Annotated in this window: 172 protein-coding genes and 4 pseudogenes (1 of these 176 running past the window's edge); 100 read left to right on the plus strand and 76 right to left on the minus strand. The window is 62.9% G+C overall.

Annotated elements, in window-relative coordinates; translation table 11 throughout:
* The 3 genes from CXB49_RS06955 to CXB49_RS06965 form a co-directional block, all read left to right on the plus strand.
* Positions 1–1050, plus strand: partial view of a methyl-accepting chemotaxis protein gene (locus tag CXB49_RS06955; RefSeq protein WP_101707717.1) — the 3' portion only. Its footprint begins 558 nt before the window's first position; only the last 1050 of its 1608 coding nucleotides appear in the window; the start codon falls outside the window, past its left edge; its stop codon occupies positions 1048–1050.
* A gap of 80 nt (positions 1051–1130) precedes the next feature.
* A complete protein-coding gene (locus tag CXB49_RS06960) occupies positions 1131–1556 on the plus strand; it encodes a LexA family transcriptional regulator (RefSeq protein WP_101707718.1) in 426 nt (141 codons plus the stop codon).
* Positions 1553–2818 (plus strand): Y-family DNA polymerase, encoded by a 1266-nt coding sequence (locus CXB49_RS06965; RefSeq protein WP_101707719.1) that lies wholly within the window; start codon positions 1553–1555, stop codon positions 2816–2818. The genes CXB49_RS06960 and CXB49_RS06965 overlap by 4 nt, the downstream gene beginning before the upstream one ends.
* Before the next feature lie 25 nt (positions 2819–2843).
* On the opposite strand, the gene CXB49_RS06970 is transcribed toward CXB49_RS06965, so the two are convergent.
* The 5 genes from CXB49_RS06970 to CXB49_RS06990 form a co-directional block, all read right to left on the minus strand.
* The gene (locus CXB49_RS06970; protein WP_101707720.1) at positions 2844–3632 is read right to left on the minus strand and encodes an alpha/beta fold hydrolase; all 789 of its coding nucleotides are present in this window, start codon (positions 3630–3632) and stop codon (positions 2844–2846) included.
* Positions 3633–3858: 226 nt separating this feature from the next.
* A complete protein-coding gene (locus tag CXB49_RS06975; protein ID WP_101707721.1) occupies positions 3859–5091 on the minus strand; it encodes a hypothetical protein in 1233 nt (410 codons plus the stop codon).
* A gap of 129 nt (positions 5092–5220) precedes the next feature.
* On the minus strand, positions 5221–6015 hold the full coding sequence (gene nudC / locus CXB49_RS06980) for an NAD(+) diphosphatase (protein ID WP_101707722.1): 795 nt from the start codon (positions 6013–6015) through the stop codon (positions 5221–5223).
* Between the two features lie 26 nt (positions 6016–6041).
* Complete coding sequence (locus CXB49_RS06985) at positions 6042–7175, minus strand: YbdK family carboxylate-amine ligase (protein ID WP_101707723.1); 1134 nt, start codon at positions 7173–7175, stop codon at positions 6042–6044.
* A complete protein-coding gene (locus CXB49_RS06990) occupies positions 7168–8373 on the minus strand; it encodes a cation:proton antiporter (RefSeq protein ID WP_101707724.1) in 1206 nt (401 codons plus the stop codon). Before CXB49_RS06990 ends, CXB49_RS06985 begins: the two co-directional genes overlap by 8 nt.
* A gap of 94 nt (positions 8374–8467) precedes the next feature.
* Here CXB49_RS06990 and CXB49_RS06995 point away from each other — a divergent pair, with 94 nt between their 5' ends.
* Positions 8468–9277, plus strand: a complete 810-nt coding sequence (locus tag CXB49_RS06995) for a zinc-dependent peptidase (RefSeq protein WP_233492967.1) — start codon at positions 8468–8470, stop codon at positions 9275–9277.
* On the opposite strand, the gene CXB49_RS07000 is transcribed toward CXB49_RS06995, so the two are convergent.
* From CXB49_RS07000 to CXB49_RS07020, 5 genes are all read right to left on the minus strand, one after another.
* Positions 9268–10581, minus strand: a complete 1314-nt coding sequence (locus tag CXB49_RS07000) for an MFS transporter (protein WP_101707726.1) — start codon at positions 10579–10581, stop codon at positions 9268–9270. The genes CXB49_RS06995 and CXB49_RS07000 overlap by 10 nt on opposite strands.
* A gap of 129 nt (positions 10582–10710) precedes the next feature.
* Complete coding sequence (locus CXB49_RS07005) at positions 10711–11556, minus strand: carbohydrate ABC transporter permease (RefSeq protein ID WP_101707727.1); 846 nt, start codon at positions 11554–11556, stop codon at positions 10711–10713.
* An 8-nt stretch (positions 11557–11564) separates the two neighbouring features.
* Positions 11565–12434: a carbohydrate ABC transporter permease gene (locus CXB49_RS07010; protein WP_101707728.1), complete on the minus strand. Its 870-nt coding sequence runs from the start codon at positions 12432–12434 to the stop codon at positions 11565–11567.
* Between the two features lie 61 nt (positions 12435–12495).
* Positions 12496–13758, minus strand: a complete 1263-nt coding sequence (locus CXB49_RS07015) for an ABC transporter substrate-binding protein (protein ID WP_101707729.1) — start codon at positions 13756–13758, stop codon at positions 12496–12498.
* 30 nt (positions 13759–13788) lie between these two features.
* On the minus strand, positions 13789–14655 hold the full coding sequence (locus CXB49_RS07020) for a BadF/BadG/BcrA/BcrD ATPase family protein (protein WP_101707730.1): 867 nt from the start codon (positions 14653–14655) through the stop codon (positions 13789–13791).
* Positions 14656–14806: 151 nt separating this feature from the next.
* Here CXB49_RS07020 and CXB49_RS07025 point away from each other — a divergent pair, with 151 nt between their 5' ends.
* Both CXB49_RS07025 and CXB49_RS07030 read left to right on the plus strand, forming a co-directional pair.
* A complete protein-coding gene (locus tag CXB49_RS07025) occupies positions 14807–16018 on the plus strand; it encodes an ROK family transcriptional regulator (protein WP_101710638.1) in 1212 nt (403 codons plus the stop codon).
* A 40-nt stretch (positions 16019–16058) separates the two neighbouring features.
* Positions 16059–17744 (plus strand): glycoside hydrolase family 9 protein, encoded by a 1686-nt coding sequence (locus tag CXB49_RS07030; RefSeq protein WP_233492968.1) that lies wholly within the window; start codon positions 16059–16061, stop codon positions 17742–17744.
* Between the two features lie 14 nt (positions 17745–17758).
* Here CXB49_RS07030 and CXB49_RS07035 read toward each other — a convergent pair whose 3' ends face one another.
* From CXB49_RS07035 to CXB49_RS23270, 4 genes are read right to left on the minus strand one after another with little or no spacing between them, the layout of a single operon-like run.
* On the minus strand, positions 17759–18589 hold the full coding sequence (locus CXB49_RS07035; protein ID WP_158300647.1) for a hypothetical protein: 831 nt from the start codon (positions 18587–18589) through the stop codon (positions 17759–17761).
* A gap of 26 nt (positions 18590–18615) precedes the next feature.
* Positions 18616–22749 carry a hypothetical protein gene (locus CXB49_RS23260; RefSeq protein WP_158300648.1) on the minus strand — a complete coding sequence of 1378 codons (4134 nt, stop codon included), beginning with the start codon at positions 22747–22749 and terminating at the stop codon, positions 18616–18618.
* Positions 22750–22779: 30 nt separating this feature from the next.
* Complete coding sequence (locus CXB49_RS23265; protein WP_158300649.1) at positions 22780–23361, minus strand: hypothetical protein; 582 nt, start codon at positions 23359–23361, stop codon at positions 22780–22782.
* A 50-nt stretch (positions 23362–23411) separates the two neighbouring features.
* Positions 23412–24701 carry a hypothetical protein gene (locus tag CXB49_RS23270; RefSeq protein WP_158300650.1) on the minus strand — a complete coding sequence of 430 codons (1290 nt, stop codon included), beginning with the start codon at positions 24699–24701 and terminating at the stop codon, positions 23412–23414.
* 119 nt (positions 24702–24820) lie between these two features.
* On the opposite strand from CXB49_RS23270, the gene CXB49_RS07060 reads away from it, so the two are divergent.
* Complete coding sequence (locus tag CXB49_RS07060; protein ID WP_101706528.1) at positions 24821–25867, plus strand: IS630 family transposase; 1047 nt, start codon at positions 24821–24823, stop codon at positions 25865–25867.
* On the opposite strand, the gene CXB49_RS23275 is transcribed toward CXB49_RS07060, so the two are convergent.
* From CXB49_RS23275 to CXB49_RS07075, 3 genes are all read right to left on the minus strand, one after another.
* Positions 25855–26808, minus strand: a complete 954-nt coding sequence (locus CXB49_RS23275) for a hypothetical protein (protein WP_158300651.1) — start codon at positions 26806–26808, stop codon at positions 25855–25857. The genes CXB49_RS07060 and CXB49_RS23275 overlap by 13 nt on opposite strands.
* Before the next feature lie 57 nt (positions 26809–26865).
* Positions 26866–28929, minus strand: a complete 2064-nt coding sequence (locus CXB49_RS23280; protein ID WP_158300652.1) for a hypothetical protein — start codon at positions 28927–28929, stop codon at positions 26866–26868.
* A gap of 670 nt (positions 28930–29599) precedes the next feature.
* Positions 29600–30934, minus strand: a complete 1335-nt coding sequence (locus CXB49_RS07075) for a DEAD/DEAH box helicase (RefSeq protein WP_101707738.1) — start codon at positions 30932–30934, stop codon at positions 29600–29602.
* A gap of 450 nt (positions 30935–31384) precedes the next feature.
* Between CXB49_RS07075 and CXB49_RS07080 the strand changes: the two genes are divergently transcribed.
* Together CXB49_RS07080 and CXB49_RS07085 are read left to right on the plus strand one after the other, a co-directional pair.
* The gene (locus tag CXB49_RS07080; RefSeq protein ID WP_233492970.1) at positions 31385–32461 is read left to right on the plus strand and encodes an EAL domain-containing protein; all 1077 of its coding nucleotides are present in this window, start codon (positions 31385–31387) and stop codon (positions 32459–32461) included.
* 61 nt (positions 32462–32522) lie between these two features.
* The gene (locus CXB49_RS07085; protein WP_101707739.1) at positions 32523–33344 is read left to right on the plus strand and encodes a hypothetical protein; all 822 of its coding nucleotides are present in this window, start codon (positions 32523–32525) and stop codon (positions 33342–33344) included.
* A 19-nt stretch (positions 33345–33363) separates the two neighbouring features.
* Here CXB49_RS07085 and CXB49_RS07090 read toward each other — a convergent pair whose 3' ends face one another.
* Together CXB49_RS07090 and CXB49_RS23285 are read right to left on the minus strand one after the other, a co-directional pair.
* Positions 33364–34161 carry a response regulator gene (locus CXB49_RS07090; protein WP_233492971.1) on the minus strand — a complete coding sequence of 266 codons (798 nt, stop codon included), beginning with the start codon at positions 34159–34161 and terminating at the stop codon, positions 33364–33366.
* A gap of 47 nt (positions 34162–34208) precedes the next feature.
* Positions 34209–34418, minus strand: coding sequence for a hypothetical protein (locus CXB49_RS23285; RefSeq protein ID WP_158300653.1), 210 nt, complete (start codon positions 34416–34418; stop codon positions 34209–34211).
* On the opposite strand from CXB49_RS23285, the gene flgB reads away from it, so the two are divergent.
* From flgB to flgL, 11 genes are read left to right on the plus strand one after another with little or no spacing between them, the layout of a single operon-like run.
* Complete coding sequence (flgB, locus tag CXB49_RS07095; RefSeq protein WP_101710642.1) at positions 34417–34827, plus strand: flagellar basal body rod protein FlgB; 411 nt, start codon at positions 34417–34419, stop codon at positions 34825–34827. The two genes, CXB49_RS23285 and flgB, sit on opposite strands and share 2 nt — an antisense overlap.
* Before the next feature lie 3 nt (positions 34828–34830).
* Complete coding sequence (gene flgC / locus CXB49_RS07100) at positions 34831–35241, plus strand: flagellar basal body rod protein FlgC (RefSeq protein ID WP_101707740.1); 411 nt, start codon at positions 34831–34833, stop codon at positions 35239–35241.
* Between the two features lie 25 nt (positions 35242–35266).
* A complete protein-coding gene (locus tag CXB49_RS07105) occupies positions 35267–35980 on the plus strand; it encodes a flagellar hook assembly protein FlgD (RefSeq protein WP_101707741.1) in 714 nt (237 codons plus the stop codon).
* Positions 35981–36022: 42 nt separating this feature from the next.
* Positions 36023–37267, plus strand: coding sequence for a flagellar hook protein FlgE (flgE, locus tag CXB49_RS07110; RefSeq protein WP_101707742.1), 1245 nt, complete (start codon positions 36023–36025; stop codon positions 37265–37267).
* 22 nt (positions 37268–37289) lie between these two features.
* The gene (locus CXB49_RS07115; RefSeq protein WP_101707743.1) at positions 37290–38030 is read left to right on the plus strand and encodes a flagellar basal body rod protein FlgF; all 741 of its coding nucleotides are present in this window, start codon (positions 37290–37292) and stop codon (positions 38028–38030) included.
* 36 nt (positions 38031–38066) lie between these two features.
* On the plus strand, positions 38067–38849 hold the full coding sequence (gene flgG, locus CXB49_RS07120; protein WP_101707744.1) for a flagellar basal-body rod protein FlgG: 783 nt from the start codon (positions 38067–38069) through the stop codon (positions 38847–38849).
* Between the two features lie 55 nt (positions 38850–38904).
* Positions 38905–39588, plus strand: coding sequence for a flagellar basal body L-ring protein FlgH (locus tag CXB49_RS07125; protein ID WP_101707745.1), 684 nt, complete (start codon positions 38905–38907; stop codon positions 39586–39588).
* Between the two features lie 22 nt (positions 39589–39610).
* Positions 39611–40711, plus strand: a complete 1101-nt coding sequence (locus CXB49_RS07130; protein ID WP_101707746.1) for a flagellar basal body P-ring protein FlgI — start codon at positions 39611–39613, stop codon at positions 40709–40711.
* 43 nt (positions 40712–40754) lie between these two features.
* Positions 40755–41714: a flagellar assembly peptidoglycan hydrolase FlgJ gene (gene flgJ, locus CXB49_RS07135; protein WP_101707747.1), complete on the plus strand. Its 960-nt coding sequence runs from the start codon at positions 40755–40757 to the stop codon at positions 41712–41714.
* 48 nt (positions 41715–41762) lie between these two features.
* The gene (gene flgK / locus CXB49_RS07140) at positions 41763–43550 is read left to right on the plus strand and encodes a flagellar hook-associated protein FlgK (protein ID WP_101707748.1); all 1788 of its coding nucleotides are present in this window, start codon (positions 41763–41765) and stop codon (positions 43548–43550) included.
* Between the two features lie 30 nt (positions 43551–43580).
* A complete protein-coding gene (gene flgL / locus CXB49_RS07145) occupies positions 43581–44507 on the plus strand; it encodes a flagellar hook-associated protein FlgL (protein WP_101707749.1) in 927 nt (308 codons plus the stop codon).
* Positions 44508–44573: 66 nt separating this feature from the next.
* Here the strand turns inward: flgL and astE are convergent, their stop codons facing one another.
* Positions 44574–45566, minus strand: coding sequence for a succinylglutamate desuccinylase (astE, locus tag CXB49_RS07150; RefSeq protein WP_101707750.1), 993 nt, complete (start codon positions 45564–45566; stop codon positions 44574–44576).
* Positions 45567–45605: 39 nt separating this feature from the next.
* Positions 45606–45833: a hypothetical protein gene (locus CXB49_RS23290; protein ID WP_158300654.1), complete on the minus strand. Its 228-nt coding sequence runs from the start codon at positions 45831–45833 to the stop codon at positions 45606–45608.
* Positions 45834–46023: 190 nt separating this feature from the next.
* Here CXB49_RS23290 and speA point away from each other — a divergent pair, with 190 nt between their 5' ends.
* Positions 46024–47904 (plus strand): arginine decarboxylase, encoded by a 1881-nt coding sequence (gene speA / locus CXB49_RS07155; RefSeq protein WP_101707751.1) that lies wholly within the window; start codon positions 46024–46026, stop codon positions 47902–47904.
* Between the two features lie 48 nt (positions 47905–47952).
* Here the strand turns inward: speA and CXB49_RS07160 are convergent, their stop codons facing one another.
* The 3 genes from CXB49_RS07160 to CXB49_RS07170 all read right to left on the minus strand — a co-directional run bounded on the left by CXB49_RS07160 (position 47953) and on the right by CXB49_RS07170 (position 51557).
* Positions 47953–48477 carry a GNAT family N-acetyltransferase gene (locus tag CXB49_RS07160; protein WP_233492972.1) on the minus strand — a complete coding sequence of 175 codons (525 nt, stop codon included), beginning with the start codon at positions 48475–48477 and terminating at the stop codon, positions 47953–47955.
* Positions 48478–48593: 116 nt separating this feature from the next.
* Positions 48594–49994: an L-serine ammonia-lyase gene (locus CXB49_RS07165; protein ID WP_101707753.1), complete on the minus strand. Its 1401-nt coding sequence runs from the start codon at positions 49992–49994 to the stop codon at positions 48594–48596.
* 516 nt (positions 49995–50510) lie between these two features.
* Positions 50511–51557, minus strand: a complete 1047-nt coding sequence (locus tag CXB49_RS07170) for an IS630 family transposase (protein WP_101706528.1) — start codon at positions 51555–51557, stop codon at positions 50511–50513.
* Positions 51558–51706: 149 nt separating this feature from the next.
* Between CXB49_RS07170 and CXB49_RS07175 the strand changes: the two genes are divergently transcribed.
* The 3 genes from CXB49_RS07175 (at position 51707) to CXB49_RS07180 (ending at position 59210) form a co-directional block, all read left to right on the plus strand.
* Positions 51707–58153 carry a hemagglutinin repeat-containing protein gene (locus CXB49_RS07175; RefSeq protein ID WP_101707754.1) on the plus strand — a complete coding sequence of 2149 codons (6447 nt, stop codon included), beginning with the start codon at positions 51707–51709 and terminating at the stop codon, positions 58151–58153.
* Position 58154: 1 nt separating this feature from the next.
* On the plus strand, positions 58155–58640 hold the full coding sequence (locus tag CXB49_RS23295; RefSeq protein WP_158300655.1) for a hypothetical protein: 486 nt from the start codon (positions 58155–58157) through the stop codon (positions 58638–58640).
* A gap of 321 nt (positions 58641–58961) precedes the next feature.
* A complete protein-coding gene (locus CXB49_RS07180; protein ID WP_101707755.1) occupies positions 58962–59210 on the plus strand; it encodes a hypothetical protein in 249 nt (82 codons plus the stop codon).
* Between the two features lie 85 nt (positions 59211–59295).
* Here the strand turns inward: CXB49_RS07180 and CXB49_RS07185 are convergent, their stop codons facing one another.
* Positions 59296–59856 (minus strand): YqaA family protein, encoded by a 561-nt coding sequence (locus tag CXB49_RS07185; RefSeq protein WP_101707756.1) that lies wholly within the window; start codon positions 59854–59856, stop codon positions 59296–59298.
* Between CXB49_RS07185 and CXB49_RS07190 the strand changes: the two genes are divergently transcribed.
* The 3 genes from CXB49_RS07190 (at position 59855) to CXB49_RS07195 (ending at position 61087) form a co-directional block, all read left to right on the plus strand.
* Complete coding sequence (locus CXB49_RS07190) at positions 59855–60070, plus strand: hypothetical protein (RefSeq protein WP_101707757.1); 216 nt, start codon at positions 59855–59857, stop codon at positions 60068–60070. The genes CXB49_RS07185 and CXB49_RS07190 overlap by 2 nt on opposite strands.
* Before the next feature lie 178 nt (positions 60071–60248).
* On the plus strand, positions 60249–60422 hold the full coding sequence (locus tag CXB49_RS23300) for a hypothetical protein (RefSeq protein WP_158300656.1): 174 nt from the start codon (positions 60249–60251) through the stop codon (positions 60420–60422).
* Positions 60419–61087 (plus strand): hypothetical protein, encoded by a 669-nt coding sequence (locus CXB49_RS07195; protein WP_101707758.1) that lies wholly within the window; start codon positions 60419–60421, stop codon positions 61085–61087. The genes CXB49_RS23300 and CXB49_RS07195 overlap by 4 nt, the downstream gene beginning before the upstream one ends.
* Before the next feature lie 161 nt (positions 61088–61248).
* Here the strand turns inward: CXB49_RS07195 and CXB49_RS07200 are convergent, their stop codons facing one another.
* On the minus strand, positions 61249–62007 hold the full coding sequence (locus tag CXB49_RS07200) for a hypothetical protein (RefSeq protein WP_101707759.1): 759 nt from the start codon (positions 62005–62007) through the stop codon (positions 61249–61251).
* 321 nt (positions 62008–62328) lie between these two features.
* Between CXB49_RS07200 and aqpZ the strand changes: the two genes are divergently transcribed.
* Entirely contained in the window at positions 62329–63018 is a 690-nt protein-coding gene (aqpZ, locus tag CXB49_RS07205; RefSeq protein ID WP_101707760.1) for an aquaporin Z, read from the plus strand.
* 67 nt (positions 63019–63085) lie between these two features.
* On the opposite strand, the gene CXB49_RS07210 is transcribed toward aqpZ, so the two are convergent.
* Positions 63086–64123 (minus strand): LLM class flavin-dependent oxidoreductase, encoded by a 1038-nt coding sequence (locus CXB49_RS07210; protein ID WP_101707761.1) that lies wholly within the window; start codon positions 64121–64123, stop codon positions 63086–63088.
* Between the two features lie 190 nt (positions 64124–64313).
* On the opposite strand from CXB49_RS07210, the gene CXB49_RS07215 reads away from it, so the two are divergent.
* Positions 64314–64706 (plus strand): nuclear transport factor 2 family protein, encoded by a 393-nt coding sequence (locus tag CXB49_RS07215; RefSeq protein WP_101707762.1) that lies wholly within the window; start codon positions 64314–64316, stop codon positions 64704–64706.
* Positions 64707–64775: 69 nt separating this feature from the next.
* Here the strand turns inward: CXB49_RS07215 and CXB49_RS07220 are convergent, their stop codons facing one another.
* Together CXB49_RS07220 and CXB49_RS07225 are read right to left on the minus strand one after the other, a co-directional pair.
* Positions 64776–65441, minus strand: coding sequence for a 7-cyano-7-deazaguanine/7-aminomethyl-7-deazaguanine transporter (locus CXB49_RS07220; RefSeq protein ID WP_101707763.1), 666 nt, complete (start codon positions 65439–65441; stop codon positions 64776–64778).
* A 189-nt stretch (positions 65442–65630) separates the two neighbouring features.
* Positions 65631–66806, minus strand: a complete 1176-nt coding sequence (locus CXB49_RS07225) for a hypothetical protein (protein ID WP_101707764.1) — start codon at positions 66804–66806, stop codon at positions 65631–65633.
* 328 nt (positions 66807–67134) lie between these two features.
* Here CXB49_RS07225 and CXB49_RS07230 point away from each other — a divergent pair, with 328 nt between their 5' ends.
* The 5 genes from CXB49_RS07230 (at position 67135) to tauD (ending at position 72388) form a co-directional block, all read left to right on the plus strand.
* The gene (locus CXB49_RS07230; protein ID WP_101707765.1) at positions 67135–68751 is read left to right on the plus strand and encodes a methyl-accepting chemotaxis protein; all 1617 of its coding nucleotides are present in this window, start codon (positions 67135–67137) and stop codon (positions 68749–68751) included.
* 169 nt (positions 68752–68920) lie between these two features.
* A complete protein-coding gene (gene tauA, locus CXB49_RS07235) occupies positions 68921–69910 on the plus strand; it encodes a taurine ABC transporter substrate-binding protein (protein ID WP_101707766.1) in 990 nt (329 codons plus the stop codon).
* Positions 69911–69912: 2 nt separating this feature from the next.
* Positions 69913–70698, plus strand: a complete 786-nt coding sequence (gene tauB / locus CXB49_RS07240) for a taurine ABC transporter ATP-binding subunit (RefSeq protein ID WP_101707767.1) — start codon at positions 69913–69915, stop codon at positions 70696–70698.
* The gene (gene tauC / locus CXB49_RS07245; RefSeq protein WP_101707768.1) at positions 70695–71534 is read left to right on the plus strand and encodes a taurine ABC transporter permease TauC; all 840 of its coding nucleotides are present in this window, start codon (positions 70695–70697) and stop codon (positions 71532–71534) included. Before tauB ends, tauC begins: the two co-directional genes overlap by 4 nt.
* 20 nt (positions 71535–71554) lie before the next feature.
* Complete coding sequence (tauD, locus tag CXB49_RS07250; RefSeq protein WP_101707769.1) at positions 71555–72388, plus strand: taurine dioxygenase; 834 nt, start codon at positions 71555–71557, stop codon at positions 72386–72388.
* Positions 72389–72455: 67 nt separating this feature from the next.
* Here the strand turns inward: tauD and dbpA are convergent, their stop codons facing one another.
* Positions 72456–73838 carry an ATP-dependent RNA helicase DbpA gene (gene dbpA / locus CXB49_RS07255; RefSeq protein WP_101707770.1) on the minus strand — a complete coding sequence of 461 codons (1383 nt, stop codon included), beginning with the start codon at positions 73836–73838 and terminating at the stop codon, positions 72456–72458.
* A 162-nt stretch (positions 73839–74000) separates the two neighbouring features.
* Positions 74001–75629 (minus strand): methyl-accepting chemotaxis protein, encoded by a 1629-nt coding sequence (locus CXB49_RS07260; RefSeq protein ID WP_233492973.1) that lies wholly within the window; start codon positions 75627–75629, stop codon positions 74001–74003.
* Between the two features lie 263 nt (positions 75630–75892).
* On the opposite strand from CXB49_RS07260, the gene CXB49_RS07265 reads away from it, so the two are divergent.
* From CXB49_RS07265 to CXB49_RS07275, 4 genes are all read left to right on the plus strand, one after another.
* Positions 75893–77140, plus strand: coding sequence for a TIGR03862 family flavoprotein (locus tag CXB49_RS07265; RefSeq protein ID WP_233492974.1), 1248 nt, complete (start codon positions 75893–75895; stop codon positions 77138–77140).
* Positions 77141–77499: 359 nt separating this feature from the next.
* The gene (locus tag CXB49_RS07270) at positions 77500–77922 is read left to right on the plus strand and encodes a DUF1801 domain-containing protein (RefSeq protein WP_101707773.1); all 423 of its coding nucleotides are present in this window, start codon (positions 77500–77502) and stop codon (positions 77920–77922) included.
* A gap of 231 nt (positions 77923–78153) precedes the next feature.
* Positions 78154–78510, plus strand: a complete 357-nt coding sequence (locus CXB49_RS23305; protein WP_158300657.1) for a hypothetical protein — start codon at positions 78154–78156, stop codon at positions 78508–78510.
* Positions 78511–78557: 47 nt separating this feature from the next.
* Positions 78558–80303, plus strand: a complete 1746-nt coding sequence (locus tag CXB49_RS07275) for a methyl-accepting chemotaxis protein (protein ID WP_101707774.1) — start codon at positions 78558–78560, stop codon at positions 80301–80303.
* Positions 80304–80362: 59 nt separating this feature from the next.
* On the opposite strand, the gene CXB49_RS07280 is transcribed toward CXB49_RS07275, so the two are convergent.
* Both CXB49_RS07280 and CXB49_RS07285 read right to left on the minus strand, forming a co-directional pair.
* A complete protein-coding gene (locus CXB49_RS07280; protein ID WP_101707775.1) occupies positions 80363–81520 on the minus strand; it encodes an RHS repeat-associated core domain-containing protein in 1158 nt (385 codons plus the stop codon).
* Between the two features lie 319 nt (positions 81521–81839).
* Complete coding sequence (locus CXB49_RS07285) at positions 81840–83102, minus strand: DEAD/DEAH box helicase (protein WP_199406796.1); 1263 nt, start codon at positions 83100–83102, stop codon at positions 81840–81842.
* A 168-nt stretch (positions 83103–83270) separates the two neighbouring features.
* On the opposite strand from CXB49_RS07285, the gene hflX reads away from it, so the two are divergent.
* The 12 genes and pseudogenes from hflX to CXB49_RS07340 all read left to right on the plus strand — a co-directional run bounded on the left by hflX (position 83271) and on the right by CXB49_RS07340 (position 108970).
* Positions 83271–84659 (plus strand): GTPase HflX, encoded by a 1389-nt coding sequence (gene hflX / locus CXB49_RS07290; RefSeq protein WP_101707776.1) that lies wholly within the window; start codon positions 83271–83273, stop codon positions 84657–84659.
* A gap of 523 nt (positions 84660–85182) precedes the next feature.
* Positions 85183–85974, plus strand: a pseudogene (locus CXB49_RS07295) (ABC transporter transmembrane domain-containing protein); the annotation flags it as partial.
* Positions 85975–86018: 44 nt separating this feature from the next.
* Positions 86019–87065 (plus strand): IS630 family transposase, encoded by a 1047-nt coding sequence (locus CXB49_RS07300; RefSeq protein ID WP_101706528.1) that lies wholly within the window; start codon positions 86019–86021, stop codon positions 87063–87065.
* Between the two features lie 27 nt (positions 87066–87092).
* Positions 87093–88445 (plus strand): type I secretion system permease/ATPase, encoded by a 1353-nt coding sequence (locus CXB49_RS07305; protein WP_369826572.1) that lies wholly within the window; start codon positions 87093–87095, stop codon positions 88443–88445.
* 6 nt (positions 88446–88451) lie between these two features.
* Positions 88452–89873 (plus strand): HlyD family type I secretion periplasmic adaptor subunit, encoded by a 1422-nt coding sequence (locus CXB49_RS07310; protein WP_101707777.1) that lies wholly within the window; start codon positions 88452–88454, stop codon positions 89871–89873.
* Position 89874: 1 nt separating this feature from the next.
* The gene (locus CXB49_RS07315) at positions 89875–91086 is read left to right on the plus strand and encodes a glycosyltransferase family 4 protein (protein WP_101707778.1); all 1212 of its coding nucleotides are present in this window, start codon (positions 89875–89877) and stop codon (positions 91084–91086) included.
* Between the two features lie 80 nt (positions 91087–91166).
* Complete coding sequence (locus CXB49_RS07320) at positions 91167–91565, plus strand: hypothetical protein (RefSeq protein ID WP_158300658.1); 399 nt, start codon at positions 91167–91169, stop codon at positions 91563–91565.
* 100 nt (positions 91566–91665) lie between these two features.
* A complete protein-coding gene (locus CXB49_RS23310; protein ID WP_158300659.1) occupies positions 91666–92046 on the plus strand; it encodes a hypothetical protein in 381 nt (126 codons plus the stop codon).
* 226 nt (positions 92047–92272) lie between these two features.
* Positions 92273–97246, plus strand: a complete 4974-nt coding sequence (locus CXB49_RS24085) for a calcium-binding protein (protein WP_158300660.1) — start codon at positions 92273–92275, stop codon at positions 97244–97246.
* A gap of 318 nt (positions 97247–97564) precedes the next feature.
* On the plus strand, positions 97565–99250 hold the full coding sequence (locus CXB49_RS07330; RefSeq protein WP_199406797.1) for a ShlB/FhaC/HecB family hemolysin secretion/activation protein: 1686 nt from the start codon (positions 97565–97567) through the stop codon (positions 99248–99250).
* Between the two features lie 67 nt (positions 99251–99317).
* Complete coding sequence (locus CXB49_RS07335) at positions 99318–108677, plus strand: hemagglutinin repeat-containing protein (protein WP_101707781.1); 9360 nt, start codon at positions 99318–99320, stop codon at positions 108675–108677.
* Positions 108677–108970: a hypothetical protein gene (locus tag CXB49_RS07340; RefSeq protein ID WP_199406798.1), complete on the plus strand. Its 294-nt coding sequence runs from the start codon at positions 108677–108679 to the stop codon at positions 108968–108970. The genes CXB49_RS07335 and CXB49_RS07340 overlap by 1 nt, the downstream gene beginning before the upstream one ends.
* A 142-nt stretch (positions 108971–109112) precedes the next feature.
* On the opposite strand, the gene CXB49_RS07345 is transcribed toward CXB49_RS07340, so the two are convergent.
* Positions 109113–110045: a LysR family transcriptional regulator gene (locus tag CXB49_RS07345; RefSeq protein ID WP_101707782.1), complete on the minus strand. Its 933-nt coding sequence runs from the start codon at positions 110043–110045 to the stop codon at positions 109113–109115.
* Positions 110046–110147: 102 nt separating this feature from the next.
* Between CXB49_RS07345 and CXB49_RS07350 the strand changes: the two genes are divergently transcribed.
* From CXB49_RS07350 to CXB49_RS07360, 3 genes are all read left to right on the plus strand, one after another.
* Positions 110148–111350: an MFS transporter gene (locus tag CXB49_RS07350; RefSeq protein ID WP_101707783.1), complete on the plus strand. Its 1203-nt coding sequence runs from the start codon at positions 110148–110150 to the stop codon at positions 111348–111350.
* A gap of 79 nt (positions 111351–111429) precedes the next feature.
* Positions 111430–112236 (plus strand): 2,5-didehydrogluconate reductase DkgB, encoded by an 807-nt coding sequence (gene dkgB, locus CXB49_RS07355; RefSeq protein ID WP_101707784.1) that lies wholly within the window; start codon positions 111430–111432, stop codon positions 112234–112236.
* Positions 112237–112306: 70 nt separating this feature from the next.
* A complete protein-coding gene (locus CXB49_RS07360; RefSeq protein WP_101707785.1) occupies positions 112307–113422 on the plus strand; it encodes an alkene reductase in 1116 nt (371 codons plus the stop codon).
* A gap of 70 nt (positions 113423–113492) precedes the next feature.
* Here CXB49_RS07360 and CXB49_RS07365 read toward each other — a convergent pair whose 3' ends face one another.
* A complete protein-coding gene (locus CXB49_RS07365; RefSeq protein WP_101707786.1) occupies positions 113493–114110 on the minus strand; it encodes a LysE family translocator in 618 nt (205 codons plus the stop codon).
* Between the two features lie 126 nt (positions 114111–114236).
* On the opposite strand from CXB49_RS07365, the gene CXB49_RS07370 reads away from it, so the two are divergent.
* The gene (locus tag CXB49_RS07370) at positions 114237–114719 is read left to right on the plus strand and encodes an Lrp/AsnC family transcriptional regulator (protein WP_101707787.1); all 483 of its coding nucleotides are present in this window, start codon (positions 114237–114239) and stop codon (positions 114717–114719) included.
* Positions 114720–114825: 106 nt separating this feature from the next.
* Here the strand turns inward: CXB49_RS07370 and CXB49_RS07375 are convergent, their stop codons facing one another.
* The 11 genes from CXB49_RS07375 to sycN all read right to left on the minus strand — a co-directional run bounded on the left by CXB49_RS07375 (position 114826) and on the right by sycN (position 123936).
* Complete coding sequence (locus CXB49_RS07375) at positions 114826–115572, minus strand: lytic transglycosylase domain-containing protein (protein ID WP_199406799.1); 747 nt, start codon at positions 115570–115572, stop codon at positions 114826–114828.
* Positions 115556–116611, minus strand: coding sequence for an EscU/YscU/HrcU family type III secretion system export apparatus switch protein (locus CXB49_RS07380; protein WP_101707789.1), 1056 nt, complete (start codon positions 116609–116611; stop codon positions 115556–115558). Before CXB49_RS07380 ends, CXB49_RS07375 begins: the two co-directional genes overlap by 17 nt.
* The gene (gene sctT, locus CXB49_RS07385; protein WP_101707790.1) at positions 116608–117381 is read right to left on the minus strand and encodes a type III secretion system export apparatus subunit SctT; all 774 of its coding nucleotides are present in this window, start codon (positions 117379–117381) and stop codon (positions 116608–116610) included. Before sctT ends, CXB49_RS07380 begins: the two co-directional genes overlap by 4 nt.
* Position 117382: 1 nt before the next feature.
* Positions 117383–117652, minus strand: coding sequence for a type III secretion system export apparatus subunit SctS (gene sctS, locus CXB49_RS07390; protein ID WP_101707791.1), 270 nt, complete (start codon positions 117650–117652; stop codon positions 117383–117385).
* 14 nt (positions 117653–117666) lie between these two features.
* Positions 117667–118317 (minus strand): type III secretion system export apparatus subunit SctR, encoded by a 651-nt coding sequence (sctR, locus tag CXB49_RS07395; RefSeq protein WP_101707792.1) that lies wholly within the window; start codon positions 118315–118317, stop codon positions 117667–117669.
* An 82-nt stretch (positions 118318–118399) separates the two neighbouring features.
* Positions 118400–119362, minus strand: a complete 963-nt coding sequence (sctQ, locus tag CXB49_RS07400) for a type III secretion system cytoplasmic ring protein SctQ (protein ID WP_101707793.1) — start codon at positions 119360–119362, stop codon at positions 118400–118402.
* Entirely contained in the window at positions 119340–119819 is a 480-nt protein-coding gene (locus CXB49_RS23315; RefSeq protein WP_158300661.1) for a hypothetical protein, read from the minus strand. Before CXB49_RS23315 ends, sctQ begins: the two co-directional genes overlap by 23 nt.
* Positions 119816–120181, minus strand: a complete 366-nt coding sequence (locus tag CXB49_RS07410; protein WP_101707795.1) for a hypothetical protein — start codon at positions 120179–120181, stop codon at positions 119816–119818. The genes CXB49_RS23315 and CXB49_RS07410 overlap by 4 nt, the downstream gene beginning before the upstream one ends.
* Positions 120182–120183: 2 nt before the next feature.
* Positions 120184–121518 carry an EscN/YscN/HrcN family type III secretion system ATPase gene (locus tag CXB49_RS07415; RefSeq protein WP_101707796.1) on the minus strand — a complete coding sequence of 445 codons (1335 nt, stop codon included), beginning with the start codon at positions 121516–121518 and terminating at the stop codon, positions 120184–120186.
* 1 nt (position 121519) lies between these two features.
* Positions 121520–123571, minus strand: coding sequence for an EscV/YscV/HrcV family type III secretion system export apparatus protein (locus CXB49_RS07420; protein ID WP_101707797.1), 2052 nt, complete (start codon positions 123569–123571; stop codon positions 121520–121522).
* Complete coding sequence (sycN, locus tag CXB49_RS07425; RefSeq protein ID WP_101707798.1) at positions 123571–123936, minus strand: type III secretion chaperone SycN; 366 nt, start codon at positions 123934–123936, stop codon at positions 123571–123573. Before sycN ends, CXB49_RS07420 begins: the two co-directional genes overlap by 1 nt.
* Before the next feature lie 211 nt (positions 123937–124147).
* On the opposite strand from sycN, the gene CXB49_RS07430 reads away from it, so the two are divergent.
* Entirely contained in the window at positions 124148–126925 is a 2778-nt protein-coding gene (locus tag CXB49_RS07430) for a two component system sensor kinase (RefSeq protein WP_101707799.1), read from the plus strand.
* Between the two features lie 21 nt (positions 126926–126946).
* On the opposite strand, the gene CXB49_RS07435 is transcribed toward CXB49_RS07430, so the two are convergent.
* The gene (locus tag CXB49_RS07435) at positions 126947–127600 is read right to left on the minus strand and encodes a two component system response regulator (RefSeq protein ID WP_101707800.1); all 654 of its coding nucleotides are present in this window, start codon (positions 127598–127600) and stop codon (positions 126947–126949) included.
* A 236-nt stretch (positions 127601–127836) separates the two neighbouring features.
* Between CXB49_RS07435 and CXB49_RS07440 the strand changes: the two genes are divergently transcribed.
* The 11 genes and pseudogenes from CXB49_RS07440 (at position 127837) to CXB49_RS07520 (ending at position 152924) form a co-directional block, all read left to right on the plus strand.
* Positions 127837–128226: a hypothetical protein gene (locus CXB49_RS07440; RefSeq protein WP_158300662.1), complete on the plus strand. Its 390-nt coding sequence runs from the start codon at positions 127837–127839 to the stop codon at positions 128224–128226.
* The gene (locus tag CXB49_RS07445; protein ID WP_101707802.1) at positions 128223–129710 is read left to right on the plus strand and encodes an EscC/YscC/HrcC family type III secretion system outer membrane ring protein; all 1488 of its coding nucleotides are present in this window, start codon (positions 128223–128225) and stop codon (positions 129708–129710) included. Before CXB49_RS07440 ends, CXB49_RS07445 begins: the two co-directional genes overlap by 4 nt.
* A 12-nt stretch (positions 129711–129722) precedes the next feature.
* The gene (gene sctD / locus CXB49_RS07450) at positions 129723–130949 is read left to right on the plus strand and encodes a type III secretion system inner membrane ring subunit SctD (protein WP_101707803.1); all 1227 of its coding nucleotides are present in this window, start codon (positions 129723–129725) and stop codon (positions 130947–130949) included.
* Between the two features lie 21 nt (positions 130950–130970).
* Positions 130971–131192: an EscE/YscE/SsaE family type III secretion system needle protein co-chaperone gene (locus CXB49_RS07455; RefSeq protein WP_101707804.1), complete on the plus strand. Its 222-nt coding sequence runs from the start codon at positions 130971–130973 to the stop codon at positions 131190–131192.
* 53 nt (positions 131193–131245) lie between these two features.
* Positions 131246–132052: a type III secretion system stator protein SctL gene (gene sctL, locus CXB49_RS07460; RefSeq protein ID WP_158300663.1), complete on the plus strand. Its 807-nt coding sequence runs from the start codon at positions 131246–131248 to the stop codon at positions 132050–132052.
* 256 nt (positions 132053–132308) lie between these two features.
* A complete protein-coding gene (locus CXB49_RS23320) occupies positions 132309–139199 on the plus strand; it encodes a hypothetical protein (RefSeq protein ID WP_158300664.1) in 6891 nt (2296 codons plus the stop codon).
* A gap of 598 nt (positions 139200–139797) precedes the next feature.
* A complete protein-coding gene (locus CXB49_RS07500) occupies positions 139798–140844 on the plus strand; it encodes an IS630 family transposase (protein ID WP_101706528.1) in 1047 nt (348 codons plus the stop codon).
* 518 nt (positions 140845–141362) lie between these two features.
* Positions 141363–142358, plus strand: a pseudogene (locus CXB49_RS07505) (IS256 family transposase); the annotation flags it as partial.
* A gap of 128 nt (positions 142359–142486) precedes the next feature.
* Positions 142487–150793 carry a hypothetical protein gene (locus CXB49_RS07510; RefSeq protein ID WP_158300665.1) on the plus strand — a complete coding sequence of 2769 codons (8307 nt, stop codon included), beginning with the start codon at positions 142487–142489 and terminating at the stop codon, positions 150791–150793.
* Between the two features lie 428 nt (positions 150794–151221).
* Positions 151222–152343, plus strand: a complete 1122-nt coding sequence (locus CXB49_RS07515; RefSeq protein WP_233492976.1) for a lytic polysaccharide monooxygenase — start codon at positions 151222–151224, stop codon at positions 152341–152343.
* A 197-nt stretch (positions 152344–152540) separates the two neighbouring features.
* Positions 152541–152924, plus strand: coding sequence for a hypothetical protein (locus tag CXB49_RS07520; RefSeq protein WP_199406800.1), 384 nt, complete (start codon positions 152541–152543; stop codon positions 152922–152924).
* A gap of 86 nt (positions 152925–153010) precedes the next feature.
* Here CXB49_RS07520 and sctW read toward each other — a convergent pair whose 3' ends face one another.
* From sctW to CXB49_RS07555, 7 genes are all read right to left on the minus strand, one after another.
* Complete coding sequence (sctW, locus tag CXB49_RS07525) at positions 153011–154117, minus strand: type III secretion system gatekeeper subunit SctW (RefSeq protein WP_101707814.1); 1107 nt, start codon at positions 154115–154117, stop codon at positions 153011–153013.
* Positions 154118–154205: 88 nt separating this feature from the next.
* Complete coding sequence (locus tag CXB49_RS07530) at positions 154206–154793, minus strand: type III secretion system domain-containing protein (protein WP_101707815.1); 588 nt, start codon at positions 154791–154793, stop codon at positions 154206–154208.
* Positions 154790–155512, minus strand: a complete 723-nt coding sequence (gene sctJ, locus CXB49_RS07535; RefSeq protein ID WP_101707816.1) for a type III secretion system inner membrane ring lipoprotein SctJ — start codon at positions 155510–155512, stop codon at positions 154790–154792. Before sctJ ends, CXB49_RS07530 begins: the two co-directional genes overlap by 4 nt.
* Positions 155512–155850 (minus strand): type III secretion system inner rod subunit SctI, encoded by a 339-nt coding sequence (gene sctI, locus CXB49_RS07540; RefSeq protein ID WP_101707817.1) that lies wholly within the window; start codon positions 155848–155850, stop codon positions 155512–155514. The genes sctJ and sctI overlap by 1 nt, the downstream gene beginning before the upstream one ends.
* A gap of 22 nt (positions 155851–155872) precedes the next feature.
* Entirely contained in the window at positions 155873–156154 is a 282-nt protein-coding gene (locus CXB49_RS07545; RefSeq protein WP_101707818.1) for an EscG/YscG/SsaH family type III secretion system needle protein co-chaperone, read from the minus strand.
* Positions 156151–156366, minus strand: coding sequence for a type III secretion system needle filament subunit SctF (gene sctF / locus CXB49_RS07550; RefSeq protein ID WP_101707819.1), 216 nt, complete (start codon positions 156364–156366; stop codon positions 156151–156153). The genes CXB49_RS07545 and sctF overlap by 4 nt, the downstream gene beginning before the upstream one ends.
* Before the next feature lie 11 nt (positions 156367–156377).
* Positions 156378–157166 (minus strand): AraC family transcriptional regulator, encoded by a 789-nt coding sequence (locus CXB49_RS07555; protein WP_199406801.1) that lies wholly within the window; start codon positions 157164–157166, stop codon positions 156378–156380.
* A gap of 220 nt (positions 157167–157386) precedes the next feature.
* On the opposite strand from CXB49_RS07555, the gene CXB49_RS07560 reads away from it, so the two are divergent.
* The 17 genes from CXB49_RS07560 to CXB49_RS07640 all read left to right on the plus strand — a co-directional run bounded on the left by CXB49_RS07560 (position 157387) and on the right by CXB49_RS07640 (position 174439).
* Positions 157387–157941 (plus strand): secretion protein EspA, encoded by a 555-nt coding sequence (locus CXB49_RS07560; protein WP_101707821.1) that lies wholly within the window; start codon positions 157387–157389, stop codon positions 157939–157941.
* Between the two features lie 67 nt (positions 157942–158008).
* Positions 158009–158812: a secretion protein EspA gene (locus CXB49_RS07565; protein ID WP_101707822.1), complete on the plus strand. Its 804-nt coding sequence runs from the start codon at positions 158009–158011 to the stop codon at positions 158810–158812.
* Positions 158813–158881: 69 nt separating this feature from the next.
* A complete protein-coding gene (locus tag CXB49_RS07570; protein WP_101707823.1) occupies positions 158882–159247 on the plus strand; it encodes a hypothetical protein in 366 nt (121 codons plus the stop codon).
* Between the two features lie 30 nt (positions 159248–159277).
* The gene (locus CXB49_RS07575) at positions 159278–159841 is read left to right on the plus strand and encodes a secretion protein EspA (RefSeq protein ID WP_101707824.1); all 564 of its coding nucleotides are present in this window, start codon (positions 159278–159280) and stop codon (positions 159839–159841) included.
* 65 nt (positions 159842–159906) lie between these two features.
* Positions 159907–160392 (plus strand): SycD/LcrH family type III secretion system chaperone, encoded by a 486-nt coding sequence (locus tag CXB49_RS07580; RefSeq protein WP_101707825.1) that lies wholly within the window; start codon positions 159907–159909, stop codon positions 160390–160392.
* The gene (locus CXB49_RS07585) at positions 160308–161897 is read left to right on the plus strand and encodes a type III secretion system translocon protein (protein WP_233492979.1); all 1590 of its coding nucleotides are present in this window, start codon (positions 160308–160310) and stop codon (positions 161895–161897) included. The genes CXB49_RS07580 and CXB49_RS07585 overlap by 85 nt, the downstream gene beginning before the upstream one ends.
* A gap of 8 nt (positions 161898–161905) precedes the next feature.
* Positions 161906–162673 carry a hypothetical protein gene (locus CXB49_RS07590; protein ID WP_101707826.1) on the plus strand — a complete coding sequence of 256 codons (768 nt, stop codon included), beginning with the start codon at positions 161906–161908 and terminating at the stop codon, positions 162671–162673.
* Positions 162674–162730: 57 nt separating this feature from the next.
* The gene (locus CXB49_RS07595) at positions 162731–163330 is read left to right on the plus strand and encodes a hypothetical protein (protein WP_158300666.1); all 600 of its coding nucleotides are present in this window, start codon (positions 162731–162733) and stop codon (positions 163328–163330) included.
* Between the two features lie 61 nt (positions 163331–163391).
* Positions 163392–163820 carry a secretion protein gene (locus CXB49_RS07600; RefSeq protein ID WP_101707828.1) on the plus strand — a complete coding sequence of 143 codons (429 nt, stop codon included), beginning with the start codon at positions 163392–163394 and terminating at the stop codon, positions 163818–163820.
* Positions 163821–164073: 253 nt separating this feature from the next.
* Positions 164074–164544, plus strand: coding sequence for a chemotaxis protein CheW (locus tag CXB49_RS07605; RefSeq protein WP_101707829.1), 471 nt, complete (start codon positions 164074–164076; stop codon positions 164542–164544).
* Entirely contained in the window at positions 164541–166037 is a 1497-nt protein-coding gene (locus CXB49_RS07610; RefSeq protein WP_101707830.1) for a protein-glutamate O-methyltransferase CheR, read from the plus strand. The genes CXB49_RS07605 and CXB49_RS07610 overlap by 4 nt, the downstream gene beginning before the upstream one ends.
* Positions 166034–166576, plus strand: coding sequence for a chemotaxis protein CheW (locus CXB49_RS07615; protein WP_101707831.1), 543 nt, complete (start codon positions 166034–166036; stop codon positions 166574–166576). The genes CXB49_RS07610 and CXB49_RS07615 overlap by 4 nt, the downstream gene beginning before the upstream one ends.
* A gap of 42 nt (positions 166577–166618) precedes the next feature.
* The gene (locus CXB49_RS07620; protein ID WP_101707832.1) at positions 166619–168634 is read left to right on the plus strand and encodes a response regulator; all 2016 of its coding nucleotides are present in this window, start codon (positions 166619–166621) and stop codon (positions 168632–168634) included.
* The gene (gene cheB, locus CXB49_RS07625) at positions 168631–169671 is read left to right on the plus strand and encodes a chemotaxis-specific protein-glutamate methyltransferase CheB (protein ID WP_101707833.1); all 1041 of its coding nucleotides are present in this window, start codon (positions 168631–168633) and stop codon (positions 169669–169671) included. The genes CXB49_RS07620 and cheB overlap by 4 nt, the downstream gene beginning before the upstream one ends.
* Positions 169668–172562 (plus strand): response regulator, encoded by a 2895-nt coding sequence (locus CXB49_RS07630; protein WP_101707834.1) that lies wholly within the window; start codon positions 169668–169670, stop codon positions 172560–172562. The genes cheB and CXB49_RS07630 overlap by 4 nt, the downstream gene beginning before the upstream one ends.
* Entirely contained in the window at positions 172537–172923 is a 387-nt protein-coding gene (locus CXB49_RS07635) for a response regulator (RefSeq protein WP_101710648.1), read from the plus strand. Before CXB49_RS07630 ends, CXB49_RS07635 begins: the two co-directional genes overlap by 26 nt.
* Before the next feature lie 46 nt (positions 172924–172969).
* Positions 172970–174439, plus strand: a complete 1470-nt coding sequence (locus tag CXB49_RS07640; protein ID WP_101707835.1) for a CHASE3 domain-containing protein — start codon at positions 172970–172972, stop codon at positions 174437–174439.
* Positions 174440–174500: 61 nt separating this feature from the next.
* Here the strand turns inward: CXB49_RS07640 and CXB49_RS07645 are convergent, their stop codons facing one another.
* The 7 genes from CXB49_RS07645 to CXB49_RS07675 all read right to left on the minus strand — a co-directional run bounded on the left by CXB49_RS07645 (position 174501) and on the right by CXB49_RS07675 (position 200268).
* Positions 174501–177605 (minus strand): non-ribosomal peptide synthetase, encoded by a 3105-nt coding sequence (locus CXB49_RS07645; protein ID WP_101707836.1) that lies wholly within the window; start codon positions 177603–177605, stop codon positions 174501–174503.
* Positions 177606–177694: 89 nt separating this feature from the next.
* Positions 177695–180757 carry a condensation domain-containing protein gene (locus CXB49_RS07650; RefSeq protein ID WP_101707837.1) on the minus strand — a complete coding sequence of 1021 codons (3063 nt, stop codon included), beginning with the start codon at positions 180755–180757 and terminating at the stop codon, positions 177695–177697.
* A gap of 130 nt (positions 180758–180887) precedes the next feature.
* Positions 180888–182492: an MBL fold metallo-hydrolase gene (locus tag CXB49_RS07655; protein ID WP_158300668.1), complete on the minus strand. Its 1605-nt coding sequence runs from the start codon at positions 182490–182492 to the stop codon at positions 180888–180890.
* A complete protein-coding gene (locus CXB49_RS07660) occupies positions 182489–189187 on the minus strand; it encodes a non-ribosomal peptide synthetase (protein ID WP_101707839.1) in 6699 nt (2232 codons plus the stop codon). The genes CXB49_RS07655 and CXB49_RS07660 overlap by 4 nt, the downstream gene beginning before the upstream one ends.
* Before the next feature lie 47 nt (positions 189188–189234).
* Positions 189235–198783 (minus strand): non-ribosomal peptide synthetase, encoded by a 9549-nt coding sequence (locus CXB49_RS07665; RefSeq protein WP_101707840.1) that lies wholly within the window; start codon positions 198781–198783, stop codon positions 189235–189237.
* A 186-nt stretch (positions 198784–198969) separates the two neighbouring features.
* Entirely contained in the window at positions 198970–199194 is a 225-nt protein-coding gene (locus CXB49_RS07670; protein WP_101707841.1) for an MbtH family protein, read from the minus strand.
* 276 nt (positions 199195–199470) lie between these two features.
* Positions 199471–200268, minus strand: coding sequence for an AraC family transcriptional regulator (locus CXB49_RS07675; protein WP_101707842.1), 798 nt, complete (start codon positions 200266–200268; stop codon positions 199471–199473).
* A gap of 410 nt (positions 200269–200678) precedes the next feature.
* On the opposite strand from CXB49_RS07675, the gene CXB49_RS07680 reads away from it, so the two are divergent.
* The 6 genes from CXB49_RS07680 (at position 200679) to CXB49_RS07705 (ending at position 208067) form a co-directional block, all read left to right on the plus strand.
* Positions 200679–201605 (plus strand): 4-hydroxyproline epimerase, encoded by a 927-nt coding sequence (locus CXB49_RS07680; RefSeq protein WP_101707843.1) that lies wholly within the window; start codon positions 200679–200681, stop codon positions 201603–201605.
* Between the two features lie 59 nt (positions 201606–201664).
* Entirely contained in the window at positions 201665–202612 is a 948-nt protein-coding gene (locus tag CXB49_RS07685) for a dihydrodipicolinate synthase family protein (protein WP_101707844.1), read from the plus strand.
* A 61-nt stretch (positions 202613–202673) separates the two neighbouring features.
* Positions 202674–204245, plus strand: coding sequence for an aldehyde dehydrogenase (NADP(+)) (locus CXB49_RS07690; protein ID WP_101707845.1), 1572 nt, complete (start codon positions 202674–202676; stop codon positions 204243–204245).
* Between the two features lie 3 nt (positions 204246–204248).
* Positions 204249–205508: an FAD-binding oxidoreductase gene (locus CXB49_RS07695; protein ID WP_101707846.1), complete on the plus strand. Its 1260-nt coding sequence runs from the start codon at positions 204249–204251 to the stop codon at positions 205506–205508.
* Between the two features lie 100 nt (positions 205509–205608).
* Positions 205609–206757, plus strand: a complete 1149-nt coding sequence (locus CXB49_RS07700; RefSeq protein WP_101707847.1) for a branched-chain amino acid ABC transporter substrate-binding protein — start codon at positions 205609–205611, stop codon at positions 206755–206757.
* A gap of 263 nt (positions 206758–207020) precedes the next feature.
* A complete protein-coding gene (locus CXB49_RS07705; protein ID WP_101706528.1) occupies positions 207021–208067 on the plus strand; it encodes an IS630 family transposase in 1047 nt (348 codons plus the stop codon).
* Between the two features lie 203 nt (positions 208068–208270).
* Here the strand turns inward: CXB49_RS07705 and CXB49_RS07710 are convergent.
* Together CXB49_RS07710 and CXB49_RS24415 are read right to left on the minus strand one after the other, a co-directional pair.
* Positions 208271–208686: pseudogene (locus CXB49_RS07710) on the minus strand (DDE-type integrase/transposase/recombinase); the annotation flags it as partial.
* Positions 208687–208755: 69 nt separating this feature from the next.
* A pseudogene (locus tag CXB49_RS24415) lies at positions 208756–208905 on the minus strand (transposase); the annotation flags it as partial.
* A gap of 243 nt (positions 208906–209148) precedes the next feature.
* Here CXB49_RS24415 and CXB49_RS07715 point away from each other — a divergent pair.
* Positions 209149–209364, plus strand: coding sequence for a sigma factor-like helix-turn-helix DNA-binding protein (locus tag CXB49_RS07715; RefSeq protein ID WP_101707848.1), 216 nt, complete (start codon positions 209149–209151; stop codon positions 209362–209364).
* Positions 209365–209641: 277 nt separating this feature from the next.
* A complete protein-coding gene (locus tag CXB49_RS07720) occupies positions 209642–210499 on the plus strand; it encodes a methionyl-tRNA formyltransferase (RefSeq protein ID WP_101707849.1) in 858 nt (285 codons plus the stop codon).
* Positions 210500–210565: 66 nt separating this feature from the next.
* Here CXB49_RS07720 and CXB49_RS07725 read toward each other — a convergent pair whose 3' ends face one another.
* From CXB49_RS07725 to trxB, 4 genes are all read right to left on the minus strand, one after another.
* Positions 210566–211969: a PhoH family protein gene (locus CXB49_RS07725; RefSeq protein ID WP_101707850.1), complete on the minus strand. Its 1404-nt coding sequence runs from the start codon at positions 211967–211969 to the stop codon at positions 210566–210568.
* A 59-nt stretch (positions 211970–212028) separates the two neighbouring features.
* The gene (locus CXB49_RS07730) at positions 212029–212484 is read right to left on the minus strand and encodes a peroxiredoxin (protein WP_101707851.1); all 456 of its coding nucleotides are present in this window, start codon (positions 212482–212484) and stop codon (positions 212029–212031) included.
* A gap of 73 nt (positions 212485–212557) precedes the next feature.
* Positions 212558–213190 carry a Smr/MutS family protein gene (locus CXB49_RS07735; RefSeq protein WP_101707852.1) on the minus strand — a complete coding sequence of 211 codons (633 nt, stop codon included), beginning with the start codon at positions 213188–213190 and terminating at the stop codon, positions 212558–212560.
* Positions 213191–213208: 18 nt separating this feature from the next.
* Positions 213209–214162 carry a thioredoxin-disulfide reductase gene (gene trxB, locus CXB49_RS07740; RefSeq protein WP_101707853.1) on the minus strand — a complete coding sequence of 318 codons (954 nt, stop codon included), beginning with the start codon at positions 214160–214162 and terminating at the stop codon, positions 213209–213211.
* 123 nt (positions 214163–214285) lie between these two features.
* Between trxB and CXB49_RS07745 the strand changes: the two genes are divergently transcribed.
* The 4 genes from CXB49_RS07745 to CXB49_RS07760 all read left to right on the plus strand — a co-directional run bounded on the left by CXB49_RS07745 (position 214286) and on the right by CXB49_RS07760 (position 216886).
* On the plus strand, positions 214286–214471 hold the full coding sequence (locus tag CXB49_RS07745) for a putative motility protein (RefSeq protein ID WP_101707854.1): 186 nt from the start codon (positions 214286–214288) through the stop codon (positions 214469–214471).
* 203 nt (positions 214472–214674) lie between these two features.
* A complete protein-coding gene (locus tag CXB49_RS07750; RefSeq protein WP_101707855.1) occupies positions 214675–215202 on the plus strand; it encodes an ester cyclase in 528 nt (175 codons plus the stop codon).
* Positions 215199–215906 carry an SDR family NAD(P)-dependent oxidoreductase gene (locus tag CXB49_RS07755; protein ID WP_101707856.1) on the plus strand — a complete coding sequence of 236 codons (708 nt, stop codon included), beginning with the start codon at positions 215199–215201 and terminating at the stop codon, positions 215904–215906. Before CXB49_RS07750 ends, CXB49_RS07755 begins: the two co-directional genes overlap by 4 nt.
* 11 nt (positions 215907–215917) lie before the next feature.
* Positions 215918–216886 carry a polysaccharide deacetylase family protein gene (locus CXB49_RS07760; protein ID WP_101707857.1) on the plus strand — a complete coding sequence of 323 codons (969 nt, stop codon included), beginning with the start codon at positions 215918–215920 and terminating at the stop codon, positions 216884–216886.
* Here CXB49_RS07760 and ampH read toward each other — a convergent pair.
* The 4 genes from ampH to CXB49_RS07780 all read right to left on the minus strand — a co-directional run bounded on the left by ampH (position 216883) and on the right by CXB49_RS07780 (position 222005).
* Complete coding sequence (gene ampH / locus CXB49_RS07765) at positions 216883–218166, minus strand: D-alanyl-D-alanine-carboxypeptidase/endopeptidase AmpH (RefSeq protein WP_101707858.1); 1284 nt, start codon at positions 218164–218166, stop codon at positions 216883–216885. The genes CXB49_RS07760 and ampH overlap by 4 nt on opposite strands.
* A 259-nt stretch (positions 218167–218425) precedes the next feature.
* A complete protein-coding gene (locus tag CXB49_RS07770; protein ID WP_101707859.1) occupies positions 218426–218854 on the minus strand; it encodes a DUF4124 domain-containing protein in 429 nt (142 codons plus the stop codon).
* Positions 218855–218986: 132 nt separating this feature from the next.
* Positions 218987–219892: a LysR family transcriptional regulator gene (locus CXB49_RS07775; protein ID WP_101707860.1), complete on the minus strand. Its 906-nt coding sequence runs from the start codon at positions 219890–219892 to the stop codon at positions 218987–218989.
* A 331-nt stretch (positions 219893–220223) separates the two neighbouring features.
* Positions 220224–222005: an aminopeptidase P family protein gene (locus CXB49_RS07780; RefSeq protein WP_199406862.1), complete on the minus strand. Its 1782-nt coding sequence runs from the start codon at positions 222003–222005 to the stop codon at positions 220224–220226.
* 446 nt (positions 222006–222451) lie between these two features.
* On the opposite strand from CXB49_RS07780, the gene CXB49_RS24255 reads away from it, so the two are divergent.
* A complete protein-coding gene (locus tag CXB49_RS24255; protein ID WP_255409598.1) occupies positions 222452–222577 on the plus strand; it encodes a hypothetical protein in 126 nt (41 codons plus the stop codon).
* Between the two features lie 105 nt (positions 222578–222682).
* On the opposite strand, the gene CXB49_RS07785 is transcribed toward CXB49_RS24255, so the two are convergent.
* Positions 222683–223099, minus strand: coding sequence for a VOC family protein (locus CXB49_RS07785; RefSeq protein WP_101707862.1), 417 nt, complete (start codon positions 223097–223099; stop codon positions 222683–222685).
* Positions 223096–223707 (minus strand): flavodoxin family protein, encoded by a 612-nt coding sequence (locus CXB49_RS07790; protein WP_233492981.1) that lies wholly within the window; start codon positions 223705–223707, stop codon positions 223096–223098. The genes CXB49_RS07785 and CXB49_RS07790 overlap by 4 nt, the downstream gene beginning before the upstream one ends.
* A gap of 41 nt (positions 223708–223748) precedes the next feature.
* On the opposite strand from CXB49_RS07790, the gene soxR reads away from it, so the two are divergent.
* Entirely contained in the window at positions 223749–224201 is a 453-nt protein-coding gene (gene soxR, locus CXB49_RS07795) for a redox-sensitive transcriptional activator SoxR (RefSeq protein WP_101707863.1), read from the plus strand.
* 90 nt (positions 224202–224291) lie between these two features.
* On the opposite strand, the gene CXB49_RS07800 is transcribed toward soxR, so the two are convergent.
* The gene (locus CXB49_RS07800; RefSeq protein WP_101707864.1) at positions 224292–225470 is read right to left on the minus strand and encodes an acetyl-CoA C-acetyltransferase; all 1179 of its coding nucleotides are present in this window, start codon (positions 225468–225470) and stop codon (positions 224292–224294) included.
* A gap of 68 nt (positions 225471–225538) precedes the next feature.
* Positions 225539–227251 (minus strand): class I poly(R)-hydroxyalkanoic acid synthase, encoded by a 1713-nt coding sequence (locus CXB49_RS07805; protein WP_199406863.1) that lies wholly within the window; start codon positions 227249–227251, stop codon positions 225539–225541.
* Between the two features lie 334 nt (positions 227252–227585).
* Between CXB49_RS07805 and CXB49_RS07810 the strand changes: the two genes are divergently transcribed.
* Genes CXB49_RS07810 through CXB49_RS07820 form a run of 3 tightly spaced genes read left to right on the plus strand, consistent with a single transcriptional unit; the run spans position 227586 to position 229854 of the window.
* Positions 227586–228236 (plus strand): fumarylacetoacetate hydrolase family protein, encoded by a 651-nt coding sequence (locus CXB49_RS07810; protein WP_101707866.1) that lies wholly within the window; start codon positions 227586–227588, stop codon positions 228234–228236.
* Entirely contained in the window at positions 228236–228640 is a 405-nt protein-coding gene (locus CXB49_RS07815) for an RNA-binding S4 domain-containing protein (RefSeq protein WP_101707867.1), read from the plus strand. The genes CXB49_RS07810 and CXB49_RS07815 overlap by 1 nt, the downstream gene beginning before the upstream one ends.
* A gap of 53 nt (positions 228641–228693) precedes the next feature.
* The gene (locus CXB49_RS07820) at positions 228694–229854 is read left to right on the plus strand and encodes an MFS transporter (RefSeq protein WP_101707868.1); all 1161 of its coding nucleotides are present in this window, start codon (positions 228694–228696) and stop codon (positions 229852–229854) included.
* On the opposite strand, the gene CXB49_RS07825 is transcribed toward CXB49_RS07820, so the two are convergent.
* Entirely contained in the window at positions 229832–230605 is a 774-nt protein-coding gene (locus tag CXB49_RS07825) for a helix-turn-helix transcriptional regulator (RefSeq protein WP_101707869.1), read from the minus strand. The genes CXB49_RS07820 and CXB49_RS07825 overlap by 23 nt on opposite strands.
* Between the last annotated feature and the right edge of the window lie 81 nt (positions 230606–230686).

Below are 230686 nucleotides of genomic sequence, written 5' to 3' on the forward strand. Positions count from 1 at the left end.
TGCATAGGCGGCGCGGTGCTGGCGCTGGTGGTGGTGCTGGCCTGGCTGGTCGCGCGCTCGATCTACACGGTGATAGGCGGCGAGCCCAACCAGGCTTCGCGAACGGCGCGCGGCATCGCCGCCGGCGATCTGTCGCTGCGGGTGGTCAGCGAGCGCGACGACAGCCTGATGGGCGCGATCGCGGCGATGCAGGGCAGCCTGCGCGACATGATACAGCGGCTGCAGGGCGGGGCCGACGATCTGGGCCGGGCCGTCGGCGGCCTGAGCGGCCAGATCGAGCGGATCGACCATGTCGCGAAGGAGTCGCTGCAGGTGACGCGCGGCACATCGCACGAGATCGAGTCTATGGCGGCCAGCAGCAGCCAGGTGACGGCCTGCGCCGACGAAACCGAGAACAATTCGCTGCGCTCCTGCAAGCTGGCCAGCGAGGGCGAGAAGCTGGTGACGCAGGCCGCCGAGGAAATCCAGCTGGTTTCGGGCCAGATCGCCGACGCGTCGTCGCTGATCGGCAGCCTGGCGGGGCGCTCGCGCGAGATCGACGGCATCGCCTCGGAAATCAAGGAGATCGCCGAGCAGACCAATCTGCTGGCGCTGAACGCGGCGATAGAGGCGGCGCGGGCCGGCGAAACCGGGCGCGGCTTCGCGGTGGTGGCCGACGAGGTGCGCAAGCTGGCCGAGCGCAGCTCGAGCGCGACGCAGCGCATCACCGACATGGTGCAGCGGATACAGGTGGATACCGACTCGGTGGTGGACAGCATGAGCGAGGTGAAGCCGCTGGTGGCGCGCGGAGTGGATCGCGCGCGCGAGGCGGCGCTGGCGCTGCGCGAGATCAACCAGGGCGCGGAACACTCGCTGGATCAGATTCGCGCGATGGCGAAGGTGGCCACCGAGCAGGCGCAGGCCAGCCACAGCGTGGCGGCCAATGTGGCGTCGATCACGCGCATGGTCGACGAATCGCAGGCCTCGGTGTCGGTGGCGAACGGCGACGTGGCCGCGCTGGCCAAACTGGCGCAGCAACTGAAGGATTCGGTGTCGCGGTTCCGCCTGTAGCCATCGCCGGCTGTCGGATGGTGGTGGCGCGCGGCGCGGCTCTGCTGTATCTTGAATGTGTACATATTCAAGGTGCCGGCATGAGCGCATACCATCCCTTATCGATTCCGCCGCGAGGCGGCGTCCTGCCGCTGGCGGGCGGCACCGTCCGCGCCGGCTTTCCGTCGCCGGCCAGCGACCACATGGAAAGCGCCATCGACCTGCACGACTACCTGGTCGGCGATCCGCTGGCGACCTTCATGGTGAGGGTCAAGGGCGATTCGATGGAGGGGGCGGGCATCGACGACGGCGATCTGCTGGTGGTCGACAAGGGCCTGACCGCGCATCACGGCGACATCGTGGTGGCGGTGGTGGACGGAGAATTCACCGTCAAGCGCCTGCATCAGAAGCGCGGCTGCTGCGCGCTGATGCCTGAAAATCCGGCCTATCTGCCCATCGTGATGGAGGAGGGGCAGGAATTGCAGGTCTGGGGCGTGGTGACCGCCTGCGTGAAGAAATTCCGATGAAGACCTTCGCGCTGGTCGACGGCAATAATTTCTACGCCAGCTGCGAGCGCGTGTTCCGGCCCGACCTGGCCGACAAGCCCATCGTGGTGCTGAGCAACAACGACGGCTGCGTGGTGGCGGCCAGCGCCGAGGCCAAGGCGCTGCCCGGCATCCAGATGTTCGGCCCCTTCTTCGAGATCGCCGGGCTGTGCCGCCGGCACGGCGTCACGGTGTTTTCCAGCAATTACGCGCTGTACGGCGACATGAGCCGGCGGATGATGGCCATTCTGGCCGAGCACGCGCCGGGCCAGGAGGTCTATTCGATAGACGAGTGCTTTCTCGATCTGTCCGGCGTGGCGGAGCCGGAGGCGCTGGCGCGGCGGATGCGGGACAGCGTGCAGCGCCGCATCGGCATCCCGACCTGCGTCGGCATCGGGTCCAGCAAGACGCTGGCCAAGCTGGCCAACCACGTCGCCAAGCGGGTGCCGGGCTGGGACGACGGCGTGTTCGACTGGCGTCGGCTGGCCGAGGCGGACCGGGACGCGCTGATGGCCGGCCTGCCGGTGGGCAAGGTCTGGGGCGTCGGGCGTAAGCTGGCCGACCGCTTGCGGGAATGGCGGATAGACACGGCGCTGCAACTGAAAGAGGCCGATCCGCGACGGATACGGCAGGGTTTTGGCGTGACGCTGGAGCGCACCGTGGCCGAGTTGAACGGCGTCAGCTGCCTGGAACTGGACGAGGCGGCGCCGGAGCGGCAGCAAATCATTTCCAGCCGCTCCTTCGGCGAGAAGGCGTGCGACTTCAATGTGCTCGCCGCCGCGGTCAGCCACCATATCGCCACGGCAGGGGAGAAGCTGCGCGCGCAGCGCGGCGTGGCGCGGCTGATCGGCGTCGGCATCCGCACCAGCCCGTTCGGCTACGACGGCTACAACGGCTATACCGTGGTGCCGCTGCCCCAGCCCAGCGACGACGCGATGACGCTGACCCGCGCGGCGCTGGCCGGCCTGCGCGCGATCTACCGGCGCGGTCCCCGCTATCAGAAGGCCGGGGTGGTGTTGATGGAGATCTCGCCGCGGGAACGCCTGCAGGCCGATCTGTTCGGCCCGGCGCCCGACCCGCGCCGGCAGCGCCTGATGCGGACGATGGACGCCATCAACCAGACTTTCGGCCGCGGCTGCGTCAAGCTGGCTTCGGAGGCGCTGACGCCGGACTGGGAGATGCGGCAGGACGTGCGTTCGCCATGCTACACGACCCGGCTGGACCAGCTGCTCGAGATCGCCTGAGCGCGGAGCGCGCCGTTGTCCCGGTTCAGCCGCGCAGGTTTCGATTCAGGAATTCCAGCAGGGTATCGGTGACGAAGGCGGGATTCTCCTCGTTGCTGATATGCCCGGCATCGGGCACTTCGACAAACCGGCAGCCGAGGATGTCGGCCATCAGCCTGCCTTCGGACGGCGGCCGCGGCCGGTCCTGCTCGCCGGTCATCACCAGCGACGGGCACTGGATGCGCCGCAATCGCTCCAGCCTGTCCGGCCGGCCGAAGATCAGCCGGCCAAGCGGCAGCACGCTCTGCCGCAGCGTGCCGGCGGAAAGGGCGGCCAGGCGGTCGATCAGCCGCTGCAGCGTCAGCCGGGGCACTCGGGGCGAGTAGAACAGGGCGGCGATGCGTTCCTGCAGCGGCGGCGGTATCGCGCCGGCCTCCTCGACGATGTCCAGCATCTGAAAGTACCCGTCGCGGGTCTCGGGCGTTTCCGCGCCGACGAAGGTGTCGAGCAGGACCAGCGCGGCCACGCGTTCCGGATATTTCGCCGCCAGTTCCGCGCCCCACATGCCGCCGACGGACAGGCCGGCCACCGCGAAGCGCTTGATGCCCAGCCTGTCCATCAGCGCCATATGATCGTCGGCCAGCCGCTCCAGATCGGCATGGCCGTCGGCGAGCTGCGGCGACCGGCCGTGCCCCCACAGATCCGGAATGATGACGCGGTACCGTTGCGCCAGGGCCTGGACCTGAGGCTGCCACATCCGCCTGTCGAATAAATAGCTGTGGCCGAGCAGGACCGGAAAACCGGATCCCGTATCGACAAAATCCATCGTATTCATCGCGACTCCTTTACGGGCTGCCCGACGGCATGTCGACACGGGGTCGCCATCCCGTCGTTCCGCCCGGCTTCCTAATCGGCCGTCAAGCGTGCCATGCGGCGACGGCTGCCGTAGTCATCGACTTGGCATAATCGGATCATTCCTAGGGAACGGGTCGGCAGGCAGGAAAAAAGCCGGGAATGCCCGGCTTTTCGCACGCGGGGTCTGTTTGGGCCCCGGTTTCGGATCAGCGCTTGGCCGCGGCGGCGCGTTGCGACTTCACCAGCAGGAAGCGCGAGAAGGCGTCGATGCGGGAGGCGTTGCTGCCATCCTGGATGCCGGCGTCGCTCATCATGGTGTAGTAGGCGCCGGGCTGGAACAGGGCGGTGAACAAATAGCCGCTGCGCAGGTAATTGGTGTCCTTGCTGTTGCCGGCGCCGGTGGTGCCGTTCAGGCGGCCGGCATAGTGGCGGTCGCCCAGGCGCATCACGTCGAGAACGGTGTTGGCGATCGGCGCCAGCTGCGCGGCTTTCAGGCCGTAGCGTCCGCTTTGATACAGGCGGTACAGGCCGGCGCTGTCCAGGCTGCCGTGGCTGTTGTCCTCGCCGGAGGTGTCGGGCAGGGTGTAGCCCCAGTCATAGGCCGGGCGGCCGGCCTTGTCGGTGTAGCGGGTGAAGCCGGACTGGAGGAACCAGTCGAGGTTGGCCTGCAGGATCTGGTCGTAGCGTTTGACGCGGGCCGGATCGTCCTTCAGCAGCTCGTGCGCCTGGGCCAGGTTGAGGAAGCCGTAGCCGAACATCATCTGCTGGTTCCACGGCACCGGTTGGCCGGCTTTGTACGGCGCGTTGGCGGCGAAGTACAGGCGGTTGCCGTCGGTCAGCTTGATCAGCGATTTCAGGATGTGCTGGTCAACCGTCTTGTCGGCTTCGGAGAGATAGGTCTTGGCGCGTTGCAGATAGGTGGCGCCGAAGCGGAAGGGGTCGCCGCCGGCCACTTTCTGATTGTAAACCGCCGTGGTTTTCAAGATCTGGCGGGCGCAGCTGCCCAGATGGCCCACCGGGTCGCCCTGTTCGCCACCGGTCTGGATCGGGCTGACGTCCGGCTTGTTCGGCCATACCGGGTCGACGCGGCCGGTCCAGATCACGCGTTGGCCATTCGGGGCCGGCTGGATGTCATTGCGCTCCGACAGCAGCGCGTCGCAGAAGGACACCATCTTGTCCAGCAGCGGCTGGCTCGGCGCGATGTCGTAGACCAGGGCCATCGCTTTCAGGTTTTCGCCGCTGCGGCCTTGCGCCCATTCGTTGTCGACGTTGGAGGCGCCCGGCTGCAGCCCCTGCGCGAAATCGACGAAGGACTGGATTTCGTTTCGGGTGACCGGTCCGTCCAGGCTGTCCACGGTCATCGCGGCCGCCTGCGCGTTGGCGCAGGCGAGGGGCAGGCTCAGCATCAGGGTGAGGCGCAGCAGGGTCTTCGGTTTCATCGTCGGCTCTTTCATCCGGAAATAGACAGGGCGAGCAGCATCTTGCAATGCTTTTGCGCGCCTGAATATTCTATTTGAATTATTGGCGGCGCGGGCGATGGACTGCGCGCGACAGCGGCGCCGACAGGCTCAGATTTCTTGCTTGCGCATCCTGTCGCATACATGCCGGATCAAGTGATGGGCGATGGAGATGCCCGACGGCAGTTGCGGCAGCGCGTCGATATCGAACCAGCCGGCATCCTCGATTTCGCCGGCCTGCGGCGTGATCTCGCCGCCGTCGTATTCGGCGGTGAAGGCCAGCATCAGCGAGTGGGGGAAGGGCCAGGACTGCGAGAAGGCGTAGCGCAGGTTTTTCACCTTGATGCCCACCTCTTCCCAGGTCTCGCGATGCACGCACTCCTCCAGCGTCTCGCCGGGCTCGACGAAACCGGCCAGCGCGCTGTACATGCCGGGGGTGAAATGCGGGCTGCGCGCCAGCAGCAGTTGGCGGCCGCGGCTAACCAGCACCATCATCGCCGGCGAGATGCGCGGGTAGTAGACCTGGCCGCAACTGGGACAGTGCCGGCCCAGCTGGTCGCCGCCGACGATCAGCGGGGTGGCGCAATGGCCGCAGAAGCGGTGGCTGCGCAGAAACTGGCGCAGCTGGGCGGCGCGCGCCGCGGCCGGAATCTGCCCGGCCGGCAGCGTCGCCAGCGCCGGTCGCAGCGCCAGCCATTCGCCGTCCCGCGGGGGCTCGCCGACCAGTTCGGCGAGAAACAGATTGCGTTCTTCGTGGATGCCGAGAAAGCGCTGGCCGGTCAGCGCGCAGCCGGCCGGCGGCAAGGACGGCAACTCGCCGTCCAGCAGCCACAGCCGGCTGCCGTCGAAAACGCACCAGCGCGCGGGCAGTTCCGGCGCTGCTTGTTGCGGAAGTTCAAAAGGCATGATGCGACAGGCATGGTGGGAAGCGCTCAGTTTACGCCGACTCCCGCCGGCGCGTACATCCAGTGTTCGCTCTGGCGCCGCACCACCTCGTTGAGCGAGCCGCTCTGCTCGTGGATCTGGCGCAGCCAGCGGCTGTCGCTGTGGCATTTGAGCGCCCGCTGCCGCAGCGCGGCCAGCTGGCTCTGGCTGTTCAGCGCCTCGGCGTGCGGCTCCAGCGCGCGCAGCGTCTCCAGCAAGTCTTCCTGCAGGCCCTGCTGCTGATTCGAGCGGGCGTCGACCAGCACGCCGTCGAAGCCGAAGCGGCAGGCCTGGAAGCGGTTGTAGCTGTAGGTCAGATACGGTTCGGCGCTGATGTCGGACCATTCCTCGGCGAAGCAGCGCCGCGCCAGCATCTGGGCGTAGGCGGCCAGCAGCACCGGCGTCTCTATCGACAGCGGGGTGTCGCAGATGCGGATTTCCACGGTGCCGTATTCCGGCTTCGGACGGATGTCCCAGTAGAAGTCCTTCATGCTGGCGACGATGCGCAGCGACTCCATCCGCTCGAAATAACCGTTGAACGCCTGCCAGCTGTCCACCAGCGGCATGCAGCCGGACAGCGGGAAGGCGTTGACGCTGGTCAGCCGCGAAGTCTGGAACGAGGTGTCCACGCCCTGGTAGAACGGCGACGACGCCGACAGCGCGATGAAGTGGGGAATGTAGCGCGCCAGGTAGTGGGTGAGCCGCACGGCGGCGTCGCCGTCCGGACAGCCGATGTGGATGTGCTGGCCGTAGACGGTGAACTGCTTGGCCAGATAGCCGTACAGCTCCGATACCAGCTGGTAGCGCTCCTTCGGATAGATGCGCTGGTCGTCCCAGTGCTGAAACGGGTGGGCGCCGCCGCCGGCCAGACCCAGATTCAGCTTGTGCGCGCCGTCCACCAGCAGCTTGCGTATCGCCAGCAGCTCTTCCAGCATCGCGTTGACGTCGCTGTGGACAGCGGTGCCTATCTCTATCATGCCCTGGGTGATTTCCGGCTTGATGTCGAAGCCGTGCGGCTTGCGGTTGATCTGCAGCAGCAGGTCGTCGGAGCCGCGCGTCAGATTGTAGTCGCGGCGGTTCAATATCATCAGTTCCAGCTCCACGCCCAGGGTGAGCGGCTGGCTTTGGCTGAATTCAAGCATGGCTGGCTCCTGCGGTTTCGCCGGCCAGGCGCAGCGCCAGCCGGGTGAGGAAGGGGGCGGCGATCTCGTTGATCATAAGCGCGGCCATCAGCGCCGCGCTGAAGCTGGTGGCCGCCGTGCCCAGCGACACCATGCCCAGGCCCAGCAACAGCGCCGAGCCGCTGTTCAGCGGGCTGAGCGCCAGCCCGAGCAAGGCCCCCTGCTTGCGCGACAGGCCGTTGGCGCGCGCCGCCAGCCACCAGACCAGCATGCCGATGCCGCCGCGCAGCAGCAGGCACAGCAGCGCCAGCTGCCAGTGCGAGGCCAGCGCCTGCGGCGACAGATAGGCGCCGGCGGCGACGAAGAAGGCGACGGTGAACACATGGTTCAGCGACAGGATGCCCGGTTCGCTGACGGTATAGCCGTGGCGCAGCGTGCGGGTGCTCATGCCGGCGACCAGCAAGGCCAGCAGCGCCAACAGCGCCAGCATGTCGGCCAGGCCGACGACGAGGGCGATCAGGCCGAACAGCAGCACGCGCTGCGCCTCGCGCTGGTGGCCGCCCAGCCAGCGGTTCAGCAGGGTGGTGACGAGGCCGGCGGCCAGACCCAGGGCCACCGAGCCCAGGATCAGCCAGCCCGGCAGCAGAATGCCTTCCTCAACCGTGTGATTGGCCGACAGATGGCTGTAGGACAGCGCCAGCGCGAAACCTATCATCGCCAGCACGCTGGACAGCGCGGTGGCGGTCAGCAGCCGTTCGCTGACCTGGCCGTCGGCGCGCGATTCGCGGACGATCTCCAACACCACGATGGGCGAGGTGGCCATGCCGAGCGCCGCCAGCATCAGGCTGGCCGGCGCGCCGAAGCCGCTGCCGTTCAGCAGCGCGTACAGCGCGGCGAACACCAGCAGGCAGTAGAGCAGGGCGGTGGCCAGCAGTGTCTTCTCCACCCGCAGCCAGCGCAGGTCGACGCGGCGGCCTGCCTCGAACAGCGCGATGCCCAGCGCCAGCTGCACGAAGATCGAGGCCTCGTTCAGCAATTGCTGGTTCAGCAGATTGAGGCTGTAGGGGCCGATGATCAGGCCGGTGACGATGTAGCCGGTGATGGCGGGCAGGCGGGCGACGCGCACCGCGATCTGGCCGCCTATCACGCCCAGGGCCAGCAGAATGCCGAACGCCGCGAGCGGGTTCAGCATCAGCTCGTGCCAGATTGGAACGGTCATGCGTTTCTCCTGAAGGTTCGGGCGCGGTGGGCATTGAATTGCGCCGTGGCGCCCAAAGGTATCTATGACTGACGCGATTCAAGGCCAAGAGTTCATGCTGCTAGACTGGATGCGCCGCCTGGGCGGCAAGCGCGCGCCGCCCGCGCTGCTGGAAAAACTGCGGCGCGAGGCCGCCGTCATGCCATTGTTGCAAGGGCTGTCCGCCGACGAAAGCGGCCGCCTGGTTCAACTGGCCGGACGGCTGTTGCTGGACAAGGCCGTCACCGGCCTGGAGGGCATGGCGGTGGACGACGCCATGCGCTGCCGGCTGGCCCTGCAACTGGCGCTGCCGGGCATGAATCTGGGCCTGGCGGCCTACGGCAACTGGCGCGAGGCGGTGCTGTACCCGGCGCCGTTCGTCGTGCGCAGCCGCTGGCAGGACGGCATGGGCCTGACCCATGAGGGCGAGCAGGTGCTGATAGGCCAGGCGCATTACCAGGGGCCGCTGGTCTTGTCGTGGCCGGATGTCGAGGAGTCGCCGCTGTTGGACGGCTGGAACGTGGTGCTGCACGAGATCGCCCACCAGTTCGACATGCTGGACGGGCCGGCCAATGGCGCGCCGCCGTTGCACAAGGGCATGGACCGCAAGGTGTGGAGCCGGGCCTGGAGCCAGGCCTACCGGCAGTTCTGCCGCGAGGTGGATCGCGGCGTGGAGGGGTGGCTGGACCCGTATGCCAGCGAGAGTCCGGCCGAGTTCTTCGCGGTGCTCAGCGAGGCCTTTTTTGAAATCCCGCACCAGATGACGCGGGATTATCCGGAATTGTACCGCCAACTGACGCTGTTCTATCGGCAGGACCCGGCGCTCAGGCTGCCGCCGGTGGCGGAGGACGGCCTGTTGCCGCCCCCGCCGGCGCCTCAGCCCTGAGCCAGCAGCGCCTTTTCCCTTCTGTCCTGCAGCAGCAGCCAGCTGCCGACGCCGATGCCGATCAGGCATTGCAGCAGCAGATAGTAGGCCGGCGCCAGCGCGTCGTACTTCAGCCACCAGGACAGCAGCACCGGCGTCAGGCCGCCGGCGAAGGCGTAGGCGACATTGTAGGAGAACGACAGGCCGGAGAAGCGCACCGCCGCCGGAAAGGCGCGCACCATCACCAGCGGCACCGCGCCGACGATGCCGACGCAAAAGCCCAGCAGCGTGTACAGCGGATAGAGCTGGCTGCTGTCCACCGCCATCGTGGTGTAGAAGGTGTAGCTGGCGGCGCCGAGCAGCAGGCTGCCGCCGAGGAAGGTCAGGCCGCTGCCGATGCGGTCGGACAGCACGCCGGCTACCAGGCAGCCGCCGGTCAGCGCGACGATGGCCAGGCTGTTGGCGCGCAGCGAGTCCACCGGCAGGATGTTGAATTGCTTTTGCAGATAGGCCGGCGCCATCAGGATGGTCACGACGATGGCGATGGCCAGGAACCAGGTGGCGAACATCGACAGCGCCACGCCGGTCTTGTGTTTTTTCAACACCGTCTTCAGCGGCATTTCGTCGGCCAGCGCCTTGCGCGCCTTCAATTCGGCGAATACCGGCGTTTCGTGCAGCCATTGCCGCAACTGCATCGCCACCAGGCCGAACACGCCGCCGATCAGGAAGGGCAGCCGCCAGGCCCAGTCGGCGATCTGCTGCGCGCTGAAGGCCAGATTGATGGCGGTGGCGATCAGCGAGCCGAGCAGGATGCCGGCGGTCAGGCCGGAGGTGATCGCGCTGCAGGCGAGGCCGGTATGGCGCGCCGGCGCGTGCTCGGCGACGAAGACCCAGGCGCCCGGCACCTCGCCGCCTATCGCCGCACCCTGCAGGATGCGCAGCGCCAGCAACAGCAGCGGCGCGGCCATGCCGATGTCGGCGTAGGTCGGCAGCATGCCCATCGCCAGCGTCGGCAGCGCCATCAGCACGATGCTCAGCGTGAACATGCGCTTGCGGCCCATCAGGTCGCCGAAGTGGGCCATCACGACGCCGCCCAGCGGCCGCGCCAGATAGCCGGCGGCGAAAATGCCGAAAGTCTGCAGCTGGCTCAGCCAGTCCGGCATGGTCGGCGGAAAGAACAGCTTGCCCAGGGCTACGGCGAAGAAGACGAAGATGATGAAGTCGTAGAATTCCAGCGCGCCGCCCAGCGCGGCCAGCAGCAGGGTCTTGCAATCCTGGCGGTCGAGCGGGCGCGTGGCGTGCGGCGAGAGGGGGCGGTGGTTCATGGCGGGGGGCTTTCCTCTATTTGTGCTTGTTTTGTGCTTATGGTTATCGTCGGGCCGCATCGTTGCCGCGGCCCGCGCCAGCCAGATTAAATGAGCCGCCCGGTGTCTGACAATACGACTGGTTCCCGTCTACTTGACCGCCCCCTCCATGCCGCGCATGAAGAAGCGCTGGCACAAGGCGAACACCGCCAGCACCGGCAGTATCGTCAGCACCGCGCCGGCCGCCACCATGCGGGTCGAGGTGGCGAACGCGCCCTTCAGGTACAGCACCCCGACCGACAGCGGATAGAGCTCCGGCGTCTTCAGCACCACGCTGGGCCAGACATAGACGTTCCACGACCATACCAGCGTGAACACGCCCAGCGTGGCAAGGTAGGGGCGCGACAGCGGTAGGCAGACCCGCCAGAACAGCTGCCAGTCGCCGGCGCCGTCCATCCGCGCCGCGGCGACGATTTCGTCCGGAATCTCCTCGAAGGCGTGCTTCATCAAAAAGATGCCGAAGGCGCCGGCCAGCGACGGCAGCACCACGCCCAGCCGGTTGTCGTCCAGCCCCAGCGCGGCGATGGTGGCGTAATTGCTGATGAAGTTGATCTCGCTGGGCAAGAGCAGCGTGGCGATGACGGCGTAGAACACCGCCTGGCGGCCGGGAAAGCGCAGCTTGGCCAGCGGGAAGGCCGCCAGCGCCGACACCGCCAGCGTGCCCACCGTGGTCAGGCCGGAAATCCACAGCGAATTCCACAGGAAGCGGCCGACGGGAATGGCGTCCCATACCGCGATGAAGTGCCGCCAGCCGGCATCGCGCGGCCACAGCGGCGGCGGAAAGTCGAACACCTGCTCGCCGTCGCCGACGGCGATGCCCAGCGTCCACAGAAAGGGATAGCAACAGGCGAAGGACAGGATGGACAGCAGCAGGTAGTTCGGCAGCTGCCGCAGCAGCCGGCGCGGCGCGGCGCGTTTCAGGGCGATGGCGGTCATGGCGATCCTCAGCGGTGGTCGGCGCGCAGCAGCCGGAAATTCAGCCAGGCCAGCAGCAGGCAGGCGGCGTTCAAAACCAGGCCGGCGGCGCTGCCGCGGCCGAAGTCCAACTGGTTGAAGCCCTGGTGGAAGGCGTAGTAGAGCACGGTGTAGGTGGAATTCATCGGCGCGCCGCGGGTCATCACCAGCACCTCCTCGAACGACTTGAGCGCGTCCAGCGTCGAGATCAGGCTGCAGAACAATATGGTGGGCTTCAGCAGCGGCAGCGTGACGCGCCAGAAACGCTGCCAGCCGCCGGCGCCGTCCAGCCGCGCCGCCTCCTGGACCTCGGCCGGTATCGCCTGCAGGCCGGCCAGGTAGAGCACCATGTAGTAGCCGACGCCGCGCCAGTAGGTGACGAACATCACCGAGTACAGCGCCAGGTCTTCGTCGCTGAGAAAGCCGATGTCGCGTTCCGGTCCCAGCAGCCGCAGCCAGCGCAGCGCGCCGTTGATCACGCCGTAGTCGGCGTACATCCAGCTCCACATGATGCCGACCACCGACACCGTGGTGACCACCGGCAGGTAGAAGGCGGCGCGGAACAGCCGGATGCCGGGACGCTGTCGGTCCACCAGCGCCGCCAGCGCGATGCCGGACAGCTGGATGGCCGGCACCACCAGCAGGTAGCGCAGCGAGTTCAGCAGCGCTTGCGGGAAGACCGGGTCGTCCAGCAGGTAGCGGAAATTGTCCAGGCCCACCCAGCGCGGCGGCGACACCAGATCGTAGCGGGTGAAGGCGACATAGCCGCCGAACAACAGCGGCCAGAAGGTGAAGACCCCCATCAGCAGCAGCGCGGGGGAGAGGAAGAGCCAGGCATTGCGGGCCGACGATTTCATCATGGATATCCTGCGGGCGGCGCGATGGGAAGCCGCGCCCGCCGCGGCGGGCGCGCGGGCCGGACTATTTCAGCTGCCGGTTCCAGAAGGCGACGGCGTCGTCCAGCGCCTTTTGCGCGTCCTTGCGGCCGGTGACGGCCGCCTCGACGTTGTCGACCAGATTCTTCTTCAGATCGGCGACATTGGGCACGTCGGTCAGCACCAGGGTGCGGATATGGGTGGCCACCTTGGCGCCCTCGACGCGCGAGCTTTCGATGGCGCCGCCGGCCGAGGTCTTGACGAAATAGCTGTCGCCCAGCGCCTGGCGCGTCGACGGGAAGGTGGCGCCGGTGACCTTGGCGAAGGCCAGCTGCTGGCTGTCGCTGGTCAGGAACTTGGCGAATTTCACCGCCTCCTGCCGGGTCGCGGCCGGCAGGCCGCGCGATATCGCCCAGCTGAACAGATAGCCGCCCGGGGCGATGCCGGTCGGGCCCAGCGGCGCCGGCTGCACGACGGTGGCGGCATAGATGGCGCGCGCGTCGCTCTGCGTCTTCTGCGCCGATGTCGGCGCCGTTTCCATCATCGCCAGCCGGCCGCTGTTGTACAGCCGGATGCAGGCCTGGTAGTTGTCGTCGGCGAACAGATTGTCGCGGGCCAGCGCGCCGGCCTTGTAGGCGTCGGCGAACTTGCGGATCAGGGCGACATGGCGCGGGCCGTTGAACACCGCCTTGCCGTTCTGGACCAGCGGCAGGCCCTGGCCCAGCATGATGCCGTCTATCTGGCCCAATTGCGGCAACAGGCCGGCGACGCCGGTCTTGGCCTTGATGATCTTGGCCAGCTCGAGCTCGCGGTCCAGGCTGGCTATCGGCTGCTTCGGGTCCAACCCGGCTTTGCGGAACAGCCCGCCGTTGATCACCAGCACATTGATGTTGTTGTACCAGGGCAGGCCGTACAGCTTGCCGCCGAAGCTGAGATCGGCCAGCGCGTTGGGCAGGTAGCCGGCCTTGTCGGCGCCGAGCGTGGCGTCCAGCGGCTCCAGCGTGCCCTTCTGCGTGTACTTGAACAGCCGGGGCACGTCGTGGTTGACCAGGGCCGGCGGCCGCCCGGCGGCGATGGCGGCGTTCAGCTTGGTCTCGAAATTGTCGTTGAACACATCGACCCATTGCACTTCCACATTCGGATGCAGGGCCTCGTAGTGTTTCTTGACGCCGGCGAAATAGCCGTCGAAGGTCGGCCTCAGCGAATCGGTCCAGAATTCCAGCCGTATCTTGTCGGCGCTGGCCGGCGCGGCCAGGCCGCAGGCCAGTAGCGCGAGTCCTGCCAGCGCGGCGCGACGGGATGGTTTCATGTTCGTCTCCTCTTGCTCTTTATCGGGTCGTCAACGTTGCAGCAACAGCAGCGCGCCGGCGGCGGCGTCGCCCTGCGGCGGCGTCAGGCAGCGGCGGAAGCCCGGCGGCAGCCAGTCGTTCAGCGCGCGTCCCAGGCCGCCGCACAGCGCCACCGGCAAGTCGCCGTGCGGATCGAGCGCGCGGGCGATGGCCCAGGCGTCGTCGCCGGCCCGGCGCAGCAGCGCGTCGGCCTCCGGATCGGTGCGCGCGGCGGCGATCACCAGCGGCGCCAGCCGGGCGAAGCCAGCCGGATCCGCATTGCCGTTCCAGTGCATCATCGCCTGCCAGCCGCCGCCGACGAATTCCAGCACCGCCCGCGTCAGCGGGCCGTGCGGGCCGCGCCCGTCCAGCGCCATCTGGGCCAACTGGGCGGCGCGCTGGCCCAGCCAGGCGCCGCTGGCCTCGTCGCCGCTGGGATAGCCCCAGCCGCCGACTTCGCGGCGGCCGCCGTCCGGATACAGCGCCTCGCCTATGCTGCCGGTGCCTAGCGCGACGATGACGCCGGGGCGGCCGCCATGGGCGCCCAACAGCGTGGCGTAGCCGTCGGTGGCCAGCCGCAGCATGGCGAAGCCGGGCGCTTGCGCCTCGAATTGCGTGGCCCACTGCCGATTGTGCACTCCGGACAGGCCGAGGCCGAGCGCGCAGGCGCGGAGCTCGGGCTGGGCCAGGCCGGCGGCGTCGAAAGCCTGGGCGACGGTGGCCAGCACGACGCGCCAGGCATGCGCTATGCCCAGCGACAGCGCCGATCCCGGCCCCTCCGCCGCGGCCAGCGGGCGGCCGTCGGCGGCGACGACGCGAACGCGGGTGCCGCTGCCGCCGCCATCTACGCCGATCAAATACTGTATCGATGCATCCATGGTGTGCAGGGTGTCGAATCGACAAATAATGACATTTGAATTATTCGCAGTAAAGCATTCGTCATTTATTTCGTCAAGTTGATTTATTTAATCGTGTAAAAATGACAATATCCTGTTGTTTGTCGAGGCCGATGACGCCATACTGCCGGCCATGAAACTGTTCGCCGACAGGCCGGAGCCGCTGACGGTATCCGGCACCAATCTCGAACACGCGCGCTCGCACAATCGCCGCGCGGTGCTGGAGACCATCCGGCTCAATCGCCAGCTGACCCGCGCCGAACTGGCCAGGCTGACGGCGTTGACGCCGCAGACCGTGTCCAATATCGCCGCCGAGCTGCTGGACGCCGGCATGTTGCTGGCCGGCCCGCCGTTGCGCGAGGGCGGGCGCGGTCAGCCGGCGGTTCCGCTCAGCATCAATCCGGACGGCGCCTATTCGATAGGCGTGCAGCTGGGCCATCAGTCGTTGAGCGCCGTCGTGGTGGACCTGGCCGGCCGGGTGCGGGCGCGGACCGAGCGGGCGGTGCGGCGGCCGACGCCGGAGCAGGCGCTGCCATTGATCGCGGCAATGCTGGCCGAGATGCGCGGGGCCGCCGAGCTGGACTGGCGGCGCTTGCTGGGCGTGGGGCTGGTGATGCCGGGACCGTTCGGCGTCGAGGGCATGACCTCGGTCGGGCCGACCACGCTGCCGGGCTGGGAGGATGTCGACGGCGCCTGGCTGAGCCGCCAGCTCGGCCTGCCGGTATTGCTGGAAAAGGACGCCACCGCCGCGGCCATAGGCGAGCGCCTGTACGGCATGGCCAGCTCGCTGCGCAACTTCGCCTACCTGTTCATCGGCACCGGCCTGGGGGCCGGGCTGTTCCTCGATGGCCGCCTCTATGCCGGCGGCCGCCACAATGCCGGCGAGATCGGCCACATGATCGTGGTGCCCGGCGGCCGCGCCTGCGAATGCGGCAACCGCGGCTGCCTGGAGCGCTACGTGTCGCTGCGGGCCCTGCATGAAGAATTGGGGCTGGCCGACGGCGCGCTAGCCAGTCCGGATCCGCTGGCCGGACTGGCTATCGGGCCGGACGGCGAACGCTGGCTCGAGCGGGCCGCCGCGCCGCTGGCGCAGGCGGTCAACATCCTGGAATGCCTGCTGGACATCGAGGCGGTGGTGATAGGCGGCCTGTTGCCGTCGCACTGGCTGGACGCGCTGGTGGCGCGGCTGCATCCGTTGCCGGCGTCGACCCGGCGCGGAGACGGCGTGCGGCTGCGGATGGGCAGCGCCGGACGCGACGTGATGGCCCTGGGCGCGGCGGCGCTGCCGATTTTCGACGAGTTCAATCCGCAGTACGAGGTATTGCTGAAAAACGGCCGGAGCTGACGGGGCACCGGTTTCAAAACCTGGCGGCAAGGAGGGCGGGATGGCGTTGCGATTTCTGTTCAATCACCTGGGGTTCGAAACCGGCGCCGCCAAGCGCGCGCTGTTGCAGGGACCGGCCGGCGCGATGGTGGATGGAGTGGCGGTGCTGGACGCCGACGGACGGGTGGCGCTGAGAAGCCCGCTGCGCGCGCAGGGACCGGCCGAAGGCTGGGGCGACAGCCACTACTGGCTAGCCGATATCGGCGCCTTGAGCCGGCCCGGCGTCTATCAGCTGTGGCTGGAGGGCAGCGCGCCGCCGCTGGTGTCGGCGCCGTTCCCGGTGGCCGACGGCCTGTACGGCCCGGCGCTGTTGTCGGACCTGCTGTTCTATTTCAAATCGCAGCGCTGCAGCGGCCTGTACGACCTGGCCGACCGGCAAGCCGAGGAGGAGGGCGGCGGCGCGCGGCGCGACGTCCGCGGCGGCTGGTACGACGCCTCCGGCGACTGCTCCAAATACCTGAGCCACCTGTCCTACGCCAATCATCTGAACCCGCAGCAGACGCCGCTGCTGGCCTGGGGCCTGGTCCGCGCGCGCCAGACGCTGGCGCCGCAGCAAAAGTGGTTCGACGAGCGGCTGGTGGACGAGGCGCTGGTCGGCGCCGATTTCCTGCTGCGGATGCAGCACGAATCCGGTTTCTTCTACCAGACGCTGTTCGACGGCTGGAGCAAGGACGAAACCCGCCGCAGCCTGTGCGCCTATTCGACCCAGCAGGGCCTGCGCTCGGCGGCGTTCCAGGCCGGCTGGCGCCAGGGCGGCGGCATGGCGGTGGCGGCGCTGGCGGCGGCGTCCGGCCTGCCGCGCGACGGCGAGCATGAGCGCGGACTGTATCTGGCGGCGGCGCGGCAGGGCTTCGCCCACCTGCAGGAACATGGCCAGGACTATCTCCCCGATGGCCGGGAAAACCTGATCGACGATTATTGCGCGCTATTGGCCGCTTGCGAACTGTACGCCGCCAGCGGCGACAGCCATTACGCCGACGCGGCGGCGGAGCGCGTCGCCTGCCTGCTGGACCGCCAGCACGAGGACGGCTGGTTCTGGCTGGACAGCGAGCGCGGCCACAGCTACTGCCACGCGTCCGACGCCGGTCTGCCCTACCTCGCGCTGGCGCGCTACCTGGATACGCTGCCGGACGGTCCGTACGCGGCGGCGGTGGAGCGCGGCTGGCTTCGCGGCCTGAGCGGCGAGCTGGCGCGTACCGCGCGGCCGGGCAATCCCTTCGATTATCCGCGGCAATGGGTGCAACGGCCGGGCGAGGAGGCCGGGGCGCGCTTCTTCATGCCTCAGCGCAACGCCAGCGGCTATTGGTGGCAGGGCGAAAACGCGCGCCTGGCCTCGCTGGCCGCCGCGGCCTGGACCGGCGCCGCGCGCTGGCCCGAACAGGCGGCCGAACTGGGCGACTACGCGCAGTCGGCGCTGGACTGGATACTGGGACGCAATCCGTTCGACACCTGCATGTGGCAGGGACGAGGCCGCAACCATCCGCAGTACGAGCCCGGCTATTACAACGCGCCCGGCGGTGTCTGCAATGGCGTCACCGCCGCGCCCGGCCGCGACGACGGCATCGCCATGCTGGGGCCGGAAGAGACCGACATCAGCCAGTCGTGGCGCTGGAGCGAGCAATGGCTGCCGCACGGCGCCTGGCTGATGCTGGCGCTGGTGTTGAGGACGACGGCGGCCGGGCGCTAGCGAAGCCTGATGGTTCAATCAAAGCCTAGTATGCCGGCTAGCGTGCGTCTATAAGTGGGCGTGGTGCGGTACAGCATGGCGCTTGAATAGGCGGCGCGGCCGGGGCCGAATACCCTGATCGGCAAATAACCGATATGCGAGGTCATGCCTTGCCCTATGGTCAGCACCAGTTCTTGCCGAGTGAGCATGGAGGCTAGCTGGGGCGTCAGCGGTTTGCCTGCGGTGACGGTGCGGGTGGTGGTGGTGACGACAGGAAGGGCGAAGCTGGTGCGTGCAATTCCGGAAACTCCCTTGACCGCGATGGTAAGCACTGTGCTGAACAAGCCGGCAAGAGCGGAAATAATGCCCGCCACCGCCGCGATGGCGGCCAGCTGCTTTGATGCCCTGGGGAGAGTTCTCGATATTGCGCCGGAAAGTATGCCGAAAGCGCCGCTGACAATCCCGAAGAAACCGCTGACCAGGGTCAGCGAGGTGGCCGCCGCGGTCATTACTGTCGCTGCCGTCATGAAGGCGACAACCCCCGCGCCTAGCGTGAGTATGCCGATCACGACGGCGACGATGCCCAAACCTATGCTGACGCCAGCTGCAGGACTTAAGCTGCCGCGCGAGCCTGCCACATAGTGGTCAAACCAGCTCCTGTTGAAACCGTAATCAGAACGCTTCACATCGTCTTTATTGGTTTCGGTGGCGCGCAGCATAAGATACTGAGAGTTTCCGCCATCGAATATTTTCCCATCGACTGAAGAGATGTATAAGATCATGTTGAACATGCCCGGCGGCGAATAAATAGTTTCGCCCTGCATGCCGATAATCGGAGGGAAGGATCTTTTGATCGTATTCGACATATGAACCTCTAGGAGTGAAAAGTTAATCAAAGAGCCAGAGTCAGCATGCCTTCGACCAGAATCTGACCGCTGGGATTGCGGGTGTAGCGCTCAATGCTAAAATTGCTGGCATCCAATTGGCCGATGGTGGCCACTGGTGTTCCATCCGGCATGTTGAGGTAGAGTTTCGAGCTTACCGAGTGATCGGCGGCAAGCGTAAATGCGAGTTCCAGCCTGTCATCCACTTTGAAAAATATCATTTCGCCATCGAGAGATTTATCATCTGTTGATGAGTAATAAGTGGTTGAAATAGTTTCACTGCAGGAAAAGCGATTGATTGTACGCGTATTCGGTTGATCGAATATTCTGTTGATTGATGCGGCGAAGCCCGAGCCATCTTTGGTTTGAATCAAGCGCTCCTCCGCGTCATAGGAATAAAATTTCGCCTCCTTGCTTAAGGAAACCGGGGACTCGCTAGTGTTGGGAAGGGAAACACTGATATCATTGATGGCGACATTGTTCTTGTACTCATACAAAACGCATTTGAAGCCACCTTGCAGGCTGTGCATCAAGATCTGTTTTATATTTCCAGAATATTTGTCGTATGTGTAAGTTGTGGCTTTGGGGGCACCGTTTGGCACCGAACTGCGATGAATGATTTCCAAGCGGCCGCTTTTTTTGCTATATGCATAGCTGGCGGTGCAAACCAAGGGAGCGTGACGAAATTTCGAAGTGATGCTTCGCAAATTGCCAAGTGCATCGTAGTCATAGCTAATTTCTCTCAACTCATTGTTATATTCATCTCTTCCCAGATGGTCTTCGCCTGAGCAAACCCATTTTCTCAGCTGACTTTTCCCATCGTAATGGAATATTTCGCTGTGCTCGGGCTGGTCCGATAGCTGATAAGAAAAGCTCTTGATTCTATTCGCTTCATCCCATTCCCAGCGCAGGGCTGCAAGCTGGGCATTGGTTTTGCTTGGACGAGTTAAGGTATAGACGCAACCATTTTGTCTAGACTGTGCATCGTAGCTTATAGTTTTCTTTATTTCATGTCTGGTTTGATTGTCCAGCATGACTTGATAGGTAATCTCGTCCAGCTTAGAATAGGTATTATCTTCCTTTCCGCCACTTCTTGTATATTGTAGGGAGGCTCGTTCAATTCCCTCAATCGTCGCCGTGGCTTTGGCTAAATTACCTTGCTTATAGTCATATGATTCCAGGTATTGGGAATCTTTATTGCTAACTTTGGAAAGCTGGGTCTGGAAGATGGTTGTCAATATTCTGCCATCGATAGACCAAGAGTGGCTGATGTTGGAGTCATGAAAGGGTGTGGCCGTTTTTTCTGTTTTCACATGACCAAAGAAGTCGTAATCATAGCTAGAAGCTAAACTGGTGTTGGTCGTTGCTAAAAGCAGGTTGCCATCTTGGTTGTAAGCATAGGTATAGGTTTCAGCTTCTCCTTTTTCTTGAGTGTATATCGATTTGGTATGTAGTTTGTTTAGGTGGGAATAATAGGTGTAGGCTGTTTGTGGGGTGGTGTCATCTGCTCTGGCTTGATTTAAATCACTGCCAAGGTATTCGAATGTTTTTTGGCTGGCAGGCTGCAGCGCTGAGACCGAGGAGTCATAGGTGTATTTGGTTAAAACGCCTAGGCGATAGTCATATTTTTTCCTGAAAATGCTATCAAACTTGTTGATGAGAACCGTCTTATCATTAATTGTCGTTTCTTCTATTAGCTCGCCACCAGTTGGTGCATATCTTATTTTTTCTATTCCCCAAGTCGGGCCGCCATCCTTTTCTATAATCCTGCCATAATTATCATATCTGATTTTCTTAATATTGCCGATAGAGTCCTTTACATGAGCCGGTCTGTTCAAGCTGTCATAATAGATATATTCGGACCATAGTGGAGTATTGTTGTTGTCTTTCATGCAGAGTATCTTGCGAGTTACGGCATTTTCAATATCTATCTCTTCTCGCATCACCGTGTTTTCAGGCTGATTTTCAATACGTGTTACTTTATAGGGAATTTCTCTGGTGATCAGAGTTTTACTGTGTAGAAAGTCATCGTTCTTGATCGTTATGGATAGTAATTCACCATAAACATCATAATGGTATTCGGTCTTGCTATGGAGGAGTGGCAGGCTGGTCGATGCGACTGTCGCCGGATAGTCGAACTTCTCCTCGCTAGCGACTTGGCACAAAGCGTTATACTCTATTTTGGATAGCAACCTGGTTTGAGAGGAAGAGCCGGGTGTTGTGACATATTCTTCAATCATCAGACCAAGCTGATTAAATTTTCTTCGGAGAGCAATGCCATTCCATTGCCGGCTAGTCACGGCGTCTAAAGCATAAGAATAAGTTTCAGTGGCTGAGTGAGGGGTGCCGGCTCTAAGCTCTTTGCTTATCAAACGGCCTAAGGAGTCATACTGATAGTTAGTTTTGGCGCTATTCTCATCCACTTCATAGTCCAGCGCGCCGGTGAAAATATTGTTGGCCGTGACTTTTAAAATATTACCATCGCTATTGAATTCTTGGCAGATTACTGACGTAGTTGCTTCATTTATACGATAGCTATAATTTATGACTTTGCCATTTTCAGGTGGTCCATTTTCTGATTTAACATCCATGTATTCAATGCAGCTAGCAAGGCAGGCAAAGAAATCACCACTGCTATGATAGGAGAAGACTGTTTTAGAAAATTTCTGATCGTTGTCAATCGTCTTCAGTGTATTGTCAGTGTAAACTTTATTACTGATGTCTTTGACCAGTTTGATTTTTTTATTACTATTGGGCACGCTAAGTTCATGATAGGTGTAGCGCTGTACTTGCACGCGATTGAAATAATATTCGGCTAATGTGTTTTGAGGGGTATTGACGCTGGAAATACGCTCTTCTACCAGGTGTTTGGAAAAAATATCATCACCATTCATGCTTGGCTGTTCAAAGGTGCTGGATTTTTTCAAACCTTTTTCATCGATACTGTAAGTGATATTACCGTATCTGTCGTAGTGCGTTGTGGTGCTGGATCCCGTATAGATCGAACCATTTACATACTCGAATCTTGAAATGCTGGTGGGGTTAAAGGGAAGCCAAGTATTATCGTACTGATAGATGATCACACGGCAAAGACTGCTCAGTGGTTTGTCGGCATTATCTTCACCTTCCACCTCGATCAGTAACTGATGTGCTAAATTGTATTGCCGTTTGACGATTTTTACGTCATTTAGCTTGGTTTCGGTTTCATAGCCGGTAATCCGTGTTCTGCCGGTGTCGTGCAGCGTAATATTCGATGGGCTGAAAAAACTTCCGCTAGGGCTGGAGTATCCGGTGGTTCTGACGGTCTCGCTGTCTATTCTTTGGTCAACTGATTGAACCAAGTACAGGTTTGTACCCAGACTGTTTTGCGTTTGGTAGGTGATCCGGAGTTCTTCATTATATCGTTCCGGTGACGATACCAAGCTGATACGGCAGTATTCATTACTGTCTTTCAGATATTCGAACCGGTATCGTTGAAATTCCGTTTTTTCTTCCGTAAGACTAATACTGCTTAATTGATTTTCTTCATTAATTGTGCATTCGTCGATGAATTGTACGCCTGCTGAGTTTTTTCTTGTGATTTTTATTGATTTAGGATCGCTATAATCAAAAGAAACTAGACGTACAGTCGCATCCTCAATATAACTTAACAGGCCCGGGTTGGTATTGTTTACCCAGGTTAAATTAACCATTCGCCCGGTTGGCATTTGTACTCGCTCTAGCCGGCCTTTACTGTCCAGGTATTCTTCGATCCCATTTTTATATAATAAGCGATAGCTACGGTCGGAAAGGCGGTCAAGAGAAAATTCCATGGCCGCGTAGTTGCTAAGGCCAATATTGCTAATTGGGGAGTCTGATGTCGCACTGGTGGGTATAATCATGGTATAGCGCTTACCATCTGCCATGATCAAACATTTGGCTTCGACATCAATTTGAGTTAACGTCAATTCCCAGCCTATGCCGAAGCCGTAGTCCTTATTGCTCAATTGATTGAATCGTATTCCAATATCAAATAAAGGCCCTTGCAGGCGATTGGCGTTTACCGATCCAATTAAGACATTGTATGCAAAAAAACGAGTTCTCGGGTCAACCCCATTTGCTTGCCAGTTGATTTGATTCATCGGTGTGAAAAAACGATTCATTCTGATGCTCCATAATGTATATGTATCATCTTACTGTTTATTCGTTTCTGGAATAAGTTTTTTGATCTGTGGAAATTTTTTTGTAATTATCTGCGTAGGCCAGATCGTAATTCCATTTTTAAATCCAATGGTGTCTTGTAAGAGCAGAGTGATGTCTTCATCTGAGAAAAAAAGCAAAAATTCAAAACCGTTATAAGTGTCAGCACTGTCAAGTGAGTTGCTTGCCACCAAGGCATCTATGCTCTTATCTGAGCCAAATTGATAGCTACCCAAATTGGCTACGGCATCAATAGTCTTGTCAAATCCTTGGATTTTCAGCTGAGGAAATAGTGATAGAGTCTGCTGTTTTTTCTGAATCATGACTTCTTCTTGTAAATCCATCACGCAGCATTCCAATCCGGATATCAGCAGTGTGCTACTGGCTACCGTGCAAGACGCGTCAATATAATCAAATCCAAGCATTTTAAATTGCCGGAGTGACTGATTGACCCAAGCGTACCAATTGCTCATTGGTTGTCCTGCTGCGATAGGCGTGCTTCGAATGCCGGGGAAGTCCGGATTGTCCTTCGCTGGGGAGTTGAAATAAGCACCGCCGCTGAATACGAAGAGCATACCATCTTCATTGCCATCTTCTCTGGTACCGAAAACAGAGCAGATCGCGTCTACGGCACCGGTATGGGCACATTATTATTCTCAGGTAAAAACAAGTCGAATGGGTTGCTGGAGATGGCGCGGACATTGGCTTTTTCCCCTTTTAATACATCTTCCATGATAAAACTCTGATTTGGGGTGAATATAGCCATCTTTCCCTTTTGAACTGATTTGCTCGGATTTGAATAGACTGAGCGAATGCAAGTTTTGGACGCGACATTTTCTAAAGGCGCTATCGTCAAGTTGCCAAATAAAAATGGTGCTTCGGCACTGCCATCACTAGGAAAATGGAAGATGGAAAGCACTACGTCTTGAGTTCCATCAAATGGAAGAAAGCTGAATGGCTGATCAAGATAATATATATAAAAGTTGGCGACTTTTTCATCGCCGTACAAACCCTTGAAGCTGAAACTTGTTTGTTTGTCTGGATGTGTGCTGAGTGATAGTAAGCCGGTCACCATGGACTGACCACCGATAGACACAGTATTGCCACCATCGCAAAGGGCGAAATAGCCCTGAGTCGATGATATCTGGTCAATGGCGCTGGCAATCAGTTTGGCTGTCCAAAGCGTGCGCTTGGTCGATTGTTGCTTGAATGTGAGATCGATGCGCTTACCGGTGGAGATAATCTTCAGGCCGAGGAGAGGGTCGCTGTGGTGGGGGATCTGGTGTGGGTCGACTTGCAATGCTTCTTCCACCAGGCCGCAGAAGGCGTCCAATGTGAAAGTGGCGTCTGTGCTATTGATAATTTGATGGGCGTAGGAGGACCGATCCCGCATGACCAGGCCGCCAATTTTCAGGCTATCTTTGTTTTTCAGGGCATCGGCTGCGTCGTTATATGTTTTCCCTGCATCACCATTGAAATCGAATAGCCCGGGAAAAAAGAAATTGCTTAAGCCATTGTTATCATTTCCATGTAGGCTGATACTGGTTCTATCGGCCCAATTATCAGTTTCTGCTTTTAACTCATCATCCAGATAAAAGGTTTTGTAGTGCCGATACGCACCTGCTCTATAACTGGTCTTTCTTTTTTCGTATGTATCTTCATCTTCATTGCTTCCCACCTTGATGGCTTCAAATCCCAGATCAATCGAGCCTATGCCATGCTGAAAGCTGATCGCGCTTGCACAAGTTACCCCGTTGCTTGGGAATGTGTAGTTTTGCTGATATGAATCATTTATTTTCGGATCTAAATAAAAAGTTCTTTTGTTTGGGTTTTTAAAAGGAGCATGCACATTTTCTGTGCTGAGTACATAGCAATAAATCGATGTTTTTAATTTGTCGGCTTTTTTATATTCCAAAACATGACGTGAACCGAATCCATTTTGATATTCAATGCTGAACTGAAGAATATAGTCCAGTAATGCATAGCTACTATTAATTCGGCAGTAATAATCCGTACAGATTGTATACTTCCGGCATGGAAAAAATCGATGTGCGCAAGCTTGAACTGGCCGCCCGTGAGCAGCTGAGGCGTACCGCTATCCGGATGTACAAGCGAGGCCGGTCTCAAGCCAGTATTGCCGAAGAACTCGGGCTGCGCCGCCCCACCATTTCCGCCTGGGTGGTGCGTGAGGCAGCACTAGGTGCGCAGGGATTCAAAGAACAGAAGCGCGGTCGCGCCGAAGGCACCGGCCGTCGGCTGACCGAGGCGCAGGAAGCCCGGATCAAGCAGGACATCGTGGATCGCACGCCAGACCAGATGAAGCTGAGGTTTGCCCTGTGGAGTGCTCAGGCGGTCAAGGCTGTAATCAAGCAGATGTTTCTGATCGATCTGCCGATCCGTACTGTCCGTCTGTACTTGGCCCGCTGGGGCTTTACGCCGCAGCGCCCGCTCAAACGCGCTTATGAGCAGCGACCGGCAGCAGTCGAGAAATGGCTCAAGGAGGAATACCCGGCTATCGTCGCGCGTGCCAAAGCGGAAATGGCTGAAATCAGCTGGGGCGACGAATCGGCGGTGTCGAGTGTTGAGCACTTTCCGCGTGGCTACGCCCCAAAAGGCCAAACCCCAGTTCTGGTGTTATCCCAATCGAAAAGAGCGCGCATCAACTTGATTTCGGCCATTACCAACCAAGGCAAGATGCGCTTCATGCTGTACCGGGAGACCTTGACGGCCCGGGTGCTGATCAAGTTTCTGATGCGGCTGATCCGTGATGCTGGCGGCAAGAAGGTGTTCTTGATCCTCGACAACTTGCGCGTGCATCACAGCAAGCTGGTGCAAGCATGGTTGGAGGAGGAAGAGAACAAGAAGGCGATTGAGTTGTTCTTCCTGCCCAGCTACTCACCGGAACTGAACCCGGATGAATACTTGAACGGCGACCTGAAGGCCAGAATGAGCGCAGGTGAGCCGGTTCGATCAGACGGTCAACTTCAAGGGAAAGTGCTGTCCCATTTACGCTCATTGCAGAAGCAGCCGGCCAGAATCCGGTCGTACTTCCGGCATGAAAAAATCCGCTACGCGGCATGAGCTTTCTGTACGGTATTTGACTGCCGGATTAATAGCGTTTGAATGGCCTGATGATAACTATCCCAGCTGCCACCATCTTTTTTGATAAGCGCCTTGACTCTCTCCAAGAGCTTTTGATGCGTGGACTTGATGAACTTATCGGCATCATCTTCATTTGTTTTTATAAAGGCTGAGTGATTTTCTACCAGTGCTTTCGTCGTCAGCATCGAATGATAGGCGCTTAGCCTGTAATGACACATGTCTGCATAAATGGCCAGTGCCATCCATCCACAATTGTCGCCAATAATGCAGAAACTAAAATCATACGTTCCAATTTCGGTGAATAGTGATATGTATTCTTGAGTTAGCAATATGTGGTTTTTGATTCCTGGCACATCGGCCAGCTCTTTTTCAATTGTTAACCCTTTGTTAATAAAGGAATTGTATTTGTCTGCCAGATCATTTCTTTTTGAAATTATGAGCTCTAGATCATTTTTTGATATTTTTGCGTCAATGAGTTTAGTGATTCCTTCAAGCTGACTTTTTTGATCGCTAGTATTCATTACCTGAAATATTATCGATAACACGCCACCGGCTACCGGGCCAATAAAGGGGACCTCTGATGCGATTGCTATAGCCAGGGTTTCCCCCATGTTTTTTAGCAAGCCAATGCTGTCAAATTCTCCTTTCGAATTGATGACTTGACTGCCGGCTATGCCGCCAAAGCTCAGCAGGGTGGCGAAGGTATGGCCTATCCCCTTTAATTTCCCTGTGAAATATTTATTTTTAGGCAGCATGCTTATTTTTTGGGCAAATGAGGCTTTTATCTGAGGCAACGATGTCTCTACTGTTGAAGAGGGGACGCCTTGCTTTTTGGCGGTGTCAGCAATATTGTCAATAATTTTATTGAAATCGGTTTGAACCTGTTTTGCCACAATATCAAAATCAGGATCTGCTTTCATGATGGTATGCTTTCTCTAGCGAAGCGGGGCAGGTTACATTGGACAGATGGTTGTTGCTCAGTCTTTGATTGAGTCTTCGGCCATTTCCTTCAGATTTTCTTGTGCGTCGCCAATGCGCTTTTCCAATTCAATGATCTCTTCCGAGATATTGAGTGTTAAGACTTTGTAGTCAGGATAGTCCGAGCTTGAAGAGCTGGATGCGATGGCGGCATCATTCAAGGCTTGAAAGCTGCGGTTGAATTCCTTGATGTGTGTTTGAGAACTGACGATGTAATTGCTGGCACGATCAATCAGCTGGGAAAATATTCTTTTATTTTCAGCTAGGAAAATATTTGAAGACTGCCCAGAATTGTTGAAATTGCTGACTATTTTTATGAGTTCTTCTTTTATTGAAAAACCTTCTGCATTTGTGTTTGATATCTCGGCTATATCATCATGGTATTTTGTAATGATGTTGCCGATTTCTGAGCTTGATCCTGTCCCTGCCAGCATGCCTTCCAAGCTTATTATTTGTTGATTTGCTTTTAAAATAAGCGTATTTGATTTTTTTACCGATAGTTCTATTTTCTTACCAGTGCTATACAAGATGTAATTCACCTTGAAAGCTTTGGCAGCCTCTGAGCCTATATAATTCTTCAGAACATCTACATGATTTTCTAGCGAGGTGGGTTCTTGAAATATTTCTATCTCTGGCAGCAGTTGACTGGTTGGTGTGATCAGTCTTTTTATGAAGTTATATCCAGTTTTTATTTTTAGAGTGTCAATGAAGCTGCTCAGCCCTGCTTCTTTTTTGGCTTCTGCTGTTATCAGTCTTGTGGCATCGCTGTCAGCGGTGTTGATCTCGGTATCCAGATCGATTTCGATAGATTCATCATCTAAAGGGACTCGCTCGGCATCATTGTTGTTGAAGAATGATCCCCTTAGTCTGGGGAATTGCCTGTTTAATTTTTTGCAGCATGAATATCTGCGGATGAGGCACCATCCCATTACGCTTGCCGCTGTTACCAACACGCCTATAAATGCAAAACCTACCTTGGTTTTCCATTGAGCGTCGTCTGGCGTTGCTATTTTTTCTTTTGTGGTGATAATAGGATTATTAGGGTCTGGCTTTTCACTATTTTCGGCGGTTTTTATTTGATCCGGAATGCCTAGCGCGCCTCGATTGAGATATTCTCCAATAAAAATGGTGATGACGCTTTCCGGGCTGGCATCATTTTTCGTCAATGTGTTCAAGTCTTTATAAATGATTTTACGTTTTAGCCATGCCGGCTTCAGTTTTATCTTGCCGGAGCTATTGGTGAATATTCCATCTTTATAAAGCAAGTCTATAGGATCATGTCCAGTCTGAACGAATTGAACTTTGTATCCGCCATTTTCGGTCTCCCCTTGCGGAATTTCTCCAGTTTTCGGCGGAGTAATTTTAATTTTTGCCACGACTTGAAGTGGAGGCTTGATGGCTTGCTTGAGTTCGCTGTCGCCGGCGTCGTATACGTAGTATGTTTGATCGGCGCCTTGCAAGAGCGCATTGGGGAAGCGATTGATATAACTGGCTACCACAGCAAACGAGACAAGGCTTTTCAGCGTTTGTGCGGCTTTGTTACCTGTTTGATCCTTCTCATCAATTCCGAGTGTGTTGTTGATGTAGCTGATGATGAGATTGTTTACCTTGTCCCACTTCAGAATGGGCATGGTTTTTAACAAAACTTGATTGAAGGTGGTGGATATTTTGGTGGTGGGATCCGCCCAGACTTGCTTCAGATATTTGAGCGCCAACATGGTCTGTTCGAGCGCATCTTTGGGTATGGTGGACTTTTCGTATTTTCCGGTTTCTGTGTTGAAGTCCAGTTCCTTTACTGCGACAGGAAACAGATCGGCTTGCTGAGCAAAGATAAGATCCCAGTCTTTCTCCGCTTCATAATCGATATTGAGTGTTTCGTTTGTGTTCGGCTTTAACGCAAAGTTGCTTCGTGTTTCTAGATATTGCAAGTTTTTTGCTTGATACAGCGACTCATCATCCTCTTCTTCATTGCCAGCCGAGGAGGACGGGGATGAGGCATCAAGAATTTTCAGAGTCGCCGCGGATGCATTTTCAACAGGCCATGGGGCTTGGACATTAGGCATAGTGTTCTCCTTGCGATTTGGAGCGGCTAACAAAACCCTGATGTGGCTTCTCGCTGATTTTTTGTGGTGCCGGCCATGCCGGCATGCTGCCTCGAGTGCAACATCGTGCTCGCCGTGTTTAGTGCAAATTGATACTAATTTCTTAATAAAAACTTAACTGGCATCGCAATGGAAATTCGGGAATTTCTTATGCTCATCGACAGGGTCGGCGCAATGACGACCTGTCGCGCGTGCTTTTGCTGGCCATGCTGTGATGGATTAGTTGCGCATGGCTTGGAGGCGCGATGGCGTCTCCCCGCGGGCGGGGGCAGACGTTGTGACTGGCGTTCACCAGCCGCGGCCGGCCAATTGCCGCCGGGTGGCCTGCGGACATCTCCGCCTATGGATTGATCCGGCGAGGTGGATGGCGGCAGGCGGAGCTTGCGTAAGCGGAGAAAGGCGCAGCTGGGCGTGGACCGGCATGCCACAGAGGCTGCTGAGCCTATTGCGAGGGCCGGCGGATGCTGGACTGCATTGTGAATGGTTTATCGCCGTGCCCGGTTGGCGGGGCCTGGGCATTGCCGAATGGGAGGGAGGGCTCAGTGTCGGCGAGGGGCGTAAACAGGCTTAGGCGGGGACGAAAAAAAACGGCGGGGATATCCCGCCGTTTTTTTGTTTGGAACGACTGCGATTATTGCGCGCTGTTGCGCGGGCCGCGGTTGCCCTGGTAGCCGCCGCCTTCGCGGCGTTGGCCTTGATAGCCGCCTTCGCGACGGTTGTTGCCGTAGCCGCCGCGACTATTGCCGTTGCCATTGCCGCTGCCGTGGCGACGGTCGCCGTAGCCACCGCTCTTGCCGCCGGTGCGGCGCGGGCCCTTCGGCGGGCGACGGGTCGGTTCCATGCCTTCGATCACGCCTTCGGTGATCTGGCGCTTCAGGTATTGCTCGATGCGGCGTACCTTGTGGAATTCCTTGGCTTCGGCCAGCGTGATGGCGGTGCCATCGCGGCCGGCGCGGCCGGTACGGCCGATGCGGTGTACGTAATCTTCAGCCTGCTTCGGCAGGTCGAAGTTGACCACGTGGGTGATGGTCGGCACGTCGATGCCGCGGGCGGCGACGTCGGTGGCCACCAGAACCTTGATGCGGCCGCGGCGCAGATCGTTCAGCGTGCGGTTGCGCCAGCTTTGCGGCATGTCGCCGTGCAGGCAGGCGGCGGAGTAGCCCTGGTCGGACAGCTTGTCGGCCAGTTCTTCCGAGTAAGCCTTGGTCGCGGAGAAGATCACGCACTGGTCGAAGCCGGACTCCTTCAGGATGTGGTCCAGCAGGCGATGCTTGTGGTTCAGGTCGTCGGCGTACAGCAGGTGCTCTTCGATGGTGCCGCCGGAGCTTTCGCTGCGGGCGATCTCGATGCGCTGCGGATCGCGGGTCATCTTTTCAGCCATGCGGCCGACGATGCCGTCCAGCGTCGCGGAGAACAGCACGGTCTGACGGGTTTCCGGGGTAGCCTTGACGATGGCTTCGATATCGTCGATGAAGCCCATGTCCAGCATGCGGTCGGCTTCGTCCAGCACCAGCATTTCCAGGCGGGAGAAGTCGATGCGGCCGGAGCGCATGTGGTCCATCAGGCGGCCCGGGGTGGCCACGACCAGATCGATCGGGCGCGACAGCGCGCGGATCTGGTAGCCGAAGGAGGAACCGCCGACCAGGCAGGCGGTCTTCATCCAGCGCAGGTCCTTGCCGTATTCCAGCGCGTTTTTCTCAACTTGCTGCGCCAGCTCGCGGGTCGGGCACAGTACCAGCACGCGAGGACCGTTGCCGCGCAAGGTGGAGCGCTCGGACAGCTTGGTCAGCGCCGGCAGCAGGAAGGCTGCGGTCTTGCCGCTGCCGGTCTGGGCGGAAACCAGCAGGTCGCGGCCGGCGATGGCGGCAGGCACGGCTTCGGCTTGCACCGAGGTCGGGTTTTGGTAGCCGGCGGCTTCCAGCGCGCGCAGGATGGTCGGGGCGATGCCCAGATCGGAGAACGTCATGATGTCCTTTCAGGCCGGCTGTGGCCGGCGTCACTCTTAAAGCCAGGTTTCGTGGCGGTTATACGGCGCCTTTTGGCCGTAACTCATCGGCACTAACCTGGCAAGCGGCGAACAGCGGTCCAGTCGAATGAAAACGACGACATTGCATGGACGAAGCCTGAAAATGGTCAGGGACGATGAAGAACTCACTCGGGCGAGGCGTGGTTTGAATTTGCCCGGTGAAAATACAAGAGGCCGCACTATACGTTAATTTCCGGCCCGTGACAACAGTTTTATACAATCTGGACGCATAAGTATTTGATTGTTTGTAGCTTGGACAGCGGTGGTTTGCAAAATAACACGAGCCCGCCCAGGGCGGGCTGCGCCGGCTATCGCCGGCCGCTACACTGGAGCATGATGAGCCGCGCCGGCGGGGCCGCGCGGTGTGGCAATGGACGAAGCGGGCGTTCGATGACAAGCAAACTGACGCGGCGCTTGTCGCTGCATGCATTGCGGCGCAGGCCCGCCGCGGTGTATGCGGCGATGATGGCCGCGACCGGCCTGCCGGCCGCCGCGATGCTGCTGTTGCAATGCTGGTGGCTGTCGGATGGCGCGTCGTGGTGGCCAAGGAGCTGGCGCGAGGGGCTGCCGAGCGTCGAGGCGCTGTTGCTGGCCCTGCTGCTCGGCGCGATGCTGGCCGGCTGGCTGCTGCGCGGCGCCGGCGTCCGCAATGCCAGCGAATGGGAGATTCTGGAGGGCATACGCCTGCAGGAGTTCTTCGCCCATTATCAGCCCATCGTCACCGCCGGCGGCGGCGAGTGCGTCGGCGTCGAGGTGCTGGCGCGCTGGCGCCATCCGGTCCAGGGCAATGTCCGGGCCGATCTGTTCATTCCAATCGCGGTGGACGCCGGCCTGATCATGCCGTTGACGCGCTATCTGCTTCGACGTGTGGCAGACGAACTCAGGCAATTGGTGCTGCCGCCCGGTTTCATGGTCGGCATCAATATCGCCGGCGAGCATCTGGAGCGGCCCGAGCTGGAGGGCGATTGCTGCGAACTGCTGGAGGTGCTGGGCGAGAAGCGGGCGGTGCTGGTGCTGGAATTGTCCGAACGAACCCCGTTGCAGGAGACGCCCGGCGCGCTGGATAGGGCGCGCCGCCTGCGCGCGCGGGGCGTCAGGCTGGCGTTGGACGATTTCGGCGCCGGACACGCCGACAAGGCCTATCTGCAGCGCTGGGGCTTCGACTATCTGAAGGTGGAAAAGGGCTTCGTGTCGGCGCTGGGGCGGGAGACGCTGCGCGGCAACGTGCTGGACGGCCTGCTGCTGTCGTCCGGCCAGATCGGCGTCCGGGTGATCGTCAAGGGGGTGGAGACCCAGGGGCAGCAGAACTATCTGAACGCCAGGGGCTTCGAGCTGCTGCAGGGCTTTTATTTCGGCAAGCCGATGACGCTCAATCATTTCCGCCAGTGGCTGTACTCCGGGATCATCGAGGAGCGGCGCAACGCCGCCCAGCGACCACGCGCGCGCGGCAGCCGAACCGGCGATTGAGCCGCCCGGGGCCGAGGCTGTTACAATGCGGCCCTTTTTCGTTTTCCAAAGGATCACAGGAATGCAGTACGCCGTGCAGCGCTACGCCGCCACCCGACCGTGGGCCAAGCGGATCGGTCAACTTTACGTCCAGGCGGTTCAGCCGGCCGAGGCCAGGGCGCAGATGAAGGACGCGATCAAGCGCGAGCTGGAGCGGGCGGCGCAGGTGTTCGAGATTCCGCAATCGACCATCGTCTGCGAATTGGCGCTGGCCGAGGCCTGGGGGCATTTCGTGTGCCGGGGGCGGGTGGTGTCGCACTTGGACGACGCGCTGGCGCAGGCCTTGGCGCATACCCGGCAGCCGGCCAATCTGCCGGATGCGCTGAGCTTGCCGGCCGACGCCTTTTTCCTGCATGTGCCCGGCGAGGGCGGCGCCTTCGTCGTCCATCAGCCGGAGCGGCGCGCGCTGTTGCTGACGCTGGTGCGCATGGGCTTCGCGCCCGACGGCGTCAACTGGCTGCAGGCGGCCGACCAGGTGGAGTTGGCGCGGGTCGAGTATCCGGGCGAATTGGCGCCGCAGCTGGCGGCGGTCGGAGGCGATTGGCACGGCTTGCTGGCTGCGGTGCTCAACGGCCTGGCGATGATGACCCAGCCCAAGTTGTTGCTGAGCAGGGGGTGGGAGGCGTCGGCGCCGGCCGAGTGGGTGGCCGCCGCCGCGCATCCGAGCTGCGCCAAGACGCGGCAGAAGGCGCGCAGTCAGCTGCTGAAGGGCGGTTTCGGCGAGATCACCTTCTGCCGGGTGGACGAGTTGGCCGCCGGCGCGGCCTACGAGAGCCAGGGCTATTGGCGCCGTCAGGCGGGCGGCGGCGGGCACTCGCGCCTGGTGTGGGTGGCGCCGCGCTGAGTCGCGAACCAGCGGCGCGCTAGTATTCGTTGAGCAGCTGCCGGATCAGCTGGCGTATCTGGTCGACGTCGAAAGGCTTGCGGCAGCAGGCGGCGACGCCGGCGTCCTCCAGCTCGTCCTGGTTGGCGTGCTCGCTGTCGCTGGTGATCATCAGCACCGGCGTGTCCGGCTGCAGTCCGCTGGCGCGGATGTGGCGCGCCAGGTCCAGCCCGTCCATGCCCGGCATGTGGTAGTCGGTGATGATCAGCTTGAACGGCTCCTGCTCCAGATAAGGCAGCGCCGCCTCGCCGCTGGCCGCCTCGCAGAAATGCTCGAAGCCCAGCCGTTCCAGCACCTGGCGGATGTGGTGGCGCGAGGTGCTGCTGTCGTCGACGATGAGCACGCTCATCAGCGACATGTCGGCGTCCACTTCCGCGCCCAGGCTGGCGCCGTTGATCAGGCTCATCGCCGATTGCAGCGCCTGTTCCAGCTGGGGCGTGTCGAATGGCTTGGGCAGGATGGCCAGGCTGCCCGCCTGGCGGATGGCTTCCAGCCGTTCTGGATTGGTTTCGCTGGAAATCAGGATGAAGGGCAGGTCGTACAGATCCTCGCTGTCGCGCAGCGCCCGCACCAGTTCGCTGCCGGTCATGTCGGGCAGGTGGTAGGCGCTGATGATCAAGTTCGGGCGGCGTTCCCGCGCCTGCTCTATCAGCTCTCCGCCGCCGGGATGGACTTCTATCTGGGCCGCGCCCAGGTCCTGCAGCGCCTTGGTGATGATCTGCGCCTGCACCGGCGACGGCTCGGCCAGTGCAATCAGTAATTGGTCCAGGGCCAGCATTGCTCCACTCCCGTCTTCTTGACCTCATTGCATTATTGACGTTTTTTTCACGAAATGGCCGCCGCGGCAAGGAAAAAGCGCGAGAACGGCATCGGACGCGATGTTTGGCCGCGAGCGGCAAGTTTTGCCGCCCGCGCGCGGCGGCGTTCGCGGCCATTGGCGAAGTTTTTTCCGCTGTGCTTGAAAAACAACGATTTGCGAGGGTTTTTCGAGCTGGCACGCTTTGTGCTTATGTTGTCCGCCAAGGAGATGCCCATGTTAGACAAGATTGCCCACTACTTCGATTTCCAGCAGCGCGCGCTGAATCTTCAGGCCTATCGGGCCGAAGTGATCGGCAGCAATATCGCCAACGCTGAAACGCCTTATTACAAGGCGGTGGATTTCGATTTCAAGGCAGCCTTGCAGGCGCAGCAGGACAAGCAGGGCCGTCTGGCGATGACGGTGACCGATCCGCGCCACATGGACAAGGACGCCGGCGGCGCTTTGGGCGCGACGCCGTTGCAGTATCGTGGCGCGGTGCAGCCCAGCCTGGACGGCAACACGGTGGACATGGATGTGGAGCGCGGCGCTTTCGCCGACAACGCCCTGCAATACCAGACCACGCTGACCTTCTTGGGCAAGCGCATCAGCAGTCTGAATTCGGCGATTCAAGGTTCCGGGAGCTAATAAGTGTCTCTGTCGAATCTGTTCAATATTTCCGGCTCGGCGCTGTCGGCCCAGTCGATGCGGCTCAACGTGGTGGCCAGCAATATCGCCAACGCCGAGAGCGCCACCAGCTCCACCGGCCAGCCGTACAAGGGCCGCCACGTGGTGTTCACCGCGACGCCGGTGGACAACTCGCAGCCGCAGGTGGCCGGCGTGCGCGTCACCGCGGTGGTGGAAGACCAGACGCCGCCGCGGCTGAAGTACGAACCGGGCAATCCGCTGGCCGACGAGCGTGGCTATGTGACTATGCCCAATGTCAACGTGGTGGAAGAGATGGCCGACATGATCGCCGCCTCCCGCGCCTACCAGAACAACGTTGAAATGATGAACACCGCCAAGAGCCTGCTGCAAAAAACGCTGCAGCTCGGCCAGTAAACCAAACTAGTGGAGGACGACGGTCATGGCATCTGCTACCGCTTTCAATTACGGCAATCTGAACAATCAGCCCGTGCCCGGCGCGTCCAGCGTCCAGGCCCCCAACGGCTCGTCCTCCAGCTCCACGTCGGCCACCAGCGCCCAGACGCTGCAGAACAACTTTCTGACGCTGTTGACCGCGCAGCTGAACGCGCAGGATCCGCTGAATCCGATGGACAACAGCCAGATGACCAGCCAGATGGCGCAGATCAGCCAGGTGTCCGGCCTGCAGACGCTGAACCAGACCATGCAGCAACTGGTCAGCGCGCAGAACTCCACCCAGTCGCTGATGGCGTCGTCGATGATAGGCAAGAACGTGATGGTGGCCGGCAATTCGCTGCCGTCCCCGGCCGCGAACCAGACCACCCAGGCCGGCGTCGTGCTGAGCGGTCCGGCCGCCTCGATGCAGATCAATGTGCTGGACAAGAACAATAATGTGGTGGACTCCATCAGTCTGCCGAACCCCGGCGCCGGCCTGAACACCTTCAACTGGGATGGAACCGACGGCAATGGCAAGACGCTGCCGTCCGGCAACTACACTTTCCAGGTCAAGGTGACCCAGGCCAGCGCCGGCGGCAACACCACCGCCACCGCCTACAACACGCAGCAGGTGAAGGCGGTGAGCTGGGCCAGCGGCGTGCCGATGCTGGTCTTGCCGAACGGTTCGGTGCCGTTGTCCAGCGTAGCGCAGATGTCCTGATTCGCCCTGTCGTGAATCTAGCTTGAGTCAAGGAGTAGCAACATGGGTTTTCAACAGGGTTTGAGCGGTCTGAACGCCGCGTCCACGCAGCTGGACACCATAGGCAACAACATCGCCAACGCCAACACGGTCGGCTTCAAGAGCTCGCGCACCGAGTTCGCCGACATCTACGGCAACAGCCTGTACGGCATCACCGCCACGACGCCGGGCATCGGCGTGCAGGTGCAGGGCGTGACGCAGAACATGGGCGGCGGCAATCTGGAGACCACTGGACGCAGCCTTGACTTGGCGATCAACAACAGCGGCTTCTTCATGATGGGCCTGCCCAACGGCACCCAGGCCTACAGCCGCAACGGCCAGTTCCAGGTCAACAATCAGGGCTATATCGTCAGCACCTCCGGCAACTACCTGCAAGGCTGGACCGCCAACTCGTCCGGCAATATCTCGCAGGGGCCGGTCGGCAATCTGCAGCTGACCAACACCTCGGTGCCGCCGGTGGCCACCAGCAAGATGGGTCTGGCGGTGCAGCTGAACTCGACCTCGAAGCCGCCGGTCGACACGCCGATCAACAATCCGGCCGACGTCAACTCCTACACCTGGAGCAATAACCAGACGGTGTACGACAGCCTCGGCAATTCGCACCAGCTGACCTTCTACTATTCGGCCGGCGCCACCAGCTCCACCGGCAACACCTGGACGGTCAGCGCCTATGTCGACGGCAACGCGGTGTCGTCGCCGAATCCGAACAGTTTCACGATGAGCTTCAATACCAGCGGTGTGATGACCAGCCCGACTGCGCCGGTGCCGATCACCTTCACGCCGTCCCCGCTGACCGGCGGCGCGGTGCCGCAGACGATCAACGTCAATTTCGCCAACTCGACGCAGATCGCCCAGACCTCGGCCACGCTGACCACCACGCAGGACGGTTCGGCGCCCGGCACGCTGCAGGGCATCAATATTTCGAGCAACGGCCTGATCCAGGCCAGCTTCTCCAACAGCCAGACCAAGACCATAGGCCAGGTGGCGTTGGCCAACTTCGTCAATCCGCAGGGCCTGCAGGACATCGGCGGCAATCTGTGGATGCAGACCGGCAATTCCGGTGGCCCCACGATCAACCCGCCGGGCGCCGGCAATACCGGCACGCTGTCGTCGGGCCAGGTGGAGGACTCCAACGTCAACCTGACCAACGAACTGGTGAACATGATCACCGCGCAGCGCTACTATCAGGCGAACGCGCAGACCGTGAAGACCCAGGACACGTTGATCCAGACCCTGCTCAACATCTGATCTGCGACATAGAGACTGAAGCATGGATCGAGTGCTGTTTCTGGCGATGACCGGCGCCAAGCATGAAATGTGGCAGCAAGCCACCACCGCCAACAATCTGGCCAACGTCAACACCAACGGCTTCAAGGCCGACCTGGCCGCGTTCCGCGCCTTGCCGGTGGTGGGCGACGGCGCGCCGACGCGCACCTATGTGGTGGACAACACCATAGGCTTCGACGCCAGCCAGGGCAGCCTGCAGCACACCGGCAACCCGGCCGACTTCGCGCTGGGCTCGCCGGGCTTCTTCGCGGTGCAGGGCGCCGACGGCCAGGAAGGTTACACCCGCGACGGCGGCTATGTGCTGGACGCCAACGGCATGATGCGCACCCGCACCGGCCTGGTGATTCTCGGCGATGGCGGTCCGATCACGGTACCGGCCGGCTCCGCGGTGCAGTTGGGCAACGACGGCTCGGTGATGGCGGTGCCGCAGAACGGCAACGATCGCGCGCCGCAGCTGGTGGGGCAGATCAAGATGGTCAACCCCGGCCCCAAGGATGTGTACAAGGGCGAGGACCGGTTGTTCCACGTCAACGGCGGCGGCACGCTGCCGGCCAGCGCCGACGTCAAGCTGGTGCCGGAGACGCTGGAGTCGTCCAACGTCAACTCGGTGGACGCGCTGGTGCAGATGATTTCGCACGGCCGCCAGTACGAAATGAATATCAAGATGATGCAGACCTCGCAGCAGAACGACCAGCAGGCTGCGCAGTTGCTGTCGATGAACTGACGGCATCGCTGAAAGAACAGACAAGGTAGAACCGCCATGATGCGCGCACTGTATATCGCCAAGACCGGCATGGATGCCAGCCAGTTCCAACTGGATGTGGTGTCCAATAACTTGGCCAACGTCAACACCGTAGGCTTCAAGCGGGGCCGGGGCATCTTCGAGGACCTGTATTACCAGACGCTGCGTCAGCCGGGCGGCCAGCTGGCCAACGGCAACGCCAACCCGACCGGCCTGCAGCTGGGCACCGGCGCCGCCGCGGTGGCGACGACGCGGATCTTCGCCCAGGGCGTGCCGCAGCAGACCGGGCAGCCGCTGGACCTGGAAGTCAACGGCGAAGGCTTCTTCCGCGTGCTGCAGCCGGACGGCACCACCGCCTATACCCGCAACGGCGAATTCCAGCGCAACGCCAACGGCGACGTCGTCAACGCCGACGGCCTGCCGCTGAACCCGAACATCAACATCCCGGCCACCGCGCAACAGATCACCGTTTCCGCCGCCGGGGTGGTGCAGTACACGCTGGCCGGCGCCACGGCGCCGCAGACCGCCGGCACGATTCTGCTGACCACCTTCATCAATCCGCAGGGCCTGCAGAGTCTGGGCAGCAATCTGTACCTGCAGACCGCCGCCTCCGGCGACCCGCAGGACGGCAACGCGCAGACCGACAGCCGCGGCTCCATCCAGTCCGGCTTTCTGGAAACGTCCAACGTCAACGTCACCGAGGAGCTGGTCAATATGATCACCGCCCAGCGTTCGTTCGAGATGAACTCGCGCGCGGTGACCACCGCGGACCAGATGCTGCAAAAACTGAGCAATATGTAAGATGGCAAGATGGCGCGGTCGACGACCGCGCGGCTGTTTTGACGGGAGCATGGCAATGAAGATCCGATTGGCGATGATGGCGATGGCGGCGGCGCTGCTGGCCGGCTGCGCGGTGCAGGAGCCGCAGCTGGTGCAGGGGCCGACCACGGCGCGACCGCAGCCCAAGCCGGTGGGCCTGGCCGCCAACGGCTCGATCTTCCAGGCGGCCAGCTACCGGCCGATGTTCCAGGATGCGATGCCGGTGCAGGTCGGCGACACGCTGCAGATCACCATCCAGGAGAACTCTTCGACCTCGCAGTCGGAGCAGACCACCGACACCCGCACCTCGGCGCTGACGTCCAACATCACCGCCGGCGTCAAGATACCGTTCCTGCCCAGCGGGCTGGCCGGCGGCCTCGGCGGCACCAACTTCAACAGCTCGGGCTCGGCCAACAACACCGGCAAGGGCAACAACCAGGTGGCGACCAGCTTCATCAGCTCGATCACCGTCACCGTGATCGACGTGCTGGCCAATGGCAATCTGGTGGTCAGCGGCGAGAAGATGGTGCGCATCAACAGCGATACCGAATCGATACGGCTGTCCGGCGTGGTCAATCCGCGCGACGTGGCGCCCGATCGCAGCGTGTCCTCGCTGAAGCTGGCGGACGCGCGGGTCGAGCAGCAGACCAAGGGCAACAACCGGCTCTACAACGAGCCGGGCTGGCTGTCGAAATTCTTTATGTCGCTGCTGCCGATCTGATGGCGGCGGCGGGAGCCGTTTGATGAAAAAATGGATTGTGCTGGCCAGCCTGATGCTGGCCGCGGCATGGCCGGCATGGTCGGCGCAGCGCTTGAAGGACATCGCCAATATCGGCGGCGTCCGTCCCAACCAGTTGATAGGCTACGGCCTGGTGGTCGGCCTGGACGGCAGTGGCGACAAGGTCACCTCGTCGCCGTTCACCGGCCAGGCGATGATCAATATGTTGAATCAGCTTGGCGTGCAGGTGCCGCCGGGCACCAAGATCGACCCGAAGAACGTGGCGGCTGTGACGCTGACCGCGACGCTGCCGCCGTTCGCGAAGCGCGGCCAGATGCTGGATGTGACCACCTCGTCGTTCGGCGACGCCAAGAGCCTGCGCGGCGGCACGCTGCTGCTGTCGCCGCTGAAGGGCGCCGACGGCCAGATCTACGCGATGGCGCAGGGCAATGTGGTGGTCGGCGGCGCCGGCGCCTCGGCTGGCGGCAGCTCGACCCAGATCAACCAGCTGAGCGTCGGCCGCATTCCGGCCGGCGCCACCGTCGAGCGCGAGGTGCAGACCGCGCTCGGCGACGGCGAGTTCATCCATCTGGAGTTGCAGGAAGCCGACTTCACCACCGCCAATCGCGCGGTGCAGGCGATCAACCGGGTATTCGGCGCCGACACCGCGCGCGCGGTCGACGGCCGCCTGATCGAGGTGAGGGCGCCGTTCGACAGCAATCAACGGGTGCAATTCCTGTCGCGGATGGAAAATATTGCCGTCGATCCGGCAGATCTTTCCCCGCTGGTCATCATCAACGCCCGTACCGGCTCCATCGTGATGAATCAAGCGGTTACGCTGGGCGCCTGCGCGGTGTCGCACGGCAATCTGTCGGTGACGATCAACAACACGCCGCAGGTCAGTCAGCCCAATGCGCTGTCCGGCGGCAAGACCACGGTCACCAATCAGGCGGACATCACCATCAACAGCACCAGCGGCAAGGTGGTGGGGCTGAAGGGCGGCGCCAATCTGGCCCAGGTGGTCAACGCGCTGAACGCGTTGGGCGCGACGCCGCAGGATCTGATCTCGATTCTGCAGGCGATGAAGTCGGCCGGTTCGCTGAAGGCGGACCTGCAAATTATCTGATTCTTGGCATGCTTATTGCTTTAAGAGCGCCGAGGAGCAAGATATGATCGCAAAGTTTCAGGGTGTCGCGCCGCAGGATGCAATGAGCCATCAGCTGGCGATCGACCCCGTCAGCATGCAGAAATTGAAGGCCAAGGCCAACAAGGATCCGCAGTCCGCCGCGCGCGAGGCGGCCTCGCAGTTCGAGGCCTTGCTGATGAACACCATGCTGAAGGGCATGCGGGCGACCCATTTCGACGATTCGGAACAGTCCAACAGCATGGACACTTTCCAGGGCATGGCCGACCAGCAGCTGGTTCAGGGCCTGTGCGCCCGAGGCGGCGTCGGGTTGGGCGACATGATTTATCGCCAGATCGCGCGCCAGTCCGGTTTCACGCCGGACGACAGCCAGCTGCGCGCGCCGCTGCAAAGCCATGGTCCGGCGTTGTCGGCGCAGCCGATGGGCGGCCACCGCGTGCTGCAGGCCTACCAGGAAGCGCAGGCGGCGGCTTCCGGCGCGGCCGCGCAGGCGTCGGGCGCCGTCGCGTCGACCGGCGGCGGCAAATCGTTTGTCAACGGGCTGATGCCGCACGCGCGCGGCGCGGCCCAGGCGCTGGGCGTGGCGCCGGAATGCGTGGTGGCGCACGCGGCGCTGGAGAGCGGCTGGGGCAAGCGCACGATACGCAACGCCGACGGTTCGGACAGCCACAATCTGTTCGGCATCAAGGCCGGCGCCGACTGGCAGGGCAAGACCGCCACCGTGATGACGACAGAATACAGCGGCGGCGTGGCGCAGAAGCGGATGGAAACCTTCCGTTCCTACGACTCCTACGCCGACGCCTTTTCCGATTACGCCAAGGTGCTCAAGGGTTCGTCGCGCTATCGCAATGTGCTGAACCAGGGGCAGAACATGTACGGCTTCGCCCAGGGGTTGCAGAGCGGCGGCTATGCCACCGATCCGCGCTACGCGCGCAAGCTGGTGGACGTCGCGGCCAGCCTGGCGCAGCAAGTGGCCAGGTCCTGATCAAGTTTGGGCGCCAGCGGCCGATAACGGAGTGAGAGAGGGCAAATCATGTCAATCGTCGGAGCGGACATATTCGGTATCGGCCTGAGCGGTCTGAACGTCGCCCAGAATGCGTTGTCGGTGACCAGCAACAACATCGCCAACTCCAACACGCCGGGCTACAGCGCCCAGTACGTCACCCAGGCCGACCGCCAGCCGCAGAACGCCGGCTTCGGCTTCCTCGGCCAGGGGGTCGACGCGACCAATGTGCTGCGCAACTACAACCAGTTCCTGGTGGGGCAGCTGCAGAACGCGCAGACCAATAGCAGCTATTACACCACCCAGTTCCAGCAGCTGAATCAGATCAACAATATGATCGCCGACTCCACCCAGAGTCCGAGTCCGGCCATCCAGGATTTCTTCAGCGCGATGCAGACGCTGACGCAGCAGCCTGGCTCGCTGCCCAGCCGGCAGAACGTGTTGAGCATGGGGCAGGCGCTGGCCAGCAAGATCACGTCGATGAACTCGCAGCTGGTGCAGATGCAGCAGGGCGCCAACGGCCAGATCGCCACTTCGGTGAAGAGCATCAACGCGCTGGCCAGCCAGATCGCCTCGCTGAACCAGCAGATCGGCGCGCTGACCGGCGGCAATCCGAACACGCAGCAGCCGAACGGCCTGCTCGACCAGCGCGACCAGGCGGTGCTGCAGCTGAACCAGTTGGTCGGCACCTCGGTCAGCAAGCAGAGCGACGGCTCGTACACGGTCTATATCGGCAGCGGCCAGACCCTGGTGACCGGCAACACCGTCAACCAGCTGGCCACGCAGAGCGACCCGAGCAATCCGGCGAATCTGCAGGTGGGCTTCACCAATCCGAACAATACGCTGACCGTCCTGCCGGACTCGCTGCTCGGCAGCGGCCAATTGGGCGCGCTGCTGAATTTCCGCGACAACGCGCTGGTGCAGACGCAGAACCAGTTGGGCACGCTGGCGATCAATTTCTCGGCGGCGATGAATTACCAGAACCAGCTGGGCATGGATTACAACGGCCAGCCCGGCGCGCCGATCTTCCAGGATCTGTCGTCGTACGCCAGCAATCCGCAGTACGCCGCCGGCCAGTTCGCGATGGTGATGTCGGATCCGACCAAGCTCGCCACGGCGTCCAATCTGGTGCCGACCGGCGGCACCGGCGGCACCGGCGTGACGATGAGCGGCGTCTGGTCGTCGTTGCCCGGCACGTTCCAGACCGATATCAACAAGACCCCGCCGGTGCTGGATTCCGTCGCCCAGCATCCATCCACCGGCTTGACCGGCATGACCATCACCGCGTCGGCGACGACGCCGGTGACGATGACCGCGACCATCGCCGGCACCAACGGCGGCGGGCCGTACAATGTGGTGGTGGACCCGTCGCTGCCGAACAGCTACAAGCTGCAGACCACGGCGACGCCGCCGGTGGATGTCGGCATCGGCTTTCAGCTGTCCGGCGCGCCGGGCGCCAGTCAGACCTTCACCGTCGGCCCGGCGACGGTCGGCACGAAATCGCTGGGCGACGGCAACAATCTGCGCCAGCTGACTGCCCAGCAGAACATCGCCCTGGTCAATAATCAGTCGTATCAGACCTATTATTCGACTACGGTGGCGTCGGTGGGCAACCAGACCAATACTTCCAGCCTGCAGAACACGGCGGCGGCGAGCACCTTGCAGCAGGCGAGCACGGCCAACTCCAACGCGTCCGCCGTGAACCTGGACCTGGAGGCGGCGAACCTGATCAAGTATCAGCAGTCCTATCAGGCCTGCAGCAAGGTGATACAGATCGCGCAGTCCACCTTTTCCAACATTCTCAACATCATGTCCTGACGTGGATAGTCATTTTGAAGGAGAGCGGCGATGCGCATCAGTTCGTCAACTCTGTACCAGTCCGGCGTAAACAATATGTCGAATCTGCAGGCCCAGCTGCTGCAGGTCAACATGCAGATCGACAACCAGAAGCGGGTGGTCACGCCGGCCGACGATCCGGTGGCCGCCGCGCGCATCGAGTTGTTGAACACCTCGAGCGGGCAGAACAACCAGTACCAGAAGAATACCCAGGCGGTGTCGTCCTGGCTGTCCTTGTCGGACTCCACGCTCAGCAGCTCCGTCAATCTGATGAACGCGATGAAGAGCCAGGCGATCCAGGCCGGCGACGGCAGCCTGTCCCCGGTGCAGTTGCAGCAGATCCAGAAGACGGTCCAGGAAGGCATCAACGAGTTGGCCGGCTACGCCAACTCCACCGATGGCAACGGCAACTATCTGTTCAGCGGCAACGCGGTGACCACGGCGCCGTTCACCGTCAATCTGGCGGGCTCGCCGGCGGTGACTTACAACGGCGACAACGGCCAGCGCAGCGTCCAGGTCAGCTCTGCGCGCACGATGACGATCTCCGATCCGGGCAACGCGGTGTTCGGCACGCCGGGCGGCAGCGCGACCGGCGCCTTCGACTCGCTGGTCAATCTGTACAATCTGCTGGGGCAGAACCCGGTGCCGGCCAATTATTCCACCCAGCTGAACACCGTCATCAACCAGATCACCTCGGCCACTCAGCAGATGTCGGTCAGCCAGGCCTCGGTCGGCGCGCGCGAGCAGGAGAACGCCAATCTGCAGGGCATGAGCAGCAGCCTCAATCTGCAGTACAGCACCAGTATCGGCGACTTGCAGAACCTGGACATGGCCAAGGCGATCTCGGATTTCACGATGACGCAGACTTCGCTGCAATACACGCAGAAGACCTACGCCCAGGTGTCGCAGCTGTCGCTGTTCAACTACATCTCCAGTTGAGCGCCGCCGGCGCATGAGCAACGGGCCGCTGACGCGGCCCGTTTCGTTTTCCGGACGGAGAGGGCGTCAATCCAGCCGCGCCGGCTCCACCACGATGCCGGCGCGCAGGCCTGGCTTGACCGTCGGGTTAGGGAACAGGATGCGCTCGTCGCCGCCGCTGGCCACGTAGCGGACGTCGCCGTCGTCGGCGATCAGCATGCCGTCGGCCAGCAGGGTGAAGTTCTGCACATCGTCGGCCAGATGCAAGCGGAACGCCTCGCTGTGTTTGAGCAGATCGTATTTGGCGCGGAACAGCGGCAGGCCGTCCTCCCGCAGCGGGGCGATCTCGGCCCGCGGTTCGGCCAGCAGCCGGCGCAGCGCCCGGTCTATGCCGGCGAAGCGGGGCAGCTCGTTTTCGCCGAACGGCCGCGCCTTGCCCAGTTCCAGCGTGAAAGCATCCGCTTCGCAGTGGCGGCTGGTGTGGTAGCTGAAGGTATTGGCCGGCTGGCTGTGCAGCAGCACCGCCTCTATGCCGCACTGCTGCAGCCAGGCCAGTTGCTCGCGGTTGTGGGCGCGCTGGTGCAGATACGGGTAGATGGCGAACTTTTCGAAGGCCGAGCCGCGGATGGCGGTGTGCAGGTCGTAGTGCAGCCGGCGGCCGGCGGCCTCGGCGAAGAAGGCGGCGGCCAGCGTCTCCAGCTCGGCGGCGCGCCTGGCTTCCGGTAGTTGCGGTTCTCTGGCGTGCGCGCCGTTGAACAGGCGGTTCATGTCGTAGTGCTGGTAGCGCACGCCGGCGCGGATGGCGTCAGGATTGGCGAACATCACCAGCAGCCGGCAGCGCGGCGTCAGCCGGCCGGCGTCGATGTCGCCGAGTATCGCGTCGACGACCTCGATCGGCGCCGTCTCGTTGCCATGCACGCCGCAGGACAGCAACACCGAGTCGGCCTCGCCGCCGGGCGGGGCGATCTGCACGCAGCCGGGGGCCAGCCAGCGGGCGGAGAGGCCGCCGGGCAGCGTCCAGCAGGCGGAGGCGTCGTCGGCGGAGAGGGCGTGTTGCAGGAAGCGGCTGTGTGGCGTCATGGCGTGTGCGGTCGGGTTGCGCGATGCCTGATTGTAAACTCAGGCCGCCGCCGCAGTCATGCCGCGCGACGGCGGCCGGGTGTTGCGTATATGGCGAAAATGGCGGTCCGGTGGCGAAAATTCGCCGGCCGGATGAGGTGGCGGAATGTTGTCGCTTGTCATCGATGATGGCTTGTACGGTATGCAATCCATTGTTTTGACTGCCTGGAATTTTCGCGATGCGGACGACGACCGACGCGGCGAGGCGCCGCCGTCATCGAGCGCCATGGAACGACTACATTTTTTTACTTGTCAATCAGCGAGATGTTGTTACAATCCGCGCTCGTTTGCGCTGTGCAACAAACTACAATTCACTCTGTTTCGCTCCGACATCCCAGGCCCACATAAAAGCTGTAGAGCCCGAAAGCCGTGCACTAAGGAGCGGGGTTATCCATCATAAGTTCTGAGAGGAAAACTCATGGCTTGGTCTGTGGCTGATAGCCGGAGCCTGTACGGCATCCGGCATTGGGGGGCTGGTTATTTCGACGTCGGCGACAACGGCAATATCGTCGTGCGCCCGAATGTGCGTCAACGCAAGGATATCGATCTGTACCGCCTGGTGCACGATCTTGGCGGCAAGGGCCTGGACCTGCCGCTGCTGGTCCGTTTCCCGGACATTCTGCAGGACCGCGTCGCCCGCCTGTGCGGCGCCTTCGACAAGGCGATCGCCGAGCAGGGCTACGGCAACCGCTACACCGCCATCTACCCGATCAAGGTCAACCAGCAGGAGGCGGTGGTCAAGAGCATCATCGCCACGCCCGATGTGTCCATCGGTCTGGAAGCCGGCTCCAAGCCGGAATTGATGGCGGTGCTGGCGCTGGCGCCCAAGGGCTGCACCATCGTCTGCAACGGTTACAAGGACCGCGAATTCATCCGCCTCGCGCTGATGGGCGAGCGTCTGGGCCACCAGGTCTTCATCGTCATCGAGAAGGAATCCGAGGTCGAGCTGGTGATCGAGGAGTCCGGCAAGCTGGGCGTGCGTCCGAATATCGGCCTGCGCGTGCGGCTGTCGTCGCTGGCTTCCAGCAAGTGGTCCGACACCGGCGGCGAGAAGGGCAAGTTCGGCCTGTCCGCCGGCCAGCTGATTTCGGCCGTCGACAAGCTGACCGCGGCCGGCCTGGCCGATTGCGTGCGGCTGATGCACTTCCACATGGGCTCGCAGATCGCCAATATCGCCGACTACCGGCTGGGCTTCCGCGAGGCGATCCGCTACTTCGCCGAACTGCGTGCGCTGGGCCTGCCGGTCGACCACGTCGACGTCGGCGGCGGTCTGGGCGTCGACTACGACGGCACTCACTCGCGCAACGACAGCTCGATCAACTACGATATGGGCGAATACGCCCACGTGATCGTGTCGATGCTGTCCGAGTTCTGCGCCGAGAACGGCATCCCGCATCCGCGCATCCTGTCCGAATCCGGCCGCGCGATGACCGCCCACCACGCGGTGCTGCTGATGAACGTCACCGACGTCGAGCGGCTGCCGGACTCCGTGGCCCAGGTCGACGACGTGGAAGCGCTGTCGTTGCCGCTGCGCAAGCTGGTGGAGCTGGCCAACCTCAATGACGAGGAACTGGTCACCGAAATCTATTACCGCGCCAGCCACTGCGTGTCCGAAGTCAGCGAGATGTACGCCGAAGGCCGGCTGTCGCTGAAGGAAAAGGCGCTGGCCGAGGATCTGCACGCGACGCTGTGCCGCCGCCTGCACAATCAGCTGCAGGCCAGCCAGCGCTCGCAGCGCCAGGTCTACGACGAGCTGACCGACCGCTTGGCCGACAAGTACTTCTGCAACTTCTCGGTGTTCCAGAGCCTGCCGGACACCTGGGCCATCGACCAGGTGCTGCCCATCATGCCGGCGCACCGTCTGGCCGAGCAGCCGACCCGCCGCGCGGTGCTGCAGGATTTGACCTGCGACTCTGACGGCAAGCTGAAGCAGTACGTCGACCAGCAGAGCATCGAGTCCAGCATGTCGGTGCACGAGGTGAAGCAGGGCGACGAGTACCTGATCGCGGTGTTCCTGGTGGGCGCCTATCAGGAAATCCTCGGTGACATGCACAATCTGTTCGGCGACACCGACTCGGTCAATGTCTATGTCCGCGAGGGCGGCGAGCTGGAAATCTCCGGCATCGAGGAGCACGACACCATCGAGGACATGCTGCGCTACGTGCACCTGTCTCCGGAGGATCTGATCAACCGCTACGAGGCCAAGACCCGCGAATGCGATCTGTCGGCCGATGAGCGCAGCCAGTTCTTCGCCGAGTTCTGCCGCGGCCTGAAGCAGTCGTCCTATCTGGCCGTCTGATCGCCGTCCGCGTCGGAATGAGAAAACCGGGCCATGCGCCCGGTTTTTTTATTGGCTGTCGTCCGCTGGGACGAAGTAGAGGCTGGGGCCGTCTATGCCGGGCAGGTCCAGCGTGCGGTCGTAGCGCAGGCCCAATTTTTCCAGCACCCGGATCGAGCCGTGGTTGTCGGGCGCGGTGATGCCGACCACATACCCCAGCTCCAGCCGGTCCCGGCCGTGCTCCAGGCAGGCGGCGCCGGCCTCGCAGGCGTAGCCGCGGCCCCAGTGGCGCTCGAGGAAGGCGTAGCCGATGTCGGGATGAGGCAGGCTGTCGCGCTTGACCAGGCCGCAGATGCCGACCGGCGTGTCGTCGTCGCGCAGCGCCACCCGCAGCAGGCCGTGGCCGTGTTGCAGATAACTGGCCTGCGGGCCTTTTTCGATGTAGTTGAGGGCGCCGGCCAGGTCGCGGACCTCCTTGTCGCCGATATTGGCGATGAAGGCCGGTTCGTTCAGCAGTTCGAAGATGAAGGCGGCGTCGCCGCCGTCCAGCGGACGCAGCCGCAGTCGGGGCGTTTCTATTTCTAACGATTGCACGGGTTGTGGACTCGGTTGGTGGGGCCACCTCCAGTGTGCCAGCGGCGCGGTCCGGATGCCAGCGTAAAAAAACGGCGGCCGGGCAAGGCGCGGCCGCCGTTTTCAGCTTTGCGGGATCAGCATTCGACGATGTTGACCGGCACTTCGATCACATTGATCGCCAGGCCGCCGCGCGCGGTTTCCTTGTACTTGGTGCTCATGTCCATGCCGGTGTCGCGCATGGTCTTGATCACGCGGTCCAGCGAGACGAAGTGCTGGCCGTCGCCGCGCAGCGCCATCCGCACCGCGTTGATCGCCTTGACCGAAGCCATCGCGTTGCGCTCGATGCACGGCACCTGGACCAGGCCGCCGACCGGGTCGCAGGTCAGGCCCAGATTGTGCTCCATGCCGATCTCGGCGGCGTTCTCCACCTGTTCCGGCGTGCCGCCCATCACTTCGCACAGCGCGCCGGCGGCCATCGAGCAGGCCGAGCCGACCTCGCCCTGACAGCCGACTTCGGCGCCGGAGATCGACGCGTTCAGCTTGAACAGGATGCCGATGGCGCCGGCGGTCAGCAGGAAGCGGACGATGCCGTCCTCGCTGGCGCCGGGCACGAAGCGGGCGTAATAGTGCATCACCGCCGGGATGATGCCGGCGGCGCCGTTGGTCGGCGCGGTCACCACGCGGCCGCCGGCGGCGTTTTCCTCGTTGACGGCCAGCGCGTACAGATTGACCCAGTCCATCACCGTCAGCGGGTCGCGCATCGCGGCCTCCGGCGAGGCCAGCAGCTTGCGGTGCATGTCGGCGGCGCGGCGCTTGACCTTCATGCCGCCGGGCAGGATGCCCTCGCGTTCGCAGCCGCGCTTCACACAGGCCTGCATCACGTTCCAGATGTTCAGCAGGCCGGCGCGCACCTCTTCCTCGCTGCGCCAGGACAACTCGTTCTCCAGCATGATCTGGCTGATGCTCTTGCCGTGGCGCTGGCACAGCGCCAACAGCTCGGCGGCCGACTTGAACGGGTGCTTCAGCTCGGTGACGCCCGGCGGCACGAAGCCGGCGTCTATCGCCGCCTCGTCGACGACGAAGCCGCCGCCAACCGAGTAATAGGCGCGCTTGGACAGGCTCTCGCCGGCGGCGTCGAAGACCTCGAAGATCATGCCGTTGGGGTGGTAGGGCAGGGTCTTCTTCTTGTGCAGCACCAGGTGCTCGCCCTCGACGAAGTCGATCTCGCGCTTGCCCAGCAGCTTCAGTTTGCGCTGCTCGCGTATCGCCGCCAGCATGCCGTCCACGGCATCGGTGTCGACCAGATCCGGCTGTTCGCCCTGCAGGCCCAGCAGCACCGCCACATCGGTGCCGTGGCCTTTGCCGGTGGCGCCGAGCGAGCCGAACATCTCGGCGTGGACGCGGACGGCGGCGTCCAGCAGGCCGTCCTTCTCCAGGCGGGCGATGAATTGGCGGGCGGCGCGCATCGGACCCACGGTATGGGAGCTGGACGGGCCTATGCCGATCTTGAACAGGTCGAAAACACTGATTGCCATGGTAATGCTTCTCGTAAGGGAAAGTCCCGGCTTGAGCCGGGTTGTTGTCGGGCACCGCAACGCTGCGGTGTCGCTATCTCTTTTTAGATTGTATCGGCTGCCGGGCGAGGCCGCGCGGAAACGGTTCCGGGGCCGGGCGGGCGTCGTGGCGGACACACAGCCGGAAGGTAGGTTAACCCAGCGCGAAAGCCCGTGCCACCCTGTCAGGAAAGGGGTTTTGGATGGCATATGCCAGGCGGGCGGCGCGTTTCCGGCTTGACGGCGGCGGCCGCGCCGGAAGCCTTGCCGCAGGTGGCCGGCCGTGGTGTTGCGAGCGCCTTGGGGTTGTTTGTTAATAAATTGTAAATATCGAAATTAAATATCAGTTGGTGGTGGGGAATTTGGTTTTTACTGCCAATTCAGTTGGATAGGTATTTTTACTTAGAATGATTGAGCGTTGTAATTTGTTAAAATTCAGCGGTTTTTTGTTAACTTTATTTAACTATTAATCCGGCAGTCAAATACCGTACAGAAAGCTCATGCCGCGTAGCGGATTTTTTCATGCCGGAAGTACGACCGGATTCTGGCCGGCTGCTTCTGCAATGAGCGTAAATGGGACAGCACTTTCCCTTGAAGTTGACCGTCTGATCGAACCGGCTCACCTGCGCTCATTCTGGCCTTCAGGTCGCCGTTCAAGTATTCATCCGGGTTCAGTTCCGGTGAGTAGCTGGGCAGGAAGAACAACTCAATCGCCTTCTTGTTCTCTTCCTCCTCCAACCATGCTTGCACCAGCTTGCTGTGATGCACGCGCAAGTTGTCGAGGATCAAGAACACCTTCTTGCCGCCAGCATCACGGATCAGCCGCATCAGAAACTTGATCAGCACCCGGGCCGTCAAGGTCTCCCGGTACAGCATGAAGCGCATCTTGCCTTGGTTGGTAATGGCCGAAATCAAGTTGATGCGCGCTCTTTTCGATTGGGATAACACCAGAACTGGGGTTTGGCCTTTTGGGGCGTAGCCACGCGGAAAGTGCTCAACACTCGACACCGCCGATTCGTCGCCCCAGCTGATTTCAGCCATTTCCGCTTTGGCACGCGCGACGATAGCCGGGTATTCCTCCTTGAGCCATTTCTCGACTGCTGCCGGTCGCTGCTCATAAGCGCGTTTGAGCGGGCGCTGCGGCGTAAAGCCCCAGCGGGCCAAGTACAGACGGACAGTACGGATCGGCAGATCGATCAGAAACATCTGCTTGATTACAGCCTTGACCGCCTGAGCACTCCACAGGGCAAACCTCAGCTTCATCTGGTCTGGCGTGCGATCCACGATGTCCTGCTTGATCCGGGCTTCCTGCGCCTCGGTCAGCCGACGGCCGGTGCCTTCGGCGCGACCGCGCTTCTGTTCTTTGAATCCCTGCGCACCTAGTGCTGCCTCACGCACCACCCAGGCGGAAATGGTGGGGCGGCGCAGCCCGAGTTCTTCGGCAATACTGGCTTGAGACCGGCCTCGCTTGTACATCCGGATAGCGGTACGCCTCAGCTGCTCACGGGCGGCCAGTTCAAGCTTGCGCACATCGATTTTTTCCATGCCGGAAGTATACAATCTGTACGGATTATTACTGCCGGATTAATAATAGCCAAGTGATTGGTTCGCTCGACGCCACCGTCGCCACTAATCAGCATTTGAGTCTGCAGGCGCCAACCATTGTCAATGGCAAAGCTGCGAAGCAGTTGGACATGGGGCCGGTAGCGAATGCCGTATCGCAAGTCTCGGTGATGTTCGACCAGGCGATGGGGCAGGCGGTCACCACTGCCGGCCAGTCGGCAGCGAGCGTCACTGGTCAGGCGTTGGGCGGCAAGACCGTTGACAGTGCGAGTGGCCAGACCTTGCAAGGCCATATTGGCCGCAATGCCGAGGCGGAGCTGGCTAATCGCGTGCCGCTCTTTATCCCGGGGCAGGGGGGGCTCGGCAGCGTCTACCGGCCGGCGCCGGCCAATCAGCAGCTGACGCTGGCGGCCGGCGGCGCCAAGGCCGGCAATCCGGTGGCCGGCGGCTACGCCGTGCCGGACAACGGCATGTTCCACGCCAAGCCTGCGCCGCAGCAGCCGTATCTGGTGGAGACCAATCCGCAGTTCACCCAGTACAGCAATTTCGTTTCGTCCGATTACCTGCTGAAGCAGCTGAACTACGACCCGAGCAAGGTGGAGAAGCGGCTGGGCGACGGCTTCTACGAGCAGCAGCTGGTCAGCCGCGCCGTCACCGACATGACCGGCAAGCGCTTCCTGTCCGGCTACGGCGACGCGATGCAGCAGTACCAGCAGCTGATGAGCAACGGCGCGCAGTACGCCAAGCAATTCCAGCTGACGCCGGGCATGGCGCTGTCGGCCGAGCAGATGGCCAAGCTGACGTCCGACATGGTGTGGCTGGTGAAGCAGAACGTCGGCGGCCAGGATGTGCTGGTGCCCATGGTCTATCTGGCCAATGCCGATCAGAAGTCCCTGCGCGGCCAGGGCGCGGTGTTGGCCGGCAACAGCATGAGCCTGCTGGCCAGCGGCGACTTAATCAACAGCGGCACGCTGAAGTCGGACACCGCCTTGCTGGCGCAGGCCAACAACATCCGCATCGAGGGCGGCAAGGTGCAGGCCGGCGGCGATCTGGGCCTGTCCGCTAGGCAGGATCTGACCATCACCGACGACGCGCAGCACAGCCAGTCCGGCAGCAGCGTCAAGGCTGGCGGCGACATGCAACTGCAGGCCGGCAACGACCTGAAGCTGCAGGCGGTGGCCCTGGATGCGGGCGGCAGCGCCAGCCTGCAGGCCGGCCGCGATCTGGACATCGTCAGCCGCGAAACCCGTTATGCGCTGGGCGGCGACAATCGCTACGGCAGCTTCCAGTACCAGCAGGCGGACCATGTCGGCAGCCAGCTGAATATCGGCGGCAGCCTGACGCTGAGCGCCGGCAACGACCTGACCCTGTCCGGCAGCGGTGCCAAGGCCGGCGGCAGCGTGCTGGCCCTGGCCGGCAACAACCTGACGCTGGAATCGACGCTGGACAGCAGGCACGGCGCCGGCAACTGGTGGGGCGGCGGTTACGACACACTGAGCCAGAACCACAACGCCTCGCTGCTGCAGGGCGGCGGCGACGTGCTGTTGAAATCCGGCGGCGATCTGAGCCTGACTGGCTCGTCGGCGCAATCGACAGGCGGCAGTCTGGCCGCGCTGGCCGGCAAGCAGCTGACGGTGCAGAGCCAGGTCGATACCAAGCATGACAGCGGCTATGGCTGGAGCAACAGCTACAACTGGCAGACCGATGGCCTGACCATGGCCGGCTTGTCCGGCAAGGACGGCCTGCAGCTGAGTGCCGGCGGCGACGCCTTGCTGAACGGTGCCGGTCTGGCCAGCGGCGGCAAGCTGGCCCTGTCCGCAGGCAACGACATCAAGCTGGGCGCGGTGGCGACGGAAAGCCGCAACGACAATACCTGGGGCGAGCGCGTCCGCAACAACTACGACCTGACGCAGCACGGCACCTCGGTGCAGGGCGAGGGCGGGCTGATCCTGCAGGCGGGGCGCGACATCGAAACCCACGCCGCCGGCCTGCGCAGCGACGGCGAGGCCATGCTGGCCGCCGGCCGCGACATCAATCTGGGCACCGCGGCCAACCAGCACAGCGACTACAGCAAGACGGTGACCTCGTCCGGCGGCTTCCTGAAGCACAAGACCACGGTGGACATCAGCGCCCACCAGAGCGTGACCCAGGTGGGCACCAGTCTGTCGGCGGACAAGCTGACCGTCAGCGCCGGCCACGATCTCGGCATCGTGGGCAGCCAGGTGGCGGGCAGCGACGCGGTGCGTCTCGCGGCCGGCAACAACATCAACATCCTGGCGGGCACCAATACCAGCCAGAGCTTCCAGTACCACCACGAAAAAACCTCCGGCGTCTTCGGCACCGGCTGGGGCGGCTTCATGGTGGGCAGCAAGGAGCTGACCGACGCGCTGAACACCCAGGGCGCCATCCAGAGCCAGAGCAAGAGCCTGGTGGGCAGCCTGAACGGCGATCTGTCGGCGCAGGCCGGCGGCAATGTGTTGCTGCAGGGCAGCGGCTTGAGCGCCTTGACCGGCAATGTCGACATCGGCGCGAAGTCGGTGATGGTGCAGGACGGGCGCGACCTGACGGTGGTGGACCACAGCCATGTGGAAAAGCAGAGCGGCTTCTCCGTCAACGCGGTCAATACGTTGAAGGACACCTTCGACAACTTGAAGGACATCGCCAACACCCAACACGGTTTCGGCCTGCTGAAGGGCATAGGCACCGAACTGGCCGCCACTTCGATGTCCGGTAGCACGGTCGATATTTCCTACACCAAATCGGAGCAGGGCTATCAGCAACACACCCGCACCGTCAACAGCGTGGGCAGCGCCATCCTCGCCGGCGGCGACATCTCGCTGCAGGCCAGCGGCAAGCCGGTCGAGCAGGCCGGCGACATCACCGTGGTCGGCTCCCAGCTGAAGGCCGGCAGCAAGGTGGACCTGTTCGCCAATGGCAAGGTCGACATCCTGGCCGGCGTCAACGAACAGCAGAGCGACAGTAGCAGCTACAGCCATACCACGCGTCTGTCGTTGTACACGCCGCAAATCGGCGACGGGATCCGGGCGATGGAAGGCGGACCCAACCACAGCGGCACCTCGCTGACGCCTTACAACCAGTCGCGCCAGGACAGCCAGTCCGCCCAGAACGGCCAGCAGTTGAACGGCAGCCAGATTCAGGGCGACCAGATCCGCGTGGTGAGCCTGGGCGGGGACGTCAACGTTTCCGGCTCCGCGCTGCAGGCGGTGCACGACGTCGCCGTGGCCGCCAGCCAGGGCAGCGTCAACATCGGCGCGGCCACCGCCAACTACCAGTTCAACCAGGACAGCAAAGGCTTCACGCTGGGCAATGTCGGCGGCGGCAATCACAGCGCCACCATAGGCGTGCAGCATACCGAAGACACGGCCGCCGGCCATGGCAGCACGCAAAGCAGCGCGCTCAGCCAGATTGCCAGCCAACAGGGCAATGTCACGCTGAGCGCCGCCGACGCGATCAATGTCGCCGGCGCCCAGTTGCAGGCCGGGCAGGACCTGGCGCTGAGCGGCAAGGCGGTGCATATTCTGCCGGGCGTCGACCAAGACAGCCGCGTCGAAACCCATCACATGGATCAATGGGGCATTACCGCCACGGTCAGCAGCCCCATCCTGACGGCGGTGGACGCGGTGAGCAATATGGGCCAGGTCGCCGCCGGCGGCCAAAACGCCGACTCCCGCACCCGCGCGCTGGCGGCCGGCACCGCAGCGCTGGCGGCCTACAACGGCTACAAGGCGGTGCAGTCGGCGGCCAACGGCCAGCTGGTGTCCGGCAGCGTCACCATAGGCGCCAGCCATAGCGACAGCAAGCAGGAAACCCAGTCGCAGACGCATGCCGGCACCAGCCTGAGCGCCGGCCGCGATCTGGCGGTGCAGGCCAGCGGCGGCGGCAAGGATTCCAATATCGATGTGCTGGGCAGCCAGCTGCAAGCAGGCCGCAACGTCACGCTGCAGGCCGACAACCAAGTCAATCTGCTGTCTGCGCAGGACAGCAGCAGCCTGCATGGCGAAAGCAGCGGCAGCAGCTGGGGCGTCGGCATCGGCGGCTCCTTCGGGCAAAACGGCTTCAGCTTCGGCATCACCGCCAACGCCAGCCGCAACGCTGGCCATGAGGACGGCAATACGGTGGATCAGCGCGACACCACCGTCAACGCCGGCCAGACGCTGAGCCTGAAGTCCGGCGGCGACACCACGCTGAAGGGCGCAGAAGCGCGCGGCCAGGCCATCGTCGCGGACATCGGCGGCAAGCTGGATATCGAAAGCCTGCAAGACCAGCACCAGTACCACAGCCGCAATCAGAGCATGGGCGGCAGCGTCACCGTCGGCTATGGCTTCAGCGCCAGCGCCAACTACAGCCAGCAGAAGATGGACAACGACTATGCCAGCGTGCAGCGCCAGTCCGGCCTGAAAGCCGGCGACGGCGGCTACCAGGTGACGGTCAAGGGCAACACCAATCTGGCAGGTGGCGTCATCGCCAGCAGCGACAAGGCGGTGGCGGACGACAAGAACAGCTTGGGCACCGGCACGCTCACCGTCAGCGATGTGCGGAACCACGCCAATTCCTCAGGCAGCAGCATAGGCCTGGGCGTCAGCGGCAGCTGGGGCAGCGGTTCCGGCGACAAGTCCGGTGACAAGTCCGCCGCGAAAGAGCAGAACGCCGCCCCGACCGGTCCCGGCAGCGTGCAGATGCAGAAGTACGATAATGGCGGCAGCGTCATGCCGGCCGGCGTGATGGCCGCGCACGAAAGCGCGGACAGCACCACCGGCGCCGGCATCAGCGGCGGCAAGCTGACCATCGCCGACGGCGCGGCCCAGCAAGCGCTGACCGGCCAGAACGCGGAACAGGCCGCGGCGGCGGTCAACCGCAACGTCAGCAGCGACAAGGACGGCGCCAATGCGCTGAAGGACAAGTTCGACAAGCAGCAACTGCAAACCGCCTTCGCCGTGGTGCAGACACTGACGGACCAGGTGGGCACCTTCACCGCCAACAAGGCGGCGGAAGCCAAGGCGGCGAAAGACCTGGCGGACAAGGCCAATGCCGATCCCTCGTTGACGCAGGCGCAGAAGGACCAATTGCAGGTGCAGGCCACGGAGGCCGCCAAATGGGCGCCGGGCGGCGAATACAGCCAGATCCTCACCGCGGCCACCGCCGGCATAGGCGGCAATGTGGCCAACGGCCTGTCCGGCATGGCGCAGAACGCGGGCATCGCCTATCTGCAAGGGCTGGGGGCGCAGAAGGTCAAGGAGTTGTCGGATCAGCTGGAGAAAGACAACAAGCCGACGGCGGAAAGCGAAACCGTCCGCGCGGTACTGCACGCGGCTGTGGCTTGCGCCGGCGCGGAAGCCAGCGGCCAGAGTTGCGGGGCAGGTGCGGCCGGTGCTGCGGCTAGTGTAGCGCTGAACAATGCACTGGATACGCTGCAAAATACTAGTGCGGATGAGATGACTGCGGAGCAGAAACTGCAGCGCGAGAACTTGGTGAGCGGGTTGCTGACTGGTATCGCTGCAGGGACTGGAGGTGATAGTTCTGCCGCGACAATGGTAAATGCCGCTAAAATTGAGATGGAAAACAACCATCTGAAACCATCCCAAGCAAAGCAGTTCCTGACAGATTTGAAGCAGTGCCAAATCAATCATTGTGATGAGAAGGCCTATAAGAAGCTGATAGATCAATACAGGAAGGTCTCTGCAGCCAATTCGAATGCTATCTTGGCTTGTAAGGATCGGGCCTGTGTGGATCAGAAGATGGCCGAGATCAATGCAATTGATAAGCAGGTGATGCAGGGGCTTGGTGGTCTGGAAAAGTCAAAATTGACGCAGGTTGATTTGACTGGGATAGCGATTGGTAATCCTGATGTGGTGGTTGGGCCGAGTTATAATCCTGCAGATAAGCTAGCTACTGGTCTTTTTATACAAGATAAGGATCTGGCATTTGCCAAGATTGTGGCAAATGGATGGTTAACGCCCGAGGAGAAGAAAAGCTTAGATAAGTGGAATGCAGATACGTCATGGTCCGATGGTGCAGCACAAGCCTATTTTGGACACGTACCTTCTATGGCGGAAAAGGCATCATTCCTTATTTTGGCTACCTCGGAAAGCGGTACAGCTGCTGCGCAACTGGCTAAGAGTGGTGTGAAGTTGGTGGTGGATGGAGTTAAGTCAATTGGCACTGCCAAGAGTGGTTCTAAAGTTGATTTACCTCCACAAGAGTCTGTAGGTGTGTATTCGGTTTTGAGTAAAAAAGACGCATTTGATGGTAAAGATATATCTGATATATTGGATAGTGCAATGCAGCCATCTAGGCCTGGCTCCAAGCAAACCAGATTGCAGCAAGCATTGCAGAAAAAAATTGACAATCCAGAAAAGTCAAAGTATTTCTCTGGAATGGGGGCTGGGGTAGACCAAGGCATTGGCCTGCTAAATGAAATTTATAATTATCCAAATCCATTAGTAAAAGACGGTGTGAATCGAGCGGGGCAGTCTTATCGGGATATTATTAATCCATCGACAGGAAGAGGGGTCCGGTTGGTCGATGGTAAATTTGATACATTTGTTAATAAGGATTGATATGCAAAGTAAGAAATTTGAATTGAGCTTGCTAAGCTTGACTGGTAAGTCAATTGTAGAGGTTGAGCGGCAAATTTTGCAGGCCGATATTGATATGGAAGATGCTGACTGTCTTGCTGATGGACCTACTCAAATAATTTTCAGTGATGGCCAAATTTTATCAATATATGGAGATACTGAGTCTCAAGGAGTAATTGCAGCTTTTGAGGAAATGAAAATCTTTGGGCCTAGTTATGAAAAAATTATTCCAAATAGTAGTTTTTGGAAAGATAGACTAGGTGTGTCAATATCTGATCTTGCATTATGGTATTTTGTGGGTAATGGCTCTGAGGGGGGGGTAAATTTTGGGATTGAATTCGTTTTTGCAAATGGATTGAGTATGATTTTTGAGTATGTTGATAATGGATTTGTATGTGATTCTGTGCAAGTGGTTCCAGTGGTAGAGTTGAGTGCTGGGGTTGAAAGAATTCTTTTAAAGAATCCCTGAGATAAATTTCCCAGGATATGAATACGAAATGGCACGAAATGGGGGCCGCGAAATAGCGAAATAGGGGGGTAGGAGCCGAAATAGGGGGTGAGGAAATAGGGGGCAGATCACGATTAAATATTTTTTAGTCGAACAGATCGATATTCTTGGAAGACTTGTATTTACATGGTCGGCCAGGCTTGCCAGGCATGACGCGGCGCTGTAGTTGAAAGGAATATCATGTTCTGGAATTCGAATGCGCATGAAAACGTCGTGGCAGGGAGGCTCTAGCCTCGTGCAGGGGTTGGTCGGATGAGTAAACCATTAATGAAGGAAGCAGGGATGGAGCAGCCATTGAAGGCTTATCAGGTTGGCGACAACGATATCGTCGCCGCCGGTTCCCAGGAAGAGGCTTTGGCCGTGCTGGAGGGGCTGGCAGGCCAGACAGATCTGACTATCGGGAACGTTGCTCTGATTGCGGAGGATGAGTTGGATGTGCCCGTGGTGGACGAAGAAGGCAACGCCTATCCCACCATCCGCCAGATGCTGGCCGAGTTGAGCGAGCCGACCTATCTTTTTGGCTGGGACTGACGGCGAATACTGCTCTTATGAACCGTCTGGTTCATATCCGGGCAGGGGGGCAGATGGGGGGCAATACCAGCAGGGAGCTGCCTTCTCAAAACCACTGCCCCAAGCTCCGCCAAAAATCATCCGGCACCCACAGCAAGGCCGAGGTGATCGCGAGGTAGCGCAGGAATTTGCCGACCGCCATGTAGCAGGCGCTGGGCCACGGCGGGATGCGTAGCCAGCCTGCCAGCGCGCACAGCGGATCGCCGATGACAGGCAGCCAGGAGAGCAGCAGCAACGGCGCGCCGCGCCGGCGCATCCAGTGGACGTAGCGCGCGTTCAGCGATGGTTTGCCCGGGCGGGGAGGGCGGCTGGCTGGCTGGGCGTGCCGATGGCCGTGCGCGTGGCGGTGGCGACGGTAGCGCAGCAGCGCCAGTTTGGCGCCGTAGCCCATCCACCAGTTGATCATGCCGCCCAGGGTGTTGCCCAGCGTGGCGACGGCCAGTACCTGCCAGAACATGTCCGGCTTCAGCTTGATGTAGGCGAACACGGCCGGTTCGGATCCCAGCGGCAGCAGCGTGGCCGATACCAGGCTGATCATGAAAATGGCCGACAGCCCCACTTTCGGCAAGGCCAGCGTCGCGAGCAGCCAGTCCAGCATTCCTTCCATGGTATTGAGCCCGATGGTGTCGATGGCCGCCGATGATAGCATCGTCACGGCCCGGCATCGCCTGTTCGCGGCGGACGAAGGCCAGCCCGCCGCGTTGCGCCGACCCGTGTCGAAGAGGCCCTTGGTTATTCAAAGCGGCGTGTTCGCATTACGGGAAATCAGCTGTGGCGTATTACGCAAGCCGTTGATTACGCTGAAATGTCTAATGGATTGACAGGGTCGGGGCTGAGGGGTAATTTGGAGGCACTCTCAAAGCACAGCTGCGTCCGCCCAGTTTAGGCGGCAGGTTTACGCCTTCATCATCACGAGGCGCGTGTTCGCGTCATTGTGGTCCAGGAGGCGTCGGGTATCCGCAGGAGCCCGGGTGTCCATGTGACTTTGAGGAGGCCGCCATGGCCATCGTCGATCGTATTGTCGAAGCGCGTCCCGCTTCCCATCATTTCCCCTTTCCCGAAACGTGCCCGGAGCCATTGCCAGGCATGCGACATCGCCGCGCGCTGCCGCATCCCGTTTCCCCCGCCATCGGCGCGCAGGCGGCCAGACCGTGCTGGAAGGTCCGGCGATGAACCATCACATCGATCTGGACGTCAACGCGCCGTTGCGCCTTGAATACGCCAAGGACCTGCCGCTGCGCGTGATCCGCCGCCAGGAGGGTTTCTGGTTTGTCGCCGCCGAGCTGGCCGCCGCGCTGAAACAGGATGTCGACGCGCTGCTGCCAACGCAGGAGGCGCCGGCCGGGCGTTTGTTGCTGCTGGCCGGCGAAACCGAGCCGGCGCTGTGCCTGTCCGAGGGCGAGCTGGACGAGTTGGTGCGGCGGGTGAAGACACCCGGCGCGCGGCGGCTGCGGCGCTGGTGGCGGGAGGAGACGCGGCCGGTGCTGCTGCACGCCGGCGGCCCGGCCACCACGGCGGAGAGCCTGCATCTGGCGCTGGCCCTGGCGGCGGAGGCGGCGCAGCAGGTCAGCCGGGCGGTGATGGAGGCGGTGCTGCGCGGTCCCGGGCCGTGGCAGCATTCGCGCTGGGTGGTGGCGCTGGATTACGAGCGCCGCAATCGGCAGCGCTGGCCGCACGGCAAGCTGATCGGCCTGTCCAGCACCGTTGCCACGCTGGAGGGCCTTGCCGAACTGATCGCAGAGCCGGGCCGGATGCCGGTCAACAACGCCGATCTGGTCAAGCTGGCGGCGGCCTGTCATTTGCGGCTGGCCGAGCGGATGGGGCGGATTGCCGGTTAGCGCCGGTCGCCGGCGCAGGGCGCCCCCTCTCCCCAACCCCTCTCCCGCGAGGGGAGAGGGGCTTTGCTGCGGTGCCGCCTGGTGTTCAACAGGCGAAGTCCAGTGGCTTCGTTTGCCATGGGGGCGACGATAGGCGGAGCTTGTCGTGTGAGGCAGGGCTCTTACCTGACCAGGCACAGCGCCGTGCTGTGCGATAGCAGCCGCCGCACGATATCGTCGTAATGCACGAAATACCGCAGATATGCCACGCCGCCCGGACCCAGTTGTTTCAGCCAGATATTGGGGATGGAAAGCGCCAGCGGGCCGGATTCCGGCATGTCTGTCTGCCCCTGCAGCATCAGCGTATGGTTGCCGAATTCGTCGTAGCCGGATAGCAGCAGCCTGACGGGCGCGCCCGCTTCAACCGCGCCATCCGGTATCGAGGCGCTCAGGTCCTGGTCCGATATCGAGCGCAGGCTCACTTCCCATTTGAAGACGCAGTCGATTTTTTCGTAGACACCCTCGGTGTGCTGAAGCTCGGGCGCCGGCAGGCAGGCGGCGCGGAACAGGTTGATGTAGTACGGCAGTTCGATCACGCCGCCGCCGCATGCGCTGCTTGTCTTCACCTTGATCCGGTAATAGCCGGGTTCGTCGGGCAAGACAGGGGAAACCCATGTGCCCACGTAGTTGATCAGGCCGTAGGTGGCTTCCTTGATCGAGGTCTCCGCCATTGGATAGCCGTTGATCCATTGCGAGACCGGCATCCAGGCATGGCCTTGCTTCTGTTCCAGCCATACGTCGGCGTAGACGCCCGTCGCGCAAAAACCGGGCACGCCCCAGTGGATGGCCAGGACGGTTTCCGTGTTGAGTTCCCGCGTCTTGCCTTCGGCCATGATGCGGGTTTCTCCTATCCAGATGGGTTTCATGCCGGTGGTGCTCATGGTTCTCTGCTTGCTAGGTGCCGTGTGGATGGACATCCTGTCAGGTCGGGACGGTGCGCCATTTTGCCGATGCCGCACTATCAGACCAATCCGAGCACACGCAGCCCGCCGCCTGGCCGGAGCAGCCTGGACCAGCCATCGACCGGCTCCGGCGGCTTGTTCCGCCACGGCCCGAAGGGACGGTTCCAGGCCCGCCGGCATGATCGAGTTCACTTGCTATGGTTAAAAGGCTATCGATCGGGTATCCGATGCGCATCGGGCATGGCTGGCATGCCGGGACGCGGCGGACCTGGTTTTTTGAAACCTTGAAGAGGGGCGGCGATGAAATCCTATGGCGCGGAGTTTCTGGGCACTTTCTGGCTGGTGTTGGGCGGCTGCGGCAGCGCGGTGCTGGCGGCGGGGTTTCCCAATCTGGGCATCGGCTTCGCCGGCGTGGCGCTGGCTTTCGGCCTGACGGTGGTGACGATGGCCTACGCGATCGGCCATATCTCCGGCTGCCACCTGAATCCGGCGGTGTCTATCGGCCTGTGGGCCGGCGGGCGGTTTCCTGCCACGCAGCTGGGACCGTATATCGCGGCGCAGGTGCTGGGCGCCATCGCGGCGGCGGCGGTGCTGTATGTGATCGCCAGCGGCGCGATCGGCTTCGATGTGGCCAAGGGTTTCGCTTCCAACGGTTATGCCGAGCATTCGCCGGGCGGCTATTCGCTGTTGGCGGCCCTGGTGTGCGAGGTGGTGATGACGATGTTCTTCCTGCTGGTCATCATGGGCGCCACCGACAAGCGGGCGCCGGCGGGCTTCGCGCCGCTGGCGATAGGCCTGGCGCTGACGCTGATTCACCTGATCAGCATTCCGGTCACCAATACCTCGGTCAATCCGGCGCGCAGCACCGGGGTGGCCTTGTTTGTCGGCGACTGGGCGGTGCGGCAGCTGTGGCTGTTCTGGCTGGCGCCGATCGTCGGCGCGGTGCTGGGCGCGCGGGCGTATCGCCTGATCGCCGGCGAATCGGAATAAGTCGGTCTACAGAGAAAAAGCCGCGGCGCGTGCCGCGGCTTTTTCTTTGCCGGCGATGCCGGTGGCGTCAACCGGCGGAGGCGGCGGCCGACCGGTATTTTTTCAATTGCGGCAGGATGCCGGCGACGATGTCGCAGACGCGCAGCCGGTCGGCGAAGTCGTGGCAGTCTATCGACAGCATGATCTCGTCCACGCCGGTGCGGTCCAGCAGCGTCTGCAGGCCGGCCTTGACCGTTTCCGGGCCGCCGAACACCGCCGCGCCCAGCCAGTCGTTGCGGACGGAGAATTCCTCGCGCGGGTTCCACAGGCCGTCCATGCTGTCCACCGGCGGCGGCAGCGGGCGGCGGTCGCCGCGGATCAGGTTGAGGAATTTCTGGTATGGCGTGGTGGCCAGCCGCCGCGCCTCGTCGTCGCTGTCGGCGGCCAGCACCGGGATGCAGGCCATCGCGTACGGTTCGGACAGTTCGGCGGACGGCTGGAACAGGCGGCGGTACAGTTGCAGCGCCTCGTCCAGCTGGGCCGGGGCGAAATGGGCGGCGAAGGCGAAGGGCAGGCCCAGTTGCGCCGCCAGCTGCGCGCCGTACAGGCTGGAGCCCAGCAGCCACACCGGCACCCGTGTGTCTATGCCGGGAATGGCGCGGACCTGCTGGCCGGGCTGTTCCGGTCCCAGATAGCCGCGCAGTTCGGCCACTTGCTGCGGGAAGTCCTCGGCGGCGAAGCGGTCGCGGCGCAGCGCGCGGGAGGTCAGCGGATCGGTGCCGGGGGCGCGGCCCAGGCCCAGGTCTATGCGGCCGGGAAACAGCGTGGCCAGCGTGCCGAACTGTTCGGCCACCACCAGCGGCGGGTGGTTGGGCAGCATGATGCCGCCGGAGCCGACGCGTATGCTTTCGGTGTGGGCGGCCACGTGGGCGATCAGCACCGCGGTGGCGGAGCTGGCCACGCCCTGCATATTGTGGTGCTCGGCCACCCAGAAGCGGGTGTAGCCCAGCTGTTCGGCGTGGCGGGCCAGCGCGGCGCTGTTGCGCAGCGCCTGGGCGGCGTCGCCGCCGGCGACGATGGGGGCCAGGTCCAGAATGGAGAGGCGGGGAGAGGCGGAGGGCGTCATGCTGATGGTCCGTAAGCGGAATGCAGCCAGTATACGGCCGGGCGGGGCTGGCCTGAAGTAGGCACCGGCAGGTGGGATAGTTGCCTCGAGGTGCCTATGGCCGGCGCGGCCGCTATGATGCGGGCAGGGGCTTGCAATTGCGCGATGCGCCATCACTTGAGAACGATTGTTATTTGAGAGGTCACGCAGCATGGCTAGCAATCTGGACATCATCCGCGCCACTTACGAAGGAAAATCCGAGGACAACGGCCGCAATCTGCTGGCGGCGCTGGCGCCGGACGCGGAGTGGACGGAGGCGGCCGGTTTCCCGTACGCTGGCACCTATATCGGCCCGCAGGCCATCGTCGACAATGTGTTCAAGCGCCTGGGCGGCGAATGGGACGGCTACCGCGCGGCGGTGGACCGCTATTTCGTCGACGGCGACCATGTGGTGGCCCAGGGTTTCTATCACGGCACCTACCGGGCCACCGGCAAGGGCTTCACCGCCTCGTTCGCGCATGTCTACACGCTGCGGGACGGCAAGATCGTCAAGTTCGAACAGATCGTCGACAGCGCCAAGGTGTGGGAGGCGATGCGTCCCTGAATCGCCGGCGCGCAAGACAAAACGGCCGCTTCCGTCGGGAAGCGGCCGTTTTTTACGTCTGGCGGCGTATCACGCCGTCTGCGGCTGTTCGACGGCGCCGGCCTGCAGCAGCTTCTGCACGATCATCTTCAGCACCACGCCGTACATCGGCAGGAAGAACAGCATGCAGATCAGCACCTTGAAGCTGTAGTCGACCAGCGCGATCTCCACCCAGTTGGCGGCCATGAAGGCGTCGCTGCTCTTGTAGAAGGCGATGAAGAAGAAGGACAGCGTGTCGCTGATATTGCCGAAGAACATCGCGGCCGCCGGGGCGACCCACCAGGCCTTGAGCCGGCGCAGCCGGTTGAACACCTGCACGTCCAGAATCTGTCCCAGCGCATAGGCGGCGAAGCTGGCGGCGGCGATGCGGGCGACGAAGAGGTTGAAGTGCTGCAGCGACTGCGCGCCTTGCCAGGCGCCCTGGTAGAACAGCGTGGACACCAGGTAGGAGATCAGCAGCGCCGGGACCATGGCCGCCAGGATGATGCGGCGGGCCAGCGGCGCGCCGAAGATGCGCACGGTCAGGTCGGTGGCCAGGAAAATGAACGGGAAGGTGAACGCGCCCCAGGTGGTGTGGAAGCCGAACACGGTGATGGGCAGCTGCACCAGGTAGTTGCTGGAGGCGATGATGGCGATGTGGAACAAGGACAGCCACAGCAGCGCGGACAGGCGCTGCCGGTCGGTAAAGGCGAACATCCGGTTGAATCCTTTTTGCTGGATGGGGTGAGGGAACCCAGGAAAACGACCGGTCCGCCGCGTGGCGGACCGGTCTCGAAGCGGCCGCATGATACCGTTTTTTGGGCGGCGAGGGAAGGCCGCGGCGCGCGCAAGGCCTTGAATTCCTTGTCGCAACGGCCCGCCCGGCGAGGGCGGGCCGGACGGCGGCTATGGTTTGATGAACAGGATGCCCCAGATGAAGTCGTTGGGCGCGATGTCGGCCGGCAGCTGGACATTGCCTGTCGGCGAGGGCTTGGCGGCGAGTAGGTCGGTATAGACCTTGCCCGCCTGGTTGAAGCCGGCGGCGGCGTGGCAGGCGACGCACGAGGCCTGGTTGATCGGCACGCCGGCGGCGACGCGTTCGGTGAATGAGTTGCCGTTGATCAGCGGCGCGCCGCTGGCGCTGGTGTAGCTGATCTGCGAGGCCTTCAGGCAATAGTTGTCCCACACCTTGGCCAGGCCGTGCAGCTTGAACACGGCTTTCAGCGCCGGGGTCTTCGCACAGGCCGGGTACTGGGTGTTGGCGGTCTTGGCCGGCGACAGGTTGGCGGTGGCGGCCCCGTAGCTGTCATGGCAGCCCATCGTGTCGCAGCGGCCGGGGTTGTATTGATGCTCGAAAGTGGCCCAGACCCAGTTCGGGATTTCCTTGGAGCTGATGTGCAGGCCGGCCAGGCCGTAGACCACGCCCTGGGAGCGGGTGGTGTAGTAGGCGGTCATCGCCTGCTTCTCGCTCAGCTTGCGGCCGTTCTGTCCCAGCCAGGCCACCAGTGTCTTGATCGGCACCCAGTCGGCCTTGACCTCGATGGCGCTGGTCGGCAGCGATACCGGCTGGCCCTGCTGGGTCCGCTTCCAGGCGGCTTGCAGGCCGGAGGTGGTGTAGAGATTGTTCTGCACGATGTAGTCGAAGGACGGCCGGTTGCGCCGCACCTCCTCGGCGTAACAGGGGGCCTGGCCGTCGCTGGGGGAGGTGGGGAAGTTGCCGGCGGCCGGATTGTTCACCTTGTCGCAGCTGGTGCCGGGGGCGATGGCGTCGACGCGCAGCGCGTGCGGGGTCAGCAGCCGTTGCAGCAGGCCGGGGTGCAGGCGCTTGACCACCGGTTTGGAGCCGTCCGGCCAGACGGGCGGGTTGGTTTCGTAGATGTCTTCGTCCGAGGCCCAGGTTTCAAACCTGACCGCGCCGTTGCCGGTGGCGGAGACGACGTCGGCGAAGTGATCCCATACCAGTTGGTCGGAATTCTGGCCGTTCGGCAGCGTGCCGCCGGTGGCCGGCGCCGGCGAGGCGGCCTGCGCCGGGGGAAGGGCCGCGGCCAGCGCCGCGGCGCAAAGCAATATGCGCAATTGCATCGAATATTCTCCCTGTGTTGGTGAACAAGCATCCAGGCATCGACACACTTTTCATATGGCATCAGTGGTTGAAGATGCATTTCAAATACTAAGTGGGCATTAACGGGAGTCAAGGCGGCGCGAATCGTCTGGCTGGATCGGCGATCGCGGTTTAAAAAACAAGGGATGGCGCAAAAGCGCGGCAAGCCAATGGCGGCAAGGCGTTGCGCGTTTATGCAAACAGATTGGTTGTTTGTATGCGAATGCGGTCTATAAATATCCTAAGTAAATTCTCGTAAGCGCGAATGATGATGAATCGGCCGCGTGATGATTTATCGAGGAGTCGGACATGAGCATTACCAAGAGATTGCTGCTGACGACCGCATTGGCCTTGATCGCCATGCTGCTGATCGGCATCCAGGGCGTGTGGCAGCAGAAGCAGGCGGACGGGCGTTTCGATTATCTGAAGATCAATACCTTCCCCAGCATCCATACGCTGGACGACGCCAAGGAGGCGCTGGCCGACATGCGGCTGACGCTGGCGCGCAGCGTGGCCTTGTCCGATCCGGCGGCCAAGGCGGCCCAGCTGGCGTCGCTGGGCGATCTGGACAAGCGCTTCGACGCCGCGCTGGACAGGTACGAGAAAGAGCTGATTTCCAACGACGACGACCGCAAGCTGCTGGGCGTGGACCGCGACGGCATGAAGCTGTACCGCCAGCAACGCGAAAAATACATGCAACTGTCCGCCGCCGGCAGCGTGGCCGCGGCCGACAAGCTGATGACCGGCGACATGGCGGCCGAGGCCAAGACGCTGAACCAGGCCTTGATCGACCATATCGAGTTCAACTACAAGCTGGCCGATACGCTGAGCGTGGAAAACGCCGCCGCCTACGACGCGGCGCTGTGGCAGTCCATCTTGCTGATCACGCTAGTGGTGGCGGTGTGCGGCTGGCTCAGCGGCCAGCTGTTCCTGAACATCCGCAGCAGCCTGTCGCAGATGCTGAACACGATGCAGTCGGTGCGCACCTCGCTGGACTTTCGCCTGCGCGCGCCGGTGAGACGGATGGACGAGATAGGCAAGACGGCCTCCGCCTTCAACGAGCTGATGGGGCGGCTGCAGCAGAGCTTTCAGGAAATCCGCCACAGCGTCGGCGCGATGGAAGGCGCCATCGTCAGCATGGCGGACTCGTCCGGCAGCATCGCCGACAGCTCGGTGACGCAGAGCGAATCGGCGTCGGCGATGGCGGCGGCGGTGGAGCAGATGACGGTCAGCATCAACCATGTGGCCGACCGCGCCCGCGAGGCCAATCTGCAGGCGCGCGACGCCGGCGAGGTCGCCGACCGCGGCAGCGGCGTGGTGATGGGCACGGTGGACGGCATCAGCGCGGTGGCGGCGTCGGTCGGCGACGCGGCCGACCGCATCGGCAAACTGCGCGACGACAGCGTCACCATCGCCACCGTGCTGAGCGTGATCAAGGACATCGCCGACCAGACCAATCTCTTGGCCTTGAACGCGGCGATAGAGGCGGCGCGGGCCGGCGAGACGGGCCGCGGCTTCGCGGTGGTGGCCGACGAGGTGCGCAAGCTGGCCGAGCGCACCGCCAGCTCCACCACCGAGATTTCCGCGGTGATAGACAAGATGCAGCAGGGCACGCAGGCGGCCGTCAGCGGCATGCAGCAGGTGGTGGACCGCGTCAATCAGGAGGCGGAGCGGGCGCGCGGCGCCAGCGAGGCCATCCAGCAGATCAAGACCAGTTCCGAGCACGGCGTGATGCTGATAGGCGAGATTTCCGACAGCATCGTCGAGCAGGGCAGCGCCAGCAACATCATCGCGCAGAAGGTGGAGCAGATCGCGCAGATGGCCGAGGCCAATTCCAAAACCTCGTCCGACTCCGCCAGCTCCGCGCGCCAGCTGCGCGAGCAGGCCGGCCATATTCAGCAGACGGTGGCGCAGTACCAGGTCTGAACCATATAACAAGGAAGTTCGGGGAAGTTCGACAGGGCCGCGAGGCCCTGTTTTCATTGGTTTGCGTAAAAACGGATAAGCAAACCATGATTAATTGCTTAGCGGAGCCGGGGTGGCTTGCTAGATTGGCTTGGCGTTTGCAACCTGTTGACCCCCGTAGGATACCGCCATGGCAAAACCGTTCCCCTCGTTCAGCCTGCTTGTCGCCGCCGCCTTGTCGCTGGCGGCCGGCTTCGCCGCCGCGGCCGACGCCGTCACCGTCGGCTACCAGACCGGCATCGACCCCACCAAGATTCCGCAGGCCGACGGCGTCTACGAGAAGGCCACCGGCAGCCGCATCAACTGGCGCAAGTTCGACAGCGGCGCCGACCTGATCGCCGCGCTGGCTTCCGGCGACGTGGCCATCGGCAATATCGGCTCCAGCCCGCTGGCGGCGGCCGCCAGCCGCGGCCTGCCGATAGAGACCTTCCTGGTGGCCGACGAGATCGGCGCCGCCGAGGCGCTGGTGGCGCGAAACGGCAGCGGCATCGCCACGCCGCGGGACCTGGTGGGCAAGAAGGTGGCCGTGCCCTTCGTCTCCACCACCCATTACAGCCTGCTGGCGGCGCTGCGCCATTGGGGCGTGGATCCGGCCCGTGTGAAGATCCTCAATCTGCGGCCCGGCGAGATCGCGGCGGCCTGGCAGCGCGGCGACATCGACGCCGCCTATGTGTGGGACCCGGCGCTGGGCCGGATCAAAGGGGGCGGCAAGGTGCTGACAAGCTCGGCCGAGGTGGCCAAGTGGGGCGCGCCCACCTACGACATCTGGGTGGTGCGCAAGGACTTCGCCGCCGCCCACCCGGAATTCGTCGCCCGCTTCGCCAAGGTGTCGCTGGACGCCATCGCCGGCTATCTGGCCGATCCGCGGGCCTTCGCCGCCAATGCCGGCCATATCGCCAAGATCAGCCGGCTGACCGGCGCCGCCGCGCCGGACGTGGTGGCCGGCCTGAACGGCAACCGCTTCCTGAGCCGCGACGAGCAGACGGCGCTGTTGCAGTCGCCGTTCGTGGCGGCGGTGGGCAGGACCGCCGCCTTTCTGAAGGCGCAGGGCAAGGTGGAGGCGCTGCAGCCGGACTACGGCCCGTACGTGACCAATCGCTTCGTCAAGACGGCGAGGTAGCGATGGCCGCCCTGATTGCCGACCGGGTGTCGGTGCGTTATCCGGGCCAGGCGCGGCCGGCGCTGGCCGAGGTGTCGCTGGAGGTGGGGCCGGGCGAGCTGACGGTGGCGCTGGGGCCGTCCGGTTGCGGCAAGACCACCTTGCTCAATCTGTTCGCCGGTTTCCAGTTTCCCGATTCCGGCAGCGTGCGCTTTGGCGGTGCGCCGGTGGCCGGCCCTGGTGCGGAGCGCGCGGTGGTGTTCCAGCAGCATGCGCTGCTGCCGTGGCTGAGCGCCCGCGACAACGTCGCCTTCGGCCTGCGTTTGCGAGGCGTGGCGCGCGCGGCGCGCCGCGAGGCCGCCGACGAGGCGCTGCGGCGGGTGGACCTGGCCGACGCCGGCGCGCGCTATCCGTGGCAGCTGTCCGGCGGGCAGCGGCAGCGCGTCGGCATCGCCCGGGCGCTGGCGGTCCGTGCCGGCGCGTTGTTGCTGGACGAGCCGTTCGGCGCGCTGGACGCCTTCAGCCGCGAGCAGATGCAGCAGCTGCTGCTGAAGGTGTGGGCCGAGTCGGGCAGCAGCGTCTTCCTGATCACCCACGACATCGAGGAGGCGTTGTTCCTCGCCACCGAGCTGGTGTTGATGTCGCCGGGGCCGGGCCGCGTCGTCAAGACGCTGCGGCCGCCGTTCAGCCGCCGCTGGCGCGCCGGCGAAAGCGCGCGGGCGATCAAGTCCGATCCGGCCTTCATCGCGCTGAGAGAGCAAGTGCTGGCCGAGGTGTTCGCCCAGCGCCAGACGGAGGCCTGGTCATGAGCGGCGTCGAAACCACGGCGGAGCAGGAGCTGCTGTCCGTCTCCAGCCGGGAGGACGGGGCGCCGCGCAAGCTGCCCCGGCCGGGCGCCGGCGCGGCCAGTTTGGCGGCGATGCTGGCCGGCTGGTGGCTGCTGGCGCACAGCGGCTGGGTGCAGCCGCTATTCCTGCCGACGCCGGAAGCGGTGTGGGCCAAGCTGCTGACGGTGGCCGGCCAGGGCTTCATGGACGCCACGCTGTGGCAGCACCTGGCGGCCAGCCTGCAACGCATCGCGCTGGCGCTGGCCGCCGCGGTGGCGGTGGGCGTGCCGCTGGGCGCGTTGATGGGGCGCAGCGCGCTGGCACGAGGCTTGCTTGATCCAATGCTGGAGGCATACCGTCCGGTGCCGCCGCTCGCCTATCTGCCGCTGATCGTGATCTGGTTCGGCATCGGCGAGTTGTCCAAGGTGCTGCTGATCTTCCTGGCCATCCTGGCGCCGGTGGCGATCGCCGCCCGTCACGGCGTGGCCGGCGTCAGTCGCAGCCGGCTGCGCGCGGCCCAAAGCCTGGGCGCCGGCCGCGGACAGTTGTTGTGGCTGGTGGTGTTGCCGGAGGCGCTGCCGCAAATCCTGACCGGCATCCGCATCGGCTTGGGGGCCGGCTGGTCCACGCTGGTGGCGGCGGAGCTGGTGGCCGCCACCCGGGGCCTGGGCTTCATGGTGCAGTCGGCGGCGCAGTTCCTGGCCACCGACGTGGTGGTGCTGGGCATCCTGGTCATCGCCGCGGTGGCCTTCGCGCTGGAGTTGGGCCTGCGCGCGTTGCAGCGCCGGCTGGCGCCTTGGTACGGACAAGAAGACTAAATAATAAGGAGAAGACTCTGATGAGTTTGCAATTGACCCGCCTGAGCCCGGCGCTGGGCGCGGTGGTAGAGGGGATGGACCTGGCGCGGCCGCTGGAGGACGCCGAGCGGCGCGCGCTGAACGAGGCCTTGCTGCGCCACCAGGTGCTGTTTTTCCGCGGCCAGGACATCACGCCGCTGCAGCAGCGCAATTTCGCGGTGCGCTTCGGCGATCTGCACACCCACCCGATTTATCCGCAGCATCCGGACGCGCGCGAGATCGTGGTGCTGGACACCGACGCGGTGGACCTGCGGGACAACGCCATCTGGCACACCGACGTCACCTTCATCGAAACCCCGCCGCTGGGCGCGGTGCTGGCGGCGCGGCAGTTGCCGGAGCTGGGCGGCGACACGCTGTGGGCCAGCGGCATCGCCGCCTACGAGGCGCTGTCGGCCAGCCTGAAGGCCAGGCTGGAAGGCTTGAGCGCGGTCCATGATTTCGCCAAGTCCTTTCCGCTGGCGCGTTACGGCCTGACCGACGACGACCGCCGCCGCTGGGACGAGACGCGGCGCAAGCATCCGCCTGTCAGCCACCCGCTGGTGCGCATCCACCCGGAAAGCGGCCGCCGCGCGCTGTTCGTCAACGAGGGCTTCACCATCGCCATCAACGAACTGCCGGACGGCGAGGGCAACGCGCTGCTGCAGTTCCTGTTTGCTCACCAGTCGCGGCCGGAGTTTTCGGTGCGCTGGCGCTGGCAGGCCGGCGACGTGGCGTTCTGGGACAACCGCTGCACGATACACTACGCGGTGGACGACTACCGGCCGGCGCGGCGGGTGATGCACCGGGCGACGATACTGGGCGACCGGCCGTTCTAGGCTCGCCCGCGCGGCAAGCAAAAAGGCCATCCCCGGGGATGGCCTTTTTCTTCGACGGCGGCGCGGATCAGCCGATCAAGCGCATCTTGAACTGCTTGCCCTTGATCTTGCCCTGGGACAGCTTGGCCAGCGCTTGTTCGGCGATGGCGCGGTCCAGCGCGACGAAGCTGGCGAATTCGAAGATGTTGATCTTGCCGATCTGGCTGCCGACGAAGCCGGCTTCGCCGGTCAGCGCGCCCAGCAGGTCGCCCGGGCGCAGCTTCTCGCGCTTGCCGCCGGCGATCTCCAACGTCACCATCGGCGGCAGCAGCGGGCCGCCCGGCGCCGGAGTCAGTTCTTCCACGTCGGCCCAGGTCAGGTCCGCCTGCTGGTAGTTTTCGATCTGCACCAGGCGCTTGGCCTCGCTGTCGGTGGCCAGCGTCAGCGCCAGGCCGTGCTGCTCGCCGCGGCCGGTGCGGCCGATGCGGTGGATGTGCACCTCCGGATCGTGGGTGACGTCGACATTGATCACCAGATCCAGTTCCTTGATGTCCAGGCCGCGCGCCGCCACGTCGGTGGCCACCAGCACGGTGGCGCTCTTGTTGGCGAAGCGCAGCAGGATCTGGTCGCGCTCGCGCTGTTCCAGATCGCCGTGCAGCGTCAGCGCGTTGAAGCCCTGTTCCTGCAATTCGCGCACCAGTTCCTTGCAGCGCTCGCGGGTGTTGCAGAAGGCCAGCGCCGAGGTGGGGCGCAGGTGGCGCAGGATGCGGGTGACCGTCTCCAGCCTGGTTTCCGGCTTCACCTTGTAGAACCACTGCTCGATGTGGTCGGCGGTGTGCAGCGACTCCACCTTCACTTCGACCGGGTTTTTCAGGAACTGCCCGCTGGCCTTGCGGATGTCTTCCGGATAGGTGGCGGAGAACAGCAGCGTCTGGCGGTTTTTCGGGCAGGCGCGGACGATGCCGACGATCTCCTCGATGAAGCCCATGTCTATCATCCGGTCCGCCTCGTCCAGCACCAGCGTCTTCACGCCGGTCAGGTTCAGCGTCTCGCGGAACAGGTGGTCTTGCAGCCGGCCCGGCGTGCCGACGACGATGTGGGCGCCGTGCTCCAGCGAGCCGATCTGCGGACCCATCGGCGTGCCGCCGGTCAGCGTCACCACCTTGATATTGTCGATGGCGCGCGCCAGGCGGCGGATTTCCTGCGCCACCTGGTCGGCCAGCTCGCGCGTCGGGCACATCACCAGCGCCTGCACGCCGAACCAGCGCGGGTTGAGGCTGGCCAACAGGCCCAGTCCGAACGCAGCCGTCTTGCCGCTGCCGGTCTTGGCCTGGGCGATCAGGTCGCGGCCTTCCAGAATGGCGGGCAGGCTGGCGGCCTGGATGGCGGTCATCTGGTGGTAGCCCAGGCTGTCCAGGTTGGACAGCAGCGGGGCGGGCAGGGGCAGGGTGGAAAAAGCGGCTGGTTTCACAATGACTTGGCGCGGTTGGCTAAAGGCTGGGCAGTGTAACAGCAGTGAGGCTCGCGGCCAAATGCCCGGCGCATTTCGCGTGAAAAAAGCCCGGTGGAGCCGGGCGCTGTGGTCTTCCTCTCTAGTTTTAACAGATGCCGCCGTTTTTGCCGGCCCGCCCGCTCATACCCTGAAGCGAGACACCGAGTCGGTCAGCCGCCTGGCCAGCGCCTCCAGCTCGCCGGCGGCGCCGACGGTCTGCTGGATGTCCTGGTCGTTGGTGCGCGCCATCTCGGCGATGGCGTCTATGTTTTCGTTGACGGTCTGGCTGCTCAGCTTTTGCTGCTCGGTCACCTCGACGATCTGCCTGAGGCCGCTGCGCACCGCCGCCACCGAGCGGTTGGCCGCGTCCAGCACGCCGGCCACGCTGTCGGTGGAATGTCGGCTGGCCTCCAGCGACTGCAGGCCGGCGCTGACCGCCTGGCGCACCGCGTCGGTCTTGCCGTTCAGCGCGCCGGTGACGGCGTCGATCTCGCTGGCGGACTTGGCCGACTTCTCGGCCAGCTTGCGCACCTCGTCGGCCACCACGGCGAAGCCGCGGCCCTGCTCGCCGGCGCGCGCCGCCTCTATCGCGGCGTTCAACGCCAATAGATTGGTCTGCTCGGCGATTTCGCGCACCTGCTTGGTCATGTGGGTGATCACCGCGGTGGAACTGGCCAGCTCGTTTTCCGCCTGCGCCATCAGCTGCACCGCGCTTTCCGCCTGGCCCACCTCGCGCTGCAGCCGGTGCAGGCTCTGTCGTCCCTGTTCCGAGCGCTGCAGGCTTTCCTCGGCGCCGCTGCTGACGTGCTCGGCCTGGCCGGCGATTTCGCCGATATGGGCGGCCAGCTGGTCCACCGCCTCGGCCGCCGCCTGCGACTGGCTGTTCTGCCGGTGCGAGCTGGCGGCCAGTTGCCCGGCGCCGTCGGACAGGCGGCGCGAGGCCTGCGCCACCGCGTCGGCGCTGGCGCCCACCTGGCGCACCAGACCGGCCACCGTGCCCAGCATCCGGTTGAACAAGTGGGCGGTGGTGCCGATCTCGTCGCGGCTGCGTTCCGGCAGCCGGCGCGTCAGGTCGCCTTCGCCGCCGGCCAGCTCGGCCAGGCCCCGCGCCATGTCCTGCAGCGGCCGCGTGACGAAGCGGCGGATGAACAGATAGACCACCGCCAGCATCGGCAGCGAGGCGAACATCGCGAACAGGATGCTGCGGGTGCGGAAGGCCTCGACCGCCGCGTAGGGCTTCTCCAGAGAAATTCTCATGCTGACCGCGCCCAGCGGCGTCTTGTCCGCCACCTGGTGGCAGGCCAGGCAGTTCTTGCCCAGGTATTTGGTGGACGCCAGCGCCGGGTAGACCACGCGCAGATGCTCGCCCAGCTGCGGCGTGGACTCGATCGCGATGCGCGGCTTGCCGTCGCGCAGCGCGGCGCGCTCGGTCTCGTCGGCGGGGCCCGCCTTGTCGCCGGCGTTGCCGGGGCCGAACTGTCTGCTGACCGCGTCGCCGCGTATCACGCGCAGATCGCGTACCGCGGCCAGCTCGCGGATCTGGTCCAGGAACACGTCGCGCTGGCCGACGGTGCCGGTGATCATCATGCCGGTCAGGCCGGCCAGCGTCATTTCGTTCATGCTGTGCGCCAGGTCCTTGGCCTGCTCCACGGCGATGTCGCGGCTGGCCTGGGTCTCCCAGGCTATCAGTCCGCCCCAGGCCAGCACCAGACAGGTCCAGATCGCGCCGGTCAGCCGCAGCCAGATCGGCCAGTCGGAAAATTTTCTCATCATCGCTGCCGGGGCGGCGGCCCCGTCTCCTTTGTTGTCGTGTGTCCGCGCCGCGCGGACGCCGGAGAGGCGCCGCGCCGGCATGCCATGGGGATTCTAGTGGCGCGCGCGGACGCGCCATTGGCGCAGATCAAACAATCGGCGGATTGGCCTTGCCAGCGGCGGGCTATGCTGTGCTTGGGTTCGGCGCCGATTTCTGCAACAATCGCGCCCTTGCCGCCACGGCGATGGCGGAATCGGGACAGGAAATACAAGGAATGGGCATGAATGACGGAATGGGGCGCGGCGTCGCCATCATAGGCGGCGGACCGGCGGGCCTGATGGCGGCCGAGGTCTTGTCGCAGCGCGGCTACGCGGTGGACGTGTACGACGCGATGCCGTCCGTCGGCCGCAAATTCCTGCTGGCAGGCATAGGCGGGCTCAACATCACCCATTCCGAAGCTTATCCGGCCTTCGTCGGCCGCTACGGCGGGCGCGCGGAGCAGATCGACGCGCTGCTGAACGGTTTCGACGCCGACGCGCTGCGCGCCTGGGTGCACGACCTGGGCGTGGAGACCTTCGTCGGCAGCTCCGGCCGGGTCTTCCCGCGCGAGATGAAGGCGGCGCCGTTGCTGCGCGCCTGGCTGGGCCGGCTGCGCGCGGCCGGCGTGCGCATCCACGTGCGCCATCGCTGGCAGGGCTGGAATGCCGACGGCGCCCTGCGTTTCGACACGCCGGACGGCGAGCTGGCGGTGCGCGCCGACGCGACGCTGCTGGCGCTGGGCGGCGGCAGCTGGAAGAAGCTGGGATCGGACGGCCGCTGGCTGCCGTGGCTGGCCGAGCGCGGCGTCGCCACCGCGCCGCTGTCGCCGTCCAATTGCGGCTTCGACGCCGACTGGAGCGACTTCTTCGCCGACAAGTTCGCCGGCGAGCCGCTGAAATCGGTCGGGCTGTCCTTCCTGGGCGGCGACGGTCGCGAATTCAAGCGCGTCGGCGAATGCGTGATCACCAAAAACGGCATCGAGGGCAGTCTGATCTACGCCTGCTCGGCGCTGCTGCGCGACGAGATCGCCCGCGCCGGCGCCGCCACCTGCTATCTGGACCTGATCCCGGCCTGGGACGAGGCCCGGGTGTTGGCCGAAGTGGCGCACCCGCGCGGTTCGCGCTCGCTGTCCAGCCATCTGCAAAGCCGGCTGAACCTGAAGGGCGCGCGCGCCGGCATCCTTCGTGAGTGCCTGGACAAGGAGTCGTTCCAGAATCCGGCGGCGCTGGCCGCCGCGATCAAGCGGCTGCCGCTGACGCTGACCGCGCCGGGGCCCATCGACGAAGCGATCAGCACCGCCGGCGGCGTCGGTTTCGCCGCGCTGGATGCGCGGCAGATGCTCACCGCGCTGCCCGGCGTGTTCTGCGCCGGCGAGATGCTGGACTGGGAGGCGCCGACCGGCGGCTACCTGCTGACCGCCTGTTTCGCCAGCGGCCGCGCGGCGGGGCAGGGCATCGCCGACTGGCTGGCGCGGGGCGAATCCAGATAGTTTCGCCGGAGGACGGCGATCGGAGGTGACGGAAAATCCGGATGGTGTTTCTGGCCCATTCCGGATGCGATTCGCAAGCGGTTTTTCTTGCTTGCCATCGGTGAAACACCGCCAATCCTGTGGAGCGTGCTGCGCCAGCTTCCGCGTTTCCTTTCGCTGGGCCGATGGCGGCGCCTGCTGCTGAATACTTTTTCGGTTTGAATTCGCAGGGGTAGTGGCGGACACCGGCGTCCGAGACCCCCGGCATCAATGGCGATGACTGGCATCATCGATTGGCGACGTCCATTATCCAATGATGCAGAGGCATGGGTGCGACACAGGTCATCATGCCGCCGTTTGGGTTCTCCACGGGAGGGACGATGCAACAGCCTGATTCGACAGCGCCCGCGTCGGCGCGGATAGACGCGAGAATCGCCGAGCTGGGGGACTGGCGCGGCGAGGTGCTGGGCAGGATGCGCCGGCTGATTCGGGAGGCGGACCCGGACATCGTTGAGGAGTGGAAGTGGATGGGCACGCCGGTCTGGTCGCATGGCGGCATTGTCTGCACCGGCGAATCGTACCAGTCGGTGGTGAAGCTGACCTTTCTGAAGGGGGCCTCGCTGGACGATCCGGCCGGGCTGTTCAACGCCAGCCTGGACGGCAACGCCAGGCGCGCGATCGATATCCGCGACGGCGAGGAGGTGGACGCGGAGGCGTTCCAGGCCCTGGTCCGCGCCGCGATCGCGCTGAATCTGTCAGCTGGCAAGGCAAGGCCGAAGCGGGCGAAAACCGGCCAGGCTTGATCAGAGCGCAGGCCCGGTCACGGCTGGGGAGTGCCGACGTCCGAGACAAGGAGGCTGTCTTGTTCGGCAAAGGCTCGGCGGCGGTCCGTCCCGAATGCCCCGCCGGGAGGCGGGATCACGCCGATGGCCATGTGAGTGGCATGGTTTGTAATACTCGTATTAATACCTATAACAGTATCAAACCAGCCCCTGGAGGGCGTATCCCACGATTGGGCATGAGGTGGGCGGGGCATGATATCTGGCATCAAATTTTGCTTGGCCGCGGATGCGGGCCTGATGGCCGCGCTGTCGCGGCGCGCATTGCGCATCAATGGCTTCAAATCGCGCCGGGCGCCGGCGCTTCATGCCTGCCTCGCCGGTATGGCGAGGCGGACCTGTCTCTCGATCTATTTGTCTAAAGTTTCCACACAACGCAAGACGCGTTCCATCAAGGCCCCGGTGTCCATCGCCGGGAAAGGCGATGGCTGCGCGGAATCGATGCGGCGGCCAAGGCGCGTTTCCCCGACTCGCGCCGATGACGCCTTCCCCCCACGTCCGCTTGCCGGCCAGCCTCATCTAACGGCGGCCGGGCCGGCATCCCATTTTTGATCCCGCCGCAAGCCTGGCGGCGGACCGCATCGCAAGGAGACTCCTCGATGAACAACTTTCGCAGCAATCTCGCGATCAACGGCCTGTTGGTCCTGATCGCGCTGACCTTCATCGGCGTGGTGTACACCTTCATGTCGATGCGGCAGGCGGTTGACGCGATGAGCGACGCCAGCGACAACCGCTATCGCTCCTATCTGCTGGCCTCGGAATTGCGCCAGAGCTCGGACGATCTGACCCGGCTGGGGCGCACCTATGTCGTCACCGGCGATCCATCCTACGAGCAGCAGTACAACCGCGTGCTGGACATCCGCAACGGCAAGGCGCCGCGGCCCCAGGAGTACAACCGCATCTACTGGGATTTCGTCGCGGCGGGCCAGGACAAGCCGCGGCCCGATGGCGAGACGGTGCCGCTGCAGAGTCTGATGAAGCAGGCCGGCTTCACCGATGACGAGTTCGCCAAACTGAAGGAGGCGCAGGCCAATTCCGATGGCCTGGTCAATCTGGAGGTGAAGGCGATGAACGCGGTGAAGGGCAAGTTCGCCGACGCCCAGGGCAATTACACCGCCAGCGGACAGCCGGACATGGAGTTGGCCCGCAAACTGGTGCACAGCAAGGAATACCACCAGTACAAGGCCAAGATCATGAAGCCGATCGACGACTTCTTCGTCCTGCTGGACCAGCGCACCAATGCGGCGCTGCAGCAGGCGCGGGACAGGTTGTCCAATGCGCAGCTGATGTTCCTGGTCACCATCATCCTGTTGGTTGGTGAAATCCTGTTCCTGATCCTGCTGGGCCGGCGCCAACTGCATACCCAGCTGGGTGGTTCGGTGAACGAGATCGAGCAGGTGCTGCAGGAAATCGCCTCCGGCAATCTGACGGTGGCGGTGCCGAGCGCGCCGGAACACAGCGCGCTGGGCCAGATCGGCGTGATGAACCAGCGGCTGCGCCGGCTGATCGGCGAGGTCAACAACAACGCGGGCGAGCTGGTCAGCGCGATGGGTTCATTGCATCAGACCACCAACCGCATCAGTTCGGATGCCGAGCAGGTCAACCAGGCGATCAGTTCCAATGCCGCGACCATCGAACAGATCACCGTCAGCGTGACCCATGTCGCCGACACCACCTCCGACGCCAACGCCATCATCTCCCAGGCCAATGACAGCGCCGAGCGCAGCCGCCAGGCGATGCAGCAGGTATCGGCCGAGGTGGGCAAGCTGTCCCAGGCGATGGGAACGCTGGGCGAGACGCTGCACTCCCTTGGCAAGCATTCGGAGGAGATCAGCTCGATTGTCGGCGTGATCAAGGACATCGCCGACCAGACGAATCTGCTGGCGCTGAACGCCGCGATAGAGGCCGCGCGGGCGGGCGAGCAGGGCCGCGGCTTCGCCGTGGTGGCCGACGAGGTGCGCAAGCTGGCCGAGCGCACGGCCCAGGCCACGACCGAGATCACCACGATGACCCAGGGCATGCAGCAGCAGACCGCCGGCACCGTCAACAGCATGCAGCAGGCCCGCAGCACCGTCGATCAAAGCGTCAACCTGGCCCAGAGCACGGCCAGCGAGATCGAAAACATCGGCGGCTTGATGCAGCAGGTGGTGGCGACGTTCACGCAGATCACCCACGCCACGCGGGAGCAGTCCACCGCCGTCGGTAATATCGCTCACACCACCGAGAACATCAACGGCATGACCCGTTCCACGTCGGAAGTGGCCCAGGCCGCCAGCTCGACACTGGACGATCTGAACCAGCACGCCCTCAGGCTCAAGGAAGTGGTGGGACGCTTTCGCGTTTGACCGGGGCCGTCAGCCGCCGGCCTGGCCGCTGCCGTCTTGCTGCGGGACGGCGGTCTCCACTATGTGTCAGACTGCGGGGCGTAAGTGATGGGAATGGCATTGTCGATGCGAATGGTTCGATCTGCTTGGTTGAACGTGGCCAGCCGGGCGCGAAGAAGCCCGTTCATTTGCGGATAGTTATACCTGGACATGACGAACTGCTGATAGGCGGTGTTTCCAAGATAGTCGAACAGTTTCGGCGGCGTATGAGTCCTTACCGTGCCGAGATAGCCGACAACCTGACGTCCTGAATGAGCGCTGAGCTGCGCAGCGAAAGACGCTTCGCCGTCGATTTCATTACCGATATGGCAGCCGATGATCCGGACGCTCGTTATGGTGTCGTAATCCCTGTAATTTGCCAGAAGGGTATGGTGTAGCTGCAAGGCGTCGAGGTTGTAGTCGTTGATGGGCACGCGAGTCTGGCCGGCCGCGTTGGCGTCTGGCCCGGAGTGCGTTAATACGTCCAGATACCATGGTCGGTTCGGGACGCCGTTATAGGCGACGACCGAGTCCCTGAGTTCCCGGCTGCTGAAGCCCAGATAGGCGATATCATGGGAGGTGATGATCGATTGCATCGCCTCCCCATGCTCGCCCAGCGGAACGACCCTGGCCATCGCGACCGCGGCGCCTTGGGTCCCACGTCCGCTGAGTCCCACTGACCGGATCTTCGCCAGCCTTTGGCTCATCCCTGCCAGCGAGCTTATCCCTTTGCTCAGCAACTGATACCCGCTTGTGGCCATGCCGATGCCCAGCGATGGCAAGCCGGTGGCGAGAGATGCCCAAGCCAGTGTCGACGAGAGCTTCGGATCCGTATCTTCAAGCGTGCCGGACAATATCGCCATCACGCCGGAGGCGGTTTCTAGGGCGGCGAGGATGCAGCTTGCCACGCTCAGCGACTGGCTCAGCGTCAATGGTGCCAGCGCCAGTCCGATCGCGCCGGCGACGATGCTGATGATGCCATGGCTGCTTATATGTCCCGACGGATCGGCCCGGTTTATCGGGTCGCCAGCGCAATAGGCATAGGCATTGATGCCGCCGGCGCCGAACGGACTCATCGTGTCCGGACAGTGAAAGCGCTGCAGCGCCGGGCTGTACGCTCTATAGCCATTGCCCAAATGCATGGCGCCGCTCAACGGGTCTAGCCGTTCGCCATTGAAACCCAGCCCGCAGTCATTCATCGCCGTCCCGCCAGTGGGATATACAGGTTTTCAAGGTATCAGGGCGGTATCGGGAGAAAGGCGAGCGGGGGGCATTTTAAGCAAGGTCTGAACAAACCATCAGCCGGCATCGTGCTGGCTGATGGTTCAAAGCCCGGGCTCGCGGGGGATTTTCCCCCGGTTCAGGATGCCAGGCATGCGCCAGCCATCGGCTTGCCTGGGAGCAGCGATGCAAGCGTGTTTGCCGGTAGGGGAGCGCTGACCGCATCGCTTGCCTTGCCCATTGTTGAGACCGCTTTGTCGAATTTCAGGTGGACCGTGATGCAGGCCATCGCCGGTTCTAGTTTTCGTCGGCCTGCTGGCGGGCCGCGGCTTCGCGCAGCTTGTCCTTCTTGCTCTTGCGTTTGCCCTTGATGCCGCCGTTGCCATCCGGGTCCACCAGCGAGGCCGCCGGGATGGTGGCCTCGGTCGGTTCGAAGCCGGCGATGCGCTCGCGCGGCAGTTCCAGCCGCTGGCGTTTCTCTATCAGGCGGAAATGGGCGGCGCAGTCGGCGCTGACGAAGCTGATGGCCTCGCCGCTGGCGCCGGCGCGGCCGGTTCGGCCGATGCGGTGGGTGTAGTCCACCGGCGAGCGCGGCAGGTCGTAGTTCACCACCACCGGCAGCCGGGCGATGTCGATGCCGCGAGCCGCCACGTCGGTGGCCACCAGCACCCGCAAGCGGCCCGATTTCAGATCGGCCAGCACCTGACCGCGCTGGCTTTGGCTGCAATCGCCGTGCAGCGCTGCGGCCGCCACGCCGTTGCGCTGCAACTTGTCCGCCACCCGGTCGGCCGCTTGCCGGCTGGCGACGAAGACCAGCGCTCGGTCCCAGTCGCGGGTTTGCAGCAAGTGGCGCAGCAGCAGGGTGCGCTTGTCGACATCCACTTCGATGGCGCGCTGCAGGATGTCCGGTGCGGTGTCGGCGGTCTGTTCGATGTCTATCCGCGCCGGCTCGCTCAGCAGCGTCTCCGCCAGCGCCCGCACCGCCGGCGGGAAAGTGGCGGAAAACAGCAGGTTCTGCCGCGACGGCGGCAGACGGGCCATCACGCTGCCCAGCTCGTCGGCGAAGCCCAGGTCCAGCAGGCGGTCGGCCTCGTCCAGCACCAGGGTCTTGATCGACGACAGGCGCAGCGCGTTGTGGTCCAGCAGATCGAGCAGGCGTCCCGGCGTGGCCACCACGATGTCCGCGCCGCCGCGCAGCGCCATCATCTGCGGATTGATCGATACGCCGCCGAATACCACGGCCACTTTCAGCTTGCGCGGCAGCGCCTGGGACAGATCGCGCAGGATATCGCCAACCTGGGCCGCCAGCTCGCGGGTGGGCAGCAGGACCAGCGCCCGCGGCTGGCGCAGCATCGCGCGCGGGCTGGCCAGCCATTGCTGCAGCAACGGCAGGCAGAAGGCCGCGGTCTTGCCGGAGCCGGTCTGCGCGGTGGCCAGCACGTCGCCGCCTTGCAGGATGGCGGGGATGGCGGCGTTCTGAATGGCGGTGGGCTGGATATAGCCCTGCTCCAGGGCGGACTGGACCAGGTCGGGCTGAAGGCCCAGCGAAGTAAATGGCATGAATGACGACAACTATTGAATAAAAAGTAGGGGCCTGACGGCCAGAAGCGGCACGAGTATCGGCGGCGGCGGCCGTCCGGTCAAGGAAGACGCGCAACTTGCCAGCGGGAAACGGCGTTTGCGAGTACTATCTGGGCTCTGTCATCCAACAAGTAAAGCCATCCGTAGATGCAAACTGAAGTCAAAGAGAAGCCCCGCTACGCCATTGTGGCCTCGGTGCAGTTGCCGGAAGTCAGCGATGTCGAGTTCGAGGCCTCGCTCACCGAGCTGAGCGAGCTGGCCAAGACCCTGGGTTTCCAGGTGGTGCAGACCTTTGTGCAAAAGCGCAACAGCTTCGACCGCACCGCCTATATGGGCGTGGGCAAGCTGGAAGAAATCAGCATGTTCGTCAAACGCGGCATCCGCGGCGACGAGCTGGAAGACGACCCGCAGCAGATGGACGCCAGCGCCGTGGAAATCGACGCGTTGCTGGTGGACCACGAAATCTCGCCGTCGCAGGCGCGCAATCTGGAGCTGGCCGTCGGCTGCGAGGTGATGGACCGCACCATGGTCATCCTGGAGATCTTCCATCGCAACGCCCGCTCGCGCGCGGCGCGCGCCCAGGTGGAAATCGCCCGTCTCGGCTATATGGCGCCGCGCCTGCGTGAGGCGGCCAAGCTGGCCGGCCCGCAAGGCCGGCAGCGCAGCGGCATGGGCGGCCGCGGCGCCGGCGAATCGCATACCGAGCTGGACCGTCGCAAGGTGCGCGACCGCATCGCCGAGCTGCAGCGCGAAATCGTCGCGATGGAGCTGGAGCGCAAGACGCAGCGCGCGCGCCGCCTGGAGCGGCAGGGCATGGGCCTGGGTGGGGTATCGCTGGTGGGCTACACCAACGCCGGCAAGTCCACGCTGATGCGCGCGCTGACCGGCAGCGAGGTGCTGGTGGCCAACAAATTGTTCGCCACGCTGGACACCACGGTGCGGGTGCTGTACCCGGAAAGCGTGCCGCGCGTGCTGGTCAGCGACACCGTAGGCTTCATCAAGAACCTGCCCCACGGCCTGGTGGCCTCGTTCAAGTCCACGCTGGAAGAGGCGCTGGACGCCTCGTTGCTGCTGCATGCCATCGATGCCAGCGATCCGGGTTTCCTGCGCCAGCTGGAAGTGACCGACGAGGTGCTGAAGGAAATCGGCGCCGACGAGCTGCCGCGCATTCGCGTGTTCAACAAGATCGACCATGTCGGCGACGAAGCCGCGCAGGCCGTCTGGACGGCGGAATTACAACAACGCTACCCGGGCTGCGTGGTGATGAGCGCGCTTCGGCCGGATGATGTGTCCAGCCTGCACGCGGCCATCGTCTCTTTCTTCCAGCAGGATCTGGTGGAGGACGAGCTGCTGCTGCCGTGGTCGGCGCAACAGCTGCGCGGCGAAATCTACAGCCACTGCCAGGTGTTGGAAGAGCATGCCGACGAAGAAGGCAGCCGCTTCCGCGTCCGCGGCGAACCGGAAAAGCTGCGCAGCCTGCGCGAGCAGCTCAATCCCGGCTCGCAGGGCAGGGAGAAGGAGTACTGGGAGGTTTGACGACCCCCGACGCCTGTCGTAGAGCGGCAGCGCGTGTAAAAAGCCTTCCCGATTCGGGAAGGCTTTTTTTATTTTCCGGTAGTGTTTGGTCAAAATCGGGTCCATGGTGTTTTGCCATCCGGGTTATGAAATAATTTGGGACGATTCTTAATTTAATTGCAAAGGCGGATCTGTTGGCTTTATTCATTAAAGGAAATAATGACATAAGCCAATTTTGGAGGCAGTTTGATCATGGAGTCTGGATGAACATGTAAGAGCCAATTTTTACTGTCTCGGTAAAGCGATGGCTCTTGTGCGATCAGGAAATTCAAGGTCTCTCGCGCTTTGAGGAGGTTTGGCAGTAAGCGCAATATTCGGAGCATTATAATTAATTCTAGAGATTGGGTAATTGGTAGTGGTTGTATGTCTGGTCAGTCATTGATGGTTTTGCAACAAATGCCATCAATGTTGAATGATGAATTTTGACCGGTAAGTCATTTTATTAAAGGATGTGAGCATTCACATCTTGCTCGTGGTGTGTTTTATGAAAACCGCCATACCGACTGGGGCCGTAAACAGCCAACAAGACCATGGTCTGTTAGGTTTGGTGCTGTTGGCCCAGTTTCACGGCATCGCCGCGGATCCCGAGCAACTCTCCCACCAGTTTGGCTATTCCGCCGCATCGTTTTCCGAAACCGATCTCCTCCTCGCCGCCAGGCAGCTGGAACTGAAGGCCAGAATCGTCCTCCAGCCGCTGGATCGCCTCGGTCTGATGGCGCTGCCGGCGCTGGCATTGGCATCGAACGGCGAACACTTCATCGTCGCCCGCTGCGATGGCGACAAGGTCTTGATCCACGATCTGAAACAGGGCCGGCCGATGGTGCTGAGCCTGGACGAGTTGGCGGCGCGCTACGACGGCCGGCTGTTGGCGGTGGCTTCGCGCGCGTCGGCGGCCGGGGCGTTGGCCAAGTTCGATTTCACCTGGTTCGTGCCGGCCGTCGTCAAGTACCGCAAGCTGCTGCTGGAGGTGCTGGGCGTGTCCTTCGCGCTGCAGCTGTTCGCGCTGGTGACGCCGCTATTCTTCCAGGTGGTGATGGACAAGGTGCTGGTAAACCGCGCCTTCAACACGCTGGACGTGATCGCCGTCGGCCTGCTGGGCTTGTCGGTGTTCAACGTGATTCTGTCGGCGCTGCGCGGTCACGTGTTCGCCCACACCACCAGCCGCATCGACGTGGAGCTGGGCGCGAGGCTGTTCCGTCACCTGCTGGCGCTGCCGCTGGCCTATTACGAGGCGCGGCGGGTTGGCGACACGGTGGCGCGGGTGCGCGAGCTGGATATTAATCCGGCAGTAATAATCCGTACAGATTGTATACTTCCGGCATGGAAAAAATCGATGTGCGCAAGCTTGAACTGGCCGCCCGTGAGCAGCTGAGGCGTACCGCTATCCGGATGTACAAGCGAGGCCGGTCTCAAGCCAGTATTGCCGAAGAACTCGGGCTGCGCCGCCCCACCATTTCCGCCTGGGTGGTGCGTGAGGCAGCACTAGGTGCGCAGGGATTCAAAGAACAGAAGCGCGGTCGCGCCGAAGGCACCGGCCGTCGGCTGACCGAGGCGCAGGAAGCCCGGATCAAGCAGGACATCGTGGATCGCACGCCAGACCAGATGAAGCTGAGGTTTGCCCTGTGGAGTGCTCAGGCGGTCAAGGCTGTAATCAAGCAGATGTTTCTGATCGATCTGCCGATCCGTACTGTCCGTCTGTACTTGGCCCGCTGGGGCTTTACGCCGCAGCGCCCGCTCAAACGCGCTTATGAGCAGCGACCGGCAGCAGTCGAGAAATGGCTCAAGGAGGAATACCCGGCTATCGTCGCGCGTGCCAAAGCGGAAATGGCTGAAATCAGCTGGGGCGACGAATCGGCGGTGTCGAGTGTTGAGCACTTTCCGCGTGGCTACGCCCCAAAAGGCCAAACCCCAGTTCTGGTGTTATCCCAATCGAAAAGAGCGCGCATCAACTTGATTTCGGCCATTACCAACCAAGGCAAGATGCGCTTCATGCTGTACCGGGAGACCTTGACGGCCCGGGTGCTGATCAAGTTTCTGATGCGGCTGATCCGTGATGCTGGCGGCAAGAAGGTGTTCTTGATCCTCGACAACTTGCGCGTGCATCACAGCAAGCTGGTGCAAGCATGGTTGGAGGAGGAAGAGAACAAGAAGGCGATTGAGTTGTTCTTCCTGCCCAGCTACTCACCGGAACTGAACCCGGATGAATACTTGAACGGCGACCTGAAGGCCAGAATGAGCGCAGGTGAGCCGGTTCGATCAGACGGTCAACTTCAAGGGAAAGTGCTGTCCCATTTACGCTCATTGCAGAAGCAGCCGGCCAGAATCCGGTCGTACTTCCGGCATGAAAAAATCCGCTACGCGGCATGAGCTTTCTGTACGGTATTTGACTGCCGGATTAATAGCATCCGCAATTTCCTCACCGGCCAGGCGCTGACCACGGTGCTGGATCTGCTGTTCTCCTTCGTGTTCCTGGCGGTGATGTTCTATTACAGCGGCTGGCTGACGCTGATCGTGGTGATCTCGCTGCCGTGCTACGCCATCTGGTCGGCGCTGCTGACGCCGCTGCTGCGGCAGCGGCTGGACGAGAAGTTCGCCCGCGGCGCCGACAACCAGTCCTTCCTGGTCGAGGCGGTCGGCGGCATCGGCACCATCAAGGCGATGGCGGTGGAGCCGCAGATGACGCGGCGCTGGGACACCCAGCTGGCCGCCTATGTGGCCGCAGGCTTCCGCGTGACGCGGCTGGCCAATCTCGGCCAGAACGGCGTGCAGCTGATCCAGAAGCTGGTGACGGTGGCCACGCTGTGGCTGGGCGCCAAGCTGGCGATCGGCGGCGAGTTGTCGGTCGGCCAGCTGATCGCCTTCAATATGCTGGCCGGCCAGGTGGCGGCGCCTGTGGTGCGGCTGGCCCAGCTGTGGCAGGACTTCCAGCAAGTGGGCATCTCGGTGGAGCGGCTGGGCGACATCCTCAACACCCGCACCGAGCTGCCGGCCAGCCGCGCGGCGCTGCCGGCCATCCAGGGCAAAATCGAGTTCGACCAAGTGCGGTTCCGCTACCGTCCGGACGGCCCGGAGATCCTGCGCACGCTGAGCCTGGAGATTGGCGCCGGCGAGGTGGTGGGCATCGTTGGCCGCTCCGGTTCCGGCAAGAGCACGCTGAGCAAGCTGGTGCAGCGACTGTACGTGCCGGAAGCGGGACGGGTGCTGGTCGACGGCCACGACCTGGCGCTGGCCGATCCAGCCTGGCTCAGGCTCCAGATCGGCGTGGTGTTGCAGGAAAACCTGCTGTTCAACCGCAGCGTGCGCGAGAACATCGCGCTGTCCGACCCGGGCATGCCGCTGGAGGCGGTGATTCACGCCGCGCGGCAGGCCGGCGCCCACGACTTCATCATGGAGTTGGCCGAGGGCTACGACACCGTGGTTGGCGAGCATGGCGCCAGCCTGTCCGGCGGCCAGCGCCAGCGCCTCGCGATTGCCCGCGCGCTGGTCGGCAACCCGCGCATCCTGATCCTGGACGAGGCCACCAGCGCGCTGGACTACGAATCCGAGCGCGCGGTGATGCGCAATATGCGCGCCATCTGCCAGGGCCGCACCGTGTTGATCATCGCCCACCGGCTGTCCACCGTGCGCGGCGCCCATCGCATCATCGCGATGGACAAGGGCGTCATCGTCGAGGCCGGCAGCCATGCCGAGCTGCTGCAAAAAACGGGCGGCTACTACGCCCACCTCCACAGTCTGCAGCAAGGATAAGCCGCGATGAAACATCGGATCGAGGCATGGAACGCCTGCCTGCAACGCTACCGCCAGGCCTTCGCCGCGCACTGGGCCATCCGCCATCGGCTGGACCCCAAGCCGCGTCGCGAGGACGAGCTGGCCTTCCTGCCGGCCCACCTGGAATTGACCGACAGTCCGGTGTCGCCGCTGCCGCGTTGGAGCATGCGGGTCATCGTCGCGCTGTTCGGCTGCGCGCTGATGTGGGCGCTGATCGGCCAGCTGGACATCGTCGCCGTCGCCGGCGGCAAGACCGTCAGCGGCGGCCGCACCAAGATCATCCAGCCGCTGGAGCCGGGCGTGATCAAGGCCATCCACGTGCGCGACGGCCAGCAGGTCAGGGCCGGCCAGCTGTTGATCGAACTGGACGCCACCGCCGCCGGCGCCGACCAGCGCAAGGCCGGCGACGCGTGGGCCACCGCCCGGTTGGCCGCCGCCCGCTACCAGGCGCTGCTGACCGCGCTGGATGGCGGCAGGCTGCCGCAGCTGGAGACGCTGGAGGGGATCGATGAAGCCAGGCAACTGAGCGAGGAGACGCTGGCCGTCGGCCAGTGGCGCGCCTACCAGGCCAAGCGCGAGGCATTGCAGGCCACGTTGCGGCAGCGCGAGGCCGAACTGTCCACCACCCGCCAGCAGGTGATCAAACTGCAGGGCACGGTGCGGCTGGCGGAGGCGCGCGAGCACGACTACCAGGAATTGCTGGGCAAGAACTTCATCTCCAGGCACGCCTATCTGGACAAGCAACAGGCGCGCATCGAGCAGCAGGGTGATCTGGCCAGCCAGCAAAGCCGCATTCGGGAATTGGCCGCCGCCATCGCCAGCCAGCGCGAAGAGCTGCAAGCGTTGAGCGCCGACTTCCGCCGCGACGCGCTGGACAAGCTGCGCGAAGCGCGCGAACAGGCCACCCAGTCCGGCGAGGACGTGAAGAAGACTGACCGGCGCCAGGCCTTGACCCGGCTCGCCGCGCCGGTGTCCGGCAGCGTGCAGCAACTGGCCATCCACACTGTCGGCGGCGTGGTCACCGAGGCCCAGCCGCTGCTGGCGGTGGTGCCGGCCAACGAGACGTTGGAAGTGGAAGCGCAGATCGAGAACAAGGACATCGGCTTCGTCCGGCCGGGCCAGGTGGTGACGGTCAAGGTGGAAAGCTTCCCTTACACCCGCTACGGCTATCTGGACGGCGTGGTGGAAACGGTCAGCCACGACGCGCAGCAGGACGAGAAGCGCGGTCTGCTGTTCCCGGCGCGGATCCGGCTGAAGCAAAACCACCTGATGATAGACGGCGCCCGGGTCAATCTGAGCGCCGGCATGGCGGTCAGCGCCGAGATCAAGACTGGCCGGCGCCGGGTGATCGACTACTTCCTCAGTCCCTTGCAGGCACATGTCGGCGAAGGCCTGCGGGAGCGCTGAGATGAGAGTGCTGCTGATCCACCAGAACTTCCCCGGCCAGCTGTGCCACATCGCCAATGATCTGAAAGCCCGGCCTGGCGTCGAGCTGCTGGCGGTGGGGCGCGATACCGCGCCGGGCCTGCCGGGGGTAAGGCTGTTGCGCTATCGGCCACATCGCGGCCCGCATCCGACCACGCATCCGTATCTGATCAGCTACGAAGATGCGGTGCTGCACGGCCAGGCGGTACTGAGGGCGTTGCAGCCGCTGGCCGGCCGCGGCTACCGACCCGACGTGATCCTGGCGCATCCAGGCTGGGGAGAAACGCTGTTCCTGAAAGACCTGTTCCCCGGCGCGCGGTTGATTCACTACTGCGAATACTTCTACCACGGCCGCGGCGCCGATGCCGACTTCGACCCGGAATTCCTGCTGAGCCTGGATGGCGCGGCGCGGTTGCGGGCGCGCAACGCGCTGCACCTGCTGAACCTGGAAAACGCCGACGCCGGCATCTGCCCGACCCATTGGCAGCACAGCCTGCATCCGGCGGCCTATCGCGACAAGCTGCATGTCGCGCATGAGGGCATCCGCACCGAACTGTTGGGCCCGGACCCGAAGGCCGCGTTGACGCTGCCGAATGGTCGCACTGTGAGGGCTGGGCAGAAGATCGTCACCTACGTCGCGCGCAATCTGGAGCCTTACCGTGGCTTCCACGTCTTGATGCGGGCGTTGCCCGCGCTGCTGCGGGCCGAGCCGGACTGCCAGGTGGTGATCGTCGGCGGAGATGGCGTCAGCTACGGCAATGCGCCGACGGATGCCGCCAACTGGCGGGAGAAATTGCTGTGCGAGAACCCGATGGACCTGAATCGGGTGCACTTCCTGGGCAAGGTGCCGTACGAGGTCTATCGCAAGGTGCTGCAGGTGTCGGCGGCGCACGTCTACCTGAGCTATCCCTTTGTGTTGTCGTGGAGCTTGCTGGAGGCGCTGGCCAGCGGCTGCCGGATCGTGGCGTCGGACACGGCGCCGGTTCGGGAGGTGATGCGCGATGGGGTAAATGGGCATCTGGTGAGTTTCTTTGATGGGGAGGCTTGGGTGGAGCGGGTCAGGGGCGCGTTGCGGGACGACCGCCTGGCTATGCGAAAGCAGGCAAGGCTGACGGCTGAGCGTTTCAGCGTGCTTGGCGCACAAGCGACGTATCGGAGCTTATTGGGTGTTCCGGAATTGGCGATGGTTGAGTAAGAGGCAGTGTTTGATTTTGTTATCAGAAATATGAGGCAGCGCGGAACGCTTTCCAGATTTGGCCAATGAAGGAGATTGAAGTGAAGAAAGCAATGATTGCAATGCTTTTGATGAGCGCAATGGTTCTTGGCCTCCTTATTTACTTTCGGCAGGGTGTGGTGGCCTGCGAGATGGTTGGCGATGCGAAGCAGGTTCGGAAGGTGGATGGAAGTACGAAGATGAATATTGAAAATATTGTAAAAAAATACATATCGATTGGCGCGAGGCAGGAGCAGGTGGAGCAATATTTGAAGGCGTGCAAGTTTGAGCTATACCCGCAGCCGATTTTGGCTGATAAGAAGCAAGAAATTATGGTGGCTCACATTGTGAGAGGCTCAGTAAATTTTTTGGGATTTCATGATGAGATTCGAATTGTTGTTGAATTTGAGAATGGTGCTGTGAGTGGCGTTGAGGGATGGGTATTTTATCATGCCCTGTGATTTTTTGGAGAGGTATTCGGGGCGCTTGAATATCGGAGCGGCTGTGTGGAGGCTGGTGATGCGACAGTGGTGATGAGTATGAGACGAAAGGAGGTGGGGAGTGAGGAAGGTGCTGACTGCGATGGTTTTGAGTGTTTTTCTTCTCTTTCATGGCTGTGGGGTGGATGACGGAATTATTGGCGATGTCAAGCAGCTGAGAAAGGTGAATAGGCGTGCCTATGTCGACATTTCGGATATAGCAAGAAGGCATATAGTGATTGGTGGAAGAAAAGAAGCTGTTGAAAAATACTTAACGGACCGTAACTTTAAACTATATTATTTGCCGATTTCAGCTAATGAAAAGCAATCTATTGGTGCCGTTTATATTGTTAGGAGTTCGATGAATATTATTGGGTTTCATGATGAGATTCGAGTCACTGTTAATTTTGAGAATGATGTGGTTAGCAGCGTCGATGGAAGATTAATTTACCGTACATCATGATTTTTAGGCGGACTAGCCGGAGGGTGATATGGAAAGGATAGAGGTAAGATATGTTTTGCTAGGTCTTGGCTACTACCACAAGTATATTGTATATACAGATTCGAGTGGCAGGCAGTATGCTGCGCGAGGGGGGCCTCCTGCAGATCATAATGGCAATCACGGTTCTGGTGATTTTTCAGAGGCGCAAAGCAGGTCGTCTGGATCACCTTATGGAAATATAGAAACAGTGGTTGGGATTTATCAAAAGGGTTTCGTTGATTATGATGAGTATGGGATAGATTCAAAGGAAATTGTCAAGGAGGGAAAGGATCTTTCATCTGATTGGCAGAAAATTAAAGATGCGATGCGGGATATCGGCAAGGAGGGCCATCAGTACCGGCCGTTGGATCAGAACTCGAATACGGCCGTAGACGAAGCATTGCGGCGCTCCGGCCTTCCAGAGCCGACAAATGACAATATCGGCGAGGATTGGGCGCCCGGTTCTGGAAACAATTTGCCCGGCGGGGCGGACGACGAGGCCGATGGCATCGTCTCATCCGCATGGAAAAATCTTTCAAAGTTGATACGTGCCAATGAGTTTCCTGATTTCAGCAAGCCGGCTCAGACTATCTCGCCCATCATCATCGATCTCGACGGAGATGGTGTGGAGACGGTTTCCCGTGCAGAGGGCGCTTATTTCGATTTGGATGGCAACCGGTTTGCCGAGAGAACAGGCTGGGTCGGGGCCGGTGATGCCTTGCTGGTGCTGGATCGCAATGGCAATGGCCTGATCGACGATGGCGGCGAGCTGTTTGGAAGCGAAACGCTGCTGGCCAGTGGAGAGAAGGCGGATAACGGCTTCGGCGCGCTGATAGAGCTGGACGGCAACCAGGATGGAAGGCTGGATAGCCGGGACGAGGCCTGGTCCAACTTGAAACTGTGGCAAGACAAGGATGGCGATGGCATCAGCCGCGCGGATGAGTTGAAAACACTATCCGAGTCCGGGCTGGTTTCGATCGATCTGCAGTATGCCGAGCAAGACAAGACCGATGATGCCGGCAATCAGCACAGGCAGGCGAGCCAGACGCAGTGGCAGGATGGCCGTAGCACGGACGCCGTTGACGTATGGTTTGCCGTGAATCGCGCGGATTCCAGAAATATGGACGCCAAAGCCTTGTCGGAGGATTTATTGAGATTGCCGACCGCGCGCGGGTTTGGCGAGCTGCCGGATCTGCGTCAGGCGATGCGGGATGACGAGACGTTGCGCGGCTTGGTTGAGCAATATGTCACGGCGGAAACGCCGGAGGCTGCTAAAGCCGCGCTGTTGCCGCTGATCTATCGATGGGCGGGTGTGGAGGGTATCGACCCAGGCAGCAGGGACCCCGGAAAAGGGTACGGGCATGTGATGGACGCGCGTCAGCTGGTGACCTTGGAGAAGCTGGTCGGAGAAGGATATGTCGGCATCTGGTGCTGGGGAGAGCGTGACGCCAACCCGCATGGCGTGGCGGCCCCGCTGTTGAAGGCCGAGTTTGACAAGTTTGCCGGTTATGTCGAAGCCCAATTGCTGGCGCAGACCGAGTTCAAGTCGGTGATGGACAAGACATCCATCCGATACGATACGGAGCGGAAAAAAATCTGCATGGATTGGTCGGCGGTGAATGCATTCATCGTGGAGCGGGCCGCTCAAGGGGAGTTGAGGCAATTGGATCGCTTCAACGAGATGCTCAATCATCTGGGAAATTACAACCGCTCCTTTCGGGATTCCTATCGGGAAAGTTTGACGGCACTGATGCCCAGTTTGTCCAACGAGGCGAAGGAAGTGCTGCAGTACAAGGTGCTGCTTGGCGATGGCGCTGATGACACGCTTGACGGTGGGGGAGGCGACGACAGGATTCTGGGCGTCGGCGGTAATGATGTTCTCAATGGCGGCGCTGGAAATGATTTCTTGGAGGGAGGGGATGGCGACGATGTGCTCAATGGCGGTTCGGGGGCCGATACTTTGCGCGGCGGCATCGGCAACGACGCGTTGCTGGCGGACTGGTGGGAGGGGGGCAATGTCTTTGAGGGAGGTGCCGGCGAGGACACGATGGTTGGCAGTCATGCCAAGGATGCGTATGTGTTCAATCCTGGCGATGGGCAGGACCTGATTACCGATAATGTGCGGCATTACCGGCACCATGCCGACTGGGATGCAAGCTTCCGTGATGAACTGGTGTTCGGCGCCGGCATCGGGCCGGAAGATGTCAAGGCTGGTCGAGACGGCAACGACATGCTGTTCCAGGTCGGCAGCGGCGGCGACAGTGTGCGTGTGCGGGACTGGTTCGTCGACAAGGCGTTCTGGATCGAGCGACTGATCTTTGCCGACGGCACCGAGTGGCGTGCGCAGAGCGTGACCAATCAGGCGCAGCGCCCTGGCGATGACGACGATGCGTACGCCGTGGTTTACGGCGCGGCCGGCACCGATGTGCATGGCTTGGCCGGCGATGACACGATGACGGGCAATCATTTGGCCGACTCCCTGCATGGCGACGCGGGGGAGGACCTGTTGAATGGCGGGGATGGGGGCGACAGTCTGTTTGGCGGCGTGGGAATGGATACCCTCAACGGCGGTGATGGCGACGACCTGCTGGACGGTGGGGATGACGACGATGTGCTGAATGCAGGTTCTGGCACCAATACCTTGCGAGGCGGCGCCGGGGACGATCAGTTGAACAACAACCGGGGCGGCCATCATAACACCTTCGAAGGCGGCGCCGGCAACGACACGCTCAACGGTAGCGTCGAGAAGGATCGCTACCTGTTCTCTCTGGGCGACGGCCAGGACTTGATCGTCGACAACTGCGGCGATTATCGCCACCATGGCGATGAGGATGAGAACTTCCGCGACGAGCTGGTGTTCGGCACGGGCATTCGTCCGGACGATGTCGAGACCGTTTGTGACGGCAATGACATGGTGTTTCGGGTCGGAGGCGGCGACAGCGTGAGGGTGAGGGACTGGTTCGCCGACAAGGCGTTCTGGATCGAAAGGGTGGCCTTCGCAGATGGGATTGAATGGGATGCGAAAACGCTGACGGAGCGGGTTTCCGCGTGCACCGATGGCGATGATGACTATGCGGCGACACCGGGCGATGTCGCGCGGGATGTGCATGGCTTGGATGGCGACGATACGCTGAGCGGCGGCGGCCTGGCCGACTCGCTGTATGGCGACGCGGGACAGGACGTGTTGAGTGGCGGCGACGGCAACGATAGTCTGTTCGGCGGCGCTGGCAAGGACACGCTCACTGGCGGCAACGGGGATGATCTGCTGGACGGTGGCGATGGCGACGACGTGCTGAACGCCGGTTCCGGCGTCAACACCTTGCGCGGCGGGGCCGGCGATGATGAGTTGAACAATAACTGGGGCGGGCATCACAACAGCTTCGAAGGCGGCACTGGCAACGACACCGTCAACGGCAGCGTCGAGATGGACCGCTACTTGTTCAATTTGGGCGATGGTCAGGACCTGATCGTCGACAACTGCGGCGACTATCGCAACCATGGTGATTGGGACGAGAACTTCCGCGACGAACTGGTGTTCGGCGCTGGCATCGGTCCGGAAGACGTCAAGGCCAGCCGAGACGGCAACGACATGCTGTTCCAGCTTGATAGCGGCGGCGACAGCGTGCGAGTGAGGGACTGGTTTGCCGACAAGGCATTCTGGATCGAACGGCTGATCTTCGCCGATGGCTCGGAGCGGGATGCGCAGCGCCTGACCGATCAGGTGCTGCGTCCGGGCGATGGCGACGATGCCTACGCCGTGGTTTCCGGTGCGGCGGGGCGCGATGTGTATGGCCAGGACGGCAATGACACATTGACGGGAGGACGTCTGGCTGATTCGCTGTACGGCGACGTGGGACTGGACCTGCTGCATGGCGGGGATGGCAATGACAGCCTGTTCGGCGGCGCGGGCAAGGACACGCTTAATGGCGACAACGGCGATGACCTGCTGGATGGCGGCGACGGCGACGACGTGCTGAACGCCGGCTCCGGCGTCAACACCTTGCGCGGCGGAGCCGGCGACGATGAGTTGAACAATAACTGGGGTGGTCACCACAATACCTTCGAAGGCGGCGCTGGCAACGACACCGCCAACGGCAGTGTCGAGAAAGACCGCTACCTGTTCAATCTGGGCGATGGCCAAGACCTGATCGTCGACAACTGCGGCGATTATCGCAGTCATGGCGACTGGGACGAGAATTTCCGCGACGAGCTGGTATTCGGCGCCGGGATCGGTTCGGAAGACGTCAGGGCGGGTCGAGACGGCGACGACATGTTGTTCCAGGTTGGCAACGATGGCGACAGCGTACGGGTGAAAAACTGGTTCGCCGACAAGGCGTTCTGGCTTGAGCGGGTTCGTTTCGCCGATGGCTCGGAGTGGGAGGCTCAGAGCCTGACAGATCAGACGCAGCGTCCTGGCGATGGCGACGATGCCTATGCCGTGGTTCGCGGCGCGGCGGGGCGCGACGTGCATGGTCAGAACGGCAATGACACATTGAACGGCAACGGGCTGGCCGACTCGCTGCACGGCGATGCGGGGCAGGATCTGTTGAATGGCTGGGACGGCGACGACAGCCTGTTCGGCGGCGCGGATGAGGACACGCTGAACGGCGGCAACGGCGATGACTTGCTGGACGGCGGGGATGGCGACGATGTGCTGAACGCAGGCTCCGGCGTCAACACGCTGCGCGGCGGGGCCGGCGACGACGAGTTGAACAACAACTGGGGCGGGCATCACAACACCTTTGAAGGCGGAACCGGCAACGACACCATCAACGGCAGCGTCGAGAAGGACCGCTATCTGTTCGCCCTGGGCGACGGCCAGGACCGGATCGTCGACAACTGCGGCGACTATCGCAACCATGGCGACTGGGACGAGAACTTCCGCGACGAGCTGCTGATGGAGGTTGACGCCGACCGGCTGTTCTTCCGTCAGTCTGATGATCATCTCGAGATCAGCGTCATCGGTACCGAAGACAAGGTGACGGTGGAAAACTGGTTCCTGGACAAGGCTTATCAGATTGAGTGGTTTAAAACTTCCGACGGAAAAACTCTGATGTCCAGCCAAGTGCAGTCGCTGGTCGATGCGATGGCGGGATTTTCTCCGTCAAGTAGCGCGTCGGAAACCATGCCGGCCGAGTTTGACGCCGTGCAGGAGACGATTGTGTCGTCGAGTTGGCAGTAGTCTCGGCTTTGGTGGCTGTTTTCTCTTTGAGATGGCGGATGCCCTGAAGGTTGGCCGCTATTGCGGCCCGCCTGGGTTTCTAATCGATGTTCCTGATGAATGTATGTGGTCAGAGATTTTCTGGAGCCACGGTCCAGTACAGATCGCAGCCAGGGATTCAGTTTTTGTTTGTGGCGTTTGAGCCATCACCTGGTAGTTGGCATGGGAATGGTCTGAAAATTCATTTATTACTGAAATATTGGCAATTAACACATTGATAAGATGTTTGTTTGAGTTGAAAATGCTCAAAATATTCATTCATCAGTATGTTGATACATTTTGCACACCTTTTCTGTATATCGCGCGGCCTGCTTGCTGGCAGGATGCAGCTTTTCCATTTCAGTCTCCGCCGTTCCATTCGACGCGTCTCTGGCTGATCAGGAATTGCTTCGTCAGCAGGAGCGTGACCGGCTTCGGCAAGAGCAACAGCAGGCGGCCCCTGATGTCCGTCTGCCGCGCGATGTGTCTGTCCTTCCTGATTACCCTTCCGATGAGCGGCCTTGCTTTCCGATCCGACAATTGGTTTTGGAAGGTGAGTTGTCCGCCAGATTTCAGTGGGCGCTGGAAGCCGCGCAAAACGCCAAGCAGCGCTGCCTTGGGGCGAAGGGCGTCAATCTGGTCATGCAAAAGGTGCAGAACAGCCTGATCAGCCGGGGTTTTGTCACTTCCAGAGTATTTGTGCGGCCGCAAGATCTCGCATCCGGCACCCTGACCTTGACCATGGTTCCGGGGCGCATTCATTCGATCCGCTTCGCGGATCCGGTGCCTGCGCGCGCGCGCTGGTTCAATGCGATGCCGGCGCGACCTGGGGATGTGTTGAATCTGCGCGATATTGAGCAGGCGCTGGAGAACTTCAAGCGCGTGCCTGCGTTGGATGCCGATATTCAGATCGAGCCCGCGACGGAGGAGGGACAAAGCGATCTGGTGATCGCCTGGAAGGAAAGCAGGCCGGTGCGTTTGGGATTGAGCCTGGACGATGGCGGTTCCAAGGCCACTGGCCGGTATCAGGGAAATGTTTCGGTTTCCCTCGACAATTTACTGACGCTGGACGATCTATTCAGCCTGAGCCTGGGCAAGGATCTGTTCCAGGATCAGCCGCTGGGCTCCCGCAGCCGGGCCGTCAATTACTCCATTCCCTTCGGCTACTGGCAGTTGGGCGGCGCCTATAGCCACTACCGTTATTTTCAGCAGATCGCCGGCGCTAATGAAACCTATATCTATCGCGGTGATAGCGAGAACAGCCAGCTGTTTCTGTCGCGGGTGTTGTATCGCGACAATGCGCATAAGACCACCCTGAGCTTGCGGGGCTATCAGCGCAAATCGCGCAATTTTGTCGACGACACTGAAATCCAGATCCAGCACCGCCAGACGGCGGGTTGGGAGCTGGGTTTAAACCATCGGGCCTATCTTGGCCGCAATACGCTGGATGCCAGCCTCACCTGGCGGCATGGCACCGGCGCGCTCGGCGCATTGCCCGCCCCGGAAGAAGCCTCGGGAGACGGGAGTTCCCGGCCAAGCATTGTGCTGTCGGATATCAACCTGACCGTGCCATTCAAGCTGGGCAGCCAGAACGGCCGCTACAGCGCGCTGGTGCGTGGTCAGTGGAGCAAGGGACCGCTCGCCGCCCAGGATCGATTCGCGATTGGTGGACGCTATACCGTGCGGGGGTTCGACGGGGAGCTGAGCTTGTCGAGCGAGCGCGGTTGGTTGTGGCGCAATGAGTTGGCTTGGGCGCTGGGACACAGCGGCCAGGAAGGGTATCTGGGCCTGGATGCCGGCCGCGTTTACGGTCAAGGCGCAACTTATCTGCGAGGACGGCAACTGGCCGGGTGCGCGCTGGGTTTGCGGGGCGTCCTGATGCAGAACGTTTCCTATGAGCTGTTCACCGGCTGGCCGATTGTGAAACCCGCCGGTTTTGACACCGCCGCCGCCACGGCGGGCTTCAATCTGAATCTCCAGTTTTGATCTTTGAGAATCCGAGACCGACGGGGCGGATTGGCTCCGTCGGTCTCACCCCATTTGAGAGTGGCATATGAACCGTCTTTGTTATCGTCTGATTTTCAACCGAGCACGCGGCCTGATCATGGCTGTGGCCGAGATCGTCAAGCCGATGGGGACGGGGAAATGTAGGGCGGCAGGGGCGGCGGCGGCATCGTCCGGCAGGCTCGGTGTCACGCTGCGTGGCATCGTCTGGGCCAGTTGGTGCGCGCTGGCCGGACCGGTTTCGATGGCCGAGGGCATCGTCGCGGATCCCAATGCGGCGGCGGCCCAGCGTCCAGGCGTGATCAATACCGCCAATGGCTTGCCGCAGGTGAATATCCAGGCGCCTGGCGCCGCCGGCGTCTCGCGCAATCAGTACAGTCAGTTTGACGTCAACCGGGGCGGGGCGATTCTGAACAACAGCGCCACCAGCGTGCAGACCCAGCTGGGCGGCTGGATCCAGGGCAACCCCAACCTCAACGGCGCGGCAGCGCCGGCGCGGGTCATTCTCAATGAGGTCAATAGCGCCAATCCAAGCCAATTGCGCGGCTTTCTGGAGGTGGCCGGCGGGCGGGCCCAGGTCATTGTCGCCAACCCTGCGGGCATTGTCTGCGATGGCTGCGGCACCATCAATGCCGGCCGGATGACCTTGACCACCGGGCGGCCGGAGCTGAACCCGGACGGCAGTCTGGCCGGTTATCGAGTGGAACGCGGCACCATCCGCATCGAAGGTTCCGGCATGCAGGCCGGCAGTACCGAATACGCGGACCTGATGGCGCGCGCGGTGGAGGTGCAGGCCGGTATCTGGGCGCAAAACCTGGCAGTCAGCGCCGGGCGCAACCGCGTCAGCGCGGATCACCAAAGCATCCAGCCGCTTGCCGCGGCGGACGCCGTGGACAAGCCGGGCTTCGCGATAGACGTAGCCCAGCTGGGGGGCATGTACGCCGGCAAGATTCGCTTGCTGGCTACCGAAGCCGGCGTCGGCGTGCGCAGCAGCGGCCAAATGAACGGCCGCGAGCAGCTGGTGTTGGACAGTGCCGGCCGCTTGAGCCTGAGCGGCCGGCAAAACGGCGGAGAGATCCAATACCGTGCAGCCGGGGACATCGACCATGACGGCGCCAGCTACAGCCAGAGCCGGCTCAGTGTGAACGGCGAGGGTGCGTTGAGGCATGGCGGCACCTTGGCGGCCGCCGGGGACATGCAGGTCCAGGCCCAGCGGCTAGAGGCTGGCGGAGATTTTGCCGCCGGCAGCGACATGGATGGCCGTGTAGGCGCATTCGGTACGCTGAGCCTGAAAGCCGATCAGCGCTTGCAGCTGAGTGGCCACGCGTTGGCCGGTTCCGCGCTGACGCTTGGCGCCGCCGCCATCGATGCCGCCGATGCCAAGTTGCGCGCAGGCGATCGCATCGATTTGAGAGCCGACGACGGGGTGCGTCTCAGCCGGGCTGTCTTGAACACCGGTCGTTTGACCGTGCGGGCCGGTGGCGGACTGGACAGCGACGGCGCCACCGTGCAGGCGTCCCAATGGCAGGTCCAGGCCGGCGCGCTCAACAACCGGGGAGGTGTCTGGGAGCAGATCGGCCACGGCAGTGGCGCCTTCCTCATCGGCCGGCGGCTGGATAATCGCGAAGGCCGCATCGAGGCCGACAGCCTGGAATTGACGCTGGGCCAGCTTGATAACGGCGGCGGCAAGTTGCTGGCCTTGGGCCGGGCGGCGCAAGCCTGGACCGTGCAGGACGCGTTTAATAATCAGGGTGGCCAGCTGGGAAGCAATGGCAATCTGAGTCTGCAGGCCGGCAGTCTGGATAATGGCGATGGCGCCGTGCAAAGCGCCGGCATGCTAGCGTTGCAAGTGAAGGATGCCGCCCGCAATCACGGCGGCAAGCTATTGGCGGCGGATGCGTTGAAGCTGGTGGCCGGCAGCGTGGACAACGGCGCTGGCGGACGGATTGACGCGGGTCAAGGACTGGTGCTGACGACAAGCGGTTCGTTGGACAATCGGGCGGGACAGATGACCGGCGCCGGCATCGAGCTGCAAGCCGGGGACATGGACAATGCCAACGGTGTGATAGAGAGTCGGGCCGGCTTGGTTCTCAGCGTCCAAGGCGGGCTGGACAACCGTCATGGCAAATTGCTGAGCGAGCAGGCGCAGGCGGTCAAGGCCGGCAAGCTGGACAACGACGAAGGTGAGATCGGCAGTCGCGCGGCGCTTGAGTTGCAAGCCGGCGCGGCCAGCAATCAGCGCGGTCGCATCGTCAGCCTGGGTGACGGTGACATCCAGTTGGACACGTTGAACAACGCCAACGGCAAATTGCAGAGCGGTGGCGCTTTGTCCTTGCAGGCGCAGGGCAGTGTCGACAATCAGCAAGGCCGCATCAGCGCCCAGCGTGGCATGCGGCTGGATGGCGACACGCTGGATAATCAGCAAGGGACGCTGACGGCGGGAGAGCGCATCACAGTCCGTGCCGGCCAGATGGACAACCGGAACGGCGCCGTGCTCAGCCAGCAGGGGCTGACCCTGAATCTCGACACACTCGATAACCGCGACGGCCAAATTCAGACGGTGGGCCAACTGACGCTCGATGCCGGCGGCCTGCTTGATAACCGGGGCGGCAAGCTGGTGGCGGACCAGGGTCAGCGGCTGCGCGCAGGCGAATTGAACAATCAGCGCGGCCTGGTCAGCAGCGGCCAGGCCTTGAGCATGGACGGCGGCGCCTTGCATAACCAGCAAGGCAGGCTGCTCAGCCGCGGCAACGCGAGCTACCAACTGACGCAGCTGTCCAACCAGGACGGCGAGCTGCAGAGCGGCGGCGCCATCCAGCTGGGCATGACCGGCGCGCTGGACAATGGCCAGGGCAAGATCGTCGCCGACCAAGGCCTGAAGCTGCAGGCGGCCTCGGTCAACAACGCGAGTGGTCTGCTCAGCAGCCGCGACACGTTGGCGTTGACGGCCGGCGAGCTGAACAACCGCCACGGCAGTCTGCTGAGTCTGGGCGATGTCAGCTTGGGCCTGTCCAGCTTCGACAACCAGTATGGCCAGATCCAGACTGCGGGGGCGCTGGACGCGAAGCTGAGCGGCCAGATCGACAACCGCCAGGGCAAGTTGATCGCCGACCGCGACCAGCGTTTGCGCGCCAGCCTGCTGAACAATCAGGGCGGCGCGGTCAGCAGCGGCCAGGCCTTGAGCCTGAGCGCAGGCCAGTTGGGCAACCAGGGCGGCAGGATGGTGGGACAGGGCGGCCTCAGCTTGGATCTGCAGCAAGATTACATCTTCCGCGACGGGGACACGCTGGCCAGCCAGGGCTCGCTGAGCTTGCGCACCACCGGCACGCTGCGCAATGAAGGCCAGTGGACCAATGCCGGCAGCGTCAGCCTGCAAGCGGCCGGCTTCAGCAATGCCGGCGGCGCCAAGCTGGCCGCGCGAGATCGTCTGGAGATCAACAGCGCGGGCCAGGCGGTAAACCAGGGCAGGCTGGATGCGGACCAGTTGACCTTGAATGCGGGCGCGCTGGACAACACCGGCATGATCAGCGGCCGCGACGTCGCCGTGGGCGGCGGCGTCATCGACAATCACGGCGGCCAGGCCGTGCTGGCGGCCACCCACAGCCTGGCGCTGAACGCCGGCTCCCGCCTCAGCAACCGCGATAGCGGCTACATCTACAGCGGCGGCGCGCTGACGTTGAGCAGCGGCGATCTGATCGAAAACATTTCCACCACGATAGAGGCGGAGGGCGATGTTTCAATCCGCGCCGCCAGGCTCAACAACCAGCGAAGCCATGTCGACATCCAGCGCGCGGCGGAATCCAGCGCTTACAGCTGGAACAAGTCCAACTTTTACTGGCGGTCCTGGGGCGCTTACGGCACCGGCGATCTGAGCGCCACCACCCAGAACTTGCCGTTCAACGACGCCGCGGCGGCCAACAGCCGGTACGGCACCGTCCTGCAGGTGGATGCCGCCAACAAGAAGGCCCTGGTGCGTTTCCAGGGCGACAAGCAGCTGTGGGTCAATTACAACGCGATCAAGCAAAACGCCAACGGCAGCTACGACATGAGCTTCTACGAAGGCCGCGCGTGCGAAGGACGCGGCGAGGTTTGCCCTTATCAGCAAGTGGTATATCGGGAGTTTACCAACGCCGGATGGGGGATCGACCAATGGGATCCCAACCGTTACGTCAATCCGCTGGAATTGAACGATATCGAGGACTTGTACAATTTTCGCGAGCGTTCGGCCAATGGCACCCGCACGGTGGACCGGCTGATCTCCGCCGGCGCGGCGGCCACGCTCAGCGCCGGCGGACAGATGCGCATTTCCGTCAGCGGGCAGTTACTCAATGACGCCAGCCGAATCGCCGCCAACGGCAATCTGGCCATCAATGGCCTGGATAACGGCGGCGGCGACGCCCGCGTGGTCAACCGCGCTTACTCCATCAACGAGCGCCGGCAGGAAACCGGGGTGGACCACTATGATCGCCACGTCGGCCATCACTGGTATCGTTCCTATACCTTGGACAAGACCACGGCGCTGGAGACGCTGGATGCCACCATCGCCGGCCATCAAGGCGTCAGCGTCAGCGCGCCCAATATCGAGAACATCACGGTCGCACCGGCCCAGGTCAGCGTGGCCGAGGCGGCTCAGGCCGCCGCGCAAGCGGAGCGGGCCAGCGGGAACAGCGGACAGGCTGTGCTTGAGCCGGTGGTCATCGCGCAGCACGATGCGCAAGCGCATCCGCTCAGGGGCAGCGCCGCCCGGCCGGGCCTGCTGGACCGTTTGCCCAATAACCAGCTGTTCCAGCAGAATCCCAGCCCCCAGGCGCCGTATCTGATCGAAACCGACAGCCGCTTTACCGAGTACGGCAACTTCGTCAGCAGCGATTACATGCTGAAGCAGCTGAATTACGACCCGGCCGGCGTGCACAAGCGGCTGGGCGACGGCTATTACGAGCAAAAGCTGGTGCGCGACCAGATTCTGGCGCTGACAGGCCGCCCCTCGCTGCGCGGTGACGACGCCACCGAGCAGTTCAAGGCGCTGATGAACCAGGGCGTCTCTGTGGCCAAGGACTTCAGCCTCACCACCGGCGTGGCGTTGACGCCGGCGCAGATTGCCGCCCTGCAACAAGACATCGTCTGGATGGTCAGCGAAACCGTCAACACCGCCAGCGGCCCGCAAACCGTGCTGGTGCCCACGGTCTATCTGGCGCACAACACCGTCGGCCTCAGCGGCGACGGCGCGGTCATCGCCGGCAAGGACCTCAATCTTTCCGCCTCCAGCCTGAGCAACAGCGGCAAGCTGCGGGCCGATCAGAGCCTGATCGCCAAAGCCGACGTCATCCATAACACCGGCGGCCTGATCCAGGCCGATACCGTCAAGTTGCTGGCCGACAGCCTGACCCTGGGTACCGATCTGCAGAACGCCGGCCGCCAGGCTGCCGTCAGCGGACGCGACATCAGCCTGAGCGGGCAGGACATTACGTTGAGTGGCGCGAAAGTCAGCGCCAGCGAAACGGCCAGCCTGTCCGCGGCCAATAATCTGACCATCACCACCGCCCGCAGCAGCCGGGATGGCGGCGTGGACTTGATGGCCGGACGAATGGGCAACCGCGACAGCAAGCTGGGTGGCGCGGTCGGCGGCAGCGGCGTCGCGCATTACAGCGGCCACTGGGAGCAGGCGCTGGGCTCCAGCATCCAGTCGGACGGCAAGCTCACCTTGAGCGCGGGCAAGGATCTGGAACTGACAGGCTCCCGCGCCGAGGCGAGCGGGCAACTGCTGGCCAGCGCCGGCGGCAATCTGACGGTGAAGGCGGACAAAACCACAAACAGCGGCAATCTCACCGCCAACAGCTCAAGCTCCAGCGTCAACTCCACCCATCGCGCCGATACCTTGCATGCCGGTCAGTTGAGCGGCGGCGCCGGCGTGGTCGCCATCGCCGGCAAGGACCTGACCGTCCAGGGGGGCGTTATCGACAGCCGGCAAGGGCAGACGCTGTTGTCCGGCGAAAAGGTCGATATCGTGGAAACGATGCGCCACGCAGAGGACGACGACAGAGAGAACGGGAAGCGCAGCAGCCAGCGCATTCAGAGCAGCAGCGATCTGGCGCTGGGCAGCAGGGTAGGCGGAGAGCGGGGCGTGACCATCCAGGCGCGCGACAGCGACCTGACCGTGCGCGGCAGTGCCGTCGAAAGCGACAAGGGCGCGCTGACACTCAGCGCACGCCGCGACATCGACATCGGCGCCGCCAATGAGCGCGAGACCGAGCTGTTGCAAAGCAGCAGCACCCGCAAAGGCGTACTCAGCAGCACGCAAAAGCAGACCCGCGCCGAATCGGACAGCGTCACCGCCAAGGGCAGTAGCCTGTCCGGCGACAGCGTCAGCCTGCAGGCCGGACGCGATCTGAATGTGACGGGCAGCAGCGTGGCCGCCACCGGCGACGTCGATCTGACGGCAGGCCGCGACGTCAATATCGTCGCCGCGGAAAACACCCAGTACAGCCACCGCGACGAGAGCGTCAAGACATCCGGTCTGATGAGCAGCGGCGGCATAGGCTTCAGCATCGGCAGTCAGCGGCAACGCGACCAGGTGGCGGAAACCGGCGTCAGCCATACCGGTAGCACGGTAGGCAGCGTGCTGGGCAACGTCAACATCGACGCCGGGCGCAATACGCTGATCAAGGGTTCGGATCTGGTCGCCGGCGGCGACATCGATGTGCTGGCGCAGAACATCCTCATCGAGGACGTGGCCAATCGTTATCAGCGCGACGAAAAGCATGAAGCCAGCAAGAGCGGCCTCACCGTCGCCCTGTCCGGCGTGGTGGGCGCCGCGGCCAATACCGCGGTGCAGCAGGCGCAGGACGCCGGCAAGGCCTCCACCGGCCGTCTCGCCGCGCTGCAAGGCATCCAGGCCGGCCTCTCCGGCTATCAGGCTTACCAGGCCTACCAGCAGGAAGCGCAGAAGCCAGGCGAAGAGCAAAGCTTCGTCGGCATCAGCCTGTCGGTGGGCAGCCAGAAGAGCGAAGCCCACAGCCAGCGCCAGCAAAGCCAGAGCCAGGGCAGCCAGCTGACCGCCGGCGGCAGCCTCAGCCTGACCGCCACCGGCAGCGGCGCCAAGGACGCCCAGGGTCAGGCGCTGGACGGCGACATCGGCATTACCGGCGGCCGCCTGAAGGCCGGCAAGGACCTGACGCTGGACGCCGCGCGCGACCTGCTGTTGCAGGCCGGCCACAATGAAGACCGCCAGAGCGGCAGCAACAGCAGCGGCGGCTGGAACGCCGGGGTCAGCTTTGGCTTCGGCAGCAGCGGCGTAGGCTTGTCCATCTTCGCCAACGCCAATAGGGGCAAGGGCAAGGAGGAGGGCCAGGGCAGCCGCTGGAACGAAACCGTGCTCAGCGCCGGCGACACGCTGAATCTGCAAAGCGGACGCGACGCGAGCTTGATCGGCGCGCAGGCCAGCGGCAAGACCGTGGTGGCCGACATCGGCCGCAACCTGACGCTGCAAAGCCTGCAGGACCAAGACCACTACCACAGCCAGCAAAGCAGCGTATCCGCCGGCGGCAGCTTCACCTTCGGCAGCATGAGCGGCAGCGCCTCCATCAGCGGCAGCCGCCAGAAGGCGGACAGCGACTTCCAGAGCGTGCAGGAGCAGACCGGCCTCTACGCCGGCCAGGGGGGCTTCGACATCCAGGTGGGCAGCCACACCCAGCTGGACGGCGCGGTAATCGCCAGCACCGCCAAGGCGGACAAGAACCGGCTGGACACCGGCACGCTGGGCTTCAGCAACCAGCACAACCAGGCCGACTACAAGGTGGAAAGCCAGAGCTTCGGCTTCAGCAGCGGCGGCAACATCACCGACTCGGCCAAGGGCACGCTGATGGGTCAGGCCGCCAGCAGCGTGCTGGGCGGCGGCAACAGCAGTGGCCACGCCGAATCCACCACCTACGCCGCGATCAGCGACGGCACGATCCAGATTCGCGATCAGGACAAGCAACAGCAGGACCTGAAGGACCTGAGCCGCGACGCCGAGCACGCCGCCAACGGCCTGAGTCCGATCTTCGACAAGGAGAAGGAACTCAACCGCTTGCAGGAGGCGCAGCTGATCGGCCAGATCGGCGCCCAGGCCACCCAGATCGTCGCCACCCAGATGATGATGGAGGAAAACGAGAAGGTACGGCGCAACCCCGAATACGCCAACAGCGAAAAGTACAAGGAGCAGCAAGACAAGTGGGGCACAGGTAGCGACTTCCAGAAAGCGGCGCAAGCCGCCACCGCGGCGCTGCAAGGCCTGGCCGGCGGCAATGTGCAGGCCGCCCTCAGCGGCGCCGCCGCGCCCTACCTGGCCGGCGTGGTCAAGAACATGACCGACGGCAACAAGGAAGCCAATGTGATGGCGCACGCGCTGCTGGGGGCGACGCTGGCGCAGTTGAAGGGCGAGAGCGCGGCGGCGGGAGCGGTGGGGGCCGGCGCGGCGCCATTGGTGGCCGAGTACTTGCAAAAGACTTTGTACCCTGGCGTGGACAGTTTGAGCGAAGATCAGAAGCAGACCCTCTCCGCGCTGACCACGATGGCGGGCAGCCTGGCCGGTTCGCTGGCGGGCGGTGACAGCGCCGGGGCGTTGACGGGTGCGCAGGCCGCTAAGAATGAGGTGGAGAATAACTACCTTAAACCTGCTCAGATCAAGCAAAAGGCCGATGAACTGGCTCAGGCCAAGACTCCAGAGCAAAAAGCGGCAATTGAGGCCCGCTTTGATAAAATAGATCAACAGCAACGTAGGGAGTTGGTTGCTGAATTGATGGGTAATGAATTGGGTGTCATGACGCCAACTCGGGCAGAGCAGATACGAGATGGTCTCAAACAAATGCTGTCCGACCCAACTTGTACTGGCCAATGTCGTCAAGACGTTCGTGCCAGCATTAATGAGCTTGATGTTCAGCTTAGCAATTACAAAAATCAGCAAAGCTGGAATACATATGAGCAGCCAAAACTAGACTTGGCTGATGGGGTGGTCGCTGCTATTGGGCTTGCAGGGCCCTATGTATTAAAAGGTGTGTTGTCAAATAATAAATTTTTACTCAAAGAGTTGTCATTGCAAGGCATTAAGCATACCCCGAGTGATGTTGTGAAAATAGCTAGAGACTCCAGTGGAAGGATAGTTTTTCTGGAGAAGGGGAACTCGAAGGCAGGGCTGCAACATATTATAGAAGCACATGGAAGTCAGTTTGCTCAAGTTGGTGTTTCAGAGAAGCAAATTCCAAGCGTTGTAATAAAAGCGGTTTCTGAAGGAAAGTTGGTTGGTTATCAAGGGGCCGGCTTGGGAAGGCCGGTTTATGAAACTACAATAAATGGGGTGAAATATAATTTGGCTGTTACAGTTGGTAATAATGGCTACATAGTAGGGGCTAACTTAAGAGGGAAGGTTAAGTGATGCATATAAAGCTTATGGCGGATTATGAATGCTATCCCCTTTGGGATCTTTCGCCAGAAGGGGGGGGGGACATATCTCCGGGTGATTTGCCAATATCCAAAGGTCTTAAAGAAGATATTTGCAAGTGGGCAGCTAGATTTGATGCTACATTAAATAGGGATGATCCTGTTTTGTCTGGGTTTGACAGTAAAGAGGAAGAGGAACGTTTTTCGGTGGATGGAGAGAGGTTAGCTGTGCGTTTACGTTCAGAGCTAGGAGGTGAGTATGAGGTTTTTTATCAGGAAGTAAAATGAAGTTTATAGCGATTTTGGTTAATTTAAATAGGAAATAGGGGACAGACCAGAGCGAAAGACGTCAGGGCTTTGGCTCCAGCGGCGATGGCAACGTCGCTGACTCGCTCAAGTGAAAAGCCTTCCCAAGCGAGGAAGGCTTTGTTCATTTCGCGGCGGCGGCCCACCCCGCCGCGGCTCGCTCGGGATGTTTGCCGCCCAGCGCCTCGATCAGGTGGTCGATGAAGGACGCGATTCGCGACGACACCGCCGTGTTGCGGTAATAGACGGCCTGGACCGGCTGGCGCATGTCCAGGGTGTCGGGCGCGAGGATTTGCACCAGGCGGCCGGATTCGCGATCCTGCTCGGTCATAAAGTCCGACAGGCAGACGATACCGGCGCCGTCCAGCGCCAGCTGTCTCAGCGTTTCGCCGCTGGAGGTGCGCACCGCCGGTTCTATCCGGTAAGCCTCGCCGTCTGTGCCCAGCAGCGGCCAGACGTTCAGCGTCTCGGGCTGGTTGAAGCCCAGAAGCGCGTGTTTGGCCAATGCTTCGACATTTGCCGGCTGGCCGTGGGATGCCAGATAGGCCGGGCTGGCCAGGACGCGCAGCCGGCTGTGGCCGATCAGGCGGCTGTGCAGCGTCGAATCCTTCAGCTGGCCGATGCGGATCGCCACGTCGGTGCGCCGCTCCAGCAGGTCGATGATGCCCTCGTTGCTGTTCAGCTCCAGCTCCACCTGCGGATAGCGTTCGCGATAGCCGCGCACCAGCGGCACGATTACGTGCAGCATGAACGGCGTGGCGGCGTCCACCCGCAGTCGTCCGGACGGCTGTTCGCGCCGCGCCAGCATTTGTTCTTCCGCGCTGTCGACCGAATCGATGATGGCCCGCGCGCTGTGCAGGAAGGTCCGGCCTTCCTCGGTCAGCTCCAGCCGGCGCGTGGTCCGGCGCAGCAGCGTGGTTTTCAGCTTCTCCTCCAGCCGGGCCAGCGAGCGGCTGGTCGCCGATACGGTGAGGTCCAGCTGCTGGGCCGCGGCGGTGATGGAACCGGTGTCCACCACAGTGGCGAAGGCCTGCAGTTCGTCCAGCGTGATTTTCATTATTGAATTTTATTCAAAAGAGTTTCGTTTATAAGCTAGTTTTTTCGCAAAAGTAAAGCGGGCACACTGCGTCCATTCCTCACGGACCCATGGATGCCCATCATGCCACTCGCTTTACTCGCGCTGACGATCAGCGCCTTCGCCATCGGGACGACCGAGTTCGTCATCGTCGGCCTGATTCCGACGATCGCGGCCGATCTCCGGGTGGGCCTGCCTTCGGCCGGCCTGCTGGTCAGCCTCTACGCGCTCAGCGTCGCCGTCGGCGCGCCGCTGCTGACTGCGCTGACCGGCCGCGTGCCGCGCAAGACGCTGCTGGCCGCGCTGATGGCGCTGTTCACTGTCGGCAATCTCGTCGCCTGGCGCTCGCCCGGTTATGAATCGCTGATCGTCGCGCGCGTGCTCACCGGCCTCGCCCACGGCGTATTCTTCTCGGTCGGCACGGTCATCGCCACGACGCTGGTGCCGAAGGACAAGGCCGCCAGCGCGATCGCGACGATGTTCAGCGGGATGACGGTGGCCTTCGTCGCCGGCATTCCGCTCGGCACCTTCATCGGCCAGCATTTCGGCTGGCGCGCCACCTTCCTGGTCGTCGCGCTGTTCGGCCTCGTCGCTTTCGTCGGCGCGCTGGCCTTCGTGCCGCGCCGCCTGGCGCAGGCCGCGCCCGCGCCGCTGGCCCGGCAATTTAGCGTGCTGACGCAACCGCGCCTGCTGCTGGTCTACGCGATGACGGCGGTCGGCTACGGCGGCTCGCTGATCGCCTTCACCTATATGGCGCCGCTGCTGGAGCGCATCGCCGGTTTCACGCCGGCCCAGATCAGCCTGGTGCTGGTCGGCTACGGCGTGTCGGTCGCCTTCGGCAATGTCTGGGGCGGCAGGCTGGCGGACCGCGCCGGCCCGGTCAAGGCGTTGAAGCGGATCTTCCTGTTGCTGGCGCTGGTGCTGCTGGCGCTGACCTTCACCGTCCACATCGCCTGGCTGGCGGCGTTGACGATGCTGGCCTGGGGCGCGGTGGCCTTCGGCAACGTGCCGGGCCTGCAGGTCTATGTCGTCAAGCAGGCGGGGCATTTCGCGCCGGAGGCCGCCGACGTCGCGTCCGGCTTCAATATCGCCGCCTTCAATCTCGGCGTCGCCGGCGGCGCTTCGCTGGGCGGGCTGATCGTCGAGCGCGTCGGCCTGGTCCATACGCCGTGGATCGCCGCGGCGGTGACGCTGGGCGCCTTCGCGCTGACGGCGCTGAGCGGCGCGCTGGACCGGCGCGACGGCCTGCCGGCGCGCACGGCCGGGCCCGTCGAGCTGGCGCATTGAGCGCCTGTCCACGGTCTGTTTCCGGCGGTGGCGCCGCACGGCCGCCATCGACTTCCCATCTTTCCCACGGAGAACCCATATGAGCACCATCCCCGCTTTCGGCCTCGGCACTTTCCGCCTGCAAGGCCAGACCGTCATCGATTCGGTCCGCAACGGCCTCGAACTCGGCTACCGCGCGATAGACACCGCCCAGATCTACGGCAACGAGGCCGAGGTGGGCGAGGCGATCGCCGCGTCCGGCGTGCGCCGCGAAGAGCTGTTCCTGACGACGAAGATCTGGGTCGACAACCATGCGCCCGAAAAGCTGGCGCCCAGTCTGGAGGAAAGTCTGGCCAAGCTGCGCACCGACTATGTCGACCTGACGCTTATCCACTGGCCGGCCCCCGGCAAGGGCGTGTCCGTCGAGGCCTTGATGACGGCGCTGGCCAGCGCCAGGGAGCAGGGCCTGACGCGCCGGATCGGCATCTCCAATTTCAATATCGAGCTGACCCGGCAGGCGATCGCCGCGGTGGGCCGGGACGCGATCGCGACCAACCAGATCGAGTTGAGCCCTTATCTGCAGAACCGCAAGCTGGTCGACTTCCTGCGGGGCGAAGGCATACACGTCACCTCCTACATGACGCTGGCTTACGGCAAGGTGCTGGACGATCCGGCGATAGCCGAGATCGCGCGACGGCATCGGGCGACGCCGGCCCAGGTGGCGCTGGCATGGGCGTTGCGGCTGGGCTATTCGGTAATCCCGTCGTCGACCAAGCGGGAGAATCTGGCCGGCAACCTGCTGGCGCAGAGCCTGCGCCTGAGCGGCGAGGACATGGCCCAGATCGCCGCGCTGGAGCGCGACGGCCGCGAAGTGAACCCTGCCGGCCTGGCGCCGCAATGGGATTGAGCGCGCCGCGCCTCGATTTGAATGGACCCGTCCGCGGCCGGCAGGCCGCGGCGAAGACAGGACAAGCACGATGATGAAAGACCCTCTGTTCCAAGTACTGCGGCTCGGCGCGCTGACGCTGCCCAACCGCATCGTGATGCCGCCGATGACGCGTTCGCGCGCCAGCCAGCCCGGCGACGAGGCCAACGAGCTGATGGCGGCGTATTACGCGCAACGCGCCGGCGCCGGCCTGATCGTCGGCGAAGGCACTTATATCTCGCCGCTGGCCAAGGGCTATGCGTGGACGCCGGGCATCCACACGCCGGTGCAGGTGGCCGGGTGGCGCAAGACGACCGACGCCGTGCACGCGGCCGGCGGCCGCATCTTCGCCCAGCTCTGGCATGTCGGCCGGCTCAGCCACAGCAGCCTGCTGGGCGGCGAGCAACCGGTGTCGTCGTCGGCCATTCGGGCCGTCGGCGTCAATGTGTTCATCGCCGGCGAGGATGGCAGCACGCCGGGATTCGTCGAGGCTTCGGCGCCGCGCGCGCTGAGCGTCGCCGAGATCGGCGAGGTGGTGGAGCAATACCGCGCCGCCGCCCGCAACGCGATGGCCGCCGGCTTCGACGGCGTCGAATTGCACGGCGCCAACGGCTATCTGGTGAACCAGTTCATCGATTCGAACGCCAATGCCCGCACCGACGAGTACGGCGGTTCGCTGGAGAAGCGGCTGCGCTTCCTCGGCGAAGTCGCACAGGCCTTGATAGACGGTTGCGGCGACGCGTCGCGCGTCGGCATCCGCCTGGCGCCGCTGACCACGCTGAACGGCTGCGTCGACGACGATCCGGAAACCACCTACCTGGCGGCGGCCAGGCTGCTGGGCGAGCTCGGCGTCGGCTATCTGCACATCGCCGAGGCCGATTGGGACGATGCGCCGCTGATGCCGATGGCCTTCAAGCAGCGGCTGCGCGAGGTCTTCCCCGGCGTGCTGATCTACGCCGGCAAGTACACGGTGGAGCGGGCGCGCGACGCGATCGCCGCCGGCTGGGCCGATCTGATCGCCTTCGGCCGGCCCTTCGTCGCCAATCCGGACCTGCCGGAACGCTTGCGCACCGGAGCGCCGTTGGCGCAGCACGACCGCGCCACCTTGTTTGGCGGCGGCGCGCGCGGGCTGACCGACTATCCGGCCTTGGCCGACGCTTCGGCCTGAACGGGAAAGAGCCATCGTCGGATGGCTCTTTTTTTGCGGCTCCCGGCGCGCCGGCCGGGGCGACGGCCCGTCAGCCGAAGATCAGCCGGCCGGCCATCAGCACGAACACGCCGCCGAGCAGGCCTTTCTGCAGCCCCGCCATCTGGCGGCGGCCCTTCAGGCGGCGGGCGATGCCGCAGGCGGCGAAGGCATAGGCGGTGTCGAAGCACAGCCCGACGGCGACCAGGATGACCGCGAGCAGCGCGAACTGCGGCAGCACCGCGCCGTGTGCCGGCGACACGAATTGCGGCAGGAAGAGGGCGCAGAACATCAGCGCCTTCGGATTGAGCAGATTGGTCAGGAAGCCGCGCGCGACCGCCGCGCGGCCGGACTCGCTCACCTCGGGCGCGTTTTCCGGCGCAGGCTTGGCGCGCACCACCTTCCATGCCAGCCACAGCAGATAGCCGGCGCCTATCCAGCGCACCGCGTCGAACAGCACCGGGTGCGTGGCCATCAGGGCGGCGAGGCCCAGGCCGGACATCATCACGTGCAGGAACCGGGAAGCGGCGATGCCCAGCGCGGTCAACAGGCCGGTGCCGACGCCGCGGCTGGCCGAGGTGGCCATCACCAGCGCCATGTCGGGACCGGGCAGGATATAGACGGCGACCAGGGCGGCGAGATATAGCGACAGCACGGACAAGGACAGCATGGCGGACTCCTGCGCGGGATGAGCGATGCGGCTAGTGTGCGCCCGGCCAGGTGAAATTGCTTTGCTTTCTCTTGCGTTGCTGCGCTAGATTTGGAAAGACTATTTCCATTTGCGCGCGGGTAATAAATGAATCTTCCAAAATCAGCTATCGATGATGTAGATCTTGCCTTGATGGCCCTGCTGCAGAAGGATGGCAGGCTGTCCAATGCGAAGCTGGCCGAGCAGGTTGCGTTGAGCGAGACGCCGTGCTGGCGCCGGCTGAAGCGGCTGGAGGCCGATGGCTATATCGAGGGCTACCAGGCGGTGTTGAGCCGCAAGAAGCTGGGCTACGGGGTGCTCGCCTTCGTGCAGATTGGTTTCGGCAGCCATATCGGCGAGGCGCCGCTGCGCTTCGAGGAGATGGTGCGGGCGATTCCCGAGGTGCTGTCCTGCCACAATCTGACCGGCGAGTGCGACTACCTGCTGCAGGTGGTCGCCGAGGACCTGGAGTCGTTCGGCGTCTTCGTCCGCGACGTGTTGCGCGAGTTGCCCGGGGTGTCGTCCATCCGTTCCAGCCTGTCGCTGCGCGAAGTGAAGATGTCGGGCCGGCTGCCGGTGGGCGAGCGTTGAGCGAGGTTCCGGCCGCCGCGAGCGCCGGCCTTGATGGCGGGTTTGGAACAGTCTGGCAGGGCTTTCGCCATGCCCGATGATGCGGTGACAAGGCGGAGGGCGCGCCTTATTTCGATTCCGCTCGCCTATTGTCATTGGCTTCAGGTGGCGGAGAGGAAAATAACAAGCCGAACAGTTTCGCGGCCGCGTTGGCGGGCTTCCCTGTCTGAATCTTGCCGGGGCCGGCGTTGCGAATCGGCATCGACGGGTTGGATTGTTGCTCCGAATACGATGCCATGACTTTTTTTACATAGTTTTGTGTTTCCGGGTAAGGCGGGATTTTTCTGCCATGTTTTCGCACCGCGCCTTCGCCCGCGTTATACCCGGCGATGGCAAGCTCCAGGTCATTTTCGAAGTGGTTCAGCAGCCATTTCAAATAACTGGCGCCGGCGCGCAAATTATTCTCCGGGTCCATCAAGTCGGTATATCCAAAGCGCTTTCCGGTTTCCGGCATCACTTGCATCAGGCCCCGGGCGCCCTTCGACGAGACGGCTTGCGGCCGATAGCCGGATTCAACCTTGATGATCGCATGCAGAAGCTTGGGATCCAGGTCGAACTCATTGGATATCCTGTGGGCCAGCGGAAAATGCGCAGTCGCGCTGTCTTGAGGCATGGCCTTTGCCGTCGGGCCGGAGGCCGCCGGCGCGGCGTCGGGGGGCGGCGCCGATTCGGGATTGCGGGTCCAGACCAGGGGCGCGGATGGGGAGGAGGGCGCTTCGGCAGCTGGGGATGCCCAGGCATGCGGCGCAAGACAGGCCAGCAGGCAGCATGATCCGGCGCGGAGGATATGCTTTGTATCAATCATCTTCGTCATCGTCATAGTTCAGATTCATGGCCATGCGCAGGATCTGCGCCACGGGCTCGAACAGCTCGGCGGAGATATAGCCGCCGATCTTGGTTTTGGCGGCCAGCGCGCGCGCGACTCCGATGTTTTCCACCACCGGGATGCCGGCTTTCTCGGCGAGCTTGACGATATGCAGGGCCATGGCGTCGTGGCCGATCGCGGTCACTTGCGGCAGCGGCGTTTCGCCGGGTTCATATCGCAGACAAACCGCGATATGGGTGGGATTGCGGACCACCGCGGTGGATTTGGCCACATTGCCGGCCAGGCTGCCGCTTTGAATCTCGCGATGCGCTTCCTTGCGCTTTTGCTTGATTTCGGGGTTGCCTTCCGAGTTTTTGAATTCCTGCTTGATGTCTTCAAGCGACATCATCAGTTGCTTGGTCGTGTTGTAACGCTGGAAGGCGAAGTCGGCGATGCCGAAGATGATGTAGAAGCCGATCAGCGAAGCCCACATCCAGAACAGCAACTGGGTGCTGACGCGCATGCCGGTCGCGACGTCGCTCAGCGGCAGGAATTGAATGGACGGGCTGTATTGCCGCAGCAGGTAGAAGAAGATCAGCGACAATATCGTCACTTTGAACACGGATTTCATGAACTCGAACAGGCTGCGCATCGAGAACATCTGCTTGAGGTTGGCGACCGGGTTCAGCTTCTCCAGCGACGGCTTCAGCGCTTCCGTCGCCAGCAAGGGGCCGATCTGCGCGATGACCGCCGCAATGGTCATGACAATGACCAGCACGGCGATGCCGCCGAGAAAACGGATGGCCAGTTCGAGGAAGGCGCCGGTCAATTGATTGATGCCGAAGACGAGGTTCTGGTTGACGACGCTGATGGCGACTTCGACCATCGACTGCAGCGCTTGCAGCAGATGAGGGCCTTCGAAGCAGAAATACGCCAGCAATACGGCCAATTGCACCCCGCTGGTAATCTCGACGCTCTTGGCCACCTGCCCCTTGTTGCGGGCGTCGCGTATTTTCTTGGGGGTGGGTTTTTCGGTTTTCTCGCTCATCGCAACTGCCTCAGCAAGTCGTCGGCCAGTCGGGTGAAGTGCGCGCTGTAATCCAGCAGGCCATTGAAGGCGAAGCTCAGGCTGACGATCAGCATCAGCAGCGCGAACGCGCTCTTGATCGGCATGGACAGGAAAAACACGTTCAATTGCTGGGCCGAACGGTTCACCAGACCCAGCGCCATGTCCACCAGCAGGATGACCACGATGGCGGGCATGGAAAAACGCAGGCATAGCTCGTACATCAGCTGCCATTGCCGATAGAAAAACGACAGGGCCTCGGGCGAGTAGCGGATGGCGGCGCCGGGCGGCAGGGTGACGTAGGACTGGTAAATCGCCTCAAGCAATTCATTGAAGCCGCCGCTGATCAGAAACAGCACGCCGAATATCTGGGTGAACAGCAGGCCGAACAGCGAAGACTGCTGGCCCAGCAAGGGGTTCAGCACGCTGGCCATCGACGAGCCGCGCATGGTGTCTATCAGGAATCCGGCCATGTCCAGCACCCAGAACGGGATGGCCGCGCAGAAGCCTATCATCAGTCCGATGCACAACTCGCCGGCGGCAAGCAGGATGTAGCCCCAGGCGCCGGCGGCGGGCAGCGGCCACTGCGGGTAAACCGGCAGCAGCGGCAAGGCGATCATCAGCACCAGGGCGTTGCGGATCAGCGCGCCGCCCAGATTGGCGGTGCTGAACAGCGGCATCAGCAGAAAGACGCCCAGCGGGCGCAGCATGCACAGGCCGAGCACCGGCAGCCATTGCGTCCAGTAAGCCACGTCAGTCCCGCATTTGCGTGATTTGCTCGAACGCGAGTCCGGCGTAGTTGAGCAGCACATCGCCCATCCAGTGATAGGTCATGGCCAGCGTGACCGACACGGCGAGCAGCTTGACCAGGAACTGGATGGTCTGATCCTGTACCTGGGTCAGCGCCTGCACCAGGCTGACCAGCACGCCGACGAAGGAGGCGACGACGACGACCGGCAGGGACAGCAGCAGCACCAGCCACATCATCTGCGTGGCGAGTTGGGCGATCATGGCTTCGCTCATCTTGATCTCCCCGCTCAGGAAAAGGAAAGAACCAGCTGACCCAGCAGCTTTTCCCAGCCGTTCATCAGCACGAACACCAATAGCTTCAACGGCATGGAAATGGTCATCGGCGACACCATCATCATGCCCATGGCCAGCAGCACATTGGACACCACCAGGTCTATCGCGACGAAGGGCAGGAACAGCAGCAGGCCGATCTTGAACGCCTCGATCAGCTGGCTGACGGTGAAGGCCGGCATCAGCACCAGCAGGGAGTTGTCCGGAATCCGCTTCTGGTATTTCTCCGGCCAGATCTGATGGCCGATGTCGGCGAAGAAATGCACCTGCTCCGGCGTGGTATTGCGCTCCAGGAACGCGCGGTATGGCGTGAATACCCCGGACTCGACCTGCTGGATGAAGGCCGGGGATTCGATCTTGATCGGACGGGCGATCAGGTTGTCCTGAATTTCCAGGCCGATAGGCGCCATGATGAACAGGGTCAGGATCAAGGCCAGCCCGTACAGGGCGATATTGGGCGGAATCTGCTGGATGCCCAGCGCGTTGCGCAACAGCGCGAACACTACGGCCAGCTTGAGAAACGAGGTGCCCAGCACGACGAGGAGCGGCAGGATGGACAGCGCGAACAGCAGGACGATCAACTGCAGGGGTTGGTCTAGCAAGGACATGGGGAAAACCGGCTTAACATTGATTATCCGCATTATTCATTTGTGACGGCCGGTCTCCCATCGGGTGGAGACCTGAACCGTCTCAGCACAGCTGCTCGATCCGCACCGCCAGGCGCGAATCGATGTCTAGCAGTGTGCCGCGAGCGATGGGATAGCCGCCGGCTTTCAAGGTGACCAGGCCATCGCTGCTGACCGCGCTGGAGAGCAAGACTCCGGGCTGGAGATTGCCCAGCTGGTGCAGGGGGACTTCCATTCTGGCGACCTCCACCGTGACGGCGATCATGGTGTCGCCCAAGGCTTCTTCTTCGATCGGGTTGCGAGGGGGCGTGATATCCAGCCAGTCTTCAAAATCGTTCATCAGGGTCTCCACGGTGAAAGCGCCGGTTTCGCCATCCTGGATCAGGCTGGCGATCGGTTGTTTGTCGAATAATCCAAATTGCCCATCGGCGATGCGGAAGCTGTGGCGCAGCAAGAGCGCATCGCCGACGGCCAGTTTGCGAATGGCGGCCGCCTCTGCCATGCTCCAGCCCGCGATCAGGGAGATGCCCGTCATGATCGTTGCCGCTTCGTCCTCCTCCATCGGGTACGCGTGATCGGCAAGGCTGTCCAGCCAGGCGTCGGGCGCCTCCAGCGCCAACAGGTCAAGTTGTCGTTGGCCGCTCTGGATTCTCAGGCGCCAGCCCAGGCCGGCATCGGCCTGGCCAGGCGCCAGGTGCGCGGCCTGCGGCCAATGCAGGCCTAGCTCGGCCGGGCAGGAGCCCGCATCGGCCAGCGTCCAGGCGGCCAGCAGTTCACGCAAATCCGCCGGGGCCATCTCCCAGGACGGAAGCGCCAGCATCGGCTCCACCCATTGCAGCCACTGGGCCTCATCCAGCCATAGCCTGACCGCTTGGTCCTCCCAGCGGGCGGACAGGATCAATCCGGCGCCGGCCGCGCGGCGATTGAACGACAGCAGCAAGCTGCCGTCTGTCGAGTCCAGCCGCCGGCCAGGGCCGACCTTGCTCAACAACAGGCCGGTTTCCTTACTTAGCTGGGGAATTGGCATCGATCACCTCTATCAGGACGGGACGATCGAACTGCTGGCTCAGCATCGACTCCAGCTCGGAAGCGCTGCCGAAGGCGTGTCGGCATGCCTGCAATTCGTGCGAGCGCAGCTTGATCAGCAGCTCGACGCCATGGCACTCGGCTTCCAGCTCCAGACCGGCCAGCGGACCATTGGTCAGCCGCAGCCGCAAACTGTCCCATTGATTTGTCGAAGGTCGCAATGGCCGTGTCTGGCAGGATGCCGGCTGGCTCGCCATCGGGCGCGCGCCCTTGGCGGCGTGCGCGAAGCTTGTCCAGGCATCGGCCGTTGGGCGTTGATGCCTGGGGTCGGGCTGGGCTTGCGAGGCGGCGAATAGCGCGGCGAAACGCGTCTCTTCATGTTCGTCGGATGGGTCGTGGCGCGCGTCGCCATCCGCTTGATCGGTGTAGCGTCGCAGATGCGGGGGGAGAATGTTCATGTCGATTCCATCAATAGCTTGAGTTTTTCTTGATCCAGCAAAGCCTGGCGCAGCCGTTGCCGCTGCTCCGCCTTGCTCCTTTGCAGGTCGGCGCGCTGCCTGTCCGTCGTCGCCACTTGCTCGAGCAGGCATTGATCCAGGTGGTAGTAGTCGGCCAGCTGAGATTTGAACGATTGCCACTCGACCTGATCGAGGACTTGCTCGGCGGCGCCGCAGTTGCGCCATTGGCGCCAGAGCTGCTGCCGTTCTTGCAGCAGTTGCTGCTTATGGCGATGCAGATCGGCTTCGTGTTGTTCAAGCTTGGCGATGGCGGCCCGGATGCCGCGTTCTCGCCTTTGCTTGAGGGACAGCAGGGTGCTCAAGGTCAGTCGACTGTCTGCCATAGCTGTTCCAGTGTTTCTTCGTAGTCGTTCTTTTCGGTGACGGATTGGCAGAGAAACTGCCGGATCGCGTCTTTGCGCTCCAGCGCCTCGTCGGCTTCCGCATCCTGGCCCGGCTGATATTCGCCAACCCGGACCAATAGCTCGATCTCCTTGTACGCCGCCATCAGGCGGCGCAATTTTCCGGCTTGCCGGCGATGTTCGTCGCTGGTGATCTGCCCCATGATCCGGCTGACGCTGGCGCCGATGTCGATGGCCGGGTAGTGGTTGGCCTCGGCCAGCTTGCGCGACAACACGATGTGGCCGTCCAGGATGGAGCGGACCTCGTCGGCCACCGGTTCGTTCAGATTGTCGCCTTCGACCAGGACGGTGTAGATGCCGGTGATGCTGCCTGTTTCGGCCGGCCCGGCCCTCTCCAGCAGGCGGGGCAGGCGAGCGAAGAAGCTTGGCGGGTAACCGCCGGCGGCGGCGGGCTCCCCGGCGGCCAGGCCGATCTCGCGCGAGGCGCGGGCGAAGCGGGTCAAGGAGTCCATCATCAGCAATACATTTTGGCCCTGATCGCGGAAATGCTCGGCGATGGCGGTGGCGGTATAGGCGGCCTTCAGCCTTTCCAGCGCCGGACGGTCCGATGTCGACACCACCACCACCGAGCGGGCGCGCGCCTCGTCAGACAAGGTGTGTTCGAGGAACTCGCGCACCTCGCGTCCGCGCTCGCCGATCAGCGCCAGCACGATGACGTCGGCCAGGCTGCCGTCGCAAATCATGCCCAGCAGCGTGCTCTTGCCGCCGCCCGCCGCGGCGAAGATGCCGACGCGCTGCCCCATGCCGCAGGTCAGCAAGCCGTCGATGGCCCTGACGCCCAGCGGCAGCGGCGTGTCTATCAATTGCCGGGTCAGCGGATTGGGCGCGGGGCCGTCCAGGCTGCGCAGCGCGCTGTCGGCGGGAAATTCGTCGCCATCCAGCGGCCGGCCGAGTCCGTCGACCACCCGTCCCAGCAGGAAGTCGCCCAGACGCAGCTGGTGTGGGCTGCCGGAGGGCCTGACCCGGCTGCCGATGGTGACGCCCAGCGGTTCCTTGAGCGGGGACAGCAGCGCGTGGTCTCCGGTGACGGCGACCACCTCGGCTTCGATGCCGGAAGGCTCCAGCCGGCATAACTCCGCCAGGCTGGCGCCGGGCAGCGAGGCTTTCAGCAGGGTGGGGCCGATTTCCGTGACCCGGCCGAACAGCTCCATGCCGGGGCGTTGTCCTGGCGGGGCCGGAGCCAGCGCCAGCCGTTGCCGCAGCGTGTCTTCGATGAGACGGATGTCTGGAAGCCGCATCCTAATACTCCCCGATCAGGTCGATATTGCCGACCACCCGCAATTCCGCCTCTTCGCCGATTTCCTGAAATGACAGCACATGCAGGCCGAAGAATTCCCGTTCGATCACCTTGCGCAGGAAGCGCCGCACGTCGATCGCCGTGATCAGCACCTGATTGCGTTTTTCCACGTCGCCGACGGCCTCGCGAATGCAGTTCATGATGGCCTTGTTATGTTCCGGATCCAGCGCCGAGTACGAGCCGGCCGAAGTCTGTCGTATCGCTTCGCGCACCATGCCCTCGATGGTGTCGCCTATCATCCAGCCGCTGATCCAGGGTTGGCCTGCGCGGTAACGGGTGACGATGTGCCGGCGCAGGCCCATGCGGACATACTCCAACAGCATGACCGGGTCTTTTTCCCTGGGCGCCCACTCGATCAAAGCCTCGAACACGCTGCGCAGATCGCGGATGGACACGCCTTCCGCCACCAGGCGCTGCAACACGTCGGCGATGCGGCCGATGGGCAGTTGGCGTTGCACTTCCTTGATCAGTTCGGCGTATTTGGACTCCATCGCATCCATCAGGAAGCGGGTTTCCTGCACGCCGACGAATTCGGCGGCGTAGCGGTCGACGACGACCGACAGGCAGTGGACGATGCGGTCTTCATCCTGATGCAGCTGGATGCCGATGGCGGACAAGGCTTCTTTTTGCGCTGGGCTTTGCCATTGCAGGGTCAGATTGCCGAAGGGCAGCTTGTCGACTTGCTCGGATTGCGGCAAGGCGGGGGAGCCGATATCGGCCAGAAGCCATTTCTCCGGAAGCGAGACCGTCAACACGGGCTCCTGGTACAGCATGATTCGCAGGGTACCGGCGGCCAGCGTAGCGTCCTTTTGCAGCTGGATTTCCGGCAAGGGGATGCCCAGTTGCTCGAATTTGCCGTGGCGGAAGGCATCCAGCAACGTCGGCAGACGGCCGGAGCGGATGAGATCGGACGACAGGCGCATCATCAGCGGCGTGGCGCCGGGCGACATATTGGCCGCGTCGCTGCCGGCGTCGCCTCCCGATTCCGATGCGATCGAGCCTGCCATGTCTCCTCCGGGGGCGCGCTTGCGCTTCTTCACCCACCATGCGGCGGCGCTTGTCATCGCCGCGAGAATGATGAAGTAGATGGCCGGAAAGCCGGGAATCAGCGCGAAAACCAGCAACACCGACGCGGCCAGCATCAGGGCCTGCGGTTGTTTGCCGATCTGGTCCGTCAAGTCGCTGGCCAGGTTCAGCCGTTGCTCGCCCGGCACCCGGGTGACGATGGTGCCGGCGGTGATGGAGATCAGCAACGCCGGAATCTGGCCGATCAGGCCGTCGCCGATCGACAGGATGGCGTAGGTGGACAGGGCCGCGCTGGCGCTCATGCCGTGCATCATCACGCCGATGGCGGTGCCGCCCAGGATGTTCACCAGGATGATGATGATGCCGGCAATGGCATCGCCCTTGACGAATTTCATCGCGCCGTCCATCGCGCCGTACAACTGGCTTTCCTTCTGCACCAGGCCGCGCAGGCGGCGCGCCTCGCCGGCGTCGATGACCCCGGCGCGCATGTCGCCGTCTATGCTCATCTGCTTGCCGGGCATGGCGTCCAGCGAGAAGCGGGCGCTGACTTCCGCCACCCGTTCCGACCCCTTGGTGATGACGATGAATTGCACCACGGTGATGATCACGAACACGATCAGGCCCACCCCGAGGTTGCCGCCCACCGCGAAACTGCCGAAGGTGTAGACGATCTCCCCGGCATCGGCTTGCAGCAGGATCAGCCGGGTGGTGCTGATGGTTAGCGCCAGACGGTACAGCGTGGTGATCAGCAATACCGAGGGAAAGGCGGAAAATTCCAGCGGCTCCCGGATGTACAGCGACATCATCAGCAGGATGACGGCGATCATCAGATTGAGCGCGATCATGAAGTCCACCAGGCCGGTAGGCAGCGGAATGATCATCATGAACACGGCCACCAGCAACATGACCGCCAGGACGATGTCCTGCCGTCCGGCCGCCATCAGCAGGAAGGATTTGATCCGGTTCATCAGGCTTCTCCCGCCGTGGCTTCGAGCAGGCGCCGCATGGTTTGCACGCAGGCGAGCCAATGGTTGGTCTCACTGCCGGACGCGGGGGCGCAGCTCAATACCAGTTGTTCGCGCAGAATATAGGCCCGCAATGGCGTGCCCTGCGTTCTGGCAGGCTGGCAGGAGGCCAGCAAGCGTTTCAAGGCTTCGCCCTGATGCACGGGTTCGACGAGCCGGCCCAGCGACAGCAGGACCCGGCCGTCCAAGTATTCGATATATAGCCGGAATGGCGGCATGGAAAATTCCATCCGGGGTTCGACTCGAGGCGCGGGCAGTTCGGATAGTTGCAGAAACTGCTCCAGCCGCCGTGCGATTTGTAATTCCATCCGGTTTCTCTGAGGTGGTGGGTGAGAGGTCTGGCCGGGATGTCCAGCCACGGGCGCCTGGCGGCGGAGGCGCCAGCCTCGGGCTATGATCTAAAAATGCCCGGCTCGGCACTATCAGGTGAACACCTGAAGGAATCAGCGTGCCGAGTGACTTAACTTCACTAAGAGGGGGCTATTGCCCCCCTGCACCGGTTTTAGGGTTATTGGGATTATGAAGAAATTATGGGAAACCGCTCTGACTTGGCGTTTGGTCATCACGCTTGGCTGCGCCATCATCATTTTTTGGCTGTCTTCCGAGTGCATTGTTTTTTATTCGCGTTATACCAGCACGCAAAGCATTATCCGCAATGAGCTTTCATTGGAACTCAGCGCCTCTGTGAATGAGGAAAGCAGCCATTATCAACAGGCTGAGCGGCGTATTCATACGCTATCTAATTTATGGAGCTCGATGAGGGAGGGCGCGGACCTTGATGTCATGGTGGGACGGGTTGTATTTGTGCCCTTTCCCGGGGCGAAGCCTGATCCGCGGCAGCTGAAAAAAGCGATGCAGATGGTGGAGATATTCGGCGACGCCAATGAGAGCAGCAATGAAGCGACCTTCATCATGTTGCCGAAGCAAGGATTTGTTTTCTTCAATCCCAACTCTTTATCCGATGCTTATTTGAAAAGCCGGATGCGCATACTCAGTCAGCTGGTCGATACGCCTGGTGTACATGGTTTTCATTGGGGGCGGCCTTTTTGGGACATTAACAAGAAGTTATATGTTTCCGTCGCTGAGATACAGCCTGATACCGGCGTGATGATAGGCAAGAATGTTGAAGTCTGGCGGATGCCGATGCCCAATCATGAACTGAGCGACGACATCACTTTCGCGATGTTGGCTCATGATGGAGAGTGGTTGCCGGTGGCGACGACGGACAAGGCGATTCCTTTCGAAGAATTTCCCGCCACCCGCTTTCCCCCCTGCAATGACGACGCCTCGGTCCGGATCGATGATTTCTACTATGTATGCAAGCCCTTGAGGGGGCCGCCATGGAGCGTGATCGCCAGGTATCCGCAACGCGCGGTGGCAAGCAAATCGCTGGACTTGCTGCTGGGCACCCTGCCGTCAACCGCCGTGATGTTGTCGATGCTGCTGGTCATCATGTTTCTGGTGCTCAAGCTGCAGGTGGGCAGTCCCTTACAACGCATCATCGGGGTCATAGACCATTTCAAGTTGCTGGATCTGGATTACCGGCTGCCGGACAACCGCGAGGATGAGCTGGGCCGCATCGCCAAGGCCTACAACAAGCTGCTGGCCACGATCCGTTCCCATTATCGGACGCTGGAGGCCCGCGTGCACAAGCGCACGCAAGAGCTGGACGAAGCCAGGAAGATCGCGGAGCTGATGAGCCGGCGCAAGAGCGAGCATATCGCCAGCATCAGCCATGAAATACGCACGCCGTTGAACGGCGTGGTGGGCGCATTGAGCTTGTTGCAGCGCGGCACGATGACGTCGCAGCAAAGAGAGTTGGTCGATACCGCTCGTTTTTCAACAGATTATCTATTGGTCATCATCAATGACTTGCTGGATTTTTCGCATATCGAGGCAGGCCAGCTGGAGCTGACATATGAATCCGCATCCGTTTTGCAAATACTGGACCAGGTCATGTTGACCATCCATTTGCGAGCCCAGGAAAAGGGCTTGGCATTGAGTGCCCTGGTAACGGATGAAGTCCCGGCGGAAATATCGCTGGACCGCATGCGGGTGCAGCAGATTCTGATCAATTTGCTGGGAAACGCGGTCAAGTTCACCGAGCGTGGACATATTCGATTGTCGGCCGCGCGACGCGGCGGCATGTTGGCGATTGAGATAGAGGATACCGGTCCCGGCATAGCGGAAGACAAGCAGCTGGATATTTTCCGCCCGTTCATCCAGATCCGTACCCACGATGGCGGCAATGGCCTGGGGCTGACCATCGCCTCCCGGCTATCCAATTTGATGGGCGGGGAAATCCTGTTGCGGAGCGAAGTCGGGAAGGGGTCCCGTTTTACCTTGATGCTGCCGTTGAACAATCCGCTTGCCAAGCTGGAGAAATTCTCGGGCCCCATCATCGCGCCGGCGGTCTTGCATCCGCAGTTGCGCATCTGGGGAATGGATCCGCAAGAAGGGGAGCATTCGCGCCTGGAATCTCCGGCCTTGGCGTATTTGCCGGAACGCTTGTGGCGAAGCCTGAGGGCCATCACCCGCAATGAGGAACTGATTGAAGATGCCGCCGCGCCGCTTTCCCTGTGTCCTTGGTCGCTGAAGGTATTGCTGGTTGACGATGTCAGCATCAATCGCGATATCGTCAGCCGGATGTTGCTGGAGTTGGGCCATCAGGTGGAGACGGCGGCTTCCGGGCGGGAGGCGTTGGAGTATGGGGGGCAGGCCGTCTACGATCTGGTGTTGATGGATGTGCGGATGCCGGAGATGGATGGATATGAGACGACGCGGCGCTGGCGCGATTCGGATGCCGATGTGCTGGATGTCGAGGTCCCCATTATCGCGTTGACCGCCAATGCCATGTCCGGCGAGGGGGAGAGGGTGAAGGCGGCGGGAATGAATGGCTATTTGGCCAAGCCGCTGAGTTTGGATCAACTGATGAGGGCGATTGAGCTGGCGGTGTCCTTGCAACTGGCCCGTGGCGCCGAGTTGATGCCGAATGCGCAGTTGCAAAAGCCGATGCTCGATCTGGACGACGACGATCTTCAAGACAAGCTGAGCGTCACCTTGCGGTCGTTTGGCGAATCGATCGACAAGGCATGGACGGCAAGACAGACCCAGGAGCTATTGAGCGCGCTGCATGCATTGAAGGGATGCGTGGGTTTGGCTGGTGTGCAAGAGGTCTATCAGTGCTGCGAGCAGTTGGAAACGCGTGTCTTGCAGGGGATTTGGCCCAGTCGGCAGGATATGGCCAGCTTGCAGGCATTGCTGAAGTCCGAAGGGTATCGCTCAATGGGGCGATAACGTCCACAAGATGCGGCCAAATCAGTGTATGCCCAGACGAATGGCCCAGTTGGTCAACTCCACCGCGTTATGGGCGTCCAGCTTGCGCATCAGGTTCAGCCTGTGGGTTTCCACCGTCTTGATGGTGATTTTCAGGTTCTCCGCGATGTCCCGGTTGCGCATTCCCTCCGCGATCAGCTTCAGCACCTGATTTTCCCGCGTGGTCAGCCGGGTGGGTCCTTCCACGTTGCGGGTCTCTGTGACCTGCTCCAGATTGAGGGCGGGGTCGACGAAGGTGCGTCCATGGGTGGCGACCTGCAATGCCGCCAGCAAGGTTTGCTGCGGACTTTTCTTCAGCACGTAGGCGAGCGCCCCCGCTTCCAGCGCCGCTCGCGCCCTGTGCTCGGCGCTGTCCGCGGTGATCACGATGATGACCAGTTCCGGCCAGCGCTGCGTCAACTGGCGAATGACGTCGATGCCATCCATCCCCGGCAAGCCCAGATCCAATAACACCATATCCGGGCTCAATTGCTGACAGGCCGCGTAGGCTTGCAGGCCATCGCCTATTTCGCCGACCACATGATAGGCCGATGTGGCCGACAACAAGGTTTTGATGCCATTGCTCAGCAGCGAATGGTCTTCAATCAACAGCACCCGCCGTGAAGCGGCTTGGGAGTCTTGCCCAGCTGAAAACATCAATGTCTACCTGTATGACATGCTTGATTTATAGGAATTTTCTTATTTTTAGAGTATTGGCCTTTTATCGCGGCAGTCAAGCGGGCATGGGGCCCGTCACCAAAAGCGCAGTGACGCGAAATGGCGTGGCCGGCGTCCTTTTCGCCATATCCGGACAGGATTCAGGTCATCACCTGATAAATCTTCGCCAGCCTTTTTTGCACAATGTCAGCCTCCCTGAATGTGATCGAGGCTTGATGAAACTTCCCGACTCTTTGACCGCTTTGGAATGGGTGCTGGTGCGCCAGTCCCGCAGCGATCGCTGGCTGCTGGATCTGGCGGGAGCTTCCGCCTGGGCATGGTCCTATCCGCAAGGCATATCCCTGGCTGTCGAAATCGAATTGGCGGCGTTGGACGATGTCTGGCTGCAGCGCGTCTGCCTGTGGCTGGCGTCGATACGCGCCAATCTGGATGACAGCCTGCTGTCCGAGCGAGGCAAGCTTTACCTGGTCCGACGTCATGAGCACGTCCTCGGTACGGTCGAGTGGGAGGCGTCACTGAATCAGCAACTGGCCGTGGCCGCCTGGCTGACCAAGCATGCAGCCGAAGCGTCGTCAACCGCTTACGCGGCAGGGAGGCGGGCATGAGGGTCTCGAAATGGCTTGGCGCCGGTTTGGCCGTAACGGTTTGCACGCAGGCGTTGGCGGCCATCCCATGGCAGGGTGGCGCGCCGTTTTTTCTGTCCACCCGCGGCAGCAAGCTGGCGGACGTGTTGCGCGATCTGGGCGCCAATTACAGCGTGCCGGTGGTGGTGAGCAAGCAGGTGGACGAACCCTTTATCGGCGCGATTCGCAGCATGCCGCCGGAAAAGGCGCTGGACCAGCTGGCGCGCCTGCACAAGCTGGCATGGTATTACGACGGACAGGCCATCCATGTTTACAAGGCGCAGGAGGTCGGCAGCCAGCTGATCACCCCGGCCTATCTGCAGGTGCACACCCTGATCAGTCAGTTGCAGGGCAGCGGCATCCTGGATAGGCGTTATTGCCGGGTGCGAGCGGTGCCGGCCTCCAATGCGATGGAGGTGCATGGCGTGCCGGTCTGCCTCAGTCGGGTGGAGCAGCTGGCCAAGCGCATCGACGAGCAGAAGCTCAACCACGAACAGAACCAGGAAGTCATCCAGCTGTTTCCGCTGAAGTACGCCACCGCCGCCGACGGCAGTTACAGCTACCGGGGACAACAGGTGGCGGTGCCCGGCGTGGTGACCGCGCTGAAGGACATGGCCCAGGGCCGCACGCTGCCGCTGAAGGAAAACCAGGGCCAGCAACCGCCCACCGACCGCAGCCTGCCGATGTTTTCGGCGGACCCGCGTCAGAACGCGGTCATCGTGCGCGACCGCAAGATCAATATGCCGCTCTATGCCAGTCTGATCGAGCAGTTCGACCGCAAGCCGACGCTGATCGAGGTGTCGGTGATGATCATCGATGTCAATTCGGAAGATTTGAGCGCGCTGGGCATCGACTGGTCCGCGTCGGCCAGCATCGGCGGCAATGGCATCAGCTTCAACAGCGCCGGCCAGCAAAGCTCAGACAATTTCTCCACCGTGATTTCCAACACCGGCGGTTTCATGGTCCGGCTCAACGCGCTGCAGCAGAACGCCAAGGCGCAGATATTGTCCCGCCCATCGGTGGTGACGCTGGACAACACCCAGGCGGTGCTGGACCGCAACATCACGTTTTACACCAAGTTGCTGGCGGAAAAGGTGGCCAAGCTTGAGGCCATCTCCACCGGCTCTTTGCTGCGGGTCACGCCGCGATTGGTAGACGAGGGCGGCCAGCGCAATGTGATGCTGACCCTGGTGATCCAGGATGGACGGCAGGCCGGCTCGGTCAGCGAGCATGAGCCGTTGCCGCAGACGCTGAACTCGGAAGTGTCCACCCAGACCTTGTTGAAGGCCGGTCAGAGCCTGCTGTTGGGCGGCTTTGTCCAGGACGAGCATAGCGAGGGCGAGCGCAAGATTCCGCTGCTGGGCGACATCCCGCTGATCGGCAAACTGTTCCGCTCCACCCAGAAAAATAGCCGCAGCACCGTTCGCCTGTTCCTGCTCAAGGCCGAACCGGCGGCCCAGCCCTGAGGCGGAGACGATATGGAATGCTTGTTCAGATTGAAATGGCTCAACGGCCCGCTGGCGGGCCGGGAACTGGAACTGCCGGCGGGAGAGGTCCGTCTGGGCGGCGATGATCCGGATATCGCGCTGGCGCTGGAGCAGGGCGCCGCGACCGTGCTGAGCGTGACGGAGGAAGGCGTGACGATGGCGCCACCGGTCCCGGTCTGGGTCGATGGCCTGCCATGGGACGCCAGCCAGCCGTTGCCTATCGGCCGGGCGATAGACCTGGCCGGGCAAGGGCTGGCGCTGTCCGAGGCCGAGGGCGCGCTGGCGATGTTGCAACTGCCGCCGCGAAGGTCGGAGGAGGTCGTTGCGGCCCAGCCGCCTGATGCGCGTCCATGGCGGCTGGCAGGCGGCATCGTGCTGATCTGCGTCGCCCTGGCGGCAACTTTGTTGCTGTGGCCCAAGCCGGTCGATCCGCCGCCGTTCAATGCGCAGGCCTGGTTGGCGCGGGAGATGGCGGATTCGAGCCTGGCCGGCTTGAAGGCCGAACTCGACGAGCGTGGCGTGGTCCGGCTGAGCGGCTTGTGCGCCTCATCGCAAGCCATAGAGCGGCTGCGCGGACGGTTGCGCGAGCAAGGCCTGACTTTCCGAGACGAGAGCCTGGGCGCCGATACCCTGCGCCGGCAAGTGCGCCAAGTGTTGGAACTGAACGGTTACCGAGAAGTGGAAGTCAGCGCCGGCCCCGCGCCAGATCAAGTCGTCATCCATGGCGCCATCCAGGCCAACGCCGCCTGGTTGCGCGCCAGCGCGCAGTTGCGCGCGATGCCGGCGCTGAATGGCTGGCGCGTGGTCAACGACCGCGCCGAGCTGTTCGGCCGGCTGGTGGACACATTGCACCGCCAGCGTTTGCTGGAAGGATTGAGCATCGCCGTATCCGGCCATGAATTACTGATCAGCGGTCAGCTGGCGCCGGAACGCACCCGCGCGGTCGCGGCGGCTGCGGCGGCCTTCAATGCCGATGGCCCGCGGCTGAAAGCTCGTTTCCAGAACATCCCGGCCGCGGCGCCGGCGGCGAACATCCTGCCGGCCGCCATCGTCAGTGTCGGCGGCAACGCGAATTCCATCTACCTGGAACTGGCCAACGGCATGCGCCTGCAACAAGGCGGCACTCTGCCCAGCGGCTACCGGATTTACGCCTTGAGCCACACCGCGCTGACCCTGATGCAGGAACAGCGGCTGGTCTCCATTCCGCTTCATCTCTAGCTTATCGATAAGGAAAAACCGATGGCCCGTATCACCCACCTGGAAGACGCGCTGCGACGCGACGCGCATGGCGCGGTGCGCGATGCGCTGCTCGCCCGGCTGGAGGCCGGCGAGGTCCAATTGCAACGGCAACTGCGTCAGCCTAACAGCCAGCAACGGCAACAGGAGCTCGCCCTGCTGCAAGCCGCCTGCGCGCAGGCTGGCCGAGTCATCGCCATCCTGTGGCGCAGATATCACCCCTAACGATGCCTGCCGAAACGACGGCGACTACCCGCTTACCCAGAATTGGATGCCTCATGACTCCGCTTTCCCTCCCCATCACGAAACTGCCGGGCAATGCGCCGCTTGGGACCATCATTCCTGCCGAGGATATGGCCGGCTATGTCAAAGCGAGCGAGATTGTTGCGCAAGCGGAAGTGCAGGCGAGGCAGATACTCGAGGCTGCAGAGAGAGAGATAGAGCAGTTGTACGGAATGTATGAACAAATAAGCGAAGCCGCATGGCAAACGGGAATGGACAGAATCGAAGAAGAGGCTCCTGGGTTGCGGCAATTTGCCGTGGCGGAGGCTGTTGAATGGTTGATTGCCGAGCAGGAGTTGGAAAATAAAATCATTGAACGCTTGGAAGGGCAGTTGAGTGGAGTTTTAGTCCAGGTGTTCGAAGAATGGTATGGGAAACAAAGTGAACCGCAACTGCTTGCTAATATTTTGCGAGAGCGCATTAAGAAATTATCAGGCGATGAAGAGTGGATGCTGTATGTTTCTTCCGAGCAATATGATGAGCTTAGGCAGGCATTGATTTCATACCCCAGATTGCGAATTGAGCCTGATGCAAGCCTTGGATCAGGAAAAGTGTTGCTGCAGACACCATTGGCAATTTTATCTCTAAATTTAGATGAGCAATTCGATTGGGTTATGAGTCGTTTGTTATCTCACAGTCGTGAGGCATGGCGAAGACAGTTATCTGATAGCAATGATCCGCAGCAAGGCGTGCTCCCTCTTGTTCCTGAGGATTTTATAGAGGCACGTGGTGGGGATTTCATGAGCGCAGGTGTTGTTTTGGAAACTGTTGTTATTTCTGCGGCTGAGGCAATTCATGAGTAAAAGACGCCAAATTATAATATTACTCTTGCACAGTGTTTTTAAAAATGATCGCATAGATGTGTAAGGCGTAGCATTTTTCAAGAAGATTATTTGTTAGCCTTTCGCTAGAGTTCACGATGGTGGTGTGAGTTCGTCAGGGTAGGCTATCGGCAGAGAGTGATATTTGCCTAAGAAGCCCTGGAGAGTGAATTGAGGGGGTGAAAACTTACACCATCTTGACGAACACTATCCAAACCGAAATTTAGAGGTCATCAGTATGATCATTTCTTCCAAGCTGGCATCGCGCGTGCCTCAATATATTTCGAGCCACAGTCAGACTGAAACCCCCAAAACCTCTCTGGCTTACTATCCAGAACTCAAGCGTGAAACTGACAAGTTGCAAGAAGGCCTGTGGGATCAAGGCAGCGCAGCACTAATAAAGATGGTGGCAGGGAAACTGCATTCTGAACAGCAATCGCTATCCCGGCATTATGATAACAACGATGACATGCTGGAGGCGCTGGAGATCTATGACTGGCGGAGCAAAGGGCAAGATGCGCCTGCATATTTGCAGGAATTTGCCCAAAGGGTGATTCAGGAGGTGGAGCAGAATCCAGAGGCTTACCTTTCTGCTTTTTCTTGCTCCGAGAAAAAGGTGGAGATGTCTCCTGCTCCTCAAAATGGGCTGACCGCTGCAAGCATGTTGTCAGACATGGCTTGGAAGGTATTGGAAAAGGTTGTTGAAAAGCTTTTTATAGAGGCGATTCCCATACCGAATCTCCCTGAGCTCAAGGAGAGTTACGATGAGCTGTGCCACACTTACCAAGGAAATTACACTCCGCAACGAAAACTGGAAGAGCTTGGCGAGGCATTGGACCGGCTCGGCAAGCGGTTGGAGGGCAGCAAAGGTGTGGGAGCTGGGGCGCGCCGGCAGTTGAAAGCTTATCTGGATGCAGTGAGTCCTTGGTTGAAAAGCGTAAGTACGCAGTGGGCGTCATTGGAGCATAGCCTGTCGACAGTGAAGGATCAGCCCTCCGTGCTGGGCAAGGCGCTTGAGCTGATGACGACGGTGGAGCATCTATTGGCTGATCGACAGTTAACGCGAGTGTTGGATAAAGATTGGTTGGATGGGATGGCTCGGGGGTTGGGCTCAATGAGACATACCCTAGGTCAGGTATTGGTTTGGCAATCATTACCTTCAACATCTGGTTTGGATGCTTATCTTGGCATTTTGGCAGACAACCCGCTGCTGAAGGAATGGCTCGATCCGTCCTTGCTTCATTTGGGGCAAGCGCTGGCGCGCGTACAGCAGGTTACCCCTTATCCTGCAGATGGCACGCTTGTGGAGCGCTTGGGTTGGTTTGCCAAAACTCTGGGGCAGCCGGAGTTGAGGGAGTCATTGCGACCGCACCTGGATATGCTGCTGGGTAGTTCAGCCCACTCGGAGCAATTGCTTGCCGCCTTCCAGCTTGCCGATCAATTGAGCCGATGTCCGCCGGACAGTGGTCTCGGAGGGCAGGCGTTGTGGCTGCTGAGTGTCTTGGGCGAGAGTCCGGCGCTGCCCTGGATTCGGGATTTCCAGGGCGCGCTGGGGGCGGATTCGGGAACGATCACCTTATTGAATCACCTGTTGACGCTGAACCGGAATCCAGAATCCTGGGCATCATTGATGCTGGACCTTGGCAAAGCCGCCGCGCCCGGCTTGGGGGAGTGGGCGATCAATCAGGTCGCGGGTCGCTATTTGCCTGACCATGTCGCTCAGGAGTTTAAAAATTTCTATCGTGAAAGCTCTGCTTCCGAAAGCTGGGCCAGCATCAGCAAGCTTCAGCGCATAGCTAGTAGTCTTGTCGCAGCGGCCAAGCCTTATCTGGTTGGTATGTTGATGGAAGATCCGTTGGCGGCCGCCACTGTACAGTATGCGGAGGCCTTGCAAAACCACACTAGTTGGGAACAGACGTTGGAATGGTTCGTCGCCCACGATCAAACCCAGAACAAAGCCTTGCAGTCCGTTTACAGCCAATACCTGAATTCGAGGGTGATTTGGCAGGTCTATCAAGCTTTCAATAGTGGGAGCCGTGTAGAGGCCGAGGAAAAGTTGCAACTATTGGCGCGCCAACTTAAGGATTATCAGGTAGTACGGAATTACCCTCAGTTGGAAAAACTGATCGATTTGATTCCTTTGTTGCCGGATCTGAAAGAGGCGGCTGATCGCGTTGGCGTGCAGCCGGCGACCGACTCCTGGCTGACTTTGGGGGATCGGTGGTTGACTGCGCTGGGAGAAATCAATAGCGACAGTTCTCGAAGGGCATACGAGCAACTATCCCAGCACATGGCGAACTGGTTGGCTGATGCCGCCATGTCCGCTTTCGATTCATTGGCACAGCAGTCGTGGAGTTTTTTGCCCGTTACGGAGGCAGCAAGTACGGCATCGCGGGTTTCCACTCAAGCCACCCAGCCATCTAAGTTAGCCTCCAATTGGAAATTGGCTGGCGGCATCAGCCTGGAAGCTCTGGGCATGGCGGCTATTGGTTACGGGCTATGGAGCACCCGACAAGGAACGCAGGATTCGCCGAATGATTCGCAAGAAATGCTTGTGAAGTCCCCGGTGAATATTGTTAATGATGAAACTAGTTCGTTCATATCGCACGCGACTACATCGGTTATCGAGCCCGGAGCGTGGCAGCAGAAAGCGCCGCTCTTTCTAGGTATCGCTGCTATGGCCGCAGGCGGGGTGTTTATCTATAGTTGGGCGAGACAAGATCAGCAGCCACCATCAAAAATTAGCCCACCATCAAAAATCAGCGATGAGGAATTTAATCAGGAAACTGCCATCATTAATAAATTGAAAGTGGATAGCCCCATTGATATTTTTAACGCTGGAGTAACGGAAGAGAATCAGGCTGGCAATGAATTGGCGGTAGGTGAGCTTCGTAGGTTTTTTGCTGATGCGGTGACGGGAGAGGGTCAATTCGGAATTAAAAATCATGTCATATCTAAAAGAAGCTTGTCACAAGTGGAAGATCAGTCAGATGAAAATCCACCCGTGGAGAATCGAACCCTTCCCTATCTGATGTCGGTCGCATTAAATAGAAAGGAATTTGACCCTCGCATTCGTGATGAGTTTAATGGAATTATTCAAAAGGCTCTTGCTACACCAGAGGTCATGAATGCATTTAATCAGTCAGAGATGAATATTGTTCTGCTGGTCAAGAGTATTCAGCTTTTTCGCGCTTTCGTGGCGGAAAATGAACGTCAGCAAATAAAAAACGAATCTTCTCAGGCCGCTCAGGCCGCGCTGCAAAGTTTGTGGCAGTTGGCTGATGGGCTGCAGGACTCGCTTAGTAAATTCCATGTTTGGCAGTATAAGAAGGCTGAGCCTGTTGCGGGGCAGGTTGTTGCCAGTCAAGCTGAGCTTGCCGCTTTGAAAGAGCTGGATTTCACAAAGTACAATGATGACGTGGCAATCAAGCTTGCAGAGCTGTGGGATGCCAATGCCCCGTCGGCAGGGGAAGAAACTCCATCGGCAGTGACTAAAAATCAGTATTTGATAAATTTTCACCAGCGCTTGCAAGCGTTTATTAACTCGGAAATAGAAAAGCAGGGAACATCGATTTATTCGGTAGGGAGCGATAGTGAAGCTAGTATTGCCATAATTCTCGGAGTGATATCGGCGGCAGAGCAAGTATTGGAGCGATTGTCGCGGAGTTCAGATGCTGCTTATCTGAATCGTGTAGCTGGAATCCAGACGGCTCATGCTAACTTGAAATTAGCTTTCGAAGTTCCGGATATTGCCGACGATATCTACTTGGCGCAACGTCAAGCCTGGTTGAAAGGAGATCAATCCGAGGTTGGTTTTTTAAATGGAATTAATTCTGATAAAAAAACGCAGGGTTGGCGTAAAGCTATTGTGGAAGAGGAGCGCCAGTTTTGGGGTTTGATTGATAGTCATTCTTTGAGCCAAGGATTCAATAACCTGCCCACCGTATTTGAAGATGCATTCAAACAGCGAGTACGAGAGTTGGGGCAGGAGATTTATCGATTGGCTAGTGAGGGAAAGCAGGAGAACGAAGCTAATATTGAGCTTTTGCAGATGAAAAAGCTTCATCTAACTAACTTATTTGTTGAGGAGATGCAAAATTATGGAATCAATAAAAGACTGACTTCCTATGGTGATTTGCGAGGAAAGTATAAGGGTGATCAGATTGTTTTTGAAGCAAAAAAGGTAGCGATTGAATTGCTCATTCAGGAATATGGCGATGGAGATGAAAGCCTGGATGACGACGAAAAAATCATTGCCTTTTCTCAAGTTCTCAATGATGCTGCTGTTTCCAGTGAGGCGAAGTCTTATTTGCTGAAGGCTGCTGCCATAGCCAATGAAAAAATGAATAGCCTTGCTGCATCATCGAATTACACGCGCTGGTTAGCCAGAATGTCTGTTGATTTGGGTTCGAAAGATACGGATTACTTTAAACGATTTGCTGAAGTTAAGCCTGCTAATTATAAAGCAATGCATTCTTTCAAGAGAAGTGGGGATTCGGAGACGTGGGCGAGTTATTACAATCAATTTACGGATTATAAAAGCGATTCAATTGATTATGATGCTAGGCAGCTTTCTTACAGTGCATTAATTAGCGCTGGCTTGACGGATTATGATATCAGTCAGATGAGGCCGAAGCATATTGTTTACGGTGAATTGCATGTCTTTTTTAAGGCCGACTCTACAATTCTTAAAAAGTTAGAGAATGGAGAAAAGAGAGATAAGTCAAATAAATTTGAAACCATGCTTAATTCACCAACTAGCTCCACCGGCACAATTGGATTTATCCCATTGACAGATGGCCGAATTGTGGCAATTTCTGGCTTGGATTTTGATCTAAGTGCAAAAGTTTTCAGTACGGACGAAGTGAATGAAAGCCGCACTTTGCAGGAAATAAGAGATTCAAGAGTAAGAGATTCAAGAGGTAATATCAAAAAAGTGTTGCCTGAGCGCAATGTACCGGCCGAACTAGAGGGCAAGGCTCTGATTGATTCAGTTTTGCGTCCGATTTTGGGAGAAAAGGCCGATAAGGTGCTTATCAACTCTGAAAATAAAAAAGGCTACCCTATACTGCTTGGCCCTAAGCCAGAGGTTACGCCGGTTAGTTTGAGTAATGGGAAAACGACCATCTACCGGGATTATCCTCGTGATGGAAAAGAGATGCTTGGAGTTGCGGACGAAGTTGTAAAATCTAATTTGACTACGTGGGTGGGGGTGATCAAAGAGGCGTATAAAGATCGAAATTTCTGGACCTTCATTTTGGATTTGGTGCCGTTTTATACTGAGATCAGGGATTCCATTAATGATAAAGAACACAAGCTGGATGTCAGTAGCATAGTCTGGGATGCGGTAGGCATTGTCACCAGTGTCTTGCCGGCGATTGGCAGCATCGGCAAGCTAGGAAAGTCGGGGCAGGCCATTCTCAAACAGGCGATTTTGGAGAATTTAAGACAAAAACTTACCGGAAAAGCCTTGACCATCGGGGTGCTGAAGACATTGATGCAAAACCAAGAGTTTGGAAAACTTGGTTTGAAGGGGCTCGGCTATGTAGTTTACGCTGGCGCGGATGCTATTTCTCCTATTGATCCTAAGCTCTTGGCAGCACCTATCGCGCACAGTGTAAAAAAATTCCGGGATTTACTGCAAACGAATTTACAGAGAACGCCGACGAATAATCCGGCAAATTATGTGGAGCAAGCTAGACGACTCGCGCAGACTGAACTTGATAATCTGGGCAAAACCACCTCGCTGACGGTGGCTGGTCGCAAGTCTATGAACTTGCGTAGTAGCCAGCTCGTGCCGGGTGAGGTCATAGAAGAAACCCAAGCGTTGTATCAGCCTCTAGGACGAAAACAGCCGGTTGTGATGCGCGCAGGCAAGCGGGCGCCCTATAAACACGTTGATTTCTGCGCGCCAGGCGGAAATCGAAGCAAGCGAGAGACCGGTAGCAACTGCTTACCGCCACCGCCGCCACCGCCGCCGCCGCCGCAACCGCCGCAACCGCCGCAACCACCGCAACCACCGCAACCACCGCAACCACCGCAACCACCGCAACCACCGCAACCAGGGAGATTAATGCCCAAACCAGTGGTTCCAAGCACAAGTAACAAAGGAGGAGAAATTAATTATAGATATAAAAAGCCCATAGCTAACGGGATTTCATCTGAAAAAGTAAAAGAATTAGAAAGAGCGATCGATGAGAAAATGGTAGATCCCAGGAAGAGTGGACCAATATTTGATGAGTCCAATAAGTTCAATGAGGAGAAATATTGCGAGCAATTTAAAAATTATAGGCTGTGGGAGAGTGATGTAAAAAAGGGTGGGGAGAAATATCGGCAGTTTTTTGAAAGTTCTCGTGAGAAATTGGATGAAAGGGTGGGGACGTGGTATGGCCAAAGGTATAAAGAGGAAGTAATTAATCCAAATGCTAAGGCACCCTTCATAAAGGATGGGCAGGAAAATATGCTTCCAGGTAAGGGCTGGGATCTGGAGGTGATTGGAAGTGAGGTAAAGGAAACTGTTTATCAGTTCAGATACTCGGATGATGGGCAAGTTTTTGTTGTTGACGAAACGTACAAGGCGCGTGATACGACAAAAGCGGATATCACCGACGCAGCGAAAATAAAGAAAATTCTAAGCGATAAGGCTGATAAAACAGGAGGATTTCCTCTCCAGGTAAATGAAGTTATGGAAGCATTCATAAAAAAGCGTGGCGATGATGCGTTCAGCAAGTTGAACTATATAACTATATCAGGCATAGCTAATGATGCTACATCTGAAACCATGGCGCGCACTTTTGGGAAGGCAACGATACTGAATAGTATTAAAAATCCAATAATACTTAAGCCATCAGGTCCAACTAAAGATGCATTTTTTGCAATGCTAAGTACACCAAACTTACAGGCTCCTATACGTATGTTAGGTGATCATGGTTTAGGAAAGATAGTCGAAGAGATTCGTATCCAAGGTAAGGTGCAGATATCTCTTCCACTTCGCCCGAGGAATAAGAGAGAAGCTGGGTCTGAGAAAAATAATACCGTCTTTACCATTTCCTTGGTTCTTCGAAATAGGTCTCAATCAACTCAAGCAGAAAGCTCATCGCAAATGAGCACAAGCCAGGCAGCAGTCTGAGTTGGGTAAGCTGGGCCAGATTATGTTTTTACTTGGTTAATTGTATTGTTCTAAGAATGGTGAATGAGAATTAACCGAAATTCTACTTGATCTTGGAATCACCTGGACAGCGGTCATGCTCTATAAGGTGCATGGTCGCTGTTATTTTTCGTTTGGATGGCCGTAAATATCGAAGAATTAGGCTGGTTTCAGAAAGGACCAAGTCGAAGATTGGGTAAGTTCTTGAACGTGCAAGGTATTTTAAATTTCGATTTCCCAATAGGCATAAACCAGTCAGTGAAGAGATATCGCGTGTTTGCGTGCGGCCTCCAATGCCTTGCTGTGAATGGCATTCGCAATTTCGGCATCCAATCATTCTTGCCAATGACTTGGTCGATTACATCCAGGCGGGTGAGATTGTTGCGCAAGCTCAGGCGCAGGTGGAGCAAATCCGGGAGGCAGCCAAGAGCGAGATCGATCGGCGGTACGAAATGTAGACGAAATAAGCGAAGCTGCATGGCTGACAGGGCTGGAAGGCGTTGAGCGGCAGGCTCCAACCTTACGCAGCAGACGGTATTAATCCGGCAGTAATAATCCGTACAGATTGTATACTTCCGGCATGGAAAAAATCGATGTGCGCAAGCTTGAACTGGCCGCCCGTGAGCAGCTGAGGCGTACCGCTATCCGGATGTACAAGCGAGGCCGGTCTCAAGCCAGTATTGCCGAAGAACTCGGGCTGCGCCGCCCCACCATTTCCGCCTGGGTGGTGCGTGAGGCAGCACTAGGTGCGCAGGGATTCAAAGAACAGAAGCGCGGTCGCGCCGAAGGCACCGGCCGTCGGCTGACCGAGGCGCAGGAAGCCCGGATCAAGCAGGACATCGTGGATCGCACGCCAGACCAGATGAAGCTGAGGTTTGCCCTGTGGAGTGCTCAGGCGGTCAAGGCTGTAATCAAGCAGATGTTTCTGATCGATCTGCCGATCCGTACTGTCCGTCTGTACTTGGCCCGCTGGGGCTTTACGCCGCAGCGCCCGCTCAAACGCGCTTATGAGCAGCGACCGGCAGCAGTCGAGAAATGGCTCAAGGAGGAATACCCGGCTATCGTCGCGCGTGCCAAAGCGGAAATGGCTGAAATCAGCTGGGGCGACGAATCGGCGGTGTCGAGTGTTGAGCACTTTCCGCGTGGCTACGCCCCAAAAGGCCAAACCCCAGTTCTGGTGTTATCCCAATCGAAAAGAGCGCGCATCAACTTGATTTCGGCCATTACCAACCAAGGCAAGATGCGCTTCATGCTGTACCGGGAGACCTTGACGGCCCGGGTGCTGATCAAGTTTCTGATGCGGCTGATCCGTGATGCTGGCGGCAAGAAGGTGTTCTTGATCCTCGACAACTTGCGCGTGCATCACAGCAAGCTGGTGCAAGCATGGTTGGAGGAGGAAGAGAACAAGAAGGCGATTGAGTTGTTCTTCCTGCCCAGCTACTCACCGGAACTGAACCCGGATGAATACTTGAACGGCGACCTGAAGGCCAGAATGAGCGCAGGTGAGCCGGTTCGATCAGACGGTCAACTTCAAGGGAAAGTGCTGTCCCATTTACGCTCATTGCAGAAGCAGCCGGCCAGAATCCGGTCGTACTTCCGGCATGAAAAAATCCGCTACGCGGCATGAGCTTTCTGTACGGTATTTGACTGCCGGATTAATAGCCGGTGCGATTGAGTGGTTAATTAACGAGCAGGATTTAGAGTGCAAGATTATCGAGCGGCTAGAGGAGCAGTTGCGTAGTATTTTAATTCAGGTCTTTGAGGAATTGTATGGGTAACAAAATGCACCTCAGCTGCTTGCTAATCTTTTGCGAGAGCGGATCAGTAAATTGTCTGGTAGCGGAAAGTGGACGTTGTATGTATGTCCGGAACAATATCAGGAGATTAAGCAGGGGTTTATTGCTTACTCAGAGTTACGTGTTGAAGTTGACGCCAGTATTGAACTCGGAAAAGTACTGTTGAAAACGCCATTGGTAATTTTTTCTCTGAATGTAAGTGAGCAATTCGATTGAGTTATGGGTTGTTGGCTATCGTACAGCAGTGAAGTATGGCAAGGATTCCTTGATCTGAATGTGTTTGTATGTCCTTTACTCTCGTCAACGAGAGAGAATCTGCGGCGAGAACAATGACGCTTGCCCGTTTTCGAAGGGCGAGTTCGGTGAATTGCCTATCGAGGTACCACGCGACCGCCAGGGTACCTTTGAGCCGCAACTCATTCCCAAGCACCAGACCCGCTGGACCGGATTCGACGACAAAGTCATCTCGCTTTACGCCCGGGGGATGACTGTTCGGGAAATTCAGGCCCATCTGGAAGAAATGTATGGCACAGAGGTCTCACCCAGCCTGATCTCCTCCATCACGGATTCCGTCACCGAAGAGGTCAAAGCTTGGCAGGCTCGCCCTCTCGATTCGGTTTATCCAATCATCTACCTCGACTGCATCCACGTGAAGGTACGTGAGGGGGCTGTACGCGTAAAAGCCGTCTATCTCGCCATCGGCGTTACCCTGGCTGGAGAGAAGGAGGTGCTGGGGATGTGGCTGGCGCAGACGGAGGGAGCCAAGTTCTGGCTTCAGGTCGTGACCGAACTGCGTAACCGGGGCGTACAGGACATCTTTATCGCCTGCGTCGATGGCCTGAAGGGCTTCCCGGAGGCTATCGAGGCGGTCTTCCCGAAAGCAGCCGTGCAGTTGTGCATCGTACACATGGTGCGACACAGCCTGAACTACGTGTCGTGGAAGCGGCGTGCTGAAGTAGCCGCCGACCTGAAACGAATCTACCAATCGGCCACCCTCGACGAAGCTGAGCAGCGGCTAGGTGAGTTTGAGGCCAAGTGGGATGATGAGTATTTGCCGATTGGTCAGTCCTGGCGGCGCAACTGGGCTCGGTTAACGCCATTCTTCGACTACCCGCCGGAGATCAGGAAAGTGATCTACACCACCAATGCCATCGAGTCGGTGAATATGAGTCTGCGAAAGCTGACCAAGAATCGGGGCTCGTTCCCGAGTGATGAGGCGTTGCTGAAACTGTTCTATCTGGCGCTGAGGAACATCAGTCAGAAGTGGACCATGCCGATTCGGGATTGGAAGGCAGCGCTGACTCGCTTTACCATTCAGTTCGAGGAACGCATTCCACAGGCGTAACCCAAACCCCGTTTACACAAAAATTCGGACAGGCTTTTTTCGAAAGCTGACGGACGTTTCCGACAAAACGCCTATAGCTTCAGGGATATATTTATCGATATTTCTGTATCGTCGATAAAGGCACTGTCATGGCCATCAATTCCCTACGCAATTCTGACTCCCAACACCTTTCTGCTGCCAGTGCTTCCTCTACTGCTCCGGTAAATAACCGCCACAACAGCGCTACAGTCATGCCGGATTTTCCGCAGTGGTCTCTCGCCCGGCTGTGTGACTTCATTGAGAAGGCGGAAGGAGGTGACTGGACCCAGTCTGAAGCCAGCGGCATGCTGTTCAGCCGCATCTGTCGTCAGTCACCGGATGTGGCGGGATGGATAAAGGCCGAAACCGGCATAAGCTTCACCTTGCCGGATGATAAGGCGACAGGGGATCAGGCGGCCACGCTGGCCTCGATGGCGAAACCGCCAATGGCGCAGGAACAAATCACCGTTCTGGCGAAAGCCATGTTCCGTTTACTGGAGACGGGCAAGCCTTGTGACGACCGGATTGCAAGTGCCGACTTTGCGCGGATCGAGCAGCTGTCCGCCACCTTTCTTGCCGTCCAGGAGCATCTGCCGGTGTGGGAGGAGTTCGCTAACAAGGGCAAGAATCGCCAGTATCTGAACATAAGTGACAAGAGCATGACTGACCGTCTCGTTCAGATGGAAAGGGCCACGGCTGCCGGCGGCTACGAGATGTCCGTGACGAAAAAAGCCAAAGGAGCCCTGAATGCGCTCACCGGGATGCTGGCGAAGAAGACAGGCGGGCGGACTGACGAGCAGAAGAAGTGGACCTTGAATGTCATTCCGGCGTTGGAGAGATTGTCTATCGCGCTGAAGAATGCGGATGCCCAGCTGAAAGGCATTGTCGCTCATAAGATGAACCACGATGTTCCCCTGCCTGAAGCCCCGGAAGCCACGATCAAAGAGTTGTCAAAAGCCCTAAGGTGTATTGACTTTACTGAGCTCTTCCTGAGCCTGGCAGAAATCGATACCGGAAAGTGGACCAAGGAGACTGAGGCGTTACACAAAGGCCTGTCGAGCCACTACGATGAGCTTGAAAAAACGTGCAGGTCGGCGTTGGAAGACATGAAAGCAGAGCGGTTCGTATACGAAAAAGATACGCAGCCTAATCAAAGCAAGCTGCAGGAGGCCCAGAAGGCGCTGGACCATCTGGTGGACGAGGCGAACATTCCGCAGACGAGGGATATCGCTGCCGCTCTGGAGGAAATCTGCGGGAAGGCCAGAGAGCTGCTCCCTCGGTCCTTGGAGCACGAACGGGAACCGATGAAAAAGATAGCCGAGAGGCTGGTTGAGTTGACCAATTCGCTAAAGCAAGGGGACATACTCCTTTCTCAGGCTGGCGGGGTGCTGGAGGGGCTTTCTTCTATGTCGGAGGGAGTCAGGACAACGAGTATTCCATTGCAGCAAGACAAGGCCATCATGGCGAAGATGTTGGAGGATAACCTCAGCGCTCTCACCAAAGCGCAGGAAAAGCTGAAGGGAAAGGCGAAGAGCCTGAGAGAGTCTATGGAAGTCAGTCTCGAACACAAATCTTTCGGTCACGAGCTCTACCTTCAGATGGAAACGGACATCCGCCAGCAGATCATCCTGTTAAAGAATACCAAGGCGCTGCTGGTGGGCAATCCTTCCGTCTTTGAGCCGTTAGAAAAGTGGGTGGGTAAGCATCTGGGATCAGCAGATGACAAGATAACCGCAATGCTTTCAGCCATGGGTTTTCGAGGGAAACAAGTCTTGCGGGCTACAGCCTCCGGTCTTGTGCATGGTGGAAATAAGGTCCTGCGGAAAATTACTCCGGCATCCCCGGACAAGAAGGCGCATCAAGAGCGGGTACGGGAGGCTGTGCGCGCGGTGCGGGCGGATATGGAATTGGTAAAACGACAGGCCGCGAAGCTGGTGATGGCGACCGGAGAGGTGCTGGATCCGGGCAAACCAAAACCGCGGCAACACGATGACCGCCTCCTGGATTTGAGCCTAAAGAACGAACAGCTGACGAAAACGAAAGCTGGGCTGCGGGATGAAAAGCTGGCTGATCTACAAGCGCAGCGCAAGGAGCTGGATAAGGCGCTGAGCAAACTCGAAAAGACTCAGAAGGACGTGGGGGAAAAGCTGCTAGCCGAAGCGCTCCTTTTAACTGGGCCGGCGAACAGCAAGAAAAGTAAGGAACTCAATTCGTTAAACCAGCAGCTGGCAGACGTAGCGAAAGCGTGCAAGCAGGCACATCGGAAGATATCTGATTCGGTATCCCGTCTGGCAACGCCGCCGGGAACGGCAGGCTCCGCTGTGCCGGCAGCTTTCAACAACAGGTTCAAGGCGCTGCATTCAAACATACAGGCGGTAAAGGATACGCACAGCCATATCAATAAAGCCTGGGGGAAGATACAGGGGAGCGTGCCGTCACAAGAGCGTGAAGCGGCAAACAATGCTCTTGCTGAAATCAACCGTCTCATCCTGAGCGCATCCGACAAGCTGAAAGCAGTCGACCGTCAGAAGCTGAAAGCTGACTTGAGCGGTTTGCGGACCGCGCTGGCGTCCCTTGGCGGGGTCGTGCCTCAACGTCTCCCGCTCGAAAAGATGCAACAGGCGCTGGCGGATGTCGATCGAGGGATGGCGGAATGGGCAAAGGCGGAAAATCCCCCTCTCGGAGCAGTGGTCGCCGGGATGCCCAAGGTGCAGGCAGCGCTAGCGGGCCTCCTGGGCAGCTGGAATGAACTGTCTGAAGCCGCACAGGAGGCAGTGCTCCAGAAGGCAGGCGGCGGCCGCGATGTGACGAAGGCGCTGCGTGATGATTTCAAAAAAGCGAGCGATTTGCTGGCCGCGGCGGATGAGAACCTGCCGAAGCTGGTGATTCTATTGAGCCAGGCACAGCGCAAACTGGTGGACCTGAAGGACGGGGTAGTCGGCACCAAACTGAGTGAAAAAGATGCCGAGAGAATGAAGGGCTCGCTCGCAAAGATAACGTCGGAGCTGGATACCGTTTTGCACGATGCAAAGTCCGCAGAGAAGCCACAGCAGAAGCTGCGCCCGGAGCTCCTTGGCAATAAGACAGACCGCAAGCATGAGGTGAATGTTGTCCAACAAGCGCTGAACACAATCAGAGATGAGATGGGAAAAACAGAGCTCCTCGCCGCAAAATTGACCGAAAGGCGTCTGGATCTGTTTTCCCACCAGAGTCATGTGATAAAGGACATCGCGACAAAATTTGCCGAACTGCGCGCTCAGGTTAAGGAGGCGTCGCCGGAAATGATAGCGCAATTCGACGCGGACATTGAGCGGCATATCACATGGCTGTCCGGACGCTTTGGCAAAACGGGGGATGAGGGCGGCAGCTATTTTGCAGAACGGCTGAAAAACGAGTATCTGCTGGCCTGCGCAAACGAGATGCTGGAAGCGCAATCGCTGGAAGATGCGTTGAGCGCGGATCCGAACTTTGTTGATCGCGCACTGAAAAAGGCTGGCGGCTCCGTGACAGGACAGGTTGCCTCCCGTACCGCCAAGGTGTTGCTGGGGGGCAGCGTGGTGTCGCAGTTTTACTCGTTTCCTATTTCGGTGGTGAAAAGCCTATACAAAGGCGTGACGACCGGGATGGAGCACCATGAGTATGGCAAGCAGGTGCGGGCCACGCTCAAGCCGGGAGAGATCTTGCCGGATAATGTGACAAAGGCGATCAGAACGGCATTCTGGAGGAACACGCTATTGGCGGCGGCGAAGCCTTTGCTGCCGTCGGAGGCAAAGCTGGCTATTGATGTGGGGTTGGCGGCGGTGAAGGGCGCGCGCGACGGCTGGGGAACCGTGGTAAAAAGTCCGGTGGAAGAGGTCATTAGTGCGGTTGCGTTTCAAAGTGTAGGCTACGCAGGCCGGGAAATGTACCGCGATATTCTGAACGCCAGGGCGGACAGCAAAGTGGCAGAAATAAAGGCTGCGCTGCATGATTGTGATCCAAGTTCCTCTGTCGGTTTTGAGCGTGTTCAGGATAAATATGATTCCGAGCCGGAATTATTTTTGCGGGCGCTGGTGGAATATTATAAAGAAGTTGCGGAAGTAGGCCCGGATTCCAGCGCTCTCTCCCCTGTTGATGACCTAAAATTTCGGGCGGACCAAGAAGAAGGACGCATCCTGCCAAAGGGTGTCACTATACAGGCCCGACAAAGAGAAATACTCAAGGCGGCGCAGATTATCCGTGATGCGGACCACAAATTGTTGACCTCTGTGAAGCTTACGGTGGATGAGCAGGCTACCCTGAAAGACGTAAAGCGTCGAATGAGCGACAGAGTGGAACAGCTCAAAGATCTGCCGCCTGAAGAAAATAGCTCTCCTCAAGCAAAACGCAAAATTGTAAAGCGGGAAAATATAGATCAAAAGAGCCCTGAACAGATAATTGCGAGCATAAATTCCCAGTATAACCTACAGCTCTTGCCGAATACAGAGGTTGAGGTTTATCAGACGAGTCCCATGTATGGGGCAAAAAAAATTAGCCTTAAAGCTGCGTTGGAAAACCAAAACGGCAATGTTTTACATATAAAATATCCTAAAGAATGTAATGATGCGGCAAAGGCGGGGCTTGAATCCTATCGTGAGCGAAATAGCCGGCCGGAAAAAATGCGCCTAATGGCGAAGCAAATGACGGCAAGGCAGTGGGTGGAGTATCTTGAATTTAAGCATGACGTAAGTCTGTCCAATGTAAATACTAAATTGCAATCAGTAAACAATCCATCTCATTATTATGACTTTCCCCTAGATGCTGCATTAGATTTTAGGTATCAAAATGGGGCAAGAATTCCGGATTTCAGCAGTGATGATATTAAAATAAGTGGAAAACCTACTCCAGCTGGATTGGTTGATGATTTAAATATATACATGGGACGTCGAGACCATGTTCCTGAGAGTGATGAAGAAAAGCAAAGAGTTGCAGTGATTTATTATCAGCGGATGGTGTCAGCCCACGAGAGTAGCAGAGGGAGTGTATCTGCTTTGGATGATTTAATAAGAAGTGGAGAACTTCCTGACAGTTGTCGGCCTTTATGGAACGCGTTATCTTTAGCAAGCGAACCCGAAAATGCCATTGATTCAGCCTCCAGCCAGATAGAAAATATCAACGACGAAAGGAGTAGGCTGGGGAATCTTGAACAATGGGTCAAAGATTATATGGAGCCTAAAATACGGGAGGCAGGATATACGGGGACAATCGATTGGAATGCAAAGGTAACCGTATGGAAAAAGGGGGTAGAGCCTAGTAGTCAAGCTGGGTGGATAGCCGACGACGGTGCACACGCTCCCACAAAGAAGGGAGAGTACACACTGCTGCAATATGCGACAAGAGAATGGGCTCGCGATATTGGTAGTGACGACTGGGATGAGTATTATGCGGAGTCGGACAATACGGATGATAAGATTATTGTTGATGTGCTAAATAGAGAAAACCCGCAAGCAGCCTATTTCGAGGAAATTAAATCATTTTATGACAGGCCAGACGTAAAGTCGGAACTTTTGTCATCGTATCGTCGCAATTTGCTCTCGGCGGTAGAGGAATATGCTAGGGATCATGATGACATTGGCGATGAAGTATTTCAAAAAATAAAAAATGGCGAAGTTGACCTAGTTGAGCTAGATGGGAAACGTCTTAACAACCTGGTTCGCATACCATTATCCAATGGCAATGCCCTGTTTGTGTCGTTAACTGACAACGCAGTATATGAGGCAAGCGTTGTTGATGAAGGGCGTAGTTTTAAGTTTGCGAACAAGGAGCTTGCGCAAGAATTTTCTAATACGCTAAGGGGTTGTTCAACATTAAGAACTGCCATGGATCCAAAAACTAATTTTGGCACCGTGAAGGATGACGGAACGCTTGAATTATTTGATGAGAGAAAAGCTAAGAATGTTTTTGGAGGCAACGCGATTGGTGCTAGTGTTGACAGGGGTGGGCAAGTTGTTAACCGAACAGGCAGCTTATTAAAGCCAGCACCGCTTTTAGCATCACCAAATAACTTGGTAGGGGCGCAGCGTGGAGATTACGCGGCAGCACTGTACGATGTGCATAAGGAGACGGCGATTTCCGATGTCGACTACCAGATATATTCAACCGGTGAGATGAGGCTTAACTACTGGATGAATAATATTAACAAGTGGGGGACTCGGGCTGGCATAATTTATTTTCCAGTTTTGGCGGTGGGCGGAGCGCCAATTTCAGCGACTGCGAGCTGGCTTCTTACCTTATCGACAGGCACTACAACGGAACTCGCTATGGCCTTTGGTGCCGACAGGAATGATGCGGCCGATGAGCATTTAAAAAATGCCTGGATATCTGTGGTCGCGGAAGGGCTCGGACAAAAGCTGGGAGAGGCCATGCCAGCGGTGGCTAAAAAAATAAAAAACCTGATAAAAGATGCCCCTAAGGGTGCATCGTTTAAAGAGTGGGCTATATGGGCGAAGGGGAAGGTTAAACAAGGATTTGGTATTAAGAATAAAGGCGGAGGACTGAGTCAGTCCACACTGGACGATTCCATTTCTGGGTCTAATGCTAGGGATGTCCCGGGCTCCTCATCTAATGGTGCAAGACCTGGTTCTGTAAGTCGGCCTGATTACTCATACGGTTCTCAGCTTAGAAGCCCTCCTCTCAATAAGGCAGCTATAAGAAATGCTGTCGGGAATGTGGATGACAGTGTAACAGCTTATAGTAGAACTTTCTCTACGAGTCGCAATTTCGATAGCGTGCCTGGCGAGTTGAAAAATCGTGCGGTCTTTTACAAGCTCAGAAAAGAAGGTTATCAAGTACAAATGGGGTTTGTGACCGTAACAAACGAAACGGGTGCTAAGAGCCGAGCGCTTGTTATGAAAGCATCGAAGTTTGGACAGGAAGATGCTTACATTCACATTCAATCTGGTTCGCCTGGCGCTGATTCCATTAAAATCTATAATAAGCAAGAGTTCAATGCGAAGTATGTATCGGATAAAAATTTTGCTAATGATCTGGTAACTGTTGATTGGCAGAATGGTTTTTATGCAGCACAGAAGAGCGGTTATTTTGGGGACAATCATAAGTTTGGAGATGACGCATCGGCAATTAATACCCCCGCTTGGTATAAGTCACAGCGGATTGAGACGGCAATAGAATTAAGACGTACGCGTGTGAAAGAAATTGCATCGGGCGAGAGCCCGAGTCGAAATGGAGTGACATCAACTGAGAGTGACGCAGCCACGGATGCCAATAAAGTTAGTGTTTCTGAGGGCGGTGCGCAGGCAAAGCCTAAGACCGTAGAACAGCTCAGGGATCGCCTCATCAAGCTTCTTGGCATAAAACCACAGCCTGCTTTTGATCCAGATACTACGTTAGGCGCGCCGGGAGGATATATTGCTGTTGAGTACACGCCAACTTTAGTTTCTATTGTTGAGTCTATTTTTGGTAAAAATGAGTCCGTAGCATCTGAAGTAAATGGACCGGAAGCTAATTCAGCAGGAGCGCAACCAGCAGCCGGCCATGAGAACGAACGCTACATCGGCACAGACATAACACTTATGTCAACACGTAGAGGGTCTGATGGCAAGGTGATGGTAAAAGTGATCAGCTCGAATGGTGAATCTGTTCCTTCTTTTAGAAAAAATGATGAAAGAGAAGCCGTGAATCAGGCACGACAGGTTCATCGTAATTTAAACTTCAAATCGCCTGAGAGAAGTTCCGCGCTGACAGTCCAGGCATTAAGCTTCAGAAACACCATCGGACATAATGTTGACCCTGATGCTGTAAAAACACCTGTTGTTGTAGTAATTGATGCATCTAAAATACCAGGTTACCAATCAGGCAATCCTCTTCCGGAAGAAATTCCAGTGGAGGCTATTGTAGAAATTAAAACTGACCAAGGCGATGTGGAGGCTATAGATGTTTTCGCCGATACGATTATGGGGAGAGATGTTTCAGTATCCGAGTTCGAAGTGATGAAGAATGGTCAGAATTATTCAAGTAAAGAAGGCCAAACTTATCATGATGTTAAAGAAATGTTCAAAAGGCAGTTTCCCAAATATGAGCCAAGGCAACTTAGTACATTTGACACTGTGAATCGTCAGAAAATTTTTCTTGAAACTGGAGTTGATGACGAAAATAAACCCCTTCCAGTGGGGACAGTGTTTAACCTGCCTTGGGTAAATCCTATGGAGGCTGGTGGGAGCTATTTCAGTGAGGAAGGTCAATCCTATTATGATGTTTTGGATTTGTTCCAGAGAGCATTTCCTCATCATCGCCCAGGGGATTTTCGGGAGTTTTATAATTTAAATAATCAGAATATACCGAAAGATGTAGTGAATCCTAATAAACAAAAACTTCAAGCTGGAACAGAGTTTCACATTCCTAACGTACGCGCCTTGCCGCGAGAAGAGGATGCAAGGTAGTTTAATGGCTAGAATTTATTGAAGTAGCAGATCACCTATACGGAGTGGCAGTTTTTATGCGGTTGCAATTTCAATATTTTCCATCTTTATTTTAGAGCAAATCGATTTGGTATTGTTTAGACAGCGGTCATGCGCCTCGGAGCGTATGGCCGCTTTTATTTTATTGCTTTGATGACCCTAAATATAGAAGAACTTGAATGATTTCAGAAGAAGCCCGGCCTGGAATCGGATAAGGTCTTGAGCGCGCAAGGTATTTGAAATGCCTGTTTTGCAGTAGGCATAAGCCCGTCAATAAGGAGATATCGCGTGCTTGCGTATCGCCTCCAGTGCCTTGCCGTGAATGACTTTTGCAATTTTGGTATCCGGATACCGGATTAAGGGGTTTCAAGATGAAGTTAGCTTTTTTACCCGCGAGCATAAGTATTGCCTTGCTTGGCCTGAGCGGCGCGTCATGGGCGCACGGCACCATGGAGGTGCCGATCAACCGTACCTACAGCTGCTTCAAGGAAGGAGCGGAGTCGCCGAAGACAGCTGCCTGCCAGGCAGCCAAACAGGCCGGCGGCGTGCAGGCGATGTACGACTGGAACGGCATCAATCAGAATCCGCCGGGCGACAATCACCAGTCAGTGGTCCCCGATGGCACGTTGTGCGCCGGCGGCCAGGATAAGTTCAAGGGCTTCAACCTGGCCCGCGCCGACTGGCCGGCCACCAATATCGTTCCGGACGCCAACGGCAATTTCGAATTCATCTACAACGCCTCCGCGCCGCACGCCACCAAGTACTTCAAGTTCTACGTGACCAAGAATGGCTGGAATCCGAGCCAGCCGCTGAAGTGGTCGGATCTGGAGCCGGCGCCGTTCGCCACTTATAACGGCACGCCGCCGCTGGACGCCAACAAGCGTTATCACATGACGATGAAGCTGCCGACCGGCAAGACCGGCCAGCACATCATCTTCAATGTCTGGAAGCGCGCGGACAGCGAGGAAGCGTTCTACTCGTGCTCCGACGTGAAATTCAGCGACGACGGCACGCCGCCGCCCCCGCCGGTGGCCAACCCGTGGAAGGAAGTGGGCAGCGTGATCGCCCATGAAAACCTGCCGGACAAGAGCTCGGTGACGCTGCGCATCTTCGACAGCCACGGCCGCGACGTGGAAAGCTACAAGGTGGACCTGACCGCCGCCACCGGCCAAGCCGCCAACTGGCCGTACGAGCTGGGCGTCAAGGTCAATGCCGCTTCGCAGATCGGCCGCATCGGCGTGATCAGCAACAAGCAGCGCACGGTGACCATCGCCCCGGTGCGCAGCGCCACCGCCAACCGCGTCTGGATCAACGAGCGCTACAGCGGCTACCAGTATCAGATCGACATCAAGAAGGGCGGCGGCGTGACTCCGCCGGTGCCGGGCGATGAGTGGCGCGAAGGCGTGGCCTATACCGCCGGGCAGGTGATCAGCTACCAGGGCCGCCGCTATCGTTGTCTGCAGCCCCATACCGCCTGGGCGGGCGCCGGTTGGACTCCGTCCACTCAGCCTGCGCTGTGGGCGCCGATCTAAGCGGGTGAACGCATGACGCGGGGTAGGCGGCGAGAGCCGTTCCCCGCGTTGTCAACCGCTTGCGTTCAGGCGATGGCGCCGGAGAGCCTTATCGGCCGAATGGATTTTCTCGGTGCTCTGTTGCGATGGGCGATCAAAGGCCACGCGTTGCCGATGGGGCATGACGCGCAATGTTTCTGAATAAAGGAATGCAAATAATGAGGAAGGCGATTGCAGCGGCCACGCTGCTGATTTCAAGCCTGGGCGTTGCAACGGCAAGCGCCGGCGTCTCAATCGATATCGGACAGCCGGGCTTCTATGGGCGCCTGGACATCGGCAACTATCCGCCGCCGCAAGTGATTTCCGCGCAGCCCGTCATCGTGCAGCCAGGTTACGGCAGGCGCGAGCCGATTTACCTGAGGGTCCCCCCGGGTCATGCCAAGCACTGGAAACGCTACTGCCGCCGTTATGGCGCTTGCGGGGAGCGGGTGCTGTTTGTCAGGGATGACTGGTACCGTCAGGTTTACGCGCCCCGTTACCGGGAACACCATCGCGGCCCGCATGGCGGGCATCACCATCGTCATCATCGACACGAACGGTGACACGGCGATTTGCCGGATAGACGGATCAACAGGCGCTGTGGGCTACCCAAGCGCCTGTTGTCTGTTTCCCGACCGGCTTGGCCGGCTTACTCTTCGTCCGCCAACCGTTCCTGGTATTCTAGAAACGCCGTCAATATGGTTTCACGTTGGTCGATATCCTCGAAGCAGTCGTCGGGCAGCAGCTTGACCAGTTCTCCCATCCGCCGGGCGTAGCCGTGCCGGCTGTACGCTTCCGGCACCAGATCGTCGGCGCGGCTGGACAGCCAGTCCGGATAGACCCAGGACTGCTGGATGATCTCCAGCAGCTCCTCGATAACACGATTGCCGTCCAGCTCCGGAATGGCCAGCGCCTGGGCTACGCGCTGGCAATGGTCTTCCATGCCCAGAAATTGCAGCACCCGCTTCAAGTCCGTGATGACCGTGGCCAGACGGATGTCGGTGGCGCCGCCTTCGGCTGAGAGCTCGAAAGCCAGGGCCCGGATCAAGGTCTTCAATTTGCGTTGGCGGTCGTTCATCCGGCGGAATTGACCGAACCAGTACACCAGTCCGGATTGGCGGCTGGCCGCGCGCTGGTAGAGCCGCCTCAGTTCGGCCAGGCCGCTCTTGCCGACGGCGCCAAACTCCAGATGGCTGAACAACTGCAAGGCCCAATCCTCATCGTCCATCACCTGGTCCAGCGCGGCCTCCAGGCGCCGACGACGAACGGCGGGAAGGCCATCCTCGCCGAGCATGGCGGCCAGCAGCAGGGCCATCTCGCCGGCGTCGAACTGATGCTGGCGCAGGCTGTTGAGCAAGTCGTCCACTTCCTCCACGGCCTCGATGCCGGGTATCCGCTGGCGCAGCTCTTCCAACTGGCCGGAGGCCACGGTCGAGACTTGCTTGGCGAGACGCTGCAACATGGATCGCGGACGCGCGCGGTCGGCGCTGGCGGACTGGCCGCGCATTCGGTCCCTGGCCTGAGAGCCCAGCGCGAAACCGATGTTTTCCAGGGTTTCCGCGTAGCCTTCCTCTGCGGGAAAGATGCCGTCGAACGCCAGGGCATCGGTGCCCAACTCGCTTTGCGCCAAGTCCAGGGCGGATTGGGCCGGCATAATCTGAGTGGCGGCCAGCGGTCTGGCTTTGGCCTGGGGCGGGGCGGGGGACTGGACCGCCGCCTGGGGGCGGGACGTCGCGGGTTCGATTTTATTGATCATTAAAAGTGTCCTTGAGCGGTGGCAGTCGTCGGGGCATCGGTTTGAGCGGGAGGCGGGAGTCTGCCCGCCGGCGGGGGTGCGGGGACGGTCATAAGAAACGCCCGATCCGCATCAGCCAAGGGATGGCGTCGCCCATGGCGGACATGGCTTCGGCGGGGCCGGGCGGCTGCAGGATCGACAAGGCAGTCCGCGCCGGGCAAGCCGCATTGCCGCTTCGCCACCAGCGCGTGCCGAGGTCCAGCGCCGCGGCCGCCACTTGCTCCGGCGCCAGATCCGGCGGGCGGGGCGCGGCGAAGACGCCGAGCGCCAGCAGTTGATCGCAAGCGCGTTCGCCCAGACTGGCGGCGAGCGGCCGCCGATAGCGGCCCAACAACAGGTAGTCCGGACAGGCCATGGCCAGAAGCCCCAGCGCGGCAAGCAGGCGGGGCAGGCGTGGTTCCAGCGCCAGCATGGCCTGCTGTTGAGCGGTCAGCGTCGCCGGCAGCGGTGTTTGAGGAAAACCGCGTCGCTGGGCGATCAGCCGGTCCAGGGCAGGACGGCAGGCCGGGTGCTGCAGGTAGCTTTGCCGCCACGGCGACAGGCCCAGCTCATGCCACCAGCCGTCATCCATCCAGGCGCCGGCGCGCCAGGCCAGCTGATGCAAACGCTGCAAGTCGGCAGGTATCTCGGGTTTCATGACGCGGCCGCACGCCGACGCCAGGCCAGCACGCCGATGGCGGCGGCGCAGCCCAGCAGGGTCAAGCCGCCGGCCAGCCAGATGGCATACGCGCGCCACCAGCTTTGCGGAGCTTGCGCCGCCTGGGCTGCGGCGGCTGGCCGATAGCGATAATCGGCCGCCTGCAGCACCACGCTGATGTTCTCCGACCGCAGATTGGGCACGCCGTTGTGGATCAGCCGCCTGATGTCGGTTTCGCGGCTCTGCATATTGATGCCGGGACTGTATTTGATGAAGACCGAGGCGGATGGCGCGGGCGGCTCCCTCCGGTTCTGGCTGGCGCTTTCCGCGATGGAGACTTGGGCGCTGACCACGCCGTCCATGCCGCGCAACATCTTTTCCAGCAGCTGTTCCTTCAGATAGCTGATCTTGGCCTGCTCCTGGGCGGGCGAGGTGACCAGTTGGCCGGAAGGAAACAGGTCCGCCATGGTTTCGGTGCGCTTGCCGGGCAGGCCATGCTGGCGCAGCACTTCCACCGCGTCGGTGAACTGTTCCTTCTCCACTCTGATGGCGACGTTGCCTTCCTTGATGATTTTCTTCTCGGCATCGACATCGCGCAGCATCAGCAGGGCCAGCATCTGGTTGGCCTCATCCTCGCTCAGTCCGCTGTACAGATCGACTTTGCAACCCACCAGGCACAGCAGAATCAGCAGCGGCCATAAACGGCGGCAGATATTCATCACTGCATGCTCACCAGCTTGTTCACGCCCTGCGACAAGGCGCCCGCCGTTTTGGCCATCAAGTCCACTTCAACGATGGAGTGCAGCAGCGTGGATTGGGCCGCCAGCATTTCCGCCGGATTGTTCAGCACGCCCGAGGTGGCGCGGGCGCCGTCTATCGCCTCGCCTATGGCCTGGGATTTCGTTTGCAGGCCGGCGGCGGCGACTTCTTCCGGCGATTGCGCCGCATGGCCGAACATGGCGCGAGTGAACGCGTCGACATCGGCGGCGGACGGCGCGGCGGGCTGCGCTTCCATATTGGTTTGCACGACATTCAATTTGACTGCGTCGATTTCCATTGCAATGGCTCCTTGACGAGGATTAACAGAGACGCCGCGATTGCGGCTCATCGATGCGCTTGATCAGGCTGCGCAGCATCTCGGCTTCTTCCGAACGATCGCCATGCAGCAAGGAGGAGGCCGCTCGCGCATGCCCCATTCCCAGCAGCAGAGTGGCTTCCACGATTTTCTGCGCGTGCGGGTTTTCGGTTAGATGCGGCATGGCCAGGCGAATGGAGTCCGCCTCATCGTATAAGCCGTGGTTGACCGCGGCCAGGCCGGTTTCCACCACCAGCTTGCAAATATTGGTTTCCAGCGATTTCATATTTTCTGAATAATTCCTGACAGCATGTCTTTCACGGCCCGCATGATGGCGCTTTCGTAACTGACGAATACCGAGTATTGCTGAATGGCGAATTGCGCTTGCAGCATCCGGGCGGGGTCGTTCAAATCGGCGGCAGTGACTTTTGACTGCACGTCGTTGCCAGCTTGTTCAACCAGCTGCGATAGCTGATTGGTGATGGCTTCGATATCCATTTATCTATCCTTTATGGCGAGACGTCGATTGGTTTGCCCAGCGCCTGTTGCCGAAACTGCTTTGGATTGCATTGGAAATGGCGCCGAAAGCTGTCGGTGAAGTGCGCGTGGTTGGAAAAACCGCACTCCAACGCGATATCCAGCACTCGCATGGTGGTGGTAAGCAGCAATTTTTTGGCATGCGACATCCGATGTTCCAGTATCCAACGCTTGGCGGGCTTGCCGTAAGTCTCCTGAAATAATTGATTGAATTTCCGCAGCGGCATTTCAAATTGATTGGCCAGTTCGGCAACGGACCATTGCTGCAAGGCATTCTCTTCAATGAATTTGCAGAAATCCTTATTTCCAGCGATGCAAGAGCGCAGTAATGCCGAAAAATAAGTCCTGTCCAAACTCAGGCAGTAAACGTAGGCGAAATGCAGAAACGAGGCCGGCGCCAAACGAGAAAGCGACGCCAGTACCTCGGTCACATCCCGTTCAGTTCTGACCAGACGCACGGCTTCCTTATTGAAAACCGTCTGCGTGTCGGCTTCCAATAGCTCGATGATTTCCGGATGAAGCTGCTGTAATTCGGAAGCAAAAAAATCTTGCGATAGCACGGAATCTAAATGGCTGTTCGCGGATATTCGGGCCTCATTGTCGGTGACGATGAGACAGTTTTCCGGAAAGGGAAATGTATCTCCGCGGATGGTCACTTCACCGCTGCTTCTGCTGATGATGAGTCGGATCGCTGGCATCCCGGTCCTGTACACACTGTTATGACGTGGTGAATGATCTCCCAGCCGCATGTAAAGCGGCATCGGGTGATCACCTGATATCCAGTAGACCGCCTGTCCGGGGCGGTTGGCGGGGCGATGAGGAGAGTGTGCAGGAAAACAGAATATTGCGGCAGGTTTCAGAAAATATTTTCCTGGCGAGTTTATATCATGCAGCTATCGAAGTTGAGGCGGCAGGCAAGCAGCAGTGACTTTGATGGTGCAAGGTGTCAAATTCAACCATTTAAATATCAGAGGTGACCACATGTCCGAAATCAACACTCAAGCCGGCGTTAACTCCGTATCGGTAAACACCAGCGAACTGCCGGCAGACGATAATAACGATTATCTGCGTGCGGCGCGGAACTACTCGATCATGGGCCAGGCCATCGCGACGATGGAAGACATCATGCTGCTGTTCACCGAGCTGGCCAATGCCAAGTTCGATCAGATGTCGAAAAAAATGGAAGTGTCGCGCGATGCGCAGGACATGGCCAATAAGGTGGAGGCGCTGTTGGCTGACATCACCGATCCCAAGGCGACCAAGAAGCTGCCTCAGGATGTGCTGGATTATATGAAGGCGAACGGCATCAGCGTGGATTCGGTGGAAAACCTCGGCGGCGATCTCAAAAAGGATGCGCTGACGGCGGTGAAGTCCGCGCTGGAGTCCTTCTCCGGCCGCGCCTCGGATTTCGTGCAGCAGAGCCAGCTGAAACTGCAGCAGCTGATGCAGAACTTCAACACCGCGGTGACGATGGCCAACAGCGTCCAGAGCATGAACGCTGAATCGACCAAGTCCATCGCTCAAGCTATCCGTTAATGAATAAGGGCGGGCGGGCCGATCAAGGGCGCCTGCCCACCAACACCACTATTAAAAGGAAATATCGATGAACGCCACCGTAAACCAAGCGCCTTCCAACGTTGCCGTGCCCACCGCTGCTACCGCAGATTCCAGCGACAACATCGATTATCTGCGCGCAGCGCGGAACTATTCGATCATGGGTCAGGCCATCGCCACGATGGAAGACATCATGCTGCTGTTCACGGAATTGGCAAATGCCAAATTCGACCAGATGTCGAAGAAAATGGAAGTATCGCGCGATGCGCAGGATATGGCCAATAAAGTGGAGGCCGTGCTAGCCGGCATCACGGACCCCAATGGCAAAGTTTCGCTGCCGGAAGATGTAATCGAGTACATGCGTAAAAACGGGATTGCCATTAATGGAATGAGCATCGATGACTTCCTTCGAGGCAATGAAGGCCATGACGGCGGTGCCACGCTGGATTCGCTGTGGGCGCTGAATAATCTTGATTCCTATATCAAAGGTCGAATCGGATGTCCTGACGCGTCGATTGAACAGATAGCCAAAGACTTGGATGCCGCTGGCGTCAAGATCGATGGTCAAAAGGCCAGCGACTGGCTGAAAAATCAAAAAAATGCCGATGGCTCTTATAACAAAGAGGCGATGAGCACGCTGCTCAATTCTGGGCGGCAGATGGGCAAAGCCGACTTGACTGCGGTCAAGTCCGCGCTGGAGTCCTTCTCCGGCCGCGCGTCGGACTTTGTGCAGCAGAGCCAGCTGAAGCTGCAACAGCTGATGCAGAACTTCAATACCGCGGTGACGATGGCCAACAGCGTGCAGAGCATGAACGCGGAATCGACCAAATCGATCGCCCAAGCTATCCGCTAATGGCTGAGAAGCTGGCTGCCGCGCTCCGGCAGCCAGCCCACGAATTGGCAATGATCAGGAAGCATTCCAATGAATGAAATGACGCAATTGAAATCCATGATCGACGGTTTGAAAAAACGCCGAGTTGGTTTCAAGAAACAGCTGGACGAATTCAAGGCCTTGCAAGGCGAGATCGCCAGCCTGGAGGTGCGCGCAGAATCGGATCCGGTGGCGCGTGGCAAGCTGAAAAAGCTGGAGGCGATGATGAAGTCCGGCGGAGAGCAGCTGCATCAGCAAATCGTCTCCAAGGTTGCCAAGGTGGAAAAAACCTTTTCCCAATTAGGCAAGCAATTGAAGCAACTGGCGCCTGACGGCGAGGCCAAGGCTGGCGTCACGGCCGAGCCGGTCAAGGCGGCCCCGGTTCTTGCCAAAAAGCATCGTCGTTCCTTTGTTTAGACCACGTTAATTTAGTCAGGAGTTTTATTCATGAGCACTGCTGCAATCTCTCCGGTTTCTTCCTTCAGCAACGGTCAGGTGGACTCGGTCGGCAAGGCTGCCGACGGAGACAATATCGACTATCTGCGCGCGGCGCGGAATTACTCGATCATGGGCCAGGCCATCGCGACGATGGAAGACATCATGCTGCTGTTCACCGAGCTGGCCAATGCCAAGTTCGACCAGATGTCGAAAAAAATGGAAGTGTCGCGCGATGCGCAGGACATGGCCAATAAGGTGGAGGCGCTGTTGGCTGACATCACCGACCCCAAGGCGACCAAGAAGCTGCCCCAGGATGTGCTGGATTATATGAAGGCGAACGGCATCAGTGTGGATTCGGTGGAAAACCTCGGCGGCGATCTCAAAAAGGATGCGCTGACGGCGGTGAAGTCCGCGCTGGAGTCCTTCTCCGGCCGCGCCTCGGATTTCGTGCAGCAGAGCCAGCTGAAACTGCAGCAGCTGATGCAGAACTTCAACACCGCGGTGACGATGGCCAACAGCGTTCAGAGCATGAACGCCGAATCGACCAAGTCCATCGCCCAGGCCATTCGTTAAGCCACGACGTGCCGCCGGCTGGCTTCGGTTCCGACCGGCGTATGTCAGGATAAGGAGCATGTTTTATGCCTGATACTCATCATCAGCTTCAACAGACAGACGACGAGGTGTTCCGGCATTTCTTCGCGCGTGGCGGCTCGCTGCGCTTGCTGGCCGACATTCAGGGCGAGGATCTGGAGTCGCTGTACGGCTATGCCAGGCAATTGTTCGATGGCGGCGACATCGCCGCCGCCCGGAATGTCTACCAGTTGCTGAGCACGCTGGATCACTGGAATTTCGATTACCTGCTGGCGCTGGGCCTGTGCCATCAGCGACTCGGCGAGCACAACGAGGCCGTCGTCTGCTTCGGCCGCGCAGGCATGATCAAGGTGGACGACCCGCGCGCCGCGTTCTTCGCCGGCATCAGCTATCGGCTGGACGGTAATGCGGAGTATGCGGACAAGGCTTTCAACGCCGCCATCAACTGGTGCGGCGATCAAATCGACTATCAGCAAATCAAGGCCAGCGCCGTCAGCATGCTGGCTCAGCAACAGGAGGACGTAGCATGCTGATTACTCTGGATCGTTTCATGCCTGGCGCCGGTCTGCCGGCTGACTGGGCGGAGAAGGAGGAAGGAAAAAGCGGTTCCGCAGGCAAGGCTGGCCAGGTTTCGCATGCCGCGCCCAGGATGCTGGCGGAAGCGCAAACGCAGCAACTGGCGCAGCTGGCCGCGCCTCGCGCCGCGCAAGAGCCGGTATCCCGGCAACAGGCGGCGGATGCGCTGGGCCGGATTTCGCGGACCATCGATCAAGCTTCCGGCGGCGAAGGCGCGGCCAAGGGGCCGGCACTCAGTCTGTCGGCGATCGAAAAGATCCCGATGGATTCGATGATCATGGCCTCCACGCTGCTGACCTCGCAGATGCTGGGCGATACCGCGGCGACCAAGAGCAAGGCTCTCGACATCATGAGCACGAAGCAGGAGGCGCTTCGCAAGCAGGAAGTTGAGAACATTCGAGAGCAGATGAACAAGGCCATCGAACAGCAGGACAAGGCCAAGAAGGCCGGCATTCTCAGCGTGGTCTTCGACTGGGTGGTCGCCGCGGTGGAGGTGGTGACCGGCGTGGCCAAGATGATAGGCGGCGTGCTGAGCGGGAACGCGATGCAGGCGGCCGGCGGCGCGATGGACTTGGTGGCCGGCATGGCGGGGCTGGTCAAGGCCATGGCCAACACGATGGCGCTTGTCGACCCGGAAAACGCGGAGAAGTACCGCAAGGTGGCCGATATTGCCGGGAAGGTCCAGTTGTCGTTCGAGATCGCCGGGGCGGTGGTGGACATCACCAGCGCGGCGCGCAATCTGCTGGTGACCAAGATGATCCCGAAAGTCGCCGGCAAGGTGCTGCAGGAAGGCGCGGAGCAAATGGTCAGCACCGCCATCAAGAAAGGCACGGCAAGCGCGGCCAAGAACGCGGCAAACGCGGTGGGCAAGCAAGTGGCGGATCAAGTCGCGACCCAGGTCGCGCAAGCGTTGGGCAAGGCCGCGGTCGATGCCGCCAAAGCCACGACCAAGAAGACGATGGAGAAGTTCGCGCAGAAGTTCACCAATCAGATGATGGAAAGGTTCACCCACGAAGCGATCGAGAAGATGGTCAGCAAGTCGGTGCAGAAAGTCATCAAGAAAGCCGTCGAGGAGGGCGTGGAGCTGACTGCCGAGGAAGTCACCAAGCGAGTCGTCAGCCAGGTTTTCGCCGACGTGGTCAAGGCAACGATCAAGGCGACTTTGAAAGCGCCGGCGCTTGTCGTGTCCAGCACGGTCCGCGGCGTGGCGACAGGCGCGCGGGACATCATGATCGGCGAGATCGAGAAACAGCGAGCCAAACTGCAAAAGGAAATCGATTTGTTGATTCTGGATCAGCAATGGCTGCAAAACTTCTTCGAGTTTTATGAGCAGGAGAAGAAGGAAGTCATCAAGAAGACGCGCGAGCTGTTGAATGACAAGGGTCAGGTGTTCGACGACGGCGTCCAGGCGATGAGCCAGGCCGCTTCCACCCAGGCGCAGATCGCGTCGGCCATGGTGTAGGGGGAGAGATGACGGCTTTTTCGGTGACTGGGTTTAGCCAGAGGAAAGATACGACTGGATATGGAGCCGTCGGGGAGAATGCCGTCAACTCGAAAGCCGCCGCCGGCTTGCCCGAATTGCCTGAGTGGCGAATCAACGCCGATCACTTGCACGAGGTTCTCGATGAGCTGAAGGCGCTTGATCTCGAGTCCTGCGGTTTGGCCGCGCCGATTCCGGATGGTCTGGACTACACGATTCAATTGCTGGCCGGCAACGAAGGTTTCGGATCGCTGGATTTGCATGGCACGTTCAGCATCGGCGATTTGATGGTCAAGCTGCAAAGTCTGTACGAGCGGCAGCGCGAAGGTTTTTGGGCGATGCAGGCCGAGTTGCTGCCCTTGGTCGCTGCCGTCGTGGCGGTCGCCGTCCAGCAGCGCAGCGAGGCGGCGGAACTCAAGGCCAGGGCGCAACAGGAAAACGCGGCGAGCGAGGTGGTTGGCGGCGCCGGCCAAGTACTCTCCGCGGTTGGGGGGGAAACGGCGCGAGGGGTAGCGAAAGACGGCGCGGAGCAAATCAACCAAGCCATCTCCGTTCACGCTGCGGGCCATGAGGTGCAAGGCGCGCAGGAGGACGCGTCGGGCGAATCGGCTCAGAAGTTGGCAAACAGCATGGGCCAACACCTGGCCAAGGACGCCCGGCAGGAGACCGCGAATCGGCAGGAGTCCGTCTCATTGATGACGGGACTGCTCGCGGTGCTGGCCAAGGACGCCCAAGACTGGGGCCAACGCAAGCATTGAAATCAATCACCGTGACGCCGCAGGGTGGCACGCAACCATTAGTTTAGGAGAATGATCATGACGAATATCAACAACGTCGGCACCGCGAACACGGCGCAAACCGTCCCGCCGCAGGCTTCGGAACGGGGCGTGGACAAGGGCAGCGCTGGGGTGTACGCCACCATGGACAGCCTGATCGCGATGCTGCAGAAAATGAATATCGATATCCGCGACATGGAGCGCGAGTTTCACGCCGCTGGCCAGCAGCGAGCGGCGGCGGTCGAGTTGAAGTCGATCGAGACCAAGATGGAAAGCATCGAGCTCAATTACAAGGCGGCCTGGAAGAATGCCGGCGCCAAGGTTCTGTCTGGATTTTTGAGCGCGGGCGGCGCGGCCATCGGCGGGTACGCGGGCAAGGGGGGAGACCTGATTTCCACGGGACTGTCGGGGGTGGGCAAAGGAATGGAGGGCGGCATCAACTGGGGCAGCGCTGGCCTGACGCGCGAAGCCGAGCAGAAGAAGATTCTGGGCGACTTCCAGGCGGATCATGCCGGTGAGCGATATAAAGCGCTGGGCGCCGCGGCGGACAGGGCGGCCGAGGCGTCGCGCCGAATGCATGATTTGACCCGCGAACTGATGAGCATGCAAGAGCGCATCATGTCGGCCGTCAAGATCTAAGCCTGTTGATGAACCGGGGCCGGATGCGGGCTTGCCCGTATCCGCCGAATGGAGAGCCGCAATGCAAGAAACGACTATCAAACCGGATGCCGTTACCCAATTCCTGCTGGCGCAGGGACTGGTTCCGGAGGCGGAGTATTTTGGAAACAGCCATGTTGTGATTGGGCAGCGAGTGAAATTGCTGGATTGTGAGCTGGTTTACCGCCTGGAGGATGCGGAGCTGATCATTTGCGATTTCGTCGCCCGACAGCCGGTGCAAGGCTCCGCCAGCGCGGTGTCGGCTTTCATTCACCTGATCCGCAAGATCGAGCAGTCGGTTTCCCAGGTGAGGCTGGTGCGGGGCCTGTTTCTGGAAAACATGCTTCAGCCGGAGCTGAATCAGGTCAGGGCGAGACTATCCAAGGTCTTGGAGGCGCAAGGCGCCGAGTGGCGCGATATCGATGGCGAGCAATGGCTGGTTTATGAGACAGGGTTGGCCCATTCGGCATAGCGGGCGGCGGGCGGGCGCCGCCATTCTGAACCGTCTTTGCATGTCGGAACGCCCGCGCGCGGCGCTTGCGGGGTCCGGCGCTCCGGGGATGGAGGGCGCCTGAGTTGCCGCGGATTTATGCGATAAAGCTAATCCTCGGCACGAATCTTGTGTAATCTTCATAAGGGCATCGGTTGTTTCCTGATCGCAGGGGGCCGGTGCCGGCATTGCATGATGCGGGTGATTGTTCTGCTTGTCAGTGAAATGGATATCCATGGCATTCGATAGCAAATCATTGCTTTCCGTACTGTTGTGCCGCAGTGGCCATCGTCTGTGCGCGCTGCCGTTGACGCATGTGCGCGAAATCATGCGCGCCTTGCCGGTCGACCCGGTACCGGCGATGTCCGACTTCCTGCTGGGACTGGCGCTGATACGCGGCGCCCCGGTGCCGGTGCTCGATTGCGCGCGTCTGGTGGGTTCGGCGCTGTCGACGCGGATATCGCGCTTCGTCACGCTGACGCTGGGCGAACGCCAGTTGGCGCTGGCGGTGGACGGCGTCGTCGGCGTGCGGCAACTGCCGGCCGCCACGCTGGCCGACATCGCTCCGTTGCTGGACGGCAGCGATGACGGCCTGGTGCAGTCGATCGCGACGCTCGACGCCGAGTTGCTGCTGGTGCTGCGCGCCGGCCGCATGGTTCCGGAGGACATGTGGGACGCCCTGGCGGCCGGGGATGGCGCGATATGAATATCGAACCGTCGTCCCCGCTGGTGGCGCAATTCCGCGATCTGATCGCCGACCGTCTTGGCTTGCAATTCGACGAAACCAAGCTGGGCAATCTGGCGCGGGTGCTGAGCCGGCATGGCGGCAAGGACATGCCGGCCTACCTGGCGATGTTGGCGGCGGAGCCCGAGCGCTCCGAGGTCCTGCATAGGCTCGCCGTCGATCTGACCGTCACCGAAACCTATTTCTACCGGAATTTCGAGCAGATTCAGGCCTTCGCCGAGGTGGCGATGCCGGCTTGCCTGCTGGCGCGCGGCGGCCTGCCCGTGCGCGTGCTGTCGGCCGGCTGCGCCTCGGGGGAGGAACCGTACACGCTGGCGATCGCCGCTCGCGAGGCCGCGGGCCTGGGCCCGGGCAGCGTGTGGATACGCGCGATCGACGCCAATCCCGCCATGCTGGCCAAGGCCGGATCGGCGCGCTACTCGGCCTGGTCGCTGCGCGAAGTGAACCCCGCGATGCGGGAGCGCTGGTTCGCGCGCGACGGCGAGCTCTACGCGCTGAACGATGGCGTGCGTCGGTCGGTGCGGTTCGAGCAGCGCAATCTGGCGCAGGAGGACGCGGAATTATGGGCGCCCGACAGCTACGACATCGTATTTTGCCGCAATGTGCTGATGTACTTCAGTCCGGAGCAGGCCCAGGCCGCCGTGGCGCGGATCGTGGGCGCGATGGCGCCCGGCGGCTATCTGTTCCTGGGCCACGCGGAAACACTGCGCGGCCTGTCTAACGATTTCCATCTCTGCCATACCCATGCCACCTTCTATTATCGGCGCAAGCTGCAAGCCGACGAGCCGGCCCCGGCGATGCAAGCCGGCCCACCGGCATGGACGGAGGAGCCATTCCGACCATTGTTGCCGAATGATCCGGCATGGGTCGATGCGATCGCGCGCGCGGCCCAGCGCATCGATACGCTGGCGGTGAAGGTGCCCCAGGCGGCTGGCGACCCGGCGGAGGCGCAGCCCGATTTGCACCACGCCTTGTCTTGCTTGCACAAGGAGCAATTCGAGCAAAGCCTGGCGCTGATCGAGAAGCTGCCCCAGCAATATGCCGATGACCCGGACGTATTGCTGCTGAAGGCCGTCTCGCTCAGCCAGAGCGGCGCGCTGTCGGCGGCGGGGCACATCTGCCACGCCTTGCTGGCGCGCGACGAGCTGAATGCCGGCGCCCACTATGTGCTGGCCTTGTGCCACGAAGAAGATGGCGACAATTCGGCGGCGCTGGCGCACTACCGCAGCGCCGTCTACCTGGATTCGAGCTTTGCGCTGGCGCGCCTGCACATCGGCGTGTTGGAGCGGCGCATGGCCGAACTCGAAGCGGCGCGGCGCGACTTGGCCCAGGCCCTGATCCTGTTGCAGCACGAGGAGCCGTCGCGGCTGTTGCTGTTTGGCGGCGGCTTCCCGCGCAGCGCCCTGATCGATCTTTGCCGCGCCGAGCTGGCCGCGCTGGGCGTCTCGCCATGAGCCGCGGCCTGACGCCGGCGGACAGCGCGGCCAGCCTGCGGGAGGCGTTCGACCGCTCGTTTGCGCTGGCGCCTGTCTTGCCGGCCGCCGGCGGCGTCAATCTGCTGACGATACGGATAGGGGCCGAGCCGTACGCCATCCGCCTGGCGGATATCCGCGGCCTGCATGTCGATCGGCGCATTCTGGCGCTGCCCAGTCCGATGCCGGAATTGCTGGGCGTGACCAATTTCCGTGGCCAGATCGTGCCGGTGTATCAGCTGGCCGCCTTGCTGGGCAAGGCCTCGGGCGCCGGCGGCACGCCGCGCTGGATGGTGCTGGTGCAGGGCAGCGCGCCGCTGGCGCTCGCCTTCGAGGCCTTTGAATCGCATGTCCGCGTCGGCGCCGGGGAGTGGATCGCGGCGGCCGACGCCGCCGGCCGAGGGCGGTCGCGCGAGGGCGTGCGTATCGCGAGCGGCGTGGTGCCGGTGCTGGACATCGGCGCGCTGGCGGCGCAGATCGAGGCGCGCGCCGCCCATCCGTCGCCGGGACAACAGCCGTGAACGCGCGCCGAATCGCTGTTCGGCGCCGTTCTGGGGGGGGCCGTGGCTAAAGATCCCTATCGTTATTTCAGAATCGAGGCGCGCGAACTCATCGAACAGCTGAGCAAGGGCGTGCTGGCGCTCGAGCAGGGCGGTCGGGACGAGGAGCAGGTGTCGCTGCTGCTGCGCTGGGCACACACCTTGAAAGGCGCGGCGCGGGTGGTGAGGCAGGCGCAGATCGCCGATCTGATCCATGGCGTGGAAACGCTGCTGGCGCCGCTGAGGTCGTCCGACGCGGCTTTGCCGCGCAGTACGGTCGACCAGTTGTTGGCCGTTTTCGACCAGGTGAACACCTTGCTGGGCCAATTGCCGTCGGCCGAAGCCGATGGCGCCGGCGCCGGCGGCGATCGCGTCAGCGCCGGGAGCGAGGCGCTGCCGGCGGCGGCGGACCCGCCGCAGCGCATCGTCCGCGCCGACGTGCTGGAAGTGGACGCATTGCTGGAGGGCCTGGGCGAGATCGGCACCGAGCTGACGGGCATCAGGCGCGCCATCGACACGCTGGAGGCCTTGCGCGAACTGGCGCTGACGGCGGGCGAGGCGGCGCCTCAGGGCGGCCGGGCGCTGGTGGCGCAACTCGACGCGCTTGAGCGCAGGATGGCGGGCGGGGCGGAAAGGATAGACCGCGAGCTGCGCCAGACCCGCGACGCCGCCGAGCGACTGCGGCTGATCCCGGTCGGCGGCATTTTCACCACGCTGGAGCGCTGCGCGCGCGACGCCGCCCACAGCTGCGGCAAGCAAGTCGTGTTCGATGCCAGCGGCGGCCAGTTGCGCATAGACGGCGAGGTGCTCGATGCGGTGCTGGGCGCCTTGCTGCAACTGGTGCGCAATGCGATGGCGCATGGCATCGAGACGCCGGAGCAGCGCGCCGGCGCGGGCAAGGACGCGTCCGGCCGCATCGCGCTGGATGTCTCGCGGCGCGGCTATATGGCCTGGTTCCGCTTGCGCGACGATGGCCGCGGCATCGATATGGCCGCGTTGCGGGCCGTTCTGGCGGCGCGCGGCCAGCCCGCGCCGGTCGACGACGCCGCGCTGCTGGCCAGGCTGCTGGAAGGCGGCGTCAGCACCAGCAGCGCGGTGACCGAGTTGTCCGGGCGCGGCATCGGCATGGATGTGGTGCGCGCCGCGATGGCCAAGCTGGGTGGCCGGGCCCGCGCCAGCAGCGACGCCGGCGGCACCACCTTCGAGTTGTGCGTGCCGCTGTCGCTGGCGGGACTGGACGTGTTGCTGGTGGAGGCCGACGGCCAGGTCGCGGCGCTGCCGCTGGATGTCGTGCAAGGCGCGCTGCGGGTGTCGCAGGAGCAGGTGGTGCGCTCGGCGGACGGCGACGCCATCGTGTATGAAGGCCAGTTGCTGTCTTTGCTGCCGCTGGCCATCGACGCCGCGGGGCGGAGCGCCCGCCCGCGGTCGCCGCGCGCGATGACGGCGGTGGTCATCCGCAGCCAGGGCGAGCGCCTGGCGCTGGCGACCAGCCGCCTGGGCGGGGTCGACAGCGTCGTGCTGCGCGGGCTTCCCCCGCTGATGACGGCCGACCCGATGGTGCTGGGACTGTATCTGGACATCGAGGGCGAGCCGCGCATGGTGCTCAATCCCGAGGCGCTGGGCGGCGCGCTGAGCGGTCGCCGCGGCGGCGGCAAGGAGACGGCGACGCCGTGCCCGCCCATCCTGATCGTCGACGATTCGCTGACGACCCGGATGCTGGAGAGCAGCATCCTGGAGTCGGCCGGCTACCAGGTGGCGCAGGCGACGTCCGCCGAGGAAGGGCTGGAGTTGGCGCGGCAGAATCGCTACGCGCTGTTCCTGGTCGATGTCGAGATGCCCGGCATGGATGGCTTCGGCTTCATCACGCAACTGCGCGCCGACCCGCAACTGCGCGATATCCCGGCGCTGTTGGTGACCTCGCTCGACACGGCCGAGCACAAGCGGCGCGGCATCGATGTCGGCGCCAACGGTTATATTGTCAAAAACGAATTCGATCAGGCTGCGTTTCTGGCGCAGATCGGGGAACTGGTGCTGCGATGACGAAGTTGCGGGTGCTGGTGGTGGAAGATTCGCTGACGGTGCGCATGCACCTGTGCGAGCTGCTGGAGGCCGACCCGGCCTTCGAGCTGGTCGGCCAGGCCGAGGACGGCAAGCAGGCCATCGAGCTGTGCCTGGCCTTGCGCCCGGATGTCATTTCGCTGGACATGATGATGCCGGTGATGACCGGCTTGGCCGCCACCGAATACATCATGGCCTACTGCCCGACCCCCATCCTGGTGGTCTCGTCGTCGATCAACCGCGGCGAACTGTTCCGCACCTACGAGGCGCTGGCCGCCGGGGCGCTGGACGTGATCGAGAAGCCGCAGCCCGGACAGGACCGTTGGGACGAAAACTACCTGGCCATGCTCAAGCTGGTGGCCAAGGTCAAGGTGGTGACGCATTTGCGCGGCCGCCGCGCCGCCCATGCGCAGCCGATCGCGCCTTGCGCGCCGGCATCGCCGCGCCAGTCGATGCGGCTGGTGGCGCTGGGGGCGTCGACCGGAGGGGCCAGCGCCCTGGTCGAGGTGCTGGGCGGATTGCCCGTCGATTTCCCGCTGCCGCTGGTGGTGGTCATCCATCTGGCCGAGCCGTTCGGCCATGCCTTCGTCGACTGGCTGGACGACCATTGCCTGCTGGATGTGAGGCTGGCGCGCCACGGCCAGGCGCTGCCGGCGCGCGGCGTGGTGATGGCGGCCCCTGGGCTGCACTTGCAACTGCGCGGCGGCATGCAGGTGTGCGAAGCGGGACCGGAAAGGCTGTCGTGCCGGCCGTCGGTCGACGTGCTGTTTGAATCGGTGGCGCAGGAATACGGCGCGGCCGCCGCCGCCGTGCTGCTGACCGGCATGGGCCAGGACGGCGCGCGCGGCATGTTGGCCGTGCGCGACGCGGGCGGATTGACGATCGCGCAGGACGAAGCCAGTTGCGTGGTGTACGGCATGCCGCGCGAGGCGGCGTTGCTGAACGCGGCGCAGCGCATCCTGCCGCTGAGCGATATCGGCCCGGCCCTGGCCGCGCTGGGCGCGGGGCGAATGCCATGATGGCCCCGGTGCTGATCGTCGACGACAGCCTGACCGTGCGGGCGGACCTCGAGGAGGCGTTCGTGGAGCGCGGGATAGCGACCATCGCCTGCGCCTCGTTGGCCGAGGCGCGCGCCGCGATGGCGCGGCAGCCCATAGGCCTGATGGTGTTGGACGTCATGCTGCCCGACGGCGACGGCATCGACTTGCTGCGCGAAGTGCGCGCCACCGCCGGCGGCGCCAGCCTGCCGGTGCTGGTGCTGTCCAGCGAGGCCCAGGTCAGCGACCGCATACGCGGCATGCTGACCGGATCCAATGACTATGTGGGCAAGCCCTATGACCGGGACCGCCTGGTGGCGCGCGCGGTGCAGTTGCTGGCGGTGGCCGGAATGCCGGTCGACGCCGCGCCGCTGGTGCAGGTGATAGACGACAGCCTGACCTACCGCGAGCAGCTGGGGGCCTTGTTGCGCGAGCAGGGCTATCAGGTGGCGCTGGCCCATAGCGGCGAAGAGGGGTTGCGCGCGATGGCGTCGCGCCGGCCGGCGGCGCTGGTGGTGGACAGCGTGCTGCCCGGCATCGATGGCGCCGCCGTGGTGCGCAAGCTGCGCCTCGACCCGGCTTTGCACACCGTTCCCTGCATCCTGCTGACCGGCGCCGACGAGGACGGCGCCGAGCTGCATGCGCTGGACGCCGGCGCCGACGCCTTCGTGCGCAAGGATGGCGACGCCGGCGTGTTGCTGGCGCGGCTGGCCGCGGTGCTGCGCAATGTCGACGACGTCGGCCGCATGGCGTCGCAGCAGGCCGGCCGGCGCATTCTGGCGGTGGACGACAGTCCCAGCTATTTGCACCAGCTGGCCGACGTGCTCGGCGACGAGGGCTACGACGTGATCCTGGCCGAGTCGGGCGAGCAGGCGCTGGAGCTGCTGAAGGTGCAAACCGTCGATTGCGTGCTGCTGGACCGTCAGATGCCTGGGCTGTCGGGCAGCGAGACCTGCGCCCGCCTGAAGGGCGACGCCGCCACGCGCGACATTCCGCTGATCATGCTGACCGCGATGGAAGACCGGGCGGCGATGATAGAAGGCCTGGCGATCGGGGCCGACGACTATGTGCTGAAGTCTAGCGAGTTCGACGTGCTCAAGGCCCGCGTGCGGGCCCAGTTGCGGCGCAAGCAGTTCGAGGACGAGAGCCGCCGCATCCGCGCCGAGCAGATGGACCGGCAGCTGGAGGCGGCGGAGATACGCGCGGCGCGCGCGCTGGCGGAGAGCCGCGCCATCCTGCTGGCCGAACTGGAGCGCAAGAACCGCGACCTGGAGCATGCCAACCGGCTCAAGTCCGAGTTCCTGTCCAATATGTCGCACGAGCTGCGCACCCCGCTCAACGCCATCATCGGTTTTTCCGAACTGCTGACGCGCGGCGTCACCGGCGTGCTCAGTCCGCAGCAGAACACTTATGTCGGCCACGTGCTGGCCAGCGGCCGCCATCTGCTGAGCCTGATCAACGACATCCTGGACCTGTCCAAGGTGGAGGCGGGCAAGATGGAGCTGAGGCTGGAGCCCATCGACGCCAACGCCGTGCTGCGCGCCAGCCTGTCCATCGTGCAGGACGGCGCGGCGCGGCGCGGCATCGCCCTGGAGTTCCTGCCCTGCACGCCGCTGGAGCCGGTGCAGGTCGATTTGCGCCAATTCCGGCAGATAGTCTACAACCTGCTGTCGAATGCCGTCAAGTTCTGTCGCGACGACGGCCGCGTGACGCTGTCGCTGCATCGCGCGCAGCGCTGCGACGTGGCATATGTCGAGGACGCTGTCTGGGCCAGCCGTCTGCTGCCGCTGCCCGACGGTTCCGAGCAAGCGTTCCTGGAAGTGCGGGTGCGGGACAGCGGCGCCGGGATCGCCGCCGCCGACTTGCCGGCGCTGTTCGAAACCTTCAGCCAGCTCGACGCTTCCAGTTCGCGCCGGCACGAGGGCAGCGGCCTGGGGCTGGCGCTGGTCAGCCGGCTGGCGCAATTGCATGGAGGCACGGTCGGCGTCAGCAGCGCGCCGGATCTCGGGTCGCAGTTCTCGATCTGGCTGCCGCTGCGGAGCGACGCGGCGACGGCTTCGCCGCGCCGGGCGCTGGTGATGGAGGACGACGCGCGCGCCGCCGAGCTGCTCCAGGCCCATCTGGAGAGGATAGGCTTCGCGGTCTCTACCGCGAGCGACGCCGGAACGGCGCTGTCCCTGCTCCGCGGCGAGGTCCCCGATCTGATCACGCTGGATTTGCTGCGGCCCGAGGCCTGCGGCTGGGCGGCGCTGGACGAGGTCAAGCGCGATCCCCGGCTGAAGAACGTGCCGGCGGTGATCGTCGCCATCGAGGCCGACAAGATGAAGGCCTGCGTGATGGGCGCCGCGCAGCTGCTGCCAAAGCCGGTGCCGCGCCAGGACCTGATCGACGCGTTGCAGGCGCTGGGACTGGGCAATGAACCGATGTCGGCGCCGACCGTGATGATTGTCGACGACGCGGCCTCCGTTGCGCGGCTGAGCGCCGATCTCGCCGATCTCGACTGCCAGCTGCGGTGCTGCACCGACGGCGCCGGCGCCCTGGCGGCTTTGCGGGATGCCCGGCCGGACGTGTTGATCGTCGGCCTGGTGTTGTCCGATATCAGCAGCTTCGAAGTGCTGGCGGCGCTGCGCAAGCATACCGCCTCCTCGGTTCCCATCCTGGTGCTGAGCGACGACAGCGTCAGCCTCGACGACAGGCGGCGGCTGGGCGGGCAGGTGCTGGGCATCATGAAGGAAGACAGCTTCGATCGACGGCAATTCTTGTTCGAGGTCGGCCGCGCGCTGCAGCAGGCCGCGCGCCGCCGGACTGTCGCGGAGACGCCGGCCGATCGGATAGGCGAGGTGGACGATGGCACGGATACTGATAGTCGATGACACGCCGGGCAATATGCTGTTGACCCGCACCATCCTGGAAAGCGAAGGCCACACGCTGTTTTGCGCCGAGCGGGCGCGCGACGGCATCGACATCGCCCGGCGGGAGCTGCCGGATCTGGTGCTGATGGATGTCCAGATGCCGGAAATGGACGGCATTACGGCGGTCGCCATCCTCAAGGACGACCCGTTGACGCGGGCGATACCGGTGGCCGCGCTGACCGCCTGCGCGATGAGGGGAGACCGCGAGCGCATGCTGGCGGCCGGTTTCGACAGTTATATCGAAAAGCCGATCGATTTCGTCAGTTTCGTGGCCGAGATCGGGCGCCTGGTCGGTTTGCGGCAGGCGCCGGAGCGGAAATGATCCGGCGATAGGCGGGCCCATCCATTTGTAGAGGGAGCGATCAAGCATGAACCAGAACTGGACCTTTGGCCGGAAGTTGGCGTTCGGCTTCGCGGTATCGTCGACTTTCCTGATCGCGATCGGCATCGCGGCATACTGGAGCATCAGCGTGCTGATCGCCACCGCCGGCTCGGTCACCCATACGCAAAAAGTGGTGGAGCGCGTGTCCGGCCTGATCAGCCTGGTAAAGGATGCCGAAACCGGCCAGCGCGGCTATCTGCTGACCGGCGACCCGGCCTATCTGGAGCCGTTCCAGACAGCCGTCGCCGGCATGCCGGCGGTGCTGTCCGAGCTGCGCGCCCTGAGCGTGGACAATGCCGACCAGCAAGCCCGGATAAGCCAGGCGGAAACGCTGGTGAACAGCAAGTTCAACGAGTTGAAGCGCACCATCGACTTGCGCAAGGCCGGCCATGCCAACGAGGCGTTGAAGATCGTCCTGACCGGGGAGGGCAAGAAATACATGGACGCCTTGCGCGTCCTGTGCGGGCAGATCAACCGCCAGGAGCGCGTGTTGCTGAGCAAGCGCGAGGCGGACACCGACGCCACCTCCAGCAACGCCAAGGCGACCATCGTCGTCGGCACCATCCTGTGTCTGCTGTTCGTGGTCGGCGCCGGCTTCACCATCACGCGCTCGCTGACGGAGCGGCTGGGGATGGCCGTCGGCCATGTGCAGAGCTCGTCGGCGGAACTGCAGGCCGCCGCCACCCAGCAGGCGTCCGGGGCCAAGGAGCAGGCCAGCGCGATGAGCGAGATCAGCACCACTATCAGCGAATTGGGCGTGACCTCGCGCCAGATCGCCGAGAGCGCCCGCCGGGTGGCGCAGATCGCCGAGCAGACCGCGACGGCGGCGCGCAGCGGCGAGGGCACGGTGGAAAGAGGGCAGGAGGCGATTGGCGGCATCCGTCGCCAGACCGATCTGGTGGTCAGCCACATGCTCGATCTCGGCCGCAAATCGCAGGAGATAGGCGCGGTGCTGGACATCGTGTCCGAGCTGGCGGAGCAGACCAATATCCTGGCCATCAACGCCACCATCGAGGCCAGCGGCGCCGGCGAGGCCGGACGCCGTTTCGCCGTGGTGGCGGAGGAGATCCGCAAGTTGGCCGACCGGGTCGCGGCGTCGACCAAGGGCATACGCACCCAGATCGACGATGTGCGCGGCGCCGTCAACACCACGGTGATGGCCACCGAGAGCGGCGCCAAGGCGGTAGACCAGGGCGCGCGCCAGTTCGCCGAAGTGGCCGCGGCGTTCAAGCAGATCGCCGATCTGGTCACCACCACCACCGAGGCGGTGCGCGAGATCGAGCTGTCGACCAAGCAGCAGGCCACCGCCGCCGATCAGGTGCGCACCGCCGTGTCCGAAGTGGCGCAGGCGACGCAAGAGACCGAGACCAGCTCGACCCAGACGCTGCAGACCGCCTCGCAATTGGCCGGGCTGTCGATGGATCTGCGGCGTCTGGTCCATTCCGGGACGGTCTGAGCCTGACGGGCATGCCGTCTTGCCGCCGCGAATCACGGCGCGGCATGCCTGGCGACGCGCCTTATGCCTCGATGGCGCTTGGCGCGGCGGCGATCGCGTCCAGCGCGTGCTCGAAAGCCTGGAACAGCGCCTCCGCCGCGGCGTCGGGGCAATGGGCGGGATCGCGGCTCAGCCGGAATTCGGCGATTTCCGCGTCCTCGTCCAGATGGACGGCGATATTGACCGGATAGTGGAATCGATCGACGCCGTCCCAATCCCGCAAATCGCTTTCTTGCGAATCGCGCGCCCGGAAATTCGTGAAATTGAAGGTGTGGAAAAACTCCCGGCCGGGGCTGCGCGCCTCGAAAATCGCGCTGTGCGGATACAAGGCGTATTTCTCCTGCCGCAGCAGCCGCCGGTGAATCTCGCTGGCGGTTTCCCACGAACACTCCGACGCGTCGAACGACAGCGGCTGCAAGTTCCAGAACAGGCCGACCGCCTCCAGCGGATCGCTCAGCTCCGGCACGCGGCCGTTCACCACGATCCCGATCAAGACATGGGGATCCCGGCTCGCCTGGGCGATGGCGTGCCCGACGGCGGCCAGATACAAGGACCGAGTCTGGATCCGCCGCGCGCGCGCGCATCGGCCGACGCCGGCCACCAGCCTGGATGCGACGCGCCTTTTTTGCTCGATGATCGTGGCCGGCTGATCGCTCCGCCGCTCAAGCGCCTGCTTGCCGGCAAACGGCGCGAGCCGCCAGTATTCCATCGCTTCCGCGTCCCGCGCCATACGCTGCTGCAGGGCGACATATTCGGAAAACACATCGGCGCGTGTCGGCATCGGAATGGGGGCGTGGCGATGGTATTGCTGGAATACCGCGTCGAAAAAGCGTTGCTGCCCCCAGCCATCGTCGATCGCGTGGTGGATGCTCAGGAAAACGACGCAACGGCTGTCCGTCGTCTGGAAGAAGCGCAATCGCGCCATTTCGGTGCCCGCCTCGAACGGCGTGAACGGCGTGTGGAGGTCGGCGCGCGCGTATTCGGCGACAAGCGATTGCTGTTGTCGCGGCGCGTCGCGCCGGATGTCGACGGCGTCCAGGCGTACCCGCGCCGCGTCCGTCTCGACGCGGCGAATCGCGTCGCCGTCGCGGACGAAGAGGGTGCGGAATATCGGATGCGCGGAAAACGCCGCGCGGAAAGCCTCCAGCAAGCGGTCGACGTCAAGCGACGCGTCGTCGCAGGTGAACCACTGCTGCACGTGATAGACGCCCAGCCCGGCGGGCGCGGCCTGATACTGCTCCAGCATGATGCGCTGCATGTCGGACGCGGTATCGGCAACCGTCGCCGGCGCCGGCGTCAGGCCGGCCGCGCCCCGCAAGCTGCGATCGTTCAGGTCCCGGACAGTGGGCGAGTGGAAGATGTCCTCCACCGCCGCCGGCCAGCCTGCGCGATTCAGCGCCATGATCAACTCGACGGCGCGGATCGAGTCGCCGCCCAGGGCGAAGAAATCGTCGCGCGGGCCGAGGCTGTCGACGCCGAGCACCCGGCGCCAGATCGCCATCATCTCCGCCTCGTCGGCCGAGGCCGGCGCATCCGCCGGGCGCTCGTCGCTCAGCGCGCGCGCCACTTGCGGCAGCCGGCCGCGATCGAGCTTGCCGTGCGTGGTCAACGGCAAGCTGTCGATGCGATGAAAATGGTGCGGCATCATGAAGCCCGGTATCTTTTCCGCCAGCGATTGGCGGAGCTCGCGCAAGCTCATCGGCGCGGCCGCGAAGCGGACATAGGCCAGCACCAGATCGCGTCCGTCTTCGACGGCGGCTTGAACGACGGCGTTGGCGACGCCGTCCAGCTCGCACAGCGCGGATTCGATCTCGGCCAGCGACACCCGGAAGCCGCGGATCTTGACGTAGCCGCCCTTGCGCGACTCGTAAACCAGCTCGCCGTGCTGATCGATCTTCGCCAGGTCGTTCGTCTTGTACATCCGGGCGCCTTCGTGGCCCGGAAACGGGCAGGGGATGAAGGCCTCGGCCGTCAGGCCCGGCCTGCCATGGTAGCCGCGCGCCAGTCCCGGGCCGGCGACGTACAATTCGCCGACTTCGCCGGCCGCCACCGGGTTCAAGCGGTCGTCGAGCAGGAACAACGACAGATCCGGCAAGGCCTCGCCAATACCGGCGGACTGCCGCTTGCCGGACTCGTCGGCGGTGACGACATGCAGCGTGACATGCACGGTGGTCTCGGTGATGCCGTACATATTGACCAGCACCGGGCCGTCGTCTCCCATCGTCTTGAACCACGGCTTCAGCTGCGCCAGGTCCAGGCGCTCGCCGCCGAATATCACGAAGGCCAGCGACTCCAGCGCCTCGCGCTTTTGCGGATGTTCGCTCAGATACCGCGACAGCTGATAGAAGAAGGACGGCGTTTGATTGAGCACCGTCACCCGATGCTCTCGCAGATAAGCCAGCAGCGCCGACGGGTCGCGAATGGTGGCCAGATCGGGGATCAGCAGTTTCCCGCCATGCAATAGCGCGCCGAAAATCTCCCAGACCGAGAAATCGAAGGCGTAGGAATGCAATAGCGGCCAGATGTCGTCCGGTCCGAAATCGTAATACGGCTGGGATTCGGAAAAAAGCCGCAGCACGTTGCGGTGCGAGATCAGATTGCCTTTCGGGCCGCCGGTCGAACCCGAGGTATAGATGACATAGGCCAGGCCGTCGCGGCTCGGCGCGGGCATCTCGGGGCTGTCGGCATGCGATGGCGCCAAGGCGTCCAGATCGAGCAGCGCGATGTCTTGGGCCGCGGCGGCGGCGCTTATCCGTTCCCGCGACTCGTCGTCGACGATGATGATCCCGGGCCGGGCGTCGGCTATCAGGTAGTTCAGCCGGTCGGCCGGATATTCCGGGTCAAGCGGAACGTAGGCGCCGCCGGCTTTCAGGATGGCCAGCATGGCGACGATCAGATCGGACGATCTGCGGACGGACAGGCCAACCAGGGTTTCGGCTGCCACGCCGTCTGTCCGGAGCCGGCCGGCCAGGGCATTCGCCCGTCTATCCAGTTCTTGGTAGCTAAGCGATGTCGCCGCGCACTGCACGGCGATTCGATCGGGAAACCGCTGGGCCGACAGCGAGAAGGCCTCGGCAATCGTGCGGCATGCGGCTAGGTCTTGCGGATGCGTCATTTGGTTTTTCATGTCCGGCCTGCATCGGGGATCAAGCCCCGTTGATTGATCGTTTGTCGCTGATGTCTGGCGCTTCGCGCCCCGAGTACGGGCGCGCCGGATCAAGTCGCGTCGGTCGAGAGGCCGGCATCGCCGGTCTGGGCGCGCTTCGGCTTTCTCAACAGCTTAGGGCCGGCGCGCGGCACTTCCGCTGCGGCCGGCGCGTTCGATGGCTGCCGTAGCGGCGAATCGAAGTCGAGCGCGAATCGGGACAGCCAGGCCGACAGTTCGGCGCCCATTCGCTCGATCGAAGCCGGATCGAACATATCGGTCGCGTATTCGATGCGAACGCAGCTTCTCGCCAGATTGAAGCCGAACGCCAGGTCGAACTTGGCGATAGGGCTGGACCCCGGCGCCGGCGTGACGACCAGACCGTCCTGCGTCCAGCCGGCAAAGTCCTCATCGGCGGTGACGACCGCCTGGAAGACCGGGTGCAGGCCGGGAACGCGCTCGATGCCAAGCCGTTCGACGATGGCGGAGAACGGCACCCGGTATCCGGCGTAACTGGCCCGGGCGACTTGCCGTATCTTTTCGATCAGGCGGCGCGGGGTGTCGGATGGCTCGACGCGCACCGGCATCGCGAGCAGATTGACGAAGTTGCCTATCGTTTCCTCGATCGCATCGTCGCCGCGCCCGCCATGCGGGAAGCCCAGGCAGACGTCGGCCTGATTGCCGCGCGACGAGAGGTAGCCCGCGAGCAGGGCGGCGACGGCCATGAACGGCGAGGCGCCAAGCTGGGCGGCTTGCCGGATGTGCTCGCCAAGCTGCGCCTGAGGCAGCGCGCACTCCAGGAAGGCGCCGGCGTAGTCCCGCCGCATCGGCCGCGGCCGGTCCGGCCTGAGATTGAGCGGCGTCGGCTTGCCGTCGAAGCGGCCGTGCCAGCGCTCCAGCTCGATTTGATAATCGCGGCTGTCCTGCCACGCCCGTTCCCGGGCGGCGGCCTCGCGAACCGTCAGCGCCGGTCCGGCATCGGGCAACTCGTCGCCTCGCAGCAGGGTTTGCAGATCGCGCAGCCATATCTGGGCGGAATGGCCGTCGAACACCATGTGATGGAACACCATCAGCAAGACCCAGTGCTCAGGGGCGCGACGCACCAGGCAAAACCGGAACAGCCGGCCGGCGGCAAGATCGAACGTCGTCGAGCTGAATGCCTGTTCCAAGATGGCGAAGCCGGCGTCGCGGCTGTCCGGCGCCTGTTGGCCGAGGTCGGCGGTTTCGAGAACGCTGGACGGCGGCGCGCCGACTTCCTGGCGCAGGCCCGACGGCGTTTCCACGAAGCGCGTGCGCAGGGCCTCGTGGCGATTCAGCAGCCGGCCCAGCGCCGCCTCCAGGCGGGCCGGGTCCAGCTCGCCGCGCATCTCCAGATGCAGCGGGACGTTGTACAGCGCGCGGTTCGGGGCCAGTTTTTCGAAGAAATACAGGCTTTGCTGATTGCTTGACAGCTGGCCAAGCCTGGCGTCGACATGCGCGCGATCCGGCACCGCCGCGTCGCCGAGCCTGGCGCACGCCGCATCGACGAAGTCGCCCAGCGTCGCGCTTTCGATCAGCTCCCGCAAGGGGATGGTCAGCGACAGCCGCTGCCGGCATGCCGCGATCACGCGCAAGGCCGCCAGCGACGTTCCACCCTGCCGGATGAAGCCGACGGCGCCATCGGGCAGCTTGCCGCCGAGGGCGGCGGAAAGGATGCCGATCAGCGCGTCGCGGCCGGCGTCGCCGCCGGCGATGGGCTGAAACGCCGCCTGGCGGGCCGTGGCTTGCACCGCGCCGGCGTCCGGCCATCGGCCGATCCGGGCCATCTGTTCCGCAAAGGCGTCGAGCCGGGCGGACGGATTCGCCAGGCATGCCTCGGCCAGATCGACCAGCTCGCTCCAGAGCCGCCGGACGGTCGAGGCGTCGAACAAGGCGGTGGCGTATTCGAGCGCGAGCCATAGGCCGTCGTCGCGTTGGTCGAGGATAAAGCTCAGGTCCAGCCTGGCCGTTCCGGCATGCGCGGCCTGTTCGTCCAGCCGCAGTCCGGCGAGACGCCAGCGCGGTCGTTTTTCAACCCGCGCGGCGACTTGGAGCAAGGGGTGCGCCGGCGACGCACGGTGCGGCGCCACCGCGTCGACGAGTTTTCCAAACGGAATGTCCTGGTTTTCGCATCCCCGCGAGGCCGCGTCGCGGACTCGGCGCATCATTTCCCGCAGACCGGGCTTGTCGCCGACCGGCAGCCGCAGCGCGAGCATATTGGCGAACGGGCCGACGATCTCATGGCTGTCGGCGCTTGTCCGTCCGGTGGCGGGCATGCCGATGACGATTTCGTCGCGGCCGCTCCCCGCGGCCAGGAACAGGCCGACCAGGGACGAGAAGACGACGGGTAGCGAATCTCCCTCCGCCTGCAGGAAGCGGCCCAGTTGTCGCTCCAGCCCCGCGGGAAGCTTCAGCGCCAGCTGGTCTCCGCCCATCGGCATCGTTGCCGGACGCGGTCTGTCCGCCGGCAGCGGCTGCTGCTCGGGCGCGCCGGCGAACGAAGCCGCCAGCGCGTTCAGCCGCGCCTGGCCGCCAGCGGCGTGCCATTGCTCGCGCTGCCAGCCGGCGAAATCGGCATAGTCGAACGCGCCAGACGCGAGTTCGCCGTCGCCGCCGCGCAATGCGGCCGCATACGCCGTCTCGAGGTCCGCCGCCAGGATCTCCATCGACCAGGCATCGAAAACGGCATGGTGGAACACCATCAGCAGGCGCGCCTCTTGCGCGTCTTGCTGGACGAGAACGAAACGAAACAGCGGCCCCGCCGCCAAGCCGAACGGACGGCTCAGGATTTCCTGCGTCAATTCGGCCAGGCTGGCGGCGTCCCGGTTTGCCGAATCCAGGCGCGCTAGCTCGAGAAACGGGCCGGGCAACGCATGCCGCGTCGTGCAATAGACATCGTCGCCATCGAAGGCCATCGTCGTGCGCAATGCCTCATGCCTGGCCACGACCGCGGCAAAGGCCGCCTCCAGCGCCGCGGCGTCGATCGCGCCGCTCAGCTGCAGCGCGACGGGAATCGAGCATGAGGGCGTGTCCGGCGCCAGCTGATCAAGGTAGAAAAGCCGTTCTTGGGAAAATGACGCAGGCCAGCCATAGGCGGCATCGAGTAAAAATTTCATAAGCGAATACCTTGAATCAGCAGTCAGTCGGCAATGGAAAGCCTCTGTTCCGCCCGCCGGCGCGTGTCGCTGCGCCGGCGGGGCGTTGGCACGATGCGGGCAACGCGCGCCGGCCGCGCCCGCATCGGACTCAGCAGGTGAAGCTGCTGCAGCCGTACAGTCGTTCGGCGCTCAAGCCGGCGGCGCGGCAGCGCTCGAGGAGTTTGTTCGACTCGACGATCTGCTTGCTGTCGGCCGAGTACTCCAGGCCGGTGACGAAGCGCATCCACGGCTCCTGGCCCATCGCGTAGATGAATATTTTCCGGCAGTCGAACTCCTCGACGATGCTCCAGGCATGCTCGCAGTCCGAGCCCGACAAGGTGCGGGACTCGTCGTCGCGCCGGCTGAGCGGACTGCCAGTGTAGGGGCCGTACAGCCAGCTGAGCGGCGCGCCGTCGCACTCCATGCCGATGAACAGCGTGTCCGCCTTGCCCAGCCGCTCGACGATGCGGCGGTACAGCGCGCGGTCCTTGCAGTCGGAGTCGGCCAGGAACAGGAAGCTGCGGTTTTTCAGCCGCAGGAACATGCCGTGCTTGCTTTCGATGTCCAGGTCGGCGTGTTCGCCGTAAAACGGCAGGCTGACGATCTCGCCGTCGTCGAAGCGCACGCTTTCCATCGGCTCCAGCTCCGATACATTGCGGAAGCCGAGCGCGCGCAGCGTCAGCTTCATCGATGGATCGGCCAGGCTGCGGCTGTTGTGGCGCGGGACCAGGATGCGGCCGATGCGGCCGCGCAGCTGCAGCAGCAATTCCGGGCTGAAATGGTCCTGGTGGTTGTGGGTGATGAAGACGTAGTCGATATGGTCGGGCAGATCGTCGAAGGTCAGCCGCTGCGTCTCGCCGTCGCGGTCCCAGGTGACGAAGGGGTCGATCAGGACCGAGGTCGACGCCGTCTGCAGCAGGACACAGGCATGGCCGAAATAGCGGATGCGCACGTCGCCTCCATGGTAGTCCGGCTGGTCGCGCCGCGGCGGCTCGGCGTCGAAGAAGCCGCGGAAGCGCGCCTCCTGTTCCGCCGGCACCTTCAGCGCCTGCTTCAGCTCCGCGTAAGGGACGGCGCGTATCCGGCTGGCGGCGAGCGCTTCGTGATTGGGATCGGCGAAGGGCAGCGGCAGGACCAGCCTGGCGTCTCCGTCCAGCCGGGGCGTGTTCAGGAAGAAATGGCGCTGTTCGTCGCGCTCGGTGCCGAAGGCGAGCGACTGCTTGTCCTCGTTGGCGGCGGCCGGGTAGCTCAGCAGTTGGTCCAGCACGCGGATGCCCGGGTGGTGATTGAGGTCGTAGCTGACTTCGACCAGGCCGGCCAGCGTCGGCGGCAGCTCGGCGTAGACCGCGTCCAGGCTGTGGCCGCTGGCGGTTTGTTGCAATTGGCGATTGAGTTTTTGCAGGTCCTCGGCGAAGCGGAGCAGCGGCTCGGCGTCGCGCAGCGTGTCCTGCAGCAGGCGGCGCACCGCGGGCAGGTCGCTTGCCGCCAGTTCCAGAAAGGGGCCGCCCAGCATCTGGGGATTCTTCGAGGCGGCGATATGCACGCCGGGATTGGCGACGAAGGAGCGCATCAGCGGAATCTGGCGGAAGGCCAGATTGATCGCCTGCTGGACCGGCGACACCAGATGGCTCCAGGCGTACCAGCGATGGAACAGCGGTTCCAGTTTCACGCCGCTTTTCAGGTAGACGGCCGCGTCGGAATGGGGAGTGCTCATGCTTGCTCCAATGTTGTGGATAGTAAAGAGGGAAGGCGCGAGGCCGGCATGTCGTCGTTGTGCCGGCCGGTGGCGGCCAGGCTGGCGGGGTCGGTTTCCTGCCGCTGCCGCCATGAGGCGTAATCGGCGTATTGCCGCGGCAGCGGCGTCCAGTCCGGCTTCTCGCCGTCGTCGTGGACGGCATAGGCCCGGGCCAACTGGTCCAGCAGCGGCGCGATCGCGTCGTCGTCGGCGGCGGCCCGGCGCAGCGCGGCCGGCAGCGTCTCCGAGCCGCTGGCCGCTTCGCCGTCTTGCCGCGCGATCGGCGCGCGCGGGGCCGCGTGTCGGCGGCCGATGTCGCGCAGCGCCTGCCGCAAGGCGGGCAGGTTCAAGTCTCCGGCGTAGCGCAGCGTGATGGGCATGTCGTCGGCCGGGGCGCCGTCTTGCGGCCGGCCGGCCAGCCAGAACCGGTGGCGGCCTGGCCGGCCGTCGGCCGCAGGCGTTAACTCGCCTGAGCGCTCAGGCGCCAGTTGCCGCGCCAACTCGGCGACGCTGGGGGCGAGGAACAGGCTTTCGATCGACAGCTTGACGCCCAGCTTGCCGCGGATGCGGGCGGTCAGCCGCATCGCCAGCAGCGAATCGCCGCCGAGCTCGAAGAAGTCGGCATCGATGTCGACGGCCGGCAGCCGCAGCGTCTCGGCGAACAACTCGGCCAGCGCCTGCTCCACCGGGGTGGCTGGCAGGCGCCGCGGCGCGGCCGCGAACGTCGGCGCCGGCAGCGCCTTGCGGTCCAGCTTGCCGTGGGCGTTCAGCGGCAGCGCGGGCAGCACCATCACCGCGGCGGGCAGCATATAGTCGGGCAGGCTCGCGGCCAGCTCGGCGCGCAGCCGCGCGCCGTCCAGGTCGGCGCCGGCCCGCGGGACGGCGTAGGCGACCAGGCGTTTGCGGCCGCCGTCGTCTATGGCCAGCACCACGGCCTGGGCGACGCCGGCTTGCGAGCGCAGCGTGGCCTCGATCTCGCCGGGCTCGATCCGATAGCCGCGCAGCTTGATCTGGTGATCGAGACGGCCGAGGAATTCGAGCTGGCCGTCGGCCAGGCGGCGCACCTTGTCGCCGCTGCGGTACAGGCGGCTGCCGGGCGCGCCGAAGGGATTGGCGACAAAGCGTTCGGCGCTGAGCGCGGGGCGGCCCAGATAGCCGCGCGCGAGGCCGGCGCCAGCCACGTACAGCTCGCCGGCGACGCCGGCCGGGACCGGCTGCAAGGCCTCGTCCAGCACATAGACCTGGCTGTTCAGCACTGGCCGGCCGATGGGCGGCGCGCCGTCGACCAGGCGGTCGCTGAGGGTGGCGCAGATGGTGGATTCGGTGGGGCCGTAGGCGTTGATCATCCGCCGGTCGCGCGCCCATTTGGCCACCACGTCGGCGGGGCAGGCGTCGGCGCCGACCAGCAGCGCGCCGGGCAGCAGGTCCGGCGCCGGCTCCAGCAGCGCCAGCAAGGCCGGCGGCAGCAGCGCGTGGCTGATGCGTCCGGCGCGCAGCGTGTCAATCAGGCTGTCGGCGTCCAGCTGCCTGGCGCTGGCGGGCACCAGGCAGGCGCCGCTGGCGAAGGCCATCAGCATTTCCAGCACAGAGGCGTCGAAGCCCGGCGACGAGAATTGCAGCACGCGCGCCGACGCGTCCAGCGCGCAGCGCGCCTTCAGGTCTTGCGCCAGGCTGGCCAGCCCGGTGTGGCCGACGGCGACGCCTTTCGGCCGGCCGGTCGAGCCGGAGGTATAGATTACGTAGGCCAGATCATTCACCGCCAGCGGCCGCAGCCTTTCCGGCTGGCCGATGTCGCCGTCCGGGAAGCGGTCGGCGTCGGCGGCTTCCAGCGCGAGCGTCGGCCCGGCGCCCTGGGGCAGGCGGGCGACGGTGTCGGCGTTGCCGAGCACCAGGGCGGGGCGGGCGTCGTCCAGCATCAGCGCCAACCGCTCCGCCGGATAATTCAGGTCCAGCGGCAGATAGGCGGCGCCGGCTTTCAGCACGGCCAGCTGCGAAACGACCAGCGCCGCCGACTTGGGCAGCGCGATCGCCACCAGCCGGTCCGGCCCCATGCCTTCGGCGATCAGCCGGCGGGCCAGCCGGTTGGCCCGGCGGTTTAGCTCGGCGTAGCTCAGGCTGGCGCCGTCGCTGTCCAGCGCCGGCGCGTCCGGGGCGAGGCGGACTTGCCGCTCGAACAGCTGGTGCAGCGGCAGCGGCGCGATGTCGCGGGCGCTGGCGTTGTCGTCCAGCAGCAGGCGGCGGCGCTCGTCGTCGTCCAGCAGGTCCCGGCGGCGCACCGGACCGTCGGGCTCGCCGGCCAGCTGCGCGAGAACGGCGGCGTAGCAGCGGGCGTAGCGCCGCAGCGCCTCGGCGTCGTGGGTGCCGCGGTGGGCAGTCAGGCTGCCGACGATGCGCGCGCCGTCGGGGCGGAAATTGACCTGCAGCGCGAAGTTGTTGTCCATCACGCTGTCCTGCTGGCGCCATTCGGCCAGCGCTTCCAGCGCCTGGAAGTGCGTGTAGTTGAAGATGGCCTCGCCGGCGTCGCGCAGGCCTGCGTCGCGCAGCATGGCTGCCAGCGGATAGCGCCGGTGCGGCAGCAGTGTCCGCTCCGCGTCTATCACGCGGCTGATCAGCCCGGTCCACGATTCGCGCCGGATATCCATCCGCAGCGGCACCGAGTTCAGGAACAGCCCCACCATGTGTTCGGCGTCGGCGGTTTCCGGCCGTCCGTTGGTGACCAGCGTGGTGCAGGCCTCGGTCCTGCCGGTCAGCATGGACAGCGCCGCCATGTGCGCGGCCAGCAGAACGGATTTCAGCGGCGCGCTCAGCCGGCGGGCCAGCGCGGTCAGCGCCGCGGATACCCGGTCGTCGATGGCGATGTCGGCGTGGATCTGCAGCGGACCGTCGCCGGCAGCCGCTTCGTCCTCTCGGGCCAGCAGCGCGGGCGCGGCTTCGTGGCCCCGCAGTTGCTCGAGCCAGAAATCCCGGCTGGCCGGGGACGCCATCGCCTGGCGTTCCAGCGCGATGTAGTCGCGGTAGCGGCTGGACAGCGCCGGCAGGCTGCATGGCAGGCCGGCCAGTTCGGCCCGGTACAGCTGCGCCAGTTCGACGATGAAGACCGAGTCGCTCCAGCCGTCGAGGATGGCGTGATGGATGCGCAGCGTCAGATGGAAGCGCTGGTCGCCCAGGTGGTGGGCGTGGGCATGCAGCAGCGGCGCTTCGCCGGGGTCGAAGGCTTGCTTGGACCAGGCGGCGATGAAGCCGGCCAGCGTGGCGTGTTGCTCGGCCGGCGACAGGCCGCCGAGATCGCCGTCCGTCAGCGGGATGGAGGCCTCCGGCAACACCAGTTGCAACGGCTCGAGATAGCCGTCCAGCGCGAAGCGGGTGCGCAGCAACTCGTGCCGCCGGCAGAGCGCGTCCAGCGCGCGGCGCAGCGCGGCCGCGTCGTAGGGCAGGGTCACCGACAGCCCGACGATGTTGTGGTACAGCGTGGTGCCGTCGCGGAAGGCGCTGTGGAACAGCATGCCCTGCTGCAGCTGGCTGAGCGGGTAGGCGTCCGCCAGACCCGGCGGCAGCCGCTCGCGGTCGGCGGCGTCCAGCAGCGCGAACGGCTCGTGGGAAGCGGCGCTGGCGCCGGCCTGTTCGGCGTGGGCGGCCAGCAGGCCCACGGTGTGGTGTTCGAACAGGCTGGCCAGCTCGAACGATATGCCGGCTTTCAGCGCCAGGCCTTTCAGCCGCAAGGCCAGCAGCGAATCGCCGCCGAGGTTGAAGAAACTGTCGTCGAGCCCGACGCGCTCCAGGCCCAGCGTCTGGGCGAAGGCGTCGGCCAGCAGCTTCTCCTTCTCGGTGACCGGTTCGCGGTGTTCGGCCAGCTCGCGTTCCGGCGCCGGCAGCGCGCGGCGGTCCAGCTTGCCGTTCGGCGTCAGCGGCAGCGCGTCCAGCGCCACCCAGGCGGCCGGGACCATATAGTCCGGCAGGCGGCTGGCCAAGGCGTCGCGCCAGCGGGCGACGTCGGCCTCGGCGCCGGCGGCGGGCACGGCGTAGGCGACCAGCCGGCGCTGGCCGGGCGCGTCTTCGCGGATCAGGACCACGGCCTGGGCGACGCCGGGCTGCGCCAGCAACGCGGCCTCGATTTCGCCGAGCTCGATGCGCAGGCCGCGCAGCTTGACCTGGTGGTCGAGGCGGCCGAGGTATTCGAGCGCGCCGTCGTCGCGGCGGACGACGCGGTCGCCGGTGCGGTACAGCCGCTGGCCGGCGGGGCCGAATGGGTTGGCGACGAAGCGCTCGGCGGTCAGCCCCGGGCGGCGCAGATAGCCGCGGGCCAGGCCGACGCCGCCGAGATAGAGCTCGCCGGGAATGCCGGGCGGCAGCGGGCGCAGCATGGAATCGAGCACGTAGAGCTGGGTGTTCCAGATCGGCTGGCCGATCGGCACCGTGCGGGTGTCGGCGGCGGGATCGCAGGTCCAGGCGGTGACGTCGACGGCGGCCTCGGTGGGGCCGTACAGATTGTGCAGCGGGCACGGCAGCGTCTGGGCGGCGCGGGCCAGCAGCGGGGCGGGCAGCGCCTCGCCGCTGCACAGCACGCGGCGCAGGCTCCGGCAGCTGGCGCTGGCGGGCTCCAGCAGGAAGGCGTCCAGCATAGACGGGACGAAATGCAGGGTGGTGACGCCGCGGCGGCGGATCAGGCCGGCCAGGTAGGCCGGGTCGCGATGGCCGTCGGGGCGGGCCAGCAGCAGCGAGGCGCCGGTCAGCAGCGGCCAGAAGAATTCCCAGACCGAGACGTCGAAGCTGGACGGCGTCTTCTGCAGCACGACGTCGTCGGCGGCCAGCGGGTAGGCGTGCTGCATCCACAGCAGGCGGTTGACGATGGCGCGGTGGCTGTTGACGGCGCCCTTGGGGCGGCCGGTGGAGCCGGAGGTGTAGATGACGTAGGCCGGGTGCTGGTCGTCGAAGTCTATGGCCAGCGGCGCGTCGGGCAGCGCGGCCAGTTCGTCGTCCAGCCGGTCCAGGCACAGCGCGCCTGCCGCGGGCAGCCGGCCCAGCAGATCGGCGCGGGAAATCAGCGCGGCCGGCCGGGCATCGTCCAGCATGAAGGCGATGCGCTCGGCCGGATAGTCGAGATCGAGCGGCAGATAGGCGGCGCCGGCCTTCAGCACGGCGAGCAGGGAGACGACCAGGTCGATGGAGCGGGGCAGCGCGACGGCGACCAGGGTCTCGGGGCCGACGCCGTCGGCCTTGAGGCGGCGGGCGAGCCGGTTGGCGCGGCCGTGCAGCTGGCGGTAGCTGACGGCGTCGTCGTCGAAGCGCAGCGCCTCGGCGTCGGGGGTGCGTTCGGCCTGTTGTTCCAGCAGCCGGGTCAGCGTGGCGGCGGGCAGCAGGGCGTCGGTGCGGTTCCAGCCGTCCAGCGCCAGGCGCTGGGCCGGGGTGGTCGGGTCGATGCCGGCGAGCGGCCGCTCCGGTTCTTCGGCGATCAGGCGCAGCAGTTCGAGCAGCTGGTCGGCGATGTCGCCGACGGCGTCGGCGGAGAAGACGTCGGGGCGGTAGCCGAAGCGCAGCTCGAGCTCGGGGCCGGGGAGGACGCACAGGCTCAGCGGGTAGTGCGAGGTGTCGGCGCCGTCGCCGCCCAGCGGAATCAGCGCCAGACCGTCGGCCACCTTGCCGTCGGCCGCGCCGGGCAGCGCCGGGTAGCTTTCGAAAACCAGCAGGGTGTCGAACAGCTCCTGTCTGCCGGCCGCCTGCTGGATCTCGGCGAGGCTGAGGTGCTGGTGTTCGATCAGCGCGGCTTGCTGGGCCTGCAGCCGCCGCAGCAGCGAAGAGACGGTTTCGTCGGCCTGCAGCCGCAGCCGCAGCGGCACGGTGTTGATCAGCAGGCCGACCATCCGTTCGACGCCGGCGAGTTCGGGCGGACGCCCGGAGACGGTGACGCCGAAGACGACGTCGTCGGCGGCGGTGAGGCGGGCCAGCAGGATGGTCCAGGCGGCCTGCAGCACGGTATTGAGCGTGACGCCCTGGCCGCGGGCCAGCGCTTGCAGCGGGGCGGTCGCGGTTCGCAGCGACAGCGTCCGCTGGCGTTCTCCGGCGCCGGAGGCACCCAGCTTGGTCGGCTCGTCCAGCGCGTCCAGGCTGGCGGCCCAGGCGCCGGCGGCCGCGGTCTTGTCCTGTTGTTGCAGCCAGGCCAGGTAGTCGCGGTACGGCGCGGCGGGCGGCAGCGCGTCGCCGCGGTACAGCGCGAACAATTCGTCCATCAGGATGGGCATCGACCAGCCGTCGAACAGCAGGTGGTGGAAGCTCCACAGCAGTTGGTGGCGACGCTCGTCCAGCCTGACCAGGATGAAGCGCAGCAGCGGCGGCCTGGTCGGGTCGAAGCGGCGGCGCAGGTCGGCTGCCAGCAGCGCGTCCAGCGCGGCGTCCGGCTGGCCGGACAGGTCCTCCTCGCGCCAGTCCAGCTCGAACTCGCGCGGCACCACCTGGCGCGGTTGCGCCAAGCCCTTGTACACGAAGGCGGCCCGCAGATTGGGATGGCGCCGCAGCAACGCTTCGGCCGCGCGCTTGAGCCGGCCGGCGTCCAGGACGCCGCGCAGCTCGAAGCGGTTGCGGACATGGTAGGCGTCCACTTCGCGCTCGTCGTACAGCGCGTGGAATAGCAAGCCCTGCTGCAGCGGCGACAGCGGCAGGATTTCGGCGATTTTCGACATGATGAGTCTCGCTATGGACGGCCGCCGTCGGCGGCCGTCGGAAAGAGTTAGAAGTCGGCCTCGATCAGATCGATTTCCGCCTGCGACAGCCCGCCGGCCAGCGGATGGTCGGACGGCGTGGTGCCGCCGACGTCCGGCGCGTGTCCCAGCCTGACCAGCGCGCGCAGCGCGTCGAACCAATCCTCCGCCAGCCGCTCGATTTCCTGCTGGTCGAACAGGCGGCCGGCCCATAGCCAGGTGGCGACCAGTTCCGGTCCGGCCGGCCCGTCGTGGGTGGCGGCGTTCAGCGCGATGGCGTGGGACAGCGGCACGGAGGCGTCGCTGTCGCCGTCCAGCCCGGCGGCCTCCGGGGCCGGCATCCAGTCGCCGCGCGCCGGCGTGGAGAAGCGTCCCAGGTAGTTGAAGCCGAGCTGCGCCGGCGACGCGTCGCCAAGCCGGGAGGCGGTTTCCGGATTCAGGTAGCGCAGCAGGCCGTACCCCAGGCCCCGGTCCGGCAGCGCGCGCAGCTGTTCCTTGATCCGTTTCAGCGCCTCGCCGAGGACCGCGTCGTCGTCCAGCGCGGCCGCGGCCGGCGCGCCGGGGTCGAGGCAGACCGGGAACAGGCTGGTGAACCAGCCGACGGTCCGGGACAGATCGCAGTGCTCGCCGAGTTCCTCGCGGCCGTGGCCTTCCAGCTCCAGGCGCACCGCCGAGCCGCCGTCCAGGCCCTGGCGTTCCCGCCAGCGCGCCACCGCCAGCGCGAAGCCGGTCAGCAGCACGTCGTTGATGCCGGCGTGGAACAGCGCCGGCACGCGGGTCAGCAGCTCGGCGGTGACGGCGGCCGGCAGCGTGACGCTAAGGCGCCGGCCGCTGCCGGCCTTGTCCAGCGCCGGGTCCAGCGAGACGGGAGACAGCAGCGGGTCGGGGCGGCTCTGGATGTCGGCCCACATCGGCCATTCGGCGGCGCGGGCGGCGCCGACGGCGTCGTCGCTCAGCAGCAGCGACCAGCGGCGGAACGAGGTCGCGACCGGGTCTAGCCGGATGGGCCGGGCGGCGACGGCGTCGCGCCAGGCGGAGGCCAGGTCGGGCAGCAGGATGCGCCAGGAGACGCCGTCCACCGCCAGGTGATGGATGCCCAGCCACAGCCTGCCCGGCGCGTCCGGGCCGGCGTCCAGCCACAGCGCCCGCAGCATGGCGCCGGCGGCGGGGTCGAGCTGCCGCGCCGCCTCGGCGATGTCGGCCGGCGCGATGGCCGGGCCCGCGACGCGGCGCAGGCAGTCCTGCGCCGGCGTCGAGCCGACGGGCGGCACGGTCAGGCCGCCGTCCGCGTCCAGCCGCATCCGCAGCGCGTCGTGTCTGTCCAGCAGCGCTTGCAGCGCTTGCAGCAAATGCTCTTGCTCCAGCCCGGTCGGAGTCTGCAGCAGCATAGACTGGTAGAAGCCGTTCCGCGGTCCGCCGCGCTCCAGCCACCAGCGGATGATGGGCGTCGCCGGCAACGCGCCTTCGGCCGCGTCGGTCGCGACGGTGGCGGCGACCGGCCGCGCGACGGCGGCCAGCGCCTCCACCTTGGGATGGAGGAAGACGTCGCGGGGACTGAGCAGCAGGCCTTGCCGCCGCGCGCGGCTGACCAGCAGGATGGAGGCGATGCTGTCGCCGCCGAGATCGAAGAAACCGTCGTCCAGGCCGACGGCGTCCTGGCCCAGCAGCTCGGCGTACAGGCCGGCCAGCACGCGTTCGGCGTCGGTCCGGGGCGGCCGCCGATTGCCGGCCTGGAAGTCGGGCGCCGGCAGCGCGCGGTGGTCGAGCTTGCCGTTCGGCGTCAGCGGCAGCGCGTCCAGCGCGACGATGGCGGCCGGCACCATATAGTCCGGCAGCTGTGCCGCCAGCGCCTGCTTTAGCGCGGACGGGGCGGCGTCGGTACCGGGGTGGAGCGCGATATAGGCGACCAGCTGGCGCGGCGCGCCGTCCGGCTGGTGCAGCACCGCCCGCGCCTGGGACACGGCCGGGTGCTCGCGCAGCCTGGCCTCGATTTCTCCGAGCTCGATGCGGAAACCGCGCAGCTTGATCTGGTGATCGGCGCGGCCGAGAAACTCCAGCTGGCCGTCGGCGCGCCAGCGCGCCCGGTCGCCGCTGCGGTACAGCCGGCTGCCGGCCGGACCGAAGGGGTTGGCGACGAAGCGCTCGGCGGTCAGCGCCGGCTGGTCCAGATAGCCGCGCGCCAGGCCGCTGCCTGCCAGATAAAGCTCGCCGGGCACGCCGGCGGGAACGGGCCGCAGCGCCGAGTCGAGCACATAGGCGCGGGTATTGTCCATCGGCGCGCCTATCGGCACGACGGGGTCGAGCGCCAGCCCGCGCGGCAGCGGATGGCAGGTGGCGAAGGTCGTCGTCTCGGTGGGGCCGTAGACGTGGACCAGCTCCAATTGCGGATGGCGTTCCAGCACGCGCTCGAAGGCGCGCGGCGAGGCGGCCTCGCCGCCGGTCCACAGCGTGCGCAGGCTGGCGAAGCATTCCGGGCGCTCCTCGGCCAGCAGATTGAACAGGGCGGTGGTCAGGAAGGCCGCCGTGACGCTTTCACGCTGCAGAACGCCCGCCAGCGTATCGATGTCGTTGTCGCCCGGCGGCGCCATCGTCGCCTGGCCGCCGTGCAGCAGGGGCGCCCACAATTCGTAGGTGGAGGCGTCGAAGGCGTGCGGGGAGTGCGCCAGCACCTTGCTTTGGGACGCGCCTTCCCAGCGGCGGTCCAGCGCCAGATCCCTGACGTTGGCGTGGCTGACGCCTATGCCCTTCGGCGTGCCGGTGGAGCCGGAGGTGTACATCACATAGGCCAGCGCGTCCGGAGACAAGGCCAGGCGGGGCGGGTGTTCGGCGCTTTCAGCCGCGCCGTCTATCCGCATCACCGGCAAGCCCGGCGGCAGCATGCCCGGCGCCGGCGCCTCGTCGGCCAGCAGCAGCGCCGCGCGCGACTGGGCCAGCGTCCAGGCACGCCGCTCTTCCGGCTGGGCGGTGTGCAGCGGGATGTAGCAGCCGCCGGCCTTGAGCACGCCCAGCATCGCCACCGGCAGCAGCGGGCCGCGTTGCAGCCACAGCGCCACCGGCGTTTCCACGTCGACGCCGGCCGCCCGCAGCCGGTGCGCCAGCGCGTTCGATTGCCGCTCCAGCTGGCGGTAGCTCAGTTCGGCGTTTGCCGCGCGGACCGCGATGGCGTCCGGCGTCAGCCCGGCCTGGCGGCGGAACAGTTCGGGCAGCGTCGCCGGCGGGGTCGGGCGGGCCGTGGCGTTCCAGTCGTCCAGCAGGCGGCGCTCGTCGGCGTCCAGCCATTGCAGGCGGGCCAGCGGTTGGTCCAGATCGCCGGCCATCGCCTGGAACAGCCGCGACAGGCTGGCGAGGATGCGCTGGGCCTCGGCCGGCGGGAAGACGTCGGCGCGGCAGCCCAGGCGAAGCTCCAGCCTTTCCCCGGGCACCACGCACAGGCCAAGCGGGTAATGCGACACGTCGCCGCCCAGTCCGTCGACGGGGCGCACGGTCAGGCCGTCGCTGGCGCGGCTCTGGCGCAGCGTGTCGAGCTGCGGATAGTTTTCGAACACCATCAGCGTGTCGAACAGTTCCTCGACGTCCGCCAGCTGTTGGATTTCGCCGAGTCCGAGATGCTGGTGCTCCATCATAGCGGCCTGGCGCGACTGCAGGGCTTGCAGGCAATCGGCCAGCGTGGCCGACGGCTCCAGCTTCAGGCGCAGCGGCACGGTATTGATCAGCAGGCCGGGCAGCCGCGCGATGTTTTCCAGCGGCGCGGTCCGTCCCGATACGGTGATGCCGAAGACCAGGTCGTCGCGGCCGGTCAGGCGGGCCAGCAGCAGGCCCCACGCGCCCTGGGCCAGCGTGTTGACGGTCAGCCCATGTCGCCGCGCCTGGGCGGTCAGCGCGCCGGTGAGCTCGGTCGTCAGCAGGACCGAGCGGGTATCCGGCAGCCGGTCCGCGGCGGGGAGGCCGGGCGCGATGAGGGTGGGCTCGTCGACGCCGCGCAAGTATTCGCCCCAAGCCTGGCGGGCGGCGGCCTGGTCCCGGCCGGCGAGCCAGGCCAGGTAGTTGCGGTAGGCCGGCGCCGGCGGCAGCTCGGCGGCATCGTCCCGGTGGTAGAGCGCGAACAGCTCTTCAAGCAGGATGGGAATCGACCAGCCGTCGAGCAGCAGATGATGGAAGGTCCATAGCAACAGGTGGCGGTCCGGGGCGAGCCGGATCAGCGTGAAGCGCTGCAGCGGCCCTTGCGCCGGCGGCATGCTTTCGCCGTGCTCGGCCGCCTGCGCCGCTTCCAGCCGCGCGCGCGCGGTCTCGCCGTCCAGCGCCGACAAATCGGCTTCCCGCCATCGCGCGGCGCTGTCGGAGACCAGCGCCTGCATCGGTTGCACGGTGTCGTCGTGAATGAAGGAGGCCAGCAGGTGCGGGTGCCGGCGCAGCAGGCGCTCGCTCGCGCGGCGCAGCGCGCCGCCGTCCAGCGCGCCGTCCAGTTCGACGCGCAGCTGCACCACGTAGGGATTGGCGGCGGAGTCGTCGTACAGCGCGTGGAACAGCAGGCCGTGTTGCAACGGCGTCAGCGGCAGCAGCTCGGTCAGGCCGGGATGGCGGCGGGCCAGGCGCTGGACTTCGGCCGGCTCCAGCGGCAGCAGTGGCGCGTCGGCGCGCGTTTCGATGGCAAGGGGTGACGCGTCGGACGCGATCCGGGCGAGGTCGCGGACGCTGGGGTGCTCGAACACCTGACGCGGGGTCAGGCTCAAGCCGCTTTTGCGCGCCAGGCTCACCAGCTGGATCGAGCTGATGCTGTCGCCGCCAAGGCCGAAGAAGCTGTCGTCGAGCCCGACGCGCTCCAGGCCCAGCGTCTGGGCGAAGGCTTCGGCCAGCAGCTTCTCCTTCTCGGTGACCGGCTCGCGGTGCTCGGCCAGCTCGCGCTCCGGCGCCGGCAGCGCGCGGCGGTCCAGCTTGCCGTTCGGTGTCAGCGGCAGCGTGTCCAGCGCCACCCAGGCGGCCGGGACCATATAGTCCGGCAAGCGGCCGGCCAAGGCGTCGCGCCAGCGGGCGACATCGGCCTCGGCGCCGGCGGCGGGCACGGCGTAGGCGACCAGCCGGCGTTGGCCGGGCGCGTCCTCGCGGATCAGGACCACGGCCTGGGCGACGCCGGGCTGCGCCAGCAACGCGGCCTCGATTTCGCCGAGCTCGATGCGCAGGCCGCGCAGCTTGACCTGATGGTCGAGACGGCCGAGGTATTCGAGCGCGCCGTCGTCGCGGCGGACGACGCGGTCGCCGGTGCGGTACAGCCGCTGGCCGGCGGGGCCGAAGGGGTTGGCGACGAAGCGCTCGGCGGTCAGCCCGGGGCGGCGCAGATAGCCGCGGGCCAGGCCGACGCCGCCGAGATAGAGCTCGCCGGGAATGCCGGGCGGAAGCGGGCGCAGCATGGAGTCGAGCACGTAGAGCTGGGTGTTCCAGATCGGCTGGCCGATCGGCACCGTGCGGGTGTCGGCGGCGGGATCGCAGGTCCAGGCAGTGACGTCGACGGCGGCCTCGGTGGGGCCGTACAGATTGTGCAGCGGGCATGGCAGCGTCTGGGCGGCGCGGGCCAGCAGCGGCGCGGACAGCGCCTCGCCGCTGCACAGCACGCGGCGCAGGCTCTGGCAGCCGGCGCTGGCGGGCTCCTGCAGGAAGGCGTCCAGCATCGACGGGACGAAGTGCAGGGTGGTGACGCCGCGGTGGCGGATCAGCTTGGCCAGGTAGGCGGGGTCGCGATGGCCGTCGGGGCGGGCCAGCAGCAGCGAGGCGCCGGCCAGCAGCGGCCAGAAGAATTCCCAGACCGAGACGTCGAAGCTGGACGGCGTCTTCTGCAGCACGACGTCGTCGGCGGCCAGCGGGTAGGCGCGCTGCATCCACAGCAGGCGGTTGACGATGGCGCGATGGCTGTTGACGGCGCCCTTGGGGCGGCCGGTGGAGCCGGAGGTGTAGATGACGTAGGCCGGGTGCCGGTCGTCGCAGGGGACGGCCAGCGGCGCGTCGTCCAGCGCGGCCAGTTCGTCGTCCAGCCGGTCCAGGCACAGCGCGCTTGCGGCGGGCAGCCGGTCCAGCAGATCGGCGCGGGAAATCAGCGCGGCCGGCCGGGCGTCGTCCAGCATGAAGGCGATGCGCTCGGCCGGATAGTCGAGATCGAGCGGCAGATAGGCGGCGCCGGCCTTCAGCACGGCGAGCAGGGAGACGACCAGGTCGATGGAGCGGGGCAGCGCGACGGCGACCAGGGTCTCGGGGCCGACGCCGTCGGCCTTGAGGCGGCGGGCGAGCCGGTTGGCGCGGCCGTGCAGCTGGCGGTAGCTGAGGGCGTCGTCGTCGAAGCGCAGCGCCTCGGCGTCGGGGGTGCGTTCGGCCTGTTGTTCCAGCAGCCGGGTCAGCGTGGCGGCGGGCAGCGGGGCGTCGGTGCGGTTCCAGCCGTCCAGCGCCAGACGCTGGGCCGGGGTGGCCGGATCGATGCGGGCGAGCGGCCGCTCCGGTTCTTCGGCGATCAGGCGCAGCAGTTCGAGCAGCTGGTCGGCGATGTCGCCGACGGCGTCGGCGGAGAAGACGTCGGGGCGGTAGCCGAAGCGCAGTTCGAGCTCGGGGCCGGGTATGGCGCACAGGTTCAGCGGGTAGTGCGAGGTGTCCACGCCCTGGCCGCCCAGATAATCGATGGACAGCGCCTCGTCGACGCGGTGGTCGTCGTCGGCGATGGGATAGTTCTCGAACACCAGCAAGGTGTCGAACAAGTCCCCGAGGCCGGCCGTCTGCTGGATCTCGGCCAGGCTGAGGTGCTGATGCTCGATCAGCGCGGCCTGTTGGGCCTGCAGCCGCTGCAGCAGCGCGGCGATGGTTTCGCCGGGCAGCAGGCGCAGCCGCAGCGGCACGGTGTTGATCAGCAGGCCGACCATCCGTTCTACGCCGGCGAGCTCGGGCGGCCGTCCGGAGACGGTGACGCCGAAGACGACGTCGTCGGTGGCGGTGAGGCGGGCCAGCAGGATGGCCCAGGCGGCCTGCAGCACGGTGTTGAGCGTGACGCCCTGGCCGCGGGCCAGTCGCGCCAGCATCGCGTAGACCTCGGGGTCGGCCGCCACATTGTGGTTGCGCGGCAGCTGCCGGCTGTTCTGCGCGTCCGGCGCCAGCCGCGTCGCCTGTTCCAGGCCCGCCAGATGGTTCGCCCATTGCCGCCTCGCCGCGTCCCGGTCGCGGACATGCAGCCAGGCCAGGTAGTCGCGGTAAGGGATGGCCGGCGGCAGCTCGTCGCCGCGGTACAGCGCGAATAGTTCGCGCAGCAACACCGGCACCGACCAGCCGTCGAACAGCAGGTGGTGGAAGCTCCACAGCAGTTGGTGGCGCTGCGCGTCCAGCTTGACCAGGGCGAAGCGCAGCAGCGGCGCGCGCGCCGGATCGACGCCGGCGGCGTAGTCGTCCTGCCGCAGCCGCTCCAGCATGCGCCGCTGCTCATCGGCGTCATCCGCCGACAGATCGAGCTCGCGCCACGGCAGCGTCACCGAGGCCAGCACGATTTGGGCCGCCCGCTCCAGTCCGTCCGCGGCGAACGCCGCGCGCAGATGGTCGTGGCGCCGCAGCAAGGCCTCGGCGGCGGCGCGCAGCCTGCCGGCGTCCAGCGGGCCGTCCAGTTCGAAGCCCATCTGTATCAGGTAGACGTCGCTTTGGCCGCCGTCGTACAGCAGGTGGAACAGCAGGCCCTGCTGCAGCGGCGACAGCGGCAGCACCGCGGCGACATCCGGATGGCTGGCGCGGATGCGTTCGAGGTCGGCGTCGCTCGGCGGCGGCAGCTCGTTTGCCGCCGCGTCGGGCGCTATCGGCCGGACCCGTGGCGCCAGGCGCTCGATGCTGGGATGGTCGAAAACGTCCTGAGGGCTGAATTGCAAGCCATGGGCGCGGGCGCGGCTGACCAGCAGGATGGCGCTGATGCTGTCGCCGCCCAAGTCGAAGAAGCCCTGGCCCAGCCCCACCCGGGGCAGCCCCAGCACTTCCGCGTACAGCTTGGCCAGCGTTTTTTCCAGCCAGTCGCGCGCCTCCCCGGCATCGGCGTCGACAAAGTCCGGCGCCGGCAGCGCCTGCTTGTCCACCTTGCCGTTCGGCGTCAGCGGCAGGCGCTCCAGCGCGACCACCGCGGCCGGCACCATATAGTCGGGCAGCTGCTCCGCCAGCGCCGCGCGCAGGACGGCGCCGTCGGCCTGCTGGCCGGCGCGGGGGACGATGTAGGCGATCAGCTGCTTGATGCCGGGCAAGTCCTCGCGCAGGCGGACCACGGCCTGGGCCACGCCCGGTTGCTGCGTCAGCAGGTGTTCGATCTCGCCGGGCTCGATGCGGTAGCCGCGCAGCTTCAGCTGTTCATCGGTTCGGCCCAGGTAGTCCAGCGCGCCGTCCTCGCGCAGCCGCGCCAGGTCGCCGCTGCGATACAGGCGGCTGCCGGCGGGGCCGAAGGGGTTGGCGACGAAGCGCTCGGCGCTGAGCGCCGGCCGGCCCAGATAACCGCGGGCCAGCCCGTCGCCGGCCAGATACAGTTCTCCCTCGACGCCCGGCGGCAGCGGCCGCAGGCAGTCGTCCAGCACATAAGCCCGGGCGTCGGCGATAGGCGCGCCGATATCGAACGGTTCGTCGTCCCGCATCTGTCCGCTCATCGTCGCGCAGACGGTGGTCTCGGTGGGGCCGTAGGCGTTCAGCATGGTCCGGCCGGCCGACCAGCGCCGTATCTGCGATGGCGGACAGGCCTCGCCGGCGACGATCAGGCCGCAGTCCCGGGGAATGCCGCCATCCGGCATGATGGCCAGCGCGCTGGGCGGCAGCGTCAGATGGCTGATCTTCTGGCGGACCAGCAGGTCGGCCAGCGCCGCGCCCGGCGTCAACTCCGCCGCGGGCGCGGTGACCAGGCAGGCGCCGGAGAGCAGCGCCATGGCGGTTTCGGAAAAAGCCGCGTCGAAACTTGACGACGCGAACTGCAGCACGCGATCGCCGGGGCCGATGCCGAAGCGCCGGCTCTGGGCATGAGCCAGCCCGGCTATGCCGCGGTGGCTGACCGCCACGCCCTTAGGCTGGCCGGTGGAGCCGGAGGTGTAGATCACATAGGCCAGCTGGTCCGGCGAGTCGTGAAGCTCGGGCGCGTGTTCCGGTTGCCCCTGCCATGCCGCCTCTTCGGTATCCAGCTCCACCACCCGCGCCCAGTGGACCGGCAGCTGGTCGGTCAGCGCGGCGCGCGTCAGCAGGGCGGCCGGCATGGCGTCGTTGAGGATGTAAGCCAGTCTTTCCCGCGGATAGTCGGGGTCCAGCGGCAGATAGGCGCCGCCGGCCTTGAAAATCGCCAGCGTGGCGATGATCTGCTCGGGCGAGCGGTCCAGGCACAGCGCCACCGGCGTTTCGCGGTCTATGCCCAGTTCGCGCAGATAATGGGCCAGACGGTTGGCCTGGCTGTCCAGTTCGCGGTAGCTGAGCGTTCGCGGGCCGTGTTGCAGGGCGATGGCGTCGGGATGGTCCGCTGCGCTTCGCGCGAACAGGGCGGCGAAGGTTGCGGCTGGCGCGGCGTCGGTGTGCGGATGCTGGGAGGGAAAGACGGCGTTGTCGTTCATGTCGAACCTCGAATGCGGTGCTGGGCGTGATGCCGCGACCTGCCGCGAGCGCGCGGCCGATCGGCGATTCTGCGATATGGCTGGGTCTGGCGGAGCGGGGCCCGCCGTGGAATGGGAAGAGGAAGCGCCATGCTTTGCCTGGAAAGCGGGCGCGCCCCGGCTTAGCCCCCTGGATCGGGGCGGAAATCAGCCTGTGGAGAGCAGCTCGTCCTGAGCGCGGACCAGGCTGGCGGGGCGCATGTCCATCCAGTTTTGCTCGATGTGGTCGAGACAGGTCTGGCGGTCGGCGGGGCCGAAACTCGTTTGCCAACCGTCCGGAATCGGCGCGAATTCGGGCCAGAGCGAGTACTGGCCCTCATCGTTGATCAGGGAGAAAAAAACGCCTTCCTTGTTGTCGAACGGATTCGCCATGGTACGTCTCCTTATAACTTACTAATGATGTTTGCCTGGTAATTGTCCAATGTTTATATGAATAGCATAACAACTCAAAATATAAATGTCATCAGGCGAGTGTGGTTTTATTACGAGCGATTTGCTTAGTTTTTGGCACCGGCGCGCCATCTGGTGGCAGAAAATGGCCGATGCGGGAGAAATGATTGTGAACAGGCTCTTGGCAACTGTCGCAAGCGATGAGGCGTCTTGCTCCGGATTCGTCGCCATTATCGGTTTCAATGCCGCCGCGCCCGGCTATTCGGCTCCCGAGGCCAGGCCGATGTCGCCCAGCTGTTGGCGGTACTGGCGCGGCGTCAGGCCCGTCAAGGCCTTGAACTGCCGGCTGAAGGCGCTGTGGTCGGCATAGCCGCAGCGCAGGGCCACTTCGGTGATGGCCATGTCCTGATGCAGCAGCCGGTGCGCGTGCTCAAGCCTGGCCTTGTGTATCATTTGCCGCGGCGACAGGTGGAACACCTTTTTGCAGTAGCGCTCCAGCTGGGCGGCGGACATGCCGGCGATGCCGGTGAGCTCCGCCATGGTGACCGGCTGGCTGAAGTTGCGGCGGATGAACTCGTCCACCGCCACCAGGCGTTTGTAGGCCGGGTGGGTCTTGCTGGCCGATTGCAGGTCCAGCGAGATGCCTATCAGGCCGATGATCTCGTCTTGCCGGTCGCGCAACGGCCATTTGTAGGTCAGGCACCAGCCCGGCTCCCGGTTCTTGAACAGATGCAGTTCCAGCTGGCTTTCCAGCACCAGGCCGTCTTGCAGCACCTTCAGATCCTGCGCCGTATACGCCGGCCCCAGCTGGGCCGGGAATACCTCCGCGCTGGTCTTGCCCAGCAGCGGCCGCAGCTCCTTCTGTCCGCAGCGTTGCACCAGCGTCCGATTGGCGCAGAGATAGCGCGCCTGCCTGTCCTTGATGAAGATGGCCGCATTGGGGATCAGGTTCAGCACCGGCAATAACGGGGCGATGCCCGCCAGCAGCGCGTCTATCGTCGCCGGGCGGATCTCGTCCCGCCAGCGGGCGAGGTTTTCCACGGTCAAGCTCGTCATCTTTCCCGCCTTTCCAGATGCGCCAGGCGCCGCGACGTCCATTGCCGCGTCGTCATTCCGAATGTTCTTTTGCTCCATCCAGCCCGCGGCCCGCGGCCAAGCCCCTTTAAGAGCCGCTAACAAAACCTCGCAGAGTCCTTGAGCCAAGGCGCGCCGACGCAGGCAGTACAGAGAGTACGACAAGGAGGCGCAACGCAGGATCAGGGGTTTTGTTAGCGGGTCTAAACGCAAACTATGCCGATTTCGTCATCGCAATTGATGATAACCATCAAGATCGGCGGCGACAACGCAGCCATGCTAGCGGGGTGGAATCGAATACCGATGCGGCGCGGAGGTTCAATGGAATCAACGGCCTGAGAGACGACGGCGCGGACGGCCGGACTGGATGGGGTGGGGGAATGGACAAGCGAATGAAGCAGATCGAGATCATCGACTCGCACACCGGGGGCGAGCCCACCCGGCTGGTGCTGAGCGGATTCCCCGCGTTGGCGGGGTCCACCATGGCCGACAAACGCGACGCGTTGCGCGAGCGGCACGACGGGTGGCGCCGCGCCTGCCTGCTGGAGCCGCGCGGCAGCGATGTGCTGGTGGGCGCGCTGTATTGCGAGCCGGTTTCGCCCGACGCCGCCTGCGGGGTGATCTTCTTCAACAACACCGGTTATCTGGGCATGTGCGGCCACGGCACCATAGGCCTGATCGCCTCCTTGCATTACCTGGGACGCATCGCGCCCGGCACGCACAAGATCGACACCCCGGTGGGGCCGGTCGGCGCCGTCCTGCATGAAGACGGCTCGGTGACGCTGCGCAATGTGCCGGCCTACCGCTACCGCCGGCAGGCGGCGGTGGAGGTGGCCGGCCATGGAACGGTGACCGGCGACATCGCCTGGGGCGGCAACTGGTTCTTTCTGGTGGCCGAGCACGGCCTGAGCGTGCGGCTGGACAATGTCGAGGCGCTGAGCGCGTTTTCCTGGGCCGTGTTGCAGGCGCTGGAAGCGCAGGGCGTCACCGGCGCCGACGGCGCGGGCATCGATCATGTCGAGCTGTTCGCCGACGACGAAGACGCCGACAGCCGCAACTTCGTCATGTGCCCGGGCAAGGCCTACGACCGTTCCCCCTGCGGCACCGGCACCAGCGCCAAGCTGGCCTGCCTGGCGGCCGACGGCAAGCTGGCCGAAGGCGACGAGTGGGTGCAGGCCGGCATCACCGGCAGCCGCTTCATCGGCTATTACCAGCGCGAAGGCGACTGCATCCGCCCCTACATCACCGGCCGCGCCCACATCACGGCGCGCGCCACATTGCTGATCGACGAAGAAGACCCGTTCGCGTGGGGCATCTGAATCCCCGCGCGTCCCAATCCGCCTCTACCACCTGAATGAATGCCGCAAGGAGCAAGACAATGAGCGACAACATTTTCACCGGCTGCATCCCGGCCCTGATGACCCCGTGCACCGCCGATCGCCAGCCGGATTTCGACGCGCTGGCGGCCAAGGGCCGCGAACTGGTATCCCTGGGCATGAGCGCGGTGGTGTACTGCGGCTCGATGGGCGACTGGCCGCTGCTGAGCGAGGCCCAGCGCCAGGAGGGCGTGGCGCGGCTGGTGGCCGCCGGCGTGCCGACCATCGTGGGCACTGGCGCCGTCAACACCCGCGAGGCGGTTTCCCACGCCGCCCACGCCGCCAGCGTGGGGGCGCATGGCTTGATGGTGATCCCGCGCGTGCTGTCGCGCGGCGCGTCGCCGGCCGCGCAAAAAGCGCATTTCTCGGCCATCCTGGCCGCCGCGTCCAAGCTGCCGGCCGTGATCTACAACAGCCCTTACTACGGCTTCGCCACCCGCGCCGACCTGTTCTTCGAGCTGCGCCGCGCCCATCCCAATCTGATCGGTTTCAAGGAGTTCGGCGGCGCCGCCGACATGCGCTACGCCGCCGAGCACATCACCTCGCAGGACGGCGAAGTCACGCTGATGGTGGGGGTGGACACCCAGGTGGTGCACGGCTTCGTCAATTGCAACGCCACCGGCGCCATCACCGGCATCGGCAACGCGCTGCCGCGCGAAGTGCTGCACCTGGTGGCCTTGAGCCAGGCCGCGGCCAGGGGGGACGCCGTCGCCCGCCGCCGCGCGCACGAACTGGAGTCGGCGCTGGCCGTGCTGTCCTCCTTCGACGAGGGCTGCGACCTGGTGCTGTATTACAAGCACCTGATGGTGCTGAACGGCGACAAGGAATACGCGCTGCATTTCAACGAGACCGACGCGCTGAGCGCCGCCCAGCGCCGCTATGCCGAAACCCAGTACGCGCTGTTCCGCGAGTGGTACCGCCACTGGTCGGCCGAGCAAAACGTCGCCTGATACCCCATCCCCGCCGCGCCCTTGGCGGCGCGGCCGGTCCCTTATTCACGCAGGAAACATGATGAATCTGACAGGGAAGATGTTGATCGGCGGGCAGGCCGTCGCCGGCCGCCGCGGTGTGATCCGGGCCATAGACCCGTCCACCGATCAGCCGCTGGAGCCGGGCTATCCCGGCGCGGACCGCGAACAGGTGGAGCAGGCCTGCCTGCTGGCCTGGGACGCGTTCGACGGCTACCGCGACACCGCGCCGGAAACGCGGGCGCGCTTGCTCGAAACCATCGCCGACGAGATCGAGGCGCTGGGCGACGAGTTGATCACGCGCGCGATGGCCGAGACCGGCCTGCCGCGCGCGCGCCTGCAGGGCGAGCGCGGCCGCGCCTGCGGCCAGCTGCGGCTGTTCGCCCGCGCGCTGCGGGCCGGCGAGTGGCTGGACGCGCGGGTGGACCCGGCCATGCCGCAGCGCCAGCCGCTGCCGCGCGCCGACCTGCGCCAGCGCCAGGTGGCGCTGGGGCCGGTGGCGGTGTTCGGCGCCAGCAATTTCCCGCTGGCCTTCTCGGTGGCCGGCGGCGACACCGCCTCCGCGCTGGCGGCCGGTTGCCCGGTCATCGTCAAGGCCCACAGCGCCCATCCCGGCGCCAGCGAGCTGGCGGGGCGGGCCATCGCGCGGGCGGTGGCGAAATGCGGGCTGCCGGCCGGCGTGTTCGCGCTGCTGTTCGGCGAAGGCCGCGAAGCGGGGCAGGCGCTGGTGGCCGATCCGCGCGTCAAGGCGGTGGGCTTCACTGGCTCGCGCGGCGGCGGCCTGGCCTTGTGCCGGCTGGCGCAAAGCCGGCCGGAGCCGATTCCGGTTTACGCGGAAATGAGCGCCACCAATCCGGTGTTCCTGCTGCCGACGGCGCTGCGGGCGCGCGGCGAGGCGCTGGCGCAGGGTTTCGTCGGCTCGCTGACGCAGGGCGCGGGGCAGTTCTGCACCAATCCCGGCCTGATCGTCGCCGAGGAAGGCCCGGCGCTGGACGGCTTCATCGCCGCCGCGGCCGCCATCCTTGGTGGCAGCCCGGCGCAGACCATGCTGACGCCCGGCATCTTCCGCGCCTACCAGGCCGGCGTCGACGCTTGGTCCGGCCATGCCCGGCTGGCGGCCGCCGGCCTGCCGGCCACCGGGCCGAACCAGTGCCAGGCCCAGCTGTGGCTGGCCGACGCGGAGGACTACCTGGCCAAGCCGGCATTGCGGGCCGAAGTGTTCGGCGCCGCCGCCCTGATCGTGCGATGCCGGGACGCGGGGGCGTTCCGCCAGTTCGCCGAGCAACTGGAAGGCCAGCTGACCGCCACGCTGCAGCTGGACGAGGCCGATCTGGACCTGGCCCACGCGCTGCTGCCCACGCTGGAGCGCAAGGCCGGCCGCATCCTGGTGAACGGCTGGCCCACCGGCGTGGAGGTGTGCGACGCCATCGTGCACGGCGGGCCGTTTCCGGCCACCTCGGACGCGCGGGCCACCTCGGTGGGCACGGCAGCCATCCAGCGCTTCCTGCGGCCGGTCTGCTACCAGGATTTTCCGGATGCGCTGCTGCCGCCGGCATTGCAACAGGCCAATCCGCTGGCGCTGCGCCGCCTGCTGGACGGCGGTCGGGAGGGCTGAGCGATGACGTCCGCTCTCGCGCCCGGCGCCGCCGTCATCGTGGTGGGCGCCGGCATTGTCGGCATCGCCGTCGCCCTGCAACTGCGTCTGGCCGGTTTCGAGGTGACGCTGCTGGACCGCGGCGAGCCGGCGATGGAAACCAGCTACGGCAACGCCGGCGCCTTCGCCGTCAGCGACGTGATTCCGCTGGCCGAGCCGGGCGTGCTGCGCAAGGTGCCCGGCTGGATGCTGAACCCGCTGGGCCCGCTGGCCCTGCGCTGGCGGTACCTGCCCACGCTGGCGCCCTGGCTGCTGCGCTTTCTGGCCGCCAGCCGGCCGCGCCGCGTGGCCGAGCTGACGCAGGCGCTGGCCGCCTTGCTGGGCCGGGTCAACGACGACTACGCCGCGCTGATAGCGCGGGCCGGTCTCGGCCATCTGTGGCGGCGGCACGGCAACCTGACGCTGTATCGCAGCCGGGAGGAGTTCGACGCCGCCGCGGCGGACTGGGACGCCAAGCGCCGCCATGGCGTGCGATGGCAGGCGCTGGACCGCGAGGCGCTGGTGGGAGAGGAGGGGATTGTGGGCGAGGAATGGCGCTACGCGGTCCAGGTACCGGCGTGGTCCCACGTGGACGACCCCTATGTCTTCAGCCGCGGCCTGTTCGACGCCTTTATCCGCGAGGGCGGCCGCTTTGTCCGGGACGAGGCGCTGGCCACGGCGATGGAGGCCGGCCGCGTGGTTGGCGTGGACACGGCCGACGGCGACCGCCTGCGCGCCGACGCGGTGGTGATCGCCTGCGGCGTGTGGAGCGACCGCTTCGTCAAACAGCACAACTACCGCGTGCCGCTGGAAAGCGAGCGCGGCTACCACGTCAATCTGCCCAAGGCCGGCGTGGCGCTGCGCCACTTCATCCAGTGCGCCAGCGAGAGCTTCGTCATCCTGCCGATGACCAACGGCGGCCTGCGTCTGGCCGGCACGGTGGAGCTGGCGCACCGCGACGCGCCGCCGGACTGGCGCCGCGCCCACATCCTGCTGGACAAGGCCAGGCGCATCGTCGGCGACTTCTCCACCGAAGACATGGCGGTGTGGATGGGCAACCGTCCGTCGCTGCCGGACACCCTGCCCATCATCGGCCCGGCGCCGCAGCCGGGGCTGTGGTTCGCCACCGGCCACGGCCATCTGGGCCTGACGCTGGCGGCCACCACCGGCGCGCTGCTGCGCGACATGCTGCAAGGGCGGACTCCGGCGCTGGACATGCGGCCGTATCGGCTATCTCGTTTTTGACCCCGCCGCAGGTCGGCAGAGACCGGCCGCGGCGGGGGAGCGGTAGCAGGGCGGGCCGGGTGGCTTGCCCTGATCAATGCAGCAATAAAGGAGACATCTGATGGCTTGGAACAAACTGTTTGCGGAGTGGAACTGGGTGCTGGCGCTGGGCGGCATGATGGCGCCGTTCGCCATGGCGGCGGCCCATGCCGATACCGTGGTCAAGATAGGCTTCGCCTCGCCGTTGTCCGGTCCGCAGGCCCACTATGGCAAGGACAATGAAAACGCCGCCAAAATGGCGGTGGACGATGTCAACGCCAAGGGCCTGGTGGTGGGCGGACAGAAGATCAAGTTCGAACTGGTGTCCGAGGACGACCAGGCCGACCCGCGCATCGGCACCCAGGCGGCGCAGCGGCTGGTGGATGCCGGCGTCAAGGCCGTCATCGGCCACTTCAACTCCGGCGTGTCCATCCCGGCCTCGCGCCTGTATTCCGACGCCGGCATTCCGCAGCTGTCGGTGGCCACCAACCCGGCCTATACCCAGCAAGGCTATAAAACCACCTTCCGCCTGGTGGGCAGCGACAGCCAGGTGGGCGGCGCGCTGGGGCAGTTCGCCGTCAAGACGCTGAAGGCCAAGAGCATCGTCGCCATCGACGACCGCACCGCCTACGGTCAGGGCATCGCCGACGAGTTCGTCAAGGCGGTGGCCGCCAACGGCGGCAAGGTGACGCGCCGCGAATTCACCACCGACAAAGCCACCGACTTCACCGCCATCCTGACCTCGCTGAAGGCCGTCAATCCGGACGTGGTGTTTTACGGCGGCGCCGACGCCCAGGCCGCGCCTATGGTCAAGCAGATGAAACGGCTGGGGCTGAAGGCCAGGCTGATGGGCGGGGACATGCTCAACACGCCCACCTTCATCCAGCTGGCCGGCGCGGACGCGGCCGGCCATTACTCGGCGGTGGCCGGCGGCGTGCTCGGCGCCCGCCCAGCGGGCAAGGCGTTCGAGCGCCGCTACAAGGAACGCTTCCATCAAGACGTGGTGCTGCTGGGGCCGCAGTTCTACGACGGCGTGATGCTGGTGGCCGCGGCGATGAAACAGGCGGGCTCGGTGGAGCCGGCCAAATACCTGCCCAAGTTGGCCGCCATCCGCTACAGCGGCGTGACGGCGGACTTCGCCTTCGCTCCCAACGGCAATCTGTTGAAAGCGCCGGTGACGCTGTCGGTGGTGAAGAACAACGGCTGGACCGTGGAGACGGTGGTCCGCTGAGCGCGGCCAGGCAAGACGACATTTCCCCCGGCGTACTCCTCCGCCTTCGGGCCGGCCCCATTGATTGGGGGCCGGCTTCTTTTTCATTGATTGCCGAATGGGCTTGGAACTGCGCTGGCGGCATGGCGGCGGGGGCGACAGGAGTTGTCCGCGATGTTCGTTGGCAGCTTCATTCAAGAAAGCCGACAGGCCTTCCTGTATTTGTAGGTAGCCAGAGTTATTAATCCGGCAGTAATAATCCGTACAGATTGTATACTTCCGGCATGGAAAAAATCGATGTGCGCAAGCTTGAACTGGCCGCCCGTGAGCAGCTGAGGCGTACCGCTATCCGGATGTACAAGCGAGGCCGGTCTCAAGCCAGTATTGCCGAAGAACTCGGGCTGCGCCGCCCCACCATTTCCGCCTGGGTGGTGCGTGAGGCAGCACTAGGTGCGCAGGGATTCAAAGAACAGAAGCGCGGTCGCGCCGAAGGCACCGGCCGTCGGCTGACCGAGGCGCAGGAAGCCCGGATCAAGCAGGACATCGTGGATCGCACGCCAGACCAGATGAAGCTGAGGTTTGCCCTGTGGAGTGCTCAGGCGGTCAAGGCTGTAATCAAGCAGATGTTTCTGATCGATCTGCCGATCCGTACTGTCCGTCTGTACTTGGCCCGCTGGGGCTTTACGCCGCAGCGCCCGCTCAAACGCGCTTATGAGCAGCGACCGGCAGCAGTCGAGAAATGGCTCAAGGAGGAATACCCGGCTATCGTCGCGCGTGCCAAAGCGGAAATGGCTGAAATCAGCTGGGGCGACGAATCGGCGGTGTCGAGTGTTGAGCACTTTCCGCGTGGCTACGCCCCAAAAGGCCAAACCCCAGTTCTGGTGTTATCCCAATCGAAAAGAGCGCGCATCAACTTGATTTCGGCCATTACCAACCAAGGCAAGATGCGCTTCATGCTGTACCGGGAGACCTTGACGGCCCGGGTGCTGATCAAGTTTCTGATGCGGCTGATCCGTGATGCTGGCGGCAAGAAGGTGTTCTTGATCCTCGACAACTTGCGCGTGCATCACAGCAAGCTGGTGCAAGCATGGTTGGAGGAGGAAGAGAACAAGAAGGCGATTGAGTTGTTCTTCCTGCCCAGCTACTCACCGGAACTGAACCCGGATGAATACTTGAACGGCGACCTGAAGGCCAGAATGAGCGCAGGTGAGCCGGTTCGATCAGACGGTCAACTTCAAGGGAAAGTGCTGTCCCATTTACGCTCATTGCAGAAGCAGCCGGCCAGAATCCGGTCGTACTTCCGGCATGAAAAAATCCGCTACGCGGCATGAGCTTTCTGTACGGTATTTGACTGCCGGATTAATAGTTTAAATGGTCTGTCGTACCAACAGCCAGGTGATAAGTCTTAGGTTATGGGGCCGACAGAGATGGCATCAGTCATCGCTGCGATCAGGCAGCCTTGAACCGAATGAACCAATACCCGGTCGCGCGGCTTACACCGCCATTTGAATCGCCATGGCGCCTCTAGACGGAAGTATTGCTTTTCAAACGCTACCTGCGATAGCCCGTTTTGGGAACCGTGCCGGCGCTGCGGATTGTAGAACATTGCGATGTAATCGAGGATGTCTCGCAGAGCTTCCTCCCGGTCGTGGCAGGTTTTTGCTTGATACGCTCCCGCTTCAGCAACTGGAAGAAACTCTCCGCCGCGGCATTGTCGTGTCAGTTCCCGCGCAGACTCATGCTGGGCATCAAGCGATGGGCCTTCAAGAAGTCCTGCCAGTCAGAACTACTGAACCTCCTTCCCTGCTTGGAGTGCACCAACACCTCCTGCTTTGGCTGACGCCGCCATAGCGCCATCAACAAGGCATTCTGCACCCGCTCTCCATCGATTCGTGACTGCATCGACCAGCCAATGACTTGTCGAGAGCGCAGGTCGAGCAGCAGAGCCAGGTCCCGTTTTAGTTCTGCTTTGAGACGGCGGCTTTCGTTTTGTTGGTCTACCGATTTGGCTGACTTGGCATGCTTGGGGCTGTAACGTTTCCGCCATTGATACAGGCTGTGGGCAGATGCGCCGAGATGATTGGTAACTCTGGCAATGGGGTTGCCGCATTCGGTAAGCTGTGTGACGGCTTCAATTGTGGACTCTTCGGGGAACCGCTGCCTGCTCATGACGCCTCCTTGTAGGGCCTGGTGTGAGGTTCTTGAGGTGTTTGGGAAAGGAGGGGCGATTCAATTTGTGATGATTCACTTTCTATAGATAGACGTATCAATAAGCGAGGCCCCTGCACATTGCATCAGTGCTTCACCCATCCGGATGCCTGCATTTTTTTGACAAGCATCTATGCTGGAATGGCTAGGACATGTTCGGCTCCCCGGTCGGGGCGGGAGTCGAGACTACATGGGGAGGCGTAGATGAAACTGGACGATTTCAACGTGGTGGCCGACCTGATCGGCATGAAGAAGCGCTCGCGCGAGGCGGTGTGGCTGATGGAGGTGGAGGGCATGACCGGCTATTCCGCCGCCCAGCAGATGGACATCAGCGAATCCACCGTCTCCCGCGCCCACGCGCGCTTCCGGCGCGCCATCAGGCAGGTGAACGAGTTGGCGGGGCATTTGCCCCTGCACTGAGATTGCCGTTCATTGCAGCGATTGGCCCGGAGCGGCTTTGGCCTCTCCGGGCTTTTTGTCGCGCGGGCTGGTTTGGCATGCCGGCGCCAATCGGCGGCCAAGGTGGAACGGCTGCTGGCGGCTTTCGCCGACTGGCTGGAGGCGGTGCGCGGCTGATTTCCGGCCGGGCGGGGGCTTCTGTTAATTTGCTTGTCAGCGGCCGGGCGGCGCGGCGGCTCGATGGTATAACCAAGGCAATGCGGGGCCGTCCGGCCCCGTCCAGCCAAGAGTGGATGCCATGCGTTTCGCGATTACCCTGTCCGATCGTTTCAAGCCGGTGCTGGATGTCTTTCTGCAGGCCGGCTGGCAGCCGGTAAAGGTATTCTGCACGCCGGTGGACCACCGGATGCACCACCACAAGGCCTCGGTGACCTTCGCCGAGCAGCGCAAGCTGCCGCTGCAGCTGTCGCCGATGCGGCAGCGGGACCTGGAGGAGCTGGCCGATCTCGGCTGCGAGGCGTTGCTGGTGGGCAGCTACAACTGGCGCATCCCGGACTGGACGCCGTATCTGAAATACGCGGTCAACTTCCATCCGTCGCCGCTGCCGCTGGGGCGCGGGCCGTATCCGCAGGTGCGCGCCTTGCTGGACGGGCATCGCGAGTGGGGCTGCAGCTGCCACAAGGTGGGGCCGGAGTTCGACACCGGGGACATCCTGGCGCAGCAGCGTTTCGAACTGGGCGAAACCGACAGCCATCAGATGCTGGACATCAAGCTGCAATTGGCGCTGCACCGGCTCAGTCACCAGGTGGCCAATCAGTTCGAGCAGCTGTGGAGCGAGGCGCGGCCGCAGGGCGACGGCGGCAGCTACTGGCCGCTGTGGACGGACCAGGACCGGATGCTGGACTTCACGCGCGGCACAGCCGACCTGCTGCGCCAGCTGCGAGCCTTCGGCGATTTCGAGTGCGCGGCGACGATCAACAACATCACCATCTTCATCCATCGCGCCGAGGGCTGGGCCGAAACCCACAACTTCGCGCCCGGCGCCCTGATCTATTCGCAGGCCGAGCAACTGCTGGTGGCAACCGCCGACGGCATGCTGCTGATCAGCGAATGGAGTTTGTACGGGCCGGACGCGATCACCGGGCGTTACCGTTAGCGATCGCCGCATGGTCAAACGGCGCCATCCCGAGGGATGGCGCCGTTTTGTCTGAGGGGAGGGCGACTAAAGCACTTCGCCGGCGTAGTCGGCCAGCCGCGAGCGCTCGCCGCGCTGCAACGTGATGTGGGCTGAATGGTTCCAGCCCTTGAAGCGGTCCACCACATAGGTCAGGCCGGAACTGCCTTCGGTCAGATAAGGGGTGTCGATCTGGCTGACGTTGCCCAGGCAGACCACCTTGGTGCCGGGGCCGGCGCGGGTGATCAGCGTCTTCATCTGCTTGGGCGTCAGGTTCTGCGCCTCGTCTATGATCAGGTATTTGTTGAGGAAGGTGCGGCCGCGCATGAAGTTCAGGCTCTTGACCTTGATCCGGCTGCGTATCAGGTCGCGGGTGGCGGCGCGGCCCCAGTCGCCGCCGTCGTCGTCGCTCTTGTTCAGCACGTCGAGGTTGTCTTCCAGCGCGCCCATCCACGGCGCCATCTTTTCCTCCTCGGTGCCGGGCAGGAAGCCGATGTCTTCGCCGACCGGCACGGTGACGCGGGTCATGATGATTTCGGAGTACAGCTTCTGCTCCAGCGTCATCGCCAGCCCCGCCGCCAGCGTCAGCAGCGTCTTGCCGGTGCCGGCCTGACCCAGCAGCGTGATGAAGTCGACGTTCGGGTCCATCAGCATGTTCAGCGCGAAGTTCTGTTCGCGGTTGCGCGCGGTGATGCCCCAGACGTTGTTCTTGTTGTGGCTATAGTCCTTCAGCGTCTCCAGCACCGCGCTCTTGCCTTCCTGGCGGATCACCCGTGCCTGGAACGGCTTCTCGCCCTCGTGCCACAGCAGCTGGTTGACGTAGAGCGCGCCGCAGTCGGGGCCGGCCAGCTGGTAGTAGCTGCGGCCGTGCTCCTGCCACGACTTCATGTCCTTGCTGTTGCGTTCCCAGAAGGTCTGGTCGATCTCGCGCGTGCCGGTGTACAGCACGTCGGTGTCTTCCAACACCTTGTCGTTGAAGTAGTCCTCGGCTTCCAGGCCCAGCGCGCGGGCCTTGATGCGCATATTGATGTCTTTCGACACCAGGATGACGGAGCGGCCTTGGTAATGGCCTTTCAGCGCCATCACGATGCCGAGTATCTGGTTGTCGGCCTTGCCCATGGGCAGCGACGACGGCAGCGTGCCGTTGATGGCCTGGGTCTGCAGGATCAGCCTGCCGCTGGCGGCGTCGCGGCTGGCGTGCTTCAGCGGAATGCCGTCGGTGATGTTCAGCTCGTTGCCGCTGATGATGTCGTCGAGGAAGCGGCTGGCCTGGCGGGCGTTGCGAGCCACTTCGGACATGCCCTTCTTGTGGGTGTCCAGTTCTTCCAGGGTGATGATGGGGATGAACACATCGTGTTCTTCAAAGCGGTACAGACAGGTGGGGTCGTGCAACAGTACATTGGTGTCCAGAACAAACAGCTTGCACGCGGTGGTCTTTTTGCGGCCGGCCATGGTGTGGTCCCCTAGTTCGTGTTGTGCGGCCCGGCCGGCTGGCCGGGCGGATACTGCCTTTATTTCAGCGTCTTGACGTACGCCAGCACCTCCTGCGCGTGACCGGGCACTTTGACGCCGCGCCATTCGCGCGACACGTTTCCTGCGGCATCGATGACAAAGGTGCTGCGCTCGATGCCCCTGACCTGCTTGCCGTACATGTTTTTCATCTTGATGACGCCAAACAGGCCGCAGACGGTTTCTTCTTTGTCGGACAGCAGCTCGAACGGCAGCTCCAGCTTGGCCTTGAAGTTCTGGTGGGACTTCAGGCTGTCGCGGGAGACGCCGACGATTTCGGCGCCCAGCGCGGCGAATTCGGCATGGAGATCGCGGAAATCCATGCTTTCATTGGTGCAGCCGGGCGTGTTGTCTTTGGGGTAGAAGTAGATCACCAGCGGTTTGCGGCTGGAGGAGAGCTGGAAGTCGGCGCCGGCGGTGCCGGGCACGGTGAAGTCGGGGCAGGGGGTGCCTGTCATGCATAACTCCTGGTGGGGTGCAGGGGTCCGCCTTGTTTTGAGCTTAGCGGATTCCCGGTGAGGTTGTCACGTATCATTCGTCGCGAATTTCGCCGGCCGCGGGTCGGCGCAACAGCACCAGCAGCGAACCGCTGCCGCCGCCGGCCTCGGCCTCGCAGAAGGCCAGCACGTCGGGGTGGTGTTGCAGCCAGCTGCGCACCAGCTTCTTCAGCACCGGCTCGCCTTGCGGCGAGCCGAAGCCCTTGCCGTGTATCACCTTGACGCACTGGCCGCGCTTTTGCGCGCGGTGGATGAACAGCGCCAGCGCGTCCTGCGCCTGGTGGCGGGTGTAGCCGTGCAGGTCCAGCTGGGCGCAGACCGGCCAGTTGCCCTGGCGCAGCCGTTTCAGCGTGGCCGCCGGCATGCCGGCGCGGGCGTATTGCTGCAACTGCGCCATGGGCTCGAACCAGCCTATCTGGTGCTGCAGGATTTCCTGGCAGGCGGCCGCGTGCAGCGCCGGGCCCTGGCTGGGCTTGCGCGGTCTGGGACTGGGCTTCGGAGGCTGGGGATGGTGGCGGCCGTCCGGCTTCAGCGGCTTGGCGTCGCGGAACAGCTGGCGGAAGTCCGCTTCCTCGGGCGTGGCGGGCGGCGGGGCGGCCGCCCGTGGCGGGGCGGCCTGGCGCAGCGTCTGGCGAAGTCCCTTCAGTGTGTCTTTGAAGGTCTTCATGATGCTGGGCTTCGCGGCTTACTTCAGGTTGTCGAGGTGGCGCTCAGCGTCCAGAGCGGCCTGGCAGCCGGAAGCGGCGCTGGTGACGGCCTGGCGGTAGATGTGGTCCTGCACGTCGCCGGCGGCGAAGACGCCGTCTATGCTGGTCAGCGTGGCGTTGCCTTCGCGGCCGCCCTTGGTGATCAGGTAGCCGGTGGCGTCCATTTCCAGCTGGCCCTTGAAGATGTCGGTGTTGGGCTTGTGGCCGATGGCGATGAACACGCCGGTCAGCGCCAGATTCTCGCTGCCGCCGTCGTTCAGCTTGACGCGCACGCCGGTCACGCCGGTGTTGTCGCCCAGCACTTCGTCCAGCGTGGCGTTCAGCTTCAGGCTGATCTTGCCTTCGGCGACGCGGCTCATCAGCTTGTCGACCAGGATCTTCTCGGCGCGGAAGGTGTCGCGGCGGTGGATCAGCGTGACGTGCTTGGCGATATTGGCCAGGTACAGCGCTTCCTCGACCGCGGTGTTGCCGCCGCCGACGACCGCGACGTCCTGGTTGCGGTAGAAGAAGCCGTCGCAGGTGGCGCAGGCGGACACGCCCTTGCCGGAGAACGCTTCCTCGGACGGCAGGCCCAGGTATTGGGCGGAGGCGCCGGTGGCGATGATCAGCGCGTCGCAGGTGTATTCGCCGGAATCGCCGACCAGACGGATCGGCTTCTCGCGCAGATGGGTGGTGTGGATGTGGTCGAACAGGATTTCAGTGCCGAAGCGCTCGGCGTGCTGCTGGAAGCGCTGCATCAGTTCCGGACCCTGCACGCCCTCTGCGTCGGCCGGCCAATTGTCCACGTCGGTGGTGGTCATCAGCTGGCCGCCCTGGGCCATGCCGGTGATCACAACCGGTTTCAGGTTGGCGCGGGCGGCGTAGACGGCGGCGGTGTAGCCTGCCGGGCCGGAGCCGAGAATCAGCAGGGGGCTGTGACGGGTTGCGCTCATGTGTGTTTTCCTGTCGTCAAAAGGGGTGGATCGGCTGACATTCTAGCAGTTTTGTTGTGACAGCAGGCCGACGGCCCGCTAAACTGCAATCAACGGCAGCATGTCAGATCAGGAGGTTGGGGTATGGACTTAGTAAGTCAAGTGAGCGGCAACGTCAGCACCAATGCGCAGGCGCTGGTGCTGAAGAAGGCGATGCAGTCGCAGTCGCAGGCGGCGATGACGCTGCTGCAGGGGGCTGAGCAGTCTTCCCAGCAGATCCAGGCTCAGAATCCGGCCCATCTGGGGCAGAATCTGGACGTGCGCGCCTGAGCGGCGCCGGCCGGCATCCGCCGGCGATGGCCATCGAAGGCGACCCCAGGGTCGCCTTTTGTTTTGCGCGCCAGATGCGAATATTCAAATCAGACAATAATATCTTGCAATTTACAGCCTAATTATCAATTGAAAAAGCCGGGACGATAATCGATTCCAGGCAGCCGGCATGTGGCCGGCCGCCGTCAATACGAGGAGTCGACATGTTCCGTTTTTCCATTCTGATCGGCGCCGGCCTGCTGGCGCTGTCCTCCGGCGCCGTCCTGGCCGCCGACGCGCTGCCGCAGCCGGCGCGGGTGTTTTCCGAGCGCAATGCCGGCGCCGCCGCCGCTGTGAAGCTGGCCGCGCTGCGCTACGCCGCCTTTTGGAACACCGGCGATCCGCGCTATGCCGAGCTGGCGCTGGCCCCCGATTTCATCGACCGCACATTGCCGGAGGGCCGCCAGCAGGGCACGGCCGGCCCGCTGCAGGCGTCGCGGACTTTTCGCGCCGCGGTGCCGGATCTGAAGGTGGAAGTCACCGACATGGTGCTGGCCGCCGACCGCGTCGCGCTGCGGTTGCACTTCACTGGCCATTTCAGCGGCCGCTTCGGCGATGTCGACGGCCGGGGCCAGGCGGTCGACTTCCAGGCCTTCGACCTGTACCGGGTGAAGGACGGGCGCATCGCCGAGAACTGGCATCTTGAAGACAATCTGACGTTGCTGAAGCAACTGGGAGCGTTGAAGCCATGAGCGCGAACCGGGATTTTCTTCAGCAGAAGACGGTGGTGGTGCTCGGCGGCACCTCGGGCATAGGCCGCGAGGTGGTCCGGGCGGCGGCGGAGGCGGGCGCCCGGGTCTATGCGCTGGGGCGCTCGGCGGCGCCAGACGGCCCCTGGCAGCAGCTGCGCGCCGACGTCACCGATCCGCACAGTCTGCGCGAGGCCTTCGCCGGCATCGGCCGCATCGACCACCTGGTGCTGACCGCCGGCGCGCGCGTCGGCTCGCCGAGACTGGAGGACGCCACCGTCGACGATTTCCGTCGCACCTTCGAGGTCAAGTTGTTCGGCAGCCTGCTGGCTGTGCAACAGGCCTTGCCCTATCTGGCGGCCGACGCCTCCATTACCTTCACCTCCGGCTTGCTGGCGCGCAAGTACGGCGCGGGCGGTCTGCTGAAGAGCACGGTCAACGCCGCGCTGGAGGCGGCGACGAGGAATCTGGCCAAGGAGCTGGCGCCGCGCCGGGTCAACGCGATCAGCCCCGGCGTGGTCGATACCGAATTGTGGGGCGAGGCGGGCTCGGATGGCCGCACGGCGGCGCTGGCGCGCATCGCGGCCGGTCTGCCGCTGGGCCGGGTGGGGCGGCCGCAGGAGCTGGCCGAGGCCTATCTGTTCGCGATGGGCAACGCCTTCGTCACCGGCGCGGTGATCGATGTGGACGGCGGCGGTCTGCTGTAGCCGACGATGCGATGAAGAAAACGATTCCGATCAACCGCCGCCAGTTCCTGGCCGGCGCCACGGCCGGCGGAGCGAGTCTGGTCCTGGGGCAGGGAAGGGTCTGGGCGGCGACAGGAGGGCAGGAAAACATGACACAAGGCAACAATAGCGGGTTCTGGCCGGACGATGCCCGGCTGGTGATTTCCATTTCGATGCAGTTCGAGGCCGGCGCCCAGCCGGAGCGTGGCGCCAGCGGGCCGTTTCCGCCGCTGGACCCGAAATACCCGGATCTGCCGATGCAAAGCTGGTACGACTACGGCGTGAAGGAGGGCATCCCGCGGATGCTGGACCTGTGGGAGCGCACCGGCGTCAAGGTGACCTCGCACATGGTGGGCCAGGCGGTGGACCGCCATCCGCAACTGGCGCGCGAGATCGTCGAGCGCGGCCACGAGGCGGCCGGCCACGGCCAGACCTGGGAGCCGCAGTTTTCGATGACGCCGGACGAGGAGCGGGCGGCCTATCGCGCCAGCATCGCCAGCATAGAGCGCGCCACCGGCACGCGGCCGACGGGCTTCAACGCCTTCTGGCTGCGCGGCACGCCGAACACGCTGGGCATCCTGCGGGAGCTGGGCTTCGTCTACCACATCGACAACGTCAGCCGCGACGAGCCGTTCACGGTGCCGGTAGACGGCAAGCCCTTCGTCGTCGTGCCGTACACGCTGCGCAACAACGACATCGTCCGCTACGATTCGCCGGCGCTGAGCGTGGACGGCTACCTGGCCGACCTGAAGGCCGAGTTCGACCTGCTGTACCAGGAGGCCGCAGGGCGCCGGCGGATGATGTCGATCAGCACCCACGACCGCATCTCCGGCACGCCGGCGCGGGTGTGGGCGCTGGAACAGTTCATCCGCTACGCGCAGGGGCACGCCGGCGTGCGCTTCATGCGCAAGGACGAAATCGCCCGCTTCGCGCTGACGGCGCCGAACGTGCCGACCTTCTAGGTCTGCTTCCGCTTCTTGGTGTGTTTGCCGGCCGCCTTGGCGGCGGTCGGCTTGGCCTTCGCCTTGGCTCTGATCTTGGCCTTGATCGGCTTGGCGCGCGCCAGCGTCGGTTTCAGGTGCAGCGGCGGTTTGGGCCGCGTTTCCGGATGGTAGCCGCTCAGTTCGGCCACCAGCTTGTTCACGCCGTCGCTCATGTTCTGGTAGTGGGTGCCGCCGCTGCGGGTCAGGCCCACCCAGACCGCGACGTCGTTCTTCGGCGCGATCGCGACATAGCCGATGAAGCCGCCGCCGCCGGCGGTCTTCTGGATGATTTCCGGCGAGTTCGGCGTCGGCAGCATCCGTATCCAGCCCAGGCCCAGTTCGTCGGCCTTGCCGGCCACGTCCATGCCGCGCAGGCTGCGCAGATCGTCGCGCTTGAAATACATGTGGAAGGTCTGGTCGCGCAGCTGGCGGCGGGCCTCGTTTTGCGGATGGACCAGGTCCTGCAGCCAGCGCTGCATGTCGCGCGGGGTGGAGTAGATGCCGCCGCTGCCGCTGGCGGCGCTGGTATCGACGCAGGGGCTGGCGCCGTAGCCTTCCATCAGCCGCGCGCATTGTCCGGGATTGGGACTGAAGGTGGTGTCCCGCATGCCCAGCGGCACGGTGACCTTCTCGCGCAGCAAGGCGGCATACGGCCGGCCGGTCGCGGCGGCCAGCGCGTCGGCCAGGAAGTCGAAGGCCAGATTGGAGTACTGGGCGCGCAGGCCGGGCGCGAACCGGGCCTTGCTGGCGGACAGCCACTGCCAGCGCTGCTGCTGGTCCGGCCAGACGAAGACCGGCGTGTCCTCGGGTTTGACGCCGGGCATTTCACGCGGGAAGCCGCTGGTGTGGCTGGCCAGATTCAGCAGGGTGATCGGCTGTTCGGTCGACGGCAGCGCCAGGCCGCGCGGCGCGTATTTCTGCAGCGGATCGTCCAGCTTGACGCGCTTGTCCTGCGCCAGCGATGCCAGCACTTCGCCGGTCATCGTCTTGCTGATGCTGGCGATCCGCAGCACGGAGTCGGTGTCCGGCAGCTGGCGGCTGCCGGGGCGGGTCTGGCCGTAGAAGCGCTGCAGCGCCTGTTGCTTGTTCACCACCACCATCGTCATGCCGACGGCTCGGGAATTGCGGAAGATCTGGCTGGCGTAATGGTCGATTTTCTGCTCTGCGGTCTGGGGTTCCGCTGGCGCCGCCTTAGCCGCGGCAAGGCTGACGGTAGGGGCGGCGACAAGGCTCAACCCCAGCAAAAACGCTTTTTTCACTCTTGTTCTGTCCTGACGATATTGAGAGCCTGTCCACGATCGTTTCCGGCAACGGCGGTTTCCGCCGTATCGGCTGCGCGCGGAAACGATCATCAACAAGCTCTGGGAAGCAATTTGCCCGAAGTCACAGGCTGGCATGCATTTTATTCAGCCTGGAGCGGTTTCGCATCCTGTTTATGCGTCAGGAAATGTGTAGACGGCCAAAATCCGGCCTGCGCGGCTGGACCGCGCGGCATGAAAACAGATTCTGGACCAGCGCTTACGGCTCGCAGCGCATCAGTTGGACGCCGACGCCCTTGAACTTGGGCGAGGACGACATCGCTTGCGGGCCGCGCTCGACGATGTCGGCGAATTCGCGGGTGGTGTAATTGCGGTCCAGCACGTCGGCCTGGCAGGCGCAGATCGATTCCGCCATATTGCCGCTGGCGCCGTGCTGCCGGTACTTCTGGCCGCAGATGTTCTTGTAGCCGTTGATGATGGATTCCTTGATCACGCCGGTGTAGGGCTGATGGCCGGGGCCGGGCTGCGCGCCGCCGGCGCCTGGTCCGGCCGGAACATAGCCGTGCTGGGCGCCGCCGCAGGGCGCGTCCTGGTAGGAGACGCCGCCGGCGTTGGCGCATCGATAGACGGCGGCGCCGGCCAGCGTCGGGAAGGCGGCGAGAATGGCGATGAAGATCAGGGAGCGCATCGAGTAAGGTTTTCTGAATCGGTCAAAAATCGCGCAGCCTGGGCCGGCTTGCGCGCAGCCGGCCAGTATATCTTTTTTAAAACAATCGTTTGCGATGAATGCGGTGTTTTCTGCTTGCATTTCGGGTGACGCTCATCCCGCTTCTGCCATCTCGGTCAGCAGAAAATCTATCAGGCGCCGTATCCGCGCCGGCTGCAGCCGGTGGCCGGGGTAGAGCAGGTGCAGCGGGGCCGGCTCGACGAAGTAGTCGTCCAGCACCGTGAGCAGCCGGCCGGCGCGCAGGTCGGCGGCGATATCCAGCTCCGACTTGTAGGCGAAGCCGTGGCCCTGCAGCGCCCAGCGGCGCAGCACTTCGCCGTCGTTGCTTTGCCGGGCGCGCTCCAGCCGCAGGGTCTTGGCCTCGCCGTTCTCGCGGTAGCGCCAATCGATCGCCGCTCCGTGGCCGGCGAGCAGGGTCAGCGTCGGCAGGCCGGCCAGTTCGCGCGGGTGCGTCGGCGTTCCCAGCCGTCGCAGCAGCGATGGCGCGGCGCAGACGACGCGGCGGCTGGCGGCCAGCTGCCGGGCCACCAGACTGCTGTCGGCCGGCTGGCCATAGCGGATCGCCAGATCGATGTCGTCGCCTATCAGGTCGGCCAGCGTGTCGTTCAGCGACAGCGAGAAGTGCACGCCGGGATGTTCGGCGCCGAAGCGGTCCAGGCAGTCCAGCAACGCGTTGCGGCCCAGGTCCGACGGCGCCGACAGGCGGATCAGGCCGCTGAGCTCCCGCTGCTCCCGCTGCAAGCTGTGCTCGCCTTCCTCCAGCAGTTCCAGCGCCTGCCGGCAATAGCTCAGATAGGTTTCTCCGGCCTCGGTCAGCCGCAGACGGCGGGTGGTGCGCTGGAACAGCCGGGCTTCGAGCGCGGCCTCGATGCGCAGGATGCAGGCGCTGGCCGCGGCCGGAGACAGGCCGTGTTTGCGGCCGGCGGCGGAAAAGCTGCCCAGTTGGGCGGCGTCCAGGAACAGGCGCAGGTCGCCCAGGCGGTCTAAGAGCCTGCTCATGATCTTTTTGCGAGCAGCGCAGCCCAAACAGGAGGCCGGATGCAAGGCGGAAGGCGTAGGCCTTGGTCATTCCAAGGCCCAGCCTGACAACACGGCAGATGACCTCCTGTTTGGGCTGCCCTTCGGGGCCGCTTTCTGCCGGCGCATGGCTTTGTCAAACGTCTCTTGCAGTGAGCGACACTGCGGCGAGCCGTTTTCCGCGCCCTGCGCCGGCAGAAAACGGCCGATGCCGGAAAAAGATCATGAACAGGCTCTAAGGGCATCGATCATTCCTCGGTAAATGAAACAGGCCATGCCGCGTGGCATGGCCTGTCGACGGTGTCGTCGCAGTTTACAGCGCTTCGGTGTTGGCCAGCAGCCAGTCGCGCGCGGCGCCGTCCACCAGCGGCAGCAAGCGCGCGCGCACTTCGGCGTGGTAGCCGTTCAGCCAGGTGATTTCCGGCCGGGTCAGCAGCGACGGTTCGATGCAGCGGCGGTCTATCGGACACAGCGTCAGTGTCTCGAACTTCAGGAAGTCGCCGAACTGGTTCTGTTCCGATGCCACGTTCAGCACCAGGTTCTCGATGCGGACGCCCCACTGGCCTGCGCGGTACACGCCCGGCTCGATCGAGGTGATCATGCCTTCCTGCATCGCCATATGCGCCTCCGGCATCGCGCGCGAGATGCTTTGCGGGCCCTCGTGCACATTCAGGAAGTAGCCGACGCCGTGGCCGGTGCCGTGGCCGAAGTCGATGTCGTGCTGCCACAGCGGCGCGCGCGCCAGCGCGTCCAGCATCGGCGACAGCGTGCCGCGCGGGAAATGCGCCATCGACAGCGCCATCGTGCCTTTCAGCACCAGCGTGAAGTCGCGTTTCTGTTCGGCGGACGGCGTGCCGACGGCCACCACGCGGGTGATGTCGGTGGTGCCGCCGAGGTATTGGCCGCCGGAGTCGATCAGCAGCAGGCCGTCGCCGCCGATCTCGCTGTGCGCTACCGGGGTGGCGTGGTAGTGCGGCAGCGCGCCGTTGGCGTTGAAGCCGGCGATGGTGCCGAAGCTGGGCGAGACGAAGCCGGGGCGGCGCGCGCGAGCGGCGGTGATCTCTTCGTCTATCGTCAGCTCGGTGATGCGGGCGCGATTGACCTTGGACTCGAACCAGGCGAAGAACTCGGCCAGCGCGGCGCCATCCTGTTCCATCGCGCGGCGAACGTGTTCGGCTTCGGCCGCGCTTTTGCGCGATTTCATCAGCGTGCTGGGGTTGATCGCCTCGATCACCGTCACCGCGTCGGCCACCGCCCGGCGCAGGCCCAGCGTCACGCGGCGCGGATCGATCAGCAGTGTGCCGGACAGCGCCGCGAGCGTGGGCTTGGTCTGGGCGTAATCGGCCTGCCGGACGCCGTCGGCGGCCAGCTGGGCGGCGAGGGCGGCGTCGATCTTGCCCGGCGCGACGAACAATGTGGCGCTGTCGGCCTCGATCAGCGCGTGGGCGATGAACACTGGGTTGTAATTGACGTCTGCGCCGCGCAGATTGAACAGCCAGGCGATGTCGTCCAGCGTGGACACGAAGTGGCGCTCGGCGCCGGCGGCGCGCATCGCTTCGCGCACGCGGGCCAGCTTGGCGGCCCGGCTTTCCGGCGCATGGGCGGCGTCATGCTGGTAGACGGCGGCGGCGGGCAGCGCCGGACGGTCGGCGTAGATCGCGTCTATCAGGTCGAGATCGGCGCGCAGGGCGATGCCGCGCGGTTCCAGCGCGGCCTGCAGCGCCTTGGCCGCGGCCAGGCCCAGCGAGTCGCCGTCCACCGCCAGCGTCTGGCCGGATTTCAGCGTGTCGGCCAGCCATTGCAGGTGCAGGCTGCTGGCGGCGGTGTCGATCTTCATCAGCTGGATGCCGGTGCCGGCCAGTTCCTGCTCGGCCTGAACCCAGTAGCGGCTGTCGGCCCATACGCCGGCGAAGTCGGCGCTGACGATCAGCGTGCCCATCGAGCCAGTGAAACCGGACAGCCAGCGGCGCGCCTGCCAGCGCTTGGGCAGGTATTCGGAAAGATGCGGATCGGACGAGGGCACCAGACAGGCGTCGACGCCGGCGTTCTTCATCGCGGCGCGCAGCGAGGCGATGCGTTGCGGAATGGTGTCCAATTGCGGGGTTGCTACAGTGTTCATGCCGGCTCCGGGAAGGTGGTTGCATGCATTCTGTAAGCAATGGTCACGCCGCGCAAGTGGATGAGCGCAGCTCATGGCTGGCATGCTGGTCCGCCGGCGCGGCGCTTCCGGAAGGGGCGGCGCTCAGCGGTGCTTGACGCGGCGATGGCCGGGGCGGCCTGCGAGGTTGCACAGCTGGATGAATGTGGACAGAAAATGCTTCATCATCGTCTCCTTGGTCGTTTTGTCGCTTGCCATGATCTTGCCGGAGCGGAATTTCACTGGAAATGAAATGATAATGGCATTTGTTGATTTGGCAAGACATTTGAGGCAAGACAAGATGTTGTGCGCATTTTTGTTGCGTTTCCGGTATCCCTAGCGATTCTTACTATACTGAGACCGGTGTCGGTCATGCCGACGCTCGACTAAATCAGGAGCGAATCATGAGCAAATCCAGACACAGCAGCAAAGAAGCCAAGAAACAACCGTTGATGACGCCGAAGGAGAAACGGGCCGCCAAGCATCAGAAGAAGCATGCGCCGGAAGCCCCCGTCATCGTTCCTCACTAGGCGTTCTGTCGATCGACGCCATGCCGCGGACCGCGCGGCCAAAAAGACCGGCCGTCGGGCCGGTGACACGAATAAACCTCCTGCCTTCCGCGACAGGAGGTTTTTTCATGCCCGGGAGGTTTCGCCGGACAGGCGCTTCGCCAGGGCCGCGTAATCGTAGCTGGTGATCTCGTAGCCGTTGCCGTCGGGATCGACGAAATACATCGACCAAGAAAGGTCATGGTCCACCACCTCCGGCAGTTCGCCCAGTTCTTGCCGCAGATGGGCGCGCCACTGCAGGAAGCCGTCCGCGTCGACGCCCAGGGCGATCACGGCGCCGGGAACGACGTCGGCGCGCTCGAACAGCGCCAGCTTCAGCGTGCCGGCGGCGTTGGCGACGGTCAGCGGGCCGCGTCCCGGGCTCCAGACCTCCAGCTCCGGCACGCGGGACAGGCCCAGCACGCGTCGGTACCAGGTTTCGGCGGCGGCGCGGTCGCGCGCGTAGACGTGGATGTGGTCTATGCGATGGATGTCGGGTGTCATGTGTGTTGCTCCTCTAGGCGCGCGACGGCGCGCATGCGTTCGGCCAGCCTGGCGACGCGTTGTCCCAGGTAGCGGGCGGTGGCCAGATCGGACGGATGCAGTTTGCCATCGGGACTGTGGGCGGTGGCGCCCAACTGGCAACCCAGACGGTTGAGCCCTGCCGGACTGTAGCCGGCGGCAATGTCCAGCCCGCACCACAGCATGCCGTGTTGCGCGGCCAGCGTGGCGAAATAGGCCAGCGTGCATTGCTGGTCGCCGTTCAGGTTCCCGCCGATGGTGAAGCCGGCGGCGATCTTGTCGGCCCAGGCCTGGCGGCACCAGCCGGCGCTGCTGGCGTCGGCGAAGGCCTTGAACTGCGCGGCCGGGCCGCCCATGAAGGTGGGGCTGCCGAAGATGATGGCGCTGGCGTCCTGCAGCTCGTCGGTGAAGGCCTGGATCGGGTAGCGGCCATGCCGGATGTGTTGCGGCAGGATGCGCAGCAGGCGGGCGCGGCCGTATTCGGACGCGCCGTCCCGTATCGCTTCGGCCAGGGAATGGGTGCTCTCGCCGCTGGAGTAATAGACGATCTGGATATGGCTCATGTCGTTCGCGTGGTGGAGGGTGGCCATGCTAGTATCAAAGTTAAAGTTAACTTCAAGTCAATGCGAATATGGAAGACAGCGCCATCACGATAGGCCGGCTGGCCAAGCGCACCGGCGTGGCGGCCAGCGCCTTGCGTTTTTACGAGGCGAGGGGGCTGATCCACAGCGTCGGCGAGGCCGGCAAGACCCGGCGCTACCGCCGCGACGCGATACGCCGCGTGTCCTTCATCCGCGTGGCCCAGGCGATGGGCATGAGTCTGCAGGACATTGGCGCGGCGCTGGCCGATTTGCCGTCGCAGCGCACGCCGACGGCCGGCGACTGGGCCGGGATTTCGCAGGCCTGGCGTCCGCTGCTGCAGGCGCGTATCGACGAGCTGTGCCGGCTGAGGGATCAGTTGGACAGCTGCATAGGTTGCGGCTGCCTGTCGTTGGAGCATTGCAAGCTGTACAACCCGGACGACGAGGCGGGGGAGAAGGGCAGCGGGCCGCGCTATCTGCTGGGGGAGAGGCGGAAACCGTGAAGGTCCGGGCGGGGCGCCCGTCCTGCAGGCCCAGGCAAAACAAAACCGCCGGCATGCCGGCGGTTTTCGCATCTGGCGGGCGGGCGGCGCTTACGGGCGCTCTACCGCCAGCGCCACGCCCATGCCGCCGCCTATGCACAGCGTGGCCAGGCCCTTTTTGCTGCCGCGGCGCTGCATTTCGTGCAGCAGCGTCACCAGCACGCGGCAGCCGGACGCGCCAATCGGGTGGCCCAGCGCGATCGCGCCGCCGTTGACGTTGACCTTGTCCGATCCCCAGCCCAGCTCCTTGGCCACGCCCAGCGCCTGGGCGGCGAAAGCCTCGTTGGCCTCGACCAGCTCCAGATCCTCCACCTTCCAGCCGGCCTTGGAGAGCGCCTTGCGGGTGGCGGACACCGGGCCTATGCCCATGATTTCCGGCTCGCAACCGGTCAGCGCGTAGCCCTTGATGATGGCCAGCGGCTTCAGGCCGAGCTGGTCGGCCTTCTGGGTGGACATCAGCAGCACGGCGGCGGCGCCGTCGTTGATGCCGGAGGCGTTGCCGGCGGTGACGGTGCCGTCCTTCTTGAAGGCGGCGCGCAGCTTGGCCAGGCCGTCGGCGCTGGCGTCGTGCTTGATGAATTCGTCCTGGTCGAAGGCCAGCGGATCGCCTTTTCGCTGCGGCACCAGCACCGGCACGATCTCGTCGCTGAACTTGCCGGCCTTCTGGGCGGCGGCGGCGCGCTGCTGGGACTGCAGCGAGAAGGCGTCCTGCTCCTCGCGGCCGATGCCGTACTTGGCGGCCACGTTCTCGGCGGTGATGCCCATGTGGTAGGCGTTGTAGGCGTCGGTCAGGCCGTCGTTGACCATGGTGTCTATCAGCTGGGCATTGCCCATGCGGAAGCCGTCGCGCGAGCCCGGCAGGATGTGCGGGGACAGCGACATGTTTTCCTGGCCGCCGGCGATGACGATGTCGGCGTCGCCGGCCAGGATGGCCTGGGCCGCCAGATGCACGGCGCGCAGGCCGGAGCCGCACACCACGTTCAGCGTGGTGGCCGGCGTGGTGACCGGCAGGCCGGCCTTGATCAGCGCCTGGCGCGCCGGGTTCTGGCCGCTGCCGGCGGTCAGCACCTGGCCCAGGATGACTTCACTGACGTCTTCCGGCTTGACGCCGGTCTTCTCCAGCAGCGCCTTGATCACGACGGCGCCCAGTTCCGGCACCGATATCTTGGCCAGTCCGCCGCCGAAGCTGCCGATGGCGGTGCGCTGCGCGGCTACGATTGCTACTTCCATGTTTTTCTCCTTTAGCTTGCGGCCCGCGCGGGGCGGGCCATGCCGCCCTCAAGGGCGTTTGAATCCGATTATTGAAGGCTGGCGGCGACCGACGGCATCGCCTTGGCCAGCACATAGCTGCCCGGCGCCGCCAGCAACGGCGGCAATTCCTTGCTGCCCAGCGTTTTCGGCGCGGCCACCTGCTTGCCGGATTGCGGCGCCAGCCAGGCGTCCCAGTCCTTCCACCAGCTGCCGGGGCGGCTTTCGGCGCCTTCCAGCCACTCGTCGGCGCTCAGCGGCAGCTTGTCGTTGACCCAATAGTTGCGCTTGTCCTTGGTGACCGGATTGATCGAGCCGGCGATGTGGCCGGACGCGCCCAGCACGAAGCGGCGGTTGGGCGCGCCGCTCAGGTATTTCAGGCCGGAATAGGCGGAGTCCCACAGCACGATGTGGTCGTCGCGGGCGGCGAACATGTACAGCGGGATGTCTATCCGGGAAATGTCGATGGGCACGCCGCACAGCGTGATCACGCCCGGCTTGACCAGCGAGTTGTTCAGATAGAACTGGCGCAGCATGAAGGTGTGCATCGGCAGCGGCAGGTCGACGGCGTCGTTGTTCCAGAACAGGAGGTCGAACGGCGTCGGGGTCTTGCCCAGCAGGTAGTTGTTGACCACGTAGTTCCACACTAGGTCGTTGGCGCGCAGGCTGGCGAAGGTGCGGCCTATCTCCTTGCCGCTGATGATGCCGCCGGCGGCCATCTTGGCCTCGCGGCTGGCCACCAGCGCCTCGTCGATGAAGAAGGAGATCTCGCCGGGTTCGGAATGGTCGATCAGCGAAGTCATGAAGGTGGCGGAGTCGAAGTATTTCAGGCCCCTGGCCTGGGCCACGCACAGGGCGGTGCTGAGGATGACGCCACCGACGCAGAAGCCCAGTACGTTCATCGTCGGCTGCTTGCTGACCTTCTTTATCGCCTCGGCGGCGGCGAACACGCCGTCCTCGATATAGTTTTCCCAGGTGAAGTGCTTCATCTCGGCCACCGCCGAGCGCCAGCTGATCAAGAAGACGCGGTAACCCTGGGCGACGAAGTGGCGCACCATGGAATTGTCCTGCTGCAGGTCCATCAGGTAGTACTTGTTGATGCAGGGCGGCACCAGCAGCAGCGGTTTCTCGTACACCTTGCCGGTGGTCGGCGTGTACTGGATCAGCTCGATCAGCTCATTGCGGAACACCACCTGGCCCGGCGTCACCACCAGGTTCTCGCCGATCTCGAACTTGCTCTCGTCGGACATCGAGATATGGCCCTTCTGGATGTCCTCCATCATGTTCTTCATGCCTTCGACCAGGCTTTCGCCCTGGGTCTCTATCGCGCGTTTGACCACGTCCGGATTGGTCAGCATGAAGTTGCTCGGCGACATCGCGTCAAGGTACTGGCGGGTGGCGAAGGCCAGCTTGTCCTTGGCGTTTTCGTCGATCTGGGTCTGGTCCACCAGCTCGGTCATCCACTTGGAGGTCAGCAGATAGCTTTGGCGCAGAAAGTTGTAGAACGGATGCTCGCTCCACTCGGGCGAGGCGAAGCGGCGATCGGCCGGCGCCGCGCGCGGGGCGGCTTCGGCGGCCGGGGTCTCGCCGGCGGTCTGGCCGATGAATTGCGACCACAGATTCAGTTGCTGCTGGTACAGGCTGGATTGCAGGCTGAGCAGCTGGTTGGTGTGATTCATCAACTGCGACCATGCGCCGGACAGCGGATTGGCGTTGCCGTCGGGGCAGCCGCCCAGCGACAGCGAATTGACGAGCTGCTGCATCCATTGCTGATTGGCGGTGGAAAGTCCGGTGAAAAAATCTTCCAGCGAAGCGGTACTATTCTGGGACAAGATGAATCTCCTGATACGTGCCTGAAGCGTTATCGAAGCCTGTCTGAATCTGTATTGAATGCATGGTCAAGCGAATGTACCTGCAAACTGTAACATGGCTTGCATGACATTTTCACGCCATCCTGCCATTGGAAACCGTTGATGGCGCTCAAATACCGGCATTTGTTGCTGCAATGCGCAAAAATGCGCCGGACAGGGCGGAACCGCGGTATGGATTTCGCATCGCTTGTGGGATAATTGACCGATACGCTTATGAGGAATTGCAATGGCAAGTGTAAAACTGGGATTACATACTGTCCGAATCGGGAATATATTCTGCATCGGTCGCAATTACGCCGCGCACGCTGCGGAATTGGGCAATCCGGTAGAGGACGAGCCGCTGGTGTTTCTCAAGCCGACTTCGGCGCTGCTGGACGAATCGGAGCCGATCCGGCTGCCGGACTATTCCAGCGATGTCCATCATGAATGCGAGCTGGTGGTGTTGATAGGCAAGGGCGGCGACGATATCGCGCCGGAACAGGCGCTGGGCCACGTCGCCGGCTACGGCATCGGCCTGGATCTGACCGCCCGCGACGTGCAGGGCGAGGCCAAGCGCAAGGGCCAGCCGTGGACCAAGGCCAAGGGCTTTCGCGGCGCGGCCTGCGTGTCGGCGCTGGTGCCGGCGGCGCGGGTGGCCGATCCGCAGCAGCTGCGTTTCGACCTCAGAGTGAACGGCCAGCTGCGGCAAAACGGCGACGCCGGCCTGATGCTGTTCACGGTGGCGCGGCAGATCAGCCATTTGTCGCGGCTGTACGGCCTGTCCGACGGCGACCTGATCTTCACCGGCACGCCGGAGGGCGTGGCGCGCATCGTGTCCGGCGACGAGCTAGAACTCAGCCTGCATGGCCAGGTGTCGGCGCACTGGAAGGTGGCGTGATGGCAAGGCAGGAAGAGCGGGACGACGACAAGGTGCGTCTGGACAAATGGTTGTGGGCGGCGCGTTTCTTCAAGACGCGCCAGCTGGCGCACGAGGCGCTGGAGCTGGGCCGGGTGCTGGTGGGCGGCGAGCGGGTCAAGGCCTCGCGCGTGGTCAAGGAAGGCGACAAGCTGTTCCTGCGGCTGAATCAGCTGGAGTACAACGTCGAGGTGCTGCAGCTTTCCACCCAGCGCCGGCCGGCCAAGGAGGCGGTGCTGATGTACCGCGAAGACGAGGCTTCCATCGTCGCCCGCGAGGAGAAGTCGCTGCTGTTGAAGGCCGAGCATGCCAGCTTTCCCCATGGCGACGGCCGTCCCACCAAGAAGGCCCGGCGCGAGATATCCCGTTTCAAGTCGTCGTTTTAGCCGTGTCCGCGGTGCCGGACTTCGCCCGGCATCGAACCTCCAGAAAGATGACAATGCAGTCGCTGTTGCCGTTCGCCTCGTTCTACTTCACCTATTTCACTTTCCAGGGCATGTTCAGCCCGTTCTGGGGCCTGTATCTGCAGTCGCTGTCGTTCAGCGCCTGGCAGATCTCGGTGCTGATGGCGTTGTCCACGCTGGCCCGCATCATCGCCCCGGGCTTCTGGGGCTGGCTGGCCGACAGGAGCGGCCGCCGGCGCAACATCATCGTCAGCACCTCCATTCTGTCCGCCGCCAGTTTCTGCCTGGTGGGGCTGGACAACGGTTTCTGGTGGATATTCCTCAGTCTGGCGGTCTCGCATTTCTTCTGGGCGGCGGCCTTGCCGCTGGTCGAGGCCAGCACCGCCTATCTGACGCGCGACAATCCGGGGCGCTACAGCCGGGTGCGGGTGTGGGGGTCGATAGGCTTCGTCTGCCTGGCGATGAGCGGCGGTTATATGCTGGACTGGCTGGGCATCGCGGCGACGCCGTGGATCGTCTCGGCCTTGCTGATCGGTGTGGCGCTGTCGGCGTTCAAGGTGCCGGAAGTGGTGCCGACCGGCAAGCCCAGGCCGGCCGGGCCGATCTGGGAAACCTTGCGCAAGCCGGCGGTGATCGCGCTGTTCGCCTGCTGTTTCCTGCAGGCCCTCGCCCATGGCCCGTACTACACCTTCTATTCGCTGGGCCTGAAGGCTTTCGGCTACGACAAGGCGGCCGTCGGCGTGTTGTGGGCGCTGGGCGTGGTGTTCGAGGTGGGCGTCTTCATGTTGATGCCCCGCATCATGCGCCGCTTCGGGCTGGAGGCGCTGATGCTGGCGTCCTTGCTGGCGGCGGTGCTGCGCTTCGGCCTGATCGCCACCTGCCTCGCGTCGCCGCTGGTCGCCGGCTTCGCCCAGGCGCTGCATGCGCTGACCTACGCGCTGCACCACGCGTCGGCGATAGGCCTGATCAACCGAATGTTCGCCGAACAGCACCACGGCCGCGCGCAGGGCCTGTACATCGTCGCGTCCTTCGGCGTCGGAGGCAGCGGCGGCGGCCTGATAGGCGGGCTGGTGTGGCCGCACGGCGGCGTGCTGCCGACCTTCGCGATGTCGGCCGTCGCGGCGCTGATCGGCGCGCTGGTGTGCTTGCGCTGGCTGCGGCCCGCCGGCAAGCTCAGAGCAGCATCACCAGTTTGAATTCCGGCGCGTTGGCCGGCCTGAGCGTGATCTGCTGCTTCTGAAGCGGGCCGAGGCGGGGGTGGCGGAAGCCGCGCTCGCCGCCTTCGCGCTCCAGCACGTCCTGCTGCCGCCACAGGCGGTCGAACTCCGGGCTTAGCCGGCGCAGGCGCTCCAACATCGGCGCGGTGGCGGCGTCGTCCAGTTGCTGGCCCAGGTCGGCGCGCAATTCGGCGACGATGCGGCGCGCGCGCTCGGGCCAGTTGTCTATGAAGGTCCGCGCCTCCGGCATCAGGAACACGAAATCCAGCTGGTTGCGGCTGGCGTCGGGCTTGCCCAGCCAGTCGCAGAACAGTTCCGCCGCCGCCAGGTTCCAGGCGACCGCCTGCCAGTGGCGGTCCAGCACATAGGCCGGCATGTCCATGCGCGGCAACATCCTCTCCAGTATCTCGCGCGCCTGCGGATTCGCGTCGGCGCGCTTCTCCTGCGGGTTTTTCAGGCCGGCCAGGTCGAACAGGTAGTCGGTTTCCGCGCCGGACAATTGCAGGGCCGCGGCCAGCCGGGTCAGCGTGTGCGCCGACACCGATTCGCTGCGGCCCTGTTCCAGCCAGGTCAGCCAGGTGGGGCTGATGCCGGCCAGTTGCGCCACTTCCTCGCGGCGCAGGCCCTTGGCGCGGCGGCGCAGGCCGCTAGGCAGGCCGGCCTGCTGCGGCGTCAGCCGTTCGCGGTGGGCGCGCAGAAAGGCGCCCAGCGGGGTCGATGTGCTGTCCATGGTCTGATCCTGTTGGTTTTTATACCAGTATAACGTCTTATCTTGTAACAGGATCGAAGCTGGTCGAATATGTGTTCAACG

Source organism: Chromobacterium sp. ATCC 53434, assembly GCF_002848345.1.
Lineage (GTDB): Bacteria > Pseudomonadota > Gammaproteobacteria > Burkholderiales > Chromobacteriaceae > Chromobacterium.

Bases quoted from the DNA above. Each gene is read 5' to 3' on its own strand.
- CXB49_RS07635 (WP_101710648.1), top strand. From the start codon at position 172,537: ATGGCACGGATACTGATAGTCGATGACACGCCGGGCAATATGCTGTTG.
- CXB49_RS07215 (WP_101707762.1), top strand. From the start codon at position 64,314: ATGGCTAGCAATCTGGACATCATCCGCGCCACTTACGAAGGAAAATCC.
- CXB49_RS07085 (WP_101707739.1), top strand. From the start codon at position 32,523: ATGCAGTACGCCGTGCAGCGCTACGCCGCCACCCGACCGTGGGCCAAG.
- CXB49_RS07820 (WP_101707868.1), top strand. From the start codon at position 228,694: ATGCAGTCGCTGTTGCCGTTCGCCTCGTTCTACTTCACCTATTTCACT.
- CXB49_RS07815 (WP_101707867.1), top strand. From the start codon at position 228,236: ATGGCAAGGCAGGAAGAGCGGGACGACGACAAGGTGCGTCTGGACAAA.
- CXB49_RS07725 (WP_101707850.1), bottom strand. From the start codon at position 211,969: ATGGCCGGCCGCAAAAAGACCACCGCGTGCAAGCTGTTTGTTCTGGAC.
- CXB49_RS06975 (WP_101707721.1), bottom strand. From the start codon at position 5,091: ATGAAACCGAAGACCCTGCTGCGCCTCACCCTGATGCTGAGCCTGCCC.
- tauA (WP_101707766.1), top strand. From the start codon at position 68,921: ATGGCAAAACCGTTCCCCTCGTTCAGCCTGCTTGTCGCCGCCGCCTTG.
- CXB49_RS07380 (WP_101707789.1), bottom strand. From the start codon at position 116,611: ATGAGCGAGAAAACCGAAAAACCCACCCCCAAGAAAATACGCGACGCC.
- CXB49_RS07345 (WP_101707782.1), bottom strand. From the start codon at position 110,045: ATGAAAATCACGCTGGACGAACTGCAGGCCTTCGCCACTGTGGTGGAC.
- sctJ (WP_101707816.1), bottom strand. From the start codon at position 155,512: ATGAATATCTGCCGCCGTTTATGGCCGCTGCTGATTCTGCTGTGCCTG.
- CXB49_RS07715 (WP_101707848.1), top strand. From the start codon at position 209,149: ATGAAACTGGACGATTTCAACGTGGTGGCCGACCTGATCGGCATGAAG.
- CXB49_RS07030 (WP_233492968.1), top strand. From the start codon at position 16,059: ATGGCGTTGCGATTTCTGTTCAATCACCTGGGGTTCGAAACCGGCGCC.
- CXB49_RS07685 (WP_101707844.1), top strand. From the start codon at position 201,665: ATGAGCGACAACATTTTCACCGGCTGCATCCCGGCCCTGATGACCCCG.
- sctS (WP_101707791.1), bottom strand. From the start codon at position 117,652: ATGAGCGAAGCCATGATCGCCCAACTCGCCACGCAGATGATGTGGCTG.
- flgL (WP_101707749.1), top strand. From the start codon at position 43,581: ATGCGCATCAGTTCGTCAACTCTGTACCAGTCCGGCGTAAACAATATG.
- CXB49_RS07615 (WP_101707831.1), top strand. From the start codon at position 166,034: ATGAGCCGCGGCCTGACGCCGGCGGACAGCGCGGCCAGCCTGCGGGAG.
- sctW (WP_101707814.1), bottom strand. From the start codon at position 154,117: ATGATCAATAAAATCGAACCCGCGACGTCCCGCCCCCAGGCGGCGGTC.
- tauC (WP_101707768.1), top strand. From the start codon at position 70,695: ATGAGCGGCGTCGAAACCACGGCGGAGCAGGAGCTGCTGTCCGTCTCC.
- CXB49_RS07595 (WP_158300666.1), top strand. From the start codon at position 162,731: ATGACGAATATCAACAACGTCGGCACCGCGAACACGGCGCAAACCGTC.
- CXB49_RS24255 (WP_255409598.1), top strand. From the start codon at position 222,452: ATGAGCAAATCCAGACACAGCAGCAAAGAAGCCAAGAAACAACCGTTG.
- CXB49_RS07270 (WP_101707773.1), top strand. From the start codon at position 77,500: ATGCAACAGCCTGATTCGACAGCGCCCGCGTCGGCGCGGATAGACGCG.
- CXB49_RS07545 (WP_101707818.1), bottom strand. From the start codon at position 156,154: ATGAAATCGCTGGAAACCAATATTTGCAAGCTGGTGGTGGAAACCGGC.
- CXB49_RS07115 (WP_101707743.1), top strand. From the start codon at position 37,290: ATGGATCGAGTGCTGTTTCTGGCGATGACCGGCGCCAAGCATGAAATG.
- flgJ (WP_101707747.1), top strand. From the start codon at position 40,755: ATGATCGCAAAGTTTCAGGGTGTCGCGCCGCAGGATGCAATGAGCCAT.
- flgG (WP_101707744.1), top strand. From the start codon at position 38,067: ATGATGCGCGCACTGTATATCGCCAAGACCGGCATGGATGCCAGCCAG.
- CXB49_RS07375 (WP_199406799.1), bottom strand. From the start codon at position 115,572: ATGACGAAGATGATTGATACAAAGCATATCCTCCGCGCCGGATCATGC.
- CXB49_RS07660 (WP_101707839.1), bottom strand. From the start codon at position 189,187: ATGTCGAAAATCGCCGAAATCCTGCCGCTGTCGCCGCTGCAGCAGGGC.
- CXB49_RS07310 (WP_101707777.1), top strand. From the start codon at position 88,452: ATGAAACATCGGATCGAGGCATGGAACGCCTGCCTGCAACGCTACCGC.
- CXB49_RS07195 (WP_101707758.1), top strand. From the start codon at position 60,419: ATGAACCATCACATCGATCTGGACGTCAACGCGCCGTTGCGCCTTGAA.
- CXB49_RS07790 (WP_233492981.1), bottom strand. From the start codon at position 223,707: ATGGCCACCCTCCACCACGCGAACGACATGAGCCATATCCAGATCGTC.
- CXB49_RS23295 (WP_158300655.1), top strand. From the start codon at position 58,155: ATGCAAAGTAAGAAATTTGAATTGAGCTTGCTAAGCTTGACTGGTAAG.
- CXB49_RS07210 (WP_101707761.1), bottom strand. From the start codon at position 64,123: ATGACGCCCTCCGCCTCTCCCCGCCTCTCCATTCTGGACCTGGCCCCC.
- CXB49_RS07005 (WP_101707727.1), bottom strand. From the start codon at position 11,556: ATGACCGCCATCGCCCTGAAACGCGCCGCGCCGCGCCGGCTGCTGCGG.
- CXB49_RS07075 (WP_101707738.1), bottom strand. From the start codon at position 30,934: ATGACGTTCTCCGATCTGGGCATCGCCCCGACCATCCTGCGCGCGCTG.
- CXB49_RS07555 (WP_199406801.1), bottom strand. From the start codon at position 157,166: ATGCCGCTTTACATGCGGCTGGGAGATCATTCACCACGTCATAACAGT.
- CXB49_RS07335 (WP_101707781.1), top strand. From the start codon at position 99,318: ATGAACCGTCTTTGTTATCGTCTGATTTTCAACCGAGCACGCGGCCTG.
- CXB49_RS07455 (WP_101707804.1), top strand. From the start codon at position 130,971: ATGGCCCGTATCACCCACCTGGAAGACGCGCTGCGACGCGACGCGCAT.
- tauD (WP_101707769.1), top strand. From the start codon at position 71,555: ATGAGTTTGCAATTGACCCGCCTGAGCCCGGCGCTGGGCGCGGTGGTA.
- CXB49_RS07175 (WP_101707754.1), top strand. From the start codon at position 51,707: ATGGGGCCGGTAGCGAATGCCGTATCGCAAGTCTCGGTGATGTTCGAC.
- aqpZ (WP_101707760.1), top strand. From the start codon at position 62,329: ATGAAATCCTATGGCGCGGAGTTTCTGGGCACTTTCTGGCTGGTGTTG.
- CXB49_RS23275 (WP_158300651.1), bottom strand. From the start codon at position 26,808: ATGAAAGCAGATCCTGATTTTGATATTGTGGCAAAACAGGTTCAAACC.
- CXB49_RS07090 (WP_233492971.1), bottom strand. From the start codon at position 34,161: ATGCTGGCCCTGGACCAATTACTGATTGCACTGGCCGAGCCGTCGCCG.
- CXB49_RS07445 (WP_101707802.1), top strand. From the start codon at position 128,223: ATGAGGGTCTCGAAATGGCTTGGCGCCGGTTTGGCCGTAACGGTTTGC.
- CXB49_RS07530 (WP_101707815.1), bottom strand. From the start codon at position 154,793: ATGAAACCCGAGATACCTGCCGACTTGCAGCGTTTGCATCAGCTGGCC.
- CXB49_RS23265 (WP_158300649.1), bottom strand. From the start codon at position 23,361: ATGCTCTTCGTATTCAGCGGCGGTGCTTATTTCAACTCCCCAGCGAAG.
- CXB49_RS07315 (WP_101707778.1), top strand. From the start codon at position 89,875: ATGAGAGTGCTGCTGATCCACCAGAACTTCCCCGGCCAGCTGTGCCAC.
- CXB49_RS07125 (WP_101707745.1), top strand. From the start codon at position 38,905: ATGAAGATCCGATTGGCGATGATGGCGATGGCGGCGGCGCTGCTGGCC.
- CXB49_RS07220 (WP_101707763.1), bottom strand. From the start codon at position 65,441: ATGTTCGCCTTTACCGACCGGCAGCGCCTGTCCGCGCTGCTGTGGCTG.
- sctQ (WP_101707793.1), bottom strand. From the start codon at position 119,362: ATGCCAATTCCCCAGCTAAGTAAGGAAACCGGCCTGTTGTTGAGCAAG.
- CXB49_RS07605 (WP_101707829.1), top strand. From the start codon at position 164,074: ATGGCATTCGATAGCAAATCATTGCTTTCCGTACTGTTGTGCCGCAGT.
- CXB49_RS07805 (WP_199406863.1), bottom strand. From the start codon at position 227,251: ATGCAGCAGCTCGTCAATTCGCTGTCGCTGGGCGGCTGCCCCGACGGC.
- soxR (WP_101707863.1), top strand. From the start codon at position 223,749: ATGGAAGACAGCGCCATCACGATAGGCCGGCTGGCCAAGCGCACCGGC.
- CXB49_RS07350 (WP_101707783.1), top strand. From the start codon at position 110,148: ATGCCACTCGCTTTACTCGCGCTGACGATCAGCGCCTTCGCCATCGGG.
- CXB49_RS07655 (WP_158300668.1), bottom strand. From the start codon at position 182,492: ATGAGCACTCCCCATTCCGACGCGGCCGTCTACCTGAAAAGCGGCGTG.
- CXB49_RS07610 (WP_101707830.1), top strand. From the start codon at position 164,541: ATGAATATCGAACCGTCGTCCCCGCTGGTGGCGCAATTCCGCGATCTG.
- CXB49_RS07130 (WP_101707746.1), top strand. From the start codon at position 39,611: ATGAAAAAATGGATTGTGCTGGCCAGCCTGATGCTGGCCGCGGCATGG.
- CXB49_RS07285 (WP_199406796.1), bottom strand. From the start codon at position 83,102: ATGCCATTTACTTCGCTGGGCCTTCAGCCCGACCTGGTCCAGTCCGCC.
- flgK (WP_101707748.1), top strand. From the start codon at position 41,763: ATGTCAATCGTCGGAGCGGACATATTCGGTATCGGCCTGAGCGGTCTG.
- sycN (WP_101707798.1), bottom strand. From the start codon at position 123,936: ATGGAATTACAAATCGCACGGCGGCTGGAGCAGTTTCTGCAACTATCC.
- CXB49_RS07435 (WP_101707800.1), bottom strand. From the start codon at position 127,600: ATGTTTTCAGCTGGGCAAGACTCCCAAGCCGCTTCACGGCGGGTGCTG.
- CXB49_RS07575 (WP_101707824.1), top strand. From the start codon at position 159,278: ATGAGCACTGCTGCAATCTCTCCGGTTTCTTCCTTCAGCAACGGTCAG.
- CXB49_RS07670 (WP_101707841.1), bottom strand. From the start codon at position 199,194: ATGGCGAATCCGTTCGACAACAAGGAAGGCGTTTTTTTCTCCCTGATC.
- CXB49_RS07640 (WP_101707835.1), top strand. From the start codon at position 172,970: ATGAACCAGAACTGGACCTTTGGCCGGAAGTTGGCGTTCGGCTTCGCG.
- CXB49_RS07650 (WP_101707837.1), bottom strand. From the start codon at position 180,757: ATGAAATTTTTACTCGATGCCGCCTATGGCTGGCCTGCGTCATTTTCC.
- CXB49_RS07690 (WP_101707845.1), top strand. From the start codon at position 202,674: ATGAATCTGACAGGGAAGATGTTGATCGGCGGGCAGGCCGTCGCCGGC.
- CXB49_RS07440 (WP_158300662.1), top strand. From the start codon at position 127,837: ATGAAACTTCCCGACTCTTTGACCGCTTTGGAATGGGTGCTGGTGCGC.
- CXB49_RS06965 (WP_101707719.1), top strand. From the start codon at position 1,553: ATGAAGACCTTCGCGCTGGTCGACGGCAATAATTTCTACGCCAGCTGC.
- CXB49_RS07800 (WP_101707864.1), bottom strand. From the start codon at position 225,470: ATGGAAGTAGCAATCGTAGCCGCGCAGCGCACCGCCATCGGCAGCTTC.
- CXB49_RS07275 (WP_101707774.1), top strand. From the start codon at position 78,558: ATGAACAACTTTCGCAGCAATCTCGCGATCAACGGCCTGTTGGTCCTG.
- CXB49_RS07185 (WP_101707756.1), bottom strand. From the start codon at position 59,856: ATGGAAGGAATGCTGGACTGGCTGCTCGCGACGCTGGCCTTGCCGAAA.
- CXB49_RS07645 (WP_101707836.1), bottom strand. From the start codon at position 177,605: ATGAAAAACCAAATGACGCATCCGCAAGACCTAGCCGCATGCCGCACG.
- CXB49_RS23320 (WP_158300664.1), top strand. From the start codon at position 132,309: ATGATCATTTCTTCCAAGCTGGCATCGCGCGTGCCTCAATATATTTCG.
- CXB49_RS07680 (WP_101707843.1), top strand. From the start codon at position 200,679: ATGAAGCAGATCGAGATCATCGACTCGCACACCGGGGGCGAGCCCACC.
- cheB (WP_101707833.1), top strand. From the start codon at position 168,631: ATGACGAAGTTGCGGGTGCTGGTGGTGGAAGATTCGCTGACGGTGCGC.
- CXB49_RS07165 (WP_101707753.1), bottom strand. From the start codon at position 49,994: ATGGCAATCAGTGTTTTCGACCTGTTCAAGATCGGCATAGGCCCGTCC.
- CXB49_RS06995 (WP_233492967.1), top strand. From the start codon at position 8,468: ATGCTGCTAGACTGGATGCGCCGCCTGGGCGGCAAGCGCGCGCCGCCC.
- CXB49_RS06985 (WP_101707723.1), bottom strand. From the start codon at position 7,175: ATGCTTGAATTCAGCCAAAGCCAGCCGCTCACCCTGGGCGTGGAGCTG.
- nudC (WP_101707722.1), bottom strand. From the start codon at position 6,015: ATGCCTTTTGAACTTCCGCAACAAGCAGCGCCGGAACTGCCCGCGCGC.
- CXB49_RS07770 (WP_101707859.1), bottom strand. From the start codon at position 218,854: ATGCGCTCCCTGATCTTCATCGCCATTCTCGCCGCCTTCCCGACGCTG.
- CXB49_RS07015 (WP_101707729.1), bottom strand. From the start codon at position 13,758: ATGAAACCATCCCGTCGCGCCGCGCTGGCAGGACTCGCGCTACTGGCC.
- CXB49_RS07190 (WP_101707757.1), top strand. From the start codon at position 59,855: ATGGTATTGAGCCCGATGGTGTCGATGGCCGCCGATGATAGCATCGTC.
- CXB49_RS07225 (WP_101707764.1), bottom strand. From the start codon at position 66,806: ATGCAATTGCGCATATTGCTTTGCGCCGCGGCGCTGGCCGCGGCCCTT.
- tauB (WP_101707767.1), top strand. From the start codon at position 69,913: ATGGCCGCCCTGATTGCCGACCGGGTGTCGGTGCGTTATCCGGGCCAG.
- CXB49_RS07170 (WP_101706528.1), bottom strand. From the start codon at position 51,557: ATGGAAAAAATCGATGTGCGCAAGCTTGAACTGGCCGCCCGTGAGCAG.
- CXB49_RS07430 (WP_101707799.1), top strand. From the start codon at position 124,148: ATGAAGAAATTATGGGAAACCGCTCTGACTTGGCGTTTGGTCATCACG.
- CXB49_RS06970 (WP_101707720.1), bottom strand. From the start codon at position 3,632: ATGAATACGATGGATTTTGTCGATACGGGATCCGGTTTTCCGGTCCTG.
- CXB49_RS07300 (WP_101706528.1), top strand. From the start codon at position 86,019: ATGGAAAAAATCGATGTGCGCAAGCTTGAACTGGCCGCCCGTGAGCAG.
- CXB49_RS07025 (WP_101710638.1), top strand. From the start codon at position 14,807: ATGAAACTGTTCGCCGACAGGCCGGAGCCGCTGACGGTATCCGGCACC.
- CXB49_RS07010 (WP_101707728.1), bottom strand. From the start codon at position 12,434: ATGATGAAATCGTCGGCCCGCAATGCCTGGCTCTTCCTCTCCCCCGCG.
- CXB49_RS07360 (WP_101707785.1), top strand. From the start codon at position 112,307: ATGATGAAAGACCCTCTGTTCCAAGTACTGCGGCTCGGCGCGCTGACG.
- CXB49_RS07600 (WP_101707828.1), top strand. From the start codon at position 163,392: ATGCAAGAAACGACTATCAAACCGGATGCCGTTACCCAATTCCTGCTG.
- CXB49_RS07810 (WP_101707866.1), top strand. From the start codon at position 227,586: ATGGCAAGTGTAAAACTGGGATTACATACTGTCCGAATCGGGAATATA.
- CXB49_RS07500 (WP_101706528.1), top strand. From the start codon at position 139,798: ATGGAAAAAATCGATGTGCGCAAGCTTGAACTGGCCGCCCGTGAGCAG.
- speA (WP_101707751.1), top strand. From the start codon at position 46,024: ATGGCTTGGTCTGTGGCTGATAGCCGGAGCCTGTACGGCATCCGGCAT.
- CXB49_RS07000 (WP_101707726.1), bottom strand. From the start codon at position 10,581: ATGAACCACCGCCCCCTCTCGCCGCACGCCACGCGCCCGCTCGACCGC.
- CXB49_RS07570 (WP_101707823.1), top strand. From the start codon at position 158,882: ATGAATGAAATGACGCAATTGAAATCCATGATCGACGGTTTGAAAAAA.
- CXB49_RS07415 (WP_101707796.1), bottom strand. From the start codon at position 121,518: ATGCGGCTTCCAGACATCCGTCTCATCGAAGACACGCTGCGGCAACGG.
- trxB (WP_101707853.1), bottom strand. From the start codon at position 214,162: ATGAGCGCAACCCGTCACAGCCCCCTGCTGATTCTCGGCTCCGGCCCG.
- CXB49_RS07760 (WP_101707857.1), top strand. From the start codon at position 215,918: ATGAAGAAAACGATTCCGATCAACCGCCGCCAGTTCCTGGCCGGCGCC.
- flgE (WP_101707742.1), top strand. From the start codon at position 36,023: ATGGGTTTTCAACAGGGTTTGAGCGGTCTGAACGCCGCGTCCACGCAG.
- dkgB (WP_101707784.1), top strand. From the start codon at position 111,430: ATGAGCACCATCCCCGCTTTCGGCCTCGGCACTTTCCGCCTGCAAGGC.
- CXB49_RS07675 (WP_101707842.1), bottom strand. From the start codon at position 200,268: ATGACGAGCTTGACCGTGGAAAACCTCGCCCGCTGGCGGGACGAGATC.
- CXB49_RS07580 (WP_101707825.1), top strand. From the start codon at position 159,907: ATGCCTGATACTCATCATCAGCTTCAACAGACAGACGACGAGGTGTTC.
- CXB49_RS07700 (WP_101707847.1), top strand. From the start codon at position 205,609: ATGGCTTGGAACAAACTGTTTGCGGAGTGGAACTGGGTGCTGGCGCTG.
- CXB49_RS07105 (WP_101707741.1), top strand. From the start codon at position 35,267: ATGGCATCTGCTACCGCTTTCAATTACGGCAATCTGAACAATCAGCCC.
- CXB49_RS07750 (WP_101707855.1), top strand. From the start codon at position 214,675: ATGTTCCGTTTTTCCATTCTGATCGGCGCCGGCCTGCTGGCGCTGTCC.
- CXB49_RS07735 (WP_101707852.1), bottom strand. From the start codon at position 213,190: ATGAAGACCTTCAAAGACACACTGAAGGGACTTCGCCAGACGCTGCGC.
- CXB49_RS07060 (WP_101706528.1), top strand. From the start codon at position 24,821: ATGGAAAAAATCGATGTGCGCAAGCTTGAACTGGCCGCCCGTGAGCAG.
- astE (WP_101707750.1), bottom strand. From the start codon at position 45,566: ATGACGCCACACAGCCGCTTCCTGCAACACGCCCTCTCCGCCGACGAC.
- sctR (WP_101707792.1), bottom strand. From the start codon at position 118,317: ATGTCCTTGCTAGACCAACCCCTGCAGTTGATCGTCCTGCTGTTCGCG.
- CXB49_RS07565 (WP_101707822.1), top strand. From the start codon at position 158,009: ATGAACGCCACCGTAAACCAAGCGCCTTCCAACGTTGCCGTGCCCACC.
- CXB49_RS07705 (WP_101706528.1), top strand. From the start codon at position 207,021: ATGGAAAAAATCGATGTGCGCAAGCTTGAACTGGCCGCCCGTGAGCAG.
- CXB49_RS23300 (WP_158300656.1), top strand. From the start codon at position 60,249: ATGGCCATCGTCGATCGTATTGTCGAAGCGCGTCCCGCTTCCCATCAT.
- CXB49_RS07560 (WP_101707821.1), top strand. From the start codon at position 157,387: ATGTCCGAAATCAACACTCAAGCCGGCGTTAACTCCGTATCGGTAAAC.
- CXB49_RS07365 (WP_101707786.1), bottom strand. From the start codon at position 114,110: ATGCTGTCCTTGTCCGTGCTGTCGCTATATCTCGCCGCCCTGGTCGCC.
- sctL (WP_158300663.1), top strand. From the start codon at position 131,246: ATGACTCCGCTTTCCCTCCCCATCACGAAACTGCCGGGCAATGCGCCG.
- CXB49_RS07180 (WP_101707755.1), top strand. From the start codon at position 58,962: ATGGAGCAGCCATTGAAGGCTTATCAGGTTGGCGACAACGATATCGTC.
- CXB49_RS07785 (WP_101707862.1), bottom strand. From the start codon at position 223,099: ATGACACCCGACATCCATCGCATAGACCACATCCACGTCTACGCGCGC.
- CXB49_RS07630 (WP_101707834.1), top strand. From the start codon at position 169,668: ATGATGGCCCCGGTGCTGATCGTCGACGACAGCCTGACCGTGCGGGCG.
- CXB49_RS23285 (WP_158300653.1), bottom strand. From the start codon at position 34,418: ATGGGCATCTCCTTGGCGGACAACATAAGCACAAAGCGTGCCAGCTCG.
- CXB49_RS07665 (WP_101707840.1), bottom strand. From the start codon at position 198,783: ATGAACGACAACGCCGTCTTTCCCTCCCAGCATCCGCACACCGACGCC.
- CXB49_RS07520 (WP_199406800.1), top strand. From the start codon at position 152,541: ATGAGGAAGGCGATTGCAGCGGCCACGCTGCTGATTTCAAGCCTGGGC.
- CXB49_RS07200 (WP_101707759.1), bottom strand. From the start codon at position 62,007: ATGAGCACCACCGGCATGAAACCCATCTGGATAGGAGAAACCCGCATC.
- CXB49_RS23260 (WP_158300648.1), bottom strand. From the start codon at position 22,749: ATGAATCGTTTTTTCACACCGATGAATCAAATCAACTGGCAAGCAAAT.
- CXB49_RS07280 (WP_101707775.1), bottom strand. From the start codon at position 81,520: ATGAATGACTGCGGGCTGGGTTTCAATGGCGAACGGCTAGACCCGTTG.
- CXB49_RS07020 (WP_101707730.1), bottom strand. From the start codon at position 14,655: ATGGATGCATCGATACAGTATTTGATCGGCGTAGATGGCGGCGGCAGC.
- CXB49_RS07730 (WP_101707851.1), bottom strand. From the start codon at position 212,484: ATGACAGGCACCCCCTGCCCCGACTTCACCGTGCCCGGCACCGCCGGC.
- CXB49_RS07260 (WP_233492973.1), bottom strand. From the start codon at position 75,629: ATGAGAAAATTTTCCGACTGGCCGATCTGGCTGCGGCTGACCGGCGCG.
- CXB49_RS23305 (WP_158300657.1), top strand. From the start codon at position 78,154: ATGATATCTGGCATCAAATTTTGCTTGGCCGCGGATGCGGGCCTGATG.
- CXB49_RS07510 (WP_158300665.1), top strand. From the start codon at position 142,487: ATGGCCATCAATTCCCTACGCAATTCTGACTCCCAACACCTTTCTGCT.
- hflX (WP_101707776.1), top strand. From the start codon at position 83,271: ATGCAAACTGAAGTCAAAGAGAAGCCCCGCTACGCCATTGTGGCCTCG.
- CXB49_RS07590 (WP_101707826.1), top strand. From the start codon at position 161,906: ATGACGGCTTTTTCGGTGACTGGGTTTAGCCAGAGGAAAGATACGACT.
- CXB49_RS06960 (WP_101707718.1), top strand. From the start codon at position 1,131: ATGAGCGCATACCATCCCTTATCGATTCCGCCGCGAGGCGGCGTCCTG.
- sctI (WP_101707817.1), bottom strand. From the start codon at position 155,850: ATGGAAATCGACGCAGTCAAATTGAATGTCGTGCAAACCAATATGGAA.
- CXB49_RS07755 (WP_101707856.1), top strand. From the start codon at position 215,199: ATGAGCGCGAACCGGGATTTTCTTCAGCAGAAGACGGTGGTGGTGCTC.
- flgB (WP_101710642.1), top strand. From the start codon at position 34,417: ATGTTAGACAAGATTGCCCACTACTTCGATTTCCAGCAGCGCGCGCTG.
- CXB49_RS23280 (WP_158300652.1), bottom strand. From the start codon at position 28,929: ATGCCTAATGTCCAAGCCCCATGGCCTGTTGAAAATGCATCCGCGGCG.
- CXB49_RS06990 (WP_101707724.1), bottom strand. From the start codon at position 8,373: ATGACCGTTCCAATCTGGCACGAGCTGATGCTGAACCCGCTCGCGGCG.
- CXB49_RS07825 (WP_101707869.1), bottom strand. From the start codon at position 230,605: ATGGACAGCACATCGACCCCGCTGGGCGCCTTTCTGCGCGCCCACCGC.
- CXB49_RS07370 (WP_101707787.1), top strand. From the start codon at position 114,237: ATGAATCTTCCAAAATCAGCTATCGATGATGTAGATCTTGCCTTGATG.
- sctF (WP_101707819.1), bottom strand. From the start codon at position 156,366: ATGGATATCGAAGCCATCACCAATCAGCTATCGCAGCTGGTTGAACAA.
- CXB49_RS07745 (WP_101707854.1), top strand. From the start codon at position 214,286: ATGGACTTAGTAAGTCAAGTGAGCGGCAACGTCAGCACCAATGCGCAG.
- CXB49_RS07340 (WP_199406798.1), top strand. From the start codon at position 108,677: ATGCATATAAAGCTTATGGCGGATTATGAATGCTATCCCCTTTGGGAT.
- CXB49_RS07035 (WP_158300647.1), bottom strand. From the start codon at position 18,589: ATGTCGAATACGATCAAAAGATCCTTCCCTCCGATTATCGGCATGCAG.
- CXB49_RS07720 (WP_101707849.1), top strand. From the start codon at position 209,642: ATGCGTTTCGCGATTACCCTGTCCGATCGTTTCAAGCCGGTGCTGGAT.
- CXB49_RS07775 (WP_101707860.1), bottom strand. From the start codon at position 219,892: ATGAGCAGGCTCTTAGACCGCCTGGGCGACCTGCGCCTGTTCCTGGAC.
- CXB49_RS23315 (WP_158300661.1), bottom strand. From the start codon at position 119,819: ATGAACATTCTCCCCCCGCATCTGCGACGCTACACCGATCAAGCGGAT.
- CXB49_RS07080 (WP_233492970.1), top strand. From the start codon at position 31,385: ATGACAAGCAAACTGACGCGGCGCTTGTCGCTGCATGCATTGCGGCGC.
- sctD (WP_101707803.1), top strand. From the start codon at position 129,723: ATGGAATGCTTGTTCAGATTGAAATGGCTCAACGGCCCGCTGGCGGGC.
- CXB49_RS07230 (WP_101707765.1), top strand. From the start codon at position 67,135: ATGAGCATTACCAAGAGATTGCTGCTGACGACCGCATTGGCCTTGATC.
- CXB49_RS07695 (WP_101707846.1), top strand. From the start codon at position 204,249: ATGACGTCCGCTCTCGCGCCCGGCGCCGCCGTCATCGTGGTGGGCGCC.
- CXB49_RS07420 (WP_101707797.1), bottom strand. From the start codon at position 123,571: ATGAACCGGATCAAATCCTTCCTGCTGATGGCGGCCGGACGGCAGGAC.
- CXB49_RS23290 (WP_158300654.1), bottom strand. From the start codon at position 45,833: ATGGCGCTCGATGACGGCGGCGCCTCGCCGCGTCGGTCGTCGTCCGCA.
- CXB49_RS07265 (WP_233492974.1), top strand. From the start codon at position 75,893: ATGAATGACGGAATGGGGCGCGGCGTCGCCATCATAGGCGGCGGACCG.